General features: G+C 60.3%; 217 protein-coding genes. 115 read left to right on the top strand and 102 right to left on the bottom strand.

Going from position 1 to position 225,418, the window contains the following annotated elements; translation table 11 throughout:
- Positions 1-31: 31 nt before the first annotated feature.
- Together HEP89_RS08460 and HEP89_RS08455 are read left to right on the top strand one after the other, a co-directional pair.
- Positions 32-793, top strand: coding sequence for a hypothetical protein (locus tag HEP89_RS08460; protein WP_168691772.1), 762 nt, complete (start codon positions 32-34; stop codon positions 791-793).
- A gap of 102 nt (positions 794-895) precedes the next feature.
- Positions 896-1,225 carry an RT0821/Lpp0805 family surface protein gene (locus HEP89_RS08455; RefSeq protein ID WP_209014529.1) on the top strand — a complete coding sequence of 110 codons (330 nt, stop codon included), beginning with the start codon at positions 896-898 and terminating at the stop codon, positions 1,223-1,225.
- 37 nt (positions 1,226-1,262) lie between these two features.
- Here HEP89_RS08455 and HEP89_RS08450 read toward each other — a convergent pair whose 3' ends face one another.
- The 5 genes from HEP89_RS08450 to HEP89_RS08430 are packed head-to-tail and all read right to left on the bottom strand — an operon-like array spanning position 1,263 to position 5,011.
- Positions 1,263-1,955: a rhomboid family intramembrane serine protease gene (locus HEP89_RS08450; protein WP_023002514.1), complete on the bottom strand. Its 693-nt coding sequence runs from the start codon at positions 1,953-1,955 to the stop codon at positions 1,263-1,265.
- A 32-nt stretch (positions 1,956-1,987) separates the two neighbouring features.
- The gene (locus HEP89_RS08445) at positions 1,988-2,563 is read right to left on the bottom strand and encodes a cob(I)yrinic acid a,c-diamide adenosyltransferase (protein WP_023002513.1); all 576 of its coding nucleotides are present in this window, start codon (positions 2,561-2,563) and stop codon (positions 1,988-1,990) included.
- 40 nt (positions 2,564-2,603) lie between these two features.
- Entirely contained in the window at positions 2,604-2,801 is a 198-nt protein-coding gene (locus HEP89_RS08440) for a twin transmembrane helix small protein (RefSeq protein ID WP_023002512.1), read from the bottom strand.
- A gap of 52 nt (positions 2,802-2,853) precedes the next feature.
- Positions 2,854-3,726 (bottom strand): SDR family oxidoreductase, encoded by an 873-nt coding sequence (locus tag HEP89_RS08435; RefSeq protein ID WP_023002511.1) that lies wholly within the window; start codon positions 3,724-3,726, stop codon positions 2,854-2,856.
- A 46-nt stretch (positions 3,727-3,772) separates the two neighbouring features.
- Positions 3,773-5,011 (bottom strand): ubiquinone biosynthesis hydroxylase, encoded by a 1,239-nt coding sequence (locus HEP89_RS08430; RefSeq protein WP_168691771.1) that lies wholly within the window; start codon positions 5,009-5,011, stop codon positions 3,773-3,775.
- A gap of 134 nt (positions 5,012-5,145) precedes the next feature.
- Here HEP89_RS08430 and tesB point away from each other — a divergent pair, with 134 nt between their 5' ends.
- Positions 5,146-6,012, top strand: coding sequence for an acyl-CoA thioesterase II (gene tesB / locus HEP89_RS08425; protein ID WP_023002509.1), 867 nt, complete (start codon positions 5,146-5,148; stop codon positions 6,010-6,012).
- 199 nt (positions 6,013-6,211) lie between these two features.
- Here tesB and HEP89_RS08420 read toward each other — a convergent pair whose 3' ends face one another.
- From HEP89_RS08420 to HEP89_RS08410, 3 genes are all read right to left on the bottom strand, one after another.
- Positions 6,212-7,423, bottom strand: a complete 1,212-nt coding sequence (locus tag HEP89_RS08420; protein ID WP_168691770.1) for a GTP-binding protein — start codon at positions 7,421-7,423, stop codon at positions 6,212-6,214.
- A 144-nt stretch (positions 7,424-7,567) separates the two neighbouring features.
- Positions 7,568-7,933, bottom strand: a complete 366-nt coding sequence (locus HEP89_RS08415) for a hypothetical protein (RefSeq protein WP_168691769.1) — start codon at positions 7,931-7,933, stop codon at positions 7,568-7,570.
- A 182-nt stretch (positions 7,934-8,115) separates the two neighbouring features.
- Entirely contained in the window at positions 8,116-9,477 is a 1,362-nt protein-coding gene (locus HEP89_RS08410; RefSeq protein WP_209014525.1) for a D-alanyl-D-alanine carboxypeptidase family protein, read from the bottom strand.
- A 446-nt stretch (positions 9,478-9,923) separates the two neighbouring features.
- On the opposite strand from HEP89_RS08410, the gene HEP89_RS08405 reads away from it, so the two are divergent.
- Genes HEP89_RS08405 through HEP89_RS08355 form a run of 11 tightly spaced genes read left to right on the top strand, consistent with a single transcriptional unit; the run spans position 9,924 to position 17,263 of the window.
- Positions 9,924-10,778 carry an urease accessory protein UreD gene (locus HEP89_RS08405; RefSeq protein WP_168691768.1) on the top strand — a complete coding sequence of 285 codons (855 nt, stop codon included), beginning with the start codon at positions 9,924-9,926 and terminating at the stop codon, positions 10,776-10,778.
- Positions 10,779-10,796: 18 nt separating this feature from the next.
- The gene (locus tag HEP89_RS08400) at positions 10,797-11,099 is read left to right on the top strand and encodes an urease subunit gamma (RefSeq protein WP_006936842.1); all 303 of its coding nucleotides are present in this window, start codon (positions 10,797-10,799) and stop codon (positions 11,097-11,099) included.
- Positions 11,100-11,122: 23 nt separating this feature from the next.
- Positions 11,123-11,428 carry an urease subunit beta gene (locus tag HEP89_RS08395; protein ID WP_023002504.1) on the top strand — a complete coding sequence of 102 codons (306 nt, stop codon included), beginning with the start codon at positions 11,123-11,125 and terminating at the stop codon, positions 11,426-11,428.
- A complete protein-coding gene (locus HEP89_RS08390) occupies positions 11,425-11,847 on the top strand; it encodes a lysozyme inhibitor LprI family protein (RefSeq protein WP_055660200.1) in 423 nt (140 codons plus the stop codon). The genes HEP89_RS08395 and HEP89_RS08390 overlap by 4 nt, the downstream gene beginning before the upstream one ends.
- Entirely contained in the window at positions 11,847-12,278 is a 432-nt protein-coding gene (locus HEP89_RS08385; RefSeq protein WP_168691767.1) for a lysozyme inhibitor LprI family protein, read from the top strand. The genes HEP89_RS08390 and HEP89_RS08385 overlap by 1 nt, the downstream gene beginning before the upstream one ends.
- 36 nt (positions 12,279-12,314) lie before the next feature.
- Complete coding sequence (ureC, locus tag HEP89_RS08380) at positions 12,315-14,027, top strand: urease subunit alpha (protein WP_168691766.1); 1,713 nt, start codon at positions 12,315-12,317, stop codon at positions 14,025-14,027.
- A 33-nt stretch (positions 14,028-14,060) separates the two neighbouring features.
- On the top strand, positions 14,061-14,666 hold the full coding sequence (locus HEP89_RS08375; RefSeq protein ID WP_168691765.1) for a glutathione S-transferase family protein: 606 nt from the start codon (positions 14,061-14,063) through the stop codon (positions 14,664-14,666).
- On the top strand, positions 14,663-15,199 hold the full coding sequence (locus tag HEP89_RS08370; protein WP_168691764.1) for an urease accessory protein UreE: 537 nt from the start codon (positions 14,663-14,665) through the stop codon (positions 15,197-15,199). The genes HEP89_RS08375 and HEP89_RS08370 overlap by 4 nt, the downstream gene beginning before the upstream one ends.
- Complete coding sequence (locus HEP89_RS08365; RefSeq protein ID WP_152505072.1) at positions 15,192-15,923, top strand: urease accessory protein UreF; 732 nt, start codon at positions 15,192-15,194, stop codon at positions 15,921-15,923. Before HEP89_RS08370 ends, HEP89_RS08365 begins: the two co-directional genes overlap by 8 nt.
- The gene (gene ureG, locus HEP89_RS08360; RefSeq protein WP_023002497.1) at positions 15,920-16,537 is read left to right on the top strand and encodes an urease accessory protein UreG; all 618 of its coding nucleotides are present in this window, start codon (positions 15,920-15,922) and stop codon (positions 16,535-16,537) included. The genes HEP89_RS08365 and ureG overlap by 4 nt, the downstream gene beginning before the upstream one ends.
- 21 nt (positions 16,538-16,558) lie before the next feature.
- Positions 16,559-17,263, top strand: coding sequence for a hypothetical protein (locus HEP89_RS08355; protein ID WP_168687299.1), 705 nt, complete (start codon positions 16,559-16,561; stop codon positions 17,261-17,263).
- A 67-nt stretch (positions 17,264-17,330) separates the two neighbouring features.
- On the opposite strand, the gene HEP89_RS08350 is transcribed toward HEP89_RS08355, so the two are convergent.
- On the bottom strand, positions 17,331-19,334 hold the full coding sequence (locus tag HEP89_RS08350) for a VWA domain-containing protein (RefSeq protein ID WP_168691763.1): 2,004 nt from the start codon (positions 19,332-19,334) through the stop codon (positions 17,331-17,333).
- A gap of 158 nt (positions 19,335-19,492) precedes the next feature.
- Between HEP89_RS08350 and HEP89_RS08345 the strand changes: the two genes are divergently transcribed.
- Positions 19,493-19,891 carry a DUF1761 domain-containing protein gene (locus HEP89_RS08345; protein WP_075282736.1) on the top strand — a complete coding sequence of 133 codons (399 nt, stop codon included), beginning with the start codon at positions 19,493-19,495 and terminating at the stop codon, positions 19,889-19,891.
- Positions 19,892-20,096: 205 nt separating this feature from the next.
- Positions 20,097-22,034, top strand: a complete 1,938-nt coding sequence (gene acs / locus HEP89_RS08340) for an acetate--CoA ligase (protein WP_077291376.1) — start codon at positions 20,097-20,099, stop codon at positions 22,032-22,034.
- Between the two features lie 91 nt (positions 22,035-22,125).
- On the opposite strand, the gene HEP89_RS08335 is transcribed toward acs, so the two are convergent.
- The 6 genes from HEP89_RS08335 to trmD form a co-directional block, all read right to left on the bottom strand.
- A complete protein-coding gene (locus HEP89_RS08335; protein WP_205838622.1) occupies positions 22,126-23,550 on the bottom strand; it encodes a TadE/TadG family type IV pilus assembly protein in 1,425 nt (474 codons plus the stop codon).
- Between the two features lie 150 nt (positions 23,551-23,700).
- On the bottom strand, positions 23,701-25,041 hold the full coding sequence (locus HEP89_RS08330; protein ID WP_208992291.1) for a TadE/TadG family type IV pilus assembly protein: 1,341 nt from the start codon (positions 25,039-25,041) through the stop codon (positions 23,701-23,703).
- A 307-nt stretch (positions 25,042-25,348) separates the two neighbouring features.
- Positions 25,349-25,906, bottom strand: a complete 558-nt coding sequence (locus tag HEP89_RS08325; RefSeq protein ID WP_006936861.1) for an HNH endonuclease — start codon at positions 25,904-25,906, stop codon at positions 25,349-25,351.
- A gap of 383 nt (positions 25,907-26,289) precedes the next feature.
- A complete protein-coding gene (gene leuC, locus HEP89_RS08320) occupies positions 26,290-27,702 on the bottom strand; it encodes a 3-isopropylmalate dehydratase large subunit (RefSeq protein WP_168691762.1) in 1,413 nt (470 codons plus the stop codon).
- Positions 27,703-28,006: 304 nt separating this feature from the next.
- On the bottom strand, positions 28,007-28,477 hold the full coding sequence (gene rplS / locus HEP89_RS08315; RefSeq protein ID WP_023002488.1) for a 50S ribosomal protein L19: 471 nt from the start codon (positions 28,475-28,477) through the stop codon (positions 28,007-28,009).
- A 223-nt stretch (positions 28,478-28,700) separates the two neighbouring features.
- Positions 28,701-29,411 (bottom strand): tRNA (guanosine(37)-N1)-methyltransferase TrmD, encoded by a 711-nt coding sequence (gene trmD / locus HEP89_RS08310; protein WP_168691761.1) that lies wholly within the window; start codon positions 29,409-29,411, stop codon positions 28,701-28,703.
- 181 nt (positions 29,412-29,592) lie between these two features.
- Here trmD and HEP89_RS08305 point away from each other — a divergent pair, with 181 nt between their 5' ends.
- Positions 29,593-30,126, top strand: coding sequence for an antibiotic resistance protein VanZ (locus tag HEP89_RS08305; protein WP_168691760.1), 534 nt, complete (start codon positions 29,593-29,595; stop codon positions 30,124-30,126).
- Here HEP89_RS08305 and rimM read toward each other — a convergent pair.
- The 9 genes from rimM to dctP all read right to left on the bottom strand — a co-directional run bounded on the left by rimM (position 30,075) and on the right by dctP (position 37,853).
- Positions 30,075-30,629, bottom strand: coding sequence for a ribosome maturation factor RimM (gene rimM, locus HEP89_RS08300; protein ID WP_023002485.1), 555 nt, complete (start codon positions 30,627-30,629; stop codon positions 30,075-30,077). The genes HEP89_RS08305 and rimM overlap by 52 nt on opposite strands.
- Before the next feature lie 50 nt (positions 30,630-30,679).
- Entirely contained in the window at positions 30,680-31,078 is a 399-nt protein-coding gene (gene rpsP, locus HEP89_RS08295) for a 30S ribosomal protein S16 (RefSeq protein WP_023014459.1), read from the bottom strand.
- Between the two features lie 19 nt (positions 31,079-31,097).
- Positions 31,098-31,421: a chorismate mutase gene (locus tag HEP89_RS08290; protein WP_055660229.1), complete on the bottom strand. Its 324-nt coding sequence runs from the start codon at positions 31,419-31,421 to the stop codon at positions 31,098-31,100.
- Positions 31,418-32,959, bottom strand: a complete 1,542-nt coding sequence (ffh, locus tag HEP89_RS08285; protein ID WP_023002482.1) for a signal recognition particle protein — start codon at positions 32,957-32,959, stop codon at positions 31,418-31,420. Before ffh ends, HEP89_RS08290 begins: the two co-directional genes overlap by 4 nt.
- 354 nt (positions 32,960-33,313) lie before the next feature.
- Positions 33,314-33,928, bottom strand: coding sequence for an exopolysaccharide biosynthesis protein (locus HEP89_RS08280; RefSeq protein ID WP_023002481.1), 615 nt, complete (start codon positions 33,926-33,928; stop codon positions 33,314-33,316).
- A gap of 134 nt (positions 33,929-34,062) precedes the next feature.
- A complete protein-coding gene (locus tag HEP89_RS08275; protein ID WP_023002480.1) occupies positions 34,063-34,935 on the bottom strand; it encodes an isocitrate lyase/PEP mutase family protein in 873 nt (290 codons plus the stop codon).
- A 10-nt stretch (positions 34,936-34,945) separates the two neighbouring features.
- Complete coding sequence (locus HEP89_RS08270; RefSeq protein ID WP_023002479.1) at positions 34,946-36,220, bottom strand: TRAP transporter large permease; 1,275 nt, start codon at positions 36,218-36,220, stop codon at positions 34,946-34,948.
- Positions 36,217-36,711 carry a TRAP transporter small permease gene (locus tag HEP89_RS08265; RefSeq protein WP_023014458.1) on the bottom strand — a complete coding sequence of 165 codons (495 nt, stop codon included), beginning with the start codon at positions 36,709-36,711 and terminating at the stop codon, positions 36,217-36,219. Before HEP89_RS08265 ends, HEP89_RS08270 begins: the two co-directional genes overlap by 4 nt.
- Before the next feature lie 149 nt (positions 36,712-36,860).
- Positions 36,861-37,853, bottom strand: a complete 993-nt coding sequence (gene dctP / locus HEP89_RS08260; protein WP_023002477.1) for a TRAP transporter substrate-binding protein DctP — start codon at positions 37,851-37,853, stop codon at positions 36,861-36,863.
- 252 nt (positions 37,854-38,105) lie between these two features.
- Between dctP and HEP89_RS08255 the strand changes: the two genes are divergently transcribed.
- Positions 38,106-39,545 carry a TrkH family potassium uptake protein gene (locus HEP89_RS08255; RefSeq protein WP_031269993.1) on the top strand — a complete coding sequence of 480 codons (1,440 nt, stop codon included), beginning with the start codon at positions 38,106-38,108 and terminating at the stop codon, positions 39,543-39,545.
- Positions 39,546-39,703: 158 nt separating this feature from the next.
- Here the strand turns inward: HEP89_RS08255 and HEP89_RS08250 are convergent, their stop codons facing one another.
- Complete coding sequence (locus HEP89_RS08250; protein WP_023002475.1) at positions 39,704-39,934, bottom strand: hypothetical protein; 231 nt, start codon at positions 39,932-39,934, stop codon at positions 39,704-39,706.
- Positions 39,935-40,351: 417 nt separating this feature from the next.
- Positions 40,352-41,023 carry a YggS family pyridoxal phosphate-dependent enzyme gene (locus HEP89_RS08245; RefSeq protein WP_077293261.1) on the bottom strand — a complete coding sequence of 224 codons (672 nt, stop codon included), beginning with the start codon at positions 41,021-41,023 and terminating at the stop codon, positions 40,352-40,354.
- Between the two features lie 257 nt (positions 41,024-41,280).
- On the opposite strand from HEP89_RS08245, the gene HEP89_RS08240 reads away from it, so the two are divergent.
- The 4 genes from HEP89_RS08240 to holA all read left to right on the top strand — a co-directional run bounded on the left by HEP89_RS08240 (position 41,281) and on the right by holA (position 46,389).
- A complete protein-coding gene (locus HEP89_RS08240; protein ID WP_168691759.1) occupies positions 41,281-41,988 on the top strand; it encodes a transporter substrate-binding domain-containing protein in 708 nt (235 codons plus the stop codon).
- A 152-nt stretch (positions 41,989-42,140) separates the two neighbouring features.
- A complete protein-coding gene (leuS, locus tag HEP89_RS08235; RefSeq protein ID WP_055660550.1) occupies positions 42,141-44,762 on the top strand; it encodes a leucine--tRNA ligase in 2,622 nt (873 codons plus the stop codon).
- Positions 44,749-45,324 carry a hypothetical protein gene (locus tag HEP89_RS08230; RefSeq protein WP_031269989.1) on the top strand — a complete coding sequence of 192 codons (576 nt, stop codon included), beginning with the start codon at positions 44,749-44,751 and terminating at the stop codon, positions 45,322-45,324. Before leuS ends, HEP89_RS08230 begins: the two co-directional genes overlap by 14 nt.
- A gap of 24 nt (positions 45,325-45,348) precedes the next feature.
- Complete coding sequence (gene holA, locus HEP89_RS08225) at positions 45,349-46,389, top strand: DNA polymerase III subunit delta (RefSeq protein ID WP_075282741.1); 1,041 nt, start codon at positions 45,349-45,351, stop codon at positions 46,387-46,389.
- A gap of 258 nt (positions 46,390-46,647) precedes the next feature.
- Here the strand turns inward: holA and HEP89_RS08220 are convergent, their stop codons facing one another.
- The 9 genes from HEP89_RS08220 to hemE form a co-directional block, all read right to left on the bottom strand.
- Positions 46,648-47,553: a ParB/RepB/Spo0J family partition protein gene (locus tag HEP89_RS08220; RefSeq protein ID WP_077291370.1), complete on the bottom strand. Its 906-nt coding sequence runs from the start codon at positions 47,551-47,553 to the stop codon at positions 46,648-46,650.
- 106 nt (positions 47,554-47,659) lie between these two features.
- Entirely contained in the window at positions 47,660-48,484 is an 825-nt protein-coding gene (locus HEP89_RS08215; RefSeq protein ID WP_023002468.1) for a ParA family protein, read from the bottom strand.
- Positions 48,485-48,503: 19 nt separating this feature from the next.
- On the bottom strand, positions 48,504-49,145 hold the full coding sequence (gene rsmG / locus HEP89_RS08210; protein ID WP_055660551.1) for a 16S rRNA (guanine(527)-N(7))-methyltransferase RsmG: 642 nt from the start codon (positions 49,143-49,145) through the stop codon (positions 48,504-48,506).
- A gap of 14 nt (positions 49,146-49,159) precedes the next feature.
- Positions 49,160-51,046, bottom strand: a complete 1,887-nt coding sequence (mnmG, locus tag HEP89_RS08205) for a tRNA uridine-5-carboxymethylaminomethyl(34) synthesis enzyme MnmG (protein WP_077291369.1) — start codon at positions 51,044-51,046, stop codon at positions 49,160-49,162.
- A 298-nt stretch (positions 51,047-51,344) separates the two neighbouring features.
- On the bottom strand, positions 51,345-52,694 hold the full coding sequence (gene mnmE / locus HEP89_RS08200; RefSeq protein WP_077291368.1) for a tRNA uridine-5-carboxymethylaminomethyl(34) synthesis GTPase MnmE: 1,350 nt from the start codon (positions 52,692-52,694) through the stop codon (positions 51,345-51,347).
- A gap of 971 nt (positions 52,695-53,665) precedes the next feature.
- Positions 53,666-54,247 (bottom strand): GNAT family N-acetyltransferase, encoded by a 582-nt coding sequence (locus HEP89_RS08195; protein WP_062486011.1) that lies wholly within the window; start codon positions 54,245-54,247, stop codon positions 53,666-53,668.
- Positions 54,248-54,379: 132 nt separating this feature from the next.
- Positions 54,380-55,645, bottom strand: a complete 1,266-nt coding sequence (rho, locus tag HEP89_RS08190; RefSeq protein ID WP_023002463.1) for a transcription termination factor Rho — start codon at positions 55,643-55,645, stop codon at positions 54,380-54,382.
- 299 nt (positions 55,646-55,944) lie between these two features.
- Complete coding sequence (hemJ, locus tag HEP89_RS08185) at positions 55,945-56,373, bottom strand: protoporphyrinogen oxidase HemJ (protein ID WP_023002462.1); 429 nt, start codon at positions 56,371-56,373, stop codon at positions 55,945-55,947.
- Between the two features lie 4 nt (positions 56,374-56,377).
- Entirely contained in the window at positions 56,378-57,406 is a 1,029-nt protein-coding gene (hemE, locus tag HEP89_RS08180; protein ID WP_168691758.1) for a uroporphyrinogen decarboxylase, read from the bottom strand.
- Positions 57,407-57,830: 424 nt separating this feature from the next.
- Here hemE and HEP89_RS08175 point away from each other — a divergent pair, with 424 nt between their 5' ends.
- The 5 genes from HEP89_RS08175 to dnaQ all read left to right on the top strand — a co-directional run bounded on the left by HEP89_RS08175 (position 57,831) and on the right by dnaQ (position 61,734).
- Positions 57,831-58,691, top strand: a complete 861-nt coding sequence (locus tag HEP89_RS08175; RefSeq protein WP_077291365.1) for a pyruvate, water dikinase regulatory protein — start codon at positions 57,831-57,833, stop codon at positions 58,689-58,691.
- A gap of 12 nt (positions 58,692-58,703) precedes the next feature.
- The gene (locus HEP89_RS08170; RefSeq protein ID WP_062486005.1) at positions 58,704-59,303 is read left to right on the top strand and encodes a Maf-like protein; all 600 of its coding nucleotides are present in this window, start codon (positions 58,704-58,706) and stop codon (positions 59,301-59,303) included.
- Positions 59,300-60,148 (top strand): shikimate dehydrogenase, encoded by an 849-nt coding sequence (locus HEP89_RS08165; RefSeq protein ID WP_197923174.1) that lies wholly within the window; start codon positions 59,300-59,302, stop codon positions 60,146-60,148. The genes HEP89_RS08170 and HEP89_RS08165 overlap by 4 nt, the downstream gene beginning before the upstream one ends.
- Positions 60,145-60,732 (top strand): dephospho-CoA kinase, encoded by a 588-nt coding sequence (gene coaE / locus HEP89_RS08160; protein WP_168691757.1) that lies wholly within the window; start codon positions 60,145-60,147, stop codon positions 60,730-60,732. Before HEP89_RS08165 ends, coaE begins: the two co-directional genes overlap by 4 nt.
- A gap of 288 nt (positions 60,733-61,020) precedes the next feature.
- A complete protein-coding gene (gene dnaQ / locus HEP89_RS08155; RefSeq protein ID WP_168691756.1) occupies positions 61,021-61,734 on the top strand; it encodes a DNA polymerase III subunit epsilon in 714 nt (237 codons plus the stop codon).
- Between the two features lie 33 nt (positions 61,735-61,767).
- Here the strand turns inward: dnaQ and HEP89_RS08150 are convergent, their stop codons facing one another.
- On the bottom strand, positions 61,768-62,661 hold the full coding sequence (locus tag HEP89_RS08150; protein WP_168691755.1) for an aminoglycoside phosphotransferase family protein: 894 nt from the start codon (positions 62,659-62,661) through the stop codon (positions 61,768-61,770).
- A gap of 21 nt (positions 62,662-62,682) precedes the next feature.
- Positions 62,683-63,669, bottom strand: coding sequence for a D-glycerate dehydrogenase (locus HEP89_RS08145; RefSeq protein WP_023002454.1), 987 nt, complete (start codon positions 63,667-63,669; stop codon positions 62,683-62,685).
- A 288-nt stretch (positions 63,670-63,957) separates the two neighbouring features.
- Between HEP89_RS08145 and HEP89_RS08140 the strand changes: the two genes are divergently transcribed.
- Positions 63,958-64,455 carry an SH3 domain-containing protein gene (locus tag HEP89_RS08140; protein WP_031269978.1) on the top strand — a complete coding sequence of 166 codons (498 nt, stop codon included), beginning with the start codon at positions 63,958-63,960 and terminating at the stop codon, positions 64,453-64,455.
- 125 nt (positions 64,456-64,580) lie between these two features.
- Here the strand turns inward: HEP89_RS08140 and fabI are convergent, their stop codons facing one another.
- The 3 genes from fabI to fabA all read right to left on the bottom strand — a co-directional run bounded on the left by fabI (position 64,581) and on the right by fabA (position 67,273).
- Positions 64,581-65,393, bottom strand: a complete 813-nt coding sequence (gene fabI / locus HEP89_RS08135; protein ID WP_023002452.1) for an enoyl-ACP reductase FabI — start codon at positions 65,391-65,393, stop codon at positions 64,581-64,583.
- A gap of 10 nt (positions 65,394-65,403) precedes the next feature.
- Complete coding sequence (fabB, locus tag HEP89_RS08130) at positions 65,404-66,627, bottom strand: beta-ketoacyl-ACP synthase I (protein ID WP_031269976.1); 1,224 nt, start codon at positions 66,625-66,627, stop codon at positions 65,404-65,406.
- 139 nt (positions 66,628-66,766) lie between these two features.
- Positions 66,767-67,273, bottom strand: coding sequence for a 3-hydroxyacyl-[acyl-carrier-protein] dehydratase FabA (gene fabA / locus HEP89_RS08125; RefSeq protein ID WP_023002450.1), 507 nt, complete (start codon positions 67,271-67,273; stop codon positions 66,767-66,769).
- 420 nt (positions 67,274-67,693) lie between these two features.
- Here fabA and irrA point away from each other — a divergent pair, with 420 nt between their 5' ends.
- Complete coding sequence (gene irrA / locus HEP89_RS08120) at positions 67,694-68,128, top strand: iron response transcriptional regulator IrrA (RefSeq protein ID WP_023002449.1); 435 nt, start codon at positions 67,694-67,696, stop codon at positions 68,126-68,128.
- Positions 68,129-68,153: 25 nt separating this feature from the next.
- On the opposite strand, the gene HEP89_RS08115 is transcribed toward irrA, so the two are convergent.
- Both HEP89_RS08115 and nth read right to left on the bottom strand, forming a co-directional pair.
- A complete protein-coding gene (locus HEP89_RS08115) occupies positions 68,154-68,675 on the bottom strand; it encodes a GNAT family N-acetyltransferase (RefSeq protein ID WP_168691754.1) in 522 nt (173 codons plus the stop codon).
- A 23-nt stretch (positions 68,676-68,698) separates the two neighbouring features.
- Positions 68,699-69,514: an endonuclease III gene (gene nth, locus HEP89_RS08110; RefSeq protein WP_023002447.1), complete on the bottom strand. Its 816-nt coding sequence runs from the start codon at positions 69,512-69,514 to the stop codon at positions 68,699-68,701.
- A 22-nt stretch (positions 69,515-69,536) separates the two neighbouring features.
- Here nth and HEP89_RS08105 point away from each other — a divergent pair, with 22 nt between their 5' ends.
- Positions 69,537-70,058 carry a DUF2244 domain-containing protein gene (locus HEP89_RS08105; protein ID WP_055660267.1) on the top strand — a complete coding sequence of 174 codons (522 nt, stop codon included), beginning with the start codon at positions 69,537-69,539 and terminating at the stop codon, positions 70,056-70,058.
- Here the strand turns inward: HEP89_RS08105 and HEP89_RS08100 are convergent.
- Positions 70,055-71,242, bottom strand: coding sequence for an MFS transporter (locus tag HEP89_RS08100; RefSeq protein ID WP_062485988.1), 1,188 nt, complete (start codon positions 71,240-71,242; stop codon positions 70,055-70,057). The two genes, HEP89_RS08105 and HEP89_RS08100, sit on opposite strands and share 4 nt — an antisense overlap.
- A 184-nt stretch (positions 71,243-71,426) precedes the next feature.
- On the bottom strand, positions 71,427-74,153 hold the full coding sequence (gene mutS, locus HEP89_RS08095; protein WP_168691753.1) for a DNA mismatch repair protein MutS: 2,727 nt from the start codon (positions 74,151-74,153) through the stop codon (positions 71,427-71,429).
- Positions 74,154-74,286: 133 nt separating this feature from the next.
- Between mutS and HEP89_RS08090 the strand changes: the two genes are divergently transcribed.
- The 5 genes from HEP89_RS08090 (at position 74,287) to HEP89_RS08070 (ending at position 79,661) form a co-directional block, all read left to right on the top strand.
- Positions 74,287-76,569 (top strand): NADP-dependent malic enzyme, encoded by a 2,283-nt coding sequence (locus tag HEP89_RS08090; RefSeq protein WP_023002443.1) that lies wholly within the window; start codon positions 74,287-74,289, stop codon positions 76,567-76,569.
- Positions 76,570-76,747: 178 nt separating this feature from the next.
- Positions 76,748-77,035, top strand: a complete 288-nt coding sequence (locus HEP89_RS08085) for a GIY-YIG nuclease family protein (RefSeq protein ID WP_168691752.1) — start codon at positions 76,748-76,750, stop codon at positions 77,033-77,035.
- Between the two features lie 232 nt (positions 77,036-77,267).
- Complete coding sequence (locus HEP89_RS08080; protein ID WP_023002441.1) at positions 77,268-77,924, top strand: phosphoribosylanthranilate isomerase; 657 nt, start codon at positions 77,268-77,270, stop codon at positions 77,922-77,924.
- A 32-nt stretch (positions 77,925-77,956) separates the two neighbouring features.
- On the top strand, positions 77,957-79,162 hold the full coding sequence (gene trpB / locus HEP89_RS08075; protein ID WP_139314179.1) for a tryptophan synthase subunit beta: 1,206 nt from the start codon (positions 77,957-77,959) through the stop codon (positions 79,160-79,162).
- A 328-nt stretch (positions 79,163-79,490) separates the two neighbouring features.
- Positions 79,491-79,661 (top strand): DUF1127 domain-containing protein, encoded by a 171-nt coding sequence (locus HEP89_RS08070; RefSeq protein WP_023002439.1) that lies wholly within the window; start codon positions 79,491-79,493, stop codon positions 79,659-79,661.
- A 12-nt stretch (positions 79,662-79,673) separates the two neighbouring features.
- On the opposite strand, the gene HEP89_RS08065 is transcribed toward HEP89_RS08070, so the two are convergent.
- Entirely contained in the window at positions 79,674-79,925 is a 252-nt protein-coding gene (locus HEP89_RS08065; RefSeq protein ID WP_168691751.1) for a hypothetical protein, read from the bottom strand.
- Positions 79,926-80,144: 219 nt separating this feature from the next.
- Between HEP89_RS08065 and HEP89_RS08060 the strand changes: the two genes are divergently transcribed.
- The 5 genes from HEP89_RS08060 (at position 80,145) to HEP89_RS08040 (ending at position 85,096) form a co-directional block, all read left to right on the top strand.
- Complete coding sequence (locus HEP89_RS08060) at positions 80,145-80,327, top strand: hypothetical protein (RefSeq protein ID WP_023002437.1); 183 nt, start codon at positions 80,145-80,147, stop codon at positions 80,325-80,327.
- Between the two features lie 136 nt (positions 80,328-80,463).
- A complete protein-coding gene (trpA, locus tag HEP89_RS08055) occupies positions 80,464-81,297 on the top strand; it encodes a tryptophan synthase subunit alpha (RefSeq protein ID WP_023002436.1) in 834 nt (277 codons plus the stop codon).
- 92 nt (positions 81,298-81,389) lie between these two features.
- Complete coding sequence (accD, locus tag HEP89_RS08050) at positions 81,390-82,346, top strand: acetyl-CoA carboxylase, carboxyltransferase subunit beta (RefSeq protein ID WP_168687277.1); 957 nt, start codon at positions 81,390-81,392, stop codon at positions 82,344-82,346.
- A 137-nt stretch (positions 82,347-82,483) separates the two neighbouring features.
- The gene (locus HEP89_RS08045) at positions 82,484-83,800 is read left to right on the top strand and encodes a folylpolyglutamate synthase/dihydrofolate synthase family protein (RefSeq protein WP_031269969.1); all 1,317 of its coding nucleotides are present in this window, start codon (positions 82,484-82,486) and stop codon (positions 83,798-83,800) included.
- A gap of 33 nt (positions 83,801-83,833) precedes the next feature.
- On the top strand, positions 83,834-85,096 hold the full coding sequence (locus tag HEP89_RS08040; protein ID WP_168691750.1) for a hypothetical protein: 1,263 nt from the start codon (positions 83,834-83,836) through the stop codon (positions 85,094-85,096).
- A 198-nt stretch (positions 85,097-85,294) separates the two neighbouring features.
- On the opposite strand, the gene HEP89_RS08035 is transcribed toward HEP89_RS08040, so the two are convergent.
- Both HEP89_RS08035 and HEP89_RS08030 read right to left on the bottom strand, forming a co-directional pair.
- The gene (locus tag HEP89_RS08035; protein WP_168691749.1) at positions 85,295-86,212 is read right to left on the bottom strand and encodes a bifunctional helix-turn-helix domain-containing protein/methylated-DNA--[protein]-cysteine S-methyltransferase; all 918 of its coding nucleotides are present in this window, start codon (positions 86,210-86,212) and stop codon (positions 85,295-85,297) included.
- Positions 86,213-86,373: 161 nt separating this feature from the next.
- On the bottom strand, positions 86,374-86,835 hold the full coding sequence (locus HEP89_RS08030) for an Lrp/AsnC family transcriptional regulator (RefSeq protein ID WP_023002430.1): 462 nt from the start codon (positions 86,833-86,835) through the stop codon (positions 86,374-86,376).
- A 130-nt stretch (positions 86,836-86,965) separates the two neighbouring features.
- Here HEP89_RS08030 and rocF point away from each other — a divergent pair, with 130 nt between their 5' ends.
- The 3 genes from rocF to HEP89_RS08015 all read left to right on the top strand — a co-directional run bounded on the left by rocF (position 86,966) and on the right by HEP89_RS08015 (position 89,835).
- Entirely contained in the window at positions 86,966-87,907 is a 942-nt protein-coding gene (rocF, locus tag HEP89_RS08025) for an arginase (protein ID WP_168691748.1), read from the top strand.
- An 11-nt stretch (positions 87,908-87,918) separates the two neighbouring features.
- Positions 87,919-89,004 carry an ornithine cyclodeaminase gene (locus tag HEP89_RS08020; protein ID WP_152508977.1) on the top strand — a complete coding sequence of 362 codons (1,086 nt, stop codon included), beginning with the start codon at positions 87,919-87,921 and terminating at the stop codon, positions 89,002-89,004.
- A 279-nt stretch (positions 89,005-89,283) separates the two neighbouring features.
- The gene (locus HEP89_RS08015; RefSeq protein WP_139314178.1) at positions 89,284-89,835 is read left to right on the top strand and encodes a hypothetical protein; all 552 of its coding nucleotides are present in this window, start codon (positions 89,284-89,286) and stop codon (positions 89,833-89,835) included.
- Here HEP89_RS08015 and pyrF read toward each other — a convergent pair.
- Positions 89,779-90,570 carry an orotidine-5'-phosphate decarboxylase gene (pyrF, locus tag HEP89_RS08010; RefSeq protein WP_062485957.1) on the bottom strand — a complete coding sequence of 264 codons (792 nt, stop codon included), beginning with the start codon at positions 90,568-90,570 and terminating at the stop codon, positions 89,779-89,781. The two genes, HEP89_RS08015 and pyrF, sit on opposite strands and share 57 nt — an antisense overlap.
- Positions 90,571-90,645: 75 nt before the next feature.
- Positions 90,646-91,494 carry an SDR family NAD(P)-dependent oxidoreductase gene (locus HEP89_RS08005; protein ID WP_168691747.1) on the bottom strand — a complete coding sequence of 283 codons (849 nt, stop codon included), beginning with the start codon at positions 91,492-91,494 and terminating at the stop codon, positions 90,646-90,648.
- A gap of 178 nt (positions 91,495-91,672) precedes the next feature.
- Here HEP89_RS08005 and hisB point away from each other — a divergent pair, with 178 nt between their 5' ends.
- From hisB to coaA, 8 genes are all read left to right on the top strand, one after another.
- The gene (gene hisB / locus HEP89_RS08000; protein ID WP_023002424.1) at positions 91,673-92,266 is read left to right on the top strand and encodes an imidazoleglycerol-phosphate dehydratase HisB; all 594 of its coding nucleotides are present in this window, start codon (positions 91,673-91,675) and stop codon (positions 92,264-92,266) included.
- A 15-nt stretch (positions 92,267-92,281) separates the two neighbouring features.
- Complete coding sequence (locus HEP89_RS07995) at positions 92,282-92,785, top strand: DUF2628 domain-containing protein (protein ID WP_031269963.1); 504 nt, start codon at positions 92,282-92,284, stop codon at positions 92,783-92,785.
- Positions 92,782-93,435: an imidazole glycerol phosphate synthase subunit HisH gene (gene hisH / locus HEP89_RS07990; protein ID WP_023002422.1), complete on the top strand. Its 654-nt coding sequence runs from the start codon at positions 92,782-92,784 to the stop codon at positions 93,433-93,435. Before HEP89_RS07995 ends, hisH begins: the two co-directional genes overlap by 4 nt.
- Before the next feature lie 24 nt (positions 93,436-93,459).
- Positions 93,460-93,747: a DUF1330 domain-containing protein gene (locus tag HEP89_RS07985; protein ID WP_023002421.1), complete on the top strand. Its 288-nt coding sequence runs from the start codon at positions 93,460-93,462 to the stop codon at positions 93,745-93,747.
- Between the two features lie 6 nt (positions 93,748-93,753).
- Positions 93,754-94,497 carry a 1-(5-phosphoribosyl)-5-[(5-phosphoribosylamino)methylideneamino]imidazole-4-carboxamide isomerase gene (gene hisA / locus HEP89_RS07980; RefSeq protein ID WP_062485950.1) on the top strand — a complete coding sequence of 248 codons (744 nt, stop codon included), beginning with the start codon at positions 93,754-93,756 and terminating at the stop codon, positions 94,495-94,497.
- Entirely contained in the window at positions 94,494-95,273 is a 780-nt protein-coding gene (gene hisF, locus HEP89_RS07975) for an imidazole glycerol phosphate synthase subunit HisF (protein ID WP_023002419.1), read from the top strand. The genes hisA and hisF overlap by 4 nt, the downstream gene beginning before the upstream one ends.
- 24 nt (positions 95,274-95,297) lie before the next feature.
- On the top strand, positions 95,298-95,621 hold the full coding sequence (locus tag HEP89_RS07970; RefSeq protein ID WP_023002418.1) for a phosphoribosyl-ATP diphosphatase: 324 nt from the start codon (positions 95,298-95,300) through the stop codon (positions 95,619-95,621).
- Between the two features lie 63 nt (positions 95,622-95,684).
- Positions 95,685-96,650, top strand: a complete 966-nt coding sequence (gene coaA / locus HEP89_RS07965; protein ID WP_023002417.1) for a type I pantothenate kinase — start codon at positions 95,685-95,687, stop codon at positions 96,648-96,650.
- A 21-nt stretch (positions 96,651-96,671) separates the two neighbouring features.
- Here coaA and HEP89_RS07960 read toward each other — a convergent pair whose 3' ends face one another.
- Positions 96,672-97,496 (bottom strand): alpha/beta hydrolase, encoded by an 825-nt coding sequence (locus tag HEP89_RS07960; protein ID WP_168691746.1) that lies wholly within the window; start codon positions 97,494-97,496, stop codon positions 96,672-96,674.
- A gap of 179 nt (positions 97,497-97,675) precedes the next feature.
- Positions 97,676-98,074 (bottom strand): RidA family protein, encoded by a 399-nt coding sequence (locus HEP89_RS07955; protein WP_168691745.1) that lies wholly within the window; start codon positions 98,072-98,074, stop codon positions 97,676-97,678.
- A gap of 169 nt (positions 98,075-98,243) precedes the next feature.
- Between HEP89_RS07955 and HEP89_RS07950 the strand changes: the two genes are divergently transcribed.
- Complete coding sequence (locus HEP89_RS07950) at positions 98,244-98,822, top strand: TetR/AcrR family transcriptional regulator (protein WP_139314177.1); 579 nt, start codon at positions 98,244-98,246, stop codon at positions 98,820-98,822.
- A 78-nt stretch (positions 98,823-98,900) separates the two neighbouring features.
- Here the strand turns inward: HEP89_RS07950 and HEP89_RS07945 are convergent, their stop codons facing one another.
- From HEP89_RS07945 to HEP89_RS07930, 4 genes are all read right to left on the bottom strand, one after another.
- The gene (locus HEP89_RS07945; protein WP_168691744.1) at positions 98,901-100,589 is read right to left on the bottom strand and encodes a cache domain-containing protein; all 1,689 of its coding nucleotides are present in this window, start codon (positions 100,587-100,589) and stop codon (positions 98,901-98,903) included.
- Between the two features lie 176 nt (positions 100,590-100,765).
- Positions 100,766-102,646, bottom strand: a complete 1,881-nt coding sequence (locus HEP89_RS07940; protein ID WP_075283222.1) for a hypothetical protein — start codon at positions 102,644-102,646, stop codon at positions 100,766-100,768.
- A 100-nt stretch (positions 102,647-102,746) separates the two neighbouring features.
- Entirely contained in the window at positions 102,747-103,304 is a 558-nt protein-coding gene (locus tag HEP89_RS07935) for an ActR/PrrA/RegA family redox response regulator transcription factor (RefSeq protein WP_031269958.1), read from the bottom strand.
- A gap of 15 nt (positions 103,305-103,319) precedes the next feature.
- The gene (locus tag HEP89_RS07930) at positions 103,320-104,726 is read right to left on the bottom strand and encodes an ActS/PrrB/RegB family redox-sensitive histidine kinase (protein ID WP_023002410.1); all 1,407 of its coding nucleotides are present in this window, start codon (positions 104,724-104,726) and stop codon (positions 103,320-103,322) included.
- 198 nt (positions 104,727-104,924) lie between these two features.
- On the opposite strand from HEP89_RS07930, the gene secB reads away from it, so the two are divergent.
- Positions 104,925-105,425 (top strand): protein-export chaperone SecB, encoded by a 501-nt coding sequence (gene secB, locus HEP89_RS07925; protein WP_031269955.1) that lies wholly within the window; start codon positions 104,925-104,927, stop codon positions 105,423-105,425.
- A 140-nt stretch (positions 105,426-105,565) separates the two neighbouring features.
- Here secB and HEP89_RS07920 read toward each other — a convergent pair whose 3' ends face one another.
- A complete protein-coding gene (locus HEP89_RS07920) occupies positions 105,566-106,369 on the bottom strand; it encodes a molybdopterin-synthase adenylyltransferase MoeB (protein ID WP_168691743.1) in 804 nt (267 codons plus the stop codon).
- Positions 106,370-106,465: 96 nt separating this feature from the next.
- Positions 106,466-107,539, bottom strand: a complete 1,074-nt coding sequence (hrcA, locus tag HEP89_RS07915; RefSeq protein ID WP_031269953.1) for a heat-inducible transcriptional repressor HrcA — start codon at positions 107,537-107,539, stop codon at positions 106,466-106,468.
- A 171-nt stretch (positions 107,540-107,710) separates the two neighbouring features.
- On the opposite strand from hrcA, the gene rph reads away from it, so the two are divergent.
- The 7 genes from rph (at position 107,711) to HEP89_RS07880 (ending at position 114,539) form a co-directional block, all read left to right on the top strand.
- Entirely contained in the window at positions 107,711-108,424 is a 714-nt protein-coding gene (gene rph / locus HEP89_RS07910) for a ribonuclease PH (RefSeq protein ID WP_023002406.1), read from the top strand.
- 11 nt (positions 108,425-108,435) lie between these two features.
- Positions 108,436-109,074: an RdgB/HAM1 family non-canonical purine NTP pyrophosphatase gene (gene rdgB / locus HEP89_RS07905; RefSeq protein WP_023002405.1), complete on the top strand. Its 639-nt coding sequence runs from the start codon at positions 108,436-108,438 to the stop codon at positions 109,072-109,074.
- A gap of 15 nt (positions 109,075-109,089) precedes the next feature.
- Positions 109,090-110,244, top strand: coding sequence for a radical SAM family heme chaperone HemW (gene hemW, locus HEP89_RS07900; protein WP_168691852.1), 1,155 nt, complete (start codon positions 109,090-109,092; stop codon positions 110,242-110,244).
- A gap of 281 nt (positions 110,245-110,525) precedes the next feature.
- Entirely contained in the window at positions 110,526-112,148 is a 1,623-nt protein-coding gene (phaZ, locus tag HEP89_RS07895; RefSeq protein WP_077293257.1) for a polyhydroxyalkanoate depolymerase, read from the top strand.
- A gap of 163 nt (positions 112,149-112,311) precedes the next feature.
- Positions 112,312-113,004, top strand: a complete 693-nt coding sequence (locus HEP89_RS07890) for a glycosyltransferase (RefSeq protein WP_055660566.1) — start codon at positions 112,312-112,314, stop codon at positions 113,002-113,004.
- Positions 113,005-113,168: 164 nt separating this feature from the next.
- The gene (locus HEP89_RS07885; protein ID WP_167579534.1) at positions 113,169-113,591 is read left to right on the top strand and encodes a DUF2852 domain-containing protein; all 423 of its coding nucleotides are present in this window, start codon (positions 113,169-113,171) and stop codon (positions 113,589-113,591) included.
- Positions 113,592-113,801: 210 nt separating this feature from the next.
- On the top strand, positions 113,802-114,539 hold the full coding sequence (locus HEP89_RS07880; RefSeq protein ID WP_055660313.1) for a SprT family zinc-dependent metalloprotease: 738 nt from the start codon (positions 113,802-113,804) through the stop codon (positions 114,537-114,539).
- A gap of 10 nt (positions 114,540-114,549) precedes the next feature.
- Here the strand turns inward: HEP89_RS07880 and HEP89_RS07875 are convergent, their stop codons facing one another.
- Positions 114,550-115,434 carry an EamA family transporter gene (locus tag HEP89_RS07875; protein ID WP_168691742.1) on the bottom strand — a complete coding sequence of 295 codons (885 nt, stop codon included), beginning with the start codon at positions 115,432-115,434 and terminating at the stop codon, positions 114,550-114,552.
- Positions 115,431-115,694 (bottom strand): cyclase, encoded by a 264-nt coding sequence (locus HEP89_RS07870; protein WP_077291343.1) that lies wholly within the window; start codon positions 115,692-115,694, stop codon positions 115,431-115,433. The genes HEP89_RS07875 and HEP89_RS07870 overlap by 4 nt, the downstream gene beginning before the upstream one ends.
- Before the next feature lie 87 nt (positions 115,695-115,781).
- On the opposite strand from HEP89_RS07870, the gene HEP89_RS07865 reads away from it, so the two are divergent.
- Together HEP89_RS07865 and HEP89_RS07860 are read left to right on the top strand one after the other, a co-directional pair.
- Positions 115,782-116,615, top strand: a complete 834-nt coding sequence (locus HEP89_RS07865) for a LysR family transcriptional regulator (RefSeq protein WP_168691741.1) — start codon at positions 115,782-115,784, stop codon at positions 116,613-116,615.
- Between the two features lie 76 nt (positions 116,616-116,691).
- The gene (locus HEP89_RS07860) at positions 116,692-117,129 is read left to right on the top strand and encodes a hypothetical protein (RefSeq protein WP_062485914.1); all 438 of its coding nucleotides are present in this window, start codon (positions 116,692-116,694) and stop codon (positions 117,127-117,129) included.
- A 261-nt stretch (positions 117,130-117,390) separates the two neighbouring features.
- On the opposite strand, the gene HEP89_RS07855 is transcribed toward HEP89_RS07860, so the two are convergent.
- The 4 genes from HEP89_RS07855 to HEP89_RS07840 form a co-directional block, all read right to left on the bottom strand.
- Complete coding sequence (locus HEP89_RS07855; RefSeq protein ID WP_077291340.1) at positions 117,391-119,640, bottom strand: PBP1A family penicillin-binding protein; 2,250 nt, start codon at positions 119,638-119,640, stop codon at positions 117,391-117,393.
- A 327-nt stretch (positions 119,641-119,967) separates the two neighbouring features.
- Positions 119,968-120,906 (bottom strand): GNAT family N-acetyltransferase, encoded by a 939-nt coding sequence (locus HEP89_RS07850; RefSeq protein ID WP_031269943.1) that lies wholly within the window; start codon positions 120,904-120,906, stop codon positions 119,968-119,970.
- Between the two features lie 289 nt (positions 120,907-121,195).
- The gene (locus HEP89_RS07845; protein WP_168691740.1) at positions 121,196-123,613 is read right to left on the bottom strand and encodes an ATP-binding protein; all 2,418 of its coding nucleotides are present in this window, start codon (positions 123,611-123,613) and stop codon (positions 121,196-121,198) included.
- Positions 123,614-123,720: 107 nt separating this feature from the next.
- Positions 123,721-124,137 carry an Lrp/AsnC family transcriptional regulator gene (locus tag HEP89_RS07840; protein ID WP_158514149.1) on the bottom strand — a complete coding sequence of 139 codons (417 nt, stop codon included), beginning with the start codon at positions 124,135-124,137 and terminating at the stop codon, positions 123,721-123,723.
- 138 nt (positions 124,138-124,275) lie between these two features.
- Here HEP89_RS07840 and HEP89_RS07835 point away from each other — a divergent pair, with 138 nt between their 5' ends.
- Entirely contained in the window at positions 124,276-124,590 is a 315-nt protein-coding gene (locus HEP89_RS07835; RefSeq protein WP_077291337.1) for a cupin, read from the top strand.
- A gap of 677 nt (positions 124,591-125,267) precedes the next feature.
- Here the strand turns inward: HEP89_RS07835 and trpS are convergent.
- The 7 genes from trpS to HEP89_RS07800 all read right to left on the bottom strand — a co-directional run bounded on the left by trpS (position 125,268) and on the right by HEP89_RS07800 (position 133,978).
- Entirely contained in the window at positions 125,268-126,347 is a 1,080-nt protein-coding gene (gene trpS, locus HEP89_RS07830; RefSeq protein WP_168691739.1) for a tryptophan--tRNA ligase, read from the bottom strand.
- Between the two features lie 120 nt (positions 126,348-126,467).
- Positions 126,468-128,030 carry a murein biosynthesis integral membrane protein MurJ gene (gene murJ / locus HEP89_RS07825; RefSeq protein ID WP_168691738.1) on the bottom strand — a complete coding sequence of 521 codons (1,563 nt, stop codon included), beginning with the start codon at positions 128,028-128,030 and terminating at the stop codon, positions 126,468-126,470.
- Positions 128,031-128,062: 32 nt separating this feature from the next.
- Entirely contained in the window at positions 128,063-130,897 is a 2,835-nt protein-coding gene (locus tag HEP89_RS07820) for a [protein-PII] uridylyltransferase (protein ID WP_023002388.1), read from the bottom strand.
- A gap of 171 nt (positions 130,898-131,068) precedes the next feature.
- Positions 131,069-131,440, bottom strand: coding sequence for a helix-turn-helix transcriptional regulator (locus HEP89_RS07815; protein WP_023002387.1), 372 nt, complete (start codon positions 131,438-131,440; stop codon positions 131,069-131,071).
- Positions 131,441-131,444: 4 nt separating this feature from the next.
- Positions 131,445-132,014, bottom strand: coding sequence for a Smr/MutS family protein (locus tag HEP89_RS07810; protein ID WP_075283210.1), 570 nt, complete (start codon positions 132,012-132,014; stop codon positions 131,445-131,447).
- A gap of 3 nt (positions 132,015-132,017) precedes the next feature.
- Entirely contained in the window at positions 132,018-133,136 is a 1,119-nt protein-coding gene (locus HEP89_RS07805; RefSeq protein ID WP_209014521.1) for an MltA domain-containing protein, read from the bottom strand.
- Between the two features lie 113 nt (positions 133,137-133,249).
- Positions 133,250-133,978, bottom strand: coding sequence for a Tim44/TimA family putative adaptor protein (locus HEP89_RS07800; RefSeq protein WP_023002384.1), 729 nt, complete (start codon positions 133,976-133,978; stop codon positions 133,250-133,252).
- A 238-nt stretch (positions 133,979-134,216) separates the two neighbouring features.
- On the opposite strand from HEP89_RS07800, the gene HEP89_RS07795 reads away from it, so the two are divergent.
- The 3 genes from HEP89_RS07795 (at position 134,217) to polA (ending at position 138,925) form a co-directional block, all read left to right on the top strand.
- Positions 134,217-134,729 carry an FxsA family protein gene (locus tag HEP89_RS07795; RefSeq protein ID WP_075283209.1) on the top strand — a complete coding sequence of 171 codons (513 nt, stop codon included), beginning with the start codon at positions 134,217-134,219 and terminating at the stop codon, positions 134,727-134,729.
- A gap of 118 nt (positions 134,730-134,847) precedes the next feature.
- Positions 134,848-135,879 (top strand): acyltransferase family protein, encoded by a 1,032-nt coding sequence (locus HEP89_RS07790; protein WP_168691736.1) that lies wholly within the window; start codon positions 134,848-134,850, stop codon positions 135,877-135,879.
- A gap of 55 nt (positions 135,880-135,934) precedes the next feature.
- Positions 135,935-138,925, top strand: a complete 2,991-nt coding sequence (gene polA / locus HEP89_RS07785; RefSeq protein ID WP_168691735.1) for a DNA polymerase I — start codon at positions 135,935-135,937, stop codon at positions 138,923-138,925.
- Positions 138,926-139,057: 132 nt separating this feature from the next.
- Here the strand turns inward: polA and HEP89_RS07780 are convergent, their stop codons facing one another.
- Positions 139,058-140,197, bottom strand: coding sequence for a PepSY-associated TM helix domain-containing protein (locus HEP89_RS07780; protein WP_168691734.1), 1,140 nt, complete (start codon positions 140,195-140,197; stop codon positions 139,058-139,060).
- Between the two features lie 342 nt (positions 140,198-140,539).
- Positions 140,540-141,511, bottom strand: coding sequence for a nitronate monooxygenase (locus tag HEP89_RS07775; protein ID WP_209014519.1), 972 nt, complete (start codon positions 141,509-141,511; stop codon positions 140,540-140,542).
- Positions 141,512-141,586: 75 nt separating this feature from the next.
- Here HEP89_RS07775 and HEP89_RS07770 point away from each other — a divergent pair, with 75 nt between their 5' ends.
- Complete coding sequence (locus HEP89_RS07770; RefSeq protein ID WP_168691733.1) at positions 141,587-142,426, top strand: LysR family transcriptional regulator; 840 nt, start codon at positions 141,587-141,589, stop codon at positions 142,424-142,426.
- 12 nt (positions 142,427-142,438) lie between these two features.
- On the opposite strand, the gene HEP89_RS07765 is transcribed toward HEP89_RS07770, so the two are convergent.
- Positions 142,439-143,347, bottom strand: a complete 909-nt coding sequence (locus HEP89_RS07765; RefSeq protein ID WP_023002376.1) for a LysR family transcriptional regulator — start codon at positions 143,345-143,347, stop codon at positions 142,439-142,441.
- Between the two features lie 162 nt (positions 143,348-143,509).
- On the opposite strand from HEP89_RS07765, the gene HEP89_RS07760 reads away from it, so the two are divergent.
- From HEP89_RS07760 to speB, 14 genes are all read left to right on the top strand, one after another.
- A complete protein-coding gene (locus HEP89_RS07760; RefSeq protein ID WP_168691732.1) occupies positions 143,510-144,550 on the top strand; it encodes a hypothetical protein in 1,041 nt (346 codons plus the stop codon).
- Positions 144,510-145,706: an MFS transporter gene (locus tag HEP89_RS07755; protein WP_168691731.1), complete on the top strand. Its 1,197-nt coding sequence runs from the start codon at positions 144,510-144,512 to the stop codon at positions 145,704-145,706. The genes HEP89_RS07760 and HEP89_RS07755 overlap by 41 nt, the downstream gene beginning before the upstream one ends.
- Before the next feature lie 82 nt (positions 145,707-145,788).
- The gene (locus HEP89_RS07750; protein ID WP_023002373.1) at positions 145,789-146,049 is read left to right on the top strand and encodes a hypothetical protein; all 261 of its coding nucleotides are present in this window, start codon (positions 145,789-145,791) and stop codon (positions 146,047-146,049) included.
- Between the two features lie 88 nt (positions 146,050-146,137).
- Positions 146,138-147,664 carry a YifB family Mg chelatase-like AAA ATPase gene (locus HEP89_RS07745; protein ID WP_168691730.1) on the top strand — a complete coding sequence of 509 codons (1,527 nt, stop codon included), beginning with the start codon at positions 146,138-146,140 and terminating at the stop codon, positions 147,662-147,664.
- A gap of 39 nt (positions 147,665-147,703) precedes the next feature.
- Positions 147,704-148,828 carry an FAD-binding oxidoreductase gene (locus tag HEP89_RS07740; RefSeq protein ID WP_168691729.1) on the top strand — a complete coding sequence of 375 codons (1,125 nt, stop codon included), beginning with the start codon at positions 147,704-147,706 and terminating at the stop codon, positions 148,826-148,828.
- Positions 148,829-148,926: 98 nt separating this feature from the next.
- Complete coding sequence (locus HEP89_RS07735; protein WP_286201034.1) at positions 148,927-149,850, top strand: iron-siderophore ABC transporter substrate-binding protein; 924 nt, start codon at positions 148,927-148,929, stop codon at positions 149,848-149,850.
- A gap of 288 nt (positions 149,851-150,138) precedes the next feature.
- On the top strand, positions 150,139-152,598 hold the full coding sequence (locus tag HEP89_RS07730; RefSeq protein WP_168691728.1) for a hypothetical protein: 2,460 nt from the start codon (positions 150,139-150,141) through the stop codon (positions 152,596-152,598).
- Positions 152,595-154,679 (top strand): peroxidase family protein, encoded by a 2,085-nt coding sequence (locus tag HEP89_RS07725; protein ID WP_168691727.1) that lies wholly within the window; start codon positions 152,595-152,597, stop codon positions 154,677-154,679. Before HEP89_RS07730 ends, HEP89_RS07725 begins: the two co-directional genes overlap by 4 nt.
- A gap of 115 nt (positions 154,680-154,794) precedes the next feature.
- Positions 154,795-156,555, top strand: a complete 1,761-nt coding sequence (locus HEP89_RS07720; RefSeq protein WP_168691726.1) for a sigma-54-dependent Fis family transcriptional regulator — start codon at positions 154,795-154,797, stop codon at positions 156,553-156,555.
- A 135-nt stretch (positions 156,556-156,690) separates the two neighbouring features.
- Positions 156,691-158,490 carry an NAD(P)/FAD-dependent oxidoreductase gene (locus HEP89_RS07715; protein WP_168691725.1) on the top strand — a complete coding sequence of 600 codons (1,800 nt, stop codon included), beginning with the start codon at positions 156,691-156,693 and terminating at the stop codon, positions 158,488-158,490.
- Between the two features lie 481 nt (positions 158,491-158,971).
- Positions 158,972-160,033, top strand: coding sequence for a histidinol-phosphate transaminase (locus tag HEP89_RS07710; RefSeq protein ID WP_168691724.1), 1,062 nt, complete (start codon positions 158,972-158,974; stop codon positions 160,031-160,033).
- 81 nt (positions 160,034-160,114) lie between these two features.
- Positions 160,115-160,432, top strand: a complete 318-nt coding sequence (locus HEP89_RS07705) for a heavy metal-binding domain-containing protein (protein WP_023002348.1) — start codon at positions 160,115-160,117, stop codon at positions 160,430-160,432.
- A gap of 7 nt (positions 160,433-160,439) precedes the next feature.
- Complete coding sequence (locus HEP89_RS07700) at positions 160,440-161,030, top strand: GNAT family N-acetyltransferase (RefSeq protein WP_168691723.1); 591 nt, start codon at positions 160,440-160,442, stop codon at positions 161,028-161,030.
- 109 nt (positions 161,031-161,139) lie between these two features.
- Entirely contained in the window at positions 161,140-162,099 is a 960-nt protein-coding gene (gene speB / locus HEP89_RS07695; protein ID WP_168691722.1) for an agmatinase, read from the top strand.
- A 57-nt stretch (positions 162,100-162,156) separates the two neighbouring features.
- Here speB and cysK read toward each other — a convergent pair whose 3' ends face one another.
- From cysK to dut, 3 genes are all read right to left on the bottom strand, one after another.
- Entirely contained in the window at positions 162,157-163,116 is a 960-nt protein-coding gene (gene cysK / locus HEP89_RS07690; RefSeq protein WP_062485814.1) for a cysteine synthase A, read from the bottom strand.
- Positions 163,117-163,260: 144 nt separating this feature from the next.
- A complete protein-coding gene (locus HEP89_RS07685; protein WP_209014517.1) occupies positions 163,261-163,917 on the bottom strand; it encodes an HAD family hydrolase in 657 nt (218 codons plus the stop codon).
- Positions 163,917-164,366, bottom strand: a complete 450-nt coding sequence (gene dut / locus HEP89_RS07680; protein WP_023002343.1) for a dUTP diphosphatase — start codon at positions 164,364-164,366, stop codon at positions 163,917-163,919. The genes HEP89_RS07685 and dut overlap by 1 nt, the downstream gene beginning before the upstream one ends.
- Positions 164,367-164,541: 175 nt before the next feature.
- Between dut and HEP89_RS07675 the strand changes: the two genes are divergently transcribed.
- The 3 genes from HEP89_RS07675 to HEP89_RS07665 all read left to right on the top strand — a co-directional run bounded on the left by HEP89_RS07675 (position 164,542) and on the right by HEP89_RS07665 (position 166,579).
- Positions 164,542-164,961, top strand: a complete 420-nt coding sequence (locus HEP89_RS07675) for a hypothetical protein (protein WP_208992429.1) — start codon at positions 164,542-164,544, stop codon at positions 164,959-164,961.
- Between the two features lie 21 nt (positions 164,962-164,982).
- Positions 164,983-165,564, top strand: coding sequence for an OmpA family protein (locus HEP89_RS07670; RefSeq protein WP_077291318.1), 582 nt, complete (start codon positions 164,983-164,985; stop codon positions 165,562-165,564).
- A 226-nt stretch (positions 165,565-165,790) separates the two neighbouring features.
- Positions 165,791-166,579 carry a class III extradiol ring-cleavage dioxygenase gene (locus HEP89_RS07665; RefSeq protein ID WP_168691720.1) on the top strand — a complete coding sequence of 263 codons (789 nt, stop codon included), beginning with the start codon at positions 165,791-165,793 and terminating at the stop codon, positions 166,577-166,579.
- A 134-nt stretch (positions 166,580-166,713) separates the two neighbouring features.
- Here HEP89_RS07665 and coaBC read toward each other — a convergent pair whose 3' ends face one another.
- Together coaBC and HEP89_RS07655 are read right to left on the bottom strand one after the other, a co-directional pair.
- Positions 166,714-167,940 carry a bifunctional phosphopantothenoylcysteine decarboxylase/phosphopantothenate--cysteine ligase CoaBC gene (gene coaBC, locus HEP89_RS07660; RefSeq protein ID WP_168691719.1) on the bottom strand — a complete coding sequence of 409 codons (1,227 nt, stop codon included), beginning with the start codon at positions 167,938-167,940 and terminating at the stop codon, positions 166,714-166,716.
- A gap of 36 nt (positions 167,941-167,976) precedes the next feature.
- Positions 167,977-169,200 carry a penicillin-binding protein activator gene (locus HEP89_RS07655; RefSeq protein WP_023014453.1) on the bottom strand — a complete coding sequence of 408 codons (1,224 nt, stop codon included), beginning with the start codon at positions 169,198-169,200 and terminating at the stop codon, positions 167,977-167,979.
- A 189-nt stretch (positions 169,201-169,389) separates the two neighbouring features.
- Here HEP89_RS07655 and rsmI point away from each other — a divergent pair, with 189 nt between their 5' ends.
- From rsmI to HEP89_RS07635, 4 genes are all read left to right on the top strand, one after another.
- Positions 169,390-170,304, top strand: coding sequence for a 16S rRNA (cytidine(1402)-2'-O)-methyltransferase (gene rsmI, locus HEP89_RS07650; RefSeq protein ID WP_168691718.1), 915 nt, complete (start codon positions 169,390-169,392; stop codon positions 170,302-170,304).
- Positions 170,304-170,708 carry a YraN family protein gene (locus HEP89_RS07645; protein WP_168691717.1) on the top strand — a complete coding sequence of 135 codons (405 nt, stop codon included), beginning with the start codon at positions 170,304-170,306 and terminating at the stop codon, positions 170,706-170,708. The genes rsmI and HEP89_RS07645 overlap by 1 nt, the downstream gene beginning before the upstream one ends.
- Positions 170,709-171,077: 369 nt before the next feature.
- The gene (gshB, locus tag HEP89_RS07640) at positions 171,078-172,022 is read left to right on the top strand and encodes a glutathione synthase (RefSeq protein WP_023002334.1); all 945 of its coding nucleotides are present in this window, start codon (positions 171,078-171,080) and stop codon (positions 172,020-172,022) included.
- A 97-nt stretch (positions 172,023-172,119) separates the two neighbouring features.
- Entirely contained in the window at positions 172,120-172,449 is a 330-nt protein-coding gene (locus HEP89_RS07635) for a hypothetical protein (protein ID WP_023002333.1), read from the top strand.
- A 542-nt stretch (positions 172,450-172,991) separates the two neighbouring features.
- Here HEP89_RS07635 and hppD read toward each other — a convergent pair.
- Positions 172,992-174,104, bottom strand: a complete 1,113-nt coding sequence (hppD, locus tag HEP89_RS07630) for a 4-hydroxyphenylpyruvate dioxygenase (RefSeq protein WP_168691716.1) — start codon at positions 174,102-174,104, stop codon at positions 172,992-172,994.
- A gap of 127 nt (positions 174,105-174,231) precedes the next feature.
- Here hppD and HEP89_RS07625 point away from each other — a divergent pair, with 127 nt between their 5' ends.
- Positions 174,232-174,699, top strand: coding sequence for an Lrp/AsnC family transcriptional regulator (locus tag HEP89_RS07625; RefSeq protein ID WP_023002331.1), 468 nt, complete (start codon positions 174,232-174,234; stop codon positions 174,697-174,699).
- Positions 174,700-174,703: 4 nt separating this feature from the next.
- Here the strand turns inward: HEP89_RS07625 and HEP89_RS07620 are convergent, their stop codons facing one another.
- The gene (locus HEP89_RS07620) at positions 174,704-175,243 is read right to left on the bottom strand and encodes a hypothetical protein (RefSeq protein WP_168691715.1); all 540 of its coding nucleotides are present in this window, start codon (positions 175,241-175,243) and stop codon (positions 174,704-174,706) included.
- A 151-nt stretch (positions 175,244-175,394) separates the two neighbouring features.
- On the opposite strand from HEP89_RS07620, the gene HEP89_RS07615 reads away from it, so the two are divergent.
- Positions 175,395-176,138 (top strand): tellurite resistance TerB family protein, encoded by a 744-nt coding sequence (locus HEP89_RS07615; protein WP_023002329.1) that lies wholly within the window; start codon positions 175,395-175,397, stop codon positions 176,136-176,138.
- Between the two features lie 160 nt (positions 176,139-176,298).
- Here HEP89_RS07615 and HEP89_RS07610 read toward each other — a convergent pair whose 3' ends face one another.
- Genes HEP89_RS07610 through HEP89_RS07600 form a run of 3 tightly spaced genes read right to left on the bottom strand, consistent with a single transcriptional unit; the run spans position 176,299 to position 178,945 of the window.
- Positions 176,299-177,366: a TRAP transporter substrate-binding protein gene (locus HEP89_RS07610; protein ID WP_286201033.1), complete on the bottom strand. Its 1,068-nt coding sequence runs from the start codon at positions 177,364-177,366 to the stop codon at positions 176,299-176,301.
- A gap of 29 nt (positions 177,367-177,395) precedes the next feature.
- Entirely contained in the window at positions 177,396-177,719 is a 324-nt protein-coding gene (locus tag HEP89_RS07605; protein WP_168691714.1) for a 2Fe-2S iron-sulfur cluster-binding protein, read from the bottom strand.
- A 50-nt stretch (positions 177,720-177,769) separates the two neighbouring features.
- Entirely contained in the window at positions 177,770-178,945 is a 1,176-nt protein-coding gene (locus HEP89_RS07600; RefSeq protein ID WP_168691713.1) for a cytochrome P450, read from the bottom strand.
- Between the two features lie 149 nt (positions 178,946-179,094).
- Here HEP89_RS07600 and HEP89_RS07595 point away from each other — a divergent pair, with 149 nt between their 5' ends.
- Positions 179,095-180,033 (top strand): LysR family transcriptional regulator, encoded by a 939-nt coding sequence (locus HEP89_RS07595; RefSeq protein WP_168691712.1) that lies wholly within the window; start codon positions 179,095-179,097, stop codon positions 180,031-180,033.
- A gap of 21 nt (positions 180,034-180,054) precedes the next feature.
- Here the strand turns inward: HEP89_RS07595 and HEP89_RS07590 are convergent, their stop codons facing one another.
- Entirely contained in the window at positions 180,055-181,158 is a 1,104-nt protein-coding gene (locus tag HEP89_RS07590; protein ID WP_168691711.1) for a citrate synthase/methylcitrate synthase, read from the bottom strand.
- Between the two features lie 76 nt (positions 181,159-181,234).
- On the opposite strand from HEP89_RS07590, the gene HEP89_RS07585 reads away from it, so the two are divergent.
- Entirely contained in the window at positions 181,235-182,404 is a 1,170-nt protein-coding gene (locus HEP89_RS07585; RefSeq protein WP_075284145.1) for a citrate/2-methylcitrate synthase, read from the top strand.
- Between the two features lie 199 nt (positions 182,405-182,603).
- Entirely contained in the window at positions 182,604-183,698 is a 1,095-nt protein-coding gene (gene rsgA / locus HEP89_RS07580) for a ribosome small subunit-dependent GTPase A (protein WP_168691710.1), read from the top strand.
- Positions 183,699-183,805: 107 nt separating this feature from the next.
- On the opposite strand, the gene HEP89_RS07575 is transcribed toward rsgA, so the two are convergent.
- From HEP89_RS07575 to HEP89_RS07565, 3 genes are read right to left on the bottom strand one after another with little or no spacing between them, the layout of a single operon-like run.
- The gene (locus HEP89_RS07575) at positions 183,806-184,270 is read right to left on the bottom strand and encodes a GNAT family N-acetyltransferase (protein ID WP_168691709.1); all 465 of its coding nucleotides are present in this window, start codon (positions 184,268-184,270) and stop codon (positions 183,806-183,808) included.
- A 6-nt stretch (positions 184,271-184,276) separates the two neighbouring features.
- Entirely contained in the window at positions 184,277-185,122 is an 846-nt protein-coding gene (locus tag HEP89_RS07570) for an isocitrate lyase/phosphoenolpyruvate mutase family protein (protein WP_168691708.1), read from the bottom strand.
- Positions 185,123-185,169: 47 nt separating this feature from the next.
- A complete protein-coding gene (locus HEP89_RS07565; protein ID WP_168691698.1) occupies positions 185,170-185,349 on the bottom strand; it encodes a hypothetical protein in 180 nt (59 codons plus the stop codon).
- On the opposite strand from HEP89_RS07565, the gene HEP89_RS07560 reads away from it, so the two are divergent.
- On the top strand, positions 185,348-185,995 hold the full coding sequence (locus HEP89_RS07560; protein ID WP_075284159.1) for a pyridoxamine 5'-phosphate oxidase family protein: 648 nt from the start codon (positions 185,348-185,350) through the stop codon (positions 185,993-185,995). The two genes, HEP89_RS07565 and HEP89_RS07560, sit on opposite strands and share 2 nt — an antisense overlap.
- On the opposite strand, the gene HEP89_RS07555 is transcribed toward HEP89_RS07560, so the two are convergent.
- Both HEP89_RS07555 and HEP89_RS07550 read right to left on the bottom strand, forming a co-directional pair.
- A complete protein-coding gene (locus HEP89_RS07555) occupies positions 185,996-186,463 on the bottom strand; it encodes a DUF1203 domain-containing protein (protein WP_168691707.1) in 468 nt (155 codons plus the stop codon).
- Between the two features lie 100 nt (positions 186,464-186,563).
- Positions 186,564-186,986 carry a GNAT family N-acetyltransferase gene (locus HEP89_RS07550; protein ID WP_023002317.1) on the bottom strand — a complete coding sequence of 141 codons (423 nt, stop codon included), beginning with the start codon at positions 186,984-186,986 and terminating at the stop codon, positions 186,564-186,566.
- A 236-nt stretch (positions 186,987-187,222) separates the two neighbouring features.
- On the opposite strand from HEP89_RS07550, the gene modB reads away from it, so the two are divergent.
- The 9 genes from modB (at position 187,223) to HEP89_RS07505 (ending at position 197,371) form a co-directional block, all read left to right on the top strand.
- Positions 187,223-187,930 carry a molybdate ABC transporter permease subunit gene (modB, locus tag HEP89_RS07545; RefSeq protein WP_168691706.1) on the top strand — a complete coding sequence of 236 codons (708 nt, stop codon included), beginning with the start codon at positions 187,223-187,225 and terminating at the stop codon, positions 187,928-187,930.
- Positions 187,923-189,044: a molybdenum ABC transporter ATP-binding protein gene (gene modC / locus HEP89_RS07540; protein ID WP_168691705.1), complete on the top strand. Its 1,122-nt coding sequence runs from the start codon at positions 187,923-187,925 to the stop codon at positions 189,042-189,044. Before modB ends, modC begins: the two co-directional genes overlap by 8 nt.
- Before the next feature lie 43 nt (positions 189,045-189,087).
- Entirely contained in the window at positions 189,088-190,884 is a 1,797-nt protein-coding gene (locus tag HEP89_RS07535; protein ID WP_023002314.1) for an ATP-binding protein, read from the top strand.
- A gap of 16 nt (positions 190,885-190,900) precedes the next feature.
- Positions 190,901-192,235: a sigma-54 dependent transcriptional regulator gene (locus HEP89_RS07530; RefSeq protein WP_023002313.1), complete on the top strand. Its 1,335-nt coding sequence runs from the start codon at positions 190,901-190,903 to the stop codon at positions 192,233-192,235.
- Positions 192,236-192,381: 146 nt separating this feature from the next.
- Positions 192,382-192,813 (top strand): carboxymuconolactone decarboxylase family protein, encoded by a 432-nt coding sequence (locus tag HEP89_RS07525; RefSeq protein ID WP_031269919.1) that lies wholly within the window; start codon positions 192,382-192,384, stop codon positions 192,811-192,813.
- A 1-nt stretch (position 192,814) separates the two neighbouring features.
- Positions 192,815-193,729: an RNA polymerase sigma factor SigJ gene (sigJ, locus tag HEP89_RS07520; RefSeq protein WP_168691704.1), complete on the top strand. Its 915-nt coding sequence runs from the start codon at positions 192,815-192,817 to the stop codon at positions 193,727-193,729.
- Between the two features lie 273 nt (positions 193,730-194,002).
- Positions 194,003-195,010, top strand: a complete 1,008-nt coding sequence (locus HEP89_RS07515; protein WP_075284138.1) for a DctP family TRAP transporter solute-binding subunit — start codon at positions 194,003-194,005, stop codon at positions 195,008-195,010.
- Positions 195,011-195,135: 125 nt separating this feature from the next.
- Positions 195,136-195,756 carry a TRAP transporter small permease gene (locus HEP89_RS07510; protein ID WP_023002309.1) on the top strand — a complete coding sequence of 207 codons (621 nt, stop codon included), beginning with the start codon at positions 195,136-195,138 and terminating at the stop codon, positions 195,754-195,756.
- Between the two features lie 10 nt (positions 195,757-195,766).
- Positions 195,767-197,371, top strand: coding sequence for a TRAP transporter large permease (locus tag HEP89_RS07505; protein WP_023002308.1), 1,605 nt, complete (start codon positions 195,767-195,769; stop codon positions 197,369-197,371).
- Between the two features lie 314 nt (positions 197,372-197,685).
- On the opposite strand, the gene HEP89_RS07500 is transcribed toward HEP89_RS07505, so the two are convergent.
- The 9 genes from HEP89_RS07500 to HEP89_RS07460 all read right to left on the bottom strand — a co-directional run bounded on the left by HEP89_RS07500 (position 197,686) and on the right by HEP89_RS07460 (position 210,804).
- Entirely contained in the window at positions 197,686-197,967 is a 282-nt protein-coding gene (locus tag HEP89_RS07500) for an SCP2 sterol-binding domain-containing protein (protein ID WP_023002307.1), read from the bottom strand.
- Between the two features lie 283 nt (positions 197,968-198,250).
- Positions 198,251-200,050, bottom strand: a complete 1,800-nt coding sequence (locus tag HEP89_RS07495) for an IlvD/Edd family dehydratase (protein ID WP_023002305.1) — start codon at positions 200,048-200,050, stop codon at positions 198,251-198,253.
- A gap of 115 nt (positions 200,051-200,165) precedes the next feature.
- A complete protein-coding gene (locus HEP89_RS07490) occupies positions 200,166-201,569 on the bottom strand; it encodes an HAD family hydrolase (RefSeq protein ID WP_168691703.1) in 1,404 nt (467 codons plus the stop codon).
- Positions 201,570-202,343: 774 nt separating this feature from the next.
- A complete protein-coding gene (locus HEP89_RS07485; protein ID WP_077291308.1) occupies positions 202,344-204,065 on the bottom strand; it encodes an ABC transporter ATP-binding protein in 1,722 nt (573 codons plus the stop codon).
- Between the two features lie 7 nt (positions 204,066-204,072).
- A complete protein-coding gene (locus HEP89_RS07480) occupies positions 204,073-205,050 on the bottom strand; it encodes an ABC transporter permease (protein ID WP_023002302.1) in 978 nt (325 codons plus the stop codon).
- A gap of 14 nt (positions 205,051-205,064) precedes the next feature.
- Entirely contained in the window at positions 205,065-206,039 is a 975-nt protein-coding gene (locus tag HEP89_RS07475; RefSeq protein ID WP_023002301.1) for an ABC transporter permease, read from the bottom strand.
- A gap of 79 nt (positions 206,040-206,118) precedes the next feature.
- Complete coding sequence (locus tag HEP89_RS07470) at positions 206,119-207,702, bottom strand: ABC transporter substrate-binding protein (protein ID WP_031269916.1); 1,584 nt, start codon at positions 207,700-207,702, stop codon at positions 206,119-206,121.
- A 116-nt stretch (positions 207,703-207,818) separates the two neighbouring features.
- Positions 207,819-208,988 carry an acetylornithine deacetylase gene (gene argE / locus HEP89_RS07465; protein WP_353622306.1) on the bottom strand — a complete coding sequence of 390 codons (1,170 nt, stop codon included), beginning with the start codon at positions 208,986-208,988 and terminating at the stop codon, positions 207,819-207,821.
- A gap of 37 nt (positions 208,989-209,025) precedes the next feature.
- The gene (locus tag HEP89_RS07460; RefSeq protein ID WP_168691702.1) at positions 209,026-210,804 is read right to left on the bottom strand and encodes an adenylate/guanylate cyclase domain-containing protein; all 1,779 of its coding nucleotides are present in this window, start codon (positions 210,802-210,804) and stop codon (positions 209,026-209,028) included.
- A gap of 273 nt (positions 210,805-211,077) precedes the next feature.
- On the opposite strand from HEP89_RS07460, the gene HEP89_RS07455 reads away from it, so the two are divergent.
- On the top strand, positions 211,078-211,437 hold the full coding sequence (locus HEP89_RS07455) for an ArsC family reductase (protein WP_023002296.1): 360 nt from the start codon (positions 211,078-211,080) through the stop codon (positions 211,435-211,437).
- Positions 211,438-211,501: 64 nt separating this feature from the next.
- Here the strand turns inward: HEP89_RS07455 and HEP89_RS07450 are convergent, their stop codons facing one another.
- Entirely contained in the window at positions 211,502-211,918 is a 417-nt protein-coding gene (locus HEP89_RS07450) for a D-Ala-D-Ala carboxypeptidase family metallohydrolase (RefSeq protein ID WP_023002295.1), read from the bottom strand.
- 188 nt (positions 211,919-212,106) lie between these two features.
- Between HEP89_RS07450 and HEP89_RS07445 the strand changes: the two genes are divergently transcribed.
- The 3 genes from HEP89_RS07445 to purU all read left to right on the top strand — a co-directional run bounded on the left by HEP89_RS07445 (position 212,107) and on the right by purU (position 215,165).
- Complete coding sequence (locus HEP89_RS07445) at positions 212,107-213,423, top strand: aspartate aminotransferase family protein (RefSeq protein ID WP_168691701.1); 1,317 nt, start codon at positions 212,107-212,109, stop codon at positions 213,421-213,423.
- 2 nt (positions 213,424-213,425) lie between these two features.
- On the top strand, positions 213,426-214,235 hold the full coding sequence (locus HEP89_RS07440) for a 3-keto-5-aminohexanoate cleavage protein (RefSeq protein ID WP_168691700.1): 810 nt from the start codon (positions 213,426-213,428) through the stop codon (positions 214,233-214,235).
- Between the two features lie 72 nt (positions 214,236-214,307).
- Positions 214,308-215,165, top strand: a complete 858-nt coding sequence (purU, locus tag HEP89_RS07435) for a formyltetrahydrofolate deformylase (protein WP_023002292.1) — start codon at positions 214,308-214,310, stop codon at positions 215,163-215,165.
- Positions 215,166-215,266: 101 nt separating this feature from the next.
- On the opposite strand, the gene HEP89_RS07430 is transcribed toward purU, so the two are convergent.
- Positions 215,267-216,193 (bottom strand): LysR family transcriptional regulator, encoded by a 927-nt coding sequence (locus tag HEP89_RS07430; protein ID WP_062485731.1) that lies wholly within the window; start codon positions 216,191-216,193, stop codon positions 215,267-215,269.
- A 95-nt stretch (positions 216,194-216,288) separates the two neighbouring features.
- Here HEP89_RS07430 and HEP89_RS07425 point away from each other — a divergent pair, with 95 nt between their 5' ends.
- On the top strand, positions 216,289-216,525 hold the full coding sequence (locus HEP89_RS07425; protein ID WP_145903841.1) for a hypothetical protein: 237 nt from the start codon (positions 216,289-216,291) through the stop codon (positions 216,523-216,525).
- 111 nt (positions 216,526-216,636) lie between these two features.
- On the opposite strand, the gene HEP89_RS07420 is transcribed toward HEP89_RS07425, so the two are convergent.
- The gene (locus HEP89_RS07420) at positions 216,637-217,164 is read right to left on the bottom strand and encodes a TetR/AcrR family transcriptional regulator (RefSeq protein ID WP_168691699.1); all 528 of its coding nucleotides are present in this window, start codon (positions 217,162-217,164) and stop codon (positions 216,637-216,639) included.
- Here HEP89_RS07420 and HEP89_RS07415 point away from each other — a divergent pair.
- The gene (locus tag HEP89_RS07415; RefSeq protein WP_209014513.1) at positions 217,144-218,016 is read left to right on the top strand and encodes a DUF1295 domain-containing protein; all 873 of its coding nucleotides are present in this window, start codon (positions 217,144-217,146) and stop codon (positions 218,014-218,016) included. The genes HEP89_RS07420 and HEP89_RS07415 overlap by 21 nt on opposite strands.
- 13 nt (positions 218,017-218,029) lie before the next feature.
- Here the strand turns inward: HEP89_RS07415 and HEP89_RS07410 are convergent, their stop codons facing one another.
- Entirely contained in the window at positions 218,030-218,626 is a 597-nt protein-coding gene (locus HEP89_RS07410) for a LysE family translocator (RefSeq protein ID WP_023002287.1), read from the bottom strand.
- 106 nt (positions 218,627-218,732) lie between these two features.
- Here HEP89_RS07410 and HEP89_RS07405 point away from each other — a divergent pair, with 106 nt between their 5' ends.
- The 6 genes from HEP89_RS07405 (at position 218,733) to HEP89_RS07380 (ending at position 225,031) form a co-directional block, all read left to right on the top strand.
- The gene (locus HEP89_RS07405) at positions 218,733-220,142 is read left to right on the top strand and encodes a PLP-dependent aminotransferase family protein (RefSeq protein WP_209014511.1); all 1,410 of its coding nucleotides are present in this window, start codon (positions 218,733-218,735) and stop codon (positions 220,140-220,142) included.
- 127 nt (positions 220,143-220,269) lie between these two features.
- The gene (locus HEP89_RS07400) at positions 220,270-221,049 is read left to right on the top strand and encodes an ABC transporter ATP-binding protein (protein ID WP_023002285.1); all 780 of its coding nucleotides are present in this window, start codon (positions 220,270-220,272) and stop codon (positions 221,047-221,049) included.
- Positions 221,046-221,654, top strand: a complete 609-nt coding sequence (locus HEP89_RS07395; protein ID WP_023002284.1) for an energy-coupling factor transporter transmembrane protein EcfT — start codon at positions 221,046-221,048, stop codon at positions 221,652-221,654. Before HEP89_RS07400 ends, HEP89_RS07395 begins: the two co-directional genes overlap by 4 nt.
- A 145-nt stretch (positions 221,655-221,799) precedes the next feature.
- Complete coding sequence (locus HEP89_RS07390; protein ID WP_031269905.1) at positions 221,800-222,354, top strand: BioY family transporter; 555 nt, start codon at positions 221,800-221,802, stop codon at positions 222,352-222,354.
- Positions 222,355-222,380: 26 nt separating this feature from the next.
- Positions 222,381-223,835 (top strand): AMP-binding protein, encoded by a 1,455-nt coding sequence (locus tag HEP89_RS07385; protein WP_077291303.1) that lies wholly within the window; start codon positions 222,381-222,383, stop codon positions 223,833-223,835.
- Positions 223,832-225,031 carry a thiolase family protein gene (locus HEP89_RS07380; RefSeq protein ID WP_077291302.1) on the top strand — a complete coding sequence of 400 codons (1,200 nt, stop codon included), beginning with the start codon at positions 223,832-223,834 and terminating at the stop codon, positions 225,029-225,031. Before HEP89_RS07385 ends, HEP89_RS07380 begins: the two co-directional genes overlap by 4 nt.
- Positions 225,032-225,418: the final 387 nt, after the last annotated feature.

Below are 225,418 nucleotides of genomic sequence, written 5' to 3'. Positions count from 1 at the left end.
CTTCGGGAAGAACAAAGATTGCCCAGGTGTTATGCGTGCGAAGGTCGTAAAACCGCTCTCGTCGACCGCCAAAAACCCCTTATTACGAATTGAATCGCATCAGATGAAACGCGCCCGCCAGATTACATTGCAAGACCGCCTCTCTGCGATGTTTCGCATACTGCCGGGTGTTGCAGCTGCGGCAATGATGTTCTCTCTTGTCTACTTCAGCCCCTTGTTCGACATGAAGGACAGCATTGCCGCGGCCGCAGATTCGCATGGTGATCGCGGCAGTCGCAGCGATCGCGGTGACCGTGGAGGCCGCAGCGAACGTGGAGACCGCGGCGGCGACAGCGGAAGCAAGAGTTCGGGTGGTGACAGCGGTAGCAAGAGTTCCGGCGGTGACAGCACCGGTGGCAGCAGTTCCGGTGGCGGCGACACAGGTGGCAGCCGTTCGGGCGGTGGCGACTCAACTGGTAACAGTTCGAGCGGAAAAAGCTCCACCGGTAACAGTTCGGCAGGAAACAAATCGGCCGGTAGAAGCTCGGAAAGCAAAGGCAACTCCGGTCGCAGCGGAGGCTCCTCTTCTTCTTCCTCCTCCCGCTCTTCGTCGGGTGGATCGTCATCCGGCGGTTCGTCGTCCGGCGGTTCGTCAGAACGAACTTCTTTTAGCTCTGCCACACAAAAGTCCGGTTCAGGCGGTTTTTTAGATCGCATCTTTGGCGGGCGTCAGTTTAATGGTGACAGCGAGCCTTCTGGTGGGTCCCTCAGCGCGCGGGAAGAACGGGAGGCTATCTCCAACGGCTGGCAATAGATCCAAGAGGCGGGATCGGACTTGATTTTTCGTGGGTTTCACGTTCCGAAAGGGACGTTTTTTCTGTTTTTTTTGGCAAATATCCTCACAGGCTGTTCCGTTGTGTCAGTGCAGGACACGCTTGTCTCCCTGCAGGAACCCGCCGCGGCGGAAACACGCAAACCGGCTTCAAAACTGCAAGCATCGGACAAATACCGGGCTGAAACCACGCTTCAAGCTGCGCTGGAGAAGTCTGTTTCCGGCAAGGACCGGAGCTGGAGAAACCCCTCGAGTGGGGCGAGCGGCACAATTACGCCACTGAAAACCTGGAAAAATACGTCCGGCGACTTCTGCCGCTCCTACCGCGAACGGATCAAGCTGGCTGACGGTCGAATGATCAGCCGCCGGGGAGTCGCCTGCCGCACTGCTGATGCCGTTTGGAAAGCAGCCTAGTTTCCTGACCGGTCCGCATTCTTTTTGAAAACTGTGCCTAGGCGATGTTTCGATCGAACAGGGGCACACCCCTGCGCCGGAAAAACACGATCAGCACGGCACCCGCCGCCATGCCACCGATATGCGCGATCCAGGCGACATCGCTATCGGACGCAATCACGGCATTGACGATCTGATAAAGGATCCAGCCGCCGAGCAACCATCCGGCGGAAAGGCGCAAGGGTATCCGGCCCAGTGCCAGCACCCACACCTTCACCCGCGGGTGCAGCATCAGATAGGCGGCAACAACGCCTGAAACGGCGCCGGACGCCCCGATCAACGGCACATCCGAATTGACGTCGATGGAGGCATATGCCAACCCGCCGGCTATTGCACACAGCAGATAGAAGACCAGGTATCGCAGATGGCCCATGGCATCCTCGACATTATCGCCGAACACCCACAGGAACAGCATGTTGCCGATGAGGTGCATGTAGCCGCCATGGAGGAAGGCATAGGTGACCACCGACATCCAGTCGGGCAGCATCTGAAGCTCCGGCGACAGATCCCGGATATCGAACAGGACAACCGGGATAAGGCCGAAGGAATAGGAGGACGCGGCCACCGCCTGCTGGGAACCTGCACCCTGATACAGAAGAAAGATCAGGATGTTGGCGGCAATCAGGAAAAGGTTCACAAAGGGGCGGGGAACATGGACCAGCCGATTGTGATCGTGAAGGGGAATGAACATTCAGCGCCAGGCCTCCGGCAAGGGGAACTGACCTAACGGTTCTGTCCAGGCACCCAAAGAACGTCCTGCTCACCCTTTTCATTCAGGTACCGCGAGGCAACGAAGAAATAGTCCGACAGGCGGTTCATGTAGCGCACGGCAGCGGGATTGATCTGCTCGCGGGCTGCCAGTTCCACCATCAGACGTTCTGCCCGGCGTGAGACCGTGCGGGCCAGATGCAGGTAGGCAGCGGCAGGACTGCCACCCGGCAGCACGAAGGAACGCAGCGGCTTGAGCTCCGCATTGAGGACGTCAATCGCCTGTTCGATCGCCGTGACCTGGGCGTCGGTGATCCGAAGCGGCTCGTACCCAAGGTCCTCACCCGTTTCCGGCGTTGCAAGATCGGCCCCCAGGTCGAACAGGTCGTTCTGGATCCTGCCGAGCGACTGGTCGACCTCCGGCGCAGACTGCCCGGTCTGAAGGCGAATCAGACCAACCACGGAGTTGGTCTCGTCGACGGTCCCGTATGCCTCGATCCTGAGGTCGCTCTTTCGGCGCCGTTCTCCGGAACCCAGCGCGGTCGTGCCGTCGTCACCCGTCTTCGTATAGATCTTGTTCAGAACAACCATTGTGCCCCCAGTTCCTCCAGTAGTGTCCGGTTATCTTGTCTTAGTGGCCGGTGCCGAAAAAGTAGAGACCGCCCATCACCAGGACAATCACCAGAAACTGAAGACCGACACGCCAGCGCATCAGGAGCTGCGAGCGGTTGGCCGGCCCGTGACGGAACATGTTCCAGATGCCGAGCAGCAACACGAGTGCAACCGCGGCGAGGCCGACGGGAATGAGAAAGTTGATCAGATCTGCCATTTCGTTTTCCTTGTTTCACCACTGTCCGGCGCAGCCACCTGTCGGCAGGCAGCTATTCCTCGCCGTCGGCAGCCCAGATGCAGAACCGGTCGAGCAGACTGGTCGGCAGCACCCGTTTGGCCACCGCCATGACGGTGGTCGGAATTGTTACATGATAGCGCGCTTTCGGCCGATTTGCTTCCACCGCATGCACCAGCCGTTTGACCACGGCCTCCGGCGGCAGCTTGAACGGCCCGGGCTCTCCCGCCTCCATTCGGATGCGGCGCTTTTCGTAGGTCTTACGATGCCGCGACGCCTGCAGACCATCCTCGCCGATCCAGCGCTGAAAATTCGCCAGTGCGTTTTGCGTGAACCGGGTATCGATAGGACCGGGTTCGATCAGACTGACGTGAATGCCGGTACCTTTCAGTTCCTGGCGAAGCGTGTCCGAATAGGCTTCAAGCGCGAATTTGGAAGCGGTGTAGGCTCCGCGGTACTTGAGTGCCACGAACCCCAGTACGGAGGAACACTGCACGATTCGCCCGGAACCGTTGGCGCGCATTGCAGGCACCAACCGGCGGGTAAGATCATGCCAGCCGATGAAGTTCGCCTCGAAAAGCGACCGCAGGGCTTCCGTCGGCAGGTCTTCCAGCGCACCTGGAACCGCATAGGCGCCATTGTTGAACACCGCGCTCAACGCACCATCGGTCCGCTGCAGAACTTCGCTTGCCGTCGCCTCGATGCTGTCCGGATCCTCATAATCCAGGCGGAAGGCTTCGAAACCAAGATCGCTCAACCCGTCAACATCCGCCTGGCTCCGCGCAGTCGGAAAAACACGCCAGTTGCGCCCGCGCATGATGTGGGCTGCCGAAAGGCCGATGCCGGAGGAACAGCCCGTAATCAGGATCGACCGGTGCGCGGAAAAACTCTCCGGATTGGCAATCATCAAATGGAAATCCTGCGGAGTGGAAGACGGTCCGATCCAACTCCTATCAGATAGGTTCGCCGGAAAGCAATTTCGGCACCGGCCCCGCAAAACCGGCAGCTTCCTTGATGAACTGCGTTTTCAGGCCCGGCATCCTGTCCACAATACCAAGTCCGAAATCGCGCATGGCGCGCAACACGTCATTGTCATTGGAAAACAGGCGGTTCAGTACGTCGGTGACAACGCCCATCTGGAACGTGTCGAACCGGCGCCAGCGCTGGTAGCGTTCCAGAACGTCGAAACCGCCGAGATCTTGCCCCAGACGACGGGCATCCACCAGCACTTCGGCCAGTGCCGCGACATCCTTGAAGCCCAGATTGAGCCCCTGGCCCGCAATCGGATGAATGCCATGGGCGGCATCGCCGATCAGGGCGAAGCGCGGCTTGACGAAATCACGCGCCAGCTTCAGCCCGAGCGGATAGGCCCGGCGTGGACCGTCCAGCTCCAGTGTGCCGAGGTGATGTCCGAAACGGCGTTCCAGTTCCAGTTCGAAAGTAAAGTCGTCAGACCGCACAAGCCGGTCGGCGTCCGCTGTCTTTTCCGTCCAGACCAGCGACGACCGGTTGCCCGGCAAGGGCAGGATCGCAAATGGTCCGGCAGGCAGGAAATGTTCTTCCGCCCGACCGTTGTGAGGCCGTTCATGCTTCACTGTTGTGACGATACCGGACTGGCCGTAGTCCCAGTTGACCGTCCGGATACCGGCAAGGCCGCGCAGGCGGGAGCGCACGCCGTCGGCTGCAACGAGCAGCCGGCTTTTCAGAAGGGTCCCGTCTTCCAGCGCCAGTTCGACGTGGTCTGGATGAGTGCGAAAGGTTTCCGCGGTGCCCGGTGCGAAAAAGCTCACGCCAAGCGCCTTGGCCGCCTTGTAGAGCGCAGGCATCATCACGCCGTTCGGCATCATGTGGGCAAAGGGTTCACCCTCCGTCGCCTCGCCGCCGAACGTCAGGAAGACTGGCCGAACCGCATCGCGAAGCTTGCTGTCGGTGACGATCATTTCGTTGATCGGCTGGGCCTCGCCCGAAATCTTCTGCCAGATGCCGAGTTGCGACAGCATGCGTGAGGCAGCTGCCGCGATGGCTGAGGCGCGAGGATCCTTGTGGAGGTCTTCCATCGGCTTGGGATCGACCACGGCACAGGTGAGGCCGGCATCGCCCTGCTTCAACGCCACCGCCAGAGACAGGCCGACATAGCCGCCGCCTGCGATCACGACATCGAACATGTCCGGGACGCTTTTTTTCCTCGCCATCGTCTTCTTCTCCTTGCCTTCGGTTTCCCTAAAGGCATCTTGACTTTAACGTCAACTGCCGTCCAAGAGTGCGGTGCCGGGGCTCCAAGCCTCGAACCAAATCACCTGCCGTCTATCTAACAGGGATCGCGCCGATGAACACGGCCATTGATAATCTTCTCCAGATTCTCGACCTGGAACCGCTGGAACGCAACCTGTTCCGTGGTCGCAGCCCGCAGGTCGGCTGGCAACGCGTATTTGGCGGGCAGGTGATCGGCCAGGCGCTGGTTGCCGCCTCGCGCACCGTGGTGGAAGACCGTCACGTCCATTCCCTGCATGGCTACTTCCTCAGGCCCGGCGATCCGTCAGTCCCCATCATCTACGAAGTCGACCGTATCCGCGACGGTGGCAGCTTCACCACACGGCGCGTTGTCGCGATCCAGCACGGCGAAGCGATCTTTTCCATGTCCGCCTCCTTCCAGGTGCATGAAGAGGGGCTGGAGCACCAGATCGACATGCCGGACGTTCCGACACCTGAAGATCTGCCCAGCGAACAGGAACTGAAGGAAAAATTCCTGTCGATGGCCCCGGAAAACATCCGCCGCTACTGGGAGCGCGAGCGGCCGATCGAGATGCGCCCGGTCGACATGACCCATTATTTCAGCAAGAAGCCCCTGCCACCGCAGCAGTATGTCTGGGTACGGGCGACAGGCCCACTGCCGGACGACGAACGCATGCACCAGTGTGTCCTCGCCTATGCTTCCGACATGACGTTGCTGGACACCTCGCTGTTTCCCCATGGCACGTCCGTCTTCAGCCCGAAGATCCAGGCCGCCAGCCTGGACCATGCCATGTGGTTTCACCGTCCTTTCCGCGCCGACGACTGGCTGCTTTACGCCACCGACAGCACCTCATCTTCCGGCTCACGCGGTATAAACCGCGGATCTCTGTTCACCAGGGACGGGGTCCTGATCGCCTCGACCGCCCAGGAAGGACTGATCCGTCTGCGCAAGAAAGATTGAGTTTCCGAGACGATGGTGCAGTCACCGCTGGCTGCTACTCAAAATCTCAGAGCCTCATCCTGAGGAGGGCCTTTAGGCCCGTCTCGAAGGATGGGCCACTTGTTCCTGTGGGTGCCGCCCATCCTTCGAGACGCCGCTTCGCGGCTCCTCAGGATGAGGGATCCCATTGGAGAGCGCCGGGGTATTGCGGACCTGCCGCCTACCTCACCGGACTGGTGAAACCCGACACCGCCAACGGATTGTCGGTCAGGGCCTGGTGATCCGGCGTATCGGGCAGCAAGGCGCCCGAAAAGGCCTCGAACATGCGCCTGACGAACCCCTCCGGCAGGTCCTTAGTGATGAACACCATGCGGGTTCTGTGATCCGCGTCCGGCCAGGCTTCCAGTGTTGCTGGCGGATGGAAGACGTGCTGGACACCGTGGATCACCACGGGCCGTTCAGGATCTTCAGCCAGTTGCACGATGCCCTTGACCCGAAGCAGTTTCGGTCCGTGCGCGGAACGCAGCAGATCGAGGAACATTTCCAGCGCGGACGCCGGCACCGGTCGATCAGTCGACAGGGTAAAGGCCCGGATGGCATCGCTATGCCGGTTCACGTCATGAGCATGATCGTGGTGATGCCCGTGCGAATGGCCATGTGCATGTTCGTGGCCGTGACCGTGATGGTGGTCATGCTGCTGGTCTTCGTAGGCTTCCGCGTTCAGCCAGGCAGCCACGTCCGGGATCTTGCTCTTCGGATCATAAAGACCGGCGTTGAAAAGATTTTCCACAGTTGCATCATCCGCCTGGGCGTCCAGCCGGCGAGCGCCGGGATTGAGCTGTTGCAAACGCTGCTTGAGGGCGTCGAAGGAGGCCCGCGCCCCTTCGTCTTGAACGAGATCGGTCTTGGTGAAGACCAGCCGGTCGGCAACAGCGGCCTGCTTGCGCGCTTCTTCGTGATTGTCGAGGGTCGACAGACCGTTGACCGCGTCCACAAGCGTGATCACGCTGTCGAGCCGGTAGCGCATCACCAGATAGGGATGCAGCATGACCGTGTGCAGGATGGGCGCCGGATCCGCCAGACCCGTCGTCTCGATGATCACCCGGTTGAGCCTGTCCATGCGGCCGTTATCCAGTCGGCGCAACAGGTTTTCGAGCGTCGTGACAAGATCGCCGCGAATGGTGCAGCACAGGCAACCGGAGGCAAGCTCCACGATGCCGTCGCCGGCCTGATCGACAAACAGATGATCGAGCCCGATCTCGCCGAATTCATTGATGATGACCGCTGTGTCCGCCATCGACGGATCCTTCAGGATCCGATTGAGGAGCGTTGTCTTGCCTGACCCCAGAAACCCGGTCAGGACTGACAGGGGAATGGGGGGCTTCGGACCCTTGGGTTTTTGTCCTTCGGCAACCGGTGTCGGCGAGGCCATGGTATCTCTCCAGATGCATTCGCCGGTCCTTGATCGGACCCGGCGGACTTTCCGCAGACACATAGGCAGAAAGGCGGGTCAGCGCAAATGCTGGTCCCGCCACGTCGGCTTGTTCAGTTGGAAAAACGTCCGGCTGACGCCGAATCACCCCGCGTTGAGGATGATGTCGTCTTCTTCGGAGGCCGCTTCGGCGTCCTTCTTGTCGAGGGCGACAATTTTCCTGTCGGCCTCGTCCTCGGACAGATCCATCGGGGTCAGATCCTGGACGATGTCCGCTTCAGACGCTTCCAGTTCGGCTTCCACGTCTGTGTCGCTGTCGGCTTCGAACTCGAAGTCGTCCAGTTCCTCTTCCGCCTCGACATCAACCACGAGCCGGACAGCCTCCGCCGCCTTTCGCAAGGTGGCGATCACATGGTCGACCGAAACCCCTTCCTCCAGTTGATTGGCGGAAAGTTCCGCAAGGCTGGCCAGAGCCTTGATGGTGGCGGTGGATCTCGGTTCAATCATCATGCGATCTCTCGACCTGTTGTACCGGCATATTCTGTGCCGCAGTGGCATTTCGAGGTCCGGCAGGGAGCACGCCTTTGCCAGAAAAATGCTTACTGCAGTGTTAAGGAGTAGCGTAAATAAAAGGTTAACTCCGTTAACCGCAACGCTACATCATCGGCACCGTCAAAGATCTGGAAATCGAATTACTTGCGAGGACTTGGGGAAGGAACCGGAACGGTGAAATCCAGACCCTTGCGGAAGATCGATCCGGGTGAAGATTTCGAAAGTTCAACCGCGGCTCCCGGGCGTGACACGGTATCGCCACCCTGCGGAATTGCGCCTGCGGTTTTGGCATTGGCCGTCAGCTGCATCTTCGCCCGGATTTCGTTTTCTGCCCGCCGCACGGGATTGGCGACCGGCAGTGGTACGTCTTCCACGGCAATATCCTCGCCCGCGATGGCTGCGACCGCTTCGCTGGCGGCACCGGCGGGAACGGTGCCCGGGCTGACGGAAGGCGACCCTTTCGGGTTGCCGAGGCCGACATCCAGCGGACGGTAGGCAATCCGGCGAGGGCCGAGCGTACGATCAAGGATCTTTGCCCAGTCCGGTTTGCCGTTGGACAGCTTGAAACCGCTGTCGTCGAGCTTGTCCTCATCGGACTTGTTGGCCTTGGCGAAGAACAGGAACCCGCCCTGCTTTTCCTTTTCCATGTCGAACCGGGCCATGTAGCCCTTGGGACCCGGGCTCTTGTTGCGCCGGCAATAACCGTCGGCCGGCGGATTGCCGCTGGTGCCCGAAAGGCTCGTGATGCTACGGCCGCCGCGCTTGCGGAACCCTTCGTCAAAAAGCTGGCGTGCAAAGGCGGTGCGCTCCAGACCGGAACCCGCGCCAAGGATAATCGCGATCAAGGTCTTGTTGCCGCGCGTCGCGGAGGCGGCAACATTGTACCCGGAATTGCAGATGTAGCCGGTCTTCATGCCGTTGGCGCCGGGCACGCGCAGCAGGAATTCCCGATTGGCCGACCGCAGCGTCTTCTTGCCGAAGCGGATCCCCGGGTGGTCATAGTAGTTTCGGGATTCCGGAAAGTCCCGGCGCAGCGCCAGGGCCAGAATGGCAAGGTCCCGCGCCGTGGTCACCTGCCGGTTGTCTGGCAGACCGTGCGGATTGTAGAACCGGGTATTGGACATTCCCAGGCGCTGAGCTTCCGCATTCATCATGGCGATGAAGCCGGCTTCAGATCCCGCGATCGACTCGCCGAGCGCTACCGCAACATCGTTGGCCGACTTGATCAGAATGATCTTCAGCGCCGTGTCGACAGTGAACCGCGTCCCGACCTTGAACCCCATCTTGCTGGGTGGTTCGGCCGCGGAGTTCTTGGACTGCACGACCGCGCTGTCGAGCGAGGCGCGGCCTTCGCGGATCGCCTTGAAGGTGACATAGGCCGTCATGAGCTTGGTGAGTGAGGCTGGGTACCACTTGCGCGTGGCGTTTTCCTGCTCGATCACAGCGCCGGAACTCGCGTCGATCAGGACATAGGCACCTATATCCGCCCGTGCCTGGCTCATGGCCAGACTCATCACAAGAGCGGTTACGGTCAGACAAACGGAAGTCAGGCGGCCAATCGGGCTCAAAAACACGGTTTCCCTCGCTCGTCATCCAGCGGATGACACGTCGCAATTGGGCAATGGCAGTATGAATAGCTGCTGTCTTCTTAAAAAACCGGAACATCGGCGCGAGAGCAACCCCTTCCTCAAATCCACTCCACGCCAATCTTTCTTGCAATTGCCTTATTTTTGAGCAACTTTTGCGAGCAGGCATTGATAAGCTGCGGGAAACAGGGACTTTTTTGGCCGGTGTCGTCTTGCCTTTCCACTTGCCGGCCTTGGCCCGGCTCTTGCTAAGATTGCCGAGGGCATATTGCCCATTGCGGCCCGGCGACGGTCTGGACCAATTTGAACAGATGTGAAAAATAACAATGACTGAATGAGCCCGCAGGGGGGGCGGTCAAGCAATGTATGATGCTGGTCTGGCATCAGAAACGGGCGGGAAAGCCGTAGTTCTGCAGCGCGTGAAAGGCATCGGCAAGGTGCGTTTTTCGGCGCCGGACGGCAAAACCCGTCTGACCGATCTGTATCAGAGCGGGTCGGCCAAGGTTCGCCTGCCGAAGGTCTATGATACCCCTGCCACAGCCGTTCTCATCAACACCGCCGGTGGTCTCACCGGAGGCGACCAGCTCGACTATGAAGTCGGCGCTGACGCCGGTGTACACGTAATTGTGACCAGCCAGACGGCCGAACGTGCCTACCGCAGCCCGGGCGGCACCGCCCAGGTGAGCGGGCATTTCACGGTCGGACCCGGTGCGACCCTGGAATGGCTGCCTCAGGAAACCATCCTTTTCAACGCCTCGCGCCTTCGCCGCACGCTGCAGGCGGATCTGGAAGGTGACGCAAGGCTGATGATGGTCGAATCCTTCGTCCTTGGCCGAAAGGCGATGGGCGAGCAGGTCAAGTACGTATTCTACCGCGACAGCTGGCGCATCCGCCGGGACGGGAAGCTGGTGTTTGCTGACGACATCCGGCTGGATGGCGACCCGGCCGACGCGCTGACCGGCCCGGCTACGGCCGCCGGCGCCCTGGCCGCGGCAACCTTTGTCGATTGCTCCGCCGATGCCGAAGACCGGCTCGCCAGGGCAAGAGAGCTGATCGAAACATTGCCGGATGGAACCGCCCAGGCGGCCGCCAGCGCCTGGAACGGCTTGCTGATAACCCGGTTTGTGTCCAATGATGGCCGCGGCTTGCGCACGGCCCTGATGTCGTTTCTCACCGGATACCGAATGACGGCGCTGCCGCGCGTCTGGTATTGCTGATTTGGAGGACTTTCTTTCATGAACCTGACGCCCCGCGAAAAGGACAAGTTGCTCATTTCCATGGCCGCGATGGTCGCCCGCCGCCGCCTGGAACGGGGCGTGAAGCTGAACCATCCGGAAGCCGTCGCCCTGATCACCGATTTTGTTGTCGAGGGGGCCCGTGACGGGCGCACCGTTGCCGACCTGATGTCCGCGGGCGCCAAGGTACTGACACGCGACCAGGTGATGGAAGGCGTGTCCGAGATGATTCACGATGTTCAGGTCGAGGCCACCTTTCCTGACGGCACCAAGCTCGTGACCGTGCACGAACCGATCCGCTGACCGCAATTTCCAAGGAGACGAGCATGATCCCCGGAGAACTGTTTCCCGCCGAAGGCGAGATCGAACTGAACACAGGCCTTGAGACCGTGACGGTGGAAGTCGCCAACACAGGTGACCGGCCGATCCAGGTCGGCAGCCACTATCACTTCTTCGAAACCAATGAAGGCCTGTCTTTCGACCGGGAAAAGACCCGCGGCATGCGCCTGGATATTCCGGCAGGCACAGCCGTGCGCTTCGAACCCGGCCAGTCCAGATCCGTGACGCTGGTGCCTTATCGCGGCAGCCGCACGGTCTACGGCTTCAACCAGAAGGTCATGGGCGAATTGTGATCAGATCCGCATCATCTCTTTCGTTTTCGCTGATCGGGCTCGGTCTTCTGCTCGCCGGACCTGTCGCCGCGCAGGAAACACCCAACTGCGAAAATGCCATGACGCAGTCGGAGATGACCCAGTGTGCCAACATCGACTGGCTGAAGGCGGATGCGGAGCTGAACGCGGTCTACAGATCCGCAATGGAAAAGATGACCGAGACCGACGCTTATTTGCCGGAAGGGCTGAAAGGGGCGGTCGAAACATTGCGCGAAGCCCAGCGTGCCTGGATCCCCTATCGTGACAAGGCCTGCGACGCCTACGGCTTTCTGGCCCGCGGCGGAACCATGGAACCCATGCTGGTCTACGGCTGCCGCGCAGATCTGACCCGCAACCGCATCGACGAGTTGAGACAGCTCAGTGAAGGTCTGGGGAATTGATGCCTGTGCGCGGTGTGACCCTTCCTGCTTTAGCCTTGTTTCTGGCCACCGCCAGCACGGCGGTTGCTGAGGAAGAGAAGGTCAACGACAACATCGACTGCGGCTATCCGCTGACCGAAGCCGAACGCAGCTTTTGTGCCGACAAGGCCCTGGAAGACGCTGACACGCGCATGAACGAAGCCTTCGACCGGCTGCGTGCACGGCTGGTCGAGATCGATGCGGAATTGCCGGAGGAGCTGAAGGGCGCCCCCGCCAGCCTCGACGATGCCCAGGCCGCCTGGAAAACCTACGCCGACAAGGATTGCACCGCCTACAGCTTCCCCTTCAGGGGCGGAAAACGCGGCAACGAACTGTACCGGAACTGCCTGATCGTCCTCACCATGAAACGCACAGAGGATCTGGATGCGACGGTTGAGGACTACGCGAATTAAACACACCGATTTCTGATCGCCGATTGGAGACTAGATATGGCCTACAAGATGCCCCGCGCCGCTTATGCGGACATGTTCGGACCGACAACCGGCGACAGGCTGCGCCTTGCGGATACCGATCTCATCATCGAGGTGGAAAAGGATTTCACCACCTATGGCGACGAGGTGAAGTTCGGTGGTGGCAAGGTTATCCGTGACGGCATGGGCCAGTCCCAGGCACCCCGTTCCGCCGGCGCCGTCGACACGGTCATCACCAATGTGCTGATCATCGACCACTGGGGTATCGTCAAGGCCGATGTCGGGCTGAAGGACGGCCGGATCGTCGGCATCGGCAAGGCCGGCAACCCGGATGTCCAGAACGGTGTCGACATCATCGTCGGTCCCGGCACGGAAGCGATCGCCGGGGAGGGCAAGATCCTCACCGCAGGTTCGATCGATGCTCATATCCACTACATCTGCCCGCAGCAGATCGATGAAGCCCTGTGCTCCGGCGTGACCACCATGATCGGCGGTGGCACCGGTCCGGCAACGGGCACCAACGCGACCACCTGTACGCCCGGCCCGTGGCACATCACCCGGATGCTTCAGGCTGCCGACAGCTTCCCGATGAACCTCATCTTCGCCGGCAAGGGCAACGCCTCCCTGCCTGCCGCGCTGGAAGAGCAGGTGATGGCGGGGGCCGCAGCCCTCAAGATCCACGAAGACTGGGGCTCCACACCGGCGACCATCGACAACTGCCTGTCGGTTGCCGATGAATACGACGTCCAGGTGATGATCCACACCGACACCTTGAACGAGTCCGGTTTTGTCGAGAACACCACCGCTGCGTTCAAGAACCGCACCATCCACGCCTTCCACACCGAAGGGGCCGGCGGCGGCCACGCACCGGACATCATCAAGGTGGTTGGCGAACCCAACGTCATTCCGTCGTCCACCAACCCGACACGCCCTTACACGGTCAACACGCTGGAAGAGCATCTCGACATGCTCATGGTCTGTCACCACCTGCACAAGGACATTCCGGAGGACGTTGCTTTTGCCGAAAGCCGCATCCGCAAGGAAACCATTGCGGCGGAAGACATTCTTCATGACATGGGTGCGTTCTCGATCATCTCCTCCGACAGCCAGGCCATGGGCCGCGTCGGCGAAATCATCATCCGCACCATGCAGACCGCGCACAAGATGAAGGTGCAACGCGGCCGCCTTTCGGATGAATCCGGCGAGAACGACAATTTCCGGGTCAAGCGCTACATGGCCAAGACCACCATCAACCCGGCCATCGCTCATGGCCTGGACGAGTACATCGGCTCGGTTGAGGTCGGCAAGCTGGCCGACCTTGTGCTCTGGGACCCGAAATTCTTCGGTATCAAGCCGGCGCTGGTGCTGAAGCTCGGCTCCATCGCGACCGCTCCGATGGGCGATCCGAACGGGTCCATCCCGACACCGCAGCCGGTGCATTACCGGCCGATGTTCGCCTCCTACGGCAAGATGCTGACGCACAGCCGTGTCACCTTCGTGTCCCAGGCGGCCTATGACACCGGCGTCAAGCACAAGGCAGGTCTCGACAGCTTGGTGCTTCCGGTCAAGAACACCCGTGGTGGAATCTCCAAAAAGTCGATGATTCACAACAACATGATGCCAAAGATCGAAGTGCATCCGGAAACCTACGAGGTGCGCGCCGACGGCGAACTGCTGACCTGCGAACCTGCCGAAGTGTTGCCGATGGCCCAGCGCTACTTCCTGTTCTAAGCTCCGCAAGAACGCGTTCGGGAGAGGAAAGGCATGTATAAGATCGTCGGATTTCCGCGGACCCGCGCCATGCGGGTGATGTGGCTGCTTGAGGAACTGGGCGAGCCTTACGAGGTTGACCCGGCTCTGCCGCAGTCGGATACCGTCAAGGCGCTCAATCCAAGCGGCAAGGTGCCCGTGCTGGTCGACGGTGACGCCGTCATCACCGATTCCGTCGCAATCTGTACCTATCTGGCCGACAAGCACGGCCGGTTTACCTTTCCTGCCGGAACTCTTGATCGCGCCCGTCAGGACAGCATCACCCAGTTCGGTGTCGATGTGCTGGAAGGCGCGCTCTGGACCGCTGCGAAGAACACCTTCATCCATCCCGAAGATGTCCGTGTTCCGGCGGTCAAGGACGTCTGCCGGCACGAATTCGAGCAAGGCCTGAAAACGCTGGAAACGCTGATCGGTGACGGTCCCTATGCCATGGGCGAAACCTTCACCATTGCCGACATCATCGTCGGGCACTGCTCCGGCTGGGCACTGGCCGCCAAGTTCGACCTGCCCAAAGAAGGTCCGGTCTACGATTATTTCAAACGCCTCAGGGAGCGTCCCGCTTTCCAGGCCATGATGGCAAAGGTGATGGAAGCCGCATGATCCGCGTCGCGAAAATCCACAAGGCCGAAACTTGGACCGGCGATGTCACCGACCGGGTCACGCTTGACCGGGAAGACCGGTATCGGCGCAGGGCAGTTCTGACAGGCGCAGCCGGATTGACCTTCCTGCTGGATGAACCGATGGCGATCCATTTGCGCCATGGCGACGGTCTGGAACTTGAAGACGGTCGGATTGTCGAAGTTCTCGCAGAACCTGAGGAAGTGGTCGAAATTCACGCCGACGACACCGCCCACCTGGTGAAGATCGCCTGGCACCTGGGCAACAGGCACCTGCCGACGCAGCTCATGGGCAACACCCTGCGGATCCGGCGGGACCACGTGATTGAAGACATGGTGGAAAAGCTCGGCGGCCGGCTGACCAGGCTATCCGCGCCCTTCGATCCGGAAGGCGGCGCCTACGGCCATGGTCGCACCCACGGCCACGATCATGGGCACGGGCACGACCACGACCATCATCATGGACACAACCACGGGCACGGGCACGACCACGATTCCGGACATTCCCATGACTGAGCCCTCAGCTCCGCGACTGCCCCTGTCACCGCAGGCGCTCTACCGGCTGCAGGCCTTTCTCTCACCGGCCTTTCCGATCGGCGCCTTTACTTACAGCCACGGGCTGGAACAGGTGATCGAGCAGGGCGGGGTGGCAAGTGCGGCGGAACTTGGCGTCTGGCTGCGTGAAATCCTCCGCTTCGGCGCTGGACGAAGCGACGCCATCCTGCTGAAGGAAACCTACCGGGCCGCTCTTGCGGGAGATCGAGCGACCGTTGACGAGCTGCGTGACCTGGGGCTGGCCCTGCAACCCTCCAGGGAGCGGCATCTGGAATCCAGTGCCCAGGGCAGCGCCTTTTTCAGAGCCGTGTGCAACAGCTGGATGCCGGAAGCGGGCACCGAGGCCGCACGCCTGTTTCACGAATTCGCGGGCGAGGAAAACACCTCCTGGCCTTACCCGGTAGTGCTGGGACTTGCAGCTGCGGCTCACGGCTTGCCGGTGGATGCAGCGCTTCACTGTTTCCTGCATGCTTTCGCGGCCAATCTGATTTCCGTTGCCGTGCGGGTGGTGCCGCTTGGCCAGAGCGACGGCCAGAAGGTGCTGGCTGGTCTGGAACCGGTGATCTTCGAAATTGCAGAAGAGGCCGAGGCCGCAGGTCTTGACGATCTCGGCACCTCCACCTTCCTTGCAGATATCGCCTCCATGGCACATGAAACCCAGTATTCGAGGTTGTTCCGTTCATGACTTCCCAAAATGGTCCCTTGCGCGTCGGCATCGGCGGTCCCGTCGGTTCCGGCAAGACCACGCTGACCGACAAGCTGTGCAAGGCCATGCGTGACCGCTACTCGCTCGCCGTCATCACCAATGACATCTACACAAGCGAGGACGCCGAAGCCCTGATGCGCTCGCAGGCCTTGACCAGTGACCGCATTCGCGGTGTCGAGACCGGCGGCTGCCCGCATACGGCAATCCGTGAAGACGCCTCCATCAATCTGGCAGCGGTAGCGGACCTGACCAAAAGCATCCCGGATCTCGACCTGATCCTGATCGAATCCGGCGGTGACAACCTGGCCGCAACCTTTTCACCGGAGCTCGCCGACCTGACGATCTACGTGATCGATGTTGCCGCCGGCGAGGAAATTCCGCGCAAGGGCGGGCCGGGCATCACGCGCTCCGATCTCCTGATCATCAACAAGACCGACCTTGCGCCCTATGTCGGCGTCAATCTGGAGGTCATGGACCGGGATGCAAAGAAGATGCGCAAGGAACGACCCTTTGTTTTCGCCAATACAAAGGCGGGAGAGGGCGTCGAATCCGTGGTAGACTTCATCGTCCAAAAGGGTGGGCTGAACGCTTAAATCTTCGATGTTGATGGCCGAATGATCGCTGGCAGACAGGATGCCTGCGCGCATAACAATGCGCTCTGGTGCGATGCGGTCCTGAAAACCGCAGGTGCGAAAACCGAATTTCATGCAGGGTTCTGGTGCGCTCGGGACAAGGCCCTGCCGCTCTATCCGAACATCGTCACCCTGTCGCCGAAGCAGGGAGCGGATTTTTATGCCGCGCTGCCCGATTTGCCGAAGGGGGCCGGGGTAAAGGACAGTTTCGACAGTCTGGATCTGGCACCTTACGGCTTTCAGAGGCTTTTTACCGGCACCTGGCTGTTTCGTCCGCCGCCAAGTGCCAAACGTGCCCCGATCAGCTCCGATTGGCACAAGGTGGCGACATCGGAAAGCCTGAAGAAGTGGCTGGCCGGCTGGAACGAGAACGAAAGCCTCCATGCCGTTTTCCCGTCCAGGCTGCTGGAACGCAAAACCATTGATTTCGCCGCCATCATCAAGGACGGCAAGGTGAAGGCAGGGGCGGTCTTCAACACCGGTCCGAAGCTTGACGGCAAGGATATCCTTGGCCTTTCAAACGTCTTCTGCCGCAAGACCTGGCTCTACAGTGCTCTGCATGATCTTCTGGAACCGTTTCCGAACCGGTCGATTTGCACCTACGAAAATGATGCAAGCGTGCTACCGGTCTATCGGCAACTCGGTTTCGAGCCTTGCGGACAGCTTTCCGTCTGGCTGAAACAGTAGCTCCGAACAGAGAGAAGCCCGCAACTTTTCAGCGGCGGGCTCCGATTTTCGTTGATGACCGGTCGCGCTATTTCACCGTCACGGTCTGCCGCGCAACGATTTCCGCGTCACCTGCGGACAGCACGAAGCGCAGCTCGTAAGTGCCCGGCTCTTCCGGTGTCCGCACCTCCACAACGCCGTTGGAGATGTTGTCCGCAATCTCCCAGGCCCCTGGCGCCGTACTCCAGGCATCCTGAGACGGTTCGGCAAAACCGATGAAGTTGCTGCTGTTGGCCGGGCCGCTCGCCTTTACGCTGACATAGCTGGCAGCCGGAACTTCGGACGGGCCCTCCAGCGTCACCTTCGGATCCGTGATCTTCAAAGGTTGGCTGGCCAGGATCTTCGATCCGTCGGACGTCGAGAGAATGTAACGCAACTCGTAATCGCCCCGAGCCAGTGGCGCGATGATCGAGACGCTGTCTCCATCGGGACGTTCGTAGGTCACATAGGCCGAAGGGTCGGAGCCGACCGGCGCGATGCCGATCCAGTCGTCGGGCGCCTTCGGGCCGCTCCAGGTCACGTTCAGTCTGCCGGCCGCCTCAACCGTGCTGTCGGCCTGAAGCGTTGCTGCACTTTCGCCAACAGTTAGCGGTTGGCGCGTCAGGATCGTCTGGTCGATGCCGGTGACATAGATGACATCATAAGTGCCGGCTTCGCTCGGTGCCTGAAGGGTGACGGGAGACCCGTCGGCAGTGCCTTTCCAGCGGCCCTGGTAATCGTCAACCGTGCCGTCCTTCGGAACGATCCCGATCCAGTCCTCCGGCCCGTTCGGACCTTCAAAGGCAATCTCCACCGGCTGACCGGCGGCAACTTCGGGGGCGTAGGTCAGGATTGCCTGAACTTCGGTCACTTTGATCGGTGCCTTGGCCAGAACACGTTCACCGCTATCGGCCCAGACATAGACGATTTCATAGTCACCCGGCTGGGTTGGCAGGGCCAGTTTGGCGGGATTACCGTCGCGCACATACACCCAGAGATCCCGTTCGAGCCTGTTTCCGTCCGGGGTGACGACACGCAGGAAATCACCATCCAGGCCCGGGCCTTCAAAGGCAACTTCCAGCAGCGAGGTTGCAGGTGCTTCAGGGGAGGCGGGCGTGACACTCGCCTCGGGAAGATTGCCGTCGAGAAGAACAGTCTGCTGGCCGCCCTTGTCGGACACCTCAAGCGATGCACCGCCTGCCTTTTCACCAAGTTCTGCACTGACGACGTAGGATCCCGGCTCGAGCTCGACCTCGACGCTGCCACCTGTCATGCCGGACGCAACCACGGTCTCGTCGTCGACGGTTGCCACTGTCCATTGCACAGGGCCTGAAACAGGCTGGCCGCTTTCCTTTTCGGCTGCTGTTAGGACTGTCACAGGCAGCGACGCTTTTTCCTCAACCGCGGCGACGCTTTCCTTCAGCGCTTCGGTCAGGCCGTCGGCGTCCTTGGCGTTCCAGTAAGTGCCGCCTGTCAGATGCGCAATACAGGCAATCTTGGCCTGATCCGCCTTGGAAGCGATGTCGAAACCGATGACATGGGCCTTGAAATCGACCCCGGACTTGGCAAGTGCCTCGGCGAGGGCGCAAGGATCCCCGCCGCAGGTCTCGATACCATCGGAGATCAGGATCAGCCGTCCCGGGCGGTCGTTCTGCGCCAGAAGTTCCGCCGCCTGCCGAAGTGTTTCGGTAATCGGGGTCTTGCCGCGCGGCGTGAGCGCCTTGACGCTTTGCACCAGTTTGGAGCGGTCCAGCTCACTCACCGGCACCAGCGTTTCCACATCGCCGCAATCCGCCTTGCGGCGGTGACCATAGGCCATCACACCAGCCCTGGTTCCATCCGGAAGACCGGCAACAAAGCCTTCGAAGGCAGACCGGGCAATTTCCGCTTTCGCGGTACCGTCGATCTGGCCCCACATGGAATTGGAAGAATCCAGGACGAACAAAAGATCAGAAGGTGTGTCCGTCTGTGCCCCTGCAGGGGACATGAACATCGTGCAGCCGATGAGGGCGGCTCCCATAAGTCGAAACACAGGTCGCTTTGAAAAGAGCATGAAACCTTGGGCTCCTGTAATGAATTTTCGAAAAAGCCTTATCCGGAAAGGAGATAGGCGAGACGGGCCGAATTTAGAGACACTTGCAATCTCGAAGTGTGATAAAAGTCGCAAGTAGACAGAATTGCCAAGGAAAAAATGACGTTGGGAGACCTGCAATGATGTTCGACGGTATCAACCTGATTGCAGTTGCTGCGGCCGCCATTGTGTCTTTCCTGTTCGGCGCGCTCTGGTACGGCATCCTCGGCAAGGCCTGGATGAACGCCGCCGGTCTGACCAAGGAGCAGACGAGGCCAAACCCGGTTGTCTTTGCAACGGCCTTTTTCTGCCAGATCATCATGGCATTCGTCTTCGCGGGCGTGATCTATCACACCGGTGGAGCCGATATCAGGAACGGCATCATCTCCGCGCTGATGATCTGGGTCGGCATCGTCATGACCACGCAGATCGTCAACCACCGCTTTCAAGGGCTGTCCTGGAACCTGACGCTGATCGACGGCGGTCACTGGCTCGGGGTACTGCTTGTGCAGGGTATCGTGATCGGATGGCTGAGCTGACGTGATCGCCGGGAAATACGCGTAAATCCGTACGAGATTGAAGGTCTTAGGCCTTGCCATAGACCAAAGACTCGCCGACTAAAGTACCAAGTCTAGGTTCTGGACGCTTTGAGGGGCCATACGCATAATGGCCCCGGCAAAACAAGGCCGCGGAAGGGAGAACTCGCTTACCGCAGGTCCAATTGTGGTTTCTGGGAGGTTTCACATGACTGAGTCCGTATTTCCCGTTCCCGCGGAGGTTGCCGCGCGGGCGCATGTCGACAATGCCAAATATCAGGAAATGTATCAGCGTTCCGTGGAAGACCCCGACGGCTTCTGGGGTGAGCACGGCAAACGGGTGGACTGGATCAAGCCTTTCACCAAGGTGAAGAACACTTCCTACGACTATCACAACGTTTCGATCAAATGGTTCGAGGACGGCACGCTCAACGTTTCGGCCAACTGCGTTGACCGCCACCTGGAAAAGCGCGGCGACCAGCCCGCGATCATCTGGGAAGGTGACGACCCGAACGAGCACAAGGTCATCACCTACAAGGAACTGCACCGCGAGGTGAACAAGTTCGCCAACGTGCTGCACGGCCAGGGTGTCAAGAAGGGCGACCGCGTCACCATCTATCTGCCGATGATTCCGGAAGCAGCTTATGCAATGCTTGCCTGCGCCCGCATCGGCGCTGTGCATTCCATCGTCTTCGGCGGATTTTCACCGGACAGCCTTGCCCAGCGTATCGAGGATTGCGCCTCTGAATGCGTGATCACGGCAGACGAGGGCCTGCGCGGTGGCCGCAAGGTGCCGTTGAAGGCCAATGTCGACAAGGCTGCTGAAAAAGCGCCGGTAAAGAGCGTCATCGTGGTCAAGCGCACCGGCGGCGACATTGCCATGCAGGCCGGCCGAGACGTCTGGTACCACGACGAGGCGGACCGTGTGTCCGACCATTGTGCACCGGCGGAGATGAACGCGGAAGATCCGCTCTTCATCCTCTACACTTCCGGGTCGACCGGCAAACCCAAGGGTGTGATGCACACCACCGGCGGCTACCTGGTCTACGCCTCCATGACCCATGAATATGTCTTCGATTATCACGAAGGCGACGTCTACTGGTGCACGGCGGATGTGGGCTGGGTCACCGGTCACAGCTACATCGTCTACGGCCCGCTTGCCAACGGCGCCACCACGCTGATGTTCGAAGGTGTTCCGACCTATCCCGGTCCGGGCCGCTTCTGGGAAGTGTGCGACAAGCACAACGTCAACATCTTCTATACGGCACCCACCGCGATCCGCGCCCTGATGGGCGCCGGCGACGAACACGTCACCAAAACCTCGCGCAAGTCCCTGCGTCTTCTGGGGTCCGTTGGCGAGCCGATCAATCCGGAAGCCTGGACCTGGTACTACAATGTGGTTGGCGACAAGCGCTGCCCGATTGTCGACACCTGGTGGCAGACCGAAACCGGCGGCATCCTGATCACCCCGCTGCCGGGCGCAACCGACCTGAAGCCAGGTTCCGCCACACGTCCGTTCTTCGGCGTCCAGCCGGCGATCGTCGACGCGGAAGGCAAGTTCCTGGAAGGGGCAACGGAAGGCAACCTTGTCATCAAGGACAGCTGGCCAGGCCAGATGCGCACGGTCTATGGCGACCATGAGCGCTTCGTCCAGACCTATTTCGCCACCTACAAGGGCCTCTATTTCACTGGTGACGGCTGCCGTCGTGACGAGGACGGCTACTACTGGATCACCGGCCGCGTTGATGACGTCATCAACGTTTCCGGTCACCGCATGGGCACGGCGGAAGTCGAGAGCGCACTTGTGGCGCATCCGAAGGTTTCCGAGGCCGCTGTGGTCGGCTATCCGCACGACATCAAGGGACAGGGCATCTATGCCTATGTCACGCTGATGGAAGGCGAAGAGCCGAGCGACGAGCTGAAGAAGGAACTGGTCAAGCATGTCCGCTCGGAAATCGGGCCGATTGCCTCTCCGGACCTGATCCAGTTCGCACCCGGCCTGCCGAAGACCCGGTCGGGCAAGATCATGCGCCGTATCCTGCGCAAGATCGCCGAAGACAGCTTCGACAGCCTGGGCGACACATCGACCCTGGCCGATCCGACCGTCGTCGACGACCTGATCGACAACCGCCAGAACCGCGGCTGACCGGCACACTCCGGACTGTGAAATGCAAAAAGGCTCGCCACCCGGCGAGCCTTTTTTTCAGTTTTGTCGATCCGATCCCGGAAGGGTTCAGTTACCTCGAAACGTAGATCTGCTGGATCTTCTTGGCGATATTGGCAAAGGCGTTGATCAGCTCGTCCGAACTCGTTGCCTTGTAGAAATTGCCCGTGCTGGCGCAGGACTGCATGTTTCTCGACCCGGCCGAGGTGTTGCTGGTGCCGAAATAGACGCCGAAGATCGAAATTCCTTCGTCCTTCATGGCCTGGCAAAGCGCGCGCTGAGCCGTTGAGGAATTGTTGCTGTAGCTCTCGCTTTCGCTGCGTTCCTGCCACTGATTGACCGTCACCGTCTCACACTTGTACTGCCAGCCATGGCGTCTGGAATAAACCCAGTCGCATTCTTCCCGTTCGCCGATGTATTCGTAGTACCGGTTGTTATCCCCGTCGGTCATGATGATCGCGAACTTGAGAACATCCTCGTTGTCATAAGGCTCCGGCTTGCTCGCAAGGGGCCATACGTCCGAATAGTTCGGCGAGATGCTGTTCCAGCCCCAGACCACGCCGGTCTGGCCTGCCGTACCGCCGTTATCATCCAGGTCGGCGATCGCATCGAGCAACTCGTCCCGGTCGGATGTCAGCGGGATCATCTTCGACGTGCTGGAACAATTGTTGCTGCCACCGCCGTAAAACACGGCCTTCGGCGGCGGATCGGTCTTGTCGTAGTAATTGTAGGTCTTGTCGGTGTAGCGAACTTCGTAGAGATCTTCGCCGTCGTCGTAATCCTGGCGTTCCGTCACGCATTTGCTGCTGTCGGCATAGCCGAAGAGGCCGCCCTTCACCTTGGAAGCGTAAGCTCCCAGGTTGACCCCCTGGCTGTATGGCACCAGCGAGATACGGACCTTGCTTTCGGATTCTTCGGTTCCATCCGGGATCAAGATGTTCACCAGGCCTTCGGAGGCATCCCGCAGCGTATCCATGTCGTTGCGCATGGACCCGGTAACGTCGACGACGAGGGCCAGTTCGACGTCAAAGCGTGAGTAGGTGACCTGTGAGCTCGTTCCGAAGCTGAATGTTTCCGGGCCGAGGGCACTCTTGCCGTAACCGCCCATGTCGATGAAGTAGTTCTTGAGAGAGGCCGTGGACGTTACCTTGATGGTGCCGTTGTCCGGATCGACGACGAAGTCGAGATTGTCGATTGCCTCGTCCAGGAATTCGACGTCGGCCAGGTTGGCCTTGAAGGAATCCGCCAGAGCTTGCTTGATCTGGTCGTCGCTCATGACGCTGGTCGACAGGTCTGCCGCGACCGAAAGTGCCGCGGCATCAATCGCAAAGGACAGTTTTTCGCGCGCATTCACCGTTCGGGACACGTCGATGGTAATCCCCGCGATCACGACGATCAGGATCACCAGCATACCGAAAATGGGCAAAATGGATGCTTTGCGATCGCCGGTAAACTCTGCAAGCAGGGGTCGGCAAATGAGACGCTTCAAATACTGCATTACTGCCTCGTCATTTTGTGAGACAGTTACTCTAGAAAAGTACCTAATTCCTTAAACGGAATGTAGAAAATAGGGGGTTGTTTCCGTTTGGTAAACCAATCGGAAAGAATCGAGACTGACGCTTTTCGCTGGCCGGTCGTCCGGCAGGTCTTATTTGGACAGGTAGATCGACTGGATCTTCCGCGCGATGTTTGCGAACGCTCCTATGAGTTCATCGGACGATGCAGCCTGATAATAGTTTCCCTGGCTTGCGCAGGACTGCATGTTTTTTGCCCCTGCGGATGTATTGCTGGTTCCGAAGTAAACTCCGAAAACCTGGATGTTGGCAGCCTTCATGGCCGCACAGATGTCTCGTGAGCGGACGGAAGAGGTGTTGTTGTAGCTTTCGCTTTCACCTGTTTCCCGCCAGGCGTTCACGGCCACTGTGCTGCATTGCCAGGTCGACTTGCCGTTTTTCTTGACCCAGCCGCACTGCTCCTCCTGTTCGATATATTGGTAATACCGGTTGTTGTCGCCGTCAGTCATGATGATCGCGAACTTGAGCGTATCGCCGTCTGAATAGGCCGCAGGCGCGCTGTCCGCAGGCCATACGTTGGCGTAGTTCGGCGACAGGCTGTACCAGCCCCAGGCAACCCCGGTCTGACCCGCCGTACCGCCAGTGTTGTTGAGAGCGGAAATCGCCGGCAGCAACGTGGAGCGGCTCTTGGTCAACGGCACCAGCTTGGACGTGGACGAGCAACTGCTGCTGCCCCCGCCAAAAAAGGTCTGTGCCGGAGGAGGGCTGGACTTCTTGTAGTAGTTATAGGGATCGTCCGTGAGCATGACCTCATAGGTGGAATAATCCTGACGTTCCGTGACGCAGTTGCCGCTGACGCTGTAGAAATCGCCGCCCTTCACCTTTTTTGCATAGGTGCCGAGGTTGACGCCCTGGCTGTAGGGAACCAGCGAAATGCGCACCTTGGCATCGTCTTCTTCCACGTCCTCGGGCAGCAGAATGTTGACCACCGCTGTCGAGGCATCGCGCAGCGTGTTCATGTCGCTTGAGGACATCGAGCCGGTGACGTCCACCACAAGGGCCAGCTCCACATTGAACTTGGAATAGGAGACCTGTGAACTGGTTCCGAAGGCAAAGGTCTCCGGACCCAGGTTCTTCATCATGTAGCCACCGAAATCGATGAAGTAATTCTGCAGGCTGGCCGTCGAGGAGACCTTGATGGTTCCATTTTCCGCATCGACCACAAAGGTCAGGTTCTTGATGGCTTCGGCCAGAAACTCGGCACCGTCCAGGTTGGACTTGAAGGAATCCGTCAGCGCCTGCTTGATCTGTTCATCCGTCATGAGCGATGTCGACAGATCCGCCGCCACGGACAGTGCGGCTGCATCGATCGCATAAGACAGCTTCTCGCGGGCGTTGACCGTGCGCGAAACGTCCACGGCTGCGCCCATGACGACGATCAGAAAAATCACCATCAACGCAAAGATGGGCAGCACGGCCCCTTCACGCTGCGTGAGAAATCGTCTGTTTATTTTGAAATTCCAGAAAAGAAGAGACATGTATGGCGCCGCCTCAAGGGAGATAAAGACAGCTACTACACACTTTAAGAAAAAACAGTGAATGAACTTTGGGAACGAGGTTAAAGCCTCGTTAAAATCAAATATTCAACGGCATAAATACATCCACTGGATGTCAACTGCCAGTTGCCTGCAACGTGGAATAGGCGCTCCGACGCAGACGCTTTCGAGCCGTCACAAGGGCTTTTGATGACCCCGCCTGAAGGCTCGCAATACGTACCGGGGACTACGGTTCCAGCTCGGTATCCCAGTAGAGGAAATCCAGCCAGCTATCGTGCAGATAGTTGGGCGGGAAACCGCGGCCGTTGTTGTGCAGGTCCTGGATGGTCGGCTGGAACGGCATGTGCATCGGCCACATGTTCAGTTGCTGGCACGACTTGTTGGACTTGCGCAGATTGCAGGGGGAGCAGGCGGTGATGACATTGTCCCAGGTCGTCAGACCACCCTTGGAACGCGGCACAAGGTGGTCAAAGGTCAGCTCATCCTTGGAGCCGCAGTACTGACACTGGAATTTGTCGCGGAGAAAGACGTTAAATCGGGTAAAGGCAGGGTATCGGCTGGGTTTCACGAAGGTCTTGAGAGAGACCACACTGGGTAATCGGAACTCGAAGCTCGGACTTCGAACCGCTGCATCGTATTCGGCAACTATGTTCACCCGGTCCAGGAACACAGCCTTGATGGTATCCTGCCAACTCCACAGCGACAGGGGGTAGTAGCTCAAAGGCCGGTAATCCGCATTGAGCACCAACGCCGGATGGGCGCCCGACGAAACCGCTATCGTCACCTTCCGCTCCTCATTCCCAGAGCATGCCGAATCCACACGCGGATGCGTTGCTCTAACGACTTACGTTGGATCAACTTCCAGCAATCAGGTGCCAACTGACAGCGCGTTGACCTGTCGGAATGTCCGTTATCCGGTCAATCGGACAGCGGAACAGTCCTTTTGTGACGGGAGTATTGTAGTGCCGAGGTGACAGTCTTGTGAAGCCCGGGAAAATCATTTCTGAGTGCAGTTGTCGCCAGATCAGACCCGGCAAAGGATTTTTCTTAACTACATGAATTATTTACGCAAAAGCAAAATCCCCTGCGTCATTGTGACTGTTTTACGGGGAGAAGCAAAAAGGGCGCCTTGCGGCGCCCTTTCTCATGAACCGAAATGCGGTCGAATCAATTCGTCGTCCACTCGCGGATATCGACAAAATGGCCGGCGATTGCCGCCGCTGCCGCCATGGCCGGCGAAACAAGATGGGTCCGGCCCTTGTGACCCTGACGGCCTTCGAAGTTGCGGTTGGACGTCGACGCACAGCGCTCGCCCGGCTTCAGCTTGTCCGCATTCATGGCGAGGCACATGGAGCAGCCCGGCTCACGCCATTCGAAGCCTGCTTCCTTGAAGATGATGTCCAGACCTTCTTCCTCGGCCTGTTCCTTCACCAGACCAGACCCCGGGACAACCATGGCGCTGACGCCTGCTGCCACCTTGTGATTGCCGATGACGGCCGCAGCAGCACGCAGGTCTTCAATGCGGCCGTTGGTGCACGAACCGATGAAGGCGCGGTCGATCTTGATGTCGGTGATCTTGGTGCCCGGCTGCAGGCCCATGTATTCCAGGGCGCGCTTCTTGGATTCGCGGCGGTTTTCATCGGCGATTTCAGCCGGATCCGGCACGACACCTTCCACCGAGATGACGTCTTCCGGAGACGAGCCCCAGGAAACGATCGGCGGCAGGTTGGCGGCGTCCAGCTCGATGACCTTGTCGAAATAGGCGTCCGTATCCGAATGCAGGGTCTTCCAGTAGCCGAGAGCCATGTCCCAGGCTTCGCCCTTGGGCGCCTTGGGGCGGCCTTCGATGTACTTGTAGGTGATTTCGTCCGGTGCAATCAGGCCTGCGCGTGCACCGGCCTCGATGGACATGTTGCAGACCGTCATCCGGCCTTCCATCGACAGGGCACGGATTGCTTCGCCGGCATACTCGATCACGTAGCCGGTGCCGCCTGCGGTACCGATCTTGCCGATGATGGCCAGAACGATGTCTTTCGCGGTGACGCCGGCAGGGATCTTGCCGTCGACCTTCACCAGCATGTTCTTGGCTTTCTTCTGGATCAGCGTCTGGGTGGCCAGAACGTGTTCCACTTCGGACGTGCCGATGCCATGGGCGAGGGAGCCGAAAGCGCCATGGGTGGAGGTGTGGCTGTCGCCGCACACAATGGTCATGCCGGGCAGGGTGAAGCCTTGCTCGGGACCCACGATGTGAACGACGCCCTGACGCATGTCGAGTTCGGAATAATATTCGATGCCGAATTCCGCCGCGTTCTTGGCCAATGTGTCGACCTGCAGGGCCGATTCCGGATCATCGATGCCGTGACGGCGGTCGGTGGTCGGAACGTTGTGGTCGACCACGGCAAGCGTCTTCTCCGGCTGGCGCACCTGGCGGCCGGCCATGCGCAGGCCTTCGAATGCCTGCGGGCTGGTAACTTCATGCACCAGGTGGCGATCGATGTAGAGCAGACCGGTTCCGTCCGGCTGCATGTCGACCACGTGGTCGTCCCAGATCTTGTCGTAAAGCGTCCGTGCGTTGGCCATGGGTCTCTCCTCGGTCCATCCGAGCAAACGGTCAAACGGTCTAAAGTTTGCGAAATGCCCGGTGATGCCCGTCGCGGCGCGTCCAGCCGCAAGGGTCTATCCTCGTTTATCGTAGCTAGTGAATGACGCAGCGCCGCCTGAAGGTCAAGCGTTCCGAGTTGAGCTGAATTCAACTCAGATTGACCGGCGCAGGAAGAACGGGGTGCAAAACCCCGGATTTGCATCGGACTGCGCCAGGGTTTGGCGCAAATGCAAAAAAGGCGGCCCGAAGGACCGCCTTTTCGAAACGTTTTGCCGGGCTGGCTTATTCGGCTGCGTTCTCTGCAGCTTCCTTGGCAGCGGCCTTGGCTTCTGCAGCAGCTGCCTTGGCAGCAGCCACTTCCGCACGCACTTCTTCGTTGAGGCGCTTGGAACGAGCATTGGTGTTTTCGACGATACGGGCAGACTTGCCGCGACGGTCGCGCAGGTAGTAGAGCTTCGCGCGACGGACCTTACCGCGGCGAACCACTTCAACGCCTTCCAGCATCGGGGAGTAGACCGGGAAAACGCGCTCGACGCCTTCGCCGTAAGAAATCTTGCGAACCGTGAAGCTCTCGTTGATGCCGCCGCCGGAACGGGCGATGCAGACGCCTTCGTAAGCCTGGGTACGGGTACGCGTACCTTCGGTGACCTTCACGTTGACGCGAACGGTATCACCAGGAGAAAATTCCGGCAGCTTGCGCTGCTCTTCGATTTTCGCCATTTCCTCAGCATTGAGCTGCTCGATGATGTTCATGGCATATTTCCCTTTTGAATTACAAAGCGGTCAGAGCGTTTTCCGGTTTTGGCCGGAAACGGGTTCACCGACTTTGGGCCATGTTGCTTGTCGGCTGGACTTTCCTGATTTTCCGGTCCTTTTGGTCCGGTTCAGGACGCAGGTCTTTCCAAGGAAAAGATACAACTTCACCCAGCTTCGGCGCGCGTATACAGGAAATTTGCGCCACTGTCATGCGGATTCTTCAATCCACGTCGTCTTCATCCGCCATGTAGGCATCCCAGAGATCCGGCCGCCGCTCGCGTGTCAGGCGCTCGGCTTCGGCCATGCGCCATTCGTGGATCTTCCGGTGATTGCCCGAGGTCAGAACCTCGGGAATGGTCAGGCCTTCGAACTCGGCCGGCCGCGTGTATTGCGGGTGTTCCAGCAGGCCACCTTCGAAACTTTCGGTTTCCGCACTGTCCATGTTGCCCATGACGCCAGGGATGAGCCGGACAACAGCGTCCAGCATGGTCAGCGCGCCGATTTCGCCGCCGGACAGGATGTAGTCGCCGACGGAGACTTCCTCCAGTCCACGCGCGTCGATCACCCGCTGGTCGACCCCTTCGAATCGGCCGCAGACGATGACTGCGCCAGGGCCTTCGGCAAGTTCATGCGCACGGTCCTGGGTAAAGGGCGCCCCGCGCGGGCTCATCAGAAGCCGCGGGCGCGGGTCGTCAGCGGGGGCCGCCGCATCAATGGCCCTGGCCAGGATATCGGCCCTGAGCACCATACCGGCACCTCCACCGGCCGGCGTATCATCAACGGAGCGGTGCTTGTCCGTCGCAAAGTCGCGGATGTGGCTGGTTTCCAACTGCCAAAGCCCCTTGTCCAGCGCCCGGCCCGAAAGGCTGTGGCCCAGGGGCCCTGGAAACATGTCCGGGTAGAGCGTCAGAATGGTTGCCTTGAACGTCATTACGCCTGTCAGTTCTGCTGATTGGCCGGTATGTCCGGGTCCAAACCCGCTCATTGGTTAACGAGCCGTTTACCGCTTTCCTAAAAACCTGCCGAATTCTTCAGGGTAGCCGCCGGAAAGAAAGCTCTGATTAAGGCTCGCAGTATAAAGTGGCAAGAGCGTTTCAATCGGGTTTATTGCCGTGGCAAAATTTCCAGTCTTGCGTTTCAAGCTTCCCCGTTTCATTCAGGTGCATGTCGACCGCCACTATCTCGACATTTCCCTGAGCCGCGTGCTGCCCCTGTTCGCCCTGATGACCTTCGGCGTGATGGCCGGCCTTGTGTTCAACACCGGCGTCGGCCACCCCTATGACAAGGTCATCCATATCGGCTTTTTCGCCCTTCTGACCCTGTCGATCCATGCGCTGTTCTGCTGCCGGCTGCGCATTTCCGCCGTCGTCGCCTTCGGCATGGGTCTCGCGGGTGAAGTGGTGCAGGGCTTCATTCCCCACCACGAAATGTCGTTGCAGGATGCCTTTGCCAACGGGATCGGGGTTGCACTGGTCGTCGCACTGATTGCGCTGAAGCGTTCCGAGATTCGGCAGGCTGTCCGCCAGGACGTTCCCGCGGAGGAGCGCGAAGAACTCAACCTACGCAAGATGGGCTTGCAGCCCGTGCCAACGCGTTACCTGTCCGGCTCGTCTTCCGAAGGCTCAGGAGCTCCTTCGGAGAAGTAATCCTCCGGCAGCGAAGCGCTGACCCGGCCATTCTCCAGATCGATCTCCGGCACGAATTCCTTCGTGAACGGAACATAGAAGCTGCGGCCGCGTTTTGGCCGGACTTCCAGCAGATCGCCGGCTCCGAAATCCTGCACCGCAATGATCTTCCCGAGTGTCTCGCCAGTCTGGTCGAGCACATCGAGGCCGGTCAGGTCGGAATAGTAGAATTCGTCTTCTTCAGGTTCGGGCAGCTGGTCACGGTCGATAAAGAGATCGACGCCGTTCAGCTCTTCCGCCTGGTTGCGGTCCGCGATCCCCTTGAACTTGGTGATCACCACCGTCTTCTGCACCCGCGCCCGTTCCACCTCGAAGGAACGTTTGCCGTCCCGGGTGGTCAGAATGCCGTAATCGGCAAAGGAAAGCGGGTCATCGCCGTAAGGCTTGACCCGCACTTCCCCGCGAATGCCATGCGCCGCACCGATCTTGGCCATCAGTACCTTCTGATCGTCCTTGGACGTCATCTCAAAAGGCTCCCTGGCCAATGTCTTCCGGTGCCGCTTGGCGCATCTGCTTATTCGGCAGCTGCTTCTTCTGCCGGAGCGGCAGCAGCTTCAGCGGCAGCAGCTGCTGCTTCTTCTTCAGCCTGACGCTTGGCTTCAACGCGTTCCTTCGCCTTTGCGCCCAGCTCGGCTTTCTTCGGGTTGTTGCGCGGCTCACGCTTCAAGAGGCCGGCAGCATCCAGGAAGCGGTGAACGCGGTCCGTCGGCTTTGCGCCGCTGTCCAGCCAATGCTGAATACGCTCGACGTTCAGGGTCACGCGGTTTTCGGAATCCTTCGGCAGCATTGGGTCGTAGGAACCGACCTTTTCGATGAAACGGCCATCGCGCGGGGAGCGGATGTCAGCAACAACGATGCGGTAGTACGGGCGCTTCTTGGAACCGCCACGTGCCAGGCGAATTTTCGTAGCCATTTTTATGTCTCCAGTTTGTTCAGTTGCCGGCTTCAGCGGCAATGGCTTCGTGGTGCCGGATCACTTCCTTGACGATGAAGTTCAGGAATTTCTCGGCAAAGTCAGGATCGAGATTGGCATCGCCCGCAAGCTGGCGCAGCCGTTCGATCTGAATTTTCTCCCGCGCCGGATCAGCCGGCGGCAGGTCGTTGGTGGCTTTCAGCACACCCACTTTCTGGGTGCACTTGAACCGTTCTGCGAGCATGTGAACAAGAGCCGCATCAATGTTGTCGATGGACGCCCGAAGAGCCTTCAGTTCGCTCAAGGCGGGGCTTTCACCCAGCTTGTTCTCCGCTTCGCTCATCGTTTCTTGCCCTTGCCCATACCCGGAAACCCGGGAAGTTTCGGACCGCCGAGGCCTGGAAGACCCGGCATGCCCATGCCTGGCGGCAGACCGCCGCCCAACCCGCCGGGCAGGCCTTTCGGCATTTCCATGCCGCCCGGCAACTGGCCGGACTTGGCCATTTCCTCAAGCTGCTTGGGATCGACATCCGGCATTCCGCCGCCGCCAAGGCCGCCCATCAGCTTGCCCAGCATGCCTTTGCCCTTGCCCATCTTCTTCATCATGTCCGCCATCTGGCGGTGCATTTTCAGAAGCTTGTTGACGTCGGCCACATCCATGCCCGACCCGGCTGCAATACGCTTCTTGCGGCTGGCCTTGAGCAGTTCGGGCTTCTGACGCTCGGCCGGTGTCATCGATTCGATGATGGCGACCTGACGCTTGAACATCTTGTCGTCGATGTTCGAGGCCTCGATCTGCTTCTTCATCTTGCCGATGCCCGGCAACATGCCCATCATGCCGGACATGCCGCCCAGCTTTTCCATCTGGCGCAGCTGCTCGGCGAGATCTTCCAGGTCGAAGTGACCCTTCTGCATCTTCTTCGCCATTTTCGCGGCCTGTTCCGCGTCGATGGCTTCTGCAGCCTTTTCCACCAGCGAAACGATGTCGCCCATGCCAAGGATGCGGTCTGCGATCCGGCGCGGGTGGAAGTCTTCAAGTGCGTCTGATTTTTCGCCGGTACCGATCAGCTTGACCGGCTTACCGGTAACCGCCTGCATGGAGAGCGCCGCACCGCCACGGCCGTCGCCGTCCATACGGGTCAGGGCGATACCGGTGATGCCGACGCGCTCATCGAAACTCTGCGCCAGGTTGACGGCATCCTGACCTGTCAGGCTATCCGCCACCAGCAGGATTTCATGCGGCTGGGCAGCGGCTTTCACCTCTGCCATTTCAACCATCAGCGGCTCGTCGATGTGAATACGGCCGGCGGTGTCGAGCATGACTACGTCATAACCGCCGAGCTTGGCGGCGGACATGGCCCGCTTGGCAATTTCGACCGGGCCCTGGCCGGCAACGATCGGCAGCGTGTCGATGTCGTTCTGCTCACCCAGAACCTTCAGCTGCTCCTGGGCAGCCGGACGGCGGGTGTCGAGCGATGCCATCAGCACCTTGCGCTTGTCGCGCTGGGTCAGGCGGCGGGCAATCTTCGCCGTGGTGGTGGTTTTACCGGAGCCCTGCAGACCGACCATCATGATCGCCACCGGTGCCGGAGCGTTCAGGTCGATCGGATGGGCTTCTTCACCGAGCATCTCGACCAGCTGGTCATGAACGATCTTCACGACCATCTGGCCCGGGGTCACGGACTTGACCACCTCGGCACCGACGGCGCGATTGCGCACCTTGTCGGTGAAGGAACGTACGATCGGCAGCGCAACGTCGGCCTCGATCAGCGCGCGGCGGATTTCGCGCAGCGCCTCGTTGACGTCGTTCTCCGACAGCGCACCGCGGCCGGTGAGCTTGTCGAAAATACCGCTTAATCGATCGGACAGGCTTTCAAACATCAGTAGTCCTTGAATAGTCTCGGTTTCGGGAAGTCTCCCGAACCATATGGGCAACCGCCGGTCATTTCCAACCGGATCAATCCGCGCAAAGCAGTTTGACACCCGAGGGCGCAACGCGCTGTCGGATGTTAACCTCCGGGAACTCTTTACACCTTTGCGGGTCCCGGTCGGCGGATCGAAATTTCAATCACTCATATGGAGTTCGCGGGGATATGCCCGAAACCCGGGCAAGAGTCAAGGAAGCGGCGGAGATTCCCGTTTTCCTTGATCCGGTTTTCTTTCTCTACCCCGTCATCCCGTGGCTTGACCATGGGATCCATGCCGTTTCGCCTTATCGGACACCTGGTTTTCGGTTCAGGCCATGAACGCTTGGGTGCTGATCGCAATCGACGTCAGGATGGCGATGGTGAGGAGCACCGCGGCCAGACCCAGCAGCAGACCGAAGATGACGACAAGTCCGTCGCGCTCGACAATGCCGACGCCGGCGATGAACAGCGCGACCGCCGGAAACCAGCCGCTGAGCGGCACTGGCAGAAACAATGTGAACGCAATGACGAACAACGCAAGCCCGAGCAAGCGCTCATGTTTTCGCGCAAACAGACCTTCGTACCGGTGGGCCAGCACGCGCTCCAGCCGCATTGTGACGGGACGCAGGCGCACCATCGTTCGACGCAGCTTGTTGTGATTGAGCGACAGGCGTGCAAGCGGCCTGGGCAGTTTCACGTGCGGAAAGCCGAGCACCATCTGAAACGTGGTGACGAGCACCGGCAGACCGGTGACGAGCGAGGAGCCGGGAGGCAACGGCAGAAGCGTCAGCAGGGAAAACAGCACGATTGCCCAGCCGAACGACGTCTCGCCCAGCGCCAACAGCAAATTGCCGAGCGTCAGTGTGCCGTCCCGGTGCTGGTCGCGCGATGTCCGCAGGATCGGCAGCGACAGCGAAGGTCTTCGGCGTCTTTCGCCCTGCATTCAAGATTTCCGTTACAGCTTCTGAGTCGCGCAGGGTCTAACATTCCATCTGCAATAAATCCAACGCCGAGTAGCACGGGTTGGCGTATTTTGCAGTTCGGCAGAGCGACCGGATTCCGGACAGTCCGGCGGCATCAATCCCGCTTGGACGTCTCGTATTTGGCCGAAACCTCATAATAGTCGTTGAAGCCGATCCGGTCCCGCAGCTCCTTGAAGTCCATGAGATCCGGCGTGCGGTCCTGGTCGCTCTTCAGCTGCTGCAACGTCGCCACCATTGCCTTCATGGCGCTGGCCATCAGGGTCAACGGATAGGCGGCAATGGCGTAACCGATGTCCCGAAGCTCTTCATGCGAGAGGTCGGGAGTTTCGCCGCCTTCCACGATGTTGGCCATCTTCGGGCCCGGCAGTTCCCGGCAGATTTCCTGCATTTCGGCAACCGTCTTGGGCGCTTCGACAAACAGGATATCAGCGCCGAGTTCCTTGAACTTTGCCGCCCGGGCAATTGCCTCGGCAAGGCCGTGCTCATGACGGGCATCGGTCCGGGCAAGGATCAGGATATCGGCTCCTGCCTCCTTGGCATCCTGCGCCGCCCGGATTCGGTCAAAGGCTTCCTCGCGGGAAACGACCGCCTTGCCCGGTGTGTGACCGCAGCGTTTCGGAGCCACCTGGTCCTCGATCATCACGGCCGCAGCGCCTGCCTTGGCCATGCCGGTCACGGTCCGGCGCACGTTCATGGCATTTCCGTAACCGGTGTCGCCATCCGCCAGCAGCGGAATCCGGACCGCATCGGTGATGTTACGTGCCTGATCGAGCACTTCGCCATAGGACATCAGCCCCAGATCCGGCTGCCCGATCCGCGATGCGGAGGCGGCAAAGCCGGACATGAAGGTGAGATCGAACCCTGCCTGCTCGATCAGCTTGGCGGACAAGGCATCATAACAGCAAGGCATGACGTGAAGTTTCGGCTGCTCCAGCAGCGCGCGAAGGGTAGCTGCCGGTGACGGCATGACAAAAACCTCAGAACTTGAATGGCAGATAGAGCGCAAGATCGGTCCAGACATACAGGATCGCGACCGAAATCAACATGATCACCAGGAATGGCAGCACGCCACGGGAGACGTCGGACAGTTTCGATCGCGCGACCGACTGGATGACATAGAGATTGAGCCCGACCGGCGGTGTGATCAGGGCGCATTCCACCATGACGACCATATAGACGCCGAACCAGATCGGATCGAAGCCCAATGCCATGGCTGCCGGCAGCAGCACCGGCGTCATGATCAACACCATGGACAGCGCCTCGAACACCAGCCCCATGATCAGAAGCACGATCGAGACCACGATGATGAATGCGAGCGGCGTATCGATGGTCTGGCCGATGAAGACCGAGATATCCTGCGGGATCCGGTAAAGCGTGATCGCCTTGCCGAACACCTTGGCCCCGGCGATGATCAAGACGATGGCAACGGTCGTCACCATGGCATCGAACGCCGCTTCCTTCAGACCTTGCCAGGTAAGCGTACGCAGGATGGGCCCGGTAATCAGAAGCGCCACGGCAAAGCCGATAGCTGCAGCTTCCGTTGGTGTCGCCGCGCCGCTGTAGATGGCGCCGATAACAACAAGCGCCAACAGGATCGACGGAAATGCCCGCACAGTTGCCCGCATCCGCTCGTCCCAGCTTGACGCCGGCTCCGGCGTGTAGCCGCCGAACCAGCGGGCATAGACCATGGAAAAAACGATGAAGAACACCACAAGCATAAGGCCCGGGCCAACACCCGCCAGGAACAGCGCGATCACCGACTGTTCGGTAACGAAGCCATAGACGATCATCGGGATAGACGGCGGGATCAGAATGCCGAGCGTGCCACCGGCAGCAAGCAGGCCGTAGACGAATTTCCGCTCATAGCCGCGCTGGATCATTTCCGGGATCGCAACTGTTCCGATGGTGGCGGCCGTTGCCACCGACGATCCGGAAATGGCTGCGAAAATGGCGCAGGACAGGATGGTCGCGACGGCCAGTCCACCCGGCCAGTGACCGACCCAGGCATGAACGGCGGCAAAGAGATCCCGCCCGACCCCGCCTTTCAGCAGGATGTTGGACATCAGCAGGAACAGCGGTACCGCCAGAAGAATGAAGCCATCCAGTGTCGACAGGATCGCCTGGGGCGCCATCAGCGGCGAGAAACCACCGAGAATGAGCATTCCAAGGCCGAGACCGCCCAGCGCGAACGCCACCGGCACGCGGATCAGCAACAAGGTGAACAGCGAAGCGAGAATGAGAACTGTCGTCATTCCATCACCACCGCTTCATGATCGCCCGACTTGGGCTTCTGGCCCAGCTCAATGAGGGCCTGCACGAACAGAAGTGCAAACCCGACAGGAACGGACAGTTCGGAGATCCACATGGGAAGGTCCAGCATGGAGCCCGAGGTGCGGCCTCGCTCGAAAGAATCGTAGAAGATCCCGCCACCCTTCCAGGCGACCAGGATGCTGAACACCGCAACAAAGCCCATGGCAACCACATGGCAGGCGCGGCGCCAGCCCGGGCTTAGCTGGTCTGTCAGCGCATCAACCGCAATGTGCCGACCGGCTTTCAACAGCCATGGCATGGCAAGCATGGTGCCCCAGATCAGGCACAGCTGAGACAACTCCGACGCCCAGATGGTCGGTGCAACGAAAAGATACCGGGCCAGAACTTCATACGTGAGCATGCAGCCCACGGCGACGAACAGCAGCGCGGCGATCCAGGCAAAGGCCTGAAGAAGAAAATAGAAGGCTTTCATGAAACCATCTGTCGATCGAGCAATCGGCAAGGCCGGGAAAAGACGGCCGGTGAAACCCGACCGCGAAAAGACACCGGAACTCCGGCATCCGTGACTGGAAGCGGCCAGCATGGCCGCGGCCGCTTCCGTCGTTCAGGATCCGCGGACCGTCAGAATTTCTGAGCGGCTTCGAGAACCTGCTTGCCGAGGGGGCCCGCTTTTTCGACGAAGTTGTCGTAGACCGGCTGGCTTACGCTTTTCCAGGCAGTCATTTCTTCTGCGGTCGGCGTGTAGATGGTCATGCCGTTCTGTTCCGAAATCTCGTAAGCTTCGGCTTCGATCTGGGACATCCGATCCCGCACATCGGCTTCCGCCTTGAGGGCAGCAGCCTCGATGATCTTCTTGTGCTCATCCGGCAGGCCGTTCCAGAAATCGGTGTTCACCACGACGATGAACTCGATATCCGCGTTGTTGGTCACGGTGATCGTGTCCATGACTTCCCAGAGCTTGCGGGATTTCACGCCGGAAACACCGGTCATGCCGATATCCACGGTGCCGCGCTGGTAGGCCAGATACTGTTCGGAACCGGAAATCAGCGTCGGCGCACCGCCGGCAACCGTGACAAAATCGCCAAGCGTCTTGCCGAAGACGCGAACCTTCTTGCCTTTCAGATCTTCCGGGGTTTTCAGCGGTCCGCCATTGGACAGCATGATGGAGCCGCCATAAGCCTGCCACCACAGTACGGTGGAACCGGTTTCCGCGATTGCCTCATCCAGCGGTCCGCGCACGGGAGATCCCTTGGCTACGGCCGCACGAACCTTTTCTTCCGTGTCGAACAGGAACGGCTGATAGAAAACGTCGACGGCAGGAATGTCGCCGACATAACGCGTCAGCGACGCAACGCCCATTTCAATGGAGCCGCTGCCGACGGCTGCCGGAACTTCGTTGTCCTTGTAGAGCTGAGCGGAATCGTAGATCTCCACGGCAATGTCGCCGTTGGAGTTTTTCTCTACTTCTTCCTTGAAGAGCTGCAGATTCTGGCCGAGGTGGCTCGTCAGAGGCAATTGCAGCGAAATGCGCAAGGTTGTGTCTGCTGCTTGTGCCGAACCGGCTGCTAGGCCAAGCGCCATTGCCGCGCCAAGCGCCCAGGAAAGTACTTTCATGTTTTCCTCCCAAATTTATGAATTCACTCTGGCAAAGCCTCCCGGTCCGGTCAACATGAACTGGCGTATAGGTGTGTTTTAGAAGCAGTTTTGCCGATCGCCCGCAGGTCAGCTACCCTGCCGGTCATTCTAGGCGATTGGCAGGCTCAAATTCCGTTGGCCTTGCTTTTTGCGGTGCACAGGCAGATAACGACTGTCTTTTGACACACACGCCTGCTGTCCTGACAGCCGACCGTTGCGGACGTCCAGTCTATGAATTATCGCGCCATTGCTTTGCCAATCGGACGATTGCTCATCCTGATTTCAGTTCTGATGATCGTTCCGGGTATCGCGGATGTGTTCGCCAGAAACTCGGACTGGCAGGTCTTTCTGGTATCGGCCCTGGTTCTTGGAACCGCAGGCTTGCTCATGACCATGGCTTTCCAGGGAGAACAGCCGCCGAGCCACTTTCGCGAAGCGATCCTGTTCGTCAACGCCGCCTGGTTCACCTTCTCTTTCGCCGGTGCCGTACCCTTCTACTTCAGCGGCCTCGGCATCAGTTTCACAGACGCCTTCTTCGAGACCGCCTCCGGCCTGACCACAACCGGTTCGACAATCCTGACGGGTCTCGACACTCTGCCGCCGGGTATTTTGCTGTGGCGGGCGCTGCTGCAATGGGTTGGCGGCATTGGCGTGGTTGCTATCGGGATCTGGCTTCTGCCGGGTTTGCGCGTTGGTGGCAGCCAGCTCTTCGCGCTGGAATCGTCTGAAAATACCAGCAAGCCCTATGGTCATGTCGGCCCATTCGTCTACCGGCTGCTGGCCCTTTATGCCGGACTGTCGATTGCCTGCGCCACGCTCTACCTGCTGTGTGGAATGACCTTTTTCGAAGCTGTGATCCATTCCATGACCACCGTCTCGACGGGAGGCTTCTCCACGTCCGACCAGTCCTTCGGCCAATTCGACGGCCTCGCCGTTTACTGGGTCGCCTCGGTGTTCATGCTGGGATCCGCTGTGCCGTTCCTCTATCTGATCCGGAGTATCGAGCGACGGCATTGGGTGAAGGACGTCCAGATCATGCTGCTGCTTGCCATTGTCGCCGCAGCTTCGATCAGCGTGTTCCTGTTCGAGCGGTTCATCGGACATGACACGCCGTTCCAGATGTTCACATTCGCGGTCTTCAACGTGGTTTCGGTGATCACCACCACCGGCTATGCCGCCAACGACTACCTGCAGTTCGGTCCGCCCGTGATCGCGATTTTCTTCGTGCTGACGTTCTTCGGCGGCTGCAGCGGCTCCACGTCCGGAGGCTTCAAGATGTTCCGGATCGCAATTCTGGGCAGTTACATCCAGGGCCTGTTCCGTCGGATGATCCGGCCACACCGGGTGGTCGAGCCGAAATATCAGGGCCGGGCCGTGTCAAATCCGGTTCTGGAAGGTGTGCTTGTCTTCGCCGTTCTTTATGCGGGCGCTTTTGCGGCGTTTTCGCTGGTCTACATGATGCTCGGTCTTGATCTCGAGACGGCGCTCAGCGCCTCCATCACAGCCCTTGCGAATGTCGGTCCCGGCGTTGGCGATACCATTGGTCCGTCCGGTACGTTCCAGTCCCTGCCGGATCTCGCCAAATGGTTCCTGGCGGTTCAGATGATCCTCGGTCGACTGGAAATCCTGGCAGGTATCCTGCTCCTGACGCCGGATTTCTGGCTGGACTGAAGCCTGGCCCGGCCGGATTGGCTCAATTGTTCGAGTAAAGTTCGAAAGACCCTTCAAAACGGAAAACCACCGCCGGCGTGACCTTACCGGCGGTGGTCTTGTTCGGGCAATCTGGCTGCTGACGCAGCCGACGGGGGGTTTGATTGCCCGAAGCCCGGTTACGGCTGGACGGAGGAGAACTCTTCCGGATCCAGAAGGCTGTCCTGATTGCTGTCAGCCGCGTTGAATGCATCTTCGGAAAGGGTCGGGACGGCTGCCGCGATTTCCTCGAAGCTGACATAACCGTCCTGATCGAGATCCACCGCCTCGAACGACATGCCCTGGGCAAGAGCTGCGGAAGACGCGGTAAAGGCACCGATCAGAAGAGCAGCAGTAAGACGTTTGGACATGATATGACCTCCAATGGTTTGGGTCTTGTCAGGTGTCCCGTTTGCCATTCGGCTTTGGGCTCACCTGTCGTTCCGTCCGTTCGCCAGGCCCCTGCGACCCGTCGAACCGGAACGAGACAAACACTGCGGGCCGATCGCGACCGGCAAAGGGCAGCTCTTTGAAACCTTCGCGGCAATGTTGTGTTCCGCCATGGGGATCAGCCACAGGTCGGTCAAACTACCGTCATTTTTAACGATTTTAGGCAGTTCTGGGGCTTCCGCTGGAAAAATCAGTCTGAATATCTATTTGATTTTATTTATAAATTCGAAACAAACTGGTTGAAACGGCCAGCCGTGCTTCGGTTCGCGACCAGTCCTGCAAACCGAAGCAATACCAATCCCGGTCTGATTGCCGTTCCGTGAAACGGCAGGCTTTGATCAGGTGTAGTCGCGCGAGCCGAAGATGGCGGATCCGACACGCACATGCGTGGCCCCAAAGCCGACCGCGACCGGATAGTCGGAAGACATGCCCATGGAAAGCTGCTCAAGACCATTGCGGGCGGCGATTTTTTCCAGAAGCGCGAAATGTTCGCCCGGTGCTTCGTCGACTGGCGGAATGCACATCAGGCCGACAATGTTGAGCCCGACATCTTCCTTGCACTCTTTCACGAAGGCATCGACATCCTTCGGTGCGATGCCTGCCTTCTGGGGCTCTTCACCCGTGTTTACCTGAATGAAACACGGCAGATCCCTGCCCTGCTTTTCCATCTCGGCTTTCAGTGCCCTCGCGATTTTCGGCCGGTCAACCGTATGGACGACATCAAAGGTCGCGACCGCTTCCTTGGCCTTGTTGGATTGCAGCGGGCCGATCAGATGCAATTCGATACCTTCAAAGTCCTCACGAAGCCCCGGCCACTTGTGCATGGCTTCCTGCACCCTGTTTTCGCCGAAAACCTGCTGACCTGCCTCAAGTACCGGGCGGATCTCGTCCGCTTCGAAGGTCTTGGAAACCGCAATCAACGTTACCGACCCTTCCGGCCTGCCGAACTCGGCTTCGGCACTTCTGATATCTGCCTGGACGTTTGCCAGTCGGTCTGCTGCGGAGGTCATCAGTTGGTCCTTCAAATTGTCAGGTGCTCTGCCGGATCGCGCGTTCCTTCTCATAGGCCCGGTCGCCCCTTGATCTCAAGTGGTCTTTGCAAAGACCCAAGCAACCTGACATGACTGCACAGCCGGTGAATTTTCACGCCAGGTATTCAATCAGGTTCACCTTTTCCTAGAGGTTTGCCGATAGTGTCTCGCAGCTTGCATCAAATGAAGATGGAGGGCCCGGTGTGAGGCAACTCGGTTCATTTATCTGCATACTGATGTTGTTCTGCTTTCTGAACGTTCCTGCATCGCGGAGTGAAACCTTCACGTTCGCGGTTGGCGAATGGCCGCCTTTTATTGGCGCGAAGTCACCGGGCTTCGGAAGCCACACCCAGATCGTCAGGCGGGTAATCGAAAAAGCCGGGCATCAGGCGAAATTCGACTTTCTGCCCTGGCAGCGATCGTATCAGATGGTCAGGAACGGGACTTACGCCGCAACCTTTTCCTGGTCCTACACGGATGAACGAAGCGAGGAATTCTATTTTCCCGAACGACCCGTCGGACTGGCAACCTACGTACATTTTTACAAGAAAGACCGGTTTCCGGACGGCATTGGGCCACTGAGCTTCGATGATCTTCGCAAGGAAGGGCTCTCCGTGGTTGCGGTCAGAAACTACTGGTATGAAGACATGCTGGAGGCTGCCGGTGTCACTGTTGAATATGTGTCGACGGAACAGCTTGCCTGGTCGATGCTTCTGCACGAACGGGCCGATGTCTATATGGAGAGCACGGAAGTCGGCATGATCCGGAAGGCCGTGTTCCTGGGTGACGAAGCAAGCCTGCTCGTTCACTCCCCCACCTTCCTGGAAGTGCCCATGTATCCCATGTTCAGCAGGAAGCACCCGGATGGGCGGCGCCTGTTGGAAATCTGGGAAGCTTCAAGCCCGCCTGATCGCGAAACAACGCCGGAAGCGGCCATCCGATAGCTTTACGAATGCGGCGTTGCGAAATAAACAGGCATCTGCAAGATCAATCTCTTCTCACATGTTGACCCCGGACGCGATTTCTGGTGACAGTCCGGCAGTCAATCTTTCAGGAAATCCGCCGGATCCGGCGGCAAGAACAAACGGCACATTTGATGGCAACGGAACGGTACAATGCGCGCGAAGTCGAAGCGCGCTGGCAAAAGGTCTGGAACGACAAGGACGTCTTCGTCACCCACAACGACGATCCCCGCGACAAATACTATGTCCTTGAAATGTTCCCCTATCCGTCCGGCCGCATCCACATGGGCCATGTGCGCAACTACGCCATGGGCGATGTTGTTGCCCGTTACAAGCGCGCCAAGGGCTTCAACGTCCTGCATCCGATGGGCTGGGACGCTTTCGGCATGCCTGCGGAAAACGCGGCCATGCAGAACAAGGTTCATCCCAAGGACTGGACCTACGAAAACATCGCCACCATGCGCGACCAGCTCAAGATCATGGGCCTGTCGCTGGACTGGAGCCGGGAATTCGCGACTTGCGACGTCGCCTATTACACCCAGCAGCAGCGGCTTTTCCTGAAGTTCCTCGAGGCCGGCCTCGTCTACCGCAAGAACGCCAAGGTCAACTGGGACCCGGTCGACATGACGGTTCTGGCCAACGAACAGGTGATCGACGGTCGCGGCTGGCGCTCCGGCGCTCTGGTTGAGCAGCGCGAATTGACCCAATGGTTCTTCAAGATTTCTGATTACTCGGAAGACCTGCTGGAGGCGATCGACACGCTCGACCGCTGGCCGGACAAGGTGCGCCTGATGCAGAAGAACTGGATCGGCCGCTCCGAAGGCCTGCGTGTGCGCTTCGAGTTCACCGAGGCTGCGCCCACCGGCGACAAGACGCTGGAAATCTTCACCACCCGTCCGGACACGCTGTTCGGTGCGTCCTTCATGGGCCTGTCGCCGGATCATCCGATCTCGACCAAGCTGGCGGAAAGCAATCCGGAGCTGAAAGCCTTCATCGAAGAGTGCCGCCGGGTCGGTACATCCGAAGAAGCAATTGAAAAGGCAGAGAAAAAAGGCCTCGATACCGGTTTGCGCGTCAAGCACCCGCTGGATGCCTCCATCGAGCTGCCGGTATATGTCGCCAACTTCATCCTGATGGACTATGGCACCGGCGCCATCTTTGCCTGCCCGGCACATGACCAGCGCGACCTGGACTTCGCCCGCAAATACGGCCTGCCTGTCACGCCCGTCGTGCTGCCGAAGGATGCCGATCCGGCAACCTTTGATGTAGCCGACGAGGCTTTCACCGACGACGGCACCATCTTCAACTCCGACTTCCTCAACGGCCTTTCCATTCCGGACGCCAAGGAAGCGGTGGCCAAGAAGCTGGAAGAAATCACCGTCGACGGCGCGTCCCAGGCAGAACGCCAGGTGAATTACCGCCTGCGCGACTGGGGCATTTCGCGTCAGCGCTACTGGGGCTGCCCGATCCCGGTCATTCATTGCGACGATTGCGGCGTCGTTCCGGAAAAGGACGAGAACCTGCCGGTCCAGCTGCCGGACGACATCAACTTCGACAAGCCCGGTAATCCGCTCGACCGTCACCCGACCTGGCGCAACACGTCCTGCCCGAAATGCGGCAAGCCTGCCCGCCGCGAATCCGATACCATGGACACCTTCGTGGACAGTTCCTGGTACTTCGCCCGCTTCACGGCGCCGGACTGCGATCAGCCGACCGACCCGGAAGCCGCCAACGGCTGGCTGCCGGTGGACCAGTATATCGGCGGTATCGAGCATGCCATCCTGCACCTGCTCTATTCCCGTTTCTTCACGCGGGCGATGCAGAAGGTCGGTGCGCTTGATCTGAAGGAGCCGTTCAAGGGCCTGTTTACACAGGGCATGGTCACCCACGAGACCTATCGCGTCGGCGAAGGTGCGAACGGGCGCTGGATTGCCCCGTCCGAAATCCGTATCGAGGATGTCGACGGCAAGCGCCGCGCGGTTCTTGTCGAAACCGGTGAAGACGTTGCCATCGGCTCCATCGAGAAGATGTCGAAGTCGAAGAAGAACACTGTCGATCCGACCGACATCATCGACACCTACGGCGCCGATACCGCCCGCTGGTTCATGCTGTCCGACAGCCCGCCGGAGCGGGACGTGATCTGGACCGAGGACGGCGTGCAAGGTGCCTGGCGTTTTGTCCAGCGCGTCTGGCGCCTGATTGGCGACATTGCCGAGAAGATCGAACCTCGTGGCGGCAAGGCACCGGAAGTCGACGGCAAGGCGCTTGATCTGCGCCGGGCCAGCCACAAGACCCTGGCGGCCGTTTCCGCCGATCTGGAAGGCCTCGGCTTCAACCGGGCCGTGGCCCGCCTCTATGAGCTGGTCAACACCATCAGCAAGGTCTTCAACGAGGGCGAAGCCGATGCCGGCACCGAATATGCCGTACGTGAAGCAGCCGACTACCTCGTGCAGATGATGGCTCCGATGATGCCGCACCTGGCAGAAGAATGCTGGTCTGCACTCGGCCACGACAATCTGATTTCGGAAGCAAGCTGGCCGCAGGCCGACGAGGCCCTGCTGTCCGACGACACCGTCACCTACCCGATCCAGATCAACGGAAAGAAACGCGGTGAACTGACGATTGCAAAAGAGGCTTCCAAAGACGAGGTCGAAGCGGCTACCTTGGCCCTCGACGCAGTCAAGAAGGCTCTTGAAGGCAAGGCGCCGAAGAAGATTATCGTGGTACCGCAAAGGATCGTGAATGTCGTTGTTTAACAACCTCTTCCAGAGCAGCGGCGCGTTGCGGCGCGCTGCCCTTTGCGCCGGACTGGCAGCTGCCATGGCTCTGGGCGGATGTCAGGTCCGCCCGCTTTACGGCAGCAGCACGGGCGACTTCGGTTCCCAGCCCTCTCCCGTAGCGGCGGAACTTGCGGCGATCGACCTGGAATCCATCTCCAGCCAGTACGCCAACGACGATGCATCGCGTGTTCTCTACAACGAGCTGACCTACCGGTTCGAACGTGGGGCCGGCTCTGGTGCCAAGAAATATCGTCTCAAGGTATTGATGGACATCGGCAGCTCGGAAGTCGGTGTCGAACAGTTCTCCGACGTGCCTTCCGCCTACACGACCACGATGAACTCGACCTTCGTCCTGAGCGATCTGGCGACCGACGAGACCCTGATGACCGGCCGGGCGTTCAAATCCGCTTCCTACGACTTCTCCAACCAGCGTTTTGCCAACACCCGTGCCTATCGTGATGCGCAGGAACGTGTTGCCAAGGCAGTTGCTGACGATATCGCAGCCCGGATTGCCGGCTATTTCGCCAGCCAGTCGTGACACTGACCCTGGAGGCAAACGGCCGTGACCGTCCTCAAAGCCGCGGAGATTGACCGTTTCGTCGCCAATCCCCCGGAGGCTGGCGGCGTTGTCCTGATCTTCGGTCCGGATACCGGACTCGTATCGGAACGCGCTACCCGCCTCGTCAACAAGGCCTCCGAAGGCGAAAGCGATCCGTTCAATCTGGTCAAGCTTGATGCGTCCGATCTCGGTTCGGATCCGAATCGGCTGATCGACGAAGTTCTGACCGTTCCGCTTTTTGGTGGCCGCAGGATCGTCTGGGTGAAGGATGCTTCCTCCCGCAATCTCAATCCTGCAGTCGAACCCGTTCTGAAGCTGGACGACTGGCAGACGCTGGTGGTCCTTGAGGGCGGCGACATCAAAAAGGGCGTCGGCCTCAGAAAGCTGATCGAATCGCACAAACGCGCCGTTGCGCTGCCCTGTTATGCCGACAATGACCGGGGCATCGACCAGTTGATCGACGAGGAAACCCGCGAAGCCGGTCTTTCGGTTACCCGGGAAGCTCGGGCAGCACTGCACAGCCTGCTGGGCGGTGATCGCATGGCCAGCCGCGGTGAGCTGAAAAAACTCTGCCTCTATGCCCTCAACAAGGGCCGGATCGACAGCGAGGATGTCGAGGCTATCATCGGCGATGCATCCGCCTTCGAAATGTCGGAGCTGATTGATGCCGCAGCATCGGGAGACCTTGCCTTGCTGGACCACGGGCTGGAACGGCTTGCGGAAGCCGGCTCCAAGGCCTCGGTGATCGCCAACCAGACATTGAAGCATTTTCAACATTTGCACCGGATGCGAATCGATATCGAACAGGGCAAAAACGCCCAGGCCGTCGTCGATGGACAGCGACCGCCTATCTTCTTCTCCCGCAAGCCGAAATTCACCCAGCAGCTGCGGATCTGGTCCCTGACGGATCTGGAACGCGCCATGGACATTTTGAGCGAGGCTACACGCATTTCCCGCCTCAACGATGCCCTTGGTGTACCCGTCCTCTCCGAAGCCCTCCTGAAGCTCGGCAGAGCCGCCAGAGCGCGGCAACAGAGGCGCTAACGAGGTTACCTGCTCCTCTCCCTGAGTCTCTTTGTATTCTTGGCGTTCGCTCACACACCTCCCTCATCGTGAGGAAGCGCGCAAGCGCTGTCTCGAAGGATGGGCGGCAACCACCGGGACATGTGGGCCATTCTGCAAGACAGGCCTGATGACAGTCCTCAGGATGAGGGATGTTGGGATTACAGGCTGGCAAAATCAAAACAAAAAAGCCGGAGCAATAATCGCTCCGGCTCTAAAATTTAAAATAAATTCAATATCTTAGCGCGTCTCAACGCCCAGCTTCTTGCAGATCTCGTCGAGCTGTTCCAGCGACGTGTACTTGATCTTCAGGTCGCCCGATTCCTTGCCCGGCTTGTGGCCGACGGTGACTTTCAGACCGAGCGTGTCGGTGAGGCGCTTTTCCAGCGCCTTGGTGTCGGCGTCCTTCGGGGCCTTCTCGGTCGGGGTCTTCTGGCCCATCAGTTTGGCGAGAGCATCCGGGTCCTGGGCGATCTTTTCGGTCTCGCGGACGCTGAGGCCTTTTTCGACGATCAGATCGGCAAGTACCCTCGGGTCCTCGATGGTGATCAGCGCCCGGGCGTGGCCGGCCGTGAGCAGGCCTTCGTGCAGATAGTCCTTTACCGAATTCGGCAGCTTCAGCAGGCGCATGGTGTTGGCCACGTGGCTACGGCTCTTGCCGATCACCTTGGCGAGTTCGCCCTGGCTGTAGCTGAACTCCGCGGTGAGCTGCTCATAGCCCATCGCTTCTTCGATCGGATTGAGATCGGCACGCTGGACGTTCTCGATAATGGCGAGCTCAAGCGCTTCCTGATCGGTCACGTCCCGAATGATGATCGGTGCTTCGTGCAGCCCGGCCCGCTGTGCGGCCCGCCAACGGCGTTCGCCGGCGATGATCTCGAAACGATTGGCCTTCCCTGCTGCCGGACGTACCAGGATCGGCTGGACGATGCCTTTTGCCTTCAGGGACTCGGAAAGATCCGCCAGGTCTTTCTCGGTAAAGGTCTTGCGCGGGTTGCGCGGGTTGGGCTCCAGATGTTCGATCGGCACCCTGCGGGAGTCGCGAATGATCTTTTCCGGCGGTGCGGCCGCTTCGGGAGCCGAATCCCCGATCAGCGCCGCCAAACCACGGCCCAAACGCTTGTTCTTGACGTCTCTTTCCGCCATACCGCACCTTTTTCTTCTTATATTTCAATAGGATATAGCATGGCGACTGTGCCTCTTCGCCGCCATGCATCAAGGCTCGCCAAAACGGAGCCGAATCGATCGGGCTTTATGCCGCGACGCGTCGCAGTTCGCGCTCACGCTGGATGATTTCAGACGCAAGCCGCAGATAGGCCTGGCTGCCGGCGCATTTCAAATCGTAAAGCAGCGCCGGCTTACCATAGGACGGAGCTTCCGAAATACGAACGTTGCGCGGAATGATCGTTTCGTAAACCGCATCACCCATGGTTTCGCGCACATCGGCGACCACCTGGCTGGAGAGATTGTTGCGGCTGTCATACATGGTCAGAACGATGCCATGGATGCTGAGTTCAGGATTAAGCGCGTTCTTGACCTGCTCAACCGTGCTGAGCAACTGGCTGAGACCTTCAAGCGCGAAGAACTCGCATTGCAACGGCACCAGGATGGAGTGCGACGCAGACAAGGCATTGATCGTCAGCAGGTTCAGTGACGGCGGGCAGTCGACCAGCACATAGGTAAAGCCGATCTCCTGGAACAGACGCGAATGGGTCAGGTTTTCGATGGCACTGCGCAGGCGGAACGCCCGGTCACCCGTGGAGGCGATTTCCAGTTCGAGGCCCAGCAGATCCATTGTGGACGGCGCCACCCAAAGACGCTGCACCGCCGTTTCGCGAACGGCCTCTGCAAGGGAGCAATCACCGCTCAGAACTTCATACGTCGACAGACCACGATCACGATGCTCGATACCCAGACCCGTTGAAGCGTTACCCTGCGGGTCGAGGTCAATCACCAGAACTTTTTCGCCAATCGCCGCAAGCGCCGTGCCGAGGTTAATGGCGGTTGTGGTTTTGCCCACCCCACCCTTCTGATTCGCTAGCGCGAGAACGCGCGGCATTTCGGGAAGCATGCTCATTGCTACAACACCTTCCTGGCTACTCCGGCCGGGCTGAAATATTCGAGAAAAGAAGCATCCGGCTCATTGGATCAACAAGACTGTCTTTTTCTATCATGTCGAACTGCCAACGGGCAGTAGCTTCGTTAACTTCTCGCTGAAAATCCTGACCTTTGTGGAAAACAGCCTTTGCGCCGGCTGCCGTAAACGGCTCTGAAAGCTGAAAAAGCAGATCCAGCGACGCCAAAGCGCGCGCAGAAACAGCGTCCACCCGGCCGTGCTTCCAATCTTTCGCAACCGATTCGATCCGGCCAGGATGCACTGTCCCCTTGGACCCTGTCTCCCTTAAGGCCGTTCTGAGAAATGCCACCTTGCGCTGGTTGCTCTCGATCATGTGCACATGTGCGTCCGGCTCATCGGCGAGCAGGATTGCGGTCACCACACCGGGAAACCCACCGCCGCTGCCGATATCAACCCAGGTCCTTGCTTCCGGATTACACCACTGGGTTTGCAGGCTATCCGCCACGTGACGGGTCCAGATATCCGGGATGGTCGACGGTGCAATGAGGTTTTGCGCAGGCTGCCATTTCAGAACGAGGTCGACATAGATCTGGAGTCTATCCAACGTTTCACGTGAAACATCCCCAAACTTATGCACAACCTGTCCAGAGGTATTCAACATCACCGGGCGGCCCATCAGGCAGCCCCTTTCTGGCTCTGGCGCTTCAGATGCGACAGGATCAGCGTGAGCGCGGCGGGTGTCATGCCATCCATGCGAGACGCCTGGCCAAGAGTGGCCGGACGAATGTCGATCAGTTTCTGGCGCACTTCATTGGAAAGACCAATGATCGCTTCGTAGTCGAAACCATCGGGAATCGACAAGGCTTCATCGCGTTTCAAGGCTTCGATATCTGCCATCTGACGATCGAGGTAAACGGCATAAAGCGCATCTGTCGCAACCTGCTCAGCGATCGCCGGATCAATATCTTTCAGTTCGGGCCAGATGTCCGTCAGGCCTTCGAAGGTGACATTGGGATAGGACAGCAGATCGAAGGCAGACCGGCGGATGCCGTCCTGGTTTACAGGCAGGCCCTTCTTCTGAGCTTCGGAAGGCGTCACGGTCAGTCTCGTCAGAAGTTCCCGCGCAATGGCGATCCTGGCCATCTTGTCTTCAAAGGCTTCTCTACGTGTGGAGGAGACGCACCCGATGCCGATACCCAAAGGAGTCAGGCGCTGGTCCGCATTATCCGCCCGCAGGGACAACCGGTACTCTGCACGCGATGTGAACATCCGATAGGGTTCGGTGATGCCCCTGGTGATCAGGTCATCGATCATGACACCGATATATCCCTCGGACCGGTCAACCACGAACGGCGCCTTGCCAGCAGCCTTCAGAGCGGCGTTGAGCCCGGCCACAAGACCCTGTGCCCCAGCTTCCTCATACCCGGTCGTACCGTTGATCTGGCCGGCCAGGTAAAGACCCGAGCACCGCTTGGCTTCCAGTGTCGGACGCAGCTCGCGCGGGTCGACATGGTCATATTCGATCGCGTAACCTGGCTGCAGCACCACCACATCTTCCAGACCCGGAATGGTCTTCAGAAACGCTATCTGCGCATCTTCCGGCAACGATGTGGAAATGCCGTTCGGATAGACGGTGTGATCGTCCAGTCCTTCCGGCTCCAGGAAAATCTGGTGCCCGTCCCTGTCGCCGAAGCGAACGATCTTGTCTTCGATGGATGGACAATAGCGTGGCCCCCGCCCCTTGATCTCGCCTGAATACATAGCAGAGCGAGAAAGGTTCTCACGAATGATGCGATGGGTCTCGGGCGTCGTGCGTGTGATGTGGCACGGGATCTGAGGTGTCTCGATCCTGTCCGTCAGGGTGGAAAACGGAATCGGGTCGTCATCGCCCGGCTGCTCTTCCAGCCTGTCCCAGTGGATCGTCCGGCCGTCCAGCCGTGCGGGCGTACCTGTCTTGAGACGCCCAAGATCGAAGCCGATTTCCTCCAGTGATTCAGACAGCCCGAGTGCCGGCGCTTCGCCGGAGCGTCCCGCGGGTATCTTCTTGTCGCCGATATGAATGAGGCCCCGGAGAAATGTACCGCTCGTCAACACGATGGCGCGGCAGTTGATCACCCGGCCATCGGCCAGTTGAATACCCGAGACAGAACGCTTCTCGCTGTCACCCGCAAACCGGATCTTGTGGGCTTCACCTTCAACGACGCTCAGACCTTCGACAGCGGCAATCTCACGCTGCATCGCTTCCCGGTAGAGCTTGCGATCTGCCTGCGCGCGCGGACCACGCACCGCCGGTCCCTTGCGCCGGTTAAGCATGCGGAACTGGATCCCGCCCTTGTCGGCAACACGCCCCATCAATCCATCAAGCGCATCGATCTCGCGAACGAGGTGCCCCTTCCCCAGACCACCAATAGCCGGGTTACAGGACATCACACCGATGGTATCGAAGCGATGCGTGACCAGAGCAGTCGCGGCACCAGCACGTGCCGATGCCGCCGCAGCTTCACAGCCGGCATGACCGCCACCAATCACCACCACATCGAAGGTCAGGTCCAGTTCGTTCATAGTCTCTACCGCTCACGAAACCCGACAGCAGAGCCTCGGGTCCGGGTTTTTCCGGTTCGGTTTTCGGGATCTTTCTCCAGCCTAGGCCAGACTATCACAGGCCGCGCAAACCGGCACTTGTTCGCCGAGACTTATACGTGTGACGCGGCTGTAGGTCAAAGCGGAATTCAGGTCAGCAGACAGATCGTCTGGTGGCGCTGGTCATTTTGCACTTACGGCAGAGAAAATGATTCACGTGAAACATGTTCCGGTAGAGAATCGATCCGCAGTTCACCTGAGATGATTCACGTGAAACAGGTCACTTGCCGATACAGAAATCCCGGAAGATCACATCAAGCAAATCCTCGACATCGAACCTCCCGGTGATCCGCCCGAGAGCATCCGCAGCCCGGCGAAGGTCTTCCGCGCGCAATTCCGCCGGCAGGTGCACCATATCCACGGCAGCTCTCAGGCCGGACAGACAATCCTTGAGATAGTGACGGTGCCGTTCCCGGGTGGCCAGTGGTGCTTCGCCGACAGATATCGTTTCCTCGGCAAAACGGGTAAGCCGGGAAAAAAGCGGGTTCATACCTTCAGCGCTTTTGCTGGAACAAGCAATTGCCTGGATCGTTCCGGAAGAGTCTTGTTCCGGAAGAGTCTCAAGATCAGCCTTCGTTCGAACGGTCCAGACAGGCACGCTACGGCGAAGGTCTTCCGGAAGGCCGGCGGCGACATCGTCCTGTTCCACCCCACCAGGCTCCACCGCCCACAGGATGAGATCCGCTCCCCGGCCCCGTTCCTCTGCCCGGCGTATGCCTTCCTTCTCAACCACACCCTCCGTCTTCCGGAGGCCGGCGGTATCGACAAGCGTCACGGGATACCCTGAAAGATCCAGATGAACCTCGATCACGTCCCGGGTCGTTCCGGCTTCTTCCGTGACGATGGCGACCTCCCGTCCTGCGATGGCATTCAGGAGACTGGACTTGCCGGCATTGGGTGCCCCCATCAGCACCACCTGCAAGCCGGACCGTAGACGCTCGCCGCTGCGGGATTTCTCAAGGTGCTCTGCAATCTCGTAATGGAGCTGGGTTGCTTCCGCCCAGACTTCATCGGCCACGCTGCCAGGAACATCCTCTTCATCGGCGAAATCGAAGTCGGCCTCGATCATTGCGCGCATATGGATGAGACGCTTTCTCCAGTCGTCATAGAGTTTGCCGAGGGCTCCACCCATCTGACGGACTGCCTGCTTGCGCTGGCTCTCGGTCTCTGCGGCGATGAGATCTGCCAGGCCCTCAACTTCCGTGAGGTCCATGCGGCCACGATCGAAAGCGCGGCGCGTGAACTCCCCTGCCTCGGCCGGACGGCAATTGGAAAACCGGGAAAGTACGGACAGGAGGCTTGAGACCACGGCACGTCCACCATGGCATTGGAACTCGGCAACGTCCTCTCCCGTGAAGCTGGAAGGTCCTTCAAAGTAGAGTACCAGGGCCTCGTCGAGAACGTCCTTCGTTTCCGGATCCCGGAGCTTGGCCAGCATCGTCTTCCGCGGCTGTGGCACCTTGCCAGCCAGTGTCTCAACGATCTCCCTGGTACCTGGACCAGACACACGGATCACCGCAACGCCCGAAGGCACAGCTCCACTGGAGAGCGCAAAGATCGTGTCAGCCATGGTGTCTTCCGGTTCGTGGTCGAGTCGTGGACCGCCTCTTTATCAACTCTCGTCACCGCGGAAAAGAACAAGCCTCGCCATTCCGCCGCCGAATCGAAGTGATCGGTGAGACGGCGATCTGTTTCACGTGAATCAATTGTCAGAAAAATACCTGTCCTGACCAGGAGCGGCTTTCCTTTCCGGCGCGGTTCTCGTCCCTCACACACGCAGCCTCCGACAGTATCTGTTTCCCCTTCAAATCGGGCCCAGGACGGAAACACACTGAATGAGGGAATTGCATTTCGTTTGGCGAGACTACGTCACAACCTCACAATCTGTTTGTAGGCCTAGGGGCGAGGTCTTTCACCCATGTCGTCACACGATGTAAGTGGAGGCGGTTGAGCTCCTGAACACAACAGTAGCCGATTCAAAACAGGAGATTCACGTGAAACACCGCTTCCGGGATTTTTCCGTCGCCCTCTGGTCCAGCCACTGCAATCAGGCGTGACATCGGGTTCGATGTTGAGCCTTCAGGATGTGAGAAAGAAGCACCCTCCTCAGGTGACAATTCCGGCTGTCGGATCGGAGCCGATTCAAGGTGACGGATTCACGTGAAACAAATTCAAGCTGTGACGTCGCCCCTCTTCTGTTTCACGTGAATCTATGCGCTGGCAGTATTCGTCTTGAAGAGATCTTACCCAGCGCCGGCATCTGGCAATCGGTTTCTGTCAGACTTTTCGAGAACATTCCGTTTAAAGCGGCATCCGTCTCGAAGGTTCGGATGCAGGAAATCGCCGGGTGTATCGCACCCCATTCCAATTCGGCTCGTCAGTCCCTGCGTGGGAAAATTGTCGGGAAAGGCGTCAGTTACCAAGCGATATCGACACAGGCAGCATTGGGCAGCGCATCTTCGTCTTCAACATCAAGCCCGTCGAAACGGATTCGATGCGGTTTTGTTTCACGTGAATCTGATTAACACACCGGAACAGAAGTCAGACTTGCTTCGGGCCGGACATCCAATCCGTCTTCTTGAGCCGATAGAGCACATGCTTTGCGATCGGATGATCAGCCGGAAGACTGGGGTGAAGAAAGTCCCCATCCTTGTCACGTGTCATGCCGATCTTTTCCATGACCCTTTGCGACGGCAGATTGTCCGGGATGGTGAAAGCCACGATCTCTTCAAGACCGATGGTTTCAAAACCGAATCGAAGCCACTCCCGCGCAGCCTCGCCTGCATAGCCCTTCCCCCAGGCAGTCCGCTTCAGGCGCCAGCCGATTTCGACACATGGCTCGAACGGCAGGGGCGCCGCATAGGACGGAACGTTCAAACCGACGAAGCCGAGAAATTCTCCCGTCTCCTTGATTTCAATCGGCGCCATGCTGAAACCATCCTTCACCGTCTTTTCCCGGCACCGCGCAACCAGCAAGTCGGACTTCTCCCGCGTCAGCACCTCAGGGAAAAATCTCATCACCTCGGGGTCGGCACAGAGCCTTGCAAATGGGTCCAGGTCTTCATCCTTCCATGGACGAAGCAGGAGCCGGTCAGTCTCTAACAGGAACGAAGCTTCAGGCATCAGAACGGGTCCGATTCAACAAAGGGCAGGATTCACGTGAAACACGGTGGCGGGGTGTTTAATTCTTAACAAAAAGTAAAGGCGCGAACCCTCGCGGGCCGCGCCTTTGAATAGAACCCGATCCGTTTAGGATCAAGTGTTCATGCTGTCGAAGAAATCGTCGTTCGACTTGGTCTGCTTGAGCTTGTCGAGCAGGAACTCGATCGCATCCACCGTCCCCATCGGGTTGAGGATCCGGCGCAGCACGAAGGTCTTCTTGAGACGTTCGGCCGGTACCAGAAGCTCTTCCTTACGCGTACCGGAGCGCTGGATATCGATGGCCGGGTAAACACGTTTGTCGGAGATCTTGCGGTCCAGGATGATTTCGGAGTTACCCGTGCCCTTGAACTCTTCGAAGATGACTTCATCCATGCGGCTGCCGGTATCGATAAGTGCGGTCGCGATGATCGTCAGCGATCCACCCTCTTCAATGTTACGGGCCGCACCGAAGAAGCGCTTCGGCCGCTGCAGGGCGTTGGCATCCACACCACCGGTCAGGACCTTGCCTGAAGACGGAACGACAGTGTTGTACGCACGTCCCAGACGCGTGATGGAGTCCAGCAGGATGACGACGTCCCGGCCATGTTCGGTCAGGCGCTTGGCCTTCTCGATCACCATTTCGGCAACCTGCACGTGGCGGGCAGCCGGTTCGTCGAACGTGGAGGAAACCACTTCGCCGTCGACCGTACGCTGCATGTCGGTCACTTCTTCCGGACGTTCGTCGATCAGAAGAACGATCAGATAGCATTCCGGATGATTGGTGGTGATGGACTTCGCGATGTTCTGCAGGAACACCGTTTTACCTGTGCGCGGCGGCGCGGTGATCAGCGCACGCTGGCCTTTGCCGAGGGGTGCTACCAGGTCGATAACGCGGGAGGAGAGATCCTTTATGGTCGGATCTTCGATCTCCATCCGGAAACGTTCATCCGGATAAAGCGGCGTCAGGTTGTCGAAGTGAACCTTGTGCCGGGCCTTTTCCGGATCCTCGAAATTGATGGTGTTGACTTTGAGAAGGGCAAAATACCGTTCGCCCTCTTTGGGGCTGCGGATCTGGCCTTCAACGGTGTCCCCTGTCCGCAGCGAAAAGCGGCGGATCTGCGAGGGCGAGACGTAAATGTCGTCCGGGCCCGGCAGATAGTTCGCATCCGGAGACCGGAGAAAGCCGAAGCCGTCCTGAAGGACTTCAACGACGCCTTCGCCGATAATCTCCACATCCTGAGCAGCTAGGTTCTTCAGGATGGCGAACATCAGCTCCTGCTTGCGCATGGTGCTGGCGTTTTCGACTTCAAGCTCCTCAGCAGTCTGGAGCAGCTCTGTCGGTGTTTTTTCTTTTAGGTCTTTGAGTTTCATTTCCCGCATCGAGTTGGGGTCTTTTTTTGTGTTGTTATGGATTTAGGTTTGGAAAGGTCGTTCTGCGCCGGATGGATGGGTCGGCCAGAAGATATCTGAGAGACTTTTAGGCGTGTCCAGATTGTACGGCGACTGCGGAGCGATTGAAAACGAACACTGTGCCGTATGAAGATGCGCGAAAGATACGTTGATTTGCAATAAAGCGCAAGCCCGGAATTCTGCCGGTTTTTTAGGCCACACTTAGAATTCGAAAGGTGAAAATGACGGCCGCATGTCTGCGGCTGTCTCTATTGCCTGTTTCGTGCCGCTTAAAACGGTTTGACGATGACGAAGATGACGATCCCGATCATCAGGACAGTCGGAACTTCGTTGAGTATCCGGTAGTAACGTTGCGACCTTTTGTTCTCGTCGCGGGCGAATTTCTTCACACAGCTGCTGAGATGGCCGTGAACACCGGACATGATCAGGACAAACGTGAACTTGGCGTGGAACCACCCGTCCTGCCAGGCCTGAAGTTCCCAGGCGAGCCACAGGCCAAACCCCCAGGAGGCGATCATGGCCGGATTGATGATGGCCTTCAGCAGCCGCCGTTCCATGATCTTGAAGGTCTCGGACTGTTCCGATCCGATTTCCGTGGCCGCATGATAGACGAACAGCCGCGGCAAATAGAGCATGCCGGCCATCCACGCGATGATCGAGATGACGTGGAGCGCCTTGATCCAGAGAAAGAGATCCATGCGCTTATCCCTTCCTGACCAGCTCGACCATGCGGGCAACGTTTTCCGGATCCGCGTCCGGCGTCACACCATGCCCCAGGTTGAAGACCAGTGGACCCTTGTCGAAGGTGTTCAGGATATGGGCCACGCCCTCTTCCAGCGCCTTGCCGCCAGCCACCAGCCGCATCGGATCCAGATTGCCCTGGATCGGGACCTTCTTCTGAATGTCGAGCGCAACCTGGTCCGGAGCCGTCCAGTCGAAACCGACCGCATCCACACCCGTACCTTCCACGAATGCCATCATCCGAGCCGAGGAAGCTTTCGGGAAACCGATGATCTTTGCATCCGACCGCACGGCCCGAACACCGTCAACGATCCGGCGGGTCGGTTCGATCGACCAGCGCTTGAAACCGGCTTCATCCAGAACGCCCGCCCAGGTATCGAAAATCTGGACCGCATCCGCGCCCGCATCCAGCTGTCGGATGAGATAGCGGATCGAGGCCGTGACGAGCTGATCGACGAAACGCTGCATCAGGTCAGGATCGCGATAGGCGCCCACACGGGCGGCAACCTGGTCCTGGGTGGTGTGACCGGCAACGGAGTAGCAGGCAACCGTCCAGGGAGCGCCACAGAAGCCCAGCAGCGTCGTTTCCTCTGGCAGCTCCGCCCGCAGGCGGGAAACCGTCTCTATGACCGGTTTGAGATGATCCTCGGCACGATCCTGTTCCAGACGATCCAGAAGATCGGAAGACAGCGGTTCCAGAACGGGACCACGTCCTTCTTCAAAACGAACCGGGTATCCGATGGCGTCCGGTACGACGAAGATGTCTGAAAACAGAATGCTTGCATCAAAACCATACCGGCGGATCGGCTGGAGCGTGACCTCTGTTGCAAGGTCCGGCGAATAGCAGAACTCCAGAAAGTTTGCCGCCTTCGAACGCACTTCGCGATATTCGGGAAGATAGCGTCCGGCCTGACGCATCATCCAGATGGGAGGCGGCCAGAGCTTTTCTCCGGAGAGTACCCGCATCACGGACCTGTCTTGGGATTTCATGAGGTCGCCTTTCCCACATTTCAAATCAATAAAGATTCTTATTTTGAATCTGTTTTTTCTATTTGTGCGTGGATTACCGGGATCATTTTCTATCCACAATCCATCAGCCTGATTTTCTCGGCGGGAAAAAATCCGCTACTTGTTAAGCAGATTTCCTCCCCAGGAGTCGATAACAGGATTACGAATTGAATTACAATCACTTGTCCGCTTGTTTACGTTTCGTTAAGGAATTGGGCGGCAGTGGACAATCTGTCGATATGTCACAGCGCCTTTGTGAATCCACATCCATGCACAACCGTTTCGGCATCAGTTTCCGCTCGTTTAAGCATTGTTAATAAATTCGGCTGAGCGGGCATAAACTTCGTGCTAGGCACTGGGTGGTAGACATCTTACCCAAATCATCAACAGGCCTGGGGATGACAACGTGAACAAGTCGAGACACTACTTCCATCTCCATCTCGTGTCCGACTCCACCGGCGAAACGCTGATGACAGTGGCCCGTGCGGCAACGGTTCAGTACGAGAACGTGCAGGAAATCGAGCATGTGTATCCGTTGGTGCGCTCCCAGAAGCAGCTCGACCGGGTAATCACTGAAATCGAAAAGGCACCCGGCATCGTCCTCTATACCCTGGTCGATGTGGAAATCGCCGGCCGGCTGGAACTGAAGTGCCGCGAGCTGGGTGTGCCCTTCGTCAATATCCTGGATCCGGTCTTCGCGGTCTTCCAGTCCTATCTCAATGTCACCCAAACCCACCGGGTCGGCGGACAGCATGAACTGGATGCGGAATATTTTCGCCGGATGGAAGCGCTCAACTACACCATGCTGCATGATGACGGTCAGATCTGGGACGATCTGGAATCCGCCGATATCGTGCTGATCGGCATTTCGCGCACATCCAAGACGCCAACCTGCATCTATCTAGCCAACCGGGGCATCAAGGCTGCAAACGTTCCGCTGGTCCCGGGCATTGCCCTGCCCGAACATGTGAAGAAACTCAAGCAGCCGATGATTGTCGGTCTGATCGCTTCTGCCGAACGCATTCAGCAAATCCGCCGCAACCGTGTGCTGTCATTGAATTCGGAAGGCTATAACGACACGTATGTCGACCGGAAGGAGATCTCCCAGGAGATCAACATGACCCGCAGGCTCTGCACGGAACATGGCTGGCCGTTGATTGACGTTACGCGTCGTTCTGTCGAGGAGACAGCTGCGGAGATCCTGACCCTTTTCAAGGAATTCAAATCAGGGCAGGAAGGCGGAGGAGAAACCGGGCGCGCCGGATAACCAACAAAAGGGATGGAAATGGCACTTGTCTTGGCAAGCGGAAGCAGGATCCGCGCTGATCTTCTGAAAAACGCCGGGCTCGACATCGAGGTCGACCCGGCCGATGTCGACGAGCGTGTTGTCGAAGCCCCGCTCCTGGAAGCTGGCTTTCCTCCGGAAGACCTGGCAAGCGTTCTGGCGGAAGCCAAGGCGAATGATGTCAGTGACCGACGCGCCGGTGATCTTGTCATCGGTGCCGATCAGATTCTGGCGTTCGAAGGTGAAAGACGCACAAAACCGGAGGACATGGAAGCTGCGCGCCGGCAACTGCTCGCCTTTTCCGGCAAGACTCACGAACTGCATTCCGCCGTGGTGATTTCGAAGGATGGCGAAGCAATCTGGCGCCACGTTTCCACGGCACGGCTGACCATGCGTGAACTGAGCCCGGCCTTCATTGGCCATTATCTGGCTGCGGCCGGTGAGGACGTGCTTTCCAGCGTCGGTGCCTATCAGCTGGAAAGTCTCGGCGTGCAGCTTTTTGAAAAGATAGATGGCGACTATTTCACCATTCTTGGCCTGCCGCTTTTGCCTCTTCTGGCAGAACTGCGCAGTCTGAAGGTGATCGAAACATGAGCGGATCCGTGAAAAAAGCGGCCATTACAGGCCATCCGGTGACACATTCCCGCTCTCCGCTGGTGCATGGATACTGGTTGAAGAAGCACGGCATCGCCGGAGAATATGGCCGGGTCGATGTTCCGCCGGAAACTGCCGAGGACTTCTACCGGAACTTTGCCGATGCGGGTCTGTCCGGGGCCAATGTCACTGTTCCGAACAAGGAAGTGGCTGCCGCAGCCTGCGACTGGCTGGACGATGCGGCAAAATCCATGGGGGCTGCCAACACGATCTGGCTGGACGACAGCGGCCGGCTGTGCGGGGCCAATACGGATGGTCTCGGCTTTCTCGGCAATCTTGATCAGCTCGCCCCCGGGTGGGACGTTTCACGTGAATCTGCCGTGGTCCTGGGGGCAGGCGGAGCCGCACGTGCCGTAGTGTGGGCATTGCTTTCACGGAAATTCACAAGAGTTCATATCGTCAACCGGACATTCGAAAAAGCAAAAGCTATCGCGGATATGTTTGGTTCCGGAACAATTGCCCATGAATGGGACAACCTGGGGACAGTGCTTGAAGAAGCTCATCTTCTGGTGAACACTACTTCGCTCGGCATGGCCGGCAAGGCGCCGCTGGAAATCGACCTGTCACCCTTGCCGAAGACGGCAACCGTCACTGACGCAGTCTATGCTCCACTTGAAACCGATCTGCTGCGCAGCGCGAAGGCGCGGGGCAACCAGACTGTGGACGGCCTTGGCATGCTGCTGCATCAGGCCGTACCCGCTTTCGAACGCTGGTTCGGGGTTCGGCCGGAAGTGGACGACACCCTGCGCAACCTCATACTCGCAGACCTTGGAGTAACCGCGTGATCCGGATCGGCCTTACCGGCTCCATCGGCATGGGCAAATCGACAACGGCAAAAATGTTCGCAGCCGAAGGTGTTCCCGTGCACGATGCCGATGCCACGGTCCACGCGCTCTATTCGGGCCGGGCCGCGCCGCTGATCGAGGCGGCGTTTCCCGGCACGGTGTCGGACGGCAAGGTCGACCGTCTGCTGCTCTCTCCGCATGTGCTCGGCAAGCCCGAGGCCATGAAAAAGCTCGAAGCCATCGTTCATCCCCTGGTGCGTGAGGAAGAGCAGCTCTTTCTGAAGCGTGCCCGCGCAGACCACCGGCGTATCGTCATGCTGGATATTCCGCTGCTGTTTGAAACCGGCGGTGAGGCCCGTGTGGATGTCGTCGTTGTTGTCACCGCCGATGCACAGGTTCAGCGAGACCGTGTTCTTGCCCGGCCTGGCATGAGCGAAGACAGGTTCGAGGCGATCCTCGCCAAGCAGATGCATGACGCCGAAAAACGCCGCCGCGCGCATTTCCTGGTCGATACCGGCCGGGGCATGGAAGCGGCGAAGCGGCAGGTGAGAGCGATCCTGAAGGCATTGGCCGCGACAGGGTGACGTCTCTCTGATCTCCTCTTGCACCGAAGGTCTTTTCAATTTCGCCCTCATCCTGAGGAGGGCCTGTAAGGCCCGCCTCGAAGGATGGGCGGCATACTCCGAAACCAGTGACCCATCCTTCGAGACACCCCGCAATGCCGGGCTCCTCTGAATGAAGTGTTGGACGGAACAGGCACTGGGGCACTGGGATCAAACGCCAGAACCCCAGAACACCGGGGAAAACCGCGCGCAACTCTTGCCACTCACCCAGCAAGCTGCACAGTGAATCCATAGGCAAAAGGCGGAAAAATGCGCGAGATCTCGTTCGATACGGAAACAACAGGCCTGAACCCGCGCGGAGGCGATCGGCTGGTGGAAATCGGCGGTGTGGAGTTGATCAACCACATCGCGACGGGCAATTCCTATCACGTCTACATCAACCCGCTGCGCGACATGCCGGAGGAAGCTTTCCGGGTTCATGGCCTGTCGGCGGAGTTCCTGTCCGACAAGCCCTTGTTCGAGCACGTTGCGGATGAGTTTCTGGAGTTCGTTGGCGATGCCACGCTGGTGATCCACAACGCGGCTTTCGACATGGGCTTCATCAACATGGAGCTGGAACGGGCCGGACGGCGCACAATTCCGAACACCCAGGTGCTCGATACGCTGGATCTCGCCCGCCGCAAGCACCCATCGGGGCCGAATTCGCTGGATGCGCTGTGCTCTCGCTATGGCATCGACAACTCCAAGCGTATCAAGCACGGTGCTCTTCTGGATGCGGAAATCCTGGCTGAAGTCTATCTGGAGCTTATCGGCGGCCGCCAGACGGCCCTTGGCCTGATTACAGACGAAGAAGAAACCTCTTCGGCAGGTTCCAGCTTCGAACCTGGCGAACTCGGCACCTTTAACGCCCGCCAGCGTCCCTCGCCGTTGCAGCGCCTGTTGCAGGACAGCGAATTTGAAGCCCACAAAGCCTTCATCGAAGGCATGGGCGACAGCGCGATCTGGTCAAAATACAACGGCTGAGGCTCGAAAGACCTCTCAAACGGATTTCATGGATCAATTGTCTGCCAGCAACCAGCGCACCGTTTCAAAGTGCCGCTCGGCATAGCTGCTGCTGAATGCCCAGGCCATGGTCTGGCCGATGGTCCAATATCTTGCCCGCTCCCGGTCAAGCTCCAGTTCTTCCGACAGTCGGTCCAGCCGGTAACGCGCTTCGGCTTTCGAATGCCCGAATTCGAAGCTCCTGACGATCGGGCTAAGCGCAAAGGCAGGATCGCCGGCGAGAGGCTTCGGGTCGATGGCAAGCCAGGTATCTCTTTCAGAGGACAGAATGTTGTGTCCGTGCAGGTCCTGGTGGAGCAGGACCTCTTCCGTCTTTTTCTCACGACAAAGGTCCTGCAAGGCCTTGCGCGCAGCGTCCACGAGATGTTGCTCGCAAGGCTTCCCGGCAGCCATCCAGTTATGGTCGAGGCTATCCCGCCACCGTGCGGCTTCATCGCTGAGGCGGGTAAACGGGTCATCGGCAGGGATCGTCAGGAGACGCAGCAACCCTGCAACAACGCCAATCCGGTCCGTTTCGATGTCGTCGGCCAGAAATTGCCCCGGCCTGCAGCGCTCCAGCAGCAGTGCGCCTAGTTCCGGCGCATGCTTCAAAAGCCGAACAGCACCCTTGCCGTTCCAGCGCGCCAGTGCCTCGGCTTCGTGGCGGCATTCGTGATCGGGATACTGCAATTTGAGGACAACATCCTGACCATCGTGCCTTGCCGGAACGACGAGAGATACATTACCGCCAGAAAACGGGCTCCCTGGGTCTGAAAGCCCGAAGTGTTCGCAGGCGGTTTCAAGCAGCACCGGCAGCTTGTCGAGCCAGATACGGCCGGTTTCGGTCGCCCTCAGCCAGTCGAGACTGGCCGGCACGGCAAACGCGCTGCCGATGAAACGATCAGCCAAGACATGAGACTCGCAAACGGGTCAAAGCATCGATGGCAGAACACGATCCGGCGGGCGGTGTCCGTCCATGAAGGTCTTGATGTTGATGATGACCTTCTCGCCCATTTCGATACGGCCCTCGATGGTGGCCGACCCCATGTGCGGCAGCAGCAGAACGCTTTCCAGCTTGGCCAGCTTCGGATTGACTGCGGGTTCGTGCTCGAACACGTCCAGGCCGGCGCCGGCAAGCTCACCGCTCTCGAGCATCCGGATCAGGGCGTTTTCGTCGATCACCTCGCCACGGGCGGTGTTCACCACGTAGGCATCCTTTTTCAGAAGCTTCAGGCGGCGGGCGGACAGAAGGTGGAACGTTCCCGGCGTGTGCGGGCAGTGGATGGAGACGACATCCATGCGCGCCAGCATCTGGTCAAGGCTGTCCCAGTAGGTTGCCTCAAGCTCTTCCTCGACACTTTCGGCAAGGCGGCGGCGGTTGTGATAGTGGATCGACATGCCGAAGGCCTTGGCACGGCGCGCAACGGCCTGGCCAATGCGGCCCATGCCGATGATACCCAGGCGTTTTCCCCAGATCCGGTGGCCAAGCATCCAGGTCGGCGACCAGCCGGCCCAGTCGCCGGCTTCCAGCGCCTTGATGCCTGTGGCAAGTCGACGCGGCACGGCCAGGATCAGCGCCATGGTCATGTCCGCGGTATCTTCGGTCAGCACGCCCGGCGTGTTGGTGACATTGATTCCCCGGTTGTTGGCACTCACGACATCGATGTTGTCGACACCATTACCGAAGTTTGCGATGAGCTTCAGGTTTTCACCAGCCTGCGAGAGGACAGATGAGTCGATCCGGTCGGTAACGGTCGGCACCAGAACATCGGCGGTTCGCACCGCTTCTACCAGTTCCGCCTGGCTGAAGGGCCTGTCATTATCATTGAGACGCGTCTCGAAAAGCTCACGCATCCGTGTTTCCACCACGTCCGGAAGCTTCCGGGTCACCACAACGACAGGCTTCTTTTTCGCCATACCAATTGCCTTTCGCGCTTCGTTGAGGACTTGTTAACCTCAACGGTACCACTTTGACGCTGCGCGTTGCGCGAGCGGATGAGACCACCCCTTTTCCTTACCAGATGGTCCGGCAGAAACAAGGGATCGGTTTCAATCGCCGCGGATCGCCAACCGGCCAAAACGACCAAGCTGGTTTTCGCGCAAATTTTTCGGTAGAGATTTGCCTCAAATCAAAGATCAATAACAATTGGACAACCGGACAATATGGCTCGCTCGTTCCAGGCTACCCGGATCTTCCTCACTGTGATGACATTGCTGTGCGGTCTGCTCGCAACTTCGGTCGCTTCGCAAGCCCAGGGCACCACGACCGGTGCAAGCGGCCTGCCGGTGCCGAGATTTGTCAGTCTGAAGTCCGACCGGGTCAATGTGCGCATCGGGCCTTCGCGCGAACATGATATCGCGTGGACCTTCGTGCAGTCCGGTTTGCCCGTGGAAATCGTCGGTGAATTCGAGAACTGGCGCCGCATTCGCGATTGGGAAGGCAAGCAGGGCTGGGTGTTCCGCTCGCTGTTGTCCAGCCGCCGCACGGCTCTCGTCACCCCATGGGAAAAAAGCGACCGCACACCGCTGCGCTCCCGCTCCCGCTCCGACGCTGATATTGTTGCCGAACTGGATCCCTTCGTGCTGACGACGGTTTCCGAATGTGCCGGAGGCTGGTGCCGGGTCAACGGCGAGAATTATGACGGCTGGCTGGATCAGACCCGCCTGTTCGGTGTCTATCCGGACGAGCTGATCGGAGACTGACGTCCCCCTCCCTTGATTGCCTGGGTTTCCTGATCCCTCATCCTGAGGAATACGGCGCGGAATTTCTGAAACAAAAAAGGCGGCCATCAGGCCGCCTTTTGCATGTTTGGATTGTTGGACAGGCCTCAGTCGGCCTGAACTTCCTGAACCTTGAGCTCTTCCAGACGCGGCATCGACATGATGTTGTAGCCACTGTCGACAAAGTGCACTTCACCAGTCACGCCACCGGAAAGATCCGACAGGAGATAGAGGCCGGTTCCGCCGATTTCGTCCAGGGAAACGGTCCGGCAGAGCGGAGAATTGCGCTTCTGGAAGTTGAACATCAGGCGGGCATCGGAAACGCCGGATCCTGCAAGGGTCCGAACCGGGCCTGCGGAAATCGCGTTCACGCGGATGTTCTGCTCACCGTAGTCCACCGCCAGGTAACGGACGGAAGATTCCAGAGCAGCCTTGGCAACGCCCATCACGTTGTAGTTCGGCATGACCTTGGTGGAACCACCATAGGTCAGCGTCACCATGGAACCGCCATTGGTCATCAGAGCGGCAGCCCGCTTGGCGATTTCGGTGAAGGAGAAGCAGGAGATCAGCATGGTGCGGGAGAAATTCTCCCGCGTGGTGTCGGCGTATTTCCCGCGCAGTTCCGTCTTGTCGGAAAAGGCGATCGCATGCACCAGGAAGTCAATGCTGCCCCACTCTTCCTTCAACGTGTCGAAAACGCTATCGACCGATGCAATGTCTTCCACGTCGCACGGCACAAGGATCTTGGAACCGACGGAATCCGCCAGCGGCTTGGTACGGCGGCCGAAAGCCTCTCCCTGATAGGTGAAGGCAAGTTCGGCACCGTGATCGGCGAGCGTCTTGGCAATACCCCAGGCAATGGAGTGGTCGTTGGCAACGCCCATGATCAGGCCGCGTTTGCCCTTCATCAGATCAGACATTCAAAACTCCTCAGCCGTGAAAGCGCGACAGCGCGAGCGACGCGTTGGTGCCGCCAAAGCCGAAGCTGTTGGAAAGAACCGTGTCGAGGCCTGCATTATCCACGCGCTCGGTCACGATCTCGCCCGGCTTCAGGGCCGGATCCAGCTCGTTGATGTTGGCAGACGCGGTCATGAAGTCGTTCTGCAGCATCAGCAGGCAGTAAATGGCTTCCTGAACGCCGGTCGCACCCAGGCTGTGGCCGGTGAGCGATTTGGTCGAAGACACCGGCGGCTGGTTTTCACCGAACACGCGGCGGATCGCTTCGATTTCGCCGATATCGCCGACGGGTGTCGAAGTGCCGTGGCTGTTGATGTAGTTGACCTTGCGGTCGCCCAGGGTCGAGGTGGCAAGGCGCATGCAGCGCTCGCCGCCTTCACCGGAAGGCGCCACCATGTCGTAGCCGTCGGAGTTGGCTGCGTAGCCGGTAACCTCGGCATAGATTTTCGCGCCGCGCGCCTTGGCGTGTTCCAGTTCTTCCAGAACCACCACACCGCCACCACCGGCAATCACGAAGCCGTCGCGAGTCGCGTCATAGGCCCGCGATGCGGTCTGAGGGGTGTCGTTGTACTTGGAGGACATGGCGCCCATGGCGTCGAACAGACAGGACAGGGTCCAGTCGAGTTCCTCACCGCCACCGGCAAACATCACGTCCTGCTTGCCGAACTGGATCTGTTCGGTAGCTGCACCGATGCAATGTGCCGAGGTGGAGCAGGCCGACGTGATGGAATAGTTGATGCCCTTGATCTTGAACGGCGTCGCCAGGCAGGCAGAGTTGGTGGAGCTCATGCCGCGGGTCACCATGAACGGGCCCATGCGCTTGGGCGACCCTTTTTCCAGCACGATCTGGTGCGCCTGGAACAGGTTCTTGGTCGACGGACCACCGGAGCCCATGATCAGGCCGGTGCGCGGGTTGGAGATGTCGGTTTCTTCCAGACCGCTGTCGGCAATCGCCTGCTGCATGGAGATGTAGTTATAGGCGGCACCGTCGCCCATGAAGCGCAGCTGGCGCTTGTCGATGAGCGAAGCGATATCGACATTCGGCATGCCGTGTACCTGGCTTCTGAAGCCGTGTTCCGCGTAATCCGGAGCGAAGCTGATGCCGGACTTGCCTTCTCGAAGGCTGGACAGCACTTCTTCGGTGTTTGCTCCGATGGACGACACGATACCCATGCCGGTGACGACAACGCGTCTCATTGCGGTCTCCTATTGTCTTGACTGCACCACAGCTCTCAGGGGGTGTGTCGAGAGCCTGCAGGCACATACATAATATGCAAACCGGCGCTCCCAATGAAAAAGAAGCGCCGGTGCCATCAATTGATCCTGCGAACGGGTGTCAGGTCTTTGCCAGGCCGACGCGCAAATCGGTCGCCTTGTAAATCTGTTCACCGTCCGCCTTCAACCAGCCGTCGGCAATGCCGAGAACCAGGCGACCCTTCATGACCCGCTTGAAGTCGACACCGTATTCCACCAGCTTCACGTCCGGCGTAACCATGCCCTTGAACTTCACTTCACCAGTCGACAGGGCCATGCCCTTGCCTTCAAGGCCCAGCCAGCCAAGGAAGAAACCGGTCAGCTGCCACAGGGCGTCGAGACCAAGGCAGCCCGGCATTACCGGATTTCCCTGGAAATGGCACGGGAAGAACCAGAGATCCGGCTTGATGTCGAACTCGGCGCGAGCGAACCCCTTGTCGAATTCACCGCCGGTTTCGGAAAGTTCCGTGATCCGGTCGAACATCAGCATCGGGGGAAGAGGCAGCTGGGCATTGCCCGGGCCAAACAGCTCGCCGCGGCCGCAGGCGAGAAGTGCTTCATAATCGTAGCTGGAGCGGCGATCGGTCATTCGGGATCCGTGTTTTGTCTCCTGCCAGAGAAATTCCCAAGGCAGGTTTGGTTTGTTTTCGGTTCGTTTGAGGCGCCTTCCTAACACAGGGGAACCATGACCGAAAGATGTCACTTGCGCGAAGTTACTCGGTTTTTTCGGGCGTTTCGCCAAGTTTTGTGCGTATTCGACGTAATCTGCGCATCCGGCTCCGGGACACCGGCTTGCGGCTGTTTGGTCAGCGCTTGCACGAACCATCCGAACGCGCCGCAGTTGCGCCCTGATTTCCGCTCAGGTTGCCCTTTACGTTTAAAACTTGCATCTTGGGTACAAGAAATGGCAGATATAGGCCAATGTTAGTGAAAACGGCCCGGCGCAACGTTTGCGCGGCACATATTTGCGCCGTTTCAAGAAGCGACCCTGGACCTGGATCGGATCGGAATGACAACACTTGTGGTGCATGAAACCGGCGACAAGAAGAATGTGACCGACATGCTGCGGTCTGCAGGCCTCCGGCCGACGCGCCAGCGTGTCTCGCTTGCAGAAATTCTGTACTCCCGGGGCGATCGCCACATCTCGGCCGAGCTGCTTCATGAAGAGGCGGTCGACGCCGATGTGCCGGTCTCTCTCGCCACGGTCTACAACACGCTGCACCAGTTCACCGAAGCCGGTCTGCTGCGCGAAGTCGCGATCGACGGCAACAAGACCTACTTCGACACCAATGTGTCCGACCACCATCACTTCTTCATCGAAGGCGAAAACCGGGTGATCGACATTCCGGGCGAAGGTGTGGGCATCGGCGCTCTGCCGAAAGCACCCGAAGGCATGGAAATCGTTCGTGTCGACGTGGTCGTACGCGTTCGCGAGAAACGCTGATCGTCGCGATTGATTGCGGCGGCCCTCAGGCCAGACCGCTTTCCACATAACGCAATTTCCATTCGTAATAGTCGGAGGTCGTCCCGATCTCCGCCAGATGCCGCTGGCCATCCGGCTCGAAGCCAAGTTTCTTCAGGAGGTTGGCGGAGCGGACGTTTTCCGGATGCGTGATCGCGCACAGCGTGCGCAGCTTCAGTTCCCGGGTAACGAAGTCCAGCACGCTCTGCCCGGCCTCGCGGCCGAACCCCTTTCCGCGGTGGTCTTCCAGAAAGGCAAAACCAAGGTCCGGGTACTTCAGTTCCTTGCGCACCACCAGACCGCACACACCAACCGGTGTCAGCGATGGTTTCAGATCCAGGATCCAAAGCCCGACTCCATGGGCGGCAAAGCGCGCCAGCGTCTTGTTCTTGATGTAGTTGGCCGCATCTTCCTCGGTCTTGATACCGTGGTCGGCGATAAATCGGATGTAATCCGGCTCATTCATGAGCTTGTGGTAAAAAGCGGCATCATTGCTGGAAGGCAAGCGGAAGCGAAGCCTCTCGCTCACGGGAAATGGTCCAAGCGGGAAACTCACGCAACTGTTTCCTTTTCAATAAGGGCTTTGGTGCGCAGGGCAATATCCGGCACCGCATCAAAAAGTTCTTTCTCCGTGCTCCGGCACAGATCGTAAATCACACAGCGCCGGCACTCCGGTTTGCGCGCCTTGCAGATGTACCGGCCATGCAGGATGAGCCAGTGGTGGGCATGGAGCGCAAATTCCACCGGCACGACCTTCTCCATCGCTTTTTCCACGTCGAGAGGCGTCTTGCCGGGGGCAATGCCTATGCGGTTGCCCAGGCGAAACAGATGCGTGTCGACGGCAATGGTCGGGTGGCCGAAGAAGATGTTCAGAACCACATTCGCGGTCTTGCGGCCGACACCGGGCAGCGCTTCCAGCGCTTCGCGGTCTTCTGGAACTTCGCCGCCATGGTCGCGGATCAGCTGCTCGGACAACAGGATGACGTTCTTGGCCTTGTTCTTGTAAAGGCCGATCGTCTTTATTTCCTCCCGCACCCGGTCCTCCCCGAGCGCCACCATCTTTTCCGGTGTGTCGGCAATCTGGAACAGGTGTCTTGTTGCCCGGTTCACACCAACGTCGGTTGCCTGGGCCGACAGCACCACGGCAACCAGAAGCGTGAAAGCATTGACATAATCCAGTTCGCCCTTCGGTTCCGGGTTGTCGGCATGGAAGCGCTGGAAGATCGCAAAGGTTTCCGCCTTCGTATAGCGGGACCGTTTCAGCACCTTGCCGGGGTTGTCCACGGAGGGTGCTTTTCTCCGGGTCTGTTTGGATTTTGCGGGCCGGCGTGCTGCCGCAGTCTTGGAAGGGCTCTTTGCTTGCGTCATCTTCTCTCTATAATCATGCCTCATGAGCGAGAACAATCCGAAACCCCTGCAGGATGGCGAATTGCCGGATCAGGACCGGCCGTTTTTCACTGCCGTTCTGACCCCCCACCGGTCTCTGGGGCCAAACGGATTCCTGGTTCTCATGTGCTTCTTCGGCGGTGTCAGTTTCATCGCCGGAATTCTGTTTCTGCGTATCGGCGCCTGGCCGGTTTTCGGGTTCTTCGGACTTGATATCGCGCTGCTCTGGTTTGCCTTTCGGATGAACTACCACTCCGCACGAACTTTCGAGGAAGTGGTTGTCTCGCGGCACGAGATTGCGATCCGCAAGGTTGGCCCGGGCAAGAAATACCAGGAATACCGTTTCAATCCCTTCTGGGTCCGCCTGACGGTGGATCGGATCGAGGACGAAGGGGTCGTCAAGGTGACCCTCCTCAGCCGGGGTGAACAGGTCGATCTCGGCAATTTCCTGAATCCCGATGACAGAACGAGTTTTGCCGGTGCCATGGCCAATGCGTTGTCCGTCGCCAAGTCAGGCGGTGTCTAGGCTCCTTCTTCAATGACTTTGGGCTGCACCTTGAGCGTTGCAAGCAGAACCGCCAGGGCCGCGGTTGCAGAAAGCGCCGCGGTGTAAAGCACGGTCTGAAAGCTGGCCGCACTGGCGATGAAACCCATCGAAATGCTGCCGATCATGCCACCGAGGAACAGGCTGTTCATGTAAACCGCCGTTGCCCGGCCCGGCCGGTCCGGTGCGAAGCTCTGCACGAAGCTGATCGCGACACCGGCAAATAGGCCATAATAAGTCCCTTCCAGTACCGCGATGGCCAGCACCTGCCAGAGTGCGGTCACCTGGGCAAACAGCACCATGCTGACCGCGGCAAGGCACGCTGCCAGCATCAGCACCTGGCGAATGCCGATGCGCTCGGCAAGGCGAACCGAGCCGAAGATGACAAAGACTTCCAGCAGGCATTTGACCGACAGTGCCAAGCCGGGTGTTGCGCCGGGCAGATGTGTTTCCTGCACGAAGAACAGCGGCATCGCCGAGACGAACAGCGAATTGGTGATGACAAAGCCAAGGCAAGTCAGCCCGGCAATCTGAAGACCCCAGTTGATCGGCGCCTTGCCGTTTGTCTTGGAACGCTCTCGTGCTGACCTGAAGTCAGCCGGAACGACAATGTACCAGAGCATCAGGTAGACAATGCCGATCGCAAAGGCGCACAGGAAGGCGGCGGCAAAGCCGAAGGCTGCAACCACCGAAAAGGAGACCGCCGGCCCGATCATCCACGCAAGTGAAACCATCATGCGCAGCCAGGAATTGACCCTGGCAACGTCCATGCCCTCCTGTTCGGCAAAAAGGCGACCGAAGGTAAAGACGACACCCGCGCCCATGTTGGAAAGGCTCATCAGGGGGGCGATCAGAACAAGCAGCATTGCAAGACTGCTGATCTGGGTCAGCAGTGCGGCGAGCGTGATATAGGCGACAACAGAGACGACCAGCAGGCTCTTGACCGGAAAACGGTTGTCCAGCCGTTCGCCTGCCCATCGATTGACGGCCAGCGTCAGCGGCATCACCAGACCGGAGTAAAGTCCCACCTGCCAGGGTTCGGCGCCCAGCCCTTCCACAATGAAAAAACTCATCAGCGGCACCAGCGCCGAAACGCCGAGGCTGTTGGTGAATTGAAGAAGCAGAATCAGCAATGCCTGTCGGGGCAGTTGCAGGAGGGACAACATGACGATCGCCGGAAAAGTGAAATAAGCAAGAATTACAACCTAACTGGGTTGTATCGCCTCGTCACCGCTTTTTTTGCCGAACGCGCGTCTGCCGATTGCGCAGCCCGTTTCGGAAAGTTTCGAAAACCAGACATTCCCGAACGCTATCGTCACTCAAATCAGCGGCACAATCCGAACCTGACAACTAGTCGTCCGGGGTCAATCGCAATGTCTTCAGCCGGTACAGCGCTTCCAGCGCTTCGCGCGGGGTCATGTCATCCGGATTGATTGCCTCGAGAGCGACCGAAACAGGATCGGGTTCTGCAAACCCTGCCGGAGCGCTGGGCGCAGGCGCGGTCAGGCTGGCGAAAAGCGGCAGTTCGTCGATCAGGCTCTCAGCCGGCGAGCGGCGGTCCTGCTCTTCCAGCTGGCTGAGCACCTGCTTGGATCTTTCGACGACGGATACCGGCAGACCAGCCAGCTTGGCCACCTGAATGCCGTAGGATCGGTCGGCTGCACCGGGAACGATCTCGTGCAGGAAGATAACGTCGCCCTTCCATTCCTTCACCGAGACGGTGGCATTTGAAAGCCGGGCCAGCTTGGCGGAAAGGGCAGTCAGTTCGTGGTAGTGAGTCGCAAACAGGGCACGGGACCTGTTGACCTCATGAAGATGTTCGATCGTCGCCCAGGCAATGGACAGGCCGTCGAACGTGGCTGTGCCACGGCCGATTTCGTCCAGGATCACGAGTGAGCGGTCACCGGCCTGATTGAGGATTGCAGCGGTCTCGACCATCTCCACCATGAAGGTGGATCGGCCGCGCGCAAGATCGTCTGCCGCGCCGACGCGGGAAAACAACCTGTCGACCACGCCGATATGGGCTGCTGCTGCCGGCACATATCCGCCCATCTGGGCCATCACGGCAATCAGTGCGTTCTGGCGCAGGAAAGTCGATTTACCGGCCATGTTCGGACCGGTAATCAGCCAGATATGGCCGATATCCTCGTCCGCTTCCGGACCGAGATTGGCATCATTGGCAACAAAACTGTCGCCGCCGGATTTCTTCAGCGCCTTTTCGACCACCGGATGACGTCCACCCTTGATGTCGAAAGCGCGGCTGTCATCGACCACGGGCCGGACATAGCTTTCTTCCTGGGCAAGTTTCGCAAGCGCGGCCGAAACATCCAGAATGCTGAGGCCGTGGGCGGCGGCCTTGATTGCTTCCCCTGCGTCGATGATCGCCTTGGCAAGCCGGTCGAAGATTTCCAGCTCGATGGCAAGCGAGCGTTCGCCGGCACTGGCGATCTTCGATTCCAGATCCGCAAGCTCCGTGGTGGTGAAGCGCATGGCGCCGGCCATGGTCTGGCGGTGGATGAACCGACCGGGATCTGCGGTCAGCTTTTCCGTCTGCGCGGAAGGCGCCTCGATGAACCAGCCGAGCACGTTGTTGTGCTTGATCTTCAGCGACCTCAGGCCGAGTTCTTCCGAATAGTCTGCCTGAAGCTTCGCGATGACCTTTCGGCTTTCGTCGCGCAGGGAGCGCAGTTCGTCCAGATCGGCGTTGTAACCGGTGGCGATGAAACCGCCGTCGCGTTTCAGAAGCGGCGGCTCTTCTTTCAGTGCCGTCGTCAATTCGCTGCCGAGATCGTGCGGAGCCTGTTCAAGACTGGCGCGCGCAGCAGCGATTTCCGCCGGAATCGTTCCCGCCGTCGCACTGGTCTGGTCGAGCACTGCCCGCGCGGCCTCAAGCCCCTGGGCAACCGACAGGATATCGCGCGGCCCGCCGCGGTTGAGCGCGATCCGCGACAGGGCCCGGGCCATGTCCGGGGCACCTTTCAGTGTCTGGCGCAGACCTTCGCGCATGATTTCGTTTTCAAGAAAGAAGGCAACGCCGTCGAGCCTGTGCTGGATCGCATCGACATTGACCAGCGGTCCGGCCAGGCGGCTGGCGAGCAGGCGCGAGCCGCCGCCTGTCACTGTCCGGTCGATCGTCGCCAGCAGCGAGCCCTGCTTTTCGCCGGAAAGCGTGCGGGACAGCTCAAGATTGGCCCGGGTTGCCGGATCGATCAGCATGCGCCCGGCGCCGGCCTCGCGCACGGGCGGATCCAGCGGAGGGCGTTCGCCGAGCTGGGTCTTCTCGATGTAGGCAAGAATGCCGGCGGCGGCGGAAAGCTCCGCCCGGCTGAAGGTGCCGAAGCCGTCGAGGGTCTTCACACCAAAGTAATGCGCAAGCCGGTCCGTGGCGGTGGAACTGTCGAAAAAGGCACGTGGCACCGGTGACAGCGCACCGCCCGCCTGTTCGGCTGTCAGGCGCAACTCGCTTTCCTGCAGCAGATTGTCCGACAGGATGAGTTCGCGCGGGGAAACCTGGGCAAGGTCGGCGGCAAGGCGCTGATGATCGGTTTCCGACACCTGGAAGGAGCCGGTGGACATGTCGATCCAGGCAAGACCATAGACCGCGCTGCCGTCCAGCGAGCCGCCCTTCAACCGGGTCAGCGCCATCAGGTAGTTGTTGGCACCCGCATCCAGCAGCCGCTCTTCCGTCAGCGTTCCGGGGGTGACGAGACGCACGACATCGCGCCGGACGACGGATTTGGAGCCGCGTTTCTTGGCCTCGGCCGGATCTTCCGTCTGTTCGCAGACCGATACCCGGTGCCCCTTGGCAATCAGCTTGTTGAGATAGTCGTCGGCTGCATGCACCGGCACGCCGCACATCGGAATGTCGGCACCCTGGTGCTTGCCGCGCTTGGTCAGCGTGATGCCGAGCGCGGCGGAGGCAACCTCGGCGTCTTCGAAAAACAGTTCGTAGAAATCGCCCATCCGGTAGAACAGAAGGCTGTCCGGATTGGCAGCCTTGATCTCCAGGAACTGGGCCATCATTGGCGTGACCTTGCTGTCCGCCGGGGTGATTTCTTGCGCGCTCTGTCCACTCATGCCTGATACCTAGCAAACTGAGCGGACCATTCCACCAAGGGCCTATTCCATCTTGGCTTGAGGCTTCATTTTCCAGGGGATAAGGTCGGGCTCCCGCCCGTAAAGAGAGCGCGCAAGAGGAAACGCCCAAACCATGTCCGCCGACAAGAAACCGACCAAGACCAATGTCAGCTTCACCGACCAGGAAGCGCTGCAATTCCACCAGGAAGGCCGCCCCGGGAAGCTGGAAATTGCGCCCACCAAACCGATGGCGACCCAGCGCGACCTGTCGCTGGCCTATTCGCCCGGCGTGGCGGTGCCGGTGCGGTCGATCGCGGAAGACCCCAGCCGTGCCTACGACTACACCACCAAGGGCAACATGGTTGCGGTGATTTCCAACGGCACGGCCATTCTGGGCCTCGGCAATCTGGGTGCGCTTGCCTCAAAGCCGGTGATGGAAGGCAAGTCTGTCCTGTTCAAGCGCTTCGCCGACGTCGATTCCATCGATCTGGAAGTCGATACCGAAGAGGTCGATGAATTCATCAATGCGGTCCGCTATCTCGGTCCTTCCTTCGGCGGGATCAACCTGGAGGACATCAAGGCGCCGGACTGTTTCATCATCGAACAGCGCCTGCGCGAACTGATGAACATTCCCGTCTTCCATGACGACCAGCATGGCACGGCCATCATCGCGGCGGCGGGTCTCATCAACGCCCTTCACCTGACCGGTCGCGACATGAAGGACACCAAGGTGGTCTGCAATGGCGCAGGTGCGGCCGGCATTGCCTGCATCGAACTCGTGAAGGCAATGGGTATTCCGAACGAGAACGTCACTTTGTGCGACACCAAGGGTGTCATCTACAAAGGCCGCGAAGAGGGCATGAACCAATGGAAGTCCGCCCATGCGGTCGAAACCAAGGCACGCTCGCTCTATGACGCCCTCAAGGGCGCGGATGTCTTCTTCGGCGTTTCTGCAAAGGGCGCGTTGACGCCCGACATGCTGCGGGTCATGGCACCGAACCCGATCATTTTCGCCATGGCCAACCCGGACCCGGAAATCACGCCGGAAGAGGCGGCGGAAGTGCGCGACGATGCAATTGTCGCGACCGGGCGTTCGGACTATCCGAACCAGGTCAACAACGTGCTCGGCTTTCCCTATATTTTCCGCGGCGCGCTTGATGTTCAGGCCACCACGATCAACGACGCCATGAAAGTTGCCTGCGCTCACGCACTGGCGGAACTGGCGCGTGAGGAAGTGCCGGACGAAGTGGCCGCGGCCTATCGGGGCAACCGGCCGAAGTTCGGTCCGGAATACATCATTCCGGTGCCCTTCGATCCGCGCCTGATCCACACCATTCCGCCCGCGGTCGCCCAGGCTGCGATGGAGTCCGGCGTCGCCCGCAAGCCGATTGTCGATATGGAAGCCTACAAGCACCAGCTCTCCGCCCGCCGCGATCCTGTCGCCGGCACCTTGCAGCGGATCTTCTCCAAGGTGCGCCAGCAGCCCAAGCGGGTCGTCTTCGCCGAAGGCGAGGAAGAACCGGTCATCCGCGCAGCGACAAGCTTCGTGTCGCAGGGCCTGGGTGAGGCCATCCTGATCGGCCGCGAGGACGAGATCAAATCCATGGCCGAACGAGCCGGCATCGACATCGACCGGCCGGGCATTTCCATCCAGAACGCGCGGCTTTCCAACCGCAACAGCGACTACGCGCAGTATCTCTACGGCCGCCTGCAGCGCCGGGGCTACCTGCTGCGCGACTGCCAGCGCATGGTCAACAACGACCGCAACTACTGGGGTGCGATCATGGTCGCGCGCGGCGACGCCGATGCCATGGTGACTGGTTTGACCCGGAACTACTCCGTCGCCCTCGATACGGTGAAGGCCACCATCGATCCGAAGCCCGGTCACCGGGTCATCGGCGTGTCGCTGGCACTCGCCCGCGGCCGTACCGTATTGATCGCCGATACGGCGGTGATCGACATGCCGACATCGGAAGAACTGGCGGACATCGCCGAGGAAGCGGCCCATGTCGCACGCAAGTTCGGCTACGAACCGCGTGTTGCCATGCTGGCCTATTCCACCTTCGGCCATCCGAAGGGCGAACGCTCGGAAAAGGTCATCGAGGCGGTCAAGATCCTCGAACGCCGCCGCGTTGACTTTGAATTCGACGGAGAAATGGCCGCCGACATCGCGCTCAACATGGACCGAATGGCCGCCTATCCGTTCTGCCGCCTGTCGGGTCCAGCCAACGTTCTGGTCATGCCGGCGTTCCACTCGGCATCCATCTCCACCAAGATGTTGCAGGAACTGGGCGGCGCCACGGTCATCGGCCCGCTGCTCGTCGGCTTCGACAAGTCGATCCAGATCGTGCCGCTCGGCGCCAAGGACAGCGACATCGTCAACATGGCCGCCATCGCGGCGTTCAATGTGACGTGAGGTCGTTTGTTACTTGGTTGGACTAGGGGCTCCCCGATCCCGGGTCGCGCTTTGCTTGCCCGGGATGACGACTGAAAGGTTTTTAGCAGACCTATCGTCGTCATCCCGGACGCAGCGCAGCGAAGATCCGGGATCGGGGAGCCACCCCAAACCTCTCGAAACCCGGAGTGACCATCGCTTGACCGCCTGGGTCTACATCCTTGCCTCGCGCCCGTTCGAAACCCTTTACACCGGCGTGACGACGGACTTGACCCGCCGGATTTACGAGCACCGCGAAGGTCTGATTGAGGGTTTTTCCAACCGATACGGAACGAAATCCCTGGTCTGGTATGAACAGCACGAAGAGACCAGGGCTGCGATTACCCGCGAAAAACAGATCAAGCGTTGGCGCCGACAATGGAAATTCGATCTGATCGAGAAGATGAATCCGGGCTGGCAGGATCTCTTTCTGGAGCTCAATCGGTAATCATTGTCCGGACACCTATCGTCGTCATTCCGGACATAGCGCAGCGAAGATCCGGGATCGGGGAGCCCCGAAGCGCTGCTGCAACACACATGAAATCCAAAGTCCGGTGTCTCGTCGTACCCAAGTTGAAAGTCACTCGACAGGGGTGCGATAGCGTGCAATTGCGCCTTTTCGCTTCGCGACAGCTAATCTTTTTTGACAAACCCTGCCCCAACGGCGATACCTCGAAACCATGTCGGATATTAAAGTCAAAATCTGCGGTCTTTCGACCGAGGACACCATGGCGGCGGCGCTGGACGCCGGTGCGGATATGGTCGGGTTGATGTTCTTCCCGAAGAGCCCGCGTCATGTGTCGCTCAGCCAGGCCTGCCGGCTGGCCGATATGGCGCGCGGCCGGGCGGAGATCGTGGCGGTAACCGTCAACATGGATCTCGACGGCCTGTCGCGTATCAACGAGCTGGTGAAGCCCGATACATTCCAGTTTCATGGCGAGGAAGCTCCGGAAGCCCTGGCAGCGGCCAAGGTGATGCAGGGCACCAAGGTCATGAAGGCGATTTCGATTTCCGACCGTTCAGATCTGGAGCAGGCGCACTATTATGCTGTTGTGGCAGATCGTCTCCTGTTCGATGCCAAGCCGCCGAAAGGGTCCGAACTGCCTGGCGGTAACGGCGTTTCCTACGACTGGACGATCCTGAAAGACCTTGACCTGAAGAAGCCCTTCATGCTTTCCGGAGGACTTGATCCGGAGAACGTCGCCGAGGCGATCCGTTTGAGCGGCGTCAGCGAGGTGGATGTTTCCTCCGGCGTCGAGCGGGAAAAGGGCGTCAAGGACAGTGGTCTCATTCGCGCATTCTTGGCGGCGGCCAAGGGCGTCAAGGTTCCGGGCTGAACCCCGGGTGAAGGAGTAAACGCGTGAACGATATGGCTAACAGCATCCGGACCGGTCCGGACGATCGCGGGCATTTCGGTATTTTTGGCGGCCGCTATGTTGCCGAAACGCTGATGCCGCTGATCCTGGACCTGGAACAGCACTACAAGGACGCCAAGAACGATCCGGCTTTCAAGGCCGAGATCGAGACGCTGAACAAGCACTACACCGGCCGTCCGTCGCCGCTTTATTTTGCCGAGCGTCTGACGAAGGAACTCGGCGGTGCCAAGGTCTATTTCAAGCGTGATGAGCTGAACCACACCGGATCGCACAAGATCAACAATTGCGTCGGTCAGATCCTGCTCGCCAAGCGCATGGGCAAGACCCGCATCATCGCGGAAACCGGCGCCGGTCAGCACGGTGTCGCGACAGCGACAGTCTGTGCCCGCTTCGGCCTGCCCTGCGTTGTCTACATGGGCAAGACCGACGTGGAACGGCAGAAGCCGAACGTCTTCCGCATGAAACTTCTGGGCGCGGAAATCGTGCCGGTGACCGCCGGTGCGGGCACCCTGAAGGACGCCATGAACGAGGCGCTGCGCGACTGGGTGACCAATGTCGAGGACACCTACTACCTGATCGGTACCGCCGCAGGCCCGCATCCCTATCCGGAAATGGTGCGCGACTTCCAGTCGGTGATCGGCAAGGAGCTGCGCGAACAGATGATGGAAGCCGAAGGCCGGCTGCCGGACGCGCTGGTTGCCGCCGTTGGTGGTGGTTCCAATGCCATTGGCCTGTTCCACCCGTTCCTGGACGACAAGGACGTCAAGATTTACGGCGTCGAAGCTGGTGGCCGCGGCCTGCAGGGGGAAGAACACTGCGCTTCCCTGACCGCAGGCAAGCCGGGCGTTCTGCACGGCAACCGCACCTACCTGTTGCAGGACGACGACGGCCAGATCCTGGAAGGTCACTCGATTTCCGCCGGTCTCGATTATCCGGGCATCGGACCGGAGCATTCCTGGTTGAAGGAAATCGGCCGTGTGGACTATGTACCGGTCATGGACGACGAGGCCTTGGAAGCTTTCCAGATGCTGACGCGCGTTGAAGGCATCATCCCGGCGCTGGAGCCGGCCCACGCGCTGGCCCATGTCGTGAAACTGGCCCCGCAAATGGACAAGGACCAGATCATCGTCATGAACCTGTGCGGCCGGGGCGACAAGGACGTCTTTGCCGTTGGCCAGATGCTGGGCTTCGATCTCTAACAGCCCGCTTCGAACGGAACCCTGGAAAACCGCGTATCGAAAGGTTCGCGGTTTTTCTTTTGGCCGCTCCGGAGTGCCATCCCCTCCGCCAAGGGAAAGACCTGGAGCCTGCTTGTCATCAATGCGGGTTTTGGATAGGGCCGACGTTCCGCTTTGGCCGGGATGATAACGGGGTTTGCCACCGGCCCCTAACGCCGGTTAACCAGCCCCGCCAGTTTGGAAATGCTGCAATGCAAACTTGTGCGTTGTGAATCCGCCGGGAAAGACTAAATCAGCCGCGAATGAAACAGGGTCGGCGCTATTGCCGGCCGCTTGAGGAAACCCCGAAATGGCTTTCGATCTTCTGACCGGCTTCGTCCGCGACTTTCGCGCTTCCCGCAAGGTTGCCGGCGAAATCGCACGCATGAACCACCTGAACGACGCCCAGCTTGCCGATCTCGGCCTGGAACGCAGCGAAATCACCAGCCGCGCCTTCGCCCGTCATTTCAAACGGCGCTAAGGCTGCAGCCGGTCAGGCGCTGCGTTTGAAAGCAGCGCGCGGTGGCACGGCTATGGGTTTTGCCGTCAACATGGCTTCCAGCAACTGCTGGCGGCCCCGGGCGTCCAGACCGGTCGCCTGTTGTGCCAGCGCCTGGTCTGATTGCTCGGAAGAAACTTCGGCAACACCCTTGCGCTGGGCAAAACCCAGGTGAAAATCCCTCATCCGGCGCCACAGCTTTTCAGTGAAAGGCCGAGGAGCGGGTTCGAACAGGGAATGGGCCATTTTCAGCTCCTTATTTGTTTGGTGGCTCAGTGGTTCGTTTTACAATAGGTGCACGCAGTGCATTTTTCTAGGCGCAATTTGTGCACATTTCGCCTATCAGCCATGCATTTTTCGCGGGTCTGACCTGCGCTTCCACAGCTTGCTGCACTGCAAAAAAGCCATAAGGTGCGGCCCGGTTGCGATTCCGGATCGCGGCATCAATCTTTTTTGGTTTTTGAGATGAGCACCTTGCAGGCCCTCCATATCAGCGCGCCATCGGCAGCGCCCCTCGCCACCGTGTTTCGCGGTGCCGGAAACCCGTTCACGCGCTCCGGCCGGGCGAAGCCCATGGGCAGCGAACATGTCTACCGGGCGGATGCCGCCCTGCGCGCTATCGGCCTGATCGACTATCCAAGCCGCTGACCGGTCTGGGTTCGGAGCCTGTTTCAACGCTCCGAATCTGCATGAGACAATTGACATTGCACGCACTGCCCCCGTACATCGCTGAAACGGAAACGCCCCGGAGGGTCCCGGATGGCGCGAAAAAGGGTAGCAGTGAATGACGGATACGCGTATCGACCGCCGTTTTAAAGCCTGTGCGGATGCCGGCCGGCCGGCCTTGGTCACCTTTATCACCGCAGGCGATCCGGATCTGCAGACCTCGCAAGCCCTCCTGAACGCCCTTCCGGCAGCAGGTGCCGACGTTATCGAACTCGGCATGCCGTTTTCCGACCCGATGGCCGAAGGCATCCCGATTCAGCTTGGCAACCAGCGTGCGCTGGCTGCGGGGCACACCATGGACAAGACCCTGGACATGGTTCGTGAGTTCCGCAAGCAGGACCAGGATACGCCGATCATCCTGATGGGGTATTACAATCCGATCTACGTGCGGGACCCGAAGGTTTTCGTGCAAGTAGCCAAGGACGCTGGTGTCGATGGCTTCATCATTGTCGATATTCCGGCAGAAGCAGATGACGAACTCTGCATTCCGGCCCTGGAAGCAGGTCTCAATTTCATTCGCCTGGCAACACCCACCACTGACGACAAGCGTCTGCCTGCCGTTCTGGCCAACACCTCCGGTTTCGTTTATTACGTCTCCGTGACCGGCATCACCGGCGCCAATATCGCCGATACCGGTCGGGTGACCACCGCGGTCAAGCGGATCAAGGGCCACACGGACCTGCCGGTTGCCGTCGGTTTTGGCGTGAAGACCGCAGACCAGGCAGCGGAAATCGGCAAGGATGCCGACGGTGTCGTGGTCGGGTCGGTTCTGGTCAATGCCATCCGTGACAGCCTCGATGAGGCCGGCAAGGCGACTGACAAAACCGTTCAGACCGTCGTCGACCTGGTGTCCGACCTGGCCTCCGGATGCGCCCGGTCAAGAACAGCCTGACTGGTCAGCCATCGGCTGGTCTGAATTGAAGGATTTCGGACGGACCCCATATCTCCGTCCAATGGTAACTCGAGTAGCGGGACGCGTTTGACGTGAACTGGATCAATTCTATCGTACGCCCCAAGATCCGTGATCTTTGGAAAAAGCGCGAAGTTCCGGAAAACCTTTGGATCAAGTGTCCGGAAACCGGTGAAATGGTGTTTCACCGGGACCTGGAAGCCAATCTCTGGGTGATCCCGAATTCCGGTCATCACATGCGCATCCCGGCGCGCAAACGCGTTGAGGCTTTGTTTGACGGCGGCAAATACACTGAGGTCGATACCCCGGAAGTGCATGCCGATCCGCACAAATTCCGCGACAGCAAGCGCTACACCGACCGCCTGAAGGAAGCCCGCACCAAATCCGGCGAAGACGAAGCCGTGATCGTGGCCCAGGGCCAGGTCAACGGCATGCCGCTGACCATTGCCGTGCAGAACTTCGATTTCATCGCCGGCTCGCTCGGCATGGCCGCGGGTGAAGCGATCCTTGCCGGCATGCTGAAAGCGGTCGATGACAAGACGCCTTTCGTCATGTTTGCCGCTTCCGGCGGTGCACGCATGCAGGAAGGCATTCTGTCGCTGATGCAGATGCCGCGCACCACGGTCGGTGTGCAGATGCTGCGCGAAGCGGGACTGCCCTATATCGTCGTACTGACCAACCCGACCACTGGCGGCGTCTCGGCCTCCTACGCCATGCTTGGCGACGTGCACATTGCCGAACCGGGCGCCCAGATCGGCTTCGCAGGCCGCCGCGTGATCGAACAGACCGTGCGCGAAAAGTTGCCGGACGATTTCCAGACTGCCGAATATCTTCTCGACCACGGCATGATCGACATGGTGGTGCCGCGCCAGAAGATGAAGGAAACACTGGCACGCATCTGCGGTATCCTGATGAAGCGGGAAGTCGAACTGCCGAAGCTTGAAGCGCCGAAGGAGCCGGCACCGGAAGCCGAAGCCAAGCCTGCCGAAACGGCTGCAGAGCCTGCCAAGGGCGCGGAAGCTGCCAGCTAGGTGGCTTCGTTACACGAATACGTCGCGAAAGCGGCCTGACACGACATTTCCGGGCTGTCCGCTTGTCTCGCGGGCGGCCTTCCCGTAAAGGCGTTAGTCAAACGCAACCGGGAAAAAGGGACCCTGCGGAGGGCGCCTTGGATCAAATCACGAAAATTCTGGACCGTTTGCTGGCGCTGCATCCGAAGGAGATAGATCTCTCGCTCGGTCGCATGTACCGCCTGCTGGAAGCGCTCGGGCATCCCGAACAGCGCCTGCCGCCGGTGATTCACGTCGCCGGTACCAACGGCAAGGGCTCGGTTACCGCCACCATGCGGGCGATCCTGGAAGCTTCCGGAAAACGCTGCCACGTCTACACCTCGCCGCACCTGGTTTCCTTCAACGAGCGCATTCGGCTCGGCTCGGATGGCAAATTCGTCTCCGATCCGGTCCTCTATGAGGCCCTGCATCGCTGCGAAGAAGCCAATGGCGGTGAGGAAATCACCTTTTTCGAGATCACCACCGCTGCTGCCTTGCTCCTGTTCGCGGAAAATCCCGCAGATGTGCTGCTGCTTGAAGTCGGTCTCGGAGGCCGTCTTGACGCGACCAATGTGATCGACCGGCCGCTTGCCACGGTGATTACCCAGGTTTCGATGGACCACGAGAAGTTTCTGGGCGACGACCTGTCGGTGATCGCTGCCGAAAAGGCCGGAATCATAAAGCCGGGCGTGCCGGTCATCTGTGCTGCGCAGGAAGACAGCGCCATGGCAACGATTGCGCGTCAGGCAGCGCGCAACAAGGCGCCGATCGAAGTGTTCGGGCAGGATTTCGCAGCGCAGGAAGACCAGGGCCGCATGGCGTTTCAGGACGAGGACGAGTTGATCGACCTGCCTGTGCCCGTGCTTGGTGGCCGTCACCAGTTCTCCAATGCGGCTGTCGCCATTGCGGCGTTGAAGGCGGCGGGCATGTTGCCGGACGGCGATACGATTGCCCACGGTCTGAAAACGGTCAACTGGCCCGGACGGCTGCAGCCGATCACCAGCGGACCGTTGCATGACCTGTGTCCGGAAGGGTCGGAAGTCTGGGTCGATGGTGGCCACAATCCCGGCGCGGGCATTTCGATCGCCCAGTTCATGGGCGAACAGGAAGAGCGCTCACCCCGGCCGCTTTACCTCGTGTCCGGCATGCTGACGACAAAGGATCCCGTCGGATTCTTCCGTCCGTTCCACGGACTGGCACGCCACGTCGGCACCGTGCCGATCACCACGACACCCACCGCAAGGGAGCCGGAAGACCTGGCCGATCTTGCCCGCTGTGCGGGACTTGAAGCGACGCCGTTTCAATCACTGGACGCAGCGCTGGCAGATGTGGCAGCTTGTGCGGCAAAAGATGGCGAGCCACCCCGGATTCTGATTTGCGGGTCGCTCTATCTGGCTGGTGAAGTTCTGGCGCGCAGCGGTCTGGCGCCGGTCTGAGGCGTCACCGGCCTCTGCCCGAGGAGGCCCTGAATGTTCGGTTTTGAAACCTGTCGCCCAAAACTTGCAGGCGCTTTCCTGGGCGCTCTGCTCTTGAGCGTGCCAGCAAATGCGCTCACCGAACAATATGAGACACCACCGGAGCAGGATCCGGCCACACTTCTCAACGGCAAGGAACTCGGCCCCGGCTATGCGGTACTCTCGCCGGTGCGCGGCGACGGTTTCCTGCGGATTTACCAGGTTCAGACCGATCTCGGCGTCGAGCAGATCGAAGGCGACGGCATGCTCAAGCTGCGCCTGCACGAAATCCAGGTGCTGATTGCCCTCGACAGTCTGAAAAACGACGCCAGCTTCGTAGACGGCCTCAAGCAGGCGGCCATGAAGCCGGTCGAGTTTGTCGAAAGCACGGTGACCGACCCTGTGGGAACCGCAAAGAACACCGTTTCCGGTGTCGGCCGCATGTTCGGCCGCCTCACCAAGGGCGTCGAGGCCGCTGTCAGCGGCAAGGGCGGATCTCCGGCGGAACTTGCCAAGTCGATCACCGGCCAGGCCAAGGCCCGGCGCGAACTTGCGGTCGATGTTGGTGTCGACCCCTATACGTTCTACCGGCCGCTATCGGAAAAGCTCGACGAAACCGCCAGCGTGACCACGGCAGGCAACTGGACGGTGAGCGCAATTACCAGCCTCCTGCCCGGCGGCATCATCGTCAACGCCGCGCGGCAGGCAGACAATTTCCGCAATCTCATCGTCGACAGCACGCCGACCGAGCTGCAGGAACGCACCTCAAGCGTTCTGCGCGCCGTAGGCGTGCCCGAGGTGACGAACGCCAAGCTCATGGGCAATCCGTTCTACACGGCGTCGGAAAAGGCCGCGATCGCCTATCAGATGCAGGCAATGCCCGGTGTGAAGGACCTTTACCTGATTGCCGAAAAGGCCGCTGATGCCGACAGCCGGGATCTTGCCTATTTCCAGCTTCGTCGTGTCGTTCTCATGGAAACCTACAACAGCACGGTTTCGCCGCTGGGGGACATCAAGCTGGTGTCCGGCATCCCCGTTGCCCTGCGCCGTGACGGCATCGCCGCCATCGTCATGCCTTTCGATCATGTGGCCTGGACCCAGACCGTGGCGCAGACCTTCTCCGCCATGCACGAAGGCCTCGGCACCTTGCCCTTCCCGCCAACGGGCGTCGACTTCCTGATCACCGGCGACGTCACACCCATGGCCGCCGAACGCATCGCCGCATTCGGCTGGGAAATCACCGGCAACTATCCGATGCCGAAGGGGCCGGTGTTTTAGGACATCCGGCTGTCATTCCGGACAAGTGAGGCAAGCCGAACGCAGATCCGGAATCCAGATGCTTTTCGCGCCTAAGGCGCGGCCGCTTCTTCTTTCAAGCGGGTTTCGCTTCGCTCATGCTGATGTCTGGATTCCGGATCTGCGCGCATCGATGCTGCGCTTGTCCGGAATGACGGACAGTGGGTTCATTTTGCCCCCTCAAACACACTCCAGAACCGGCCCGGACAAGCCGCTTTCCCAGCCGAGGATGGCGCGTTTGCGGGTGAGGCCCCAGTGGTAGCCGCCGAGTTTGCCGCCTTTGGCGAGCACCCTGTGGCAGGGGACGACGAACGAGAGCGGGTTGCGGCCGACTGCGGTGCCGACAGCGCGGGACGCCTTCGGGTTGCCGAGGCAGGCGGCGATGTCGGAATAGGTGGTGGCCTTGCCCATCGGGATCTTCAGCAGGGTTTGCCAGACCCTGATTTCAAAATCGGTACCAATCATAACGATGTTGAGCGGTTGATCCTCTTGCCACTTTTTCGGATCGAAGACGCGCCGGGCAAATTGCGCCGTCGCATCCTGATCTTGGACGAAAGCGGCTGCGGGCCAGCGCTCGCACATGTCTTCCAGGGCGGAAGTTTCCTCGCCCGGATCGGCAAATCCCAGACCGGCCAAACCCTTGTCGGTGGCCATCACCAGAACCTGGCCAAAGGGGGATGGATGAAAGCCGTAGGCAATTGAAAGACCCGCGCCACGATTGCGATAGTCGCCAGGCGTCATGGCTTCATGGGTGACGAAAAGGTCGTGCAGCCGGCCGGATCCGGACAGGCCCACTTCGTAGGTTGCGTCGAGAACACTGGCGGACTCGCGCAGCAGCGCCTTGGCGTGATCCAGCGTGATTGCCTGCAGGAACTGCTTCGGCGTCAGTCCGGCCCAGCGCGAAAACACACGTTGCAGCTGGATGGGTTGAAGACCGGCTTCCCTGGCCAGCTGGTCCAGCGTGGGCTGCTCGCGCCAGTCCTCGGTGATCCGCTTCAAGGTGCGGCGAACGACGTCGTAGTGCTGCGCAGCCTCCTCGCCGATGGAGATCGGGGTCGGTTCGGACGTCAGGCTGGTAAGGTCAAGCGCTTTGGTCATGGCGGTTTCTTCATGCTGAACTTGAAGTCTGCTCCGATCTTAGTCGGCGAACAACAGGGGATCGACCCGATTTGCGATCCGTCTCATGATCCTTGTCGCTTTGGTACCAGGTTCCGCTTCACACGGCCGGAATGACGGCACAGAAACCGGGACTGGCGTTCCTACCCCAGAACATCCTTGAATTCGCTGGCCGAAACCGCCGGTCCCTTGCGGGTGGTCAGAAGCAGGCTCGTCTCCGTGCCGGTAATACCCTCGATCAGGCGAATGCGATTGAGTGCATCGTCAAAGGCAGCAAGATCGCGCGTGGCGACGTCCAGTACCAGATCCCACTTGCCATTTGTGGAATGGATCGCGCGAACCTCCGTCATGGCGCTGAGCGAGCGGATCACCGGTTCGGTGTTGTGGCCGTCTACGACCACCAGCGTCACCGCGCGGATTGGAAGATCGCGCCAGTCGTCGCGCAGGACGGCGGTAAATCCCAGGATTTCTCCCGTGTCGACCAGCTTCTCCATGCGAGAGCGCACGGTGGCGCGCGAGACCTTCAGATCACCTGCCAATTCGGACACTGACCGCCGCCCGTCATGGCGCAGAAGCGAGATCAATCGAAGATCCAGATCGTCCATTTTTTCATTCCGATAAATTGAGCTTATCAAAATGATAAATCTGGCTGCTCTTTTGATCAAGTGTCCGGATTTACTCCGCCGCGGCGTTTCAGCACACTTTTGACAGTTGAATTTTGGGGCGGAGCAGGACGTGAACGTCGTTGAGAAACAGATTGTGCTGGTTGGAGCTCCGGTGGATGAAGGCGCCGGTCAGCGCGGCTGCCTCATGGGACCGGACGCCTATCGAACCGCCGGCCTGCAGGAGACGCTACAGGAACTCGGCCATTTGGTCGTCGACCACGGAAATCTGAGCCCGGCGGAGGTTGGCAGCCTCACCCCTCCCAACAGGATACTGCGGAATTACCGCGCCTATGTTGCCTGGACCCGGGCGCTCCACCAGAAGGCGGCGGAACTTGGCGAAGGACCGGGTTTTCCGATCTATCTTGGCGGCGATCACGCCATGGCGGCGGGCACCGTTTCGGGTCAGGCAAGGGCGGCAGCCGCACTCGGGCGCCCGTTGTTCGTGCTTTGGCTCGATGCGCATTCGGATTTTCACACGCTGGACAGCACCGCCAGCGGCAACCTTCACGGTACGCCGCTCGCGTTTCTGTGCGGTCTACCCGGATTTGACGATCTGCTCGGCAGCCCGCTGGAACACACCTTGAAGCCGCAGAATGTCGAGATCCTCGGCGTTCGCTCGATCGATGATGCCGAGCGCAACCTGCTGGTCAGCCACGGCGTCGGTGTCAGCGACATGCGCCGGATCGACGAGGAAGGCATCGGCACTCTTCTGAAGCCGTTTCTGGAGCGCGTAAGGGCCGAAAACGGCCTTCTGCATGTCAGCCTGGATGTCGATTTTCTGGATCCGTCAATCGCCCCGGCCGTCGGCACCACCGTTCCGGGCGGCGCGACCTTCCGCGAAGCCCATCTGGTGATGGAGATGCTGCATGACAGTGGCCTCGTCACCTCTCTCGACCTGGTCGAGCTCAATCCCTTCCTGGACGAACGCGGAAAAACCGCGCGTCTGATGGTCGAACTGACTGGCAGCCTGTTTGGCCGCCGGGTCTTCGACCGGCCGACAAGAAGCTTCTAGAGGACCGAACAATGTCAAACAGCCCCATCAATCTCCTGCCGTCGGATCTGGCCTATGTGCCCTTCGTTAGCGTCGACAACATGATGCGCAATGTCCGCGCGATTGGTGTCGAAACCTTCATGCGTGGCATCGCCGAATATATCGAGCAGGATTTCCTGCGATGGGAAAGCTTCGACAAGAAACCGCGTATTCCGGCGCATGCGCCTCAGGGCGTTATCGAGCTGATGCCGACCAGTGACGGCAAGACCTTCGGCTTCAAGTATGTCAACGGCCATCCCGGCAACACCCGTGATGGCCTGCAGACTGTTACCGGCTTTGGTGTTCTGTCGAACCTGACGACCGGCTATCCGGTGCTGTTCACCGAGATGACCATCCTGACGGCCCTGCGCACGGCAGCCAACTCGGCACTTGCCGCCAAATACCTGGCACCCAGGGGGTCCACCACGATGGCGATCATCGGCAATGGCGCACAGTCCGACTTCCAGTGCCTGGCGTTCAAGGACATGCTCGGGATCACCGACATCCGCGCCTACGACATTGATAGCGCTGCAAGCTTGCGCCTTGCCCGCAACCTCGCCAATTCCGGGCTGAACGTGACCATCTGCAAGACGCCGGAAGATGCGATCGAAGGCGCGCAGATCATCACCACCGTAACCGCGGACAAGAAATCGGCGACGATCCTGACCGACAACATGGTCGGCACCGGCGTTCACATCAATGCGGTCGGCGGCGACTGCCCGGGCAAGACCGAACTGCATCGCGATATCCTGCTGCGGTCAGATATCTTTGTCGAGTTCCCGGACCAGACTCATATCGAGGGTGAATTCCAGCAGCTCGACCGCGATCATCCGGTTACCGAACTCTGGCAGGTCTACGCCGGCAAGGCCGAAGGCCGCACTTCGCAGGACCAGATTACGCTGTTCGACAGCGTCGGCTTTGCCATCGAGGACTTTGCCGCCCTGCGTTATGTCCGCGATCTTCTGCCCAGAACCGGTCACTTCGAGAAGCTCGACCTGCTGGCTGATCCGGACGACCCGCGTGACCTCTACGGCATGGTTCTTCGGTCTGCGGCCAATGGAGACAACCAGGCAGCGTGACCTGAGATCACGTGATTGTAGCAAACTGGACCACCGCTTCGGCGGTGGTTTTTTTCTGGCCTTGGTCAACCGGCCTATACCCCTGCTCTCCAGGGAAAGAAACGGTTCCGGAAAGTACTTGTGTCATCCCGGGAAAGCATGGCGGAACCCGGTCCGCGTGGTTCAGGGGAGGAAGTAGGACCCGACAAGGGTAATGCCAAAAAACGCCTGACATCAGTCACGTATTTTAAGGTTTTCGGTGTTGAGTTGGCGTCATCCTACCTTTTCGGGGACTTTTTGATGACATTCAGAATTTTGACCGGCCTCGGACTCGGCCTGCTTGCCGCTTCCGCTGTTCAGGCCAAGGAACAGTATTTTTCTTACAAGGACTGGAATGTAGAGATTCAGTCGTTTGATACGGGCGAAGACTTTCGTATCAACTGCACCATGTGGACCGGCGGCGACGGCCTGCCCACCGTAGGCTTTGCGACGTCCAACAGCGATGCATTGCCGCCGGACTTCTTCCCCGGTGTCCAGCTGACGGAACGTGCCGTCCGCGGCCATGCGACGGTTCTTCAGAATGACCAGAAGGTCAATTTCGTCTTTGATGACGGCGACAGCGCGCAGGCAACGGTCCAAGCCTATTTCGATGAAGACGGTTTCGCCGTCGCCCAGACCTATTTCCCGATCGAGGACGCTCAGCGCGTCCTGCAGGCGATGCAACGGAACGGGCAGATCGATATCGTCGGACCGAGCGGCCTTATCTATACCGCTTCCCTGAGCGGATTTACCGCGTCATATCGAAAAGTTGCCGAAGGATGCGGCTTTCCGGTTACCGGTGTTATCGACTAGCGGCGGCAGGTTCAGCGCCTCTTCTATTTCGGCAACCACGGCATCGGCCGCCGCACCTGGATCTTCGGCCCGGCTGATCGGGCGGCCGACCACCAGGTAGTCACTACCAGCCTGAATCGCGTCCGCCGGGGTCATCACCCGGCGCTGGTCTCCGGCGTCGCTGCCGGCAGGGCGGATGCCGGGGGTGACGATCACAAGCTCGTCTCCAAGGATGGCGCGCATTTTTGTGGCTTCGGTGGCGGCGCAGACGATGCCGCCCATGCCAGCCACACGGGCGTCCTTCGCGCGCGCTTCCACCACATCGGCAATCGGGCCGCGATACCCTGCATCGACCAGGTCCTGCTCGTCCATGGAGGTCAGCACCGTCACCCCAAGCAGGCACAGATCGGGATTGCCCTCTTCCCGCAGGCCTTTCACGGCAGCGCGCATGGTTTTCGGGTAGCCGTGCAGGGTCATGAAGGTCATGCCCATCTTGGCGACATTGCGTACGGCCTTTTCGATGGTGTTGTCGATATCGTGCAGCTTGACGTCCAGAAAGATCTTCTTGCCGTCACGCGCAAGGTCACGGGCGAATTCCAACCCGCCGGCAAACTGAAGTTCCATGCCGATCTTGTAGACACCGACCTTGCCTTCAGTCTGCTTTACCAGCTTCTCGGCCTCGGCAACCGTCGGCACGTCGACAGGCAGCATCAGGCGGTCGAGAGCGGTTTTCGGGGAGAAAGGGCTGGTCGGCATGGGCAGATCCTCGGATTTTGGGGCAGGTGCCAGTGCATAGCACCAAGGATCGCCCAGCGCCAGAACTACCCAGAACTACGCCTTGCCTGTGCGCTCGAATTCCGCGAAGGCATCCTTGTAGTCGTCATGCCAGCGCGACAGCGGCGGCCGGTTTTCAATGATATCGCCGATGGCCCATTCTGCCCGGCGATTGTCCCTGGTGCTGTCGACGTCATTGTCCGGGCACAGGATGTAGAAATCGCCCGCTGACATCCGCTCGATGAAGTGATCGACGGTCTGCTCGCTGGTCCAGGCCGCATCCGGCTTCTCCGGAAAATGGCTTGCGGTCATGCCGGTGTAGGTGAACCCCGGAACGAACAGATGTACCGAAATGGGCGCTCCGGCCTGCCGCAGTTCATGGGCAAGCTGTTCGCTGAGCACCTTCACGGCTGCCTTGGTGGTGTTGTAGCCGGGGTTTCCCGGAGGTGTCGTGATGCCCTGCTTCGATCCGGTGTTGACGATGACAGCCGGGCGGGCAGCCTCGATCAGGCGCGGCGTGAAGGCATGGACACCGCGCAGGACACCGTAGAAATTGATGTCCATCAGGCGGACCCAGTTGTCGAACCCCTCCCAGGCAGAGGTCGGCAGGCTGATGCCGGCGTTGTTCATCAGGACCGCGACGGGCCCGGTCTGAAAAGCCTTCTCGGCCAGGGCTTCCACCTGCGCCATGTCACCGACATCGGTCGGAACCGCGAAAATATCGACACCGACCGTACCGGCGGCACGCACCTTTTCCGTTGCCTCTTCAAGGGCCGGACCGGGCAGATCGGCAAGAATGACGCCCAGTCCTGCCTGGGCGAAGCGGGTGGCAGCGGCCAGTCCGACGCCGCTGGCAGCACCGGTAACGACGGCAATCCCGCCTTCTGAAATGGCTTTTTTGTACATGATGGATTTCCCCCAAAATGGATTTCAGGAACGCGGCGACAGACGAATGCCGATTTGCCTGTCTGCAAGATAGTCCGGCCACAGAACCCTTTCACTATGAAACCGCTATTTTCTTAGACGGTTCAGGCTGCTACAACACCGCGGTTCTTCTTTCCCATTACCCACGGGGCATCAGCACATGCGCACAGCGAGTGTATCGCGCGACACCAAGGAAACCCGCATCGCGGTCGAGATCAACCTGGACGGCACGGGCGCATACGACGTCCAGACCGGCGTCGGGTTCTTCGACCATATGCTGGAGCAATTGTCGCGACATTCGCTGATCGACATCAAGGCCCGTGCCGATGGCGACACTCATATCGACTTTCACCACACGGTCGAGGATACCGGCATAGCGCTGGGCCAGGCAATTTCCGAAGCGCTGGGCGACATGGCGGGCATCACCCGTTACGCCGATACCCATCTTGCCATGGATGAAGCACTGACCCGCTGCGCGCTGGATGTGTCCGGCCGTCCCTTCCTGGTCTGGGACGTCACCTTCGACCGGGACAAGATCGGTGAATTCGACACGGAGCTGTTCGAGGAGTTTTTCCGGGCATTTGCGATGAATTCCGGGATTACCCTTCATATTGCCAACCTTTATGGCTCCAATTGCCATCACATCGCCGAAACCTGCTTCAAGGCGGTTGCGCGCTCCTTGCGCAAGGCGGTGGAGATCGATCCGCGGCAGGCAGACCGCATTCCGACCACCAAGGGCCAGCTCGGCAGCTAGGGCAGGAAACGGCGCATGAGCACATATGTTGTGATGGCTCCGCCAGAATTCGAAGACGTGGCTGGCGATCCTCGCCAGACCGATAGGCTTGCCTTCGTTCCGGACGGCTTCTCGACGCTTGCGTTCCTGTTTGCCGTCATCTGGCTGCTGGTCAACCGCATGTGGCTGGTGCTGCTTGGCTATCTCGCCGCGACGCTGGTGATCGAGTTGCTGGCGCTGTCCGTCAGTCAGGAAGCCATGGCCGTCGTTGCCCTCTTCACCTCCATCCTGTTCGGCCTCGAGGCCCAGGCACTGCGCCGCTGGTCGCTGGAGCGCAAGGGTTGGCGCGTTGTCGGCATCGTCGACGCGCACAACAAGAGCGAAGCCGAACTCCGATTTCTCCACAAGGCGGCTGACCGAGTGTCGCCGCCCAGACCTCAAATCGACCGGCAACAGCGCCCCGCCTCCCAACCGATCATCCCGAGGATCGGTAGCGAGCAGGTGGTGGGCCTGACCCTCGGTCCGGAGACCCGTCAATGACAATTGCGATTATCGATTACGGCTCGGGCAACCTGCGCTCGGCCGAAAAGGCGTTTGAGCGCGCGGCCCGCGCCCACGCCCACACGCCCGACGTTATCGTGACGTCCGACCCCGAAAGGGTACTGAAGGCCGACCGTGTCGTGCTGCCGGGTGTCGGCGCCTTTGCCGACTGCAAGCGCGGCCTGTGGGCTGTCGAAGGCATGCCCGAGGCGCTGGAACAGGTCGTGCGCAAGGACGGCAAGCCTTTCTTCGGCATCTGCGTCGGCATGCAGCTGATGGCAAGCCGCGGCCTGGAATTCGAGACCGTAGAAGGCCTTGGCTGGGTCGAAGGCGACGTTACCGCCATGGAACCGGCAGACAAGACACTGAAAATCCCCCACATGGGCTGGAACACCATTGAGGTTCGCCCGGAAAGCCACCCGGTTTTCAAGGGGCTGGAAACGGGACCGGATGGCCTGCACGCCTATTTCGTGCACTCGTTCCACTTTGCCTGCGCCAGGGCGGAAGACCGCCTGGCGACGTTCGACTATGCCGGCACCTTCACTGCCATGGTGGCGAAGGACAACATGATCGGCACCCAGTTCCACCCGGAAAAAAGCCAGCGGCTCGGTCTGGAGCTGATCGCCAATTTCCTGGACTGGACCCCTTAAACAAGTAGCGCCTGGGAGGCCAACATGAGCAAAGGTTACTGGATCGCCCGTGTCGACGTGCATGACGCCGACGGATATCCGGCATACGTGGAAACGGCAAAGCCCGCCTTCGAGCGGTTCGGCGCCAATTTCCTTGCCCGCGGCGGCAAGACCGATGCCATCGAAGGCCCGGGCCGGGCGCGCAACGTCATCATCGAATTTCCGAGCTTCCAGCACGCGGTTGATTGCTATAATTCGCCGGAATATCAGGAAGCGGTGAAAATCCGCCAGAAAGTAGCCGATGGCGAAATCGTCATCGTTGAAGGAATTTAAAGCGACATGATCCTCTTTCCCGCCATCGATCTGAAGGATGGCCAGTGCGTTCGCCTGAAACTGGGCGACATGGACCAGGCAACCGTGTTCAACGACAACCCGGGTGCGCAAGCCCGGGCGTTCGAGGATCAGGGCTTCGAATGGCTCCATGTGGTCGATCTCAACGGCGCCTTTGCCGGCGAGAGCGTCAACGGCGCGGCTGTCGATGCCATTCTGGGGGCAACGAAGAACCCGGTGCAGCTGGGTGGCGGGATCAGGACGCTGGAACATATCGAAACCTGGCTGGACAAGGGCATCAGCCGCGTCATCCTGGGCACTGTTGCCGTGCGCGATCCGGACCTGGTGAAGGAAGCCTGCCGCAAGTTCCCGGGCAAGGTTGCCGTCGGCATTGATGCCAAGGGCGGCTATGTCGCCGTCGAGGGCTGGGCGGAAACGTCCGAACTTACCGCAGTCGATCTTGCCCGGCAGTTTGAGGATGCAGGCGTTGCGGCGATCATCTACACCGATATCGATCGCGACGGCGTCCTGAAAGGTCTCAATATTCCCTCGACGCTGGAACTTGCCCGCGCCGTCTCCATTCCGGTCATTGCCTCGGGCGGCCTTGCGTCGATCGACGACATTCACCGCCTGCTGGAGCCGGACTGCGCCATCCTGGAAGGGGCAATCTCGGGCCGTGCACTCTACGACGGCCGTCTCGATCCGAAAGAAGCCATGGAATTGATCCTGGCCGCGCGGAGCAAAGCATCATGACCTTGAAAGCCCGTGTCATTCCCTGTCTCGACGTCAAGGACGGCCGTGTCGTCAAGGGCGTCAACTTCGTGGATCTGGTCGATGCCGGTGATCCGGTGGAAGCCGCCAAGGCCTATGACGCGGCCGGGGCGGACGAGCTCTGCTTTCTGGACATCACCGCCAGTCACGAGGGCCGGGACACGATCTACGACGTTGTCCGGCGCACGGCCGAAGCCTGTTTCATGCCGGTTACCGTCGGTGGCGGCGTGCGCACGGTGGAAGACATTCGCAAGCTGCTGATTGCCGGAGCCGACAAGGTGTCGATCAACACGGCGGCCGTTACCAATCCGGATTTCGTGCGCGAAGCGGCGGAAAAATTCGGCGCGCAATGCATCGTCGTTTCCATCGATGCCAAGCAGGTCAACGCTCCGGGCGAACCGGAAAAATTCGAGATCTTCACCCATGGCGGCCGCAATGCCACCGGCATCGATGCTGTTGAGTTCGCCAGGAAGGTTGTCGAACTGGGCGCCGGTGAACTGCTGGTCACGTCCATGGACCGGGATGGCACCAAGTCCGGCTACAATATCGCCCTCACCCGGGCGATTGCCGATGCGGTGCCGGTGCCGGTGATCGCCTCGGGCGGTGTCGGCAATCTGGATCACATGGTGGAAGGCATCCGTGATGGCCATGCCACTGCGGTGCTGGCCGCCTCGATCTTCCACTTTGGCGAATATACCATTCAGGAAGCCAAGCACTACATGAACGACGCCGGCGTACCGATGCGCCTCGACGCCTGAAACGGCCTCAAGGGAACTAGCCGAATGACCGACTTCACTTTGGAAGATCTGGACGCCATTATTGCTGCACGTGCGAATAGCGCGGACGACAAGTCCTATACGCGCAAGCTCGTCAACAAGGGCGTTGCCAAATGCGCCCAGAAGCTGGGGGAAGAAGCGGTTGAGGCGGCGATTGCCGCCGTTCAGAAGGACCGGCAGGAATTGACGGCCGAGGCCGCCGATGTGCTTTATCACTTGTTGGTGGTTCTCAATGTCTCCAATGTCCCCCTCGGGGATGTTATGAAGGAGCTTGCGAGCCGTACGGGACAGACCGGACTGGAAGAAAAGGCGTCCCGGCCTCAGGAATAATCCAGGGCCTGCAGGCTCTGTACCGGATCCGGCGTTCAGCCGCGCAGCAGGAACTGCGAAGTAATGGATCAGAAAGTCGCCACGGCCCTGGACATGGATCTGTCCCCCTACCAGGTGTTCACCGAGCGCGAGTGGGCAAGACTGCGTGCGGACACGCCCATGACGCTGGATGCGCATGAGGTGGCCCAGTTGCAGGGCCTCAATGCGCCGGTCTCGATCGAGCAGGTCGAGACAATCTACCTGCCGCTCTCCCGTCTGCTTGCCTTTTATGCCGAAGCAACCATCAGCATCTTTCAGGCAACGCAGAACTTCCTCGGCACCCGCGACGGCAAGACGCCGTTCATTATCGGTGTTGCCGGGTCGGTGTCTGTCGGCAAGTCGACCACTTCGCGCGTCCTGCGTGAGCTTCTGGCCCGCTGGCCGGCCAGTCCCAAGGTCGACCTGATCACCACCGACGGGTTCCTGTATCCAAACGCGGTGCTGGAAGCCGAAGGGCTGATGTCCAAGAAGGGCTTTCCGGAAAGTTTCGACAGGCCACGTCTGCTGAAATTCCTGTCCGACATCAAGGCAGGCAAGAGGTTCGTCCGGGCACCGGTCTATTCGCACTTCTACTACGATGTCATGCCCGGCCACACGGTGACGGTCGACCGGCCCGATATTCTGATTGTCGAAGGCCTCAACGTGCTGCAGACGCGCGAATTGCCCAAGGACGGGCGGGCTGTGCCGTTCGTTTCGGATTTCTTCGACTTCTCGGTCTATATCGATGCCGATGAAACCCTGCTGCTGAACTGGTATGTCGACCGCTTCATGCGCCTGCGCGAGACGGCCTTCCGCGATCCGGGATCCTATTTCCATAAGTATTCGCGGATCACGGATCAGGAAGCCGTCACGACCGCCAATCGCATCTGGAACGACATCAACCTGGTCAACCTGCGCGAAAACATCCTGCCGACGCGGCCTCGCGCCGACCTGATCCTGACCAAGGATTCCAGTCACAAGATTGCCAAGGTCGCCCTGCGCAAGATCTGAGCTGCAGCTGACGCCTGTCCCTCAGAGGAAGGCACCCAGCTTGGCTAGAACAAGATCCGGCACCTCGAGTTGCGGCAGGTGGCCGGCGTTCGGCAGCGCTTCGAATGTCGACTGCGGAATGGCGGCGTGCAGAGCCCGGCCCCGGTCGATCGGGATCCACGGATCGTCCTCTCCCCAAAGGATCTTCACCGGGCACCGGATGTCGCCGTAAAGCGGTTCGATCTCGTTGGTATAGGCTTCGTCTGCCTGGGCGAACTGGCGATAGAAGCTGCCGCGGCCTTCTTCGGTCAGCCAGGGCTTTGCCAGTGCCGCGCGGGCCTCGGCCCCGATTTCGTTGACAAGGGCGCCGCCGATATAGGCATCGACAACCGCGCGGTGGATATGCGGCGGGAGCCCGACAAAGGCTTCCACATGGCGGCCGACGTGATCGAAGAACTCCGACCCCCAGGGGCTGAGGGCAACGACGTTCATCAAGACGTATTTGTCGAAATCGCAGCCGTGCAGAAGATGCGCCCGCAACGTTGTTGCCCCGCCAAAGTCATGGGCCACAACCGATGGCCGTTCGAGTTGCCAATGATCGAGCATTTCGGCAAAGACCTTGCCCTGAATGTCGAGGGACGTGCGTTGGTCCGGTGACTTTGCCGACTGGCCGTATCCAGGCATGTCGTACCAGTGGACGCGGAACTTCCTGGAGAGTTCCGGAATGAGCCGATGCCAGGACCAGGACGACCACGGCCAGCCGTGTGCGAGCACCAGCGACGGCCCTTCACCCGCCCGGCCCGCCATGACGACACCGGCAGATGTCCGGATTTCTTCGGAAAGGTGCCAATTCGTGGCGTCGTTCATAACCTGGTCTCCATTGAACATGCATCGGCAGACATGCGCTGGAGAAGGTCAGTGTCCGTCTCCCAGCGCCTTCCGCACGTGGTGTGCCACGTCGCTGCTTGCAACGGTTGAACGGTTGGTTTCGGTCTGGCCTGCCTTCAGGCTCGCTGAAACCGGAAGGCAGGTCTGCCGAAAAAGTGTCAGGCGTCGTCGGGAATTCGTGCGATGACCTTAATTTCAAAATCGAAACCGGCCAGCCAGTTGACGCCGACGGCCGTCCAGTTCGGATAAGGCGCTTCTTCGAAAACCTCGTCCTTCACTTTCATCAGGCTCTCGAACTGGTTTTCCGGGTCCGTGTGGAAGGTCGTGACGTCGATAATGTCGTCCAGTCCGCAGCCGGCCGCTTTGAGCACGGCTTGCAGGTTTTCAAAGGCCAGGCGCACCTGGTCTTCGTAGTTTGGTTCAGGCGTGCCATCTGCGCGGCTGCCGACCTGACCGGATACAAAAAGAAGGTCGCCGGAGCGAAGAGCGGCCGAGTATTTATGCGTGTCATATAAGGCGTGACGACCTTCCGGAAAAACGGGTTGGCTCTTGGTCATGTTCTGTCCTTTCAGGGTTGGAGCTTCGGTGTGAAACCGGGCTTAACGGGGAACGCTTATTGAGATACGCTGCGTATGTGAATAACTCACATACGCGCCGTATGTCAATTGACATACGCGAGGTATGCGTATTTGCGAGGTAAGGATGGCGCCTGGAAAACGAGCCGAAATGATGGAGGAAACGCGGGCAAAGCTGATAGCGGCAGGGCGAAAAGCCTTTGCCGAACAGGGCTACGCGGCTGCGTCCATGGATGAACTGACCGCTTCTGTCGGCCTGACGCGCGGCGCGCTTTATCACAATTTTGGAGACAAGAAGGGCCTTCTGCAGGCGGTGGTCAATCAGCTCGATGGCGAAATTGCAGCCGAAGCCAAGGAAGCCGCCAGCCGGCTTGGCGGGAGCGAATGGGAGTCGCTCATGGCAGAAGGCATCGCCTATATCGAGATGGCTCTGAAGCCGGAAGTGCAGCGTATCGTGCTGCTGGACGGGCCATCCGTACTTGGCGATCCGTCACAGTGGCCGAGCCAGAATGTTTGCCTGCAGACAACGACAAGTGCGCTTGAACGTCTGATCGCCGAAGGCCTGGTAAAACCCGTCGACGCGGAAGCCGCTGCGCGGCTTCTGAACGGCGCTGCCTTCAATGCAGCGCTCTGGATTGCGGCAAGCGATGACCCGCAAGCGGACCTGAAGAAGGTGATCGACGCTTTCAAGGTTCTTGGAGAAGGCCTTCTGACGACCCCGCCGGGCTGACATACCACTTGGAAGCAGACACGAAAAAGCCCGCAGTCTTTGAGGGACTGCGGGCTTTTTGCGTCTGGTGGCCGGACCTTAGGCCACGGAGCGCTTGCGGACTTCCTGCAGGAAGGTGCCAACCTGATTGCGCAGCATCGAGGCGTTTTCCTTCAGCTGCTGGGCCGAGCTATCGACCTTTTCCGCGGTGTCGCGGGTGTTTTCGGCAGCCGCTGCAACGGTCTCGATGTTCGTGGTCACTTCAACCGTGCTACGCGAGGCTTCAGTCGCGTTGCTGGCGATTTCCTGCGTCGCGACGCCCTGCTCTTCCACGGAAGAAGCGATGGACGAGGCGATTTCGTTCATGTTGTTGATGATCTCGGTAACCGAGGAGATGGCGCTGGCCGCATGACCGGTCTCATCCTGGATCGCCGTGATCTGGCTGGAGATTTCCTCGGTCGCCTTGGAAGTCTGGGTGGCCAGCTCCTTGACTTCCGCCGCAACGACCGCAAATCCCCTGCCGGCTTCGCCTGCGCGTGCCGCCTCGATGGTCGCGTTAAGCGCAAGGAGGTTGGTCTGCTCGGCGATCGCCTGGATCAGGTTCACGACCTCGCCGATGCGGCTGGCGCTTTCGGAAAGGCCATGCATGCGCTGGTTGGTTGCCTGGGCTTCTCCGGCAGCGCGGGCCGCAATCTCGCTGGAAGACTGCACCTGACGGCGGATTTCGTTGACCGAGGCCGACAGTTCTTCCGCCGCCGCCGCAACGGTTTCAACGTTGTGGGCTGCCTGGGAGGAGGCGTTGGAAACGCGACCGCTCTGTTCCGTGGTCTGTGCCGCGACGCCGGTCATGTCGGCGGAAGCAGCCTGCAGGTTCTGCACGGAGCTGTCGATGATGTTGAGCATTTCCATGATCTGACGATCGAAGTCGCCGCTGAGCTGCTGGATTTCGGCTCCCTTGCGGGCAGCGTCTTCCTGGCTGGAATTCTGCTGCTCTTCAAGCTCGCGCCGTGCAGCTTCGTTCCGGACGAAAACTTCCATGGCACTTGCCATCTGGCCGATTTCGTCGCCGCGGTCGGTGCCGTCAATGGTGATGCTGGTGTTGCCATCGGCCAGCAGGCTCATGTTGTCGGTCAGCGCGCGCAGCGGGCGAACCGTGTTTCGGACGGCGACAAAGGCAATGCCGATCGCAATCAGGGCACCAACAAGCGCCAGAGCGATGATCGAAGTGGCAGCGCTCCAGTAGGCAGCTTCGAGATCGTCAACGTAAACCCCGGTGCCGATCATCCAGCCCCAGGGTTCGAAACCGGAACCCCAGCTATATTTTTCAATCGGTTCTTCGCCGGCTGTGCGCGGCCAGTAATAGAGCAGCGAACCGCCGCCGGCCTTGGCATCCTTGATCAGTTCGGCAACGATCTTCACACCCGTCTTGTCGGAGAAGCCGATCATGTTGGTGCCGACGAGCTTTGCGTTCGGATGAACCAGGTTCATGCCCTGGTAGTCATAGGCGAAGACATAATTGTCGCCTTCGAACCGGATGGCGCCAATGGCTTCCCGGGCTGAGGCCTGGGCCTCTTCGCGGGTCATATGCCCGCTTGCTTCCTGGCCATGGTAATAGGCGGCGATCGAAACCGCGCCTTCGGTGATTTCTTCAATCTTTTTGAGGCGTTCCGCGAACATCGCCGAATAAAGACTGTTGAGACTGACCACACAGATCGCGGCTGTGAACAGCAGGATGGTTGCGATCGGGAGGCTGATCTTCCAGGTAATGGGCCAACGGGCGAAGGACATGGTTAAGTGATTCCTATCGAACTCTGTCCGACAAGGTTTCCTCTTAATGATTGACCAAATGCTTAAGAAGACAGCCGATTTATGCCGTTAAAACGATTAGGGCACCGAAAACTGTCAGACAGTCCGGATTTCTACCAAGTATAAAACCTGTCGTTTTTTACAGGAGTGTCTGAAATCTATCTGCGGGCGCAGAACACGTCCCGCAATCCGGGACGGGACCAGGTGGCATTCTGAACCTGCCCCTTCAGCACATGCCCCTGGGACTCGTAATAGAACGTGTTGGCACTGCCCTGTCTCTGCAGGGTGACTGCGCCATAGCCCATTTCAGCAACGGTTGCGGACTGCATGTCCGGCGAAAACACGACATTCAGGTCAATGCCGGCGGTGCACAGGTAGTCGGCCACATTGGCGCGAGCCGTCTGCTGTTGCTGGAAATTCGGCTGGTTTGAGCCTTCGATGGATCCCGGGGGGACGGGACCGGACGGGAAATCGTTGCCGGGCTGACCGTCGAAGCCGCCACCGTTGGGGGCACCCCAGGTACCGCCATTGTTGTCGAAGCCGTTGTTGCCGAACCCGTTGTTACCAAAGCCGTTGTTACCGGGGGCACCGAAGTTCGCCGGTCCGTTGATAACGACTTCCCGGTACGGGGTCTTGGTGACGTAAATACCCCGGCATTCGCCACTGGAGCCGCGCACGGTCCAGGCGTGGGAAACATAGGTCTGCTGTTCCAGGATCTGCCCCGGCTCAAGGCGCGCGTAGGGCCGCTCGCCACCGCGGTAATCCACCCAGCTCACCTCGATGGGCTGACGGCTGGCGTTTCGGAACACGATCTGACCAGGCCGGACGGCTTCGACCGACCGCACCCGACCTGCCTCGGAGCAGGAAAGATCCGAGTTCGCTTCTTCTGCACCGCTGCCGTAGGCATCGTCCGAAACGATCTGCTGAGGCTGGGCGCAGGTGGCAACGAACAGGCGCACCGGGTTGGCGCTGCCTTTCAGGGAAACTTCGTGTGCAGGCAGGCCTTCGACCGCGATCGACAGGGCAGACTGCTTGATCATGGCCTCCCACAGCGGGTCGGTCATTTCAATGTTGACTTCGGGCAGCGACGTGCCGGCTTCATTGGCGCTGGAAGAACCGAAAGCATTGTAGACGCTGTCGAATTCGCCTGCCGAAATGCGCACTGCCTGCGGCATGCCTTCCAGAAGCCCGGCGGGAGCTTGCTGGAACGTGATCTTGGCAAACCCGGACTGGGTGGTGCAATCGGCCCGGAAATCCCGGTCGTCGGTTTGCGCTACGGCGTGCTGAAGCAGCGATGGTGTTCCGGGCTGCGTACCCGGTTCGGCCAGCCACTCGCGCGCCTCGTTCGGGCTCACCAGAACCGGTTCGGAATTGGCGGCACCCGGATAACCGTCACCGGTAACCGTGTCGATGTCATCAGGCAGGGAGGCCGTTTCGGTGCCGGGTGCGGAAATCGGGGTATCGACCTGGTCGAGCGGCTTCAGCCCGCCCTCTTCGGCAGGCGGTTTGATTTCCTCAACGGATGGGGTCGATGTTCCGTTGGAGTTGGAAGCGGTCTGCTGTCCTTCGGCAGGTCGATCCTGCTGGGAAGACTGTGTTGCTGCCGGAGCATTGGAAACCGGGCCGGCGGCCGTTCCGGAAGTTGTGCCGACGATGCGGGCGACCGCGCCCGGCTTGCCGTCGTTCGAGACGTCAACCACAAGCGTGCCGCCGGAGCAGAAGCTGGCATCCCGATGCAGGACGCGGCTGTTTTCCAGAGTGACTTCAAGCTTGACGTCACAGGGCGGCAACTTGTTGTCGCTGCCCATCGTGTCGATGACGACACCCTTGTCGTCGCGGCTGATGATCGGCCGGTATTTCTTGTTCACGGTGATGGACCGGATGCCGGGTTGCGGCGGTTCCACGTTGATGCGCACGGTTTCGGGAACCGATTGAGCCTGTGCAGGCAAAGCCGACATCATAAGAACCACACTGCACGCGGCCAGCAGGCCGGATTTCAGCGCGGGGGTAACAAGAACATGGGCAGCATCAAGCCGCATAAGCGATCTCCGTGGGAGCGCAGGTTAGCACCGTTTGGGAATACTTAGGCAAAGTGGCAGTCTAAGGGCAAGCCCGCAATGGCGGGAAGCCCCGGCTTTCTCAGCGCGGCGCGCGCTTTGCCAGGATCCTTTGCAGGGTTCGGCGGTGCATGTTCAGCCGGCGTGCGGTCTCCGAAACGTTGCGGTCGCAAAGCTCGTACACCCGCTGGATATGTTCCCAGCGGACCCGGTCGGCCGACATCGGATTTTCCGGCGGTTGCGCCTTGTCTTCGGGCTTGCGCGCAAGCGCGGCAACGATATCGTCCGGATCGGCGGGCTTTGCGAGATAGTCGATGGCCCCCAGTTTGACCGCCGTGACCGCAGTGGCAATGTTGCCGTATCCGGTCAGCACGATGGCGCGGGCATCCGGACGGCGCTGGCGAAGCTGTTCGATGACATCAAGACCGTTGCCGTCTTCAAGCCGCATGTCGACAATGGCGAAAGCCGGGGCATTCTGGGCAATCTTGCCGGCCGCGTCCTGAACACTGTCTGCTGTTTCCGTCGTAAAGCCGCGTTTTTCCATGGCGCGTGCGAGGCGCTGCTGAAACGGCTTGTCGTCGTCAACGATCAGGAGGGTCATGTCCTCCGAACTGTTCAGGGCAGGTGTCTGGTCCGTCATTTGGCTCTACCGGTCTTATTCTTGCGTCTTCTCCTGCACCCCGGATGGATTCACGGGCACAGCATGCATTGTTTGCGCTTTATTGCCGTTATGGGGTGAAAAAGCCGTTTCGTCCACTCTGCCGTCCTGTTCAAACACCTTGCGCGGCCAGCTTACGCGGATGTGAGCCCCTGTCTGGGGTGGGGCCGAATTTTCCAGATGCAGCTTGGCACCCGTGCGTTCCAGCAGGGTTTTGGCAATGAAGATGCCAAGACCAAGCCCTCCGCCGGTGCCGCGTTGCGGCGACTTTCCGCCGCGCACGGAAACGTAGGGGTCGCCGATCTTGCCCAGAATTTCGACCGAAAATCCGGGACCGTCGTCCTTGATTGAAATCGAGAGTGTCGTTTCGTCCCAACTGGCGGACACATCGACGCGGGTCTTGGCGAAGTCGACGGCATTTTCCAGCAGGTTGCCAAGTCCGTAACGGATTGCCGCGTTTCGTGTACCCACCGGCTCGGCGCCGGTTCCGGACCCGGTGGAGTGGATCGCAACGCCCGTGCCCCTGTGCGGGTCGACCACATCTTCCAGCAGTTGCGACACCGGCATGCGCTGGTAGGTCCGGTCTTCCTCGCTCGACAGGCTCGTGAGCTGACGCAGGATCGACCGGCAGCGCTCGGCCTGTGAGCGGATCAGGTCCACGTCCTCGGCCCTGGGGTCGCTCGCCTCGAATTCGTCCGTCAGTTCCTTGGCCACCAGATAGATGGTGGCAAGCGGCGTGCCGAGCTCATGCGCGGCCGCGGTTGCCAGCCCGTCAAGCGCGTTGAGATGCTGCTCACGGGCAAGCACGAGTTCGGTTGCCGCAAGCGCGTCCGCCATCTGGCGGGCCTCTTCGGCAACCCGGAACGCATAGATCGCCATGAAACCGAGCGTGGAGACGAGTGCTGTCCAGATGCCGACCGAATAGACGATTGGAAGCGAGAAGTCGTCGCCCACCGGCCATGGCAGAGGCAGGTGGAAAACCGCAACCAGGCTGGCGCAAACCGTGGCCAGAATACCGAGGATCACCGTGTAACGGGCCGACAGGCCCGTCGCGGACACCATCACCGGTGCCATCAGCAGGAACGCGAATGGATTGCCCAGACCGCCGGTCAGGAACAGAAGCCCGCTCATCTGCAGGATGTCATAGGCAAGCTGCAGGGCTGCGGCGCGTTCCGACAGGCGCATGGCCGAGGGCCAGCGGATCTTCAGGAAGATGTTGAGCCAGGCGGACAGGGCCACCATGGCGAAGGCAGGTCCGGCCGGCGTCGGATAGCCCAGACCGACATGCACGACCAAGAGCGCTGCGGACTGGCCGCCCACCGCAAGCCAGCGCAGGCGCACCAGCGTATCGAGTTTCAGGCGCCGGTGCGGCAGGGTGATATTGGATGTCGGTTGTTCGTGCATCTGGACTTCTTGGAGAACGGCAACTTCCCTCTTTTGAAGCGGATTCCGGCGGCTGGCAAGGCCGGGGCTCTTGTGCCGACAAGGCGTAAGTGGTAGCCACCCGCTAACACGGCTGTCCGGATCACGCGGGCCGGCGGCCAGCCGGAGGGATTTAATAGCTCTTCATTTCAGATCAGCACCGCGCAACGGAATGAGATGATGACCGACACCAATGACGGCGGCGCTCAGCCGCAGGCGGAAAGCGCAGCAGCGCCGGGCATGCACATCCTTGGCCAGTACATCAAGGACCTGTCTTTCGAAAACCCGAATGCGCCGCGCTCCCTGGCACAGGGCGACCAGCCGAAGCTCGATATCAACGTCAACGTCGGTGCCCAGCAGATCGGTGACGACCAGTTTGAAGTCGTCCTGACCCTGACCGCCAAGGCAGAACGCCCGGACATGGTGATGTTCAACGTCGAGCTGGTCTACGCAGGCCTGTTCAAGATCACCGGCGTGCCGAAAGAGCACATGCATCCGTTCGTGATGATCGAGTGCCCGCGCATGATCTTCCCGTTCGCCCGCAACATCCTTTCCGAAGCGACCCGCAACGGCGGCTTCCCGCCGCTGATGCTCGACCCGATCGATTTCGCTCAGCTCTACCGCCAGAACATGGCCCAGCAGGCCGCTGCCCAGCAGGCGACCGAGCAGAAGCCGAACTAAGGTCAGTCAGACCACAGTTTTACAGAACCCGTCCCGGGCAACCGGGGCGGGTTTTTGTTTGCCCGGAAGACTGTCCGGTCAGACTTGAGGGAAGCGGCCAACAGCAGGTTTCTCACTCCCTGCGGGAGGGCGATCTCGTGTCACGCCTCCTCCAGCAGCTCCGCCCAGGTTTTTGGAGTGTCGCCGTTGAGGGGGTTCTTCGCGGAACGCTTGTAGCGAATGGTTTCCATGCGCACGGTTCTGGCGTCGAAGAGGATCATCCGGCCAACCAGCCCCTCGCCCGTTCCGGTCAGTTCCTTCAGAACTTCCATGGCCTGCATGGCGCCAATGATACCCGTCAACGCCCCCAGGATGCCGGCCTGGGCACAGGTCGGCAGCAAGCCGTCGCGCGGCTTTTGCGGGAACAGGCACCGATAGGTCGGGTTGGCGCTGCCGTCCGGGCCTGTCTCATAGGGCTTCAAGGTGGTCAACGAGCCGTCGAACTGGCCAACGGCGGCCGTCACCAGCGGTTTTTGCGCAAAGAAACAGGCATCGGAAACCAGGTAGCGGGTGTCGAAATTGTCCGACCCGTCCACCACGAGGTCGTAACGGGAAACGAGCTGCATGGCATTGTGGCCGGCAAGGCGGGTGGGGTACGGCTCGACCTTCACATTGGGGTTCAGTCGCGCAATCGCTTCTGCCGCACTGGCAACCTTGGGCTCACCCAGCTGGTCGGTATCGTGGATCACCTGCCGCTGCAGGTTGGAAAGAGACACCGTGTCGTCGTCGGCAATGCCGAGCGTGCCGACACCGGCGGCTGCCAGATACTGCAGCACCGGCGCGCCGAGGCCGCCGGCACCGATCACCAGCACGCGAGCATTTTTCAGCTTCTGCTGGCCGGCGCCGCCGATCTCCTGCAGCACGATGTGGCGGGCGTAGCGTTCCAGTTCGGCGGGCGAAAGCATGTCAGGTCCTGTCTGGCTGGTCTCGGGTACACATGGGGGTGGTGGCGGCGGCAGGTCAAGCCCGCGCCCGCTCGGGAAATCCGGTCTCCGGCAGGTTTATCCGAGTATCCGGCTCACCAGCCGGGCGGTGTAGTCGACCATCGGGATCACCCTTGCATAATTCAGCCGGGTCGGTCCGATCACGCCGAGAACACCGACGATGCGCTGGTTGCTGTCCCTGTAGGGCGACACCACCAGGGAGGATCCGGACAGCGAGAACAGGTTGTTCTCCGAGCCGATGAAAATGCGCACCCCGTCGCCCTGTTCGGCAAGACCCAGCAACTGGATAAGATCCTTCTTGCTTTCAAGATCGTCGAACAGCAGGCGAATGCGCTCCAGATCCTCGACGGCGTCCAGATCGGTCAGGAGATTGGACCGGCCCCGCACGATCAGCGTGCCCGGATCGGTGGCGCTTTCCCCGCCCCAGACCGCAAGACCCGCATCAATGACCTTCTGGCTCAAGAGATCCAGTTCGGCCTGGTCCGCATCGCGGACCTTTTCCAGTTCGGAGCGGATTTCCGACAGGGTCCTGCCCTTGATCTGGGCATTCAGGTAGTTGCTGGCCTCCACCAGAGCCGAGGACGGCAGGTCACCCGGCAGATCGACAACGCGGTTCTCGACGGACCCGTCTTCGCTGACGAGGATCGCCAGGGCCTTCAGCGGTTCGATGCGCACAAATTCGATGTGCTTCAGCCGCATGTCCGACTTGTGGGTCAAGACAACGCCGGCGCCCATGGACAGGCCGGACAGCATCTGACTGGCTTCCGTCAGCACCTGCTCGGCCGAATTCGCCTTTTGCGAGGCCCGCACCTGGGCATCGATCGCGCGGCGCTCGTCCTGGGTCAGGTCGCCCACTTCCAGAAGGGCATCAACGAAGAACCGAAGCCCGATTTCGGTCGGCAGCCGGCCTGCGCTGGTATGCGGCGAATGCAGCAGGCCCATATGCTCCAGATCAGACATCACGTTGCGGATCGAGGCAGGGGACAGCGAAATGCCGAGCTTGCGCGAAACGTTCCGGGACCCGACGGGTTCGCCGGTCTCCAGATAGGTTTCCACGATCGAACGGAAGATTTCACGGGATCTCTTGTCGAGGTCGCTGAGGCTCAAGGCTTGTTCTCCGAATGTGACCACTCACCGGGGTCGACCGGGCTTTCATCAAAAAGATATAGGCGCAAAAGGGGGCTTGCGTGAAGTATCACAACGCAAGGCCTTTACGGCGAAGGAAGTTGGGGTCTACAAGGCCCCAACGAATACACTGGAGAAACGGCGGTTTTTCCGGAACGAAAGTCGAAAGGGATATGCATGCGTCCGTCCAAACGCGCAGCCGATGAACTCCGTGCGGTCACACTGGAGCGCGGGGTCTCCAAACATGCCGAGGGGTCCTGCCTCGTCAAGTTCGGCGACACCCACGTTTTGTGCACCGCCAGCCTGGAAGAGCGGGTTCCGCCCTGGTTGCGCGGACAGAACCGCGGCTGGGTGACGGCTGAATACGGCATGCTGCCGCGCGCCACGGGCGACCGCATGCGCCGCGAAGCCAGTGCCGGCAAGCAATCCGGCCGGACGCAGGAAATCCAGCGTCTCATCGGCCGGTCGCTGCGCGCCGTCGTCAATCTGGAAGCCCTCGGCGAAAACCAGATCACTGTGGACTGCGACGTCATCCAGGCCGATGGCGGCACCCGTACTGCGTCCATCACCGGTGCCTGGGTTGCCTTGCGCGACTGCATCGAGTGGATGAAGGCCCGTGACATGGTCTCCGGCGAGGTCCTGAAGGATCACATTGCCGCCATTTCCTGCGGCATCTACGAAGGTGCTCCGGTGCTCGATCTCGACTACGCCGAGGACAGCACCGCCGAGACCGACGCCAACTTCGTTCTGACCGGGTCCGGCGGCATCGTCGAAATCCAGGGAACGGCCGAGGGTGCACCGTTCTCCGAAGAAGAATTCGGCAAGCTCATGGGCCTGGCCAAGCTGGGCATCGGCAAGCTGGTCGATCTTCAGAAAATGGCCATTCTCTAAGGGCGCAAACCATGAGCCATCGCAAGCTGGAACCGGGCAAACTGGTTGTCGCAAGCCACAACAAGGGCAAGATCCGCGAGATCAACGAACTGCTTCAGCCTTATGGTTTCGAAGTGATCTCCGCCGGAGAGCTGGACCTGCCGGAACCGGACGAGACAGGTGTCACGTTCGAGGAAAACGCAGCCATCAAGGCCCATGCGGCGGCCAAGGCTTCCCGCTTGCCGGCCCTGGCTGATGACAGCGGCTTCTGCGTTGCGGCACTGAACGGCGATCCGGGCATCTATTCCGCGCGCTGGGCAGGTCCGGACAAGGACTTCGCGATGGCCATGCGCACGATCGAGGAAAAGCTTCAGACCCTGGGCGCAACGACGGACGACAAGCGCCGGGGATCTTTTGTTGCCGTGTTGTGCCTGGCCTGGCCGGACGGCAGCGAAGAGTTCTTCCGTGGCGAGGTCGAGGGACAGATCGTCTGGCCGCCGCGCGGTACGCAGGGCTTCGGCTACGACCCGGTTTTCCAGCCGGATGGCCATGAGCGGACCTTCGGCGAAATGACCTCGGAAGAAAAACACGGCTGGTCAAAGGACGGATCCGCCCTTTCACACAGGGCGCGGGCATTCCAGCTCTTTTCTGCCGGCTGCCTGGAAGGATAAAAAGACGTGACAGGTGTGGGGGCAGCCGAAGGAGGCTTCGGGATTTATATTCATTGGCCGTTCTGCGCGGCCAAATGCCCTTATTGCGACTTTAACTCCCATGTCCGTCACCAGCCGGTCGACCAGGCCCGTTTCGCGGCCGCTTTCGAACGGGAACTCTCTCATTTCGCCGATTTGACGAAGGGCAGGACGGTTCAGTCCGTGTTCCTGGGCGGCGGCACGCCTTCGCTCATGGAACCGGCGACGGTCGACCGTATCCTGAAGGCGGTTTCCGATCGCTGGTCGATGGACGAAAATGTTGAGATTTCGCTGGAGGCCAATCCTTCGTCGGTCGAGGCCGAGCGCTTTCGCGGTTACCGGGCAGCAGGGGTCAACCGGGTCTCGCTGGGCGTGCAGTCACTCATCGATACGGATCTGAGACTGCTTGGCCGCCTGCATGATGCGCGCACGGCCCGCACCGCTATCGAAACCGCGCGGGCAACCTTCCCGCGCCTGTCGTTCGACCTTATCTATGCCCGGCCGGGCCAGACACTGGCCGGTTGGGAACAGGAACTGAACGAGGCCATCGCGCTCGCGGCCGATCACCTGTCGCTCTACCAGCTCACGATCGAGGAAGGCACGCCCTTCCATACGCTGTTTCACGCCGGCAAGCTGAAGATGCCGGATCAGGATCTCGGCGCCGAATTCTATGAACTGACGCAGGATGTGACCGCTGCTGCCGGTCTGCCCGCATATGAAGTCTCCAACCACGCCCGTCCGGGCGCCGAATGCCGGCATAATCTGGTTTACTGGCGCTACGGCGATTATGTCGGCGTCGGGCCCGGTGCCCATGGGCGCATCACGGTGGGTGTCAGCAAGCTTGCAACCGCCACCGAGCGCCATCCGGAGACCTGGCTGGAAAATGTCGAAAGCCACGGTCATGCATTGATCGAAAACGCCGGTCTTTCCGAAGAGGAGCAAGGCGACGAATTCCTGCTCATGGGACTACGGTTGACCGAGGGCATCGACCTGAAACGCTACGAGCGTTATGCGAGCCGCTCCATCGATCCGCTTCGTCTGGCAGCCTTGATCGAGCATGGCATGGTGGAAGAAATCGGGGAAAACCGCATTCGCGCAACCCGTGAAGGTTTTTTCGTGCTCGATGCGGTGGTCGCAGATCTGGCCGCCTGAGCCGTTCTGGAACGCCGTTAATATAATGCTACCAAATTGATTTAAATGTTCTATTGGGTCTTTTGCATTGCACAGTGATTTGGTGCGAAAATGTCTTTCGCCGCGATCCTGAGCACTTAGGCGCGTATTCACATACCAATTAGAAGTATTGCGGGCTGCAACAGGCATAGCTATCCTGTTGCAATGCAATAGATGGTGTAAGAAGAGACGGGCCGAAAAAAATGTTTACGAACAATGCCAATGGGGCCGGCACCAATTGGTTCAGCAAAGGAGAGACGTCTTTGCCGTTTTACCACCTTTACGAACTGAACCACGCCGCGATGGCGCCCTTCAGAGCTTTGGCCGACATGACCCGGCTCTACTTCCAGAACCCGCTGAATCCGCTGACTCATACCAGCTATGGCCGTTCGATCGCTGCCGGCTGCGAGGTGCTTGAACGCACGACGCGCCGCTACGGCAAGCCGGAGTTCGGTCTCAAGGAAACCACCGTAAGCGGTGTGCGCGTTTCTGTACGTGAAGTCAGCGTCTGGAGCCGTCCGTTCTGCGACCTGATCCACTTCGAACGCGGGGTCACGACGCACCGCAACGATCCGAAGATCCTGATCGTCGCGCCGATGTCCGGCCACTACGCCACGCTGCTGCGCGGTACGGTGGAAGCACTGATGCCGAATGCGGATGTCTACATCACCGACTGGATCGATGCCCGCATGGTTCCCGTGCAGGAAGGCAAGTTCGATCTTGATGATTATATCGATTATATCATCTCGATGCTGCACTTCCTCGGGCCGGACACACACATTCTGGGCGTGTGTCAGCCGTCCGTGCCGGTGCTGGCAGCCGTCGCTGTCATGGAAGACCGCGAAGACCCCTATGTACCCTCCACGATGACGCTGATGGGGGGACCGATCGACACCCGCGTGGCGCCGACGGCGGTCAACGACCTGGCGGTTTCCAAGGGTATCGACTGGTTCAAGAACAACGTCGTCATGAAGGTTCCCTTCCCGCATCCGGGTTTCATGCGGGACGTTTATCCGGGCTTCCTGCAGCTTTCCGGGTTCATGAGCATGAACCTCGACCGTCACGTGACCGCGCATCGGGACTTCTTCCAGCATCTGGTGGAAGGCGACGGCGACAACGCCGAAAAACACCGCGACTTCTATGACGAATATCTCGCCGTCATGGACCTGACGGCCGAATTCTATCTGCAGACCGTCGAAACGGTGTTTATCGAGCACGCGCTGCCGAACGGCACCATGATGCACAATGGCCGTCTGGTCGATTGCGGCAAGATTACCCGTACGGCCCTTCTGACCGTTGAAGGCGAGAAGGACGACATCACCGGCCGGGGCCAGACCAAGGCGGCGCATAAGCTCTGCACCAGTCTGGACGACGACATGAAAGCGCATTACGAGCAGCCGAATGTCGGCCACTACGGCGTTTTCAACGGATCGCGCTGGCGGTCCGAGATCGCGCCGCGGGTCATGGATTTCATCCGCTCCAACCGTACGGACCTGCGCAAGCCTGCCGCCAAGGCTCCGGTCGCCAAGGCCGCTGCACCGGCTCCTGCGCCTGCTGCCGCACCGGCTGCGAAAGCAGCTGCCGAACCGGCCGTGAAGGCAGCGCCTGCCAAGGCAAAACCGGCTGCAAAGAGCAGCGGCAATTCGCTGGAGAGCATCCTGCTGACCAAGCCGGACGGTGCCGCGGATGATCTGAAATCGATCAGCGGTGTCGGCCCGAAACTGGAATCGGCTCTCAACGAAGCCGGTATCTTCCACTTCTGGCAAATCGCCGGCCTGACGGAAGAGCAGATCGAGGCCCTGGACACCAAGCTGGATTTCCGTGGCCGTATCGCCCGGGACAACTGGATCGAGCAGGCCCGCCAGCTTTCCGAAACGGTGAGCTGAAACAAGCATCGGTAAAGGCACCCACCATGGGTGCCTTTGGCCGCGTGCCTTTAACTTGTCCCAAAAAGTCCGGTTTCTGGCGGCAGCCTGCCTGCTGCTATTGATTCTGGCCTTTCGGCCCAATACAAGTGCCGGTCAGACAGCGAGGCCGGAGGTTTCAGTAGTGCTCAATATTTTTATTGGTTTCGATCCGCGTGAAGCGATTGCCTATCATGTTTGCGCCAACAGCCTGACCCGGCTTTCGAGCGACGTGCTGGCGATTACGCCGCTGTCGCTGCACAATTTGAAGACCTACAACGAGACCCATACCGACGGGTCCAATCACTTCATCTACACCCGCTTCCTGATCCCGAGCCTGATGAACTACAACGGCTGGGCGCTGTTCATGGACGGCGACATGATCGTGCGGGACGACATTGCCAAGCTGTTCGCCATGCGCGACGAGAGCAAGGCGGTCATGTGTGTCCACCATGACTATCAGACCCGGCAGACCACCAAGTATCTCGGCTCGAAGAACGAGAACTACCCGCGCAAGAACTGGTCCAGCGTGGTGTTGTGGAACTGCGGTCACCCGGCCAACAAGGTGGTAACGCCCGACTTCGTGATGAATGCCACCGGTGCGCAGCTGCACCGGTTCACCTGGCTGGACGACGAGCTCATCGGCGAGCTGCCGAAGGAATGGAACTGGCTGCCGGATGAATTCGGCCCCAACCCCGACGCGAAACTTCTTCACTTCACGCTCGGCACGCCCTGCTTCCACGAATACGCCAACGCGCCGATGGCGGCTGAATGGCACCGCGAGAAGCTCCTGGCGAACTATTCGGCGCAACATGTGATCGACGGACCATTCGACTGATCCGTTTCGCATTTTACATATAAATCAATGAAGTAGGCCCGGTCCGCAACTTTGCAGACCGGGTTTTTCGTTGCGGGAATTCTGTGATCCCTGTCACGAATCCTTGAAGGAGCCTGCAATCGTCCCCACTTGGAAAGTCGTGGATGTCTGAAATGGATAGGACGATGACAACAGCCAAAAGTTGCATGATCAAACCTGCCTGGACGCCGGTAACTATCGGCCTGATGGTGCTGGGTTTCGTGGCATTCTGGCCGCTTGGCCTTGCCATGCTTGCCTACATTTTGTGGGGCGACCGCTTTGAAGGCATGCTCCGCGATGCGAAAGATCAGTGGCGGGGCAGCCCGCTGAAGGGAGCCTTCGAGCAGATGAATACGACTGCCTATGCCCGCACGGGCAACGTCGCATTTGACGACTATCGCGAGCGCGAACTGAAGCGACTGGAAGAAGAGCGTGCCAAGCTCGACACCATGCGCGCCGAGTTCGATGATTTCCTCCGTGAATTGCGCCGCGCGCGCGATCAGGAAGAATTCGACCGCTTCATGGCCAATCGGGGCCGCAGCACTGGCGACGAAGCCGCACCGCTGTAAAGTCTCCTCCTCCCGGACCCGTTCCCCGACGGCCAGACCAAGAGCGGCGCCTGAAAAGGCGCCGCTCTTGTCCGTTTCAGAACAGCCAGAATTGCAGCCGGCCTTCAGAAAGCCGGAATCTCATTCAATTTGCCCCCTTTAGAATTGCCGCGAAATCGCTCGCAAATTCGCTAAAATCGGAACAACTGATTCGATGGACCTTCGCCCTTGATGTTTCTCCGCGCCGGCAAGAAAACGCTGCCCGACCATATCGAGATCCAGACCGGTGCCAGTGCCGTGCGCATCCGCCTCAAGGCCAATCCGCGCGCGCAGCGGTATCTTCTGCGTCTGCCGGCCGACAGGTCCGGTCCGGTGCTGACCGTCCCCAAGGGCGGCGATCTTGCCCGTGCCGAGCGGTTCGCGCGCCAGCACATCGACTGGCTGATAGAGCGTCTGCAGGACAGGGCGGACCACGTCACGTTTCTGCCCGGGGAAATCGTACCCCTGCGCGGTGAGGATCACGTCATCGTGCCAACCGGCAAGCTGCGCGGGTTGATTACCCTTGGCCGGAACGACGCCGGTTTGCCGGCGCTGTTCGTGCCGGGGGCTGAAGACCACATCCCGCGCAAGGTCACCACCTGGCTGAAGGAACAGGCCCGGGCGGACCTCTCGGCCCGCACAACACTCCACGCCGCAACCATCGGCAAGAAGGTCGCGGCCATCAGCATTCGCGACACCACCAGCCGCTGGGGGTCTTGCGCCTCCAACGGACGACTTTCCTTTTCCTGGCGGCTCATTCTGGCACCAACGGAAATCCTCGATTATGTCGCGGCCCACGAGGTGGCGCATCTGAAGGAAATGAACCATTCGGCGCGCTTCTGGCGCCTGTGCGAACAGCTTGCCCCGCAAACACCGAAGGCTCGCGTCTGGCTGAAGCAGAACGGGGTTCGCCTGCACGGGTACGGCTGAAATTGCCTTCCTAGCCGCCCGTCCGGCGCAGGCGCGCTGCAGACTGCCAACCGAACAGATTGACGCAAAGACCCGATACCACCAGCGCTGCCGCGCCGAGTTTCCACGGCTCCAGAGGTTCGCCCAGAACAAGGGCAGCTGAGAGCATGCCTACGATCGGTACCAGCAGGGTGAAGGGCGCCACGGTCGCCGCCGGATATCTTGCCAGAAGTCCGCTCCACACCGAAAAGCCCAGCAAGGTCGTCGGGTAGACGATGTAGAACAGAGCAAATAACCCCCGCCACGAAACGGTTTCATAGACCTGCCGGTAGACGTCGAGACCCTCGACGAAGGCCGATAGCAGCAACAGCGGCAGCGGAGCCACAAGGCTGCCCCAGGCAACCAGCGACAGCAGATCAACGGTGCCGATGCGCTTGGTAACGAGATTGGCGATGGCCCAGCAACAGGCGGCCAGAACGACCAGACCAAGCCCGGTCAGTGTTGTGCTGCCCGTCAGGTTGAATGCCACCAGGCCAAGGCCCGCGGTCGCCAGCGTGGCTCCGGCAATCTGCGCCGGACTGGCCGTTTCACCCAGAAAGGCAACGGCCAGTGCTATCGTGATGAACACATGAACCTGCAGCACAAGCGAGGCCAGTCCTGCCGGTATTCCAAGGTGCATGCCGGCAAACAGAAGTCCGAACTGCAGCGCGAACATGAACAGGCCGAACAGGACGACCAGCTTCATCGACGTGCGCGGCCGCTTCAGGAAAAGGACGGCCGGAAAAGCTGCCAGGGCAAAGCGCAATGCGGCAAACAGGATTGGCGGCAGTTCCTGCAGACCGATCTTGATCACCACGAAATTGAACCCCCAGACCGACACCACAACAAGCGCGAGCAAAATGTCTTGTCCCTTCAAGGCCGGGTCTCCGTCCGGTCCTTCGCCGCCGCTTGGCGCTTGTGCGCTTCGGTAATGATCGTCTTGTTGAGGATACGCACCTCGCCGACCATCAAGAGGCGCATGTCGCGCACAATGTAGTCTGCAAGTTCGTCGTCCGAGATGGTCTCTCCGGGGATATCGAGCCGGAAGCCCTGCCCCTGAATGCCGCCACCGTTCGAGAAATCGATCTCGAAATCGAAGCAGACCCGTTTTTCGTCATTTGTCTGGATGTGTGTCATGGCTTGTCTCCTCAAATGGACATAGCCAACCATTGGTCCTATTGTGAAATTAATTGTTCTGGACTTATTGAAAAGAAAAGTTACTCAATGGATGAACATGTCCTGCGTACCTTCGTCGCCGTCTGTGACCGGCAGAGTTTCCGTGCTGCCGGCGAGGATGTCGGGCGCACCCAGTCTGCCGTCAGCCAGCAGATAAAGGGCCTGGAAGCCGAACTCGGTGTTCAATTGTTCAACCGCTCCACCCGTTCGGTCGAGATGACGCCGGCAGGACAGACCTTCTACAGCCATGCCTGCAGCCTGCTCAGCCGGCACCGCGAGGCGGTATCCGCCGCGCGCGGGGCCTCGGTGCTGCCGTACCTGCGCATTGGCGCAACGGACGACATCGCCGCCTATGGCCTCGTACCTGTCTTGAGAGCGCTGGAAGACGGACCGGAGCCCTGCTCTCTCGATCTTGAAACCCACTCCTCGCAGATGCTTCTGGCAAGTCTCGGCTCCCGGTACGATCTTGTCATCGTGGTGTCGCCCCAGCGGTCCCGGACCGGTGACCTTGTTGCCAGCGTGCCGCTCGTCTGGCTCGGCAGCGCGTCGCTTTCAACATCACAAAATGCCCTGCCGCTTGCGGTCTATGCCGACAGATGTGCCATGCGCGATGCCGCCATTGCCGCGCTGGACACGAGCGCCGTGAAATGGACGATCAAGGCCACCGTGTCCGGCCTTGTCGTCATCGAGGCGGCTGTCCGTGCCGGCATCGCCGTGGCTCCGGCCCTCGCCGGGTTCCATGCCGCCGACCTGCCCACAGTCACCTCGTTGCCTGCCCTGCCGCACCTGGAACTTCGCATCGTCGCCGGAACGCCGGTAGGGGAAACATACCTGCCTTATGTGCGCAAAGGCCTGCAGGGGCTTCTGGAGGCAAAAGGGTAAGCGGCGGCCGGGCAAAACCAGTTGCAAACACGGGAGAATCTGCTTCGATTCCCCAGGGGAAGCTGGGAGATGCAACATGAAAAGCTTGAGATATCCGATCAAAGTCGTCGCGCTGGCCTTGCTGGGCTTTGCCCTGCCGGGACTGACATTCTCCGGTCAGGCCATGGCCGACAGCTGCTGGAACCACAATGGCTCGCTCATGCGGCTGCAGGCGCAGGGCAATCAGCGATGGCTGTCCTATGAAGTTCCAAAACCCGTCCTGCGCAACGCCGGCGTCCAGCGCGGCACGTTGCTCTTCAACGGCGCCAAGAACGGCAACTGGTATTCCGGCACCGCCCGGGTGTTTTCCAAATACTGTCCGGGTTCACCGCTGGAATATTTCGTCGAAGGCCCGGTGCGCGGCGACCAGCTTCAGGTTACGGTCACCGGCACCCGTGAAGTCTTCAACCAGTGCCGTCCCACCGGCCGCTACACCACCGACACGCTGGTGTTCACCTACAGCCATCAGTGCTGAGGTGGAATTAACGGATATGTGTCGCAGGTATTTCTGAGAAATGGAGCAAGTGGCCCATCCTTCGAGACAGGCCTCTGGCCTTCCTCAGGATGAGGAAGATGTGTGTTGAAGGCCAGGGAAGATCAACATAGTGAACCTCATCCTGAGGAAGGCTGAAAGCCTGTCTCGAAGGATGGGCTGCACACGCACGGTCGGAACGCGCAGTTCCACCGGTTGAAGCCTCAAACGCGGCCTTGTGAGCCGTGAACAGCAGTGCCCGGATCAGCCGCCACCAAACAGATTGCGCAGCAGGTTCAGCGGGCCGCGGCGTTCGCCGTTGCCTTCGCCGCCGCCGCCAATGGGGGCTGGCGGTATCGGTTCGCTGCCGGAGCCGACGGTTTCCACCGGGCCGGGCTTGCGCGGGGCGGAGACGGTTGCCGGTACATCCGGCACGCCGGGCAGGTCTGCCACCGGCAGGCCTTCGTGGGAGGCATCCATCACCTCCTTCCAGACAGTGGCGGGCAGCCCACCGCCGGACGCCTTGCGCGTCGGTGAGTTGTCGTCATTGCCGAACCAGACAGCGGTGGTCAGATTGCCCGTATAGCCGATGAACCAGGCGTCGCGGAAATCCTGGCTGGTGCCGGTCTTGCCCCCGGCGGGACGCCCGCTTTCCAGCCGTGCCTTGCGGCCCGTGCCGGTTACCAGGGTTTCCGACATCATCATGTTCATTTCGCCGACCAGACGGCGGTCAATGACGCGGCCGCGTCCATCGCCGGAGCGGGAATAAAGCGTCTTGCCGTCCACGGTCTTGATCCGCCGGATCACATGGGGGAGCACGCCATAGCCACCGTTGGAGAACGGCACATAGGCACCGGCGATTTCCAGCGGCGTGACTTCGGAGGTGCCGAGCGCGATCGACAGGTTGTTCTTCATTTCCGAGGTGACACCCAGCCGTTTGGCCGTGTCGGCAACGGTTCCCGCGCCAACCTCATAAGTCAGCTGCGCGGCCACTGTGTTCAGCGACAGGCTGAGCGCTCGTGTCAGCGTCACCGGGCCGTAGTAGTCCTTGGAATAGTTCTGGGGCGACCAGTTGCCGAACCGGACCGGCTGGTCCTGGCGGATCGTCTGGGGCGAAAGGCCGTTTTCAAGCGCGGCCAGATAGACGAAGGGCTTGAAGGACGAACCCGGCTGCCGCTTGGCATAGGCTGCGCGGTTGAACTGGCTCTTGGAATAATCGGCCCCGCCAACCAGCGCCTTCACGGCGCCCGCGGTGTCCAGCGTCACGACAGCTCCCTGGGAGACGCCGTATTTCTCGCGGTTTTCCTTCAGGGCGCTGCGCAGGGCCTGTTCGGCAGCCCGCTGCATCTTTGGGTCGATGGTGGTGTCGACCACGATGTCGGTTTCGATCGAGCCGATGAAATGCGGCAGCACGTCCATCACCCAGTCGGCGGCATAGTTCTCGCTGGCGGTGGTGTAGCGGCGCACCACCTTGGCGGGCGCGGCCAGGGCATTCTTGGCTTCATCGCCTGTGATGTAGCCTTCCTCGTTCATGGCAGCGAGCACAAGCTGGGCGCGGTCTTCTGCGAGGTCCGGATTGCGGGCGGGCGAATAGCGCGAGGGTGCCTTGAGCAGGCCTGCGATCGTGGCAGCTTCCGGAATGGTCAGAAGCCGTGCCGATTTGCCAAAGTACCTGCGGGCAGCAGCATCCACGCCATAGGCGCCGGAGCCGAGATAGACCCGGTTCAGGTACATTTCCAGGATCTCGTCCTTGGAATATTCGGCCTCCAGCCAGAAGGCGAGCACCAGTTCCTGAATCTTGCGCTTGATCGTCCGGTCCTGCTCCAGGAACAGGTTCTTGGCAAGCTGCTGGGTCAGCGTCGAGCCGCCCTGCTGCAGGCGGCCGGAGGTGAAGTTGGTGTAGACGGCGCGGGCAAGACCGACCGGGTCGACACCGAAATGGGAGCGGAAGCGCCGGTCCTCGATGGCGATGACGGCATTGGGCAGATAGGGCGGCAATTGCTCCAGGCGCACGGCCTCGCCGCCGGTGTCTCCGCGGTTTGCCAGCAATTCGCCATTGGCGGCGACAATCTTGACGTTGGGCGGTCGCGCCGGAACCTGCCATTCGGAGGTCGGCGGCAGAAAGGCGGCGTAATAGCCGACCAAGCAGACAACGGCGATGGTGCCCCAGATGCCGAGCACCATGCTCCAGTAGAAGCCGCGCTTGAGAAGGCGGCCGAAGGCGGTCGGGGCCTGGAACCTGTTCTTGCGTTTGGCCTTGCGCCGCTTGGCGCCGGACCGGCCGCCGCCCCTTCCGTTGCCTCGGCCATTGCCGTTGCCGTTCTTGGCCGTCTTGCGCGGAGAGGATCCGGTTTTTTTCTTGACCGGAGCCTTGCGGGTCTTGCCCTTGCCGGACGACTTGGAAGAAGGCGCAGCTGGACGGTCCTGCGGGCTCAAGCGCAGGTCGAGCAGGCTGCTGCCTGAATTTCCGAATGTCGGTTCAACACGCGGCTGGCGTTTCGCCCGAGGCGCCATTGATCCTTCGTCCCCTAACTCCGTACCAACCAGGGTTGGCGTTATCCGGCAAACGCCGGTTTCCCCGGAGATGAGCTTAAATTGCGGCGATTTAAGGGGGCGTTAAGGCTACGGGCTTTTGCACGGGCAAGACGACGGGATGTTCAGCTACAGGCGGCGCGCACTAGCTCGATAACCATCCCGCACAAAAGGCAGCAAACCCGCAGCACCGGGAAGCGAGTGCCGCTCAAACGCAGGAAAAATGCAAAGGCTTGTGCCTCCGCGATCCCGGCTAAGGGTCAAGCCTGGCCGGGAGGACGAAGGAAAGCTTGGCAGCAATCGCCGGAGCTAGCTGGAGTAGCGGCTTGCGTCGGCGCCGTAATAATTGACGTAGCGCGTGTTCAGTTCGGACACCGGCATGATGATCAGCACATCCGTCGTGCCGAACTGGTGATCGATCACCGCTCCGTCGCCGATGAACGCGCCGAGGCGCAGATAGCCCTTCACAAGCGGTGGCAGAGCCCGCAGCGCTTCCTTGGAATTGAGTTCCTCGGCCGGCATGCGGTTCATTTCGACGTATCTGTCTTCCACCGCGCGCACGCGCCATTCTTCCGGGGCGCGGGCATTGTGATGCAGGAAGGCGAGCTGGCCGGCGATGGCATCCGGATTGGTGCCTTCGATCGATGCACAACCGAGCATGACATCGATGTTGTGGCGCAGAACATAGGACCAGATGCCATGCCACAGGAGCTCGACGGTCTTCTTGTTGCGGTACGGCTTCAGAACGCAGGACCGGCCGAGTTCCATGAAGCGCTTGCCCGGGTTTGCGTCGATCAGCGACTGGATGTCGTATTCGGCGGCGGTATAGAAACCGGCATGCTGATCGGCGATTTCCTGGCGCAGGATCCGGTAGGTGCCGACGATTTCAGGCTTCAGGCGACCCAGCTTGTTGCGCTTCTGCAAGTCGTGGTCGACCACGAGCAGGTGATCGCAATAGGCGTCGAAGGGGTCGGCATCACGGCGGGTTGCCAGCGTATGCGCATCGGCAATGGCCGACATTTCCTCGTAGAAAACGTCATAGCGCAGGCGCTGTGCCTTTTTCACTTCCTTGAAGTTGCGGGCCATCCGCACTTCCAGGGATCCGATCCGGCCGAGCGTTTCGCCGGTCTTGACCGGGGTTTGCAGCGCTGGCCCGATGCGCTGCGCGTTGGGGAGGTTGGCGTCCGGACGCATTGCCGGTGTGAATTTCCTGACCAGTTTCCTGGGAGAAAAAAGCCCTTGGCGCATTATGGACATTCCACCCTCGTGTATTCCTTATGGCGCACTGACAGGTTTCACAGGTTCTCGTCTGTTTCACTTGCCGAATTACCTTCGCCGGAACATTACGTCCGAACCCGGTCAGTGTGCTTCAAGCCTGCCGTAGAACATACTATTCCGACAGCTGGATGACACTCGGTTTTTTGCGCCGTGTTTTCCACGTGCAAGCTTAGCCCACTCTTGCGGCTTTGTGAATTTCTACGAGCGCCGGTGGAAGCGTTTCCACTTCCAGCTGTCGCGACAGGGAAAGTTCGCTGCGTCAGGCGCGGCTGATTTCGGCCAATGCGTCGGAAATCGCTTCCACGGAAAGCGGTTTCGTCAGATAGCCGGCAGCGCCCACTTCGGTCGCCTTGTCCCTTGCATCCTTCATGACATCGGCGGTCACGATCAGCACCGGTACATTGGCCCGGCCGGCGGCCTGTTCGTCGGACCGGATCTGGCGAATGGCCTGGAATCCGTCGAGGCCTGGCATGTGCAGGTCCATCAGGATTGCGTCATAAGCGCCGCTGGCGGCTTCCTCGACGGCCTTTTCGCCGTCGATCACCATCACCGGCACATGGCCGAGCTTGCGCAGCATGGCTTCGCTCAAAAGGCGGTTGATGTCGTTGTCTTCCGCCACGAGCAGGCGCAGCGGCCGGGCCGGAACCTTGTAGCGGTTTGGCAGGAAGCCGTTGCTGACGGGCTCCGCGCTTGCGTCCCAGGCGTGTTCCATGCCGTCGTCGTCCAGCAGGCCGGAAAAGATCTGGACCAGGGTCTCGATCCGCACCGGACGGATCAGATAGGCGGCATACCCGGCTTCGCGCAGATGTTCCAGGCGCTCGCGCTCCGGCGGGGCGATCATAACGACGGCAGGAGCCTTGCATCCGGTCAGGCGGGCAGAGGCCAGCCAGCCGCCGCTGTCGGACAGGGCGCCGTTGTCGACAACAAGTAGATCGGCCTCGGCCAGCGCGGCATCGAGATCCGAACTGCCCGGTGCATGCACGGAAACATTGGCCTCGTGATATTGCAGCCGTCTGGCCAGCAGCGGGCATTCGATCTGGCTGGTGCTGACGAACACGATCCTGCGGCCCTCAAGCTTGGCCAGGCGTGGATCCGTGTCGGCAACAAGGGATTCGGGGATCGGCAAGGACACGCGGAACTGCGCGCCGCCGTCTTCGGAGGGCTGCGCGGCAATTTCGCCACCCATCAGGCCGGCAAGCCGCTGGGCGATGGCCAGACCGAGGCCGGTGCCGCCGAACTTGCGCGCCGGGCCATGGTCGACCTGCTCGAATTCCTGAAACAGCCGCTCGGCCTCCTGTTCGTCAAAGCCGATGCCACTGTCGCGCACGTCGATATCCAGAAAACCGCCACCGTCCGGATTGGGGCGCCCTGTCAGTTCGACGGCAACGCCACCCTCATCGGTGAACTTGATGCCGTTGCCGATGAGATTGTAGAGGATCTGGCGGACACGGGTGGCGTCCAGCGTCACCTCTTCCGGCAGGTTCGGGTCAAGCATGGAGCCGATTTCAAGCGACTTGGCGTGGGCCTTCGGAGCAAGCAGTTCAACGACGCTTTCCACCAGGGCGCCAACCCGAACCGGGGCAGCCTGAATGTCGAGCTTGCCGGCCTCCACCTTGGAAAAGTCGAGCACTTCATCGATCAGGAGCAGCAATGTTTCGCCGGAGGTTTCCAGCGCCTCGATATAGGCGCTCTGTTCCTTGGTCAGGCGGGTGTCGCGCAGGAGCGCGGCCATGCCGAGCACCCCGTTGAGCGGCGTGCGGATCTCGTGGCTGACGGTCGCGAGAAAACGGGATTTCGCCTCGTTGGAGCTTTCCGCGGAATGACGGGCAGCCAGCAGTTCTTCCTCGATCAGGCGCCGCTCGGTCACGTCGCGCAGAACGGTCTGCACCAGCTGGCGATCCGTCGTGGTGTCGCGCACCGGAATGTCGATACGTGAGAACCAGCGCGGGCCCTGTGCTGTGTCGATGTGGAGATCCTGAAAGCCCATGCCCGGGGTCGTCTTGTCCAGGGCCTGCGTGACGGCGCTTTCAAAGCCCACTTCCTCAAGCAGCGGCAGATGCAGGGTTGCACCCGGCTGCAAGGCATGTCCGAGCCCGAACACATCGTCTGCAGCAGAGTTCACATAGGTGATGGTGCCGTCCTGGTCGCGCCGGACGACGACATCGCCAAGCGTTGCCAGGATGCTGGCGTGACGTTCGTCGGATTCGCCAAGTTCCCAGGCGCGGTCTTCCAGTTCCTCGCAGCGTGCCATCAGGCGGCGGATCTTGTCATCCTTCACCTGTAACGCCTGCACCGAGCGCTGCATGTCGTCGGCAAACAGCCGCCAGACAGCCAGCCCACCGGCAAAGAAGGTCAGACCAAGACCGAGAAACCGGTTCAGGCTGTCGCTGGAAACCATGATGAAACCGGCGGCAAGGCCGATGATCATGCCCGCCAGGGCAAGATGCTGCAGCGATTTGGCAGGCGCGGAGACGGGCGCGTCGGTGGCCCGGCGGCCTGGGCCGACTTCGGGACCGACGTCCTCCTCGTCGAGGGGTTTCGTGATGCTGGAAGAATATTCGTCTGTAGTTACGGTGTCCGCAGAGGAAAGCTTTTGCTCTTCGGCAAAGAATTTGTCCTGCGTGTCATCGGCTTCTGGCGCGGCATTGACGGCGCGTTCGCTGTTTTGACTGACCAAGATAACTACTCTCTACAAGATCCTGTTGCCTTGAGAGTGCGTTGTAAACTTTGAGAAACCGTTTCATTGCCTGACAAAAAAAGTAAATCGGGAATTTCGCGCCGCGTTCATATCCAGTCTTTCAGCACCGGATGGGTCTCGACATTGGCAATTCCATCAAGGGCAGCAATACGGTTGCGAAGCTCGGCGAGGCTCTCCAGCGTCCGGGCGCGCACCAGCAGAACCATGTCCCTGTCACCGGAAATCGAGCGGCACTGGAGAACCTCCTCGAATTTCGAAACCACCGGCGCAATCGCCGCACAGGTCGCCGAACCCGTCCGGATCCACAGATAGGCTTCGATTTCGGCCGGCTCCGGATCGCTGATCCGGATCGTGTAGGCGCGAATGACGCCGGTTTCTTCCAGCTTCCGGACCCGGGCCTGAACGCTCGACCGGGCCAGGCCGACATGGGCAGCCAGCGTTTTCACAGGTGTCCGGCTGTCGGCTTCCAGCAGTTGCAGCAAGGTCCGGTCGATTGAATCCATGGGTCTTCTGTCATTGTCCTGTGTGTCGAACTGCCAGCGTTCACCGGCAATTGACCGGCCGAACCGGTCAAATTGCCGGAAGAAACGAGAGCCTGTCCGCGATAGCACCCTTGAGTGATTTTGCAGCGGGAGAGTTTCATGGATTTCCATCTCGATACAAGCAGCTTTACGGCGGAAAGAGCCTGGGGGTCACGTCTGATCGGTGAACTGGACGGCATCACGGTCCGCCTGCACTGGACGGACAAGCCCTACAAATGGCACGTCAACGACGGTCCGGAAGTCTTCGTGGTTCTGTCGGGCACTGTCGACATGCACTACCGCGAGGCCGGAACCGAGAAGGTTCAACGCCTGACCGAAGGACAGATCTTCTTCGCCAACGACGGCGATGCCCATGTGGCCCACCCGGTCGGAGAGGCAAGAGTGCTCGTTGTCGAGCGCAAGGATAGCGTTTGACAGTGTAGATCACGGGGCAGCCCAGGGAGTGGATCCAGTGGCAATGTACAAACCGGCTGGTGAGCCCCGTCGGCCGGATGAAAGTCCCAACCTCTCAACCCACCCCGTCATTGCAGGGCTAGACCCTGCAATCCATCCCCTGACCTTCGCCCACCGCAAAGCTTTGCCGATTTGGAGCGTAATGGCATGGATCCCATGGTCGAGCCATGGGATGACGGAATTAAGGAAGGGGAAAAAGGCTGCCTTTTCATCCCGGGCAATGCGTAGCGAAGCGCGGGCTTCAGCATTTGCTGTCGTCAGGACCGGCTTCCACGCGCTGCCATGATTTGTCATCCCGGTTTGGCGCAACGCGGCAAGACCGGGATCCAGTACGCCGTGTCGTCCGAGGCGAATAATCGCAAATCAGCTGGATACTGGGTCCCTGCTTGTGCGGGGATGACAAGTCGCCTTGCCGTAACCTTTGCTCACGGCAAGGACTTTTCTCTTTGCGGCGCAATGGCACGGATCCCATGGTCGAGCCATGGGATGACGACCTGCAAGGGTATGAGACGGATCTCCGCTTTTTCCGGGCAAGGCGCAACGGTGTAAGGTGGAACGTTGCGGATTGCGGTTACCCAAACAAAAAAACCCGGCAGAAACCTGCCGGGCTTTCAGGATCAGGTTGTTGTCGCGTCGGTTTACCGGACGTCGAGGAAACCGATGATCTTGCGAACGTCCTTCAGCACCGGTTCGGCGATGGCGGAGGCCTTTTCGGCGCCTTCCTTCAGGATGGCGTCGATCTGTGCCTTGTCGTCCATCAGGCGGCGCATTTCGTCGGTCATCGGCGAGAGTTTCGCCACCGCCAGGTCGGACAGGGCCGGCTTGAAGGCCGAGAACTGCTGACCGCCGTATTCCTTCAGGACGTCGGCCTTGGTCGCGCCGCTCAGGGCGGCATAGATGCCGACCAGGTTGTCTGCTTCCGGACGGCCTTCCAGGCCGTCGGTTTCGCTCGGCAGGGCGTCCGGATCGGTCTTGGCTTTCTTGATCTTCTTGGAGATCGAGTCCGCGTCGTCCGTCAGGTTGATGCGCGACAGGTCCGACGGATCGGACTTCGACATCTTCTTGGTGCCGTCACGCAGCGACATGATCCGGGTAGCCGGGCCGGCGATCATCGGCTCGGTCATCGGGAAATAGAGATATTCCGGCAGCTCCGGCGACGGCGTCGGGTTCTCGATGCCGATATCCAGTTCCTTGATCCGGTCCGCAAAGTCGTTGTTGAACTTGGCGGCGATGTCGCGTGTCAGTTCCAGGTGCTGCTTCTGGTCGTCGCCGACCGGAACATGGGTCGCGCGGTAGGCCAGAATGTCGGCAGCCATCAGGCTCGGATAGGCGAACAGGCCAACGGAAGCGTTTTCCTTGTTCTTGCCGGCCTTTTCCTTGAACTGGGTCATGCGATTGAGCCAGCCCATGCGCGCCACGCAGTTGAAGATCCAGGCAAGTTCGGTGTGTTCGCGAACCTGGCTCTGGTTGAAGATGATCGATTTCTTCGGATCGATGCCGGCTGCCATGTAGGCAGCGGTCACTTCACGGGTTGCCTGGGCAAGCTCGTGCGGATCCGGAAACCCTGCCGTAATGGCATGGCTGTCGACGACGCAGAAGATCGTCGGCATCTGATCCTGCAACGGAACCCAGCGCGAAACGGCGCCCAGGTAGTTGCCAAGATGCAGGTTGCCTGTCGGCTGGACGCCGGAAAAGACACGGGGCTGGAACTCCGCCATTTCAAATCCCTTTGATGGTGCGGCCGGTTGGAAGGGCGCTATGAATGTTTGGGCGGGCCGGGTTTAAGCCCGGTCCGTTATGCATGCAAGCTGGAAACGGCGTGCGCCGGCGTTTCGCGGTCAGGTGTTGCGCCGTCTCAACGCTTTCAGCATGCCGACAAGGTCGGATCCGCCGCTGAGCTGGGTGAAGACGGCAAAGGTGACCATGCCGACGAGCACGAGAAGAACGAGACTGCCCGCACGCACCGCCAGCCACGGCGCCGATAGCCAGGAGGCCATGTAGATGGCAGCAAAATGCACCGCGACCCCCATCAGCAGGCTGGCGAGCACTACCAGCGACAGCCGTCGGAGCAGCTTGAAATCGGGCTGGAAATGGCCCCGTCGCCACAGAACGATGATCAGGAGGCCGGTGTTCACCCAGCCAGCCAGCGTTGTGGCCAGCGCGATGCCCACATGCTGGAGCATGGGAAACAGCGCGATCGAGAGGCCGACGTTCACGACCATGCCGACAACGGCAAAGATCATCGGCGTCTTGGTGTCTTCCCGCGCGAAATAGCCGGGCGAAAACACCTTGTTGAGCACAAAGGCGGGCAGGCCAAAGGCAAATGCCGTCAGGGCTGCAGCCGTGCCTTCCACGGCGGCGGCATCGAAGCGCACCCGCTGGAACAGCACCGAGACGATTTCCTGCGGTATGACCGCCAGAGCAACTGCGGCCGGCAGGGTCAGCACCAGTGAGAACTCCAGTGCGCGGTTGAGGCTGTGCTGGTAAGCGCCCATCTGCCCGGCGCGCAGTTGCCGCGTCAGGCTGGGTAAAAGCACCACGCCGATGGCGATACCGATCACCCCGAGCGGCAACTGGTAGAGCCGGTCAGCGAAATAGAGCAGCGCATTGGCGCCTTCCTGCATGGAGGCGATGATCTGGCCGACGGCAATGTTGATCTGGGTGACGCCGCCGGCAACGACGCCCGGAATGCCAAGCATCAGCAGGCGTTTGGCCGATTTGGTATAGCGCGGGCGGAAGACGGGGATCTTGAAGCCGAGGCGCTTCAGGTCGATGAGGACGACGATCAACTGCACGATCCCGCCAACGGTGACGCCGATGGCCAGAATGACTCCGAGCGACGTGTCGTCCTTGATACCGAGATAAAGCACTGCGCCCAGAACGGCGCTCATCACCACGTTCAGCATCACCGGTGCGAATGCCGCGGCGGCGAAGCGCTGATAGGTGTTGAGAATGCCGCCGATGAAGGCAAGCATCGACATGAAGATCAGATAGGGAAACGCGATCCGCGACATCAGAACTGTCAGGTCGTACTTGGTGGGGTCTTCCACGAAACCCGGTGCCAGTGCCCACACCACCAGCGGCATGAAGATTTGCGCAAAAGCAGTCAGCACCAGCAGGCAGAACAGCAGCGCTGCGCCGATTTCCCCGGCGAACCGCTTGGCGCCCGCATCGCCCTCTTCCTCGACCGTTCGCCCGAACAGCGGGATGAAGGCGGAGTTGAAGGCTCCCTCCGCGAACAGCCGGCGGAACAGGTTGGGCAGACGGAAGGCCACCACAAAGGCATCGGCAACCGGACCGGCCCCGACGACGGCGGCCAGAAGCACGTCGCGAACAAAGCCGAGCAGGCGGCTCAGCAGGGTCGCGCTGCCGACGGTTGCGAAATTGCGGACGAGACTCATGCCGGAAGGACTCCGAAGAGGAAGGTATGCACTTATGAAGCCTGCCGCTGAACCTTGCGGGTTGCCGGAGCTGCCGGATCGAGTTCCACATGGCCGTCGACCGCATTGGCAAGGCGCTCACGGATGATTTCCTGACGCCCGATGTTGGCAATTTTCTGTCCGGTGAGATCGGTGACGTAGAAAACGTCGACCACTTTCTCGCCGAAGGTCGAGATATGGGCCGAACCGATGTTCAGATTGAGCGTCGCGATGGAGCGCGTCAGGTCGTAGAGCAGGCCTGGCCGGTCGAGACCGGAAATCTCCAGCACCGTGTAATCGTCAGACAGCGCGTTGTTGACCAACACTTCGCTCGCCACCTTGAAGGCCTTCATGCGGCCCTTGACGCCGGTCTTCTTGGAAACGGGCTCCGGAAGCCGCTCTTCGCCGCGCAGTGTGGTCTCGATCAGCTTGGCAATCCGCTCGCCGCGGCGCTTTTCGTCTTCGTCGTCCGGCAGTTCCCGACCGATGAAGATCGTGTCCAGAGCATAGCCGTCTGTGGTGGTGTCGATCTGTGCGTCAACGATATTGGCACCGGTCGTGTAGCAGGCCCCGGCAATGATCGACAGCAGGCGCGGATGGTCTGGCGCCATGATCGTCAGCTCGGTCACACCCTCGAAGGCGCGTGGGATGACCTGGAAGGCAAGCTGCCTCTTGTCCTTGTCGGCCTTGTGCAGAAGTTCGGCATGGGAAACCAGCCGCTCCGGCTCCGTACGCAGCCAGTAGGCCGGATAATGCCGGTTCAGATAGGCATTACGGTCCTTGGCGGACCAGTGCTCCAGCTTGCTGCCGAGCTCTTCCTTGGCCTTGTCGATGGTCTGGCGATGCGACATCTTCGTGTGTCCGCCGGACAGATGCGGTTCGGTGGCATAGTACAGCGTGCGCAGCAACTGGCCTTTCCAGCCGTTGAAGACGCCGGGCCCGACGGCGCGAATGTCGGCCACGGTCAGGATCAGGAGCAGTTTCAGCCTTTCGAGCGACTGCACCGTGTTGGCGAAATCCGTGATCGTCTTGCGGTCCGACAGGTCGCGCGACTGGGCAATGGTGCTCATGTCCAGGTGATGCTCGATCAGCCAGGCAACCGTCTCGGTTTCCGCGTCGTTCAGTCCGAAACGCGGGCACAGCTTGCGCGCGACCCGGGCGCCGGCGATCGAATGATCTTCCGGCCTGCCCTTGGCGATGTCGTGCAGGAACATGGCGACAAACAGCACCTTGCGGTTCTGCAGCGTCAGGATCAGGTCGGTTGCCAGTGGATGGTCGTCGCCGGAGTTGCCGCGCTCGATATCGGCCAGCACGCCGATGGACCGGATCAGGTGCTCGTCGACCGTGTAGTGGTGATACATGTTGAACTGCATCATCGCCACGACCTTGCCGAACTCGGGCACGAAGCGGCCGAGCACGCCGGTTTCGTTCATCTTGCGCAAGGTCTTTTCCGGCGCGTGCCGGGAGGTCAGGATCGACAGGAAAAGCCGGTTCGCTTCAGGGTCGGCGCGCAGGCTTCCATCGACCAGCTTAAGCGAATGCCGCATCAGGCGGGTCAGCTGCGGATGCATGTTGTAGTCGTGCTTGTCCGCGATCTGGAACACCCGCAGGAGGTTGGTCGGATCGGTTTCGAACACGGTGTCAGATACCGCATTCAGGCGGTTGTTCTCCACCACGAAGCCGGTCGCCCCTTCAACGGGCTTGGCGGTTGCCGATACGCGGCCTGCGCGCAGGCGGCGCATCATGCCGGTCAGGCCCTTGCCGCGCGGTTCCTTGACGTGCTCTTCCTCCAGCGCGGCGCAGATGATGCGGGTCAGATCGCCGACATCCTTGGCCACCAGGAAGTAGTGCTTCATGAAACGCTCGACATCCTTCATGCCCGGGTGCTGGGTGTAGCCGAGCCGGATCGCGATCTCGCGCTGGACATCGAAGGACAGGCGCTCTTCCGGCCGTCCCGTCAGGAAATGCAGGTGGCAGCGGACCGCCCACAGGAAGTCGTCAGACTTCTTGAACCGCGCATATTCCGAGCGGGTCAGAACGCCTTTCTTGACCAGTTCCGACTGTCTGTTGACCCGGTAATGGTACTTGGCGATCCAGAACAGGGTATTGAGATCGCGCAGACCGCCCTTGCCTTCCTTGATGTTCGGCTCAACCAGGTAGCGCGAGGCGCCCTGGCGCTTGTGGCGGTCATCGCGTTCCAGCAGCTTGGCGGCGATGAATTCCGAGCTGGTGCCTTCCACCACTTCCTTGTCGAAACGCTGGACGAGTTCCTCGAAAAGGGCCTCGTCGCCCCAGATGTAGCGGGCTTCCAGAATGGCGGTGCGGATGGTCATGTCCGCCTTGGACAGGCGGATGCATTCATCGATATTGCGGGTCGCGTGGCCTACCTTGAAGCCCAGGTCCCAGAGCATGTAGAGGATATATTCCACCACCTGCTCGCCCCATGGGGTCTGCTTGTACGGCAGCACGAACAGGAGATCGATGTCGGACCCAGGCGCCAGTGTGCCGCGGCCGTAACCGCCAACGGCGGCAATGGCCATGCGCTCCGCGGCGGACGGGTTCTTGATCCGGTAGACGTGGTGCAGGGCGAAATCGTAGATCACGCGGATCAGCTCGTCCTGGATATAGGACAGCCGCCCGGCGCACAGCAGCCCGCCGCCGTCCTCGTCCAGCATCGCCTGGGCCTTGCCGCGAGCGTCTTTCACCACCTGCTTCAGCATCGCAAGAACAGCCGAGCGGGTCTTCATGTCCGAACCGTCGCCGTCATTGCCGGCGGTCAGCGCGGTCAGGCGATTTCTCAGGTCGTCGGCATCGATCAGTCCGGCAAGGTCTTCCTGGGAGAGTTTCATACTGGTCCAGTGTTCCGTTCAGCAGGCGCAGGTTTGCTGGAGGTTATATAGAGGATGGGGTTGAAGGACACGTAAATCCTGAACTGACCTGAAAGAGGCTGCGTTCCAAGCGGTACAGAAACAGCAATGCACCGCCATGCCATGGTTTGAACCTGGCGAGGGCATGCGTCGTCACACACCGTCCTTCACGGCAGCAACCCGGAGCTGGTGCAGGAGGGCTGCAAGAGACTCTTCGGAAAGGCCTCCGATCTTCAGCGCAAGCTGGTTGGCAAGTTCGGTGGCCTTCGGGTCCATGCCGGCCGTGTCGATGGTGACGCGCGGATCGGACAGTTCAGCCAGGCGCTGGATTTCTTCCGCTTCATCCCAGATGACGTTGAAATAGGTGATGATTCGCTGCACCAGAAACCAGGTTGGCTTGCCACGCTTGCCATGTTCCAGCGCGGACAGATAGGCACTGGATACCGACAAGGCCGCTGCCATTTCCTTCAGCGACACATCCCGTTTTATCCTGAGTTCCCGGATTTTTGCGCCAAGTGGGGTCACGGCCCTACCTTCTTTTTCGAATGCGAACGTACAGTGCGCCGCCGCCGCCGTGGTTGGCATGGGCTTCCTCGTAGCCAAGTACCACGGATCGCAAGTCGGGCATCGACAGCCACTGGGGCACCATTCTGCGCAAAACGCCGCGCTCGTCCATATAGGCGCGTGCATCACCGCTGCCCTTGCCAGTGATTACCAGCACAACCTTATGACTTCTCGCCTGCGCCTGGTAGAGAAAGCCGCGCAGCCGGTCATGCGCCTGATGCTGGGTCAGGCCGTGCAGGTCTATCCGCGCATCGATGGCCTTCACGCCGCGCACCAGCTTGCGGCGGTAGCGGTGTTCCAGCTGATGCAGCGGCAGCGGTGTTGGCGGCGCCTTGGCCGCAGCGGGAGCCTGGATCGCGGTCGCGGTTTTCAGCGCCTTTGCGGGTGCCGCCGGTTCGGTTTCGGTGATTTTCTCAAGCTCGGCCTTGAGGTCCTGAGCCCTGTCCGGATGCAGCGGCGTCAGGGTTTTGGCAACCTTGCCCCACAGTTCCCTGTCTTCCGGCGACAGTGTCCCTTTTTTGCCCCGTCTTGCCATCTCTCAGTCCGCCGCCACACCAGCGGGACCAAGACGGATGTTCGGCACCAGGATCGTGAAGTCGGCCTTGTGGCGGATTTCTCCGGCAATAGCGCCTGCCGTCTGCCCGGATCCGACGAAGATATCGCCCCGCGCTGGGCCCTTGATTGCCGATCCGGTGTCATCGGCCACCATCAGCCGCTGGAAAACGCCGTCGTCGCTGTCGTGATCCTTCAGCGCGGAGGCGACGAAAACCAGGGACCCATAGGGAATGAAACTCGGATCGACCGCAAGGCTGCGGCCTGCCACAAGGGGAAGGCCCGCGGCCCCGACGGGCCCGTCGTTCACGCCGATTTCGTCGACCTCCCGGAAGAAGATGAAAGACCGGTTTTGCCGGAACAGCTGATCGCGCTCTTCCGGATGCGCTTCCAACCAGGCACGAAGTCCGGCAGCCGTGAAGTCCTCCGGCGTGCCTTCTCCGCGCGTCACCAGCAACCGGGCAATGCCGGTATAGGGGTGGCCTGTCTTGCCCGCATAACCGACCCGCATCGCGCTTCCGTCCGCAAGACGCAGCCTTGCCGAGCCCTGAACATGTACGAAATAGGCGTCGATCGGATCGGCAAGCCAGACGAGTTCGAGATTTTCCGGATCGAGCTTGCCATCCATGATGGCGCTCCGATCCGGCATTTCGGTGACGCGTCCCTCAACCCGCCGTCCATGGCTGAGCGTTTCGGGCCAGTCCTGTGGCCGGTTTTCCGGCGTGATCGCCTCCAGGCCTTCCGGTTTTTTGAGCAAGGGATACCGGAATATGTCGGTTCTGACCCGCGAGGCGGCCAGTTCCGGCTCGAAATAGCCCGTCACAAATCCGCTCTGGGCAATTCGGTGCGGCGTGAACCGGCTTTCGAAAAAGTCTCGCGGTGCTTCATCACCGGACTTTGCCGCCTTTTCGGCGTCGTTACAGAGCTTTTGCAGATCTGCTGCGGCGATGGAGGGAAAAACGGTGTCCTGGGTCAGGATTTCCGGTTTGCGGCACAGGCGCAGAAAACCGGCAAGGGCGGCGGCATGATCGTCGTTCAGCCAGCCCGGCAGACTGGAGAAGGAGATTGCCTCGAACCGGTCCGGGATCCGTTGGCCTGGTACCATGGCTGAGGCAGCTCCTGAAAAGAAAAGCGGCGCGGCCAGAACCGCGCCCTTTAGCAGTGGGACAAGCCGGAAGTCCGGCCGGGGCCGCGTGTTCCGCTTGCCCTGCATCGTGATTACTCTGCGGATTCGGTCGCGACCAGCTTCCAGTTCGGATCGCGGGACGTGGTGTCCCGGGCGAAGGTCCAGATGTCGATCACTTCGCTTACCTTGGCCGGATCGCCGTCGACCACTTCACCGGCCTTGTCGCGGGTGGCGGAAATCAGCTGGCTGTGGATCTTCACGGTTACCTGGGCGGTCGAATTCTTCAGCGCAGCTTCGACGATTTCGGCCTTGTCGATGCCGACAAAGGTCGATTCGATGGTCTCGCCACGCTTTTCGCGGTCGTCGATTGCCGTGACGAAGCCTTCATAGACTTCGCGGGAGAGAAGGTTCTTCAGCGCTTTCTTGTCGCCGTCCGCAAAAGCCATCACGATCATCTCGTAGGCGGCGCGTGCGCCTTCCAGGAAGGGTTCCGGCTCGAAGCTGCGGTCAACGGACAGAATCTGTTTCAGGGCGCTGTTCAATGCGGAGCCCGCCGGGGCAACCTTGTCGATCACGACGTCGCCACCACGACCGCTCTCCTCGACCGGCTCGGCCTCCAGCGTGGTCTGGTTCGGCATCGGGATGACATTGTCCTGATCGTTGCCGTTTTTGCGTTCGCGCGGCTGATCGGGCTTGGAATAGGGGTCGAATGGCGGGCGCTCATTGCCGGTGCGTTTGCCCAGCACCGATCGCAGTCTGAACAGAATGAAAACCGCAAGTCCCATCAGGAGGAGGTTCAACGGGTCAAAAATCTCGTTCATCGTAACTTCCGGTTACCCTTTTTGAGGCCCTAGAGCCGCCTGCTCTAACTGCCAGGTGAGCGCAGCCTCGTACGCAAGGCCTGTCTGCTTCCTATTTAGGGGGTCCTTGAACCAGCATCCAGACCCAAGAGCAAGACTGAATCTTTGCATTCATAGCCATTTCGTGACTGCCTGCTCGCATTTTTGCGAGTGAATGTCTACCTTAGGTCCGAATAGCTTATCAGACGATGGAGCTCCCGTGGGACTTTATATCATTGCCGCAATTCTTCTTCTGCCCCTGATCGAGATTGCGATGTTCATCTGGGTGGGAGGCTTGATCGGTGTGTTCCCGACAATCCTGCTGACGGTGATCACCGCGTTGGCCGGGACAGTGATGCTGCGCCAGCAAGGCCTGTCGCTGCTGATGCGCATGCAAACAGAGCTGGATGCCGGCCGCACACCCGGAAACGAGGTGATGCAGGGTGCAATGATCGTTCTTGCCAGCATTCTGCTGCTGATCCCGGGTTTCGTCACGGATGCCATCGGCCTGCTCCTGTTCATACCGCCGGTGCGCGAAGCGCTGGCGCGGTTCATCATTGCCCGATCGAACGTCGTTATCGTCGATGGCGGCGGTGGTATGCGCCGGCCGGATGACGGCGTCGTGGATCTGGACGAAGGCGACTGGAGCGAAAAAAACAGCGGCACGGGTGGTGGCTCCGGCCAGCCGAAGCTTAGCCCCTGGCAGGATGGCTCGGACAACGCGAAGCCCTGATTTCCCAAACGCTCACTAAAACGTGACTGCTGGTGTATGCGTAAAATTTACCAGTCAAGGTTATGTCTGCGCTGAATTGGACCCGAAACCGGACTGAAGCGGAGCAGGCAGCGGGAGAATGAGCGCCAGGCGTGTAGATTGGGTGGATACCGCCAAGGGCATCTGCATCATCTTCGTCGTGATGATGCATTCGGTGCTCGGCGTGGAAGCCGCCGCTGGCCAGACAGGCTGGATGCATGTGGTCGTCGCCTTTGCAGCCCCCTTCCGCATGCCGGATTTTTTCCTGATCTCCGGCCTGTTCCTGTCGAACGTCATTACCCGCGACTGGAAACTCTATCTTGATCGCAAGGTCGTCCACTTTGCCTACTTTTATGTGCTGTGGATGACGATCCAGTTTCTGGTGAAAGCGCCCGTCTTCATCGAGGAAACCAGCGTTCGCGCAACGGTGGAACTCTATTTCCTGAGTTTCATCGAGCCCTTCGGTACCTTGTGGTTCATCTACATGCTGCCGGTCTTCTTCGTCGTGTCGAAGGTCGCCCACGACAAGGGTGTGCCGTGGCAACTGGTTCTGGCCATCGGCGCACTTCTGCAGATCGCGCCGATCCACACCGGCTGGCTGCTGGTCGATGAATTCGCGGCCCGTTTCGTTTTCTTCTATGCCGGCTTCGTTTTTGCTCCGCAGATCTTCGCTCTGGCCGACTGGGCGCGCGAGCGGATCGGGATCAGTCTCGCGTGTCTGCTGGTCTGGGGCCTGGTGAACGGCACGCTGGTTTATGCCGGCTGGGCACATCTGCCGGTCATTGCCCTTGTTCTTGGCGCGGCCGGTGCGGGTGCGATCATCCTCACCAGCGCGTTGATCGTGAAATGGGGCCGGTTCGGTTTCCTTCAGCATTTCGGCGAAAACTCGATCGTCATCTATCTCGCCTTCTTCTTCCCCATGGGCGTGACGCGGGTGATTCTGCTGAAGCTGGGCATCTTTGATATCGGCACAACGTCGTTGATCGTGACGCTGGTGGCGTCGGTCAGTCCGATGATCCTGTTCTGGCTGATCCGCCGCACGAACATCGGCTGGTTCCTGTTCCGCAGGCCCGCCTGGGCCTATCTCAGCGGAACCTTTGGCGGCAAACGTCAGGCACAGGCAGCTGAGTGATCGGCAAGCTTGGAATTTTTAACTTTAGGACTTTTCTCCAGAACAGGCTGCGGGCATGATCCGCGCCATGTCGACGCAAAGCACCTCCTCCGCCCTCACCGCCGATGACCATCTCATCCTGGTCGACGGGTCCACGTTCATTTTTCGCGCCTATCACGCGCTGCCGCCGCTGACGCGCAAGCCGGACGGGCTTCCTGTCGGGGCGGTTTCTGGCTTCTGCAACATGCTGTGGAAGCTGCTGCAGGAAGGCCTGACACCGGAGGAAGGCGACGAGCCCACCCATTTCGCGGTGATCTTCGACCATTCCGCGCAGACGTTCCGGAACGAGATTTATCCGGAATACAAGGCCCACCGGCCAGACCCGCCGGAAGATCTGGTGCCGCAGTTCGGCCTTATCCGCGAAGCGACACGCGCCTTTTCGGTTCACTGCATCGAGCAGGAAGGCTTCGAGGCGGACGACCTGATCGCGACCTATGCCCGTGAGGCTGCCGAACAGGGCGCGCGCGTCACCATCGTTTCAGGCGACAAGGACCTGATGCAGCTGATCGGCCCGATGGTGGGCATGATCGACACCATGAAGAACAAGACCTTCGGCGAAGCAGAGGTGTTCGAGAAGTTCGGAGTCGGTCCCGACAAGGTCATCGAGGTGCAATCGCTGGCGGGCGACAGCGTCGATAACGTGCCCGGCGTGCCGGGTATTGGCCTGAAGACCGCGGCCCTCTTGATCAACGAATTCGGCGATCTGGAAACGCTGCTCGCCAAGGCCGACACGATCAAACAGAACAAGCGCCGGGAAAACCTGATCGAATTTGCCGATCAGGCACGGATTTCCAGGCAGCTCGTGACCCTCAAGCAGGATGTGCCGGTCAAGGTGCCGGTGGGCGAATTGTCGGTTACCGATGTTGACGGACCCAAGGCGCTCGGATTCCTGAAGGCGATGGGGTTCACCACCCTCACCCGCCGCGTTGCGGATGTGACCGGGGCCGATCTGGATACGGTCGATGCATCGGACCTCAAGGTTCCGGGATGGGATGTTCCGGACCACAAGGGCCGGATGATGGAGCGTGCAGCCGGCAGTGACAGCGCGGGTTCGGAAGCTGCAAAAACCCCGGGTGACGCCGATCCGGACAATTCCGGCCTGCTGGTACCGCAGACGGTTGCCGATGCACGCGCCCAGACGATCCGGGCGATCCCGGTCGACAGCAGCGCCTATGAAACCGTCACCAGCCTCGACCGCTTGAAGGAATGGTGCGACGCGGCCTTTGAAAAGGGGTACGTCGCCTTCGACACCGAAACGACATCACTGGACGCCATGCAGGCAGAGCTTGTCGGTGTTTCGCTGTCCACCGAGCCCGGCAAGGCCTGTTATGTGCCGCTTGGCCACGTCGACGGCGAGGGTGATCTTCTTGGCGGCGGCGGTCTTGTCGAAGGCCAGATCCCGCTGAAAGACGCGCTGCAAGTGCTGAAGCCGATGCTGGAGGACCGTTCGGTTCTCAAGATCGCGCAGAACCTCAAGTACGACTGGCTGGTGATGACACGGTACGGTGTCGACATCGCGCCATACGACGACACGATGCTGCTGTCCTACACGGTCGATGCCGGCAAGGGCGGCAACGGCATGGACGAACTGTCCGAGCGCTGGCTCGATCACAAGCCGATCCCCTTCAAGGAAATCTGCGGCTCCGGCAAGTCGATGATCACCTTCGACAAGGTCGCCATCGACAAGGCAACCGCCTATGCGGCGGAAGACGCCGATGTGACGCTTCGTCTCTGGCTGATCCTGAAGCCGAGGCTGGCTTCCGAGCGTATGGCGACCGCCTACGAGACGCTGGAACGGCCGATGGTGCCGGTGCTTGCGCGCATGGAAAAGCGCGGCATCTCCGTCGACCGGCAGATGCTGTCGCGTCTTTCGGGTGAATTCGCGCAAGGCATGGCGGGCAAGGAAGCCGAGATTTACGAGCTGGCCGGTGAAAGCTTCAACATCGGTTCGCCCAAGCAGCTTGGTGATATCCTGTTCGGCAAGATGGGTCTTCCCGGCGGCAAGAAGACAAAGACCGGCGCCTGGTCGACCTCGGCGCAGGTTCTGGAAGATCTGGCCGCGGAAGGGCATGAACTGCCGTCGCGGATCGTCTCCTGGCGCCAGCTCTCCAAGCTGAAATCCACCTACACCGACGCCCTGCCCGGTTACATCAATCCGGAAACGGGGCGTGTGCACACATCCTACGCGCTGGCGGCAACCACCACCGGGCGCCTGTCCTCGTCGGAACCGAACCTGCAGAATATCCCGGTCAGGACCGAAGAAGGCCGCAAGATCCGCAAGGCCTTCATTGCCGAAAAGGGTCACAAGCTGATCTCGGCCGACTACAGCCAGATTGAGCTGCGCGTCCTGGCGCATATGGCCGATATTCCTCAGTTGAAGAAGGCGTTCGATGACGGGCTGGACATTCACGCCATGACGGCAAGCGAAATGTTCGGAACGCCGATCGAAGGCATGGACCCGATGGTCCGCCGCCGGGCGAAGGCGATCAACTTCGGCATCATCTACGGCATTTCCGCATTCGGCCTCGCCAACCAGCTCGGCATCTCGCGCGGCGAAGCGGGCGACTATATCAAGACCTATTTCGAGCGTTTCCCGGGCATCAAGGACTACATGGAAGCGACCAAGAAGCAGGTTCATGCGAACGGCTACGTGACCACGATCTTCGGCCGCAAGGCGCATTATCCGGAAGTGAACACCAAGAACCCGAACATGCGCGCCTTCTATGAACGTGCCGCTATCAACGCCCCGATCCAGGGGTCTGCCGCGGATATCCTGCGTCGGGCGATGGTGCGCATGGAAAACCGGCTGGAAGGCTCAAAGTTGGATGCGCAGATGCTGCTGCAGGTGCATGACGAACTGATCTTCGAAGTGCCGGATGCGCAGGTGGAATCCACCATTCCGGTGATCAGGGACGTAATGGAAAACGCCTGCGATCCGGCGCTGAAACTCTCCGTGCCGCTTCAGGTCGACGCCCGCGCCGCCGACAATTGGGACGAGGCGCATTAGAACACGTCGCGTTTAACCTGAAAAATCCTGCATCGCTTTTTGCGTTGAAATCTCTGATTTCAGACAGCGAGAAGCGATGCCGACAAAACGCGATTTGCTCTGGGTGCCTCAGTCCCGACAAGAGAGCAGGCCTCAGGCCTGCTGGGCACGGCGCCGGAACAGCGGCTGGATCAGCCGGCGATAGGCAAGCGCAAAGCCTGTGTAGAAGAGAAACACCGACGCCAGCGAGGCAAGTCCCGCGAGCGTTTGGCCGATGAAGCCATAGACCTCGCCGGTGTGCAGAAATCTGAGGAAGACCCTGGCGCGCCGGCCTGCCGGCTGGTCTTCAGCGCCGCTGACGCCCAAGACCTCGCCTGAAACCCTGGAGACCGTATAGGTCGTCTGGCGGGAAAGCTGGGTGCCGTTGCCTGTATCGACGGTCATCACCACACGTGCAGCCTGTCCGTTGGGCAATTTGACCGAAAGTGTCTGCCAGTCCGGTTCGGCTTGTTTCAGCGTGTCGGCAATGGCCTGCAGACTGACGGCTTCACCCTGAGCGCGGTTCTGACCCTGGCGTTCTTCACTGGCAGCCTGGCCGATTGCCGCGGGCGAAACCGGCCCGAAGACGGCGGCCACCATGTTGCTGGCCCAGGGATAGGAAATGACGACGCCGGAGACCACAACGGCAAACAGCGGTACGAGCGACCAGATGCCGAAGACATGGTGCCAGTTGTAGTCGCGCGCCTTCGCGGTCGGCAGGTTTCTGCGGAAGAGAAGGTTCAGCTTGACGATCCGCCACGTCCATTTCTTCGGCCACCAGAGATAAATTCCGGACACCAGAATGAACAGGAAGCCGAGATTGGCAGCACCGGTCACGGCCCGCCCAAGGCTGCGGTTTTCACCTGTAAGGGCAAACCAGCGGTGCAGCGCGGTCACCGTGCCAAAGAAGGATTTTGTGCCCTCCGCGGCATTGTCGATCCGCTCCCCGGTATAAGGGTTGAGCAAATGGTTCTCGCGGCGGCTGACCGAAAGTGTGGCCGGGGCGCCGTCCTGCCTTGGCAGAACCAGCGAATTGCCGGGTTGGCCGCCGTTGGCCAGAACGGCAGTTGCCAGTTCGTCGACAGAGAGGAGCCGCGCATCGGCCGGTTTTTCGACCGCGCGGCTTTCCATGTAGGAGATGATCTGGCGCTCGTAGGTCAGGACCACGCCGGTGGCTGACATCAGGAGGATAACGAGACCGAAGGCGACCCCGACGACGAGATGCGCCCAGAAAACGATGCGTTTGAAAGACATGGTGCTGCTGCCCGTTTCAGACCGGATTTGACGGTTGCCGGGTCCTCCTCCACCGGCTTCAACAGGCCTAAGCCGAAGATCTCGCTGCGTCAAAGGCAACAGCAGGGTGTTTGGCCGAGAATTTGTAACCAGTTGTCGCCATCGCGAAGAAACGGGCGCTTGGTGATTTCCGTCAGCAGCTCAAAAGCCCAGGGTTTCCGGGAGTCCACATCAGGTCCCGGTGCCAAAACCCTCAGGAGTGTCCCAAGCCGCATACAATTTGCCGCACCACCGGCCGGACGGAAAAGGCTTCGATAGTGACGGGAGTGGGTGACAGGGAGGTCTTGAGGAAGCGGTGCGAATTCACCCGATGAGGAAATCCGGGGCGCGAGCAAGAAGCGCTGCCGCCTCTCGAACAGTGTTATCCACGATCCTTGCCGCCGGTTGAACGGTTTTAACAAGATCGAGGGATTCTCCGGCAATCAGGGCGCGAACGGAATAGTCGTCCGGATCGGCAGCCTCATAGGTTTTCTGGATCTTGTGAGCCGCGCCGGACAAACCTGCAGGGTCTTCCAACCAGGGGCGGGAAAACGCATTTTGGACAACCCGTCCTGTGAATTGCGACGGCCAGTCAAGACCGCGAGCAACGTCGAAAACACTGGACCGGGCCGTGTCGTCTCCGTGCGCCTTGGTCAGGGCAACCTTGGCCTGTTCCGATCCGTTCGCCTCGACGCTTGCCCAGAAACGGGTCCCCATCATGACACCGTCCGCGCCCAGCATGAGAGCTGCTGCCAGTCCGCGCCCGTCCGCAAGCCCGCCGGCCGCCAACACGATTGCCTCCTTGCCGGCGGCATCGCGAACCGCAGGAAGAAGGGCGGACAGGCCCCGGTCCATGCCGTGACCGCCGCCTTCCTGGCCTTGGGCGACGAGAACGTCCGTTCCGGCCTTCAGGGCCTGTTCGGCCTGGTCCAGTCGTTGCACCTGCCAGATTGTGGGAATACCGCGCTCCCTGGCGGCCTTTACGATCGGTTCCGCGTCACCGAAGGAAACGAACAGGGCCGCCGGATTGCGGTCGAGGATCCGATCCACGAGGGCCGGTTTTTTCAGAAGACTCCAGGTGATGACACCAAGACCGACCCGCTGGTCGCCGGCCGCATCGAAGGCAGCGTCGATCCAGTCCGGGTCGCCGTAACCGGCGCCGATAATACCGAAGCCACCGGCGCGGCTGACTTCAGCGGCCAGATGGCCGTCCGAAATCCTGTCCATCGGCGCCAGCACGACCGGATGGGAAACGGCAAAGCGGCGGGTAAAGGGCGTGTCGAGCAGGGGTTTCATGCAGACACGCTGCCATGAAAGTCATTTCAGGAAAAATGATTGAAGAAGGAATTTGATATCTCTAATTTGGATAGTATGGACATCGTGCTTTTGAAAACACTGATGGCAGTCGCCGAGACAGGCTCCTTTTCGGGGGCTGCCCAGGCGCTGAACTGCGTGCAGTCGAACGTCACCTCCCGTATTCGGCGTCTTGAGGAACAATTCGGCCAGAAGGTCTTCCAGCGCAGCAAGGCCGGGGCCCGGCTGACGGAATTCGGTGAACAGGTTCATGCGCGCGCGATCGTGCTTCTGCAACAATTTGCGGCGGCCGAGCGCGATCTTCTGGAAGCTGCCGGGGCAGGTGCGCCGCTCAGGCTCGGCTCCATGGAAACAACGGCAGCCGTTCGCCTGCCCGCTCTTCTCAAACGTCTGAGAGACAAAAGCACAGCACCGCTTTCCCTGACGACCGGCCCGACCGCAGACCTGCTGTCAAAGGTGTGGGATCAGAAGATCGATGCCGCCTTTGTCGCCGGGCCTGTCGACAAGGCCAGGTTTCAGGCGGTTCGCGCCTTCAGTGAACAGCTTGTCTCCGCCATTGGTCCGGCCACTTCGGAGCAGGGCCCGCTGTTGGCCTTTCGCCATGGCTGCAGCTACAGGGCGGCGGCGCAGGCGTGGCTCGGCAGTATCGGCCAGAGCGACAGGGAAGTAACGGAAATGGGCACGCTGGAAGGAATTCTGGGCTGTGTGGAGGCCGGTCTCGGGTTCACGGTTGCTCCGGAAAGCGCCGTCCTGGGCTTTCGCAATGCCGACCAGTTGACGACGACCCCGCTCCCGCCGCCTTTTGGCGAAACCGTCACCTATCTTGTCTGGCGCGTCGACCGCAAACCGGTCGAGGCGCACAGGAAGCTGCTGGAAATCCTGGCAGAACGGGCCTGAGGCTTCAGGCCGTCAGACCACCCGCAAATCCGGCTGTATCTTGCCCGCCAGCGCCGAGCGCGGCGCAATGGCGTTCTGCAGGAGGTCGTTGAGATGCTCTTCCAGGTAATCGACGATGGGCGATTGCGTTGTCGACTGGGTGTAGATCGCGAGCTGTGTTGCCGGAAGCTTCGGAAAGCCATCCTGCTCCTTCAGGATCTTGAAGCCTTCCAGAATGGCTCCCGACGGCAGGCAGCAAAGGCCTGCACCCGACAGAACGGCTACCTGGGCGGCGGCAACGCTGGTGGTGGTGATGCGCTCGTACCACTGCCGTCCGGCGCGGGCGAGCGAACCGAAGGAGATTTCCCGGAAAGGGCAGGGTTCGGGAAACATGATCAATGGCAGCGGATCGGTTAGCGGGCAGTTGTCGCCAACCGCCCAGTGCAGCGGCTCCTCGAAAATCTCGACCGGCATCTGCTTGGTAGACGAGACAAGGGCTATTGCGAGGTTGATTTCGTTGTTGGACAGCATTTCGTGCAGTGTGGCGCTGTCGGCGACCGTCATCTCAAGTTTCACGTTGGGGTGAATGCGCACGAAATTGCAGAAAATCGATTGCAGCTGGCCGGTCGCATACCATTCTGGCAGGCCGACATGCACCGTGCCGGTCAGTTCCGGCGCAGACAGGCGCAACCTGGCTTCCTCGTGTGAGCGCAGGATTTCCGTGGCGTGCTGATAAAGGATACGCCCGGCGGGCGTGAGGTTCATTGTGCGCGCGCTGCGCTCGATCAGCGGTTTGCCGACCCGTTCCTCCAGACGCCGCAGCTGAGTGCTGACGCAGGGTTGTGTGCGGTTCAACCGAGATCCCGCATGTGTGACGTTGCCTGCTTCTGCAACAGCCACAAAGGCTTCCAGCAACTCGATATTAAAACGGCCTATGGTCATGTCCCTGCCTCCGTTTTAGCGCAAGACGACCTATGCGGTTTTCCGCCGGTCCAGCGCCACACAAGCATAACGTTCCATTATGGGGCGCTTCAATTATAAATTTAAGGGTCGGTAAAAAATCCCGTAATCCGAGAGTCTCTTTTGTCAAAACAGGTATCCGCCATGACTTTAGCGCTTTCCTATGGCCAGCCGGAGCATGGGCCAGATCACCAGACGACCGGCCCCCTTTCGCTGCAACAAAGAGTTCACAGGGCAATTGCCTGCCACACGGAATTCAGTCTCGATACGATCCTGACCCAGGACAACCGGGTGAAATACACAAACGAAGGCAGTTCGGAGACCGCAACCGGTCCTCTGGACGAGGTGTTTCAGCTGATGCGCCAGCTAAACGAGACCGGTATCGCATCGGACACGCTTGGCCGAATTCATGAAGACGGCAGGTCTTTTCGGGCGGCGCTGGAAGAAAGCTGCGGGCGGATTGCAACCGAGCTTGCAGGCGAGCGGCTGGTGTATGTCGAACTGGGTCCGGAGCCGGTCAAGACCGGGTTCATTCTCAAGACACTGCAGGGCCTGGGCGTCATCATAGATCGTTATATCGCCGTCGACATCAACCCGATGTCGGCTGCGCCGATGCGGGCAGCCCTCGCGGCGATCCTGCCGGACACTCCACTTGAGTTTGTCACCGCGCCTTTCGAGGCCTGCCGCCTGGAAGACATGATCGAAGACGATGCGCCGCCCGCCCTCGTGACAATGCTCGGTTTTCAGGAAGGCAATGACGATCCGGCAGTGGTCAACGGCTGGCTGCGGGACATTACCCGGCCAGGAGACTTGCTGCTGTCCGAAAGCCAGCTCTACACCATCGAACAGACCGACAAGATCTCCGGTTTTTACGCCCACCCGGCCATGCAGCGGTTTTCGCGCATCGCGTTCGAACGGGCGGTGGACCGCAGTTTGCCGACGCTGAATCGCTTCTTTTTGCTGCCTGTCGTGTTCGAGGATGGCCAGAGTGCGCAAGTGGCCATTCTGGCCGAGGAATTCGCGCATTCAATCAGCGGAAGAAACTTGCATGTTTCCAACTTCTGCCTGAAACTCACGCGCGATCAGTATCGCTCGTACCGGCAGGAGGGTGGCCATTTCGAAATATTCGGCGAGAGCTACACGGATGACCAAACACTTCACTTCCAGCTCTCCCGCCGGGTTTGAGATGACCTTGGCACAGACCCGCGGTCTTACTGCCGCGGGCCTGGCCATCGTCGCTGTCACCTACGGACTGGCACGCTATTGTTTTGGCCTGTTCCTGCCGGAAATCCGTCAGGAATTCGCGCTGTCGCCGGAAACGGTCGGCCTGATCGCCGGTCTGTCCTATCTGGGGTATCTGGCGGCGACTTTCGTCGGTTCCTGGCTGTCGACGGTGTTCGAACCGCGCTTGCCGATCCTGCTTGGCGGCCTCGCCGCCACAACAGGCATGGCCATGATCGCCCTGGCACAGACGCCGTTTGTACTGGCGCTTGGCGTCTTCGTTGCAGGAGCAAGCCCGGGCCTTTCCTATCCGCCTTTTTCCGATGTCATCGTGCGTCATACGGAACTCAGCCGGCAGAACAGCGTCTATGCCTGGATCAACTCCGGCACCGGTTTCGGCGTTGCCTTTGCCGGGCCGCTGGCTCTCTTCGCCGGTGGTGACTGGCGGCTCGCCTGGCTGGTTTTCGCGGTTATCGCCTTCAGTGTAACGATCTGGAACGCAGCCACCTTGCCCAGGCGCAGCGTGCATCTGGAACATGCCCGTCCCAGGGTGTCCGTCTGGATCCTTATGGATCGGACAGCGCGCGGACTGTTTGTCGCGGCATTTCTTTTCGGCATCGTCACCGCCGTCTACTGGACCTATGCCGTCGAACTCCTGACCATGCTGACGGGCAATCCTCGAGACGCAATCCTGTTCTGGATCGTGTTGGGCATTTCGGGCGTTACCGGCTGCTTCGCCGGTGGTCTTGTCGATCGCTGGGGTTTGCAGGCTGCCTATCGTGTCCTGGCGGTTCTGGTCGGGACCGCAATCGGCACTCTGCCGATGCTTGTGGAAACAAGACTCGGGATCTACGTGTCAGCGGCTTGTTTCGGCGTCGGTTTCATCGTGATGACCGCCCTTTTCGGCATGTGGAGCATGAGGCTGTTCCGGCAGGCACCGTCCATCGGGTTCGGCTTTACCTTCTTCCTGATTTCCCTGGGGCAGGGGGTCGGGCCCGTGCTGAGCGGCTTTCTCATTCCGGTTGTCGGCCATTCGGCGCTTTTCTTTGCAGCCGGGCTTCTGTGCTGCGGCCTGGCGGGCTTTGCGGCCGGAAAGCAGACCGAAGGGGTCAGACCATAACAGCGGGTTATGGTGGCCAACGCCCTCATAACCGCTATGTGCTGGCCTTTCCCGGAAATTGCAAGCATGTTGGCAGCACGCTATGATTGATGAACAGAATGCGATTGGATCGATGATACTCACCGCCGCCAACACCGCCGGGGCCAAGCTCGACATGGAGCTGTGTCGGGCCCTCTATGAAAAAGACCCGGACCGTCTCCTCGAACTTGTGTCCGACTGGCTGGAAACCAACGGTTTGCAGCCGAGTGAAGACTTTAAGGTGCCCGCTTATCTCGATGCAGTTCTGACCCGTGCCAACTTCACTGTTGCCAGCGGAAGCAAGCTGCGCGTGCTGGTCTCCTGACCGGACTGACCCTGTCTGTTCCATATTTGTTCTTGCGTCTTTTATCGACATATGCTTCGTTGACCTGCATCTGTAAGTAGAGGTGAATATGGTCAGCCGGATCACGACGGTCGCGTTTCGGGGCATCGAGGCAGTTCCGGTAGACGTGCAGGTACATGTCGGGCCGGGCATGGTTGCCTTCACCATCGTCGGCCTGCCGGACAAGGCTGTTGCAGAAAGTCGGGAACGAGTTCGCGCGGCGCTTGCCGCTTCAGGCCTGGCGCTGCCGGCCAAACGCGTCACAGTCAATCTCGCCCCTGCCGACCTGCCCAAGGAAGGCTCGCATTACGATCTGCCGATCGCGCTGGGCGTTATGGCCGCCATCGGCGCCATACCGGCTGAATTTCTGGAAAGATACGTTGTTCTCGGCGAGCTTGGTCTCGACGGCACGCTTGCGCCTGTTGCCGGTGTCCTGCCGGCCGCCATGGGCGCCAACGGCATCGGCAAGGGCCTCATCTGCCCGGAAGCCAGCGGCGGCGAGGCTGCCTGGGCCGACGCAGACATGGACATTCTCGCGCCCCGCTCGCTGATCCAGCTCGCCAATCACTTCAAGGGAACACAGGTGCTCTCCCGGCCGGTGGCCCGGCTGCGCGGCAATGCCGGTGTGCTGCCGGACCTTGCGGAGGTCAAGGGACAGGAAAGCGCCAGACGGGCGCTGGAGATCGCCGCTGCCGGCGGGCACAACCTGCTGATGACCGGTCCTCCCGGCTCCGGCAAATCCATGCTGGCGCAGCGCCTGCCGTCCATCCTGCCGGCCCTGACCCCGCGCGAGCTTCTGGAAGTGTCCATGATCGCCTCGCTTGCGGGCGAGCTGGCCGAAGGCAAATTGACCGATCGACGTCCCTTCCGCGCGCCGCATCATTCCGCTTCCATGGCCGCCCTTGTCGGTGGCGGGATGCGCGCCCGGCCCGGTGAGGTCTCGCTCGCCCATAACGGAGTGTTATTCCTCGACGAGCTTCCCGAGTTCAATCCGCAGGTTCTCGACAGTCTGCGCCAGCCGCTGGAATCGGGCGAAGCGGTAATTGCCCGCGCGAACCACCGGGTCACCTATCCGGCCCGCATCCAGCTTGTCGCGGCCATGAACCCCTGCCGCTGCGGCCATGCGGGCGAGCCGGGCCACCAGTGCCGCCGGGGCGAGCGCTGCGTCACCGACTATCAGGCCCGGGTGTCTGGACCGCTGCTTGACCGGATTGACGTCAGGATCGATGTTCCGGCCGTTACGGCGGCCGACCTGATCGGTCCTGCGGCCAGCGAACCGTCCGCCGTCGTGGCCGCTCGGGTCGCTGAAGCGCGCAGGATCCAGGCAGAACGCTTCCTGGAACTTGGCCTTGCCTGCCGCACAAATGCCCAGGCACCTGCATCGATTGTCGAAACCATGACACGGCCAGATGACAAGGGGCTCGCTTTCCTGCGCGATGTTGCCGAGCGTCTTGCCCTGAGCGCCCGCGGATATCACCGCGTCCTCAAACTCGCCCGCACGCTGGCCGATCTGGACGGTGCGGATCAGGTTGGCCGCATTCATCTGGCGGAGGCCTTGAGTTACCGCGGCGAAGACATGTCCCGCAAGGCGGCGTGACAGCGTTGACCGTGACACCGCGAGGGATTGTCTGACGCAATGACAGCAGACGTCATCATCATCGGCGGCGGTGTTGCCGGGCTGAGCGCGGCCTGTTTTCTGTCCGAGTTTGCGCAAGTGACGCTTCTGGAGCGCGAGCCGGCGCTGGCAACGCAGTCTTCAGCCCGCACGGCAGGGCAATTCACGGCCGGCATTTCCGCCAACACAATGCGCGCACTGGCCGCGGCAAGCCGTGCGTTCTTTCAGGCGCCGCCGCCGGGGTTTTGCGAGCAGACGCTTGTCGCGCCCCGCGGCTGCCTGACGGTTGGGCGTGAGGAGCATCGGCCTGTTCTGGACAGGCTGATGGCAAGGCTGCAGGAGGCCGGGTCGGACTGCCGGTTTGTCGACAGACAAGAGGCTTTGGCCCTGTTTCCGGCCCTCCGGCCGGAACGGGTTCATGCGGGTGTTTTCGAAGCAGATGCGATGGATATCGATGTCGATCTGCTGCTGCAATCCTATCGCAAGGTGGCGGCTGCCAATGGCGCTCGCTTCGTCTGCAAGGCGGAAGTCACTTCCATCCGGCGGATTGCCGACACATGGCAGGTGACGGCCGGAGACCGGACGGTGGCGGCGCCCGTTCTGGTCAATGCGGCCGGGGCCTGGGCGGACCGGATTGCGGATCTTGCCGGTGTCCCGGCGCTTGGCCTCAAGGCCTTTCGCCGTTCGGCCTTCACGTTTCCGCTTCACCGTCAGGACGCCGGTGTCTGGCCACATGTCACGACGGCTGATTACACCTGGTACGTCCATCCGCAGCCGCACGGCTTCACGGCGTCACCGGCAGAGGCCGATCCTGTTTCTCCGGGAGAGGTTTATGCAGATGACCTTCGCCTTGCAGAGGCGATCCATCATATCGGCATCGACACCGAGCTGGCCGTGCCGCGTCCATCCGCAAGCTGGGCAGGATTGCGCACGTTTGCGCCTGACCGAAACCCAGTCTGCGGCGGATTTCCCGATCATCCGGGTTATTTTGTCAGCGCAGGCCAGGGCGGATGCGGGGTTCTGACATCCCCGGCGATGGGCAGGGCACTGGCGGCCCTTGTTGCCGGCCGGAACCTGCCGGGTGATCTGTCCGCCTGCGGTATCACACAGGACCAGCTTGCACCCGGACGGTTCCTGCAGGCCTGAGCTTCTTCATTTGACAATGACGGCAATTTCCAGGAAAAAATTCCTCAAGCCAGTCGGGGTTCGGCAAGCCAGATAACCTGTAATGCCGGAGATACCCCTTGCGTTTTCTATCCAGCCTTTGTTTTTTCGCAGCCCTGTTGCCAACCTTGTTGCCCGGCGCCCTGTCCGCTGCCGAGATTACCCATGCCATGGGCACCACCGAGGTGCCGGACACTCCGCAGAAGATTGTCGTTCTCACCAACGAAGGCACCGAGGCAATGCTCATGCTGGGCAAGACGCCTGTTGGGGCTGCGTCATCCTGGTATGGCGATCCCTGGTACCCGCATCTGGGCGACCGGATGGCCGGAGTTGAAGTTGTCGGGACGGAGCTTGCGGTCAACCTGGAACGGCTGGCCATGCTCGAGCCGGATCTGATCCTCGGCAGCAAGAAGCGGCACGAGGAAATCTATCCTCAGCTCTCCGCCATTGCGCCCACGGTGTTTGTGGTCAATGCCACGGATTTCAAGGACAACATGAAGCTCTATGCCAGCTCGGTCGGTATGGAAGCGGAAGGCGAGGCGCTCGTCAGTGCCTATGAGGCCGACGTTGCCCGGTTGCGCTCAGCCCTCGGCGAGAATGCCGGGGACACGGTTTCCGTCGTCCGTTTCGTGCCCGGCCAGCTTTACGTTTATCGCCATGACAGTTTCTCCGGTGTTGTGCTGAACGACATCGGTTTCAAGCGGCCCGAGGTACAGGCGCAGGACGGTCTGGCTCTTGCCGTGGGCAAGGAAAGCATCCCGAACATGGAAGCCGACCGGATGTTCTACCTGACATATGACACCGGCAATGGAGAGGGCACGGCCCTGGAGGGCGAGACGCTGAAAGACCCTCTCTGGGCCAATCTGGAAGTCGTCAAGACAGGAAACGCCCACAAGGTCGATGACGGTGTCTGGGCAACGTCGCAGGGTATTCTTGCAGCCCGCGCAATGCTTCAGGACATCGCCCGGATCTACGGGACGGATGTCGACCTCAGTTCCAACTGAACTCCTTTGAGGCAACAGGGCCCGGATCAAATGTTTTGACCCGGGCCACCTTGCTGTCCCGAGCGTCTGGCACGGAGCAGAAATGATTGCCGGAACGAAGAAATACAACCCGGTGGCCAAATCAGGTTGTATTTCAAAAGGATGCCGTCACACCACCGTGACGGACAACGGCCGGAAACCTTCCCTTCCCTGAAAATAAAAGCTAGCCTTACGTAAGGTAATTAAACGCATCGGCAGTTGAAGAGCCGGTCCATGCGTTTGACCCACCAACGCGAGAGGGCGGGCTGAATGGCCTCGAGAGAACCGGCACGGCCGGGCAAATCGGAAACCGGTGGAGACGCGGGGCTGATCGACAGCATCGCCCGTACCAATGTCGAGGCCATTTGCACGGTTCCCGGTCTGGCCCGCCGCCCACAGCACCCGAAACATCACGGCTGTGTCCGCGCCCGCTTCAGTATCGGCGAAGTGCCGGAGGACTTGCGTCACGGTCTCTTCGCCTTGCCAGGCACATATGACGCCCTTGTCCGGTTTTCCAACGGCCGCCAACTGGATGACCGGAAGCGGGATGCCCACGGCATGGCCATCAAGGTGCTGGGCATCGACAGGGAGTGGCTGTCGGCTGAAAACCCGGACGGCAGGGTGCAGGATTTCATTCTCGTCGACCATGAAACCTTTTTCACCGGTGACCTCGGCGACTACGACGACATCAACACCCTGGTGCTGAAACGCGGTGTTGCCCGCCTGAAGCCCTTGTCCCGGCTTCTGTTCACGGGCTTCTATCTCTTCGGCAGGATCCGGGCCTTTGTCTCTCATCGCCCCGTGTCTCCGCTTGCAAGCCGATACTTCAGCACCACGCCTTATCGGCTTGGCGATCTTCTGGTGAAATATACCGCAACGCCAAGGCCGGTGCCGGTGGATCCGCCTGAGGTCCGGTCCGGACGCGATCAATTGGCCGTCGCGCTGAGGGAAACCCTGATCCGTTGCCCGGTCACTTTTGAATTCGGCGTCGATGTGCAGATAGATCCGGCCGCGCAGCCGATAGATGATCCGTCGATTGCCTGGTCGGCGGTGCCGGGCGCGCGTCACGAAAAGCTGGCGACGCTGGAAATCTTTCAGCAGGACGTCGATCAACACGCCCCACTGGCGGAGAACATCGCCTTTTCACCCTGGAACAGCCTGCCGGCGCACGAGCCCGTCGGCGCCATCAACCTTGCCCGGCGACAAGCCTATGAGAGTGCCGCTTGCAAGCGGCATGAAGTCAATGGCGTTGTTCCACCCGTCTTTGCCGGCATTCCGGAAAGCTACAAGATGCAACAACCCTCCGTATCGCCCAGAAACGACGGCATGCCGCTTTGGTTGGCGATTGTCGCGGCGCTGCTGCTGATCACCTGCCTGGTCCTGGAAGGCAAGCGCCTCACAATCAAGCCGGGTCCGCCACAAACCTTTGACAATCCGGTCGCCGAATTCAAATACGGTTCCATCGGCGCCGAATGGGACGGTTTCCCCTATATGGTCTGGCGCGAACTGCCGGCAATTTTCAAGGACGAGCTGCCCGAAGGCTGGCGCACATTCGGCTTCATCGAGGAACCGGGACAGGAACTTCCGATCGGCTTCAGCATCCGGCGCGTCGGTGTGCCGAGGGTCGGCTTCAATTGCGCCACCTGCCACAGCGCGGAAGTCACCGCAGGCGGCAACACCATGTTGTTGCTGGGTGCACCTGCCGAAATGCTCGATATCCAGTCCTACATCCTGTTCCTTGGCTACGTTGCCGCAAGCGACAAGCTGACGGCGGATGCGGTGATTGAAAGCGCCGCGCAGGCCGGCAGACCTCTGGGCCCAATCGACCGTCTTCTGGTGCGCACCATTCTGGTACCTGGCATCAAGGACCAGGCCGATGGACTGGCGACCGCTTTCAGCTGGATGAAGGTAAAACCGCAGCATGGCCCCGGGCGCACGGACGCGGGCAACAACTGGCGCGCACGCTGGGGCTATGGCCCGGAAAAGGACGAGGCGGTCGGAACGGTCGACTTTCCCTCGGTCTGGAACCAGGGCATCCGCGAGGGGGGCTGGTTCCACTGGGACGGCAACAACAATTCGCTGATCGAGCGCAACTATTCCGCCGCCCTTGCCGGCGGCGCCAAGGAATGGCTGCTGCAACGCGGGCTGATCGATGCCCAGGCGGAATGGCTGCGGGACCTGCCACCGCCCGCCTACCCCTTGCCAGTCAATGCAGAGATGGCAGCAGACGGCGCCGCGATTTACGAAAGGGAAGGCTGCGGCACCTGTCATGACCCAGGAGGCGAGAGCTTCGGGCAGGTCACGCCGCTTTCGGACCTTCAGACAGACCCGGCACGATCTGATCTCTTCGACGAAGCCTTCGTCAGCCGCTTCGGCGATGTCGGCAAGGGGTACACCTGGCGGTTCTCGCACTACCGGGCAACGGACGGCTATGCAAACACGCCGCTGGACGCCATCTGGGCACGCGGGCCTTATCTCCACAATGGTTCCGTGCCGACGCTTCGGGCGCTTTTGTCAGCGCCGGAAGACCGTCCAGCGACCTTCTATCGCGGCTGCACGGATTTCGATCCGGTGGACGTCGGCTTTGCCTGCGAAAGTGGCTTCCTGTTCGACACGCAGCTGACCGGCAACGGCAATGGTGGACATCTTTACGGCACCGGTCTTCCGGACGGCGAGAAATCCGCACTGATCGAATATCTCAAATCCAAGCAATATGCGGGGCGGTCATGAGGCTTAGCGCATCCTTCAAGGGAACGTTTCTCGACATCATCTGCCTGCTTGTCGGGACGATCATGGCCTATCGCGGCGTCGAGGAATTCTTCCGCTACGATTTCGATCCGATACACATGGTCCTCGGGCTGGCGCTGGGGGCCGGCGCCTATGCCAACTGGCTCATGTTCCGGCGGCTGCGCATCGGTTACTGGATCTTCATAGGTGGCAATGTGGTCGTCGCCTTTGTGTTCATATTCGTGCTGCAGGATGTCTGGCACCACCACGTCTGGCCGCATATCCTCTATGCCCTGGTGTTTGTGCCGTTTCTGGATCAGCTCGGCGTCCGCTCTGAACGGGACGTTCTGCGGGACCCGTCGCTCCACAAGCGGATCCTCGGTTTCATCGGCGGCCAGGCACTGAAACTGGCCGAGGCCTTTCCCGCCCTCGTCCGGCTGGTCAAGCGTTGCGGTCCGCTCAGCCGGGTGATCAACCGTCTTGTCATCAACGGCATCTCGAACGCGCCACCCGGTCGTCCGCTCCCGCTCTCCCTCTGGACACCGCATGATCCGGAAACGCATCTGGAAATGGTTGCGGGCCCAAAGGATCCGGAAAAGACCACCAGCACCTTCGCCAGCTGGCCGGGTCTGGTCGACCGCCGCTACACCGGCCGGCACCTGCCACCCGTCGATCAGGATTTTGTCGATGCCCTGCCGGAAGTGCCGAGGGTGGCGGAACTTTACCGGCGCAAGGCGATGGTCGAGAGCGACACCAGCACGCTGTTCTGCTTCTTTGCCCAGTGGTTCACCGACAGTTTCCTGCGCACTCATCCGCTGAACAAGCGGCTGAACACCTCGAACCACGAAATCGATCTTTGCCAGATCTATGGTCTTGGCGAGGAAACCACCTCGTTTTTACGGGAAGGCGCTTTTCTGAAGTCCCGGCAGACGTCCGTCGGCGAGCTGCCGCCGCTGCTCGCGGGCCCGGATCTGGCAGTCAAAGCCGAGTTTGCCGGCATTCACTTCATGCCCATGTGGGCAACGACCTTCCTGGGAGCCGATCCGGAATGGGGCGCGGCGAAAAAGCTTCGGGAACTCCTGGCCGGTATCGGGGATTGGGCCGTCACGCCGGAGCGCTGGAAATGCCACTATGCGGCCGGCCTGGAACGGGCCAATTCCACGATCCTCTACAGCGCGCTCAACACGATCTTCCTGCGTGAGCACAACCGTCTCGCGCGTGAAATCGGCAAACGGAACCCGCACTTCGGTCCGGACCGCGTCTTCGAAACGGCCCGCAACATCAACATCGTCAAGCTGCTCAAGGTCATCATCGAGGACTATATCAACCACCTTGCCAATTCGCCGTTCAAGATCTTCGTGGAGCCTGGCGATGCGGACAAGCGCCTGTGGTACCGCACCAACCGGATCTCGCTGGAATTTGACCTGCTTTACCGCTGGCATGCCATGGTTCCGGATCGGTTCCTGTTCCAGGGTGAGGTACTGGAAAACGAGAATTTCCGCTTCAACAACACGATCATCGAAAAACACGGCGTCGAGGCGGTCATCGATGCGGCGGCGAGCCAGCGGGCAGGCAAGCTGACCCTTCACAACACCCCGTTCTTCCTGCAAGGCGCGGAAGAGCGCACGCTGGCGTTTGCCCGCAGGTTCCGGCTCGCCCCCTTCAACGCCTACCGCGCCTCCTGGAAGCTGCGTCCGTACGACAGTTTCCTGGAACTGACCGGAGGCGACGCCGGTCTGGCGGGAGAGCTGGAAGCGCTTTATCCCGACTGGAACGGCGTGCGCGGCATCGATCGGGTCGATCTTCCCATCGGACTGCTGGCAGAAGACCAGATGCGGGCGCGCCCGCTGCCGCCCCTGCTTCTGGCGATGGTCGGCTCCGACGCCTTCTCCCAGGCACTCACCAACCCGCTTCTGGCAAAGAATATCTTCGGTCCGGAGGTCTTCACCGAGTATGGCATGACGGAAATCGAGGCGACGTCTACTTTCCAGAACATTGTCGATCTCAACGTTGCCGCCAACGCCAGAAGGCCGAATGCGAATTTCACTATCAACAAAGACACGCTTCTGACCTGGCCAGGCTGATATCCCTGGCCGGCTTCCCCGCTGCACAAGCTTTACGAACGCAGAATTGCGCCGGCAAAATTTGCAAAGCCTGCCCGAAAGGCTATCGTGAAGTGCTGTGTCAAGGGAGGATGACATGCGCGACCTTGAACATGTGAGTGAAATCGACCGCGTATTGAAGGGGTACGAGACCGGCAGGGATGGGCTGGTGTCGGAAAGCTGGCGGCGCTGTGTCCAGACGTACGGCATGGATCCGGCGCGTCCGGAACCGGCACATATCGTCACCGAGCAGCAACTGCGCGAACATCAGGAGCAGTCCGAGCGGTTGATCGCGACGGCTCGTTCCGGCCTGCGCACCCTGTTCAAGCAGGTGGCCGGGCACAACTACGTGCTACTGCTGGCCGATGCCAAGGGTGTGTGCGTCGACTTCTTCGGCGATCCGCGGTTCGAGGACGATCTCCGGCAGGCGGGCCTTTATCTCGGGTCCGACTGGTCCGAGGATCTGGCGGGAACCTGCGGTGTAGGCTCCTGCATCGTGACGGGGGAAGCTGTCACGATCCACCAGAGCGATCACTTCGGGCTGTCGCATACACCGCTGTCCTGCACGGCGGCCCCCATCTACGACACCTGCGGCAAGCTGGCGGCGGTTCTGGATATTTCCCTCCTGCGCTCCCCAAGCCCTAAATCGAGCCAGAACCTCGCGATGAACCTGGTGAAGGCTTCCACCCGCCGGGTCGAGATGGCCAACCTGATGGCGACCACGCGCAAGGAATGGGTCTTGCGCTTCTCGACATCGCCGGAGTTTCTGGAAGTTGATCCGGAAGCCGCCATCGCCCTGGACGACAGCGGACGGATAACGGGAATGACGCACGGCGCGCTCGCGTGTCTGGCCCCGACCGGCTCCACAGACCTCATAGGAAGCCGGATCGACATGTACCTGGACCTCGATGTCGACGATCTGCCATCCCTGATGCGAGGCCGCCCGGCGGAAGATCGGGTTCTGCGCCGGCGCGACGGTGGTGGGTTATACGGTCATGCCATCGCTCCGCAAGCCGCACGCATGGCACGCAGCCCCGTTTCCGGGACCTTGCCCACGCCGCTGCGCGGCATCTGCGGGCAGGATGCGACGCTGTCGCAGGTGGTGTCGAAAGTTGCCCGGCTTGCACCAACGCAGGTTCCCATCCTGCTGTCTGGTGAAACCGGAACGGGCAAGGAATATCTGGCAAGAGCCATCCATGTTCTGGGTCCGGCCGACCGGTCGTTCCATACGCTCTGCTGTTCCGCCCTGAAACCGGAAAAGGTCGGCGCCTTGTCTGATGCTGCAGCCGGAACGCTGTTCCTGCGCGGGATCGAAGATCTTGACATGGCGGGCCAGGCTGCCTTGCTTGCCTTGCTGGAACATCGAAGTGACCTTCGCGTGGTCGCCACCACGCGGCAGGATCCGGCAGGTTCCACAAGCATCCGCGCATTGCGGCCGGAACTCTATTTCAGGCTTGCCGGGTCTCTCATCCGAATCCCGCCGCTCCGGCATCGCCAGGATTTCGACTGGCTGGTCGATCGTCTGCTGCGACGCTCTCCGCGGGACCTGCGCCTGTCACCTTCGGCACGCGCCGAACTCAGCGGCTGGCATTGGCCGGGCAACATCCGTGAACTCGCGACCTTGCTGGATGTCGCGACAGCGCTTGCAGAAACCGATGTGATCGACCTTACCGATCTGCCGCAGGCGTCTCTGTCCAGACGCGTCGAAACCGACCCGAAACAGGATCTGGAAGCACTTCTGGACGCCTGTGGCTGGAACATGTCCCATGTCGCCCGAAGGCTTGGCGTCAATCGGTCGACAGTGCTCCGGCGGATGCGCTCTCTCGGCCTGGAGCCACACCCCAAGCCGCGTGCATGACTATCTGTTGCGTCCTGTTGCGTGCGCAACAGCAAACGGAGTTTCTATCCCTTAACGTCATCAATTGACGGGCGTTCCATGGAAAAATGCAGGGGCGCTCTGCATTGTTTCCTCCATAAACAGGGAGGAACTGGAATGCTCGACAAACCATTGGTTCACGAGACCGAGACTTTTCTCAACACTTTCGGCAAGGCGCTGGAAGACGGCAAGATCGATGCTGCAACGGACATGTTCCTGGACGATTGCTACTGGCGGGACCTGATTGCCTTTACCTGGAACATCAAGACCGTCGAGGGCAAGGATCAGGTCAGCGACATGCTGGAAAAGCAACTGGCCTCCACCGGGCCGAGCAACTGGCGCATCGCGGAAGGTGAAATACCGACGAAAGAGGGCGATGTCGTCACGGCCTGGATTCAGTTCGATACCGAACGGGCCCGCTGCTTCGGCCTGATCCGGCTGAAGGGCGGCAAGATCTGGACCCTGCTGACAACCATGGCCGAGCTGAAGGGCCATGAGGAGCCAAAGGGTTTCAACCGGCCGCTGGGGGCCAAGCACGGCGCCAGCAAGCACCGCACCAGCTGGAAGGAGGAGCGCGAGCGTGAACTGGCGGACCTCGGTTACAAGACCCAGCCCTATTGCCTGATCATCGGTGGCGGCCAGGGCGGCATCGCGCTCGGCGCGCGCCTGAGGCAGCTCGGTGTGCCCACCATCATCGTGGAAAAGAATGACCGGCCCGGCGATAGCTGGCGCAACCGCTACAAGTCCCTCTGCCTGCACGATCCCGTCTGGTACGACCACCTGCCCTACATCAAGTTTCCGGAAAACTGGCCCATCTTCAGCCCCAAGGACAAGATTGGCGACTGGCTGGAAATGTACACCAAGGTCATGGAACTGAACTACTGGACCCGGACCGTTGCCAAATCCGCAACTTACGACGAAGCAAAGAAAGAATGGACAGTCGTCGTGGATCGTGACGGCGAGGAAGTGGTTCTGAAACCGAAACAACTGGTTATGGCAACCGGCATGTCGGGCAAGGCAAACGTTCCGAAATTCCCCGGCATGGACACCTTCAAGGGTGACCAGCATCATTCGTCCAGACATCCGGGGCCGGATCAGTATCGCGGCAAGAAGGCAGTCGTGGTCGGCTCCAACAATTCGGCGCACGATATATGCGCGGCGCTTTGGGAAAATGATGTCGATGTGACCATGGTGCAGCGGTCCTCCACCCATATCGTGCGCTCCGACACCCTGATGGATGTTGGCCTCGGCGCGCTTTACTCGGAAGAGGCGGTCCGGTCCGGTGTGACGACGGAAAAGGCGGACCTGATCTTCGCCTCACTGCCCTACCGGATCCTGCACGAGTTCCAGATCCCCGCCTATGCGGAGATGAAGAAGCGGGACGCGGACTTCTACGAAGGGCTGGAGAAAGCCGGGTTCTGGCTGGACTGGGGCGACGACGAAAGCGGCCTTTTTCTGAAATACCTGCGCAGGGGCTCCGGCTACTACATTGATATCGGCGCCAGCCAGCTGATCATCGACGGCGAGATCAAGCTGAAGCGTGGCCAGGTCGCCGAGATCGTGGAAGACGGTGTCATTCTGGACGATGGCACGAAACTGGAAGCGGACGTGATCGTCTATGCCACCGGCTACGGTTCGATGAACGGCTGGGTTGCCGACCTGATGGGCCAGGACATGGCCGACAGGGTTGGCAAGGTCTGGGGCCTTGGTTCCGACACCACCAAGGACCCGGGCCCCTGGGAAGGCGAACAGCGGAACATGTGGAAACCGACCCAGCAGGAAGCGCTCTGGTTCCACGGTGGCAATCTGCACCAGTCGCGCCATTACTCCCAGTATCTGGCGCTACAGCTGAAAGCGCGGATGGAAGGCCTGCCGACCCCGGTCTACGGCCTTCAGCAGGTGCATCACCTGTCCTGACCGGAAACGCGGACAGAACCTGACCAAATGGAAGAGCCGGGGGAAATGTCCCCCGGCTTTTTCCGTCTTTACCACCCCCTCACCCACACCCTCACCATCGTTATCCCGGACGTAGCGCAGCGAAGATCCGGGACCGGGGAACCACCAACGCGTGGCTGCAACAGGTTAGCGTCCATATCGAAACGTTCGTGCCTCCCCGATCCCGGCTCGCGCTTCGCTTGGCCGGGAAGACGACGTGAGGTTGGTGACAGAATTACTTGGAAAGCGGCCTACCATTTCACGAGTGCGGAGAGGCCCTGGAACAGCACCCTCCCGGCCCCACCGAAGGCTTGAACCTTTCCCGCCCCGAGACGCAGTGGTCTCTGCGCGTAGCAGAGCTTCGGCAACGCCGGAAAAGAACAACGTCAAAATCACTTTTACCGCACCGGTTTGGCGCCTATTGTGCGAAAAAACCACAGTAATTTCCGTCAGGATACGGTCCATGAGCAGGTTCTGGAGCCCCATAGTCAGCAAGCTGGTGCCCTATACGCCGGGTGAGCAGCCAAAGGACCGCAGCTTCATCAAGCTGAATACGAACGAGCATCCCTATGGCCCGTCGCCCATCGCGCTCGGGGCAATCCGTGCAGCTACCGAAGACAGCCTGAGGCTCTACCCCGATCCGTCAGCCGGTTCATTGCGGGCAACGATCGGGGCAAGCTTCGGTCTGGGCGTGGATCACGTTTTTGCAGGCAACGGCTCGGACGAAATCCTGGCCCATGCCTTTCACGGATTTTTCAGTGGCAAGGACAAGCTGCTGTTCCCCGATATCACCTACAGCTTCTACAAGACCTATTGCGAGCTTTACGGCATTTCGCACCGTTCTGTGCCACTCGATGATGATTTCCGGATTGATCCGGCCAGTCTTGGTGGGCCGTGTGGTGGCATCGTGCTTGCCAATCCGAACGCCCCGACCGGCATTGCGCTTGATCTTGCAGCGGTGCGAAGCGTTCTTGAGCAAAACCCGGATGTGGTGATGCTGGTCGACGAAGCCTATGTCGATTTCGGCGCGGAGAGCGCCGCTCGTCTGGTTCCCGAGTTCGACAATCTTCTGGTGGTACAGACCTTTTCCAAGTCGCGCGGCCTGGCGGGCCTGCGTGTCGGATTTGCTCTTGGTCAGCCGCACCTGATCGAGGGACTGCAGCGGATCAAGGACAGTTTTAATTCGTACCCTCTCGACCGCCTGGCACTCGCGGGAGCCGAAGCCTCCTGGCAGGACACCGCCTGGTTCGAGGAGACCCGGCGCCTTGTGATCACGGAACGGCATCGGATGGCGGAAGGTCTGCGCTCTCTCGGGTTCAACGTGCTGCCGTCGGCAGCCAATTTCCTGTTCGTCTCGCATGAAACAAGGGCAGCAGGGGATCTTCTGACAGGCCTCAGGGATGAAGGCATTCTGGTGCGCCACTTCAACAAGGACCGCATCGACAACTGGCTGCGCATTTCCATCGGCACGGAAGAGGAAGGCGAGGCCTTGCTGAAGGTGATGGCGGGACTTGTCGCCGGCTAACCTCTTCCAATCCAGCCATTTCTTGCAAAACCAAGAGGACGAACCCATGTCTCGAACATCGGTTCAAAAGGGAGACAATGCATGCTGGTCACCACCACCAACACCATTCAGGGCAAGGATCTGGACTACAAGGGTCTGGTGACGGGCGAGGCGATCCTTGGCGCGAATATCTTCAAGGATTTCTTTGCCGGCATCCGTGACATTGTCGGCGGCCGCTCCGGTGCGTACGAGGAAGAGCTTGGCAAGGCGCGCAAGATCGCCATCGACGAAATGTGCCAGCAGGCCCAGGCAATGGGTGCCAATGCGGTGATCGGCGTCGACCTCGATTACGAAACCGTAGGCCAGAACGGCTCCATGCTGATGGTCAGCGCCACAGGGACCGCGGTCTTCATCCGCTGATCCTGCCATGTCATCCGACATTTTCATTTCTCCCGGCTTCCCGGAAGACCAGCGGCCGGTTGCCGCCCGCCTGTTCTGGCAAGCCTTTTCCGGCAAGCTCGGCAAGGTACTGGCCCCGGAAGAAAAAGCGCTTCGACTTGTCGAGCGCATCCTCAACCCGGATTTTGCCATCAGCGCTCTCGACCGGGAGGGACGGCTGCTAGGCCTTGCCGGTTACAAGACCCGGGACGGGGCTCTTGCCGGCGGCAGCCTCGCCGACATGACGGCGGTTTACGGAACGTTCGGTGGCCTCTGGCGAGGACTTCTTCTGGAAGTTCTGGAACGCAAGATTGAGCCGGACTGCCTGCTGATGGACGGCATCTTTGTGGCCGAAAGCGCCCGCGGCCGCGGCATCGGCGGCACCTTGCTGAAAGCCATTGGCGAAGAAGCACGCCAGCGTTCGCTCACCCGTGTGCGGCTGGATGTGATCGACACGAACCCAAGGGCAAAAGCTCTTTACGAGCGCTCGGGGTTCAAGGCGGTTGGGGAAGAAAAGACCGGGTTTCTCGAACTTCTGTTCGGCTTTTCCTCCGCGACACGTATGGAAAAGCAGGTTTAGGGAGTTCAGCTAGCTTCAGAGCCAGTAGTTTTTTGGTTGCCTCAACCCCGCCCTTTCCCCTCTTCTGCAATGATGCTCTAGTTGGCCGGTCCCCAACAGGAGCCTTTGAATGTCCTCACACGGTTATGAAAGCGGGCGGTTGAACCTGCCCTTTGTCGGCATCTGCACCTTCGGCAAGTTTCCCTATCAGCCGGATTGGGACGCCATCGATGCGGATGTTGCCGTCATGGGGGCTCCGTTCGACTTCGGCACCCAGTGGCGTTCGGGCGCGCGCATGGGGCCGCGCGCGATCCGGGAGGCCTCGACGCTGTTTTCCTTCGGCCATGCGGGCGCTTATGATTTTGAGGACGACATCACCTACCTGCCGGCGGAAACGACCCGCATTGTCGATCTGGGTGATGCCGATATCGTCCATACGGACACGATTGAAAGCCACAGACGCATCGAATTCGGCGTACGCAAGATCCTTAAGGCCGGCGCCTTGCCGGTGGTGCTGGGCGGGGACCATTCGGTCAACATTCCTTGCATCAACGCCTTTGATGGCGAAGACCCGATCCACGTCGTTCAGATCGATGCGCATCTGGATTTCGTCGACGAACGACACGGCGTGCGCTATGGCCACGGCAATCCCATGCGCCGCGCGGCGGAAAAACCCTATGTCACCGGGCTGACGCAGATCGGCATTCGCAACGTCTCCTCCACCTCGCGCGATGGCTACGAGGATGCCCGCAGGATGGGCTCCGACATCCTGTCCGTGCGTCACGCCCGCAAGCTCGGCACCGAGGCGCTTCTGGCGCGGATACCGGCCGGAAAGCGCTACTACCTGACGCTTGACATAGACGCCTTCGATCCGTCCATCGCACCGGGCACGGGCACGCCGAGCCACGGCGGATTTCTCTATTATGAAGTGCTGGAGCTGCTCGACGGTCTGGCAAGGCAAGGCGACATCGTCGGCATCGATCTGGTGGAAGTTGCGCCGGACTATGACCCGACCGGTTCCACAAGCACCCTTGCGGCACAGGTTCTCATGAACACCATCGGCAGGGTTCTGCATCACCGCAAGACATGAAAAACCCCGCCGGCCGGAGTGAACCGGCCGACGGGGTGAAATTTCGCGCCTGGATGCTCACAGGCCGTCGAACAGAGCCGTGGAAAGATACCGTTCTGCGAAGGACGGAATGATCACCACGATGTTCTTGCCTTCCATGCCTTCGCGCTGACCGACGCGGATGGCAGCGGTGAGCGCGGCGCCGGAAGAAATGCCTACCGGCAGGCCTTCGGTCTTTGCCACTTCCCGGGCCATGGCGAAGGCATCTTCGTTGGCGACGGTCTGGACTTCATCGTAGACGGAGGTGTCGAGCACGCCCGGCACGAAACCGGCACCGATGCCCTGGATCTTGTGCGGGCCGGGCTGGCCACCGGAAAGCACGGGGCTGTCGGCCGGTTCGACGGCAACGACGTGAAGGCCCGGCTTGCGTTCCTTCAGCACCTGGGAAACGCCGGTGATGGTGCCACCGGTGCCGATGCCGGAGACGAAGACGTCAACGCCGCCGTCGGTATCGTTCCAGATCTCTTCCGCGGTAGTGTTGCGGTGGATTTCAGGGTTGGCGGCGTTTTCGAACTGCTGCGGCATCACCGCGCCGTCGATTTCACTGATCAGTTCCTCGGCGCGGGCGATTGCGCCCTTCATGCCTTTTGGCCCTTCGGTCAATTCCAGCTCGGCGCCCAGGATCTTGAACATCTTGCGGCGTTCCACCGACATGGTCTCCGGCATTACCAGGATAAGCCGGTAGCCCTTGGCGGCAGCGACAAATGCCAGCGCGATGCCTGTGTTGCCGGAGGTCGGCTCGACGAGTGTGGTCTTGCCCGGAACGATCTGGCCGGCCTGCTCCATCGCCTCGATCATCGCAACGCCGATCCGGTCCTTGACGCTGGAAATCGGGTTGAAGAACTCAAGCTTCGCCAGGAGGTTGCCCTTGACACCGTGCGCCTTGGCCAGTCGGTCCAGCCGGACGATCGGTGTATCGCCGATGGTCTCGGTGATGGAGGAATAGATTTTTCCGCGACCACTGGTCTTGATCGTCATGGCAGGTCTCCCAAGTTGGCCGGATCTTCTTCCGCCGGCATCGTTCGACTATCGGAGCGATAAGATAGTACGGGTTTCGGCAAGTTATAAGGGGCCGAAAGCACCTTTGCGATCCTGCGGGTAAAACCTTTTTCCAGAAAAGGTTCAGGTCTTGGAAAAGAGCAGGTCCGGCAGATCCGCCATTGCCTCGAACAGGACGGCCCCGGCGCCCTGCATGGCCTCGCGGTCGCAAGCGGGATCCTCGACAAAGGCATAGACGCCCATGCCCGCTGCCCGGGCTGCCAGAACGCCGGGCAGGCTGTCCTCGATTACCGTACAGTTTTCCGGGGCGTGGCCCATGGTGCGTGCTGCCAGCAGGAACACATCCGGCGCGGGTTTGCCGCGCTCGCAGTCCTGTGCGGAAAACAGCCGGCCTTCCAGCCGGGGCAGCAGACCGGAACTGCCGAGCGTTGTGCGCATCTTTTCATATTTGCCGGAAGACCCGACGCAATAGGCGACGTCGCGCCGGTCGAGTTCGTCCAGCACGCCGGCGACGCCTTCGATCGCCGGAACACCCGCCTTGAAGCTCTCCAGATCGCGCAGCCGCACCTGGTCCGGCCAGTCGGTGGGGAGTACCTGACCTGTCAGGTCTTCGATCATGGACTGCACGTCTTCCAGTGTCCGTCCCATGAACCTGCGCTGACAGTCCGGCCCGGTCATCGGAACGCCAAGCTCGCTGATGATCGCGGCCATGTTGGCGTTGGCCATGCGTTCCGTATCGACCAGAACGCCGTCGCAATCGAATATGATCAGCTCGGACATCACGCGCGGCCAGTCGAACCGAAACCGCCGGAACCGCGCTCGGTCTCCGAGAGGACCTCGACTTCGACAATGTCCGCCTGCAGAACAGGTGCAATCACCATCTGGGCGATCCGGTCTCCCCGTGAAATCTCGAAGGGGTCGTCACCGAGATTGATCAGGATCACCTTCACCTCGCCGCGGTAGTCGGCATCAATGGTGCCCGGCGTGTTCAAGACGGTGACGCCATGTTTGGCGGCAAGGCCTGACCGGGGGCGAACCTGAGCCTCGAAACCCGCGGGCAGAGCCATGGCAAGACCAGTTGGCACCAGGGCACGGGCACCAGGTGCAAGGGTTATCTTGCCGTCAACGGCTGCCAGAAGGTCAAGTCCGGCGGCCAGCACCGACTGATAGGCGGGCAGTGGCAGATCGCGACCGTGCTCCAGTCGCTTCAGTTCCAGGGTAACAGGCATTGAAAGTGTCCGGCAGTGAGCGTTGCTGGCGAGTGACGATATTCGCCGGTCCGTGTCAAGGCTGGCGGGCATTCACGAAACTTCGCATGAAAATCAGATATCTACTTGAAGTCGTAATCTTCACCTGAAACACTCTGACGCATCGTAACGTGCCAGCGATTGGGAGATTGGCAACATGAGACGATTGATTTTTGCATTTACCACCGGGTTGATGCTGGTCGCTGCACCGGCTGCCTTCGCCCAGACCGTCGGCTATGCCGACGCCATCAAGATCCTGGCCGCCAGCTGTGGCAAGGACATCGAATCCTATTGCAAGTCCGCGACACTGGCCAACAACGGCATCACTCAGTGTCTTGAACAGAATCAGTCCAAGGTTTCGGAAAAGTGCAACGCCGACCGTCTGGTCGTGACTTCACTCATTCAGGCACGGCTGGCGGCCCAGGCGGAAGCGCCCAAACTGTGCCAGCGCGATGCCGCGCAATATTGCAAGGGCGTCAAGGCCGGTGCGGGCCATCTTCTGCGCTGCCTGCTGAAGGCCCAGCCTTCCGTCAGCGAAAAATGCAACACGGCCATTGACCTGGCCGGCTACCGCTAACACGGCACCGGGAGATTTTTCATGAACAAGATGCTTCTGGCCGGTTTGTCGGCCGCCTTTCTCGCCGTGTCCGCTTCGGGCCTTGTGGCCCAGACCAAGCTGAGCCGCAACGAGATCATCAACTCCCTGCAGGGGGCCCAGCAGAAGGTCGACCTCACGGCCGACGAACTGCAGAAGGCAGCGCTGGAGAATATCCAGAAATATCCGGGTGCGAACGCTCCCAACACTCTGCCGCTTGCCGACAAGCTGGCCTCTTTGCGCCAGTTCAACGTGGAAATCACGTTCGATTTCGACAGCGCGCGCATTCGCCCGGAATCCTATGAAACCGTTGGCCTGATCGCGGATGCCCTGCACACGCCTTATCTGCAGGGGCAGACTTTCTTCATCGTCGGTCACACGGATGCAAAGGGTGCACGCGAATATAACCTGGAACTTTCGCTGAAACGCGCGCAGGCGGTGCGTGAAGCACTGGTGACCACATTCCGCGTACCGGGCGACTATCTCTTCGCTGTGGGCCTGGGTGAGGAGCAGCTGCGCGATCCGTCCAAGCCGGATGCCGCCATCAACCGGCGCGTTCAGCTGATCAACCTGGGTTACAGGTAAGGGCCGCTCGGGCGGGTTTGGGCCAGGCGTTCTGAAGCCCGCCTGATACCGGCAAGCAAGGACACATACCGCTCCCGTAAGCGGAAGCGGTATGGCTGAACAGTGGAAATCGAAGGCCGGGATTGTTCACATGTGTCGAACGAGCCTTCTTCCCTTTCTGGTCTAATCCTTCCGGCCGAATAGCTTATCTTCTCGGGTAGAAACAATTCTCCCGAGGAGTGGTCCCATGACGGCTACACCAAACCGTATTTCGCCCGTCTTTTTTGCTCACGGTGCGCCAACCCTGGCACTTGAAGACACCGCTGCCAGCCGGTTCCTGAAGAGTTTTGCCGCAAGCCAGCCACGCCCCAAGGCAATCCTGATCCTGTCCGCGCATTGGGAAACAGACGGTTTGAAGCTGTCGGCACCGGGACCGCTGCGGACCTATCATGACTTCCGCGGTTTCCCGCGCCCGCTCTACGAGATCTCCTATCCCGCAAAGGCCGATGTGGATCACGTCGACGAAGCGGCACGCCTCCTGGAAGCTGCCGGCCACGATGTGGAACTCGACAGTCACTGGGGGCTTGATCACGGCGCCTGGGTGCCGCTGTCGCTTGCCTATCCGGATGCCGACATTCCGGTCGTGGCGATGTCTCTGCCGCACGGCAGCACGCCTGCATCCCTCTATGCCCTTGGCCAGGCGCTGGCACCTCTCAAGGACAAGGGCGTGTTGCTGGCAGGGTCCGGCAGCACCACGCACAACCTGCGTGAATTCGGGCCGCAAGGCTCGCCAACGCCTGTGTGGGCGTCTGATTTCGACCGCTGGCTGGACGATGGCCTCAAGTCAGGATCGATCGGATATTTCGACGATATCCAGAGCGCTCCGAACTTTCGCCGCAACCACCCGACGGACGAGCACCTTCTGCCGCTGTTCTTCGCCTTTGGCGCAGGCGGAACGGATGCAAAGGCCCAGCTTCTCCATAGAAGCTACGAGTACGGCTCCATCAGCATGAGCTACTTCCGCTTCGCAGCCTGACCAGCCCCATCGACCGCCCCTGCTCCGGCAGGGGCGCAGGCCAGCAGAACGGTTCCGGTGAAAAAAGGCAGAAAGCTGCCGGTCAGAAGCACCCGTCCTTCATCGCTTAGGTTTGTGAAACAGTTTGGCTCGGCTCAGTCCGAGCCGAGCGCCTCGGCTGCGCGGGCGATGATCCTGCGGGCTACCTCACCCTTGTCCATTTCCGGCCAGTCTTCGACGCCGTCACGGCTGACGACGCGAATGGTGTTGGCGTCGCCGCCCATGATGCCTGTCTGCGGACTGACGTCGTTCGCGATGATCCAGTCGGCCTTCTTGCGTTCCAGCTTGCCACGGGCATTGTCGATCAGGTTTTGCGTCTCGGCGGCAAAGCCGATCAGCAACTTTGGCCTCAGGTCCGGATGATGACCGACAGTCGCCAGAATGTCCGGGTTTTCCGTCAGCTCCAGCGCGGGCGGTTTGCCGGTCCCATCCTTTTTGATCTTCTGGGCACCCTCGCTCGCGACACGCCAGTCGGCGACGGCGGCGGCCATGATGGCGATATCCGCCGGCAGGTTGCCTTCCACCGCCTTCAACATCGCGGAAGCGGACTCCACGTGGATGACATCGATATTGGCCGGGTCCGGCAGTGTTACCGGGCCGGACACCAGCGTTACCCGAGCGCCCGCTTCATAGGCGGCGCGGGCCAGCGCATGGCCCTGCTTGCCGGAAGACCGGTTGGCAATGTAGCGGACGGGGTCGATCGGCTCATGGGTCGGGCCTGAGGTGATCAGAACATGCTTTCCGGCAAGCGGCAGGCTGCCGGCCCGGATCGCCTCTTCCCGCAGCACGGCCTCGGCAGTTGCCACGATCTCCAGCGGCTCGCTCATCCGGCCGGTGCCGGCTTCGCCCCTTTCCGCCATTTCGCCGGATGCTGGGCCGCAAAAGGCAATGCCACGCGCCTTGAGTATCGTCCGGTTACGCTTGGTCGCCTCATGCTGCCACATCTTCGGGTTCATGGCAGGGGCAACCAGAACAGGCTTGTCGGTTGCCAGCAGAACCGCTGTCGCCAGATCGTCGGCAATCCCGTGGGCCATCTTGGCCATCAGATCGGCGGTGGCGGGCGCTATCAGGATCAGGTCGTGGTCGCGGGCCAGGCGGATGTGGCCGACGTCGTGTTCGGCCTGCCGGTCGAACAGGTCGGTGAAGACGGTTTCCGCGGCCAGAGCCCCGGCAGCCAGAGGCGTGATGAACTCTTGCGCGCCCTTCGTCATCACCGGGATCACCCGGGCGCCGCGTTCCTTCAGCCTGCGGATCAGGTCAAGGGACTTGTAGGCAGCGATACCGCCGCTGATGATCAGGACGATCTGTTTGCCGCTCAGCATCTTAACTCAGCACTCCTAGGGTGTCGGCGGATAAGATCAGAATCCGGTGCGGAAATCCCGTGGTGCCGGAGAAATCACCTGTGTGCCCTGCCCGGTGATCTGATAGACGGCAAGGCCCCGCTGGTTGAGGCCATTGGATTGGAAGCGGAACAATCCGTCAATGCCGATGAAGCCATCGCGGTTTGTGATGATGTTCTGCTGGAAGCGCTGCTGTCCGGCGGAGCGGATCAGGCCCGCGGCCAGCGTGACACCGTCATAGACCAGGCTGGCATTGCGCGGCGGCGCGGAGCCATAGATGCTCTGGTAGCGTTGGGCAAAGGCCAGGAAACCCTTGTCCTCCGGCCCGGCGAACCAGGCACCGGCAAGCACCGGGTTGTTCTTGACCTGGGGAGAGTCCCACTGTCCGGTACCGAGCAATTTCACATTGCCCAGATTGGCGCCCTGGCTGACCAAGGTCTGCACGACAACCGCCGGCACACCGCCGCCGGCCGGTACGAACAGGGCGTCTGCATTGTTCAGAACCGATTTCAGCGCCGTGGTCTTCGCAACAAGATCGGATGTGTCCGATCCGTTCATGGAATAGCGCTGGATCGATGCGATCCTGCCTGCTCCTCGGCCGACTTCCTGGCGGAACGCCGCCTCGACGATGGCACCATAGGAGCCTTCGGGGATCAGGGCGGTATAGGAATGTCTCTTCTGGCTGTTGGCATAGCCGACGACCCGTTTCACGTCGCTTTCCGGCAGGAAGCTGAGCAGATAGACGCCCCGGGATGCGACGGAGGTGTCGGTAGAGAAGGCAATGACCGGAACGCCGGTTGCCCGCGCAGCCTGCGCAGCGCCGGATACCGCTGGTGAGAACACCGGGCCAAGGATCAGTTCCGCGCCTTCCGAAATGGCGGCCTGCGCTGCCGCGCGTCCGCCTTCGGACGTGCCGCCGGTATCTTTCACCAGCAACTGCACATCCGCGCTCGGGAAGTTCTGCAGCGCCAGTGAGGCGGCGTTCTTGAAAACCGTACCGATGGAGGCATTGCCGTCGGAGCTTGCCAATGGCAACAGCAATCCGATGCGCACCCCGCCCGTGCCGATGATTTCACCAGTCGGTTGCGGCTGGGCACTTGGCTGGATCTGGTCACCCGGCAGAGAGCCGAGCGTGGACCCCATGCAGCCACCCAGCAACATCGTGCTGGCTCCAGCCAGCGCCGTTTTCAAGAAAACACGTCTGTGCTGTTGCACGATGTCGCCCCGTCTTGCACTTGCCATATTTGTTGGTTCACCCTTTGGGAAAGACTTACGTATTCGCTACAGGCCTGTAAAGATTTAGTGGCCTTTCAATGGCATATCGGCCCGATCAACGGTGGATTTGCCTTGCATCGGTTGTATTGAAAGGCTAGCGCAAGGGCGCAAACGGGGCCGATGCTGCAATTCGCGGCGGAAAAGAGGAAAGGCGACATGGTCAAGGAAACAGCCGGGCCGGCTGCGGACAAGAACCGCTACAGCCTCTCCGAACATGTCTTCACTGCACCCAATCTGGAACCTGCGCTCTACATCGTCTCCACGCCGATCGGCAACCTCGGCGATATCACCGTCAGGGCCCTGGAAACGCTTGCTGCAGCAAGCGTAATCGCTTGCGAGGATACGCGGGTCACGGCAACGCTCACCCAGCGGTTTTCGCTGAAGACGCCGCTTCTCCCCTATCACGAACACAATGCCGACAAGCAGCGGCCGAAGATCCTGGAAACTCTGGCTGACGGCCGCGCCGTGGCGCTGGTGTCCGATGCTGGCACGCCCCTGGTCTCGGATCCGGGCTACCGGCTGGTGCGTGATGTGGTCGCAGAAGGGCATAAAGTCATCCCGATCCCCGGTGCGTCGGCGCCGCTGGCTGGCCTTGTCGCGGCGGGCCTGCCGAGCGACACGGTGCTTTTCGCCGGCTTCCTGCCTCAAAAGGGAGGCCCGAAGACCCGACGGCTGGAAGAGCTGGCCAAGGTGCCTTCGACGCTGATTTTCTTTGAATCGCCCCACCGCACCGCCGCGACCCTGGCGCTGATGGCGGAACTGCTTGGCCCCGGCCGCGAAGCCGTCGTTGCGCGCGAGCTGACCAAGCGGTTCGAAACCTTCGAGCGTGGCACCCTGGAAGATCTGAGCACCCGGTTCGAGGGCCGGCAGGTCAAGGGTGAAATCGTCATTCTTGTCGGTCCGCCGGAAGACAAGCCGGAAGCCGAGGTGGACGATCTGGATGCCTTGCTGAGTGAGGCGCTTACCGAAATGCCGGTCAGTGCCGCGGCCAAGAAAATCTCGAAAGCGACGGGGCTTGACCGCAACGAGGTCTATAAACGCGCGCTGGAACTGAAGGCGGACGACGCCTGATGGCACGTCGTCCCGGCGGAGCCGGAAGGCAACCGGCAGAAACCGATCGCCGCCGCCGGGCACATGCCCTGGGCCTTTCTGCCGAAACCCTTGCCGCCTGGTACCTGCGCCTCACCGGCTGGCGCATTCTCAAGCGCCGCTACAAGACAAAGGCTGGCGAGATCGATCTCATCGCCAAACGGCGCAAGACAGTCGCATTCATCGAGGTCAAGGCCCGCAAATCGCGGCAGGCGGCGCTGGAAGCCGTCACGCCCGCCAGCCAGAAGCGCATCTCGCGTGCCGCGAAGATCTTCGTCACGGAACACCCGAAGGCCGGGTTCTTCACCCTGCGTTTCGATATTATCGTCGTCCGGCCCCGCGCCTTGCCCGTGCGGATCGTGAATGCGTTTCAGGCCTGGGAGTAGTTCGGGACGCAATTTTTTGGCTGCCGAGAAAATTCACCTTCGGCGTCACGCCGGACAAACGGAGCGCAGATCCGGGGCTTGCTCGCTGCCCTGCTTGCTCACAGTGGTCTCAATGTCCCGGATATTTGCTTCGCCTTACGAGCACTCTTGAAACGACCAGGCCCCGGGTCTTCCGTCGGTCGCCAGGGTGACGCTGATTATGGCCGAGAGACTTCACCTTGTTTGACGGTCCCCGAAATGACGGGAACCGAAGTCGGATCCTTCTGACCTCCCCCTCTGGACAAAGCCGACTGCGCACCGCATATCTGGACCAATCGTTCTGAAAATCCCAAAGGCGCTCAAGTGGCGCCGCCCGCCGGGAGTTGCCTCATGGCTTTGAAAGTTGCGGTCCAGATGGACCATGTTTCGTCCATCAACATTGCCGGCGACAGCGCCTTCGCAATGATGCTGGAAGCACAGTCTCGCGGACATGAACTTTATCACTACACGCCCGACCGTCTGGCGATGCGCGGTGACGAAGTGTTCTGCGCACTGGAGCCGATCGAAGTGCGCGATGTGAAGGGTGATCACTTCACATTGGGTGAAAAGAGCCGGTTCAACATGCGCGAGATGGACGTGGTGCTGATGCGCCAGGACCCGCCGTTTGACCTGTCCTACATCGCCGCGACCCATATTCTGGAAAAGATCCATCCGGACACTCTGGTGGTCAACGATCCTGCAGCCGTTCGCAACGCGCCTGAAAAGCTGTTCGTGACCGAATTCGCCGACCTGATGCCGCCGACCCTGATCACCAAGGACAAGTCGGAAATCGATCTGTTCCGGAAGGAATACGGCGACATCGTCATGAAGCCGCTGTTCGGCCATGGTGGCGCGGCCGTCTTCCGCATCACCCAGGACGACCTCAACTACGGTTCGCTCTACGACTTCTTTGCCGCGACCTTCCGCGAGCCCTGGGTCATCCAGCAGTTTCTGCCCAATGTGAAGCACGGCGACAAGCGCATCCTGCTGGTTGATGGCCAGTTCGCCGGTGCGGTCAACCGCGTTCCGGCCGCGGGCGACCTGCGCTCCAACATGGTGCGGGGCGGTGCGCCGACCGACAGTGAGCTGACCGAGCGCGAACGCGAGATCTGTGCGCGCCTCGGGCCTTCGCTGAAGGAGAAGGGCCTGATCCTGGTGGGGATCGATGTCATCGACGGCAACCTGACAGAAATCAACGTCACCGCCCCCACAGGCATCCGCGCCATCCGCAATCTCGGCGGACCGGATGTGGCTGGCATGGTCTGGGACGTGCTGGAAGCGAAGGTGAAGGGCTGAGCAGCCCTTCCTGCCAGCCAGTTCGAATATCCGCTTGACCTCAATTTAAGTTGAGGTTGTAGAGCTTTTTCTCCTTTCAAATCCCAAGGAGAAAAGCATGAAATCGGACACGGAATCCCGGCCTATCTACCGCGTTGACCGCTTTGAAGTGCCGCTCGAGGCGCGAGACGTTCTACTGGAACGGCTCAATGTCATTCGCGGCCTGCTTCAGAACATCGAAGGGTGCCGCCAGAACCTCGTGCTTGAGCAGCCTTCCGGCGAGGGGATGGCAAAATTCGTCACCTTTGTCGAATGGCAGAACGAAGAGGTCTTTCTGGAGGCGAAAGCCCGAATTGCCGATGAATACCGCAAGGTCGCGTTCGACCCGCAGGCCTTCCTGAAGCAAATCGGTGCAAAGGCAGTCATGGCGAACATGAACGCTGTCTGATGTCTGACGGCACGAACGGGAATACCCGTATGCGGAGGCCGCGCGCTTAGCCCACGCCGAGGCGAAAAAAAACCTCCGCATGGGGGTGCGGAGGTATAAAGAGTTTGTGCTTAGACAATGCAACAGAGGGCCTACTCGGCAGCCTCTGTATGTAAAACCCGTTCCACATGGAATCGTTCCTTGGAAAAACGTGATTCACGTGAAATTTTTCAAGTTTCTACTTCAGGCTGTCGTTATCGTATTGAAAATACGGGATTAATCCGGCCAAGGACGCTCAAGATTTTTTTCCATTGATACCCGCTGAAACCCCGGATCGCGCTGTCAGCGAGGCGCAACACCCGGAAATGGCGTGACTTTTCGTGTTCCCCCGGGGCATGTCGCTTGGCAGGGCGGCCACTCCCTCGGGCCGTGCAAACAAGATCAAGTCCTGAGCCGGATCCGGGCTTTGCTGCATCGGAAAAAGAAAAATCTGAACCGCAGGGCAAAACAAAGGCCGCTTTCCCGAAGGACAGCGGCCTTTCAGAAGCAACCTGCAAGTGGGATTATTCGGCTGCTTCAGTCTTGATGACGCCGCGGCGGATCTGGTCTTCCTCGATCGATTCGAACAGGGCGCGGAAATTGCCTTCGCCAAATCCTTCGTCACCCTTGCGCTGAATGAACTCGAAGAAGATCGGGCCGATCACGGTCTTGGAGAAGATCTGCAGCAGGATCTTGGTCATGCCGCCGTCGATCACACCCTCACCATCGATCAGGATGCCGTGGCGCTTCATCCGCTCGATCGGCTCGTCGTGGCCGTTCACCCGGGCATGGGACATCTCATAATAGGTTTCCGGCGGGCCGGGCATGAATTTCAGGCCGTTGTCCGCCAGAAGGTCCGTGCTCTGGTAGATGTTGTCCGTGCCGACAGCAATGTGCTGGATACCTTCGCCGTTGTACTTCTTCAGGTATTCCTCGATCTGGCTGGTATCGTCCTTGGATTCGTTCAGCGGAATACGGATCTTGCCGCAAGGGCTGGTGATCGCGCGGCTGACGAGACCGGTGATCCGCCCGTCGATGTCGAAGAAATGGATCTGCTTGAAGTTGAACAGGTCGCGGTAGAAGTCCCACCACTTGTCCATGTTGCCGCGATAGACGTTGTGGGTGAGGTGGTCGAGATAGTAGAAGCCGACGCCCTGCGGCTTGGGGTCGAACTCGCCCAGCCAGTTGAATTCACTGGAATAGGCCGAGCCTTTGGCGCCGTAGGTATCCACGAAATAAAGCAGCGAGCCGCCGATGCCGACAATTGCCGGAACGTCCAGGGTCTTGTCGTCGCCTTCATAAGGCGTCGCGCCTTTGGCAACCGCATGCTCGAACGCCTTTTGCGCATCGACGACGCGCCAGGCCATGGCAGGTGCACAAGGGCCGTGCGTGTCGACGAACTTCATGCCGAAGCTGCCCGGTTCGGCATTCAGCACATATGTGACGTCACCCTGGCGATAGAGCGTGATGTTCTTGCTCTTGTGCTTTGCAACGGGGAGGTAGCCCATCTTGCGGAACAGTTCGTCCAGCTTTTCCGGTTCCGGATGGGCGAATTCGACAAATTCGAAGCCATCGGTCCCTGCCGGATTTTCAGACGTGATCTGTGCCGGCGGCGCGTCGTGCGGGAACGGTCCCATGAAAGTCCTCCTCGGTAAAACGGGTCATTGCAGACAGAATGCCGTGAAGGACGCGCAGTGTGTGTGCAATCCACGTGTTTTCGCGTAAGATGATGCACGAAACATGCAGGATATTTCGGAGTGACGCATGACGATTGCGCTGGATGGCTTTGATGTGAAGTTGCTTGCCGCCTTGCAGAACAATGCCGCCCTCACCAATGCCGAGTTGGGTGACGTGATCGGCCTGTCCGCAAGCCAGGTTTCCAGGCGGCGGCAGAAACTGGAAGAAGCGGGTATCATCCGCCGGTACCGGGCGGCACTGGATCCGGAAGCCCTGGGTCTGATGGTGACGGCCTATGTCGGCGTGACGCTTGGCGCGCATTCCAGGGAAAACGCCCGCAAGTTCCGCAACATGGTGACCGCCATGCCGGAAGTGCAGGAGGCCCACACGCTGACCGGCGATGTCGATTACATGCTGAAGATCGTGGTGCCGGACCTGAAGGCGCTCAGCCACATCATCAACGACGAGCTACTGCCTCAGGAGGCGGTCCATCATGTGCGCTCGTCCATTGCCATGGAAACCTTGAAGGACGACAATCTGCTGCCGCTGAAATGACCGCTCAAAGCCCCAGCCAGCCCATGAGATCGGTCCAGAAATCCTTGCGCAGGCCTTTGAGATCCGGTGCCGGGTTGCCGTATGGGTCCGCCAGGCAGACATCGGAAAACCCGGTCTTGCCGGAGAGAAGACATCGCTCCGGTTCACAGGTGATCGTGTCGGAGAGATAGATCCGTTTTCCCGCAAAGGTCTTGAATGCGAGTTCCGGTTTGTCCTGCCTTGTTCCCGAGGTGAAGACATAGGTCGGAAACTCGCTGCCGCGCGGCTGGCCGCGGTCCTGGATCGCATGGATGTACAGCAGGCTTCCGGGCGCATCTTCACGCGAGCAGCCCTTGATGTTGAAGGCATATAGATTGCCGGTCGTGCTTTCGCCTGCATCGGCAAGCGTGCGCGAATAGGCGCTCAGCAGATCCTCCTGCCAGATCTTGCGGTAGGTATCGGCCTCGTCGTTCAGCGACAGGGCATGCGCACTCCCGCTCCCCAAAGTCCCGACGATGAGGCAGCATCGTAGGGAAAGACTGCGGACTGAGGCGAGGAAGTTCAAGATTGTTCTCGTTGTTGTCTGGAAGACAAGCTTTGTGGATTGGAGAAGTGTGACCGAGTGTAACGCAAACTTGCGTCCCTTGCAGAAAATCCCATTTGATAGTGCAACCGTGATTTAAGCCGTTCCACGCGGCAATTTTAAGGAGCCGAATATGTTCGACGCAAAATCCTTGCTGGATCAGTTTCTGGGGACCCAGGGCGGTGGTCAATCCGGCCAGCGCGGGACTGCCCGCAAGGGCGGATCCGGTGACCTCCTGTCCCAGGGCAAGGATTTTCTGTCGTCCCAGGGTGGCGGTCTGGCACTCGGCAGCCTGGCCGGTCTCATGCTTGGCAGCAAGAGCGGACGCAAGCTCGGCAAGAAGGCAGTCACCTACGGCGGCCTCGCACTGGTTGCCGGCCTTGCCTACAAGGCCTACCAGGGCCACAAGGCCAACCAGCAGAACGCACCGCGCCCACAGTATCCGGCCGATGATCCGATCCCGCTGGAAGCACCGCGCGGCACCGCCTTCGATCCGTGCGAGCATCCGGGCGGCGAACATCAGGCCGCAATCGCTCTGTTGACGGCAATGATCTCCGCCGCAAAGGCCGACGGTCATATTGATCGCGACGAACAGGACCGGATTTTCGACAAGATCGACGAGGCCGGACTGGACAGCGAGGCGAAGGCGTTCCTGATGGACGAATTGCGCTCGCCGCTTGATCTGGACAAGGTCGTGGCCAGTGCAACCTGTGAGGAGACTGCAGCCGAAATCTACGCCGCGTCGCGTCTTGCCATCGATCCGGATCATCCGGCGGAAAAGGCTTACCTGCAGATGCTCGCTGCCCGGCTTGGTCTGGAAGACGGCCTCGTTCAGGAGATCGAATACGCCGTTCGCGAAGCGCAGATGGCGGGATGACCGGCAAAACGGCGTAAATAAAATCGGGCGTCCCGTGACCACAGATCACGGGACGCCCTGAATAACCGGCACATGCCGCGCGGCCGTCGAAAAGGCAAGCCGCGAAGCGAGCCCAAAGGCACGCAGCCCTGTGGGGGAGCCGCACACCACCCCTGGCCGGCTATTTCCCGGTGTTCTCCTCGATCAGCTCGATGGCGCGCTTGTAAAGCCCTGTGCCGTCCATGCCTTTCTCGTCCATTTCGGCCACCCATTTTTCAATCGTCGGTGCCGAGGCTTCCTTCCAGCGGGCAACCTCCTCCGGTGGAAGGACAATCATCCTCGCCCCCTTCTCGATCGCTTCGTCGCGAGGCTTGGCATCGTCCCGCTGCATCTGGCCACCTGCGAATCCGGACAGTTCAAGACCGGAGTTCTTGTCGATGATCGCCTTCAGGTCGTCGGGCAGTCCGTCATAGGCCGCCCGGTTCATGCCCAGCACGAAGGTTGCCGTGTAAAGAGCATCGTCACCGAAATCCGTGTGGTTGCTGACGAGTTCGTTGATCTTGAGTGCGCCGGTCACCTCCCACGGCACCACGGTGGCATCGATAACGCCCTTGGACAGGGCTTCCGGAACCGCCGGCACAGGCATGCCGACAGGTGTTGCCCCAAGTGAACTGAACATGTCGTTGGTCACCCGCGTCGGGGCCCGCAGCTTCACGCCGTTCAGGTCGTCGAGCGAGTCGATCGGGTCCTTGGAGTGGATCAGCCCGGGCCCATGCACCCAGAGCCCCAGAACCTTCATGTCCTTGAAGTCCTGCTCCAGCATGGTTTCCTCCGCCAGTTGCCAGAAGGCACGCGACACGGCTTCGGCATTGGTCATGACGAAGGGCAGTTCGAAGACTTCCGTCCTTGGAAAGCGGCCGGGTGTATAGCCAGGCAAGGTCCAGACGATGTCAGCGATGCCGTCGATAGCCTGGTCGACCAGTTCCGGCGGCTTGCCGCCAAGCTGCATGGCCGGGAAATGCTGGAACTCGATCCGCCCGCCCGATTCTTCCTCGATCCTCGCCATCCACGGTTCAAGGATGTTCTTCGGCACACTGGCTTGCGCCGGCAGCATCTGGTGCAGCCGCAGCGTGACCTCCGCTGCCACGGCCTGGCCAGCCGTAAGGCTCAGTGAAAGCGCCGCCACGGCGACCGCTCCCACGGTGAGCGCACCTGCGGCCACCGATCTCATCATCCGGTACTTCGACATGGTTTCCTCCCTTGTTCGAAATCGTTTCCTCACGCCTGCTCGTCCGGCAGATGCACCACCAGTCCGTCGAGCGCACCGGTCAGCCTGATCTGGCAGGACAGGCGGGATGTTTCGCGCAAGTCTGCGGCCGCGCATTCCAGCATGATTTCCTCGCCCTCCGTGCGCGCGCCGGTCCTGTCGCTCCACGCCTCGTCCACGTAGCAATGGCAGGTGGCGCACATCATGGCCCCGCCGCATTCGGCAAAGATGCCATCGACCCCGTGGCTGACAGCCGTTTCCATGACGCTCGCCCCTTCGCTCGCATCTATGGTCTTCCGGCTGCCGTTCGGCTGGACGAAGGTGATCTGCACCATGCGGTTTTCCCTTCAGCCGGCTCTAACCCGGCCCGGTTGGTTTCTTTTTGTCAGTTCAGTTTGACGGGCAGGTTCAGGGGGCCACGGAAACCGAAACCGCTCCAGACAACGTCTTCGGGCTTGTCCAGCGTCATGCCGGGGAACCGTTCGAACAGCATCGGCAGCATGATTTCCCCGACAGTCCGCCGCGAGATATGGGCGCCGGCACAATGGTGCGGGCCGCTGCCGAAGGCCTGATGCGGCGCTTTCTTTCGAAAGACGTTGAAGGATTCGCCGTCCTCGTAGAGATCCTCGTCGCGATTCGCCGATGCCTGGATGGTCATCAGCGTCACGCCTTCGGGAATGTCGATGCCGTCGATTTCCAGATCCCGCGTCGCCCGGCGAGACGACGCCTGGATCGGCGCAACCCAGCGGACACCTTCCTCGAATGCATCCGCCCAGGCGTCCTGCCGCTTCACTTCCTCAAGCTGGTCCGGATTGGTCAGCAGGCCATAGATGATGGTTGCCAGCGCATCGCGCGGCTCGTTGATGCCGCCACCGATGGCAATCTTGATGTTGGCGTAGATCTGGCTTCTGGGGATCGGGTCGCGGGCATTCAGCATGACAGAGAACGCGGAGTTGTTGGGCTCTGCCAGATGCCGGGCAATCAGGCTGTCGAACACGGCATCCATTTCGGCATTGGCCGCATCGGACCGGGCAAATGGTTCATCCGCGAAGCCGAAATTGCCGGCGCCGTCGATCAGCACCTGCGACCAGCGCTGCATGTCGGCGTCGCAGACTTCGTCGAGACCCAGGATGTGGGCGAGGATGCGGGCTGCCACCGGTCCGCAAAGGTCAGTGAAAAGGTCGACCGTTTTGCCTCGTGGGAGCCGGTCGAGATACTCCGCGGCAATCTTGCGGTAGAGATCGGCCCAGTCTGTCTTGATGACCTTGGGCGAGAAAGCCGGTTGCATGGCCATGCGCTCGCGCCGGTGTTCCTCGCCGTCCTTGCGCATCAGCGTGTGGGCCAGAAAGGCGCGCCGCATTGGTGTGACAGGATCGTCCGAACTGTAAAGTTCGGGATCGTCCTTCACCATCTTGGTGTGTTTCGCCTTGGTCAGAAAGATACGGTTTGCCGCCGGAACCTGAACGATCGGCGTTTCGGCCCGCATCCGTTTGTAGATCGGATAGGGGTCGCGCGTCAGGTCCGCAAGCGTCAGCGTTTCGTCGACAGGTGCGACCGCCATCTGCCTTCTCCTCCCAAATCCGGCACTGACGGCAGGTTAAGCGGGCGGAATAATATCAAGCAATACGATTGACTTTATAGTTGTCATCGAATTTTTTGATTTTACAAACCGTGGCGAGTGTTCTTGCCGGATCCGGGAGGAAATTGCCGATGCCGGGCGATCCGTTGGAAGTCGATTTTCGGGCGCTGCAGGTCTTGGTCTGGGTGCACCAGCTCCGTTCGTTCACGCGTGCGGCGGAAGAACTCGGCGTCAATCAGTCAGCGGTCAGCTACACGATCAACAAGTTGCGGGACGTGTTTCAGGATCCGCTATTCGTCCGTCAGGCCCGTCGGCTCCACCCGACGCAACGCTGCGAAGATATCGTCCATCAGGCCAAACGGTTGACGGCCGAGTTCCGGCAACTGGTCGCTCCACCTGATTTCGATCCGAAGACGGCGGCGCAGACCTTCACCATCGCCTGCAACTTCTATGAACGCGTGCTGATCATTCCGGAAATCGTTCATTTTCTGAAACGCGAAGCGCCCAACCTGGACCTGGAGATCATCGATGCGTCGGGGATCGGTCACGAACGCCTGCTGCGCAACGAGGCGGATCTCCTGCTTGGTCCGTTCGAACGGTCGGACCCGCATTTCTACAGGCGCGACCTTTATCAGGATCGCTACGTCTGCCTGCTCGACCCGGAGCATCCAAAAGCCGGAGCGGCACTGAGCCTGGACGATTATCTGGATCTCGACCACGTGCTCGTCACCTACGGCGGTCAATGGCGGTCGCGCTACATCATCGAGCTTGAGCGCATGAACAAGGACTTGAAAGTCGCCTTGCGTGTGCCGAGCCCGGCCGGGCTGGAGCGTCTGGTTGCCGGATCGAACCTCGTCGCCACGGTGCCGGAACGGCTGTCCAGATCAGTTGCGGATGGACTTCTTGTAGTTCCCTGTCCAGTGGAAACGTCGGTGACGATCAGCCTCGTGTGGACCACCCTCAACCACCGTGCACCGCTGCACATGTGGGTGCGCGACATGGTCTACCGGCTGAACACACGCGCCCGGAAGGCGGATGATCCGCCTTCCGGACTGGGTATCTCGCGGTAACAAGCTTTCAGCCGGTCTCCGTCATGCGGGGCTCGGCCCGACATAATGCGACGATGGCCGGATCAACTTTCCGGTTTCCTGCTGTTCCAGAACATGGGCGCACCAGCCTGGTGTCCGGCCGACGGCAAACAGCGGCGTGAACAGGGTCCGGTCGATGCCGATCGCGTCCAGCAGGACGGCGGTATAGAACTCCACGTTGGTTTCCAGCGGGCGGTCGGGCTTGGCGGTTTTAAGTGCGGCAAGCGCTGCCTGTTCGATCTCCTCCGCCAGACGTACTTTCGGGTTCTCAGGCCCAAGCAAGCGCAGTCCTGCCTTCAGGACGTCCGCGCGCGGATCCCTTGTCCTGTAGATCCGGTGACCGAAACCCATCAGCCGCTCCTTGCGTGCCAAGGCTTCGCCAATCCAGGCAGCTGCGTTTTCCGGACTGCCGATCGCATCGATCATGTCCAGCACTGGGCCAGGCGCGCCGCCATGCAGCGGCCCGCTGAGCGCGCCCATCGCACCAACAACGGCCTGTTTGAGGTTCGCCTGGGTCGAGCCGATCACGCGCGCCGTGAAGGTGGAAGCGTTCAGCCCGTGATCCAGGATTGTCACCAGATAGCGATTGAGCGCGGCGGCATGGTCGGCAGGCGGCAGCTCGCCTGTCAGCATGCGCAGAAGATCGGTCGCGGTCTCCAGAGTGCTGTCCGGTGCGATCGGCGTCTGTCCCCTGGCAATCCGGTGAGAGGCGGCCAGAAAGACGGGCAATGCGCCGCTGATCGCAATCGCGTCGGGCAGGCCGGTGGACATCGGCAAGGCAGCCAGGCCCAGCTGCATGCGTTCATAAACGCCGAGGCTGGAAGGGGCAGCTTCAAGAACCGGCATGACGGCAAAAGCAGCCCGCCGGGCATCACCGAAAGCCTCACGCAGGGAAGAAGCCTCAGACATCTGAAAATCCTGCCACAGATGCCGGACGGCCTCCTCGAAGCTCAGCTTGCCGGCCAGATCTTCGATATGGCGGCCATAGAGGATGAGGACACCTTTTTGGCCGTCGACATGGCTGAGCATGGTGGTGGCTGCAACAACGCCCTCCAAACCGGCAATCGGGTCCGGCGTCATCCCGGCGGGGTTCGGCGCTTCGGTCATGGCTATCTCCTTTTCTTTCCCGGTCAAATAGAAAGAGAAGATTGCATTGATCAATGTTGATAATTAAAATCAATGTATGAGCAAGCCAATCTACCTGTCCGCCCGTGAAGCCGCCGCCGAACTCGGTGTTCAGCCGGCAACCCTCTACGCCTATGTCAGCCGGGGGCTGATCAATTCCGTTGCCGGTCCGGGCAAGCAGCGCCGCTACGACGCGGTGGATGTGCGCCGCATGAAAGGCCGCAAGGCTGCCGACGACTACTCCGGTGCTCGGCCCTTGACCGGCGACCCGGTGCTGGAAACCGAACTGACGCTGATTTCGGAAGCCGGTCCGGTCTATCGTGGCCGGCCGGCGGTCGATCTGGCGCAAACCTCCACGCTTGAAACCGTTGCGACCCTGCTCTGGGCGTCGCAGGAAGACCCGTTTGCCGAAAGCGCTCCATTGCCCCCGCCCAACCTGCCGGAAGGGCTTGCGCCGCTGGACCGGCTGATGGTCGCGCTTGCCGCCTGGCCGCTGCAGGACAAGGCGGCCTACACCCAGGCACCCAAGCTTCTGCAGGTGAAAGGCGCTGCCCTGCTGCGCTACGCGGTTGCAGCTCTTCTCAACGCAGATCCGGTCGACGTGCCGATCCACACGCAGATTGCCAACGCTTTCGGCGTGTCGTCTTCGGCGAAGAATGTGATCCGGGCGGCGCTGATCCTGTGTGCCGATCACGAGCTCAACACCAGTGCCTTCGCGACGCGCTGCGCTGCCTCCACCCGGGCGCCCCTCCACGCAGCCCTCATTTCCGGTCTGGGGGCCTTTGCCGGTCCGCGCCACGGTGCTGCATCCGACAGGACAACGGCATGGCTGTCCGATGTCGGGCCGGACACCGACATAGAAACCCTGCTTTCGGACCGGTTGAGCCGGGGGGAGCCCCTGCCCGGCTTCGGTCACACGATCTACCGCGGGCCGGATCCGCGCGCCGCATGCCTGCTCGACGTGCTTTACCGCAGCGAGCCCGCGCACCCCTTCGTCCAGCGTCTGCCGGGTTTGATTACGGTCGCGCGTGACCTGTTCGGCGAAGCGCCGAACATCGATCTTGCCCTGGCGGCCACACAAAAGACCTATGACCTGCCGAAGGACGCCGGCAAGATCATCTTCTGCGCTGCCCGCATGACCGGATGGATCGCTCATGCGCTGGAGCAATACGCGGCGCCGGAACAGATCCGGCCTCGGGCCGCCTATGTCGGCGAGCGACCGGAATAAGCCTGGTCACTTTTGCGGGATGCTTGTATCGGGGCGTCTTTGCGACTACTTGTAACGGGCACCTTCGAGGTGCGTCCCATGGAGATTGGATGTCAGAGATTGCGTGAGCAGGCTCTCTGAAGATCAGAGAGCCTTGAATACATGAACCGGTGCCTTGGTGGGCGCCCGATGACGTGTGTTTAATTCACGAGACAATCCAATGGTACGGAACTATTCCGACTTCTTTCCCGCACGCCCCAAAAACGATGGGCCGGACAAAAACACTTCACGGCTTCTTTCGCTTGGCTGGCGGCCCTATTTTGCACAACAGATCAGCTCCGACGAGCTGACGGCAACACCGCCCGTCCGTGTTGTCGAGGTCCATCGAAACGCGCTTCACGTGGTCGGCGAAGGGCTGGACGAAGCGATCCTGCCTGTCAGGAACGCCACGGTAGGCGACTGGTTGCTGCTGGACCGCGCTCATCCGCCATCAAGCCGGGTGCTGGAGCGGCAGAGCCTGCTCAAGCGTCGTGCATCCGGAACCGATCGACAGATCCAGCTGATCGCGGCCAACATCGACACGGTGTTCGTGGTGTCTTCCTGCAATCAGGACTTCAATATTGCCCGGCTGGAGCGGTACATCGCGCTTGCTTTCGAGGCCGGTATCGATCCGGTGATCGTCCTGACCAAGTCGGATCTGGCGAGCGATCCGGAAAGCTATGTCGATCAGGCTCGGACGATTTCGAATTCGGTTCCGGTCGTGACGCTGGACGCGCGTGGCGATGAGCCGGGCCTGAAACTCGCGGCCTGGTGTAAGCCGGGCAAAACAGTTGCCTTCCTTGGCTCTTCGGGCGTCGGCAAGTCGACGCTAACCAACGCGCTTTCAGGCACCGAGGACATAGCCACGCAGGCTATTCGCGAAGATGACGCCAAGGGCCGCCACACGACGACCCACCGGCAACTTCACGTGGTTCCAGGCGGTTGTCTGGTGCTGGATACACCGGGCATGCGTGAACTGCAGCTGACGGATGTGGCAGCCGGGATCGATGATCTGTTCTCGGATCTGAACGAACTGGCATCCCGTTGCCGCTTCACTGACTGCCGGCACGAGACGGAGCCCGGTTGCGCCGTTCAGGCCGCGTTGGCGGAGGGCACCCTGGAACCTGGCCGGCTGAACAGGTGGCGAAAGCTGAAGGCGGAAGAAGCCTTCAACTCTGCAAGTCTGGCGGAGCGCAGGTCCAAGGATCGGGCATTCGGCAAGATGGTCCGAAGCGTCATGAAGCAGAAGAAGCAGAAAACCTGGGGCGCGGAGTAGCGGGTCTGGAAGGCCAAGGCTTACGTAGCTGCTGCCATCCGGGGTCGGGCTCTGCCCGGCCCCGGATCAATGCTTTGCAGCGCATCCGGAGTTGGCAAGCAGCTTGGTCACAGTTTCAGCCGCATGTGGACGATCCGCTTGTCGCCGCGCTGTTCCTCATGGGTTTCCGTGAAGCCCGCACGCTGGTACCAGGCCCGGTTTTCGGTCATGAGCACGTTGGTATAGAGCCGGATTTCGCTCAGCCCGAAGTCCGCTGCCCGCCGCCGCGCCCAGTCGAGCAGCTGCCTGCCACGGCCCTTGCCCTGCTCTTCCGGATCAACGGCAATGCTTTCGATCAGGAGATGGTCCGGATGCCGGATCAGAACGAGGCTGGCGGCAAGAGTGGTGCTGGAGCGGAGCACCCAGACGTCGTCCTGCCGGATATGGGCGGCATAATCGGCGGTCATTGGCACGGGCACGGCGTTGATGACCGGGATATAATGCGCATAGGCCCGCCGGGCGAGTTCGGTCATTGCGACTGCATCACCCGGGTTCGCCAGGTCAAAGCCTTCGGAAACCTGTGAGGCGTCCATTACGGATCAGGGCCTTGTTTTCATGAAGGATTCGAAATCGGGAATTCCTTCCGGCATGGTTTCGGTCCTGTCGAAACAGCCGAACGTGCCACCGTCTTTCATGTCTTCGGCAGCAGCAATGAAGGCGCGGTAGGCAAGCCGTGCCAGACCTGCCCCGATGGAGACACGCGTAACGCCCATGTCGCCCAGTTCCTTGCGGGTCAGGTGGAAGTTCTTGCGCCCGGCCAGGACGTTCATCGGCGCTTTCACGGCGGCCAGAACGGCGGCAATCTGTTCCTTGTCCTTCAGCTCCGGTGCATAGACGCAATCGGCACCCGCCTCTGCAAAGGCGTTCAGCCGCTTGATGGTCTCGTCAAGTTCATGCTGCGTCTGGACGGGTCCTTCACTGCGGGCAGTCAGAACGAAATCCGGAGCCAGCCGGTTCTTGGCATCCACCGCCGCCTTGATCCGCTCCACCGCCAGCTCCAGATCGTAGTAGGGATGTTTCGGATCCGTCGTGTAATCCTCGATGGAGCAGCCGGCGAGGCCGACCTCGATCGCCCCCTTGACCGTTGCCACCACATCGTCCGGGCTGTCGCCGAACCCGTTCTCCAGGTCACCGTTCACCGGCACGCTGGTCGCGGCAATGATGTCGGCGGCATGTCCGAGCGCATCGTCGCGCGTGATCAGTCCTTCGGCATCCTTCACGCCTTGCGTCCAGGCATATCCTGCGCTGGACGTGGCCATCGCGTCAAACCGCAACCCGTCCAGCATGCGGGCTGTACCGATATCGAAGGGATTCGGCATCAGGAAAGCACGCCCTTTTTCGTGAAGAGCTTTGAAGGCGGCACGGCGTTTGGCTGCGGTCGGCATGGCCGGATCTCCCTTGAGGTGTATTTCGCAAAGATTACCGCTAAAGTTTAAATCGGCAATGCGATCCCTTTATGATGGGTGCGATGTTGCTCAGGTAAGATCCAGTTTAGCCATAATCGGGGCGCCAGTTTGGAAAAACCGTGATTCCAGCGAAACGCCTTGTCTTTGCGTTCGCAGCGCCGTTTGATGGTGAAAGCGCCAGCAGGCAGATCCAGGGAGGTTGCCATGCCGGAAGATCCCACGACTCTTTCAGATTTCAACGACCCGATAACAACAGTTGACCAGCTCGAAGCCCATGCCGGAACCGCGCCCGAAAAGGTGAGGGTAAAGGAGATCAAGGCACTGGACGACCTGTGCAGGCAGTTCATTGCACGGTCCCCCTTCTGCCTGATCGCGACGGTTGATCCGGAGGGCGTGATCGATGTGAGCCCCAAGGGGGACCCGGCCGGTTTTGTCACCGTCTTGAGCGACAAATTGCTGGCGATCCCCGACCGCCCCGGAAACCGCCGCCTCGACAGCTACCACAATCTGCTGAAGGACCCGCGCGTCGGACTTATTTTTCTGATCCCGGGCAAGGGCGAGACCTTGAGGGTGTCGGGCAGAGCCCGCATCGTCCGGGATGCCTGGTTGCTGGAGCGGATGCAGGTGGAGGGCAAACAGCCGGCGATGGCGCTGGCAGTGGAGATCACCCGGGCATTCATGCATTGCCCGAAGGCGATGGTCCGCTCGAAGATCTGGCAACCGGAAAGCTGGCGCAATGCCGATGACCTGGGCGACATCGGCGATGCGATGATCCGGCATGGCAAGCTGAAGCAGACCCCGGAGGCTCTTCTGGAAGAAGCCACCTCCGAAGGCTTGCTTAGGCTTTATTGATCAGGTCCATGCGGTGCGTGAAACCCTTGCCGCGTAGCAGCCGCGGCGAGCAAAATGCAGGTGAATGTAGTCGACTTGCGGATTGTCGAAGAACGTCCGGATGACACCTTCCAGCTCGCGGCCTTCAACGACTTCCGCGTCGATCATCTCGTGGGCCCGGTTGAAGGCTCGTGCCGACAGCAGGCGCTTCGCCACGACTTCCGGGATCGTGTCCGGGTCCGGATGGTTTTCCTTCGCGCCATCGGCGACAAAGATCGCATGCCGGGAGCGGTAGGGCGTTTCGCCAGGTTGATGCTCGAAATTGAGCAGGTAAACCCGGGTGCCCGGGGCTGCATCGGCAAGTGACACACGGCAGGGAAACGCTCCGTCCGAAATGTGCACCTGAATGCCCTTCTGCGCGAGTTCCGTGTCACTCAGGCTGCTCAAATGTGCAAACTCGGTGGCGGGAAGAGGCTCGATCTGAAACATGGTGTTGTCTCCTCAATGGTTGTGAGAAGACCCTAGGCGGCTCAAAACGCCCAAACGACCCGATTTGCGAGCGGGAATATATTTTCCCGCCACCGGTCTGTCAGGCCGGGTTTTTGACACCTGCCCGGCGTGCCATACCCAGGGAAACCGGCGCGGTTTCTTCAAAGCCGAATTGGGCATAAAGCGCATTGGCGGGAACATCGGCAATCAGGCTGACATAGGTCGAGGGCGGGAATGCGCTTTCGATATGGGCAGTCAGGGCTGCCATGATGCGCTTGCCAAGGCCCTGCCCCTGGTAGGCGGGCAAAACCGCGATATCCGTTACCTGGACAAAACAGCCGCCGTCACCGATGAGACGCCCCATGCCGATCGCTTCATCACCGTCATAAAGCATCACGCAAAACAGGCTGTTCTTCAGCCCGATTTCCGCCGCGTCCCTGCCGTAGCCGCTCAGCCCGGAATCGACCCGCAGGCGCAAATAGGTATCGATGTCGGGGACCTGGGTCTTCAGCGAGATTGTCATGCAGTGTCCTGGAATCGGCTGCAACAAGGAGGGAACGCGACCCTAGCCGATCGCACCGGCGCTGGCCATCGGAATAGACATGCTCAAGCCGGACAGGGGCTGTTGACCCCAGGCACGCTGCTTTGCATTGAAGGCTCAGGACAAACGACATCTTGCGTTCCTGCGGTGTTCTAACCGATAACGGCAGGTGGCTGAGAAAATTCGGCCGCGTACCCGAACGAGAAGACTGAGCAGACGTGGATTTTTTCAATCTCCAGCCCGGGGAATGGCAGGCCCTTCTCTTGACCCTCAAGGTCGCTTCTGCCGCCCTCGCTGTCGCGCTGCCGCTTGCCGTTCTGATGGCCTTCGTACTTGCCCGCTACCGGTTCACCGGCCACGGCGCCGTCAATGCTCTTGTGCATCTGCCGCTCGTCTTGCCACCGGTGGTCACGGGCTACGTGCTGCTGCTGACCTTTGGCCGCAAGGGTCCGGTCGGATCGTTTCTGGACAGTGTCTTCGGTGTCACCTTCGCCTTCAATTGGACCGGTGCAGCGCTTGCTGCCGGTGTGATGGCTTTTCCGTTGATGGTCAGGCCGATCCGTATTTCCTTCGAAGCCGTGGACCCGAAACTGGAAGAAGCGGCCAAGTCTCTCGGTGCCCATCGCCTGACCGCCTTTCTGACGGTCACCCTGCCTCTTGCCCTGCCGGGAATTCTCGGTGGCGCGATCCTGGGCTTTGCAAAGGCCATGGGCGAATTCGGTGCCACCATAACCTTCGTCTCCAACATTCCCGGGGAGACAAGAACCCTGTCTCTGGCGCTCTATACCGCCACCCAGACCCCTGGTGGAGAACTGGCTGCCTTCCGCCTGACGCTGATTGCGGCCTTTGTCGCCTTTGCGGCGCTGATCACCTCGGAAGCACTGGCGCGCCGATTGCGCGCGCGCATGGGGGGCGGTCATGCTTGATGTCGACATCACCGGCCGTGTCGGTCAGCTCGATCTTGAAGCCCGGTTCAACAGCCGGGGCGGGGTGACATCGCTTTTCGGCCAGTCGGGCGCCGGCAAGACAACGCTCACCAACATGATCGCCGGGCTGATCAAGCCGCTCAGTGGACATATCACCGTCAACGGCACGACCCTCTTTGACGCGAACAAGAATATCAACCTCTCGGTGCAGGCACGCAGGATCGGTCACGTCTTTCAGGACGCCCGGCTGTTTCCGCATCTCAGCGTTGCCTCGAACCTCACCTATGCGCGCTGGGCGGGCCGCAGGCCTGGGACCCGGGACATGGCCGAAGTGGTCGATCTGTTGGGGTTGGCTGGGCTCCTGGAGCGAAAGCCCGGAACTCTCTCTGGCGGCGAGAGGCAACGGGTGGCCATCGGGCGGGCGCTTCTGTCGGACCCGCGGCTCCTGATCATGGACGAGCCGCTGGCCAATCTCGATCAGGCGCGGCGAAACGACATTCTTCCCTATCTGGACCGTTTGTGCGTGGAGGCGGGAATCCCGATCCTCTATGTCAGCCATTCCATCGAGGAAGTGGCGCGCCTGTCCAACACGCTCGTGATCCTGTCGGATGGACGCACGCCCGCCTTTGGACCGGTGGCCGACATGCTCGCGCGAACCGATCTGGGCCGGGCAACCGGCCGTCACGAGGCCAGTGCACTGCTGGAAGGTATCGTCACCAGATGTGACCCGGACTGGGGCCTGACCGATGTCGATATCGGCGGAGCCACACTGCAGATACCGGATATGGCAGCCGTGCCGGGCGATGCGGTGCGCCTGCGCATCCGGGCCAGGGACGTTGCCCTGGCAGTCAAACCGCCGGAGGGCCTGTCCATCCGCAATGCCTTCGCGGCGACAATCCGCAGTATTTCGAGTGAAAGCGGTCCCTATGCGGAAATCCTTTGCTCCGTCAGCGGACAGGTGCTGCGTGCCCGCATCACCCGCGCGTCCGTTGCCGACCTCGATCTCCACACAGGCAAGGACGTCACGGTTCTGATCAAGAGCGTTGCCATTGACCGGCGCCAGCGTGCACCGGCCCTGTCGGACACGGCTACCGGGGAGGATTTCGCTGGATAAGGCTCCCGCTTCACGCGGCGCGCGGCTTGTTTATACTGACGCGATGTTGCGCAAGACCAAGCGCCGGACCTGGCGCAGGCTGAAGATCGGTATCGGAGCGGCGGCGATCCTGTCGACGGTCGCACTGATGTGGCTGACCGGGCTTGCCAGCTTGCGGATCACGCTTGCGGAGGTGGAAACCGGTGCGCGGGCGAATCTTGCTGTTCAGACAGCCGTGCTCGAAAGACTTCTCGACAAGTTCCGCCTGCTGTCGCCGCTGTTGGCACGTGGTCCGGATATCGGTCAGTTGCTGATGAGCACGGGCAGGTCCGGAGACCCCGGCATCGCCGCGATCGCTGCCGGCATGTCGGGCGCGGAAGAGATCTGGCTGATGGACAGGCAAGGCAATGTCGTGGTTTCCAGCCAGGATGGTGTGCCGACGGGCTCCTTCGGCGGGGCGGAACGCATCGGACATGCCTTCGAACAGGCCCTACAGGGCCAGCTCGGCCGGCAGCTCATCCCCGGTACGCCAGAGGCCGCATCGAACTATGTCTTCGCCTCGCCCTTGCGCCGGGGCAGCTCCATCGTCGGCGTGATTGCCGTCCGGGTCAGTCTGGAAGACGTCGAGCAAGCCTGGGCACTCAGCAAGGAACCGCTGGTCGCGCTGGATGGCAGTGGCCGGATTGTGGTCACCAACGTTCCCGCATGGCGCGGCAAGCGGATGGACGAGCTTTCTGTCGGCCGGGATATCGCCGACATGTCGGTAGCTGAGCGCATCGAGGTCCTGCTGCCGGCAACGCCGTCTCCCTACTATTACCTGCAATTGACGGAGAACTTGGCCGTTCTCGGCTGGCAGGTCAGAACGCTTGTGACGATCGAGGATGCCCGCCAGCGATCCGGCTGGGCCATGCTGGTCGCGCTTCTGGTCTGTGTGATCGCCGCCGGAGGTATCGCCATCCTGATCGTCAGGCGGGAAGAATTCGTGCGCCAGGAACGACGCAACCGGGCGAGCGCGCTGCGCCTGGAGCGCCGTGTGCAATCACGGACTGCGGATCTTCGCCGCACCAACGTCCTTCTGGAACAGGAAGTGCGCGAGCGCGAACAGGCTGAAGCCGATTTGCGTCTGGCCCAGGCCGAACTCGTGCAGGCAGCCAAGCTGGCAACGCTCGGCCGGATGTCTGCGGCTCTCAGTCACGAGTACAACCAGCCACTGGCAGCTATCCGTTCCGATGCCGAAGTGGCAGGCATGCTGATCGAGCGGGGGCGTGCGGACGAGGCCCTCGGCAATCTCTCGCGGATCGAAGGCATGGTCAGCCGCATGGCCGAAATCGCCAAGACGCTGAAAGGCTTCACGCGCAAGTCGGGCACCGACATCAAGCCGGTGTCCCTGCGCCAGGTGATCGACGAGGCAACGTTGCTGCTACAGCCACATATCAAGCAGAGCAAGGTGCGTCTCGATCTGGCGCTGCCGACAGAGGATATCATCGTCAAGGGCGGGCGTATCCGCCTGGAGCAGGTGGTCATCAATCTCCTGTCCAACGCACTTGATGCGGTCAGCGGCAACGCCGCATCGCTTGCCATGCCCGAAGTGCGCCTGGAACTGAGGCAGGAAGGCAGCGAAGCGGTGCTGACCGTCAGTGACAACGGCACAGGCATCGATGCCGATGTGTTGCCACAGATTTTCGACCCGTTTTTCACCACCAAGGATGTCGGCGCCGGGCTCGGGCTGGGCTTGTCGATTGCCTACAAGATCGTTCATGACTTTTCCGGATCGCTGAAAGCGGCGAATCGCGACGGTGGCGGTGCGGTGTTCACCATGCGCCTGCCGGTGGCCGATGAGCATGTCCTTGCAGCGGAATGAAATGAGATAGGCGTTAATGGATCAGGCGACCGTCCTACTGATTGACGATGAAGCGGACCTGCGTGGCTCCTTGAGCCAGGGGCTGGAGTTGTCCGGCCAGGCGGTGTTTGCAACCGGTGAACCGGAAGAAGCCCTGGAGCGGGTCAACCGCGGGTTCTACGGCGTGCTTGTTACAGATATTCGCATGCCCGGGACGGACGGGTTCCAGGTCATGAAGCGGGCCTTCGAGATCGATCCCGCCCTGCCCGTGGTGCTGATCACCGGCCATGGCGATGTGCCACTGGCGGTCGAGGCCATGCGCGCCGGTGCCTATGATTTCATGGAAAAGCCCTTTTCCGTTTCGCGCCTTGCCTCCGTGGTGGAACGCGCGCTCGACAAGCGCCGGCTGGTGCTGGAAAACCGAAAGCTGCGCGAGGAACTGGCAGACCGAACGGGCCTGGAAAGCCGTCTCGTGGGGCGCACCGCCGCCATGGAACTGCTTCGCCGCAATGTCACGGCCCTGGCGGCAACCGATGCCGATGTGCTGATCCTGGGGGAGACCGGCTCCGGCAAGGAGGTGGTCGCCCGGGCACTGCATGACGAAGGTCCCCGCAAGGAAAAGCCTTTCGTCGCCCTCAATTGCGGCGCGCTTCCCGCCGAAATCATCGAATCTGAACTCTTCGGCCACGAGAAGGGCGCCTTTACCGGTGCCAGCGGACAGCGCATCGGCAAGCTGGAACATGCCCATGGGGGCACCGTGTTTCTGGACGAAATCGAATCCATGCCGCTGGAACTGCAGGTCAAGCTGCTGCGCGTGATCGAGACCCGGACAATCGAACGGCTCGGCTCCAACAAGGCGATCGAACTGGATGTGCGCTTCATCGCGGCCACCAAGGAAGACCTTGAGGCCGCCGGCAAGGAAGGCCGGTTCCGGCTGGACCTGTTCTACCGGCTCAATGTCGTCAACGTTGCCATTCCACCGTTGCGCGACCGGCTGGAGGATATCCCTCTCCTGTTCCGGCATCTGGCGGTGGAAGCCCGGGCACGCTACCGGCGCGAGATCCCGGACATCAACGAGGAATACCTCGCCGAGCTGATGGCTCGGGACTGGCCGGGCAACGTCCGCGAGTTGCGCAATGTCGCCGACCGTTTCGTGCTCGGTGTCGAGCTGGTCAACGCGCCCAGCAGCGGGGCCGGATCCACCTTATTCGAACAGGTCGCGACATATGAACGGGCGTTGATCGTCGCCGAACTCAAGCGCAACGACGGTGCCATCAAGCCCACTTACGAGAACCTTGGGCTCTCGCGAAAGGCGCTCTACGAGAAGATGCGCAAATACGGTCTCGGCAAGGACGAAGCGCTTTCCGTCTGACAATGACCTGATTTCCTTGCCGTCCCGGCTCGCTGGGCGGGTCGGCAAAACGATGGCCGGAAAAAGTTTCGGGCCGGTGTCACAAATCGCTGCACCCGGTCGTCAACCCTGTGTCACACCCTGAAACCTGAATGGAAGACACGCCAATGACGACCTCTAATGCCATCAATCACTACGAAAATGTCCCCGATATCGTAAAGCGTTTCGTCGCTGCCAGTGGTGAGATCGGCAAGGCAGGACTGGAGCCGAAACTGCGGCACCTGATCGATCTGCGTGCATCGCAGATCAACCAGTGTGCCTATTGCGTGAAGATGCACACCCAGGAAGCACTCGACGCGGGCGAGACCCAGGAGCGTTTGCAGCGCCTGACGGTCTGGCGGCACGTTGATGACTACACGCCGGCGGAGAAGGCGGCCTTTGCCTGGACGGAAGCCTTGACCAGTCTTCAGGTCGATACGAACTATGAGGCATTGCGCGGTGAATTGCGCCGCCACTTCGATGACGCCGAGATCAGTGCGATCACCGCCGCGGTCGCGATGATCAATCTGTGGAACCGGGTACAGGTATCGAACCACTGACATGAGTGACGCTCCAGGCATCGATGTTTTCGAGACGGTACGCCCGAAGCTGATGGGGCTGGCCTATCGCATGCTCAGCTCCATGGCGGATGCCGAGGATGCGGTGCAGGACACATACCTGAAGTGGCAATCCACGGATCGTGCCGGAATTCTGAATCCGGAAGCATTCCTCACCACGGTCTGCACCAATTGCTGCCTGGACACTCTCAAGGCCGCTCACAGGAAACGGGTCGACTATGTCGGCCCGTGGATCCCCGAACCGCTTCAGTTCGAAAGTGGCTCGGACCCGGAGACCGACCTGGACAGGGCACAATCCCTGACGACGGCGTTCCTCCTGCTGCTGGAGCGCCTCAGCCCGAAGGAGCGCGCCGCCTACCTGCTGCGCGAGATCTTCGCAAAGCCCTATGACGAAGTTGCCGAAACTCTGGGGGTTACCGAACAGGCCTGCCGCCAGTTGGTGTCCCGGGCAAGCAGACATGTGCAGGGTCCGACCTCCCGTTTTGTTCCTCCGGCCGATCATCAGGACCGGATCCTGTCTGCCTTTCTCACCGCAATTGAAACAGGGTCCACGGACCACCTGACGGGCCTTCTCGCCGAAACAGTACAACTCCAGTCCGATGGTGGCGGCAAGGCAACGGCCATGAGCCGGATCCTGGAAGGCGCGGACGAAGTCGCTCGCTACGCGGTTCTTATTCTTGGCCGTCTCTGGGAGCCCTGCCAGATCAAGATACTGGATCTGAACGGAACGCGTGGCCTCGTCATGTTCTACGGCGACGAGATCGTGACAGCTGTGATGTTCGCCTATGACGCCGATGGGCGGCTGGAGCGTATCTACAACATGCGCAATCCGGACAAGCTGGGAAGCCTGAAGGTCAAGCTTCGCCACGACCGGTCTTCAGGCGCTATCTGGCACTGATAATTCGGCGCTTTACGGCTTAAAATATGATGTAGCAGGCCTGAAATGTGTCGGTTTCGACACATCCGGTTTGATGCCATGTGTCTGACTCGACCCATAAACGAAAGTCTCTCCCGACCAGGTTCATTTGAAACTTTTTGTTAACCTGCAGAAATCGGCGCTTTTTGTTGTTCTTCCGGCACTTGGCACGGACTTTGCCAATAAGGTGCCGACCAGCCACCACGCTGTCCGGCCCGAATGGCCGTCATACTGAAATGTCTGGGAGGACATCCGATGAAAAAATTCGCTCTCGCCGCAGCTACCGCGGCGTCTCTGGCCCTGTCTGCGAACGCTTATGCGGCTGACGATTGCAATGACGGTGAAATCGTCATCAAGTTCAGCCACGTGGTTGCCGCAACCGGCCACCCGAAAGGCGACGCTGCCACGCTGCTGGCGGAACGCGTCAACGACGAGATGAACGGCAAGGCCTGTATGCAGGTGTTCCCGAACTCTCAGCTGTTCGACGACGACAAGGTAATGGAAGCTCTTCTGCTCGGCGATGTTCAGCTTGCTGCACCGTCGCTTTCCAAGTTCGAAGCCTACACGCTGAAATTCCGCCTGTTCGACCTGCCGTTCCTGTTCCAGGATCTGGACGCCGTCGAGCGCTTCACCACCGGTGAAAACGGCAAGGAACTCCTGAACTCCATGACCGACTACGGTTTCCAGGGCCTCGGCTACTGGAGCTCCGGCCTGAAGCAGTTCTCCGCCAACAAGCCGCTGCTGGTTCCGGACGATGCAAAAGGCCTGAAGTTCCGCGTGCAGACCTCTGACGTGGCTGTTGCCATGATCGAAGCCATGGGCGCCAACGCTCAGAAGCTGGCCTTCAAGGAAGTCTACGGTGCACTGCAGACCGGTGTCGTGGACGGTCAGGAAAACTCCTGGTCCAACATCTACACCCAGAAGTTCTTCGAAGTGCAGGACGGCATCACCGAAACCAACCACCAGCTGCTTGCTTACCTGCTCGTCACTTCCGACGAGTGGCTGGACAGCCTGGATCCGGAAGTTCGTGACCAGTTCCTGACCATCGTGGAAGAAGTCACTGCAACCGCAAACGGTAACGTGGCAGCTGCTGAAGCCAAGAACCGCCAGAACGTTCTGGATGCCGGTTCCACCATTCGTGAACTGACCCCGGAGCAGCGCAAGGCATGGGTTGGCGCCATGAAGCCGGTTTGGGACAAGTTTGAAGGCGATATCGGTAAGGACCTGATCGACTCCGCCGTCGCTTCCAACAACGCCAGCTAAGGCTGACCTGAAACAACTCCTGGAAGGGCCGGATCGTCCGGCCCTTCTGCCAAGGTCCTGCGGCCGCCTGCGCAACCATGCCGGCGGACACGCTGATAACCAAGAGGCCAATTCGGGGGAAACGCATGCAACGCGTCGACAATTGGGTCACGCGCTTCGAGGAAGGTGTACTCGCCTTTCTCCTGGCCGCCATGACCATCGTATCCTTCACCCAGGTGGTGGCGCGATACGGCTTTAATTCCGGCTGGACCGGTGCCCTGGAATTCACACGTATCCTGTTCGCCTGGCTGATCCTTTTCGGCATGAGCTATGGCGTCAAAATCGGCTCGCATCTGGGCGTCGATGCGGTCATCCGCCTGTTTCCCAAGCCGGTGTTCCGGGCTGTTGCCGTATTCGGTGCGCTCTGCGGCGTTGTCTATGCGCTGACGCTGCTCTGGTCGGAATGGCTGCACATCTTCGGTCTCGATACCAGAGGCGGCGCGATCGACTATTGGTCCAAGATGTACAAGATCGGCATCGGTCTCGACGACCTGCGCTATCCCGACGCGATCATTGAAACCTTCGGCACGAAAGAGCGTGTTCAACGCTGGATCGCTTATCTGATCCTGCCCATCGGCCTGTTCCTGTTCATGTTCCGCTGCATCCAGGCGGCCTGGCAGATCATTACCGGCGAGCGCGAGATGATGATCGCCGCGCATGAGGCGGAAGACCTCGTCGCTGAAAACAAAGACGTCTTGAAGGACTGAGGCCGGGGCAATGGAAGCAGCAATTCTCTTCATTCTCGTCCTCGGCTTCTTGTTCCTGGGCGTTCCGATCTCCATTTCGCTCGGCTTGTCCAGCGTTCTGGCGATTGCCATCTTCTCCAACGATTCCATCTCGTCGGTGGCGCTGCAGCTGTTCACGGCGTCGCAGAATTACACACTCCTGGCGATTCCCTTCTTCATTCTGGCATCGGCCTTCATGTCGACGGGCGGTGTTGCAAAGCGCATCATCCGCTTCTCGATCGCGTCCGTCGGTGCGATCCGGGGCGGTCTGGCCATCGCCGGCGTCTTCGCCTGCATGCTGTTTGCAGCTCTGTCAGGCTCTTCGCCCGCAACCGTGGTCGCGATCGGTACCATCGCCATCGCCGGCATGCGGCAGGCAGGCTACACGAAGGAGTTTGCGGCGGGCGTCATTGCCAATGCCGGTACGCTCGGCATCCTGATCCCGCCTTCCATCGTCATGGTGGTCTATGCGGCTGCAACCAACGTTTCCGTTGGCCGCATGTTCCTTGCCGGTGTGGTTCCAGGGCTGATCGCCGGTCTGATGCTGATGATCGCCATCTATGTCATGGCACGGGTCAAGAACCTGCCGGCCCAGCCGTGGCCGGGCTTCAAGGAAATCTGGCATGCCATGATGGAAGCGGCCGTCGGCCTGTTCCTGATGGTCATTATCCTGGGCGGCATCTACGGCGGTATCTTTACCCCGACCGAAGCTGCGGCCGTGGCAGCCGTTTACGCCTGTCTGGTGGCACTCTTCGTCTATCGCGACATGGGCCCGCTCAGTGGCATTCGCTGGGTGCAGGAACAGGACGGCCCTCTGGGACTGGCCGGTTTCAAGACCATCACCTACGGGTTTGCTGCAATGTTCGCCTGGTCGAGCATCGCCGGCATGGTCACGGACAGACAGGGTTTCTACGGCATCGACAGTGCCATTGTCCTGCTGGCTGCGCTGATTGGCTATCCGCTTCTGCGTGGCCGTGTCAGCCCTGCCGAGCTGCCGTCGATCTATGGTATCGGCGCAAAGATCTGGGGTCGGAATATCGGACTGATCGTCTGGAAGTTTCTTCCGGCCATGTTCCACAAGGACACCAAGAAGGTGATGGTGGATGCGGCGAAGACGACCATCATGCTGATGTTCATCATCGTCAACGCCCTGCTGTTTGCCCACGTGCTGACATCGGAGCGGATTCCGCAGGCAATCACCGACTGGATGGTCGGAGCCGGTTTCAACTGGTTCACCTTCCTGATCGCGGTTAACCTGCTGCTGCTGCTTGGTGGTCAGTTCATGGAACCGTCGGGCCTGCTTCTGATCGTGGCGCCGGTGGTCTTCCCGATCGGCATGGAACTCGGCGTCGATCCGGTTCACCTCGGCATCATCATGGTCGTGAACATGGAAATCGGCATGATCACGCCGCCAATCGGGCTCAATCTGTTCGTCACATCGGGGATAACGGGGATGAGTCTGGTGCAGGTGGTCAAGGCGGCAGCGCCGTTCGTGCTCATCCTGCTCCTGTTCCTCATCCTGGTGACCTATGTCCCGGCCCTGTCCACCTGGCTGCCCTACAGCCTGATGGGACCGGAAATCATCACAAACCGGTAACGACCCGGACCATCCAGAATCTCGAACGGCGGGCCTTGCCCGCCGTTTTTTTTGTTTGCCGGACCCGGGAGGGAGCCTTCACGTCCTTCACCGGGCCACATCCCCGCCACCTCATCCTGAGGAAGGCCAAAGGCCTGTCTCGAAGGATGGGCGGCACACTCCGAAACAAGCGGCCCATCCTTCGAGACGCCCGGCTGTACCGGGCTCCTCAGGATGAGGCTGATGGGAATGGGGGAGGTGGGAGTGGAGATCGTGGAACAAAAAAAGCCGGCCCTGTTGGGACCGGCTTGAAAAGGTCTGCTGTAAAGGCTTGCTTAGACGATGCTGCCGAGTTTCATGGCAACGCTCATGTCACCTTCCACCTGCATCTTGCCGCCCATGAAGGCAGCCGTCGGGTTCAGATCACCCGAGAGAAGGTCACCGAGGTCTTCGGCGGACATCTTGATGGTGCAGTCTGCCTCGTCATCTTCGTTGGAAACGCTGGAGCCTTGCAGGAAGATGATACCCGTTTCCCCAAGATCGAACTTGACGGATTCTTCTATACCGCCATCGGCAACCTTTGCGCGGACACCTTCGGTAAGCTGTTCCAAGGACATGTCGTTTTCTCCCGTTTGATTTGGGCCGGAGCCCGTCTTTGCCCTCTTGAAGCATGACGTTTACGTAATCGTCAAGTAGAAATCTGTGTCGAAAGAGATGCGCCGCCGGGAGCGTTTCGCCACACGCTCCGTCATCCCATGGCTTGACCATGGGATCCATGTCGTTTCACCGGCAGTGCGGCCGCCGTGATCATCGCATGGATTCCCGGATCAAGTCCGGTAATGACGGAGAATTTCAACATTTCGCGGTGCCAGAGGCAATCCAACTGACAGGATCGTAAGATCAATGATTGTCCCGCGGCAGCCCCTTGGTATGCGCGACGTCCTGGTATTTAACCGCCGGCTCCAGAACCATGCCCTTGTCGAACTGCCCGATCATGGCGCGCTGGATCTCCTGCCAGGGTGTCTGGCTCTCCGCAATCTTGAAGCCGCCCGCCGCTTCCAGGTCCGTGCGTCGTTGCGCAAGTTCCTCATCGGAAATCAGGATGTCGGCAGTGCCTTTCCTCAGATCGATGCGCACACGGTCCCCGCTTTTCAAAAGCGCGAGTCCACCCATGGCGGCAGCTTCCGGTGATGCGTTCAGGATCGACGGCGAACCGGATGTGCCCGACTGACGGCCGTCGCCGATGCAGGGCAGGGATGTAATCCCGCGTTTGATCAGGGCTGCGGGTGGCTGCATGTTGACCACCTCGGCACCGCCCGGATAACCGATCGGGCCGGTGCCCCGGATGAACAGCATGCAGTGCTCATCGATCTCAAGGTCCGGATTGTCGATGTTGTCGTGGTAATCCTCCGGTCCTTCGAATACAACGGCACGGCCCTCGAACGCTTCCGGATCGTCCGGATTGGAGAGATAACGGTCGCGGAACTCTTCCGAGATGACGCTGGTCTTCATGATGGCGCTGTCGAACAGGTTGCCCTTCAGGTTGATGAAACCAGCCTTGTCTTTCATCGGATTGTTGAAGGGCTTGATGACGTCCGGCAGATCTGTAACGACACCGTCGCAATTGTCGCCGATGCCCTTGCCGTTGACGGTCAGCGCGCCCGGATGCGGCAGCTTGCCGTTTCGCATCAGCTCCGCGACGACGGCAGGCACGCCGCCTGCGTGGAAGTAATCCTCGCCGAGATATTCTCCGGCTGGCTGCAGATTGACCAGCAGCGGCACGTCATGGCCGATCTCCTGCCAGTCGTCGTTGTCCAGCTCCACACCCAGATGGCGGGCAATGCCGTTCAGGTGGATCGGTGCATTGGTCGAACCGCCGATGGCCGAGTTGACGACAATGGCGTTCTCAAATGCTTCGCGGGTCATGATGTCGGAGGGTTTCAGATCCTCGCGTACCATGTCGACAATGCGTTTGCCGGTCTCGTAGGAAATTGCACCGCGCTCACGGTAAGGCGCCGGAATGGCGGCCGCACCTGGAAGCTGCATGCCCAGGGCTTCGGCCAGCGAGTTCATGGTCGTCGCCGTGCCCATGGTGTTGCAGAAGCCGACGGACGGCGCGGAGGAGGCGACGAGGTCCATGAAGCCCTTGTAGTCGATCTCGCCAGCGGCAAGCATCTGGCGGGCTTTCCAGACGATGGTGCCGGAGCCCGTGCGTTCGCCCTTGTACCAGCCGTTCAGCATCGGACCGACGGACAGCGCGATGGCCGGAATATTCACCGTTGCGGCGGCCATCAGGCAGGCAGGTGTGGTCTTGTCACAGCCGATTGTCAGCACCACGCCGTCGATGGGGTAGCCATACAGCAGTTCGACGAGACCAAGATAGGCCAGGTTCCGGTCCAGTGTTGCGGTCGGGCGCTTGCCGGTCTCCTGGATCGGGTGAACCGGAAATTCGAAGGCAATACCACCGGCGTCGCGAATACCTTCGCGCACGCGCTTTGCCAGCTCCAGATGGTGGCGGTTGCAGGGTGAAAGGTCAGAGCCGGTCTGGGCGATGCCGATAATCGGTTTGCCCGACTGCAGCTCTTCACGTGTGATGCCGAAATTCAGGTAACGCTCGATATAGAGCGCGGTCATGCCCGGATTGTCGGGATTGTCGAACCAGGCGGCGGACCGCAGTTTCGGTGTTTTGGTGTCGCTCATGTCGCCTCATCCCTCAATGCACTCACAAAGTGTCAAAAGCCGATAAACACCAGCTCCATGAGGCTGTAAAGGCGCTGAAACCCGATTTCGGTTCCACAATCTGAGAATGCGCGCGTCATGTATTCCGGTGCAGCGTATCTGCAATGGAAAATCGGGCAAATGTCCAAAGGACGGCAAGACAGATAGCAAAAAGAATGGGTGCGGCCGACAGCGGAAGGAGGGTCAAGGCACCGCACAGGCCGGCGAAAAGCCAGAGACCTGACAGCAGCCGGCGGGCGTGCACTGCCAGCAGATTGCGGCGCATGGCCAGCGCCTTCAGGGCAGGGAAGGCTCCAATGTCGTCGGTGTCGCTGACAGCAAGCGGGGAATGCCTTGCATCGGCCCCGTCCTTTCCGGGCGTGGCGCCTTCGCGCAATTCCAGCGCCATACGGTCCTGCGACAGGGTCAGGACAAGGGGAGGCATGTCCGGAAAGCAGCGGGAGGCGGCCTCAGGCGCGGTTTCTCCCGGCTTCGGATCATCGGTCAGCTCTAGGCCAAGCATGCCAGCCAGCGCGCTGCGTGTGTTGGGACTGTCACCACTGAACAACCACGGCACGAGGCCCTCTTTGCGCAGGGCCATCCCCGCAACGCCGGCGTCCTGACGCAATGTGCCTTCCAGACCTAAAACACCCACGACGCGTCCCCCGACAGCGACACGCAGCACCGTCTTGCCGTCTGCTTCCAGCGACCGGGCAATGGCGTCGGCGGTAAAACTGTCGATCTTGAGGCGCTTCAGGAGGTCCGTCGTGCCGATCACCACGGTCTGTCCGCCGAGCAGCGCAACAACACCCAGACCAGGTGTCGGTTCGAACCGGTCCGGCATCTTGAGGGCGACTTGCCACTGGCTGGCCAGTTCGCGCAGGGCCTGGGCGACTGGGTGGGTTGATCCGGCTTCAGCGGAGGCGGCAACAGCCAGGAGTGTTTTCGGCTCGTTGTTGAAGGCCATGACATTGGTGACCATCAGGTTGGGTCCAGACATCACGGCAGCCTTGTCGATGAGGATATCGCGGGCATGAGCGACCTTTGTGAAGGCGCCGGGGGCAATGTCACGGGCGCCTGCCGCCAGCGCTGCGTTGTGAAAGACCTTGTCCGCGAATGCGTTGATTCCGTCGATCAGTTGCGGCCAGGAAAGAAGCAGCGCGGCTGCAAGAGCGGCCGGGGCCTCGGTCCTGTCGAGGACCCACCACCAGGTACCGGCAGCCAGCAGCGCCAACAAGACAGACCATGCCGCTTGTGGCACTCCGCTGAGGTCACCCCTTGGTGGCAGCAGAACCACACCGAACGCCCGCAGCACCATCAGGAAAGCTGCGGCAAGGGCAGGTGCATTGGACTGGGGCGATGTCGGACCGGACAGGAGGAGGCCGGTCGAAACGGCAAGCAATCCGGTGCTGACCAGCGCCGTGAAAAGCGTCAAGGGCCGGCCGACAGAGGTGTTGAGCGAAAAAGAGAGGCCGAGAAGCGAAAAAATCGCGGAAAACATGCTGAAAATTAAGGCGCTGTAGGAATCGAAAACCAAAACTGCCGTCGCGGCGTCAGAGGGTTGTCCGCCTGCTGCCGCCAGAGCCAGAACAAGGCACACTACGGCAGTGACAAGAAAAAACGCCCAAAGAACTGAAATCAATGATGTTTTCGGCATAGCCGGTCGGCTCTCGTATCTGGAATTCTTCTGCTGGAACCGGGTCGTGGGCCAACTGGAGATACAAACGGCACGCCCTGGGGACCGTCTGAAAATGCGGGAGCGGCCGGAGACAGGCAATGCCGCGGAGTCAGTTCGGTAAGCATGTTGCCTGTCCCAGTCGCAGTGCATCGGAATGGGTGCCGACCATTTGTGCAGCGTGGAACTTGAGCGAAACTGAATTGCAGGTAGTATAAACGGGTAATTTTTTAAACGGCCTGCAAGTATTGAGGGCCTGTATTTAGTAGTCCTCTGGACGAAGATTATTTCGGGGTGTGGTATATTAATGGGAGAGCCGAAAGGCTCTCCCTTTTACGTTTGGGCGCGCCGGAAAAACATGGTTAACATCTGTTAACAATCGCGTCCGGACTGAAAGTCAGAATGAATCTATTTGGATGCAGATCGTAGTGGCGCCCTGGGCGGCAAAAACTGCCCGGTTCGGACTGGATTGTGACTAACGTTTTGCGGTCACCGGAGAATCGGGGTGGGGCTTGGAGTCAAGTCAGCGACTCGGCCGAATCCGAAAAAAGACTCATCTTCAAAGACTTGGGAAGGCCGGCGACAACGCCGCCGGTTCCTTCAGGCCGTTGCGAGGTTTGCCCGCGACAGCAACTCCAGTGACGGCATCAGGTTCAGGAGTTCGCGGGTATAGGGGTGTTGCGGCGCTTCGAAGAGCTGGTCGCAGTCTGCCACCTCGCACAACTCGCCATGGCGCATGACGCCGATGCGGTTGCACATCTGCCGGATCACGGCCAGATCGTGGCTGATGAACAGCATGGTCAGCCCAAGTTCTTCCTGAAGATCCTTCAAAAGGTTCAGGATCTGTGCCTGGATCGACACGTCGAGTGCCGAGGTGGGCTCGTCGCAGATCAGAAACCTGGGCCGCGTCGCGAGTGCCCGTGCGATGGAGATGCGCTGGCGCTGACCGCCGGAAAACTCGTGCGGAAATTTCCTGCCGGCCGCCGCGCCCAGACCGACATGATCGAGCAGGTCGTCGACGATCTGGCGCACTTCCGCATTGCTTGACGCCAGACGGTGGAACTTGATCGGTTCCGCGATGATGTCGCTGACGCGCATGCGGGCGTTCAGCGAGGAATAGGGATCCTGAAAGATCATCTGCATCTGGCGACGCATCGCCAGAACGTCCTTGCGATTCTTGAGCGACGTCAGTTCGGTCTTGCCGAACAGGATCGACCCTCCGGTCGGCTGGTAGAGGCCGGTGATCAGGCGTGCGATAGTCGATTTGCCCGACCCGCTCTCGCCGACAAGACCGAAGGTCTCGCCTTCGTTGATGTCGAAACTGACCTTCTTGACCGCCTGGAAGTATTTGCGCTTGGACGGGAAGATCGAGCCACGGGTCTCGAACCGCATGTCGAGGTCCGTTGCCTTGACCAGCGGACCGGACACTTTTTCATAGTCGCGTGCCTTGCCGAGCCAGTGTGTGGCGATGTCGATCTGCTTCTGTGGCGTGCCGGCCTTTTCGATGTAGTTGACCACCGGAAACCGCTCGACCTTGATATCTGGGCGTGGCACGGCGGAAATCAGGCTCTGGGTGTAGGGGTGTTCCGGAGCGCCCAGCACCTGGGTCGTCTCGCCGTATTCCACCAGTTCACCGTGGTACATCACCGCCACATGGTCCGTGATGTCGGCAATCACGCCCATGTCATGGGTGATCACCAGCATGGCGACGTTACGCTCCCGGCACAGCTTCCTCATCAGTTCAAGGATCTGCGCCTGGATGGAAACGTCGAGCGCGGTTGTCGGCTCGTCCGCGATCACCAGTTCAGGTTCCGCACACAGCGCAAGCGCGATGACCACCCTTTGGCGCATGCCGCCGGAAAACTGATGCGGATACTGCTTGATGCGTTCGGGCGCATCTGGAATGCCCACGGCCTCGATCAGTTCGATCGCGCGCTGGCGGGCCTGCGATCCGGAGAGCGGCAAATGGGTGCGGATCGTCTCCACAAGCTGGCTTTCCACCGTCTGCAGCGGATCGAGAGACGTCAGTGGATCCTGGAAAATCATGCCGATCTTTCGGCCGCGCAAACGACGCTTTTCCTTGTAAGGCAATTGGTCGATGCGCTTGCCGTGAAGATAGACTTCACCGCCGGCTATGTGTCCGGGTTCCTGCAGCAGCCCGATCACCGCATTGCCGACTGTCGACTTGCCTGCACCCGATTCTCCGACGACGCCGAGAACCTTGCCGGCATCGACGCTCAAAGTAACGTCATCGACGGCGACGAAGACGGATTTTCGGCCCGGAAACTCGACCCTCAGGTCCTTGATATCGAGAACGCTCATACCGGCCTCACCTGAGTTTCGGGTTGAGGGCGTCGCGCAGCCAGTCGCCCAGAAGGTTGACGTTCAGCACCAGCAGGGCCAGTGCAAGGCCCGGGAAGATCGCGATCCACCACTCCCCCGAATAGAGGAAATCGTTGCCGATGGCGATCAATGTGCCGAGGGACGGCTGGGTAGGCGGCATGCCGACACCCAGGAACGAGAGCGTCGCTTCGGTCACGATGGCAAGTGCCAGGTTGATGGTCGCGATCACCAGCACCGGTCCGGTGACGTTCGGCAGGATATGGCGCACCATGATGATGACCGAGGGAATGCCGATCACGCGGGCGGCCTGAACATATTCCTTGTTCTTCTCCACCATGGTGGAACCGCGAACCGTGCGCGCATATTGCACCCAGAAGGACAGCGCCAGCGACACGATCAGAATGTAGAAGGCGAAGACCTCCCGGTCGATCGCGCCGAAAATGCCATGCGCGACACCGTCGATCAGAAGGGCGATCAGAATGGCCGGAAACGTCAGCTGAACGTCGGCAATCCGCATGATGATCGCATCCACCCGACCACCCATGTAGCCCGCGACCAGCCCCAGCGAGATGCCGATGAAGGCGGCGACGACAACAGAGCAGAAGCCAACGATCAGCGAAATTCGCATGCCGTAGAAGATGCCGGAGAGCATATCGCGGCCCTGATCGTCCGTTCCCAGGAGGAAGCGGGGATCGGCATATTCCATCCAGACCGGAGGAACGCGGGCGTCCATGATGGAAATCGACGCCAGGTCGAACGGATCATGTGGAGCAATCCACGGCGCCAGGAACGCAAGGAGAAACAGGATTGCCGTGCCGGTGGCAGCGACTACGGTGACCTTCGATTTCAGGAACGAATGAAAGAGGTCGCTGTCGAGAGCGCGGGCCATCCTCCCGGGTTCCTTGACCGGTGCCGCCCTGTCCTGAACGCTGGATTTTGCTTCTTCGTTGGTGACGAAAGGCATGGCGTCGGTCTCCCTTATGGCCGACCGACCCGCAGACGCGGATCGATGAAGAAGTAAAGGATGTCGACGATGAAATTGATCGTCACGAACAGGAAGGCAGTCAGCAGCAGATAGGCGGACATGATCGGAATATCGACGTTCTGCACGGCCTGCAGGAACATCAGGCCCATGCCGGGCCACTGGAAAACGGTCTCGGTGATGGTCGCGAAAGCGATGATCGCGCCAAGCTGCAGACCGGTGATGGTGATGACCGGAACGAGCGTGTTCTTGAGGGCATGCCGGAAATTCACCAGCCGGTCCGGCAGACCGCGCGCCCTGGCGAACTTGATGTAATCGGTCCGGATGACTTCCAGCATCTCGGCTCGGATCAGCCGCATGATCAGGGTCATCTGGTAGAGGCCGAGCGTGATGGAAGGCAGGATCAGCGCCTTCAGGCCGGAGATAGTCAGAAAGCCGGTCGTCCACCAGGATCCGATCTGCACGGTCTCGCCGCGTCCGAAGCTCGGCAGCCACTGCAGCGTAACGGAAAACAGGAAGATCAGCAGAATCCCGATGAAGAACGTCGGCAGGGAAATGCCGATCAGCGAAACTGACAGAAACAGCTTGGAAACGGGCGATTCCCGATTGAGCCCGGCGTAGATGCCCATGGGAATGCCGACAACGAGCGCAAACACCGCAGACGCGAAGCTGAGTTCGAGCGTGGCTGGGATGCGCTTGGCGAAAAGCTCGGAAACCGGCTGACGGAACTGGTAGGACGTGCCGAAATCGAATTGCGCGGCCTTGGTGACGAAACGGAAGAACTGGACCGGAACCGGGTCGTTCAGACCCAGGCGCTCGCGCAGGGCCTCCCGTTCTTCGATCGAGGTTTCGATGCCGACCATCTGGTTGATGGGATCGCCGACAAAGCGGAACATGGTGAACGCGAGAAGGGCGACCACCAGCATGACAATCATCGCCTGCACGATGCGGCGCGTTGCAAATCCAATCATTTCGGCTCTTTGAATGCTTTAGTCATGAAAATACGCCCCCGGCGGAGTTGCCGGGAGCGTCATTTGCTGTGCTTCAGGATCAGTTCTTGGTCACGAAGCGGAACTGGAACTGGTTGTCGGCACGCTGGACAAGGTCCAGCTTGTCGGAAACGCCCCATGCCAGACTCTGCTGGTGCAGCGGGAGGTAGTAGGCGTTCTCGTGGCTGATGCGGAAAGCTTCAGCAATCATGGCGTCACGCTTTTCCGGATCGATCTCGACCAGGATTTCATCGGTCAGCTGGTCGATCTTCTCGTCGCAGAAGCCACCGTTGTTGAACGGCGAACCTTTGCCGGATTCGTCGCGGCAGTTCATCAGGTTGTCCAGAACGTTCCAGCTGTCGAAGGATCCGGGGGTCCAGCCGAGCAGGTAGAACGACGTGTCGTAACCACCGGAAGCAAGGATCTTGGCGAAGTATTTCGCCTTTGGCTGGGCGTTGAGGTTCACCTTCACGCCGATACGGGCCAGCATGGCGGCAACCGCCTGGCAGATCGCCTCGTCGTTGACGTACCGGTCATTCGGGCAGTCCATGCCGATGGAAAAGCCGTCTGCATAGCCGGCTTCGGCCAGCAGTGCCTTGGCGGCTTCCGGGTCATAGGGATAACGCTCGAAATCGGCCGACTTGGAGAACAGCAGCGGCGAAACCATCAGGGCAGACGGGTTGGACAGGTCCCGCATGACCTTCTTCTTGATCCCCTCGATGTCGATCGCCTGGTAGAAGGCCTTGCGCACCCGGGCATCCTTGAGCGGGTTCTTGCCCTTGACGTCGGAATAGAGCAGCTCGTCGCGCATCTGGTCCATGCCAAGGAAGATCGTGCGCAGTTCCGGTCCGGTCAGCGCCTTGGTTCCCGCATTGTCGTTGATGCGTTTGATGTCCTGCACCGGGATCGGATAGACCATGTCCATCTCGCCGGACAGCAGCGCGGCAACGCGCGTTGCATCGGAACCGATCGGCGTGAATTCCACCGTGTCGATATTGTGCTTGGCTTCGTCCCACCAGCCGTCGTATTTTTCATAGACGGTCTTCACGCCGGCTTCATGGCTGACGATCTTGAAGGGTCCGGTGCCATTTGCATTGAGCGCGGCATGGTTCGCAGAAGTGTCGGACGCCGAGGTGACTTTCACCGCGTCGTTCTCCGTCGTCCACTCCTTGTCCATGATGTAGAACGTGTCCCACTCGTAATGCAGGATCGGGTTCGGACCGGTGAGAACGAAATCGACCGTGTAGTCGTCAACAATCTCGACCTTGGCATCAGCCGGGACGCGGGTGGTCAGGTCAGACCCTTCCGAGCGCACGCGGTCGACGGAAAAGGCAACGTCCTCGGCAGTGAAATCGCTGCCGTTGTGAAACTTTACGCCCTTGCGCAGGTGGAAACGCCAGCGGTTCGGATCGACGATTTCCCAGCTCTCGGCCAGGGCCGGTTCAATGGCCAGGTCCGGACCACGGCGCGTCAGGCCTTCATAGGTATTGCCGAGCGACGACAGGGTGAAGGTCTCGTTGAGACTGTAGGGATCAAGCGCGTTCAGTGCACCCTGAAAGGCAAATTTCAGCGTTTCAGCATGAACAGCAGTCCCCGTTCCCGCCGCAAACAGCGCTGCGGCGATGACAATTTTTCTTTTGTTCATAGTCCCCTCGTTTTCCGGTTTCGGCTTTGCTCCACGGCCGCACCCCCCTGCCAGGACCATGCGGCCATGTTGTCAAAAACGACTATGACATCGTAAATCTCTGTGTTCAAACCCGTTTAGCTGTCAAATTGCGACATTCTGTCAATCAGCTTGTCGAGGAAGGCAGCGCAGCGGTCGAGTTCGGAAAGCTCGATAAATTCGTCGGACTGATGGGCCTGATCGATGGATCCGGGACCGCAAACCACGGTCGAAAGTCCGTGATCCTGGAAGATCCCGCCTTCGGTGGCATAGACCACGACGTTGCGGCTGTTGTCGCCGGTCAGGCGCCTGGCAGTGGTTTCCGCCAGCCCGTCCGGTTCCTCTCCCAGCCCGGGCACATAGGCAAGTTCTCTCACCTCGATGGCGCAGTCCGGCGAGATCGCTTTCATTCCCGGCAGAACCTCATTTTCGATGAAGGCCCGGTAGGCTGCGACCCAGTCCTTCGCGTGTTCACCCGGCAGCAGCCGGATATCGGTCACGAATTCGCAGTGCTGGGCCGTGATGTTGTGCGCCTGGCCGCCGGAAATGGTGCCGCAATGCAAGGTGGTGTAGGGCGGTTCGAACGGGCAGTCAGGATCGGCCTTGGCCCGGTTCTCCGCGGTTCTGGCATCCAGCCAGCCGATCAGCCTGGCCGCCACCGAAATGGCCGAAACACCCCGGTGCAACTGGCTGGAATGGACCGGATGACCCTGGATGCGCGTCTTCAGTACCGTAATGCCCTTGTGGCCCGTAACGACCTTCATGCTGGTCGGTTCGCCCACAATCACGACCGAAGGGCGCGGGCCGTTTGCCAGCATTTCAGGGATCAGCACCCTGGCCCCGTCGCAGCCGGTTTCCTCGTCATAGGACAGCGCGATATGGATGGGCCGTCTGAGCGGTGCATTCAGAAAATCAGGAACCTTGGCAAGTACAGTTGCCGCGAAGCCTTTCATGTCCGCCGCGCCACGGCCGTAGAGGCGGCCGTTTTCCTCCCAGGCGGAAAAAGGATCGTGAGACCAGTTCTGGCCCGCCACCGGAACGACATCGGTGTGGGCGGACAGGACCGTTCCGCCGTCTCTATCCGGACCGATGCGGGCATAAAGAGCGGCCTTTTGGCCCGTTTCATCCAGCGCCCGCCCTGAAGCGACACCCCATTGGCTGAGATAGTCTTCGACGAAGGTGATCAGATCGAGGTTGCTTCGATCCGAAACGGTGTTGAAGGAGATCAGTTTCTCCAGCATTTCCCGAGGCGTGTAGATCCGGCTCACGTGGTCTCCAGAGGTTTTGTGACAGGGAGGATGGGTCTCAGGCGGGAACGGCGTCAGCGAGATGGAGACCATCTAAGCTTTTCACCGCAAGGATTTGCAAGGGGATTTCCTTGCCGCGCACCTTGATCTCGGCCTCTTCGGCACCGTCGATCCGGGCGCCTGCCGCATCGACAACAGCCTTGGAAACAACCATGAAGCTGCCGTGGTTCTTGTTCTCCGTTTCCAGCCGGCTTGCGGTGTTGACCACGTCGCCAAGCGCAGTCAGCCCGCCGCGTTTGCCTGCCGTTCCGGCGGCGCCGATGCGACCGAGAATGGCCGGCCCCAGGTGCAGTCCAATGCCGAGCCGGATCGGATCGCGAAACTGCGGACCCTTCTCCTTGTCGAGCGATTTCATGACCTTTTCGATACGGCGACAGGCGGCAAGAGCCTGCCGGGCGCCGGTTTCCGCGTTGCTGTCCATGCCAAAGATGGCCATGATGCCGTCACCAATGAACTTGTCGACATAGCCGCCCTCCTCCCGGATCGCGGCTGAGGCCTGGTCCAGGTAGCTGTTGAGCAGATAAACCACGTCATAGGCGAGCTGGCTTTCGGTGATGCCGGTGAAATTGCGCAGGTCCACGAACATGACCACCACATCCTGCTCGACGCCCCAGTAATAGGCGTCCTTCAGGTGTTCGCCGATAATTGCACTGGCCTTGACCGGTACAAGGGGCTGCACTTCCACGTTGCTTTCCGGGCGCGCCTGGCAGGCCAGCCGAATGTCGCTTCCCGCACCGATCCGTGTCAGCACCGCAGCTTCGGCAACACTCGGTTTCGGCAAGGTTTCGCCGCCCTCCAGAATTTTCACCCGGCAGGTGGAGCATCTGGCCCGCCCGCCGCACACCGATGCGATCGGTATGTCGTTCATGCGGCTGATTTCCAGCAGCGTTGCGCCCGGTTGCGCCTTCACCGTCAGTCCGCCTGGATAGACCACGGTCAGGCTGCGCGCTTTCAGGCTGAGAAGGTAACGGATCAGGATGGCCAACAGGCTGACGGCAATCAGGCCGAACACGACCGCACGGAACTGAACGACGACCTCGCTGGCCCACAACTGCTGGTCCGGAGTGATTCGGAGGGTTACCTCACGGCTGAGGGCCAGCCGGCGGGCGCCTTCAATCCAGCCCCAGATGGCAAGCACCGGCATCGCAAAGGCAAACCCGGCCGCCAGCGGCTTCAGCTTCTGGTAAACCGGATAAAGGCGCAGGAAGAAGTGCAGGCCGATCATGGCGTGGGTCCACACCATGAGCAGCAGAATAGACTGATTGACCGCCGCATTCGGCCACAGCAGCGTCAGCATCTGCTCGTAGAGCGGCAGGAAGCCGAACTCCTTGGCAACGCCAATGGTCGTGGTGACATGCGGTATCAGGAGCCAGGGAATGTAAAGACCGAGGGCGAGCTGCAGAAGCTCCCAACGGGACATCTTCAACGTTCGCCGTTTGCTTGTCCGCCACAAGGCGAGCAGCACATGGGTCAGCGCGGCGAGGATGAGGACAGTTTCCCCAAGCGGGCTTCTCCAGACCCAGTAGTGCCAGACCGAGGCCTGGTCCATGGCCTGGAAGGAAATGATGCCGAGGGCGTGATTTGAAAAATGGCTGAGGCAGAAAGTGAACAGGATCAGGCCGCTCCACAGCCGGAGCCGCTGACGCCAGTTCCCTCCGGCGACCATGACACTGTCGGACTTCTTGCCCGGTCTTGCAGCCGAAGCGGACTTTTCAGAAGATTTGACGGCCGTCGCGGGCCTGTTTGGCCGGCTTGTGCCGGGGGCCTCTTCCTGCATGTATTTTCAGTCTCCGGTCTGGCCGTTCCGGCCTTCTGCCGGTCTGCCCTGTCAATTGCCACTTGAAGCGCGGGGGGCAGCCGAGGTCAAGGAGGCAAAAAGGAAATGCGGTGAACTGCCCGTGAAGGCACGCGAAACGTGGAAAACTCCTCGGCATGCAGGCACTGTCAGGTCAAATTTCGCAAAATTTCGGGTTTTCTTCGGCTATGACCTTGCATCCCGGGCGTCAGTCGGCACATTCCGGGCCGGACATCCAACAACCGGGAAGAGGCGATGAAGGTCTACGGCATCAAGAACTGCGACACCGTCAAGAAGGCGCGGAAGTTTCTGGAAGAGGCCGGCGTGCCTTATGAGTTCCACGACTACAAGAAGGATGGCGTCGATGCCGATCGACTGGCCGGCTTTGTCGGTGAATTCGGATGGGAGTCTATCCTGAACAAGCGCGGCACCACGTGGCGGCGCCTGGACGAAGCAACACAGGACAGCGTTGTCGACGCCAAGAGCGCGCTCGACGTGATGATCGAGAACCCGTCCGTTATCAAAAGGCCGATCGTGGCAGGCGAAACCAAGAATTTCGTCGGCTTTGACCCTGTCGCCTGGGAAATGGCACTGGAATTGGGCGAACTGAAGTAGCGTTTGCCGCCACTGGCCAATCAGGCCCGGTAAACACCGGGCCGGGCTTTTGCCTGCCAGACGGTTACCAGGTCCGTCGCGGGCCGGTGTCGATGTGATAGTGGCCGGAAGAATAGTGCTTGTATCCGCCAACTTCCGGCTGTGATTTCAAGAAGGCAATGACGGACGACGGGTTGCCACGGACCGAAAAATCGACCGCCCGGCAGTTGAGGTGATAGGAATCCCTGGCGCCACCCTTCCACCAGTTCTCAAGCCACCAGCGCTTGGTCGAGCTGACAGTCACTTTGCCATAGCGGGATGCAACCCGGTTTAGAACCTTCTTCAGCTTGCGCGGCACGCACCAGGAACTGTCGTTATAGTCGATGGAATTGTGGGATGCGGTCATCCAGCCCATGCCGGTAACACCGGCGACGGTTCCGCAGCCGGCAAGAGTGACAGTCAATCCTAGGAATACGATCCAGGCGGTGAGGCGCTGACGCATGACGGGCGGCCTTCGGTTACTGATTACAATCTCGTCCCCCGCGCGCAGGCTGATTGAATTTTATTAAAATTCTAATGAAAAACGTGGTTAACGCGCCTTCGAAACAAATGTTTCAGGCACTGACGTTTTCTGATACAAATGCGTCAACCCAATGTGGGCTGTCCCGTCAGTTGTCGGATGCGTTTGCCATGTCTCATGTTTTTCCCCGCTACACCAAAGCCGATCTCCCCGTCGCAGTAACAGGGGACGGTTGCTACATTCTCGATCGGTCCGGAAAGAAATATTTCGATGGATCCGGCGGCGCCGCGGTCTCCTGTCTCGGGCACAGCGATCCGGATGTGATCGCTGCCATCAAGGCCCAGGTGGACCGGATCGCCTTCGCCCACACAGGCTTTTTCACCAGCGAACCTGCCGAGGAACTGGCGGATCTCCTGATCGGAAAAGCACCAGGCAATCTGGACCGCGTCTATTTCGTCTCCGGTGGATCGGAAGCCATGGAGGCGGCGCTGAAGCTGGCGCGTCAGTACTTCCTGGAGAAGGGTGAAGCGTCGCGGCACCGGGTAATTGCCCGCAGGCAGAGCTACCATGGCAATACGCTTGGTGCGCTGGCAACCGGCGGCAACCAGTGGCGGCGGGAGCCTTTTGCACCGTTGATGATCGATACCACCCACATTGCCCCCTGTTACGAGTATCGAGACCGCCGCGAGGGGGAAACCGCCTTCGACTACGGTCAACGGATCGCCAACGAACTGGAAGCGGAAATCCTTCGGCTCGGGCCGGAAAACGTCATGGCTTTCGTTGCCGAACCGGTTGTCGGTGCGACGGCGGGTGCCCTGCCGCCGGTCGATGGCTATTTCAAGCGGATCCGGGAGATCTGCGATAATTACGGCGTGCTTCTGATCCTGGACGAGGTCATGTGCGGCATGGGCCGCACCGGCACCCTGTTCGCCTGTGAGCAGGATGGTGTCGCGCCGGATATTCTATGCATCGCGAAAGGGCTCGGAGCCGGCTATCAGCCGGTCGGTGCCATGCTGTGCACCGCTGCCATTTACGAAGCCATCGAGACCGGATCGGGCTTTTTCCAGCATGGCCACACATACATCGGCCATCCGACCGCCTGCGCTGCCGCGCTCGCCGTTTTCAGGAAACTGACCGGCGGCGTTGCCGACCGGGTGATGCCGATGGGCGAGAAACTGACGACGGCGCTTAACGATGCTTTCGGTCAGCACCCGCATGTTGGTGATATTCGCGGCCGCGGACTTTTCCGAGGCATCGAAATCGTCGAGGACCGGGCCAGCAAGGCGCCGTTTGATCCGAAGAGGGGCATCAACAAGGCGCTCAAGAAGGCAGCATTCGAGGCCGGTCTAATCTGCTACCCGATGGGCGGGACGATTGATGGGGTGCTGGGCGACCATATCCTGCTGGCGCCGCCTTTCATTCTCGAGGACAGACATATCGGAGAGATCACCGACAAGCTCAACCAGGCGTTCAAGGCGGTCTTCTGAACATGAGTGCGCTTTTTGTTCCGCCGCCTTTATCATTGATCATGGTGGCTCCCAACGGTGCCCGCCGGACCAAGGCGGATCATTCCGCCCTGCCGATGACCATCGCCGAAACGGTGGTAGCGGCAAATGCGTGTTTTGAGGCTGGAGCCGGTGCGCTTCATGCCCACGTACGCGACCTTACCGGCGCCCATGTGCTTGACGCCGGGCTTTATCGTGAGCTCTTGTCGGAAATGCGTGTTGCGGTGCCGCAAATGCAGGTTCAAATCACCACGGAAGCTGTTGGAAAATACACTCCGGAAGAGCAACGCGAACTGGTCTACAAGGTCAAGCCGGATGCGGTCTCCGTCGCGATCCGGGAGATGGTTCCGGAAGGCGGGCAAGACCAGGCAAAAGCCTTTTACCACTGGGCGTTCGACCATGAATGTGCGGTCCAGCATATCGTCTACAGCGCGGATGATCTGGACCGGTTTTTCGACCTGGCGGCAGCCGGCACCCTGGCAGGGGAAAGCCATCAGCTGCTGTTCGTTCTGGGGCGTTATGCGGCAGGCCAGGAAAGCACACCGGAAGATCTGGTGCCGTTTCTGGAAAAGCTCGCGGAACGCGACAAGGGGCAGTCGCTGGACTGGGCGGTCTGCGCTTTCGGACACCGCGAGACGGAGTGTCTGGTGGAGGCGGTCCGGCGGGGCGGCAAGGCCAGGATCGGTTTTGAAAACGGCCTGTGGAACAGGACCGGAGAACGCGCGATAGACAATGCCGACCGGGTCAGCGATCTGGTATCGGCCCTGAAGGAACACAGTCTGATGCCTGCCTGATTGTTCGGGCCGGCATCCGGCACGAAGCAAAATCAGCGGGCTGCGGCCCTCAAGGTTGGAGACTGGAAAATCATGGCGGATAGCCTTTACGTTCTGACGCTGTCTTGCGCGGACAAGCCTGGCATTGTGGCGGCAGTCACGACGGAACTGGCGGATTTTGGCGCCAATATTGCCGAAAGTGACCAGTTCTGGGACCGGGTAACCAACCAGTTCTTCCTGCGTATTGCCATTCTGGCTCCGGAAGGCGTGACCCTGGAAAGCGTTCAGAGGGCGCTTGACCCGGTCATCAGCCGCTTCGACATGAAGGCCAAACTGGTCGATACGGCCAAACGGCCGAAGGTCATCGTCATGGTGTCCAAATTCGACCATGCCATGTTGCACCTTCTCTACCAGATCCGCGTCGGCTGGATGGATGCCGAAGTGGTCGCGATTGTTTCCAACCACACCGATAGCCAGCGCACGGCCGAGCACGAAGGCATTCCGTACCACCATTGGCCGGTGAACAAGGAAAACAAGGCCGAGCAGGAAGAGAAACTGCTGAAGCTGGTCAAGGAAACCGGAGCCGATCTGGTGGTTCTCGCCCGCTACATGCAGGTGCTTTCCGACAGCCTTTCCAAGCGTTTGTTCGGCAAGATCATCAACATCCACCACTCCTTCCTGCCGAGCTTCAAGGGTGCAAAACCCTATCACCAGGCGCATGCTCGCGGCGTCAAGATGATCGGGGCCACCGCTCACTATGTGACGCCGGATCTCGATGAAGGCCCGATCATCGAGCAGGACGCCGAACGGGTAAGCCATGCGCTCTCCGCTGACGATTTCGTCGCCCGTGGCCGCGACATCGAATCCCGCGTGCTGGCCCGTGCCGTCAAGTATCACCTGGAAAACCGGGTGATGATCGTCGGCAACAAGACCATCGTGTTCACGCCGTAAGGCAAACCTTGGTGTTCCAAAAGCAATTGGCCCCGGTCGTCCGATGGATGGCCGGGGCTTTTTCATGATCCGGAAGCTTGGGTTGGGGGGGGCGGATGTCCTCAGGCAACAACTGCCATCGGCGCGCTGACAGGCATGCCGTCGCGCTTCAGTTCCGCATGAACCCAGTCACGGAACAGGCGGACCTTGCGGCTGGTGCGCAGGGCGGGCGGGTAACTCATGTACCAGCTTTCGTCATCGGCATGGCAGGTCAGCTTGAACGGCTGGATCAACTGGCCGTTTTCAAGGGCGGTCTTGCAGAAATAGGGGGTCAGGATCGCGACGCCCTGTCCTGCGATCGCCCGATTGGCCTCGAGCGCCTGTGACCCCATGCGCGAGCTAGGGTGACCGCTCAGGTCGACATTCGGCAGTCCCGCTGCCTCGAACCACATCTGCCACCAGGGGTCCTGCGGATCGACCAGCGGCAATTTCAGAATGTCCTCGGGCTTGCTGACGCCGCCGATCGTGTCCGCAAGCTTCGGGCTCAGCATCGGCGTAAAGTCCGCACGCACGATTTCATGGGCGAGCCAGTTTTTCGGAGGAGCCTTGCAGGCGGAGATCACGACGTCGGATTCGTTGAACTCCGGTTCAGCATGCGGGCCATAGGGAACGATGCGCACGCCCACGTCCGGGTTCTGCATCTGGAACTCGAACAGGCGGTTTGACAGCCAGTTGACCGCAAACGTGGTGTTGCTGGAGACGACAAGCTGGCCGGCGTTCTTTTCGGAAATATCCTCGAAGGCACTGCGAAGCGAGGAGAACGCATCCACCACCCGCGCCGCCAGTTGCCCGCCATTGTCGGTCAGCTCGATCTTGCGGGCCTTGCGGGTGAACAGCTGAAAGCCGAGACGATCTTCCAGGATCTTGATCTGGTAGCTAACAGCCGCCTGGGTCATGCCCAACTCGTCGCCGGCCTTGGTAAAACTCAGGTGCCGGCTTGCAGCTTCAAAGGCCCGGATTGCGGAAAGTGGTGGCAAATTCACTGACATGCATAAGTCTCCCTTATGCATGTCTATCGAATTTTCGTTGGTAAGACAACCGGAACTCGCCGATATGTAACTCACAAGAAACAGGAGTTATAGACGTGTTCAGGCTCTCCCAGACGAAATCGGGCTGCGCGACCCATCAGCAAGACTTGGGCTTTTCATTAAGGTCGCTTATCGGTTCTCTGTTCGCAAGGATGGCAACCCGTGGCCGCAAGCGTGTGAACGTGGCTCATCTGCCGGACGAGCTGCGCCGGGATATCGGGCTTGGCCCCAACCCGCATGAAACGTCGTTCGAGGCGCGTTGGCAAAAGGAACTGAAGGACCTGCAGCGGTAGAGTTTACCCGCTGCCTGACCTTCACCCGGCCGCGGTCTCCCCTGTGGCCGGTCGGGCAGATCCGGCAGGCGCATGCTGCCGGATCTGTCTCGCTTCACGCAGTGCCTCCGGTCAGGTCAGTTTCTTGAGCGCCGGCAGAATGGTCTCATAATCCAGCGTGCCGCCGGTGAAATGGCGCATCAGCAAGGTGCCCATCAAAAGGCACAGCACGCTGTCGGCCGCCTCGCTCCCCACAAGGCTTCGAACGTGCCCGCGCAGCTGGTCATTGGCGAGCTTCATTGCCGGGTCACTGGCGATTTCTTCCCCCGTCTTGCCGCGCAGGTAGTCGAACAGCAGCGAGATTTCGGCTGCAAATCCAGGCTCCAGGCTCCGGGCGAAGTCAACCAGTGCTGACGCGGGCACCCGTGAAGCATCATTCGCGCCGGCCTCTGACGTCATCTGCGCCATGACTGTTTCGGTGCAGGCCAGGAACAGGCTCTTCTTGTTTGGAAAGTAGTGATAGAGCGCGCTTTTCGACAATCCCAGGGCTTCCGCAACGCGGCGCATTCCAAGGCCGGAGTAGCCGAGTTCGGAAAAAAGCGGCGCAGCCTTGCGCGCAAGTTCCAGCCGGTAGGCCTCGTGATCGATCTGTTTCGGCATTATTTCGTCCAGTTGGTCGATAAACATATTGACCACCTGATGGTGCGTCGTCTAGATCTCTTTTTAGTCCAGTTGGACGAAAATAAATTGACGGTCCACAAGCTCCAAAAATCGAGCTGTCGGATCGAAGGAGTATTCATGGCGCAACCTGGAGGCGTGAGCCGCGAGCACGAAAGGTCCCTGCTGCAAAAATGTGTCTTCGCAGCACTTCACCTCATCTGTGTGCTCTTAAGCATCTGGCTTCTTCTGGGCGGTGGATGGGTACGGGTCGGTGCCTGGTTCGGGCTGGAACTCACCCTCGCCGATCCGCAGCGTGGTCTGCTCCTGCTTGCCTGCACTGTGCTCTATTTTGCCCGCCATCTGTTGACCCTGTTCTACCTGCTTGCCCGGAAGGTGGCTTTTCCGGAGGTCTTTGGACTGGGAGCCTTCATCGCCTTCTTCGAAATAGGCTTTTTGTTGCTCGGCAGCGGTGCCTTTCGGCAGGTCGCCGTACCCTTCTCGGTTCTCGATGGTGTCGCGCTTGCAATGGTGGTCGGCGGTTCGTTTCTCAACAGCTGGTCGGAACTGCAGCGCAAGTGGTGGAAACGTGATCCCGCCCATCACGGTCAATGCTACACCGGGGGTCTCTTCGCCTCATCGATGCATATCAACTATTTCGGCGACACGGTGCTGTTCACAGGCTGGGCTCTGCTCACCCACAATCTTGCGGCGCTTGCCGTTCCGGCATTCATGGCGGTTTCCTTTGTGGTCTTTCATATCCCGGCGCTCGATGCCTATCTTTCGCGGAGATATGGCCCGCAATTCGACGCCTATGCAGCCCGCACGCGCAAGTTCATCCCGTTTGTTTATTGACTGACACGCAGGCTCAGATCAGCAATGCCCAAACAGTCGCCGCCAACATGGCGATTGCCATGGTCACCGTGATGGCTCGCATGAGCGGGCCTTCGCCGATCAGGGCGAGGATCGACACGCCAACCAGGGCCCATAGGGAATGAAACACCATCCCGCCGAGGGTAAAGCCCGCCACCAGGATCATCGCGTTTTCGTGGATCCCGAGCCCGTTGCCGGCCAGGAAGGTTGAAAAGGCAACCAGGTTCATGGCCCAGGTTTTCGGGCTGAGCGGGTGTATCAGCAACCCTTCCCAGAAACTGGGCAGCGCGACCTCGCCCTTCGGCTTGACGCTGAGGCAAACGATCCGCCAGGCAAGATAGGTCATATAGGCCATGCTCAGCACCTTGAAGACAGTCACCACCGTGCCGCCTCCGGCCATCACATGGCCCAGGCCATACGCAACGCTGAGCTTGAGCGGCAAAGATCCGATCTGCGAGGCGACAATCACGGGAAAGGCGGTGCGGTACCCTGCGGATGCGCCGATGGCCAGAAAGGTCAGGTTGCCCGGACCGGGTGTCCCGGTCATGACGATGACGAACACCGCGAAGGCGAGAAACGTGGCGTAATCCATGGGTATCTCCAGACACAGCATCGAGTGCTTCGATACAATCGATACAAAATAGCGGAGATACTAATTGTCTTGAGGTATTGTATCAGTCAATGATAACATTGTTCTCATGACAATGTGGATCCCGAACATCGAAGCGGCCGGTGGCCCGATCTATCTGGCGATCGCGGACGCGTTGGAAGCCGACATCAAGACCGGGGCGCTTGCCCAGGGCGACAGGCTGCCGCCACAGCGCGAACTTGCCTATCAGCTTGGCGTGACGCTCGGCACCATTACCCGTGCCTACGGCGAAGCCGAGCGGCGCAGGCTGGTGAAGGGAGAAACCGGACGGGGCACCTATATTGCCTCTGAAACCCAGAAGGTTTCGCCCCTTGCCCCGAAGGAAGACGAGCCGGAAACCTGCGATCTGGCGCGAAACTTTGCCTATCCGCATCTCAACCCGAGTCTTTCCGACGGGCTGACGCGGATGGCGCGCACGGTGGGGATCGACCGGTTGAACGGGTTCGTACCGTCTGAAGGGCTGAAGGCGCATCGCGAAACCGGGGCTCTCGTCTTCAAGGACTACGGTCTGGAAGCCGACCCGGACCGGGTCGCGGTTACCTGTGGCGCGCAGCACGGAATTCAGGTCACCTGCCAGGCCCTGTTCCGCCCGGGCGATGCGGTTGCCGTCGACCGGTTCACCTACCCGTCGATCTTCAGTTCCTTTGCCAGCATCGGCCTGAAGCCGGTGCCTTTGCCCGCATTGATACGGGCCGATGGCGGCTTCGGCGCCATGGATCCGGCAGCGCTTGCCCAGGCCGCGAAGACGCATGGTGTCAAAGGCGTGTTCCTGATGCCGAACATGCAGAACCCGACCACTCACACCATGTCTGTTGAAGAACGGCAGGATCTGGTTGCGGTTGCCCGGCAATTCGACCTGAAGATCGTCGAGGACGATCCCTATACGCCTTTTCTGCCGGATGCTCTGCCCGCCTTCGGTGCGCTGGCGCCGGAGCGCACGGCCTCAATCGCCAGTATCTCCAAGGTCTGTTCACCCGGAAGCCGGATCGGCTTCGTCCATGTGCCCGGGCCTTTCGGTGACAGCATTCGCAACAAGATCGGTGAAAGCACCTGGATGGCCTCCCCCATCACGGCAGAACTGATTGCCGGCTGGGTACGCGAGGGACATCTGTTCAAGACGCTGCGCCTGAAGCGCAAGGCAAACCGCACGAGGTTCCTGGCGGCGCGTGACCTGCTCGCGCCGCATTTCCTGCAGAGCGACGTCAACAAGGTGTTCGGCTGGCTGCGCCTGCCGGAAACCGTCGATCCCGACGCGCTTCAGAACGCGCTCGGACACCAGGGCATTTCGGTCTTGTCATCCCGGTATTTTCAGGCGAAGGACCACCAGCCGGCGCCCTATCTGCGCCTGACCTTCGGATCCGAGCAGTCCGACGACCGATTCCGCTGGGCCCTCCAGCGCATCAGATCCACCATCGGCCAATTGGCCGAATTGCCCGATCTCACCCGCCCGGTAGGGTAAGGCCTTGCGGTAATGTGTGATTTTGCCAGGCACCTGTCAGTCTTTGACAAGCCGGCAGATCCGACCGATAAGCTGCGCGCAAAACAGGACCGGCCCTTGCAAGGAGTGCCGTCCGCGACGAGGTGACATGGCATTCTGGCCCAAAAGCAGGAAACTCAAGGACAGGCCCAGTGTCTGTAATCCCGACGCCAGTCCCTACGCGGTCTTCGATCGGGTTGGCCTGAGTGTCGGCAAAGAGCATATCCTGCAGGATCTCACCTTGCAGCTTGCCGAAGACCGGATCGGCATCATCGGCCTGAACGGGTCCGGCAAGAGCTCTCTTGTACGCCTGTTGAACGGCTTGCGTACACCGACGAGCGGCGACCTCACGCTTTTTGGAGCCCCCTCCGCCGAGGCGGAACTGGAGTTGCCGCGTCATGTCGGCTTCGTGTTCCAGAACCCGGATCATCAGGCCATTTTTCCCACGGTGGAAGAAGAGATCGCCTTTGGCCTCACCCAACTCGGGGCCGGCAAGGAAGAAAGCCGCAGCCGTGCGCGGGCGTTCCTCGCCCTGCATGGCTGTGAGGGGCTGGCCGGCAAACCGATCACGGAACTTTCCGGCGGTCAGAAACAGCTCGTCTGCATCCTGGCGGTTCTGGTCATGGAGCCGCGCCTATTGGTGCTGGACGAGCCGATGGCCAGCCTCGATGCACTGACGACAGTGCGAATCCGCCAGAAAATCCTGTCACTGCCGCAGAAGATCGTTCTCGTCAGTCACGATCTCAGCCAGTTCGACGGTTTCGACAGACTGCTCTGGCTGGAGGACGGACGTTTGCGCATGGATGGCGCGCCGGATGCGGTTCGGGCGGCGTTTCAGGAAGACGTCGTCTCGCGGCAGGGCATGAATGTGGAGGTTGCCGAGTTATGATGTCGGTCTATCTCCAGGGCAACAGCTGGGCCCACCGGATGCCCGCGGGCCTGAAGCTTCTGGCTGTTGCCGTCGCCAGCCTGCTGCTGCTGCGATACACATCATTTTGGGTTCTGCTGCCGGCTCTTGCAGGTGTTCTCCTGTGTTATGCCTCCCTCGGGCGCGAGGGACTGGCGCAACTGAAGCTCCTGCGGGCAATGTCGTTTTTGCTTGCCGTGCTGCTGGCGCTTCACTGGGTGTCCGGAAGTCTTCTGGAAGGGGTTACGATCATCCTGCGGCTTGCGATCATGATCCTGGCTGCAAATTTCGTTTCGGTGACCACCCGCATGGACGATATGCTGAACGCTGTCCAGCCGCTGTTCAGGCCGCTCGAGTTCCTCGGTTTCTCTCCCCGCAAACCGGCGCTGGGCGTTGCACTGGTGCTTCGCTTCGCGCCCTATATGCTCGTCGTTTTCGGTCAGTTGCGCGAAGCCTGGCAGGCGCGAACCGGCACGCGAAATTCGTGGCGTCTGCTGGCGCCTTTCGCCATTCAGTCCCTGAGCATGTCGGATCATGTTGCCGAAGCACTGAAGGCGCGCGGCGGCTCGGAAGGCTTGTCAAGATGACCGAAAAGAAGCTCCATATGGCTGGCATTCGGCCAAAAACTGGGATATCCCGCCCACAGATGACGTTGCCTGACCCTCATGTGGTAAGATCCGCGCGAGGTTGAACGGCAGCACCCTTGTTAACGAGAAGAAGGTCGATTTCATCATGGCTGACAGGTCTCTTGTGCACGTTGCTTTCTATGCCGCGCTGATTGCCGCCCTGGGGCTGGTTCCGCCGGTGGCGATCGCCTTTCTCGGCGGTGTACCGATCACGGCGCAGACCCTCGGTGTCATGCTGGCCGGTGTCATGCTCGGCCCGATCCGTGGTGCGCTTGCCGTGCTGCTTTTCCTGTTTCTCGTCGCGCTGGGCTTGCCGTTCCTGTCCGGCGGCCGCGGTGGTCTTGGCGTCTTCATGGGTCCGTCTGTCGGTTTCCTGATCGGCTGGCCGGTCGGAGCTCTCGTGGCCGGCTTGATCATGCAGTCGACCCGCGAGCTGAACATTCTGGTGTCTTCGGCAATAGCGGCTGCGGTCGGCGGCATTCTGGTGGTTTACGCTTTCGGCATCCCGGGGGTTGCCATCATGGCCGGACTTTCCCTTCCGAAAGCCGCGCTTGGCAGCGCAATCTATATTCCCGGTGACCTGGTCAAGGTCGCACTTACGGCGCTCATCGTTCAGACCGTCGCACGCGGCCTGCCGGGTGCCGTGTTGTCCCGGTCTTAATTCCGTAGATCCAGCAAGGCCACATCATGGCCTTCGTCGGCGACAATCTCGACCGGTTTGCCAGTGAGAAAGCCACTGGGGCCGCACTCACATGCGGTCCGAATTCTCTCTCCTGGCAGGAGCTTGCAGTCCGGATCAACCGGATCGAGGCAGTGCTTTGTGATCGGACCGACCATGCAAGCTATGTGGTTCTGCGTCTTCGGGACCCTGCGGACCTGGTCGTCTGCTTCTTTGCCTGCGCCCGCACCGGGCGTGTCGCCACGGTCATGGACCCGGACTGGCCTTCAGCCCAGGCATCAGCAGTTCTGGAAGCGGTCGGGCCAGACCTCGTCATCGATGACCAGTCCCTGCCGGTGTTGTTGACGGCTGGTACCGGTTCCACTGAAGCGCGAAGGTCACCGGAAACTCCACCTGAGATCCTGCCGGACGAAGACGACCTCTTTTATGCAGGCTTCACCTCCGGTTCCAGCGGTGTTCCCAAGGGCTATGTGCGCTCTCACAGATCGTGGCTCGAAAGCTTCAAGCTGTCAGCACAGGCTTTCGGTATTTCGAAAGGCAGCCGCGTCGTCCTGCCCGGGCAGCTCACGCATTCACTTCACCTTTATGGCGCTGTCTGCGGCCTCGCCTGCGGCCAGCAGGTGGTGCTCACGCCGCGGTTCGACCCGCGCGTCGTCCTGAGGGAACTTGGCAGTGCCCCCGAAGGCTCTGTCCTTTATGCAACGCCGACCCAGCTGCACTTTCTGGCCGAGGCTGCCCGGCGCAGCGGTCCCATCGCTGCGGTGAAACAGGTTCTCGCGAGCGGGGCCAAATGGCGTGAAGCCGACAGGCAGGCCTTGAAGTCGGTTTTCCCCGAGGCACGCCTTTTCGAATTCTACGGGGCTTCGGAAACCAGCTTCATCACGCTGTCCTCACCTGAGGACAATGTCCCTGCAGGCTCGGTCGGGTGTGCCGCGCAAGGGGTCGATATCGTGATCGGTGACCCTTCGTCCCCCGCTGCCCCTGGCCGGGCCGGGCCGGTCTGGGTGCGGAGCGGACTGCTGTTTTCGCACTATATAAGCGGCACATCGCCGGACACGCTCTGGCGGGACGGTTGGCTCACCGTCGGCGATCACGGTTTTCTCGATGAGCGAGGCTTCCTGTTTCTGACAGGACGGGAAAACCGCATGGTCATCACTTCCGGGCTGAATGTCTATCCGGAAGAGGTTGAGGCCGTATTGGCCGACCATCCCGCCGTCGCCCTTGCAGTCGTCGCAGGGTTACCGGATCAGGTGCGCGGTCACCGGCTGGAGGCGGTGGTTGAGCTGGGTGCGTCTTTGGCGGGGGCAGAGCAGATCTTGCTGCGCCATTGCCGCGAACGTCTCGCACCCGGCAAGGTGCCGAGGCATATTCACATCAGGGCAAAGATGCCGCTGACGCCAGGGGGCAAGCCGGATATTCGGAAGGTCGTGGCCGATTTGGCGAAAACCGGAGGCAGCGGGTGACGCAGACACGCAAGGCAGTGATCGCAGCAGCACGGCGGACGGCGGTTTGCCCGCGCGGTGGCGCACTTGCCTTGTTTCAGACCGACGAGCTTGCCGCACCCGTTCTTGCACAGCTTGTCGTTGACGCCGGAATAGAGCCAGAAGAGGTCGACTGCGTCTTTCTGGGCAACGCTCTTTATGGCGGCGGCAATCCGGCCCGCCTTGCCGCGCTTCGCGCCGGGTTGCCTCAAACGGTTCCCGCTCTCACCATCGATACGCAGTGCTGCTCGGGACTTGATGCGATCGTCATGGGCGCAAGATTGATCGAGGCAGGTGCGGCGGACATTGTTCTGGCAGGAGGAGCGGAAAGCTTCAGCCGGTCGCCGATCCGGATGATCAGACCTGTCGATCCGGAGGTACCGCCCGTTGCTTACGACCGTCCTGCTTTTGCGCCCGCGCCATTCGGCGACCCGGATCTTGCAGATGCAGCTGCAAGGCTCGCCGCTGAAACGGGAACATCGCGAGAAGACCAGGCGGTCTTTGCTGTGACCTCACACGACAAGGCGAGGTCGGCAAGGGGCTATCTTCGCGGACGTCTGGTCAATGCCGGAGGGAAACTTCCGGAAGAGGACGGGTTCACGAGACACCTGTCGCTCAAGACAGCCCTCAGGGCACCGCTTCTGAACGGAGATAACGAAACCGGTCTTAGTGCCGCAACGATCGCCTGCGAAGCAGACGGCGCTGCCGCGGTATTGCTGATGTCCGAGGGAGCCTTTCAAGAACGCTTTCATTTGTATTCAAGTGAGAGCCGGAAGTCAGGCCTGAAAATACTTGCGAGCCGAAGTGCCGGCGGTAACCCCGCCGAACCGGCTCTGGTTCCGATAGAGGTGGCGAAGGCCATGTTCGCAGAACTGGGTATGGATGCGACGGAGCTGGCTGCTACAGAACTCATGGAAGCCTATGCGGTTCAGGCAATGGCGACAGCAGCGCCCCTGGGTCTTGAATCTGAAGGTCTGAACCGGATGGGCGGCGCACTTGCAAGAGGGCATCCGATCGGCGCATCAGGCGCAATTCTGGCTGTGCACCTGTTTGAAGTGCTGACACGCAAGGAGACCCCTGCGGAAGGTGCCCGGAACGTAGGCATGGCGCTCATTGCGGCAGCTGGTGGACTAGGCTCGGGGATAGTGGTTTCGCCTGCTGTGCGCAAAGGTGGATAACTATTAAGTATCTGAAATATTACGACTTTTTGCGTTTGATGAAAGTTTTTTCGCTTTTTTTGATTTTTTTCGAAAACCGGTGTTGACGGGTTGGGTTGGTCTGCGTATAACCCGGTTCATCGACGGCGGCAACGTCGCTGGCGACAGGGTTTTGTGACCTTAATTCCAGAAAATTGGTCCTAGTGGCCGGGCTTGATGGTTCGGCGAGTGGCTTGTTTTTGTTGAGTTCTGGTTACGGCTTGAGAGGTTTTGATGCCTCTGTTCTTTGACAATTTGATTATTGAAGGAAGGGAAGCGTAGGCGGCGTTGGCCTTGCGATCATCGGATGTTTTTGGATGTCTGATGGTTTTAAGGAGTTACGCAGGTACGCTGATCTTTCAAACAAGG

The organism is Labrenzia sp. 5N (assembly GCF_012395805.1).
GTDB lineage: Bacteria > Pseudomonadota > Alphaproteobacteria > Rhizobiales > Stappiaceae > Roseibium > Roseibium algicola.
The sequence above is the reverse complement of the archived record's forward strand: the minus strand, read 5'-3'. Positions and strand labels throughout refer to the sequence as shown.

What these genes read in the sequence shown, in the direction of transcription:
- HEP89_RS08460 (WP_168691772.1), top strand. Translation starts at nt 32, where the DNA reads ATGCGTGCGAAGGTCGTAAAACCGCTCTCGTCGACCGCCAAAAACCCC.
- HEP89_RS08450 (WP_023002514.1), bottom strand. Translation starts at nt 1,955, where the DNA reads ATGTTCATTCCCCTTCACGATCACAATCGGCTGGTCCATGTTCCCCGC.
- HEP89_RS08445 (WP_023002513.1), bottom strand. Translation starts at nt 2,563, where the DNA reads ATGGTTGTTCTGAACAAGATCTATACGAAGACGGGTGACGACGGCACG.
- HEP89_RS08440 (WP_023002512.1), bottom strand. Translation starts at nt 2,801, where the DNA reads ATGGCAGATCTGATCAACTTTCTCATTCCCGTCGGCCTCGCCGCGGTT.
- HEP89_RS08435 (WP_023002511.1), bottom strand. Translation starts at nt 3,726, where the DNA reads ATGATTGCCAATCCGGAGAGTTTTTCCGCGCACCGGTCGATCCTGATT.
- HEP89_RS08430 (WP_168691771.1), bottom strand. Translation starts at nt 5,011, where the DNA reads ATGGCGAGGAAAAAAAGCGTCCCGGACATGTTCGATGTCGTGATCGCA.
- tesB (WP_023002509.1), top strand. Translation starts at nt 5,146, where the DNA reads ATGAACACGGCCATTGATAATCTTCTCCAGATTCTCGACCTGGAACCG.
- HEP89_RS08420 (WP_168691770.1), bottom strand. Translation starts at nt 7,423, where the DNA reads ATGGCCTCGCCGACACCGGTTGCCGAAGGACAAAAACCCAAGGGTCCG.
- HEP89_RS08415 (WP_168691769.1), bottom strand. Translation starts at nt 7,933, where the DNA reads ATGATGATTGAACCGAGATCCACCGCCACCATCAAGGCTCTGGCCAGC.
- HEP89_RS08410 (WP_209014525.1), bottom strand. Translation starts at nt 9,477, where the DNA reads ATGAGCCAGGCACGGGCGGATATAGGTGCCTATGTCCTGATCGACGCG.
- HEP89_RS08405 (WP_168691768.1), top strand. Translation starts at nt 9,924, where the DNA reads ATGTATGATGCTGGTCTGGCATCAGAAACGGGCGGGAAAGCCGTAGTT.
- HEP89_RS08400 (WP_006936842.1), top strand. Translation starts at nt 10,797, where the DNA reads ATGAACCTGACGCCCCGCGAAAAGGACAAGTTGCTCATTTCCATGGCC.
- HEP89_RS08395 (WP_023002504.1), top strand. Translation starts at nt 11,123, where the DNA reads ATGATCCCCGGAGAACTGTTTCCCGCCGAAGGCGAGATCGAACTGAAC.
- HEP89_RS08385 (WP_168691767.1), top strand. Translation starts at nt 11,847, where the DNA reads ATGCCTGTGCGCGGTGTGACCCTTCCTGCTTTAGCCTTGTTTCTGGCC.
- ureC (WP_168691766.1), top strand. Translation starts at nt 12,315, where the DNA reads ATGGCCTACAAGATGCCCCGCGCCGCTTATGCGGACATGTTCGGACCG.
- HEP89_RS08375 (WP_168691765.1), top strand. Translation starts at nt 14,061, where the DNA reads ATGTATAAGATCGTCGGATTTCCGCGGACCCGCGCCATGCGGGTGATG.
- HEP89_RS08370 (WP_168691764.1), top strand. Translation starts at nt 14,663, where the DNA reads ATGATCCGCGTCGCGAAAATCCACAAGGCCGAAACTTGGACCGGCGAT.
- HEP89_RS08365 (WP_152505072.1), top strand. Translation starts at nt 15,192, where the DNA reads ATGACTGAGCCCTCAGCTCCGCGACTGCCCCTGTCACCGCAGGCGCTC.
- ureG (WP_023002497.1), top strand. Translation starts at nt 15,920, where the DNA reads ATGACTTCCCAAAATGGTCCCTTGCGCGTCGGCATCGGCGGTCCCGTC.
- HEP89_RS08355 (WP_168687299.1), top strand. Translation starts at nt 16,559, where the DNA reads ATGATCGCTGGCAGACAGGATGCCTGCGCGCATAACAATGCGCTCTGG.
- HEP89_RS08350 (WP_168691763.1), bottom strand. Translation starts at nt 19,334, where the DNA reads ATGCTCTTTTCAAAGCGACCTGTGTTTCGACTTATGGGAGCCGCCCTC.
- HEP89_RS08345 (WP_075282736.1), top strand. Translation starts at nt 19,493, where the DNA reads ATGATGTTCGACGGTATCAACCTGATTGCAGTTGCTGCGGCCGCCATT.
- acs (WP_077291376.1), top strand. Translation starts at nt 20,097, where the DNA reads ATGACTGAGTCCGTATTTCCCGTTCCCGCGGAGGTTGCCGCGCGGGCG.
- HEP89_RS08335 (WP_205838622.1), bottom strand. Translation starts at nt 23,550, where the DNA reads ATGCAGTATTTGAAGCGTCTCATTTGCCGACCCCTGCTTGCAGAGTTT.
- leuC (WP_168691762.1), bottom strand. Translation starts at nt 27,702, where the DNA reads ATGGCCAACGCACGGACGCTTTACGACAAGATCTGGGACGACCACGTG.
- rplS (WP_023002488.1), bottom strand. Translation starts at nt 28,477, where the DNA reads ATGAACATCATCGAGCAGCTCAATGCTGAGGAAATGGCGAAAATCGAA.
- trmD (WP_168691761.1), bottom strand. Translation starts at nt 29,411, where the DNA reads ATGACGTTCAAGGCAACCATTCTGACGCTCTACCCGGACATGTTTCCA.
- rimM (WP_023002485.1), bottom strand. Translation starts at nt 30,629, where the DNA reads ATGACGTCCAAGGACGATCAGAAGGTACTGATGGCCAAGATCGGTGCG.
- rpsP (WP_023014459.1), bottom strand. Translation starts at nt 31,078, where the DNA reads ATGGCTACGAAAATTCGCCTGGCACGTGGCGGTTCCAAGAAGCGCCCG.
- HEP89_RS08290 (WP_055660229.1), bottom strand. Translation starts at nt 31,421, where the DNA reads ATGAGCGAAGCGGAGAACAAGCTGGGTGAAAGCCCCGCCTTGAGCGAA.
- ffh (WP_023002482.1), bottom strand. Translation starts at nt 32,959, where the DNA reads ATGTTTGAAAGCCTGTCCGATCGATTAAGCGGTATTTTCGACAAGCTC.
- HEP89_RS08280 (WP_023002481.1), bottom strand. Translation starts at nt 33,928, where the DNA reads ATGCAGGGCGAAAGACGCCGAAGACCTTCGCTGTCGCTGCCGATCCTG.
- HEP89_RS08275 (WP_023002480.1), bottom strand. Translation starts at nt 34,935, where the DNA reads ATGCCGTCACCGGCAGCTACCCTTCGCGCGCTGCTGGAGCAGCCGAAA.
- HEP89_RS08270 (WP_023002479.1), bottom strand. Translation starts at nt 36,220, where the DNA reads ATGACGACAGTTCTCATTCTCGCTTCGCTGTTCACCTTGTTGCTGATC.
- HEP89_RS08265 (WP_023014458.1), bottom strand. Translation starts at nt 36,711, where the DNA reads ATGAAAGCCTTCTATTTTCTTCTTCAGGCCTTTGCCTGGATCGCCGCG.
- dctP (WP_023002477.1), bottom strand. Translation starts at nt 37,853, where the DNA reads ATGAAAGTACTTTCCTGGGCGCTTGGCGCGGCAATGGCGCTTGGCCTA.
- HEP89_RS08255 (WP_031269993.1), top strand. Translation starts at nt 38,106, where the DNA reads ATGAATTATCGCGCCATTGCTTTGCCAATCGGACGATTGCTCATCCTG.
- HEP89_RS08250 (WP_023002475.1), bottom strand. Translation starts at nt 39,934, where the DNA reads ATGTCCAAACGTCTTACTGCTGCTCTTCTGATCGGTGCCTTTACCGCG.
- HEP89_RS08245 (WP_077293261.1), bottom strand. Translation starts at nt 41,023, where the DNA reads ATGACCTCCGCAGCAGACCGACTGGCAAACGTCCAGGCAGATATCAGA.
- HEP89_RS08240 (WP_168691759.1), top strand. Translation starts at nt 41,281, where the DNA reads ATGTTGTTCTGCTTTCTGAACGTTCCTGCATCGCGGAGTGAAACCTTC.
- leuS (WP_055660550.1), top strand. Translation starts at nt 42,141, where the DNA reads ATGGCAACGGAACGGTACAATGCGCGCGAAGTCGAAGCGCGCTGGCAA.
- HEP89_RS08230 (WP_031269989.1), top strand. Translation starts at nt 44,749, where the DNA reads ATGTCGTTGTTTAACAACCTCTTCCAGAGCAGCGGCGCGTTGCGGCGC.
- HEP89_RS08220 (WP_077291370.1), bottom strand. Translation starts at nt 47,553, where the DNA reads ATGGCGGAAAGAGACGTCAAGAACAAGCGTTTGGGCCGTGGTTTGGCG.
- HEP89_RS08215 (WP_023002468.1), bottom strand. Translation starts at nt 48,484, where the DNA reads ATGAGCATGCTTCCCGAAATGCCGCGCGTTCTCGCGCTAGCGAATCAG.
- rsmG (WP_055660551.1), bottom strand. Translation starts at nt 49,145, where the DNA reads ATGTTGAATACCTCTGGACAGGTTGTGCATAAGTTTGGGGATGTTTCA.
- mnmG (WP_077291369.1), bottom strand. Translation starts at nt 51,046, where the DNA reads ATGAACGAACTGGACCTGACCTTCGATGTGGTGGTGATTGGTGGCGGT.
- mnmE (WP_077291368.1), bottom strand. Translation starts at nt 52,694, where the DNA reads ATGGCTGACACGATCTTTGCGCTCTCCAGTGGAGCTGTGCCTTCGGGC.
- HEP89_RS08195 (WP_062486011.1), bottom strand. Translation starts at nt 54,247, where the DNA reads ATGCCTGAAGCTTCGTTCCTGTTAGAGACTGACCGGCTCCTGCTTCGT.
- rho (WP_023002463.1), bottom strand. Translation starts at nt 55,645, where the DNA reads ATGCGGGAAATGAAACTCAAAGACCTAAAAGAAAAAACACCGACAGAG.
- hemJ (WP_023002462.1), bottom strand. Translation starts at nt 56,373, where the DNA reads ATGGATCTCTTTCTCTGGATCAAGGCGCTCCACGTCATCTCGATCATC.
- hemE (WP_168691758.1), bottom strand. Translation starts at nt 57,406, where the DNA reads ATGAAATCCCAAGACAGGTCCGTGATGCGGGTACTCTCCGGAGAAAAG.
- HEP89_RS08170 (WP_062486005.1), top strand. Translation starts at nt 58,704, where the DNA reads ATGGAAATGGCACTTGTCTTGGCAAGCGGAAGCAGGATCCGCGCTGAT.
- HEP89_RS08165 (WP_197923174.1), top strand. Translation starts at nt 59,300, where the DNA reads ATGAGCGGATCCGTGAAAAAAGCGGCCATTACAGGCCATCCGGTGACA.
- dnaQ (WP_168691756.1), top strand. Translation starts at nt 61,021, where the DNA reads ATGCGCGAGATCTCGTTCGATACGGAAACAACAGGCCTGAACCCGCGC.
- HEP89_RS08145 (WP_023002454.1), bottom strand. Translation starts at nt 63,669, where the DNA reads ATGGCGAAAAAGAAGCCTGTCGTTGTGGTGACCCGGAAGCTTCCGGAC.
- HEP89_RS08140 (WP_031269978.1), top strand. Translation starts at nt 63,958, where the DNA reads ATGACATTGCTGTGCGGTCTGCTCGCAACTTCGGTCGCTTCGCAAGCC.
- fabI (WP_023002452.1), bottom strand. Translation starts at nt 65,393, where the DNA reads ATGTCTGATCTGATGAAGGGCAAACGCGGCCTGATCATGGGCGTTGCC.
- fabB (WP_031269976.1), bottom strand. Translation starts at nt 66,627, where the DNA reads ATGAGACGCGTTGTCGTCACCGGCATGGGTATCGTGTCGTCCATCGGA.
- fabA (WP_023002450.1), bottom strand. Translation starts at nt 67,273, where the DNA reads ATGACCGATCGCCGCTCCAGCTACGATTATGAAGCACTTCTCGCCTGC.
- irrA (WP_023002449.1), top strand. Translation starts at nt 67,694, where the DNA reads ATGACAACACTTGTGGTGCATGAAACCGGCGACAAGAAGAATGTGACC.
- nth (WP_023002447.1), bottom strand. Translation starts at nt 69,514, where the DNA reads ATGACGCAAGCAAAGAGCCCTTCCAAGACTGCGGCAGCACGCCGGCCC.
- HEP89_RS08105 (WP_055660267.1), top strand. Translation starts at nt 69,537, where the DNA reads ATGAGCGAGAACAATCCGAAACCCCTGCAGGATGGCGAATTGCCGGAT.
- HEP89_RS08100 (WP_062485988.1), bottom strand. Translation starts at nt 71,242, where the DNA reads ATGTTGTCCCTCCTGCAACTGCCCCGACAGGCATTGCTGATTCTGCTT.
- mutS (WP_168691753.1), bottom strand. Translation starts at nt 74,153, where the DNA reads ATGAGTGGACAGAGCGCGCAAGAAATCACCCCGGCGGACAGCAAGGTC.
- HEP89_RS08090 (WP_023002443.1), top strand. Translation starts at nt 74,287, where the DNA reads ATGTCCGCCGACAAGAAACCGACCAAGACCAATGTCAGCTTCACCGAC.
- HEP89_RS08080 (WP_023002441.1), top strand. Translation starts at nt 77,268, where the DNA reads ATGTCGGATATTAAAGTCAAAATCTGCGGTCTTTCGACCGAGGACACC.
- trpB (WP_139314179.1), top strand. Translation starts at nt 77,957, where the DNA reads ATGGCTAACAGCATCCGGACCGGTCCGGACGATCGCGGGCATTTCGGT.
- HEP89_RS08070 (WP_023002439.1), top strand. Translation starts at nt 79,491, where the DNA reads ATGGCTTTCGATCTTCTGACCGGCTTCGTCCGCGACTTTCGCGCTTCC.
- HEP89_RS08065 (WP_168691751.1), bottom strand. Translation starts at nt 79,925, where the DNA reads ATGGCCCATTCCCTGTTCGAACCCGCTCCTCGGCCTTTCACTGAAAAG.
- HEP89_RS08060 (WP_023002437.1), top strand. Translation starts at nt 80,145, where the DNA reads ATGAGCACCTTGCAGGCCCTCCATATCAGCGCGCCATCGGCAGCGCCC.
- trpA (WP_023002436.1), top strand. Translation starts at nt 80,464, where the DNA reads ATGACGGATACGCGTATCGACCGCCGTTTTAAAGCCTGTGCGGATGCC.
- HEP89_RS08040 (WP_168691750.1), top strand. Translation starts at nt 83,834, where the DNA reads ATGTTCGGTTTTGAAACCTGTCGCCCAAAACTTGCAGGCGCTTTCCTG.
- HEP89_RS08035 (WP_168691749.1), bottom strand. Translation starts at nt 86,212, where the DNA reads ATGACCAAAGCGCTTGACCTTACCAGCCTGACGTCCGAACCGACCCCG.
- HEP89_RS08030 (WP_023002430.1), bottom strand. Translation starts at nt 86,835, where the DNA reads ATGGACGATCTGGATCTTCGATTGATCTCGCTTCTGCGCCATGACGGG.
- HEP89_RS08020 (WP_152508977.1), top strand. Translation starts at nt 87,919, where the DNA reads ATGTCAAACAGCCCCATCAATCTCCTGCCGTCGGATCTGGCCTATGTG.
- HEP89_RS08015 (WP_139314178.1), top strand. Translation starts at nt 89,284, where the DNA reads ATGACATTCAGAATTTTGACCGGCCTCGGACTCGGCCTGCTTGCCGCT.
- pyrF (WP_062485957.1), bottom strand. Translation starts at nt 90,570, where the DNA reads ATGCCGACCAGCCCTTTCTCCCCGAAAACCGCTCTCGACCGCCTGATG.
- HEP89_RS08005 (WP_168691747.1), bottom strand. Translation starts at nt 91,494, where the DNA reads ATGTACAAAAAAGCCATTTCAGAAGGCGGGATTGCCGTCGTTACCGGT.
- hisB (WP_023002424.1), top strand. Translation starts at nt 91,673, where the DNA reads ATGCGCACAGCGAGTGTATCGCGCGACACCAAGGAAACCCGCATCGCG.
- HEP89_RS07995 (WP_031269963.1), top strand. Translation starts at nt 92,282, where the DNA reads ATGAGCACATATGTTGTGATGGCTCCGCCAGAATTCGAAGACGTGGCT.
- hisH (WP_023002422.1), top strand. Translation starts at nt 92,782, where the DNA reads ATGACAATTGCGATTATCGATTACGGCTCGGGCAACCTGCGCTCGGCC.
- HEP89_RS07985 (WP_023002421.1), top strand. Translation starts at nt 93,460, where the DNA reads ATGAGCAAAGGTTACTGGATCGCCCGTGTCGACGTGCATGACGCCGAC.
- hisA (WP_062485950.1), top strand. Translation starts at nt 93,754, where the DNA reads ATGATCCTCTTTCCCGCCATCGATCTGAAGGATGGCCAGTGCGTTCGC.
- hisF (WP_023002419.1), top strand. Translation starts at nt 94,494, where the DNA reads ATGACCTTGAAAGCCCGTGTCATTCCCTGTCTCGACGTCAAGGACGGC.
- HEP89_RS07970 (WP_023002418.1), top strand. Translation starts at nt 95,298, where the DNA reads ATGACCGACTTCACTTTGGAAGATCTGGACGCCATTATTGCTGCACGT.
- coaA (WP_023002417.1), top strand. Translation starts at nt 95,685, where the DNA reads ATGGATCAGAAAGTCGCCACGGCCCTGGACATGGATCTGTCCCCCTAC.
- HEP89_RS07960 (WP_168691746.1), bottom strand. Translation starts at nt 97,496, where the DNA reads ATGAACGACGCCACGAATTGGCACCTTTCCGAAGAAATCCGGACATCT.
- HEP89_RS07955 (WP_168691745.1), bottom strand. Translation starts at nt 98,074, where the DNA reads ATGACCAAGAGCCAACCCGTTTTTCCGGAAGGTCGTCACGCCTTATAT.
- HEP89_RS07950 (WP_139314177.1), top strand. Translation starts at nt 98,244, where the DNA reads ATGATGGAGGAAACGCGGGCAAAGCTGATAGCGGCAGGGCGAAAAGCC.
- HEP89_RS07945 (WP_168691744.1), bottom strand. Translation starts at nt 100,589, where the DNA reads ATGTCCTTCGCCCGTTGGCCCATTACCTGGAAGATCAGCCTCCCGATC.
- HEP89_RS07940 (WP_075283222.1), bottom strand. Translation starts at nt 102,646, where the DNA reads ATGCGGCTTGATGCTGCCCATGTTCTTGTTACCCCCGCGCTGAAATCC.
- HEP89_RS07935 (WP_031269958.1), bottom strand. Translation starts at nt 103,304, where the DNA reads ATGACGGACCAGACACCTGCCCTGAACAGTTCGGAGGACATGACCCTC.
- HEP89_RS07930 (WP_023002410.1), bottom strand. Translation starts at nt 104,726, where the DNA reads ATGCACGAACAACCGACATCCAATATCACCCTGCCGCACCGGCGCCTG.
- secB (WP_031269955.1), top strand. Translation starts at nt 104,925, where the DNA reads ATGACCGACACCAATGACGGCGGCGCTCAGCCGCAGGCGGAAAGCGCA.
- HEP89_RS07920 (WP_168691743.1), bottom strand. Translation starts at nt 106,369, where the DNA reads ATGCTTTCGCCCGCCGAACTGGAACGCTACGCCCGCCACATCGTGCTG.
- rph (WP_023002406.1), top strand. Translation starts at nt 107,711, where the DNA reads ATGCGTCCGTCCAAACGCGCAGCCGATGAACTCCGTGCGGTCACACTG.
- rdgB (WP_023002405.1), top strand. Translation starts at nt 108,436, where the DNA reads ATGAGCCATCGCAAGCTGGAACCGGGCAAACTGGTTGTCGCAAGCCAC.
- HEP89_RS07885 (WP_167579534.1), top strand. Translation starts at nt 113,169, where the DNA reads ATGACAACAGCCAAAAGTTGCATGATCAAACCTGCCTGGACGCCGGTA.
- HEP89_RS07880 (WP_055660313.1), top strand. Translation starts at nt 113,802, where the DNA reads ATGTTTCTCCGCGCCGGCAAGAAAACGCTGCCCGACCATATCGAGATC.
- HEP89_RS07870 (WP_077291343.1), bottom strand. Translation starts at nt 115,694, where the DNA reads ATGACACACATCCAGACAAATGACGAAAAACGGGTCTGCTTCGATTTC.
- HEP89_RS07865 (WP_168691741.1), top strand. Translation starts at nt 115,782, where the DNA reads ATGGATGAACATGTCCTGCGTACCTTCGTCGCCGTCTGTGACCGGCAG.
- HEP89_RS07860 (WP_062485914.1), top strand. Translation starts at nt 116,692, where the DNA reads ATGAAAAGCTTGAGATATCCGATCAAAGTCGTCGCGCTGGCCTTGCTG.
- HEP89_RS07855 (WP_077291340.1), bottom strand. Translation starts at nt 119,640, where the DNA reads ATGGCGCCTCGGGCGAAACGCCAGCCGCGTGTTGAACCGACATTCGGA.
- HEP89_RS07850 (WP_031269943.1), bottom strand. Translation starts at nt 120,906, where the DNA reads ATGCGCCAAGGGCTTTTTTCTCCCAGGAAACTGGTCAGGAAATTCACA.
- HEP89_RS07840 (WP_158514149.1), bottom strand. Translation starts at nt 124,137, where the DNA reads ATGGATTCAATCGACCGGACCTTGCTGCAACTGCTGGAAGCCGACAGC.
- HEP89_RS07835 (WP_077291337.1), top strand. Translation starts at nt 124,276, where the DNA reads ATGGATTTCCATCTCGATACAAGCAGCTTTACGGCGGAAAGAGCCTGG.
- trpS (WP_168691739.1), bottom strand. Translation starts at nt 126,347, where the DNA reads ATGGCGGAGTTCCAGCCCCGTGTCTTTTCCGGCGTCCAGCCGACAGGC.
- murJ (WP_168691738.1), bottom strand. Translation starts at nt 128,030, where the DNA reads ATGAGTCTCGTCCGCAATTTCGCAACCGTCGGCAGCGCGACCCTGCTG.
- HEP89_RS07820 (WP_023002388.1), bottom strand. Translation starts at nt 130,897, where the DNA reads ATGAAACTCTCCCAGGAAGACCTTGCCGGACTGATCGATGCCGACGAC.
- HEP89_RS07810 (WP_075283210.1), bottom strand. Translation starts at nt 132,014, where the DNA reads ATGGCAAGACGGGGCAAAAAAGGGACACTGTCGCCGGAAGACAGGGAA.
- HEP89_RS07805 (WP_209014521.1), bottom strand. Translation starts at nt 133,136, where the DNA reads ATGGTACCAGGCCAACGGATCCCGGACCGGTTCGAGGCAATCTCCTTC.
- HEP89_RS07800 (WP_023002384.1), bottom strand. Translation starts at nt 133,978, where the DNA reads ATGAACGAGATTTTTGACCCGTTGAACCTCCTCCTGATGGGACTTGCG.
- HEP89_RS07790 (WP_168691736.1), top strand. Translation starts at nt 134,848, where the DNA reads ATGAGCGCCAGGCGTGTAGATTGGGTGGATACCGCCAAGGGCATCTGC.
- polA (WP_168691735.1), top strand. Translation starts at nt 135,935, where the DNA reads ATGATCCGCGCCATGTCGACGCAAAGCACCTCCTCCGCCCTCACCGCC.
- HEP89_RS07780 (WP_168691734.1), bottom strand. Translation starts at nt 140,197, where the DNA reads ATGTCTTTCAAACGCATCGTTTTCTGGGCGCATCTCGTCGTCGGGGTC.
- HEP89_RS07775 (WP_209014519.1), bottom strand. Translation starts at nt 141,511, where the DNA reads ATGAAACCCCTGCTCGACACGCCCTTTACCCGCCGCTTTGCCGTTTCC.
- HEP89_RS07770 (WP_168691733.1), top strand. Translation starts at nt 141,587, where the DNA reads ATGGACATCGTGCTTTTGAAAACACTGATGGCAGTCGCCGAGACAGGC.
- HEP89_RS07765 (WP_023002376.1), bottom strand. Translation starts at nt 143,347, where the DNA reads ATGACCATAGGCCGTTTTAATATCGAGTTGCTGGAAGCCTTTGTGGCT.
- HEP89_RS07760 (WP_168691732.1), top strand. Translation starts at nt 143,510, where the DNA reads ATGACTTTAGCGCTTTCCTATGGCCAGCCGGAGCATGGGCCAGATCAC.
- HEP89_RS07755 (WP_168691731.1), top strand. Translation starts at nt 144,510, where the DNA reads ATGACCAAACACTTCACTTCCAGCTCTCCCGCCGGGTTTGAGATGACC.
- HEP89_RS07750 (WP_023002373.1), top strand. Translation starts at nt 145,789, where the DNA reads ATGATTGATGAACAGAATGCGATTGGATCGATGATACTCACCGCCGCC.
- HEP89_RS07745 (WP_168691730.1), top strand. Translation starts at nt 146,138, where the DNA reads ATGGTCAGCCGGATCACGACGGTCGCGTTTCGGGGCATCGAGGCAGTT.
- HEP89_RS07740 (WP_168691729.1), top strand. Translation starts at nt 147,704, where the DNA reads ATGACAGCAGACGTCATCATCATCGGCGGCGGTGTTGCCGGGCTGAGC.
- HEP89_RS07730 (WP_168691728.1), top strand. Translation starts at nt 150,139, where the DNA reads ATGGCCTCGAGAGAACCGGCACGGCCGGGCAAATCGGAAACCGGTGGA.
- HEP89_RS07725 (WP_168691727.1), top strand. Translation starts at nt 152,595, where the DNA reads ATGAGGCTTAGCGCATCCTTCAAGGGAACGTTTCTCGACATCATCTGC.
- HEP89_RS07720 (WP_168691726.1), top strand. Translation starts at nt 154,795, where the DNA reads ATGCGCGACCTTGAACATGTGAGTGAAATCGACCGCGTATTGAAGGGG.
- HEP89_RS07715 (WP_168691725.1), top strand. Translation starts at nt 156,691, where the DNA reads ATGCTCGACAAACCATTGGTTCACGAGACCGAGACTTTTCTCAACACT.
- HEP89_RS07710 (WP_168691724.1), top strand. Translation starts at nt 158,972, where the DNA reads ATGAGCAGGTTCTGGAGCCCCATAGTCAGCAAGCTGGTGCCCTATACG.
- HEP89_RS07705 (WP_023002348.1), top strand. Translation starts at nt 160,115, where the DNA reads ATGCTGGTCACCACCACCAACACCATTCAGGGCAAGGATCTGGACTAC.
- HEP89_RS07700 (WP_168691723.1), top strand. Translation starts at nt 160,440, where the DNA reads ATGTCATCCGACATTTTCATTTCTCCCGGCTTCCCGGAAGACCAGCGG.
- speB (WP_168691722.1), top strand. Translation starts at nt 161,140, where the DNA reads ATGTCCTCACACGGTTATGAAAGCGGGCGGTTGAACCTGCCCTTTGTC.
- cysK (WP_062485814.1), bottom strand. Translation starts at nt 163,116, where the DNA reads ATGACGATCAAGACCAGTGGTCGCGGAAAAATCTATTCCTCCATCACC.
- HEP89_RS07685 (WP_209014517.1), bottom strand. Translation starts at nt 163,917, where the DNA reads ATGTCCGAGCTGATCATATTCGATTGCGACGGCGTTCTGGTCGATACG.
- dut (WP_023002343.1), bottom strand. Translation starts at nt 164,366, where the DNA reads ATGCCTGTTACCCTGGAACTGAAGCGACTGGAGCACGGTCGCGATCTG.
- HEP89_RS07675 (WP_208992429.1), top strand. Translation starts at nt 164,542, where the DNA reads ATGAGACGATTGATTTTTGCATTTACCACCGGGTTGATGCTGGTCGCT.
- HEP89_RS07670 (WP_077291318.1), top strand. Translation starts at nt 164,983, where the DNA reads ATGAACAAGATGCTTCTGGCCGGTTTGTCGGCCGCCTTTCTCGCCGTG.
- HEP89_RS07665 (WP_168691720.1), top strand. Translation starts at nt 165,791, where the DNA reads ATGACGGCTACACCAAACCGTATTTCGCCCGTCTTTTTTGCTCACGGT.
- coaBC (WP_168691719.1), bottom strand. Translation starts at nt 167,940, where the DNA reads ATGCTGAGCGGCAAACAGATCGTCCTGATCATCAGCGGCGGTATCGCT.
- HEP89_RS07655 (WP_023014453.1), bottom strand. Translation starts at nt 169,200, where the DNA reads ATGGCAAGTGCAAGACGGGGCGACATCGTGCAACAGCACAGACGTGTT.
- rsmI (WP_168691718.1), top strand. Translation starts at nt 169,390, where the DNA reads ATGGTCAAGGAAACAGCCGGGCCGGCTGCGGACAAGAACCGCTACAGC.
- HEP89_RS07645 (WP_168691717.1), top strand. Translation starts at nt 170,304, where the DNA reads ATGGCACGTCGTCCCGGCGGAGCCGGAAGGCAACCGGCAGAAACCGAT.
- gshB (WP_023002334.1), top strand. Translation starts at nt 171,078, where the DNA reads ATGGCTTTGAAAGTTGCGGTCCAGATGGACCATGTTTCGTCCATCAAC.
- HEP89_RS07635 (WP_023002333.1), top strand. Translation starts at nt 172,120, where the DNA reads ATGAAATCGGACACGGAATCCCGGCCTATCTACCGCGTTGACCGCTTT.
- hppD (WP_168691716.1), bottom strand. Translation starts at nt 174,104, where the DNA reads ATGGGACCGTTCCCGCACGACGCGCCGCCGGCACAGATCACGTCTGAA.
- HEP89_RS07625 (WP_023002331.1), top strand. Translation starts at nt 174,232, where the DNA reads ATGACGATTGCGCTGGATGGCTTTGATGTGAAGTTGCTTGCCGCCTTG.
- HEP89_RS07615 (WP_023002329.1), top strand. Translation starts at nt 175,395, where the DNA reads ATGTTCGACGCAAAATCCTTGCTGGATCAGTTTCTGGGGACCCAGGGC.
- HEP89_RS07610 (WP_286201033.1), bottom strand. Translation starts at nt 177,366, where the DNA reads ATGTCGAAGTACCGGATGATGAGATCGGTGGCCGCAGGTGCGCTCACC.
- HEP89_RS07605 (WP_168691714.1), bottom strand. Translation starts at nt 177,719, where the DNA reads ATGGTGCAGATCACCTTCGTCCAGCCGAACGGCAGCCGGAAGACCATA.
- HEP89_RS07600 (WP_168691713.1), bottom strand. Translation starts at nt 178,945, where the DNA reads ATGGCGGTCGCACCTGTCGACGAAACGCTGACGCTTGCGGACCTGACG.
- HEP89_RS07595 (WP_168691712.1), top strand. Translation starts at nt 179,095, where the DNA reads ATGCCGGGCGATCCGTTGGAAGTCGATTTTCGGGCGCTGCAGGTCTTG.
- HEP89_RS07590 (WP_168691711.1), bottom strand. Translation starts at nt 181,158, where the DNA reads ATGACCGAAGCGCCGAACCCCGCCGGGATGACGCCGGACCCGATTGCC.
- HEP89_RS07585 (WP_075284145.1), top strand. Translation starts at nt 181,235, where the DNA reads ATGAGCAAGCCAATCTACCTGTCCGCCCGTGAAGCCGCCGCCGAACTC.
- rsgA (WP_168691710.1), top strand. Translation starts at nt 182,604, where the DNA reads ATGGTACGGAACTATTCCGACTTCTTTCCCGCACGCCCCAAAAACGAT.
- HEP89_RS07575 (WP_168691709.1), bottom strand. Translation starts at nt 184,270, where the DNA reads ATGGACGCCTCACAGGTTTCCGAAGGCTTTGACCTGGCGAACCCGGGT.
- HEP89_RS07570 (WP_168691708.1), bottom strand. Translation starts at nt 185,122, where the DNA reads ATGCCGACCGCAGCCAAACGCCGTGCCGCCTTCAAAGCTCTTCACGAA.
- HEP89_RS07560 (WP_075284159.1), top strand. Translation starts at nt 185,348, where the DNA reads ATGCCGGAAGATCCCACGACTCTTTCAGATTTCAACGACCCGATAACA.
- HEP89_RS07565 (WP_168691698.1), bottom strand. Translation starts at nt 185,349, where the DNA reads ATGGCAACCTCCCTGGATCTGCCTGCTGGCGCTTTCACCATCAAACGG.
- HEP89_RS07555 (WP_168691707.1), bottom strand. Translation starts at nt 186,463, where the DNA reads ATGTTTCAGATCGAGCCTCTTCCCGCCACCGAGTTTGCACATTTGAGC.
- HEP89_RS07550 (WP_023002317.1), bottom strand. Translation starts at nt 186,986, where the DNA reads ATGACAATCTCGCTGAAGACCCAGGTCCCCGACATCGATACCTATTTG.
- modC (WP_168691705.1), top strand. Translation starts at nt 187,923, where the DNA reads ATGCTTGATGTCGACATCACCGGCCGTGTCGGTCAGCTCGATCTTGAA.
- HEP89_RS07535 (WP_023002314.1), top strand. Translation starts at nt 189,088, where the DNA reads ATGTTGCGCAAGACCAAGCGCCGGACCTGGCGCAGGCTGAAGATCGGT.
- HEP89_RS07530 (WP_023002313.1), top strand. Translation starts at nt 190,901, where the DNA reads ATGGATCAGGCGACCGTCCTACTGATTGACGATGAAGCGGACCTGCGT.
- HEP89_RS07525 (WP_031269919.1), top strand. Translation starts at nt 192,382, where the DNA reads ATGACGACCTCTAATGCCATCAATCACTACGAAAATGTCCCCGATATC.
- sigJ (WP_168691704.1), top strand. Translation starts at nt 192,815, where the DNA reads ATGAGTGACGCTCCAGGCATCGATGTTTTCGAGACGGTACGCCCGAAG.
- HEP89_RS07515 (WP_075284138.1), top strand. Translation starts at nt 194,003, where the DNA reads ATGAAAAAATTCGCTCTCGCCGCAGCTACCGCGGCGTCTCTGGCCCTG.
- HEP89_RS07510 (WP_023002309.1), top strand. Translation starts at nt 195,136, where the DNA reads ATGCAACGCGTCGACAATTGGGTCACGCGCTTCGAGGAAGGTGTACTC.
- HEP89_RS07505 (WP_023002308.1), top strand. Translation starts at nt 195,767, where the DNA reads ATGGAAGCAGCAATTCTCTTCATTCTCGTCCTCGGCTTCTTGTTCCTG.
- HEP89_RS07500 (WP_023002307.1), bottom strand. Translation starts at nt 197,967, where the DNA reads ATGTCCTTGGAACAGCTTACCGAAGGTGTCCGCGCAAAGGTTGCCGAT.
- HEP89_RS07495 (WP_023002305.1), bottom strand. Translation starts at nt 200,050, where the DNA reads ATGAGCGACACCAAAACACCGAAACTGCGGTCCGCCGCCTGGTTCGAC.
- HEP89_RS07490 (WP_168691703.1), bottom strand. Translation starts at nt 201,569, where the DNA reads ATGTTTTCCGCGATTTTTTCGCTTCTCGGCCTCTCTTTTTCGCTCAAC.
- HEP89_RS07485 (WP_077291308.1), bottom strand. Translation starts at nt 204,065, where the DNA reads ATGAGCGTTCTCGATATCAAGGACCTGAGGGTCGAGTTTCCGGGCCGA.
- HEP89_RS07480 (WP_023002302.1), bottom strand. Translation starts at nt 205,050, where the DNA reads ATGCCTTTCGTCACCAACGAAGAAGCAAAATCCAGCGTTCAGGACAGG.
- HEP89_RS07475 (WP_023002301.1), bottom strand. Translation starts at nt 206,039, where the DNA reads ATGATTGGATTTGCAACGCGCCGCATCGTGCAGGCGATGATTGTCATG.
- HEP89_RS07470 (WP_031269916.1), bottom strand. Translation starts at nt 207,702, where the DNA reads ATGAACAAAAGAAAAATTGTCATCGCCGCAGCGCTGTTTGCGGCGGGA.
- HEP89_RS07460 (WP_168691702.1), bottom strand. Translation starts at nt 210,804, where the DNA reads ATGCAGGAAGAGGCCCCCGGCACAAGCCGGCCAAACAGGCCCGCGACG.
- HEP89_RS07455 (WP_023002296.1), top strand. Translation starts at nt 211,078, where the DNA reads ATGAAGGTCTACGGCATCAAGAACTGCGACACCGTCAAGAAGGCGCGG.
- HEP89_RS07450 (WP_023002295.1), bottom strand. Translation starts at nt 211,918, where the DNA reads ATGCGTCAGCGCCTCACCGCCTGGATCGTATTCCTAGGATTGACTGTC.
- HEP89_RS07445 (WP_168691701.1), top strand. Translation starts at nt 212,107, where the DNA reads ATGTCTCATGTTTTTCCCCGCTACACCAAAGCCGATCTCCCCGTCGCA.
- HEP89_RS07440 (WP_168691700.1), top strand. Translation starts at nt 213,426, where the DNA reads ATGAGTGCGCTTTTTGTTCCGCCGCCTTTATCATTGATCATGGTGGCT.
- purU (WP_023002292.1), top strand. Translation starts at nt 214,308, where the DNA reads ATGGCGGATAGCCTTTACGTTCTGACGCTGTCTTGCGCGGACAAGCCT.
- HEP89_RS07430 (WP_062485731.1), bottom strand. Translation starts at nt 216,193, where the DNA reads ATGTCAGTGAATTTGCCACCACTTTCCGCAATCCGGGCCTTTGAAGCT.
- HEP89_RS07420 (WP_168691699.1), bottom strand. Translation starts at nt 217,164, where the DNA reads ATGCCGAAACAGATCGATCACGAGGCCTACCGGCTGGAACTTGCGCGC.
- HEP89_RS07410 (WP_023002287.1), bottom strand. Translation starts at nt 218,626, where the DNA reads ATGGATTACGCCACGTTTCTCGCCTTCGCGGTGTTCGTCATCGTCATG.
- HEP89_RS07405 (WP_209014511.1), top strand. Translation starts at nt 218,733, where the DNA reads ATGACAATGTGGATCCCGAACATCGAAGCGGCCGGTGGCCCGATCTAT.
- HEP89_RS07400 (WP_023002285.1), top strand. Translation starts at nt 220,270, where the DNA reads ATGGCATTCTGGCCCAAAAGCAGGAAACTCAAGGACAGGCCCAGTGTC.
- HEP89_RS07395 (WP_023002284.1), top strand. Translation starts at nt 221,046, where the DNA reads ATGATGTCGGTCTATCTCCAGGGCAACAGCTGGGCCCACCGGATGCCC.
- HEP89_RS07390 (WP_031269905.1), top strand. Translation starts at nt 221,800, where the DNA reads ATGGCTGACAGGTCTCTTGTGCACGTTGCTTTCTATGCCGCGCTGATT.
- HEP89_RS07385 (WP_077291303.1), top strand. Translation starts at nt 222,381, where the DNA reads ATGGCCTTCGTCGGCGACAATCTCGACCGGTTTGCCAGTGAGAAAGCC.